The 222,990-nt window shown below is 66.8% G+C and carries 203 protein-coding genes and 2 pseudogenes (1 of these 205 cut by a window edge); 121 read left to right on the top strand and 84 right to left on the bottom strand.

The features are described 5' to 3' along the window. From VAR608DRAFT_RS03780 to VAR608DRAFT_RS03705, 16 genes are all read left to right on the top strand, one after another. Positions 1-742, top strand: partial view of a sigma-54-dependent Fis family transcriptional regulator gene (locus tag VAR608DRAFT_RS03780; protein ID WP_088952849.1) — the 3' end only. Its footprint begins 914 nt before the window's first position; the window shows 742 of its 1,656 coding nt (coding positions 915-1,656); its start codon lies beyond the left edge, outside the window; the stop codon is at positions 740-742. 202 nt (positions 743-944) lie between these two features. Further along, positions 945-1,223: a phenol hydroxylase subunit gene (locus tag VAR608DRAFT_RS03775; RefSeq protein ID WP_231973200.1), complete on the top strand. Its 279-nt coding sequence runs from the start codon at positions 945-947 to the stop codon at positions 1,221-1,223. 18 nt (positions 1,224-1,241) lie between these two features. Continuing rightward, positions 1,242-2,237, top strand: a complete 996-nt coding sequence (locus VAR608DRAFT_RS03770; protein WP_088952848.1) for an aromatic/alkene monooxygenase hydroxylase subunit beta — start codon at positions 1,242-1,244, stop codon at positions 2,235-2,237. A gap of 20 nt (positions 2,238-2,257) precedes the next feature. After that, the gene (locus VAR608DRAFT_RS03765) at positions 2,258-2,557 is read left to right on the top strand and encodes an MmoB/DmpM family protein (RefSeq protein ID WP_088952847.1); all 300 of its coding nucleotides are present in this window, start codon (positions 2,258-2,260) and stop codon (positions 2,555-2,557) included. A 29-nt stretch (positions 2,558-2,586) separates the two neighbouring features. Next, positions 2,587-4,164: an aromatic/alkene/methane monooxygenase hydroxylase/oxygenase subunit alpha gene (locus tag VAR608DRAFT_RS03760; protein ID WP_088958580.1), complete on the top strand. Its 1,578-nt coding sequence runs from the start codon at positions 2,587-2,589 to the stop codon at positions 4,162-4,164. A gap of 87 nt (positions 4,165-4,251) precedes the next feature. Then, the gene (locus VAR608DRAFT_RS03755) at positions 4,252-4,614 is read left to right on the top strand and encodes a phenol hydroxylase subunit P4 (protein ID WP_088952846.1); all 363 of its coding nucleotides are present in this window, start codon (positions 4,252-4,254) and stop codon (positions 4,612-4,614) included. Between the two features lie 17 nt (positions 4,615-4,631). Further along, positions 4,632-5,690, top strand: coding sequence for an NADH:ubiquinone reductase (Na(+)-transporting) subunit F (locus tag VAR608DRAFT_RS03750; RefSeq protein WP_088952845.1), 1,059 nt, complete (start codon positions 4,632-4,634; stop codon positions 5,688-5,690). Beyond that, positions 5,690-6,034, top strand: a complete 345-nt coding sequence (locus tag VAR608DRAFT_RS03745) for a 2Fe-2S iron-sulfur cluster binding domain-containing protein (RefSeq protein ID WP_088952844.1) — start codon at positions 5,690-5,692, stop codon at positions 6,032-6,034. The genes VAR608DRAFT_RS03750 and VAR608DRAFT_RS03745 overlap by 1 nt, the downstream gene beginning before the upstream one ends. Before the next feature lie 23 nt (positions 6,035-6,057). Then, entirely contained in the window at positions 6,058-6,990 is a 933-nt protein-coding gene (locus tag VAR608DRAFT_RS03740; protein ID WP_088952843.1) for a catechol 2,3-dioxygenase, read from the top strand. An 11-nt stretch (positions 6,991-7,001) separates the two neighbouring features. Beyond that, positions 7,002-8,456 (top strand): 2-hydroxymuconic semialdehyde dehydrogenase, encoded by a 1,455-nt coding sequence (locus VAR608DRAFT_RS03735; RefSeq protein ID WP_088952842.1) that lies wholly within the window; start codon positions 7,002-7,004, stop codon positions 8,454-8,456. A gap of 10 nt (positions 8,457-8,466) precedes the next feature. Continuing rightward, a complete protein-coding gene (locus VAR608DRAFT_RS03730) occupies positions 8,467-9,291 on the top strand; it encodes an alpha/beta fold hydrolase (RefSeq protein WP_088952841.1) in 825 nt (274 codons plus the stop codon). A gap of 21 nt (positions 9,292-9,312) precedes the next feature. Further along, complete coding sequence (dmpE, locus tag VAR608DRAFT_RS03725) at positions 9,313-10,095, top strand: 2-oxopent-4-enoate hydratase (RefSeq protein WP_088952840.1); 783 nt, start codon at positions 9,313-9,315, stop codon at positions 10,093-10,095. Between the two features lie 14 nt (positions 10,096-10,109). After that, positions 10,110-11,027, top strand: a complete 918-nt coding sequence (locus VAR608DRAFT_RS03720) for an acetaldehyde dehydrogenase (acetylating) (RefSeq protein WP_088952839.1) — start codon at positions 10,110-10,112, stop codon at positions 11,025-11,027. A gap of 10 nt (positions 11,028-11,037) precedes the next feature. After that, on the top strand, positions 11,038-12,081 hold the full coding sequence (gene dmpG, locus VAR608DRAFT_RS03715) for a 4-hydroxy-2-oxovalerate aldolase (RefSeq protein ID WP_088952838.1): 1,044 nt from the start codon (positions 11,038-11,040) through the stop codon (positions 12,079-12,081). Further along, positions 12,078-12,869: a 2-oxo-3-hexenedioate decarboxylase gene (dmpH, locus tag VAR608DRAFT_RS03710; RefSeq protein ID WP_088952837.1), complete on the top strand. Its 792-nt coding sequence runs from the start codon at positions 12,078-12,080 to the stop codon at positions 12,867-12,869. The genes dmpG and dmpH overlap by 4 nt, the downstream gene beginning before the upstream one ends. Before the next feature lie 13 nt (positions 12,870-12,882). Beyond that, positions 12,883-13,074 (top strand): 2-hydroxymuconate tautomerase, encoded by a 192-nt coding sequence (locus VAR608DRAFT_RS03705; protein WP_088952836.1) that lies wholly within the window; start codon positions 12,883-12,885, stop codon positions 13,072-13,074. Between the two features lie 86 nt (positions 13,075-13,160). Here VAR608DRAFT_RS03705 and VAR608DRAFT_RS03700 read toward each other — a convergent pair whose 3' ends face one another. After that, entirely contained in the window at positions 13,161-13,451 is a 291-nt protein-coding gene (locus VAR608DRAFT_RS03700) for a hypothetical protein (RefSeq protein ID WP_088952835.1), read from the bottom strand. A 427-nt stretch (positions 13,452-13,878) separates the two neighbouring features. On the opposite strand from VAR608DRAFT_RS03700, the gene VAR608DRAFT_RS03695 reads away from it, so the two are divergent. Together VAR608DRAFT_RS03695 and VAR608DRAFT_RS03690 are read left to right on the top strand one after the other, a co-directional pair. Next, complete coding sequence (locus VAR608DRAFT_RS03695) at positions 13,879-14,292, top strand: acyl-CoA thioesterase (protein WP_088952834.1); 414 nt, start codon at positions 13,879-13,881, stop codon at positions 14,290-14,292. 55 nt (positions 14,293-14,347) lie between these two features. After that, entirely contained in the window at positions 14,348-15,607 is a 1,260-nt protein-coding gene (locus VAR608DRAFT_RS03690; protein WP_231973198.1) for a hypothetical protein, read from the top strand. Here the strand turns inward: VAR608DRAFT_RS03690 and VAR608DRAFT_RS36720 are convergent. Beyond that, complete coding sequence (locus tag VAR608DRAFT_RS36720) at positions 15,524-16,354, bottom strand: retropepsin-like aspartic protease family protein (RefSeq protein ID WP_172843799.1); 831 nt, start codon at positions 16,352-16,354, stop codon at positions 15,524-15,526. The genes VAR608DRAFT_RS03690 and VAR608DRAFT_RS36720 overlap by 84 nt on opposite strands. Before the next feature lie 91 nt (positions 16,355-16,445). Here VAR608DRAFT_RS36720 and VAR608DRAFT_RS03680 point away from each other — a divergent pair, with 91 nt between their 5' ends. From VAR608DRAFT_RS03680 to VAR608DRAFT_RS03670, 3 genes are all read left to right on the top strand, one after another. After that, positions 16,446-17,570, top strand: coding sequence for a 3-deoxy-7-phosphoheptulonate synthase (locus VAR608DRAFT_RS03680; protein WP_088952833.1), 1,125 nt, complete (start codon positions 16,446-16,448; stop codon positions 17,568-17,570). Between the two features lie 122 nt (positions 17,571-17,692). Continuing rightward, on the top strand, positions 17,693-19,963 hold the full coding sequence (locus VAR608DRAFT_RS03675) for a PAS domain S-box protein (protein WP_231973644.1): 2,271 nt from the start codon (positions 17,693-17,695) through the stop codon (positions 19,961-19,963). Further along, complete coding sequence (locus VAR608DRAFT_RS03670) at positions 19,963-20,589, top strand: response regulator transcription factor (protein ID WP_331713018.1); 627 nt, start codon at positions 19,963-19,965, stop codon at positions 20,587-20,589. The genes VAR608DRAFT_RS03675 and VAR608DRAFT_RS03670 overlap by 1 nt, the downstream gene beginning before the upstream one ends. 27 nt (positions 20,590-20,616) lie before the next feature. Here VAR608DRAFT_RS03670 and VAR608DRAFT_RS03665 read toward each other — a convergent pair whose 3' ends face one another. Continuing rightward, positions 20,617-21,222 (bottom strand): class I SAM-dependent methyltransferase, encoded by a 606-nt coding sequence (locus VAR608DRAFT_RS03665; RefSeq protein ID WP_088952830.1) that lies wholly within the window; start codon positions 21,220-21,222, stop codon positions 20,617-20,619. 95 nt (positions 21,223-21,317) lie between these two features. On the opposite strand from VAR608DRAFT_RS03665, the gene VAR608DRAFT_RS03660 reads away from it, so the two are divergent. Then, positions 21,318-22,304 (top strand): GNAT family N-acetyltransferase, encoded by a 987-nt coding sequence (locus VAR608DRAFT_RS03660; protein ID WP_088952829.1) that lies wholly within the window; start codon positions 21,318-21,320, stop codon positions 22,302-22,304. Between the two features lie 13 nt (positions 22,305-22,317). Here VAR608DRAFT_RS03660 and VAR608DRAFT_RS03655 read toward each other — a convergent pair whose 3' ends face one another. Beyond that, the gene (locus VAR608DRAFT_RS03655) at positions 22,318-23,100 is read right to left on the bottom strand and encodes a MipA/OmpV family protein (protein ID WP_088952828.1); all 783 of its coding nucleotides are present in this window, start codon (positions 23,098-23,100) and stop codon (positions 22,318-22,320) included. Between the two features lie 60 nt (positions 23,101-23,160). Next, positions 23,161-24,366: a DUF2252 domain-containing protein gene (locus tag VAR608DRAFT_RS03650; protein WP_088952827.1), complete on the bottom strand. Its 1,206-nt coding sequence runs from the start codon at positions 24,364-24,366 to the stop codon at positions 23,161-23,163. Positions 24,367-24,728: 362 nt separating this feature from the next. On the opposite strand from VAR608DRAFT_RS03650, the gene VAR608DRAFT_RS03645 reads away from it, so the two are divergent. The 4 genes from VAR608DRAFT_RS03645 to VAR608DRAFT_RS03630 all read left to right on the top strand — a co-directional run bounded on the left by VAR608DRAFT_RS03645 (position 24,729) and on the right by VAR608DRAFT_RS03630 (position 28,054). Continuing rightward, positions 24,729-25,574, top strand: coding sequence for an undecaprenyl-diphosphate phosphatase (locus VAR608DRAFT_RS03645; protein ID WP_088952826.1), 846 nt, complete (start codon positions 24,729-24,731; stop codon positions 25,572-25,574). 118 nt (positions 25,575-25,692) lie between these two features. Beyond that, the gene (locus VAR608DRAFT_RS03640) at positions 25,693-26,535 is read left to right on the top strand and encodes an alpha/beta hydrolase (RefSeq protein ID WP_231973196.1); all 843 of its coding nucleotides are present in this window, start codon (positions 25,693-25,695) and stop codon (positions 26,533-26,535) included. Positions 26,536-26,573: 38 nt separating this feature from the next. Further along, positions 26,574-26,834: an acyl carrier protein gene (locus VAR608DRAFT_RS03635; protein WP_088952825.1), complete on the top strand. Its 261-nt coding sequence runs from the start codon at positions 26,574-26,576 to the stop codon at positions 26,832-26,834. Beyond that, complete coding sequence (locus VAR608DRAFT_RS03630; protein ID WP_088952824.1) at positions 26,831-28,054, top strand: beta-ketoacyl-[acyl-carrier-protein] synthase family protein; 1,224 nt, start codon at positions 26,831-26,833, stop codon at positions 28,052-28,054. The genes VAR608DRAFT_RS03635 and VAR608DRAFT_RS03630 overlap by 4 nt, the downstream gene beginning before the upstream one ends. Before the next feature lie 29 nt (positions 28,055-28,083). On the opposite strand, the gene VAR608DRAFT_RS03625 is transcribed toward VAR608DRAFT_RS03630, so the two are convergent. Together VAR608DRAFT_RS03625 and VAR608DRAFT_RS03620 are read right to left on the bottom strand one after the other, a co-directional pair. Continuing rightward, on the bottom strand, positions 28,084-29,493 hold the full coding sequence (locus tag VAR608DRAFT_RS03625; protein WP_088952823.1) for a HAMP domain-containing sensor histidine kinase: 1,410 nt from the start codon (positions 29,491-29,493) through the stop codon (positions 28,084-28,086). Next, positions 29,486-30,166, bottom strand: a complete 681-nt coding sequence (locus VAR608DRAFT_RS03620; RefSeq protein WP_088958578.1) for a response regulator transcription factor — start codon at positions 30,164-30,166, stop codon at positions 29,486-29,488. The genes VAR608DRAFT_RS03625 and VAR608DRAFT_RS03620 overlap by 8 nt, the downstream gene beginning before the upstream one ends. Before the next feature lie 185 nt (positions 30,167-30,351). Between VAR608DRAFT_RS03620 and VAR608DRAFT_RS03615 the strand changes: the two genes are divergently transcribed. The 6 genes from VAR608DRAFT_RS03615 to VAR608DRAFT_RS03590 all read left to right on the top strand — a co-directional run bounded on the left by VAR608DRAFT_RS03615 (position 30,352) and on the right by VAR608DRAFT_RS03590 (position 38,719). Then, the gene (locus VAR608DRAFT_RS03615) at positions 30,352-31,509 is read left to right on the top strand and encodes an efflux RND transporter periplasmic adaptor subunit (RefSeq protein WP_231973194.1); all 1,158 of its coding nucleotides are present in this window, start codon (positions 30,352-30,354) and stop codon (positions 31,507-31,509) included. Then, on the top strand, positions 31,502-34,600 hold the full coding sequence (locus tag VAR608DRAFT_RS03610; RefSeq protein WP_088952821.1) for an efflux RND transporter permease subunit: 3,099 nt from the start codon (positions 31,502-31,504) through the stop codon (positions 34,598-34,600). Before VAR608DRAFT_RS03615 ends, VAR608DRAFT_RS03610 begins: the two co-directional genes overlap by 8 nt. Before the next feature lie 7 nt (positions 34,601-34,607). Next, entirely contained in the window at positions 34,608-36,131 is a 1,524-nt protein-coding gene (locus VAR608DRAFT_RS03605; protein ID WP_231973192.1) for an efflux transporter outer membrane subunit, read from the top strand. Between the two features lie 31 nt (positions 36,132-36,162). Then, positions 36,163-36,546: a RidA family protein gene (locus tag VAR608DRAFT_RS03600; RefSeq protein WP_088958576.1), complete on the top strand. Its 384-nt coding sequence runs from the start codon at positions 36,163-36,165 to the stop codon at positions 36,544-36,546. A gap of 13 nt (positions 36,547-36,559) precedes the next feature. Further along, a complete protein-coding gene (locus tag VAR608DRAFT_RS03595) occupies positions 36,560-36,907 on the top strand; it encodes a hypothetical protein (protein WP_088952820.1) in 348 nt (115 codons plus the stop codon). A 249-nt stretch (positions 36,908-37,156) separates the two neighbouring features. Then, entirely contained in the window at positions 37,157-38,719 is a 1,563-nt protein-coding gene (locus tag VAR608DRAFT_RS03590; RefSeq protein WP_231973190.1) for an alkaline phosphatase family protein, read from the top strand. A gap of 27 nt (positions 38,720-38,746) precedes the next feature. On the opposite strand, the gene VAR608DRAFT_RS03585 is transcribed toward VAR608DRAFT_RS03590, so the two are convergent. Next, positions 38,747-40,366 (bottom strand): IclR family transcriptional regulator domain-containing protein, encoded by a 1,620-nt coding sequence (locus tag VAR608DRAFT_RS03585; RefSeq protein ID WP_088952818.1) that lies wholly within the window; start codon positions 40,364-40,366, stop codon positions 38,747-38,749. Between the two features lie 147 nt (positions 40,367-40,513). Between VAR608DRAFT_RS03585 and VAR608DRAFT_RS03580 the strand changes: the two genes are divergently transcribed. The 8 genes from VAR608DRAFT_RS03580 to VAR608DRAFT_RS03545 all read left to right on the top strand — a co-directional run bounded on the left by VAR608DRAFT_RS03580 (position 40,514) and on the right by VAR608DRAFT_RS03545 (position 47,074). Further along, complete coding sequence (locus VAR608DRAFT_RS03580; protein ID WP_088952817.1) at positions 40,514-41,317, top strand: ribonuclease activity regulator RraA; 804 nt, start codon at positions 40,514-40,516, stop codon at positions 41,315-41,317. Positions 41,318-41,390: 73 nt separating this feature from the next. Then, a complete protein-coding gene (locus tag VAR608DRAFT_RS03575) occupies positions 41,391-41,840 on the top strand; it encodes a nuclear transport factor 2 family protein (protein ID WP_088952816.1) in 450 nt (149 codons plus the stop codon). Positions 41,841-41,843: 3 nt separating this feature from the next. Continuing rightward, on the top strand, positions 41,844-43,262 hold the full coding sequence (locus VAR608DRAFT_RS03570) for an aldehyde dehydrogenase (NADP(+)) (protein ID WP_088952815.1): 1,419 nt from the start codon (positions 41,844-41,846) through the stop codon (positions 43,260-43,262). Positions 43,263-43,330: 68 nt separating this feature from the next. Further along, positions 43,331-44,167: a transporter substrate-binding domain-containing protein gene (locus tag VAR608DRAFT_RS03565; RefSeq protein WP_231973188.1), complete on the top strand. Its 837-nt coding sequence runs from the start codon at positions 43,331-43,333 to the stop codon at positions 44,165-44,167. Positions 44,168-44,182: 15 nt separating this feature from the next. Further along, a complete protein-coding gene (locus VAR608DRAFT_RS03560) occupies positions 44,183-44,866 on the top strand; it encodes an amino acid ABC transporter permease (protein WP_088952814.1) in 684 nt (227 codons plus the stop codon). Between the two features lie 10 nt (positions 44,867-44,876). Next, complete coding sequence (locus tag VAR608DRAFT_RS03555) at positions 44,877-45,524, top strand: amino acid ABC transporter permease (protein ID WP_088952813.1); 648 nt, start codon at positions 44,877-44,879, stop codon at positions 45,522-45,524. Beyond that, positions 45,508-46,236, top strand: a complete 729-nt coding sequence (locus tag VAR608DRAFT_RS03550) for an amino acid ABC transporter ATP-binding protein (protein WP_088952812.1) — start codon at positions 45,508-45,510, stop codon at positions 46,234-46,236. The genes VAR608DRAFT_RS03555 and VAR608DRAFT_RS03550 overlap by 17 nt, the downstream gene beginning before the upstream one ends. A 31-nt stretch (positions 46,237-46,267) precedes the next feature. Continuing rightward, entirely contained in the window at positions 46,268-47,074 is an 807-nt protein-coding gene (locus VAR608DRAFT_RS03545; RefSeq protein WP_088952811.1) for a transporter substrate-binding domain-containing protein, read from the top strand. A 58-nt stretch (positions 47,075-47,132) separates the two neighbouring features. On the opposite strand, the gene VAR608DRAFT_RS03540 is transcribed toward VAR608DRAFT_RS03545, so the two are convergent. The 3 genes from VAR608DRAFT_RS03540 to VAR608DRAFT_RS03530 form a co-directional block, all read right to left on the bottom strand. After that, the gene (locus VAR608DRAFT_RS03540) at positions 47,133-49,088 is read right to left on the bottom strand and encodes a subtype B tannase (RefSeq protein WP_197700465.1); all 1,956 of its coding nucleotides are present in this window, start codon (positions 49,086-49,088) and stop codon (positions 47,133-47,135) included. Between the two features lie 109 nt (positions 49,089-49,197). Next, positions 49,198-50,538 carry an MFS transporter gene (locus VAR608DRAFT_RS03535; protein WP_088952810.1) on the bottom strand — a complete coding sequence of 447 codons (1,341 nt, stop codon included), beginning with the start codon at positions 50,536-50,538 and terminating at the stop codon, positions 49,198-49,200. 29 nt (positions 50,539-50,567) lie between these two features. Further along, positions 50,568-51,878, bottom strand: a complete 1,311-nt coding sequence (locus tag VAR608DRAFT_RS03530) for a gallate dioxygenase (protein WP_088952809.1) — start codon at positions 51,876-51,878, stop codon at positions 50,568-50,570. A 180-nt stretch (positions 51,879-52,058) separates the two neighbouring features. On the opposite strand from VAR608DRAFT_RS03530, the gene VAR608DRAFT_RS03525 reads away from it, so the two are divergent. Further along, positions 52,059-52,973: a LysR family transcriptional regulator gene (locus VAR608DRAFT_RS03525; protein WP_231973186.1), complete on the top strand. Its 915-nt coding sequence runs from the start codon at positions 52,059-52,061 to the stop codon at positions 52,971-52,973. 15 nt (positions 52,974-52,988) lie between these two features. On the opposite strand, the gene VAR608DRAFT_RS03520 is transcribed toward VAR608DRAFT_RS03525, so the two are convergent. The 4 genes from VAR608DRAFT_RS03520 to VAR608DRAFT_RS03505 all read right to left on the bottom strand — a co-directional run bounded on the left by VAR608DRAFT_RS03520 (position 52,989) and on the right by VAR608DRAFT_RS03505 (position 57,260). Next, positions 52,989-54,077, bottom strand: coding sequence for a mandelate racemase/muconate lactonizing enzyme family protein (locus VAR608DRAFT_RS03520; RefSeq protein WP_172843797.1), 1,089 nt, complete (start codon positions 54,075-54,077; stop codon positions 52,989-52,991). Continuing rightward, entirely contained in the window at positions 54,074-54,928 is an 855-nt protein-coding gene (locus VAR608DRAFT_RS03515) for an NAD-dependent epimerase/dehydratase family protein (RefSeq protein ID WP_088952807.1), read from the bottom strand. The genes VAR608DRAFT_RS03520 and VAR608DRAFT_RS03515 overlap by 4 nt, the downstream gene beginning before the upstream one ends. Positions 54,929-55,045: 117 nt before the next feature. Next, positions 55,046-56,239, bottom strand: coding sequence for an L-talarate/galactarate dehydratase (locus VAR608DRAFT_RS03510; protein ID WP_088952806.1), 1,194 nt, complete (start codon positions 56,237-56,239; stop codon positions 55,046-55,048). A gap of 46 nt (positions 56,240-56,285) precedes the next feature. Then, positions 56,286-57,260, bottom strand: a complete 975-nt coding sequence (locus VAR608DRAFT_RS03505) for a Bug family tripartite tricarboxylate transporter substrate binding protein (protein WP_088952805.1) — start codon at positions 57,258-57,260, stop codon at positions 56,286-56,288. A gap of 228 nt (positions 57,261-57,488) precedes the next feature. Between VAR608DRAFT_RS03505 and VAR608DRAFT_RS03500 the strand changes: the two genes are divergently transcribed. Both VAR608DRAFT_RS03500 and VAR608DRAFT_RS03495 read left to right on the top strand, forming a co-directional pair. Then, the gene (locus VAR608DRAFT_RS03500; RefSeq protein ID WP_088952804.1) at positions 57,489-58,508 is read left to right on the top strand and encodes a LacI family DNA-binding transcriptional regulator; all 1,020 of its coding nucleotides are present in this window, start codon (positions 57,489-57,491) and stop codon (positions 58,506-58,508) included. A 280-nt stretch (positions 58,509-58,788) separates the two neighbouring features. Beyond that, positions 58,789-60,150, top strand: coding sequence for a homoserine dehydrogenase (locus VAR608DRAFT_RS03495; RefSeq protein WP_088952803.1), 1,362 nt, complete (start codon positions 58,789-58,791; stop codon positions 60,148-60,150). 19 nt (positions 60,151-60,169) lie between these two features. Here VAR608DRAFT_RS03495 and VAR608DRAFT_RS03490 read toward each other — a convergent pair whose 3' ends face one another. Then, complete coding sequence (locus VAR608DRAFT_RS03490) at positions 60,170-60,805, bottom strand: dienelactone hydrolase family protein (RefSeq protein WP_197700547.1); 636 nt, start codon at positions 60,803-60,805, stop codon at positions 60,170-60,172. Between the two features lie 76 nt (positions 60,806-60,881). On the opposite strand from VAR608DRAFT_RS03490, the gene VAR608DRAFT_RS03485 reads away from it, so the two are divergent. Continuing rightward, positions 60,882-63,719, top strand: coding sequence for an AMP-binding protein (locus VAR608DRAFT_RS03485; RefSeq protein WP_088952802.1), 2,838 nt, complete (start codon positions 60,882-60,884; stop codon positions 63,717-63,719). Positions 63,720-63,736: 17 nt separating this feature from the next. Here the strand turns inward: VAR608DRAFT_RS03485 and VAR608DRAFT_RS03480 are convergent, their stop codons facing one another. From VAR608DRAFT_RS03480 to VAR608DRAFT_RS03455, 6 genes are all read right to left on the bottom strand, one after another. Then, positions 63,737-64,258: a gamma-glutamylcyclotransferase family protein gene (locus VAR608DRAFT_RS03480; protein ID WP_088952801.1), complete on the bottom strand. Its 522-nt coding sequence runs from the start codon at positions 64,256-64,258 to the stop codon at positions 63,737-63,739. A 10-nt stretch (positions 64,259-64,268) separates the two neighbouring features. Then, entirely contained in the window at positions 64,269-66,125 is a 1,857-nt protein-coding gene (locus VAR608DRAFT_RS03475; RefSeq protein ID WP_088952800.1) for a dipeptide ABC transporter ATP-binding protein, read from the bottom strand. Between the two features lies 1 nt (position 66,126). Further along, positions 66,127-67,044 carry an ABC transporter permease gene (locus tag VAR608DRAFT_RS03470; protein WP_172843796.1) on the bottom strand — a complete coding sequence of 306 codons (918 nt, stop codon included), beginning with the start codon at positions 67,042-67,044 and terminating at the stop codon, positions 66,127-66,129. Further along, positions 67,041-68,057, bottom strand: coding sequence for an ABC transporter permease (locus tag VAR608DRAFT_RS03465; RefSeq protein WP_088952799.1), 1,017 nt, complete (start codon positions 68,055-68,057; stop codon positions 67,041-67,043). Before VAR608DRAFT_RS03465 ends, VAR608DRAFT_RS03470 begins: the two co-directional genes overlap by 4 nt. Positions 68,058-68,088: 31 nt before the next feature. Next, complete coding sequence (locus VAR608DRAFT_RS03460; RefSeq protein ID WP_088952798.1) at positions 68,089-69,681, bottom strand: ABC transporter substrate-binding protein; 1,593 nt, start codon at positions 69,679-69,681, stop codon at positions 68,089-68,091. A gap of 72 nt (positions 69,682-69,753) precedes the next feature. After that, positions 69,754-70,473 (bottom strand): GntR family transcriptional regulator, encoded by a 720-nt coding sequence (locus tag VAR608DRAFT_RS03455; RefSeq protein WP_088952797.1) that lies wholly within the window; start codon positions 70,471-70,473, stop codon positions 69,754-69,756. 175 nt (positions 70,474-70,648) lie between these two features. On the opposite strand from VAR608DRAFT_RS03455, the gene VAR608DRAFT_RS03450 reads away from it, so the two are divergent. From VAR608DRAFT_RS03450 to VAR608DRAFT_RS03440, 3 genes are read left to right on the top strand one after another with little or no spacing between them, the layout of a single operon-like run. Continuing rightward, positions 70,649-71,494, top strand: coding sequence for an HpcH/HpaI aldolase family protein (locus VAR608DRAFT_RS03450; protein WP_088952796.1), 846 nt, complete (start codon positions 70,649-70,651; stop codon positions 71,492-71,494). A gap of 32 nt (positions 71,495-71,526) precedes the next feature. Next, positions 71,527-72,915, top strand: coding sequence for an FAD-binding oxidoreductase (locus VAR608DRAFT_RS03445; protein ID WP_088952795.1), 1,389 nt, complete (start codon positions 71,527-71,529; stop codon positions 72,913-72,915). Between the two features lie 2 nt (positions 72,916-72,917). Beyond that, positions 72,918-73,706: an aspartate/glutamate racemase family protein gene (locus VAR608DRAFT_RS03440; RefSeq protein WP_088952794.1), complete on the top strand. Its 789-nt coding sequence runs from the start codon at positions 72,918-72,920 to the stop codon at positions 73,704-73,706. 26 nt (positions 73,707-73,732) lie between these two features. Here the strand turns inward: VAR608DRAFT_RS03440 and VAR608DRAFT_RS03435 are convergent, their stop codons facing one another. From VAR608DRAFT_RS03435 to VAR608DRAFT_RS03405, 7 genes are read right to left on the bottom strand one after another with little or no spacing between them, the layout of a single operon-like run. After that, positions 73,733-74,500: a carboxymuconolactone decarboxylase family protein gene (locus VAR608DRAFT_RS03435; RefSeq protein WP_088952793.1), complete on the bottom strand. Its 768-nt coding sequence runs from the start codon at positions 74,498-74,500 to the stop codon at positions 73,733-73,735. After that, positions 74,497-75,714 carry an SDR family oxidoreductase gene (locus tag VAR608DRAFT_RS03430; RefSeq protein ID WP_088952792.1) on the bottom strand — a complete coding sequence of 406 codons (1,218 nt, stop codon included), beginning with the start codon at positions 75,712-75,714 and terminating at the stop codon, positions 74,497-74,499. Before VAR608DRAFT_RS03430 ends, VAR608DRAFT_RS03435 begins: the two co-directional genes overlap by 4 nt. Before the next feature lie 20 nt (positions 75,715-75,734). Next, positions 75,735-76,493 (bottom strand): SDR family NAD(P)-dependent oxidoreductase, encoded by a 759-nt coding sequence (locus VAR608DRAFT_RS03425; RefSeq protein WP_088952791.1) that lies wholly within the window; start codon positions 76,491-76,493, stop codon positions 75,735-75,737. A gap of 14 nt (positions 76,494-76,507) precedes the next feature. Beyond that, entirely contained in the window at positions 76,508-77,470 is a 963-nt protein-coding gene (locus VAR608DRAFT_RS03420) for an acyl-CoA dehydrogenase family protein (protein ID WP_088952790.1), read from the bottom strand. Further along, entirely contained in the window at positions 77,467-78,684 is a 1,218-nt protein-coding gene (locus tag VAR608DRAFT_RS03415) for an acyl-CoA dehydrogenase family protein (RefSeq protein ID WP_088952789.1), read from the bottom strand. Before VAR608DRAFT_RS03415 ends, VAR608DRAFT_RS03420 begins: the two co-directional genes overlap by 4 nt. A gap of 8 nt (positions 78,685-78,692) precedes the next feature. Next, positions 78,693-80,834, bottom strand: a complete 2,142-nt coding sequence (locus VAR608DRAFT_RS03410) for an acetate--CoA ligase family protein (protein ID WP_088952788.1) — start codon at positions 80,832-80,834, stop codon at positions 78,693-78,695. Between the two features lie 2 nt (positions 80,835-80,836). Further along, positions 80,837-81,607: an enoyl-CoA hydratase/isomerase family protein gene (locus tag VAR608DRAFT_RS03405; protein ID WP_088952787.1), complete on the bottom strand. Its 771-nt coding sequence runs from the start codon at positions 81,605-81,607 to the stop codon at positions 80,837-80,839. A gap of 352 nt (positions 81,608-81,959) precedes the next feature. On the opposite strand from VAR608DRAFT_RS03405, the gene VAR608DRAFT_RS03400 reads away from it, so the two are divergent. Further along, positions 81,960-82,841: an SMP-30/gluconolactonase/LRE family protein gene (locus VAR608DRAFT_RS03400; protein ID WP_088952786.1), complete on the top strand. Its 882-nt coding sequence runs from the start codon at positions 81,960-81,962 to the stop codon at positions 82,839-82,841. On the opposite strand, the gene VAR608DRAFT_RS03395 is transcribed toward VAR608DRAFT_RS03400, so the two are convergent. Then, positions 82,838-83,797, bottom strand: coding sequence for a LysR family transcriptional regulator (locus VAR608DRAFT_RS03395; RefSeq protein ID WP_088952785.1), 960 nt, complete (start codon positions 83,795-83,797; stop codon positions 82,838-82,840). The two genes, VAR608DRAFT_RS03400 and VAR608DRAFT_RS03395, sit on opposite strands and share 4 nt — an antisense overlap. A 109-nt stretch (positions 83,798-83,906) precedes the next feature. Between VAR608DRAFT_RS03395 and VAR608DRAFT_RS03390 the strand changes: the two genes are divergently transcribed. From VAR608DRAFT_RS03390 to VAR608DRAFT_RS03365, 6 genes are all read left to right on the top strand, one after another. Continuing rightward, positions 83,907-84,977, top strand: a complete 1,071-nt coding sequence (locus VAR608DRAFT_RS03390; RefSeq protein ID WP_088952784.1) for an LLM class flavin-dependent oxidoreductase — start codon at positions 83,907-83,909, stop codon at positions 84,975-84,977. Next, positions 84,974-85,963: a Bug family tripartite tricarboxylate transporter substrate binding protein gene (locus VAR608DRAFT_RS03385; RefSeq protein ID WP_088952783.1), complete on the top strand. Its 990-nt coding sequence runs from the start codon at positions 84,974-84,976 to the stop codon at positions 85,961-85,963. Before VAR608DRAFT_RS03390 ends, VAR608DRAFT_RS03385 begins: the two co-directional genes overlap by 4 nt. A 179-nt stretch (positions 85,964-86,142) precedes the next feature. Beyond that, positions 86,143-87,210, top strand: a complete 1,068-nt coding sequence (locus VAR608DRAFT_RS03380; RefSeq protein WP_088952782.1) for an LLM class flavin-dependent oxidoreductase — start codon at positions 86,143-86,145, stop codon at positions 87,208-87,210. Positions 87,211-87,217: 7 nt separating this feature from the next. Next, positions 87,218-88,006: an SDR family NAD(P)-dependent oxidoreductase gene (locus VAR608DRAFT_RS03375; protein WP_088958571.1), complete on the top strand. Its 789-nt coding sequence runs from the start codon at positions 87,218-87,220 to the stop codon at positions 88,004-88,006. Positions 88,007-88,017: 11 nt separating this feature from the next. Beyond that, the gene (locus VAR608DRAFT_RS03370; protein ID WP_088958570.1) at positions 88,018-88,386 is read left to right on the top strand and encodes a VOC family protein; all 369 of its coding nucleotides are present in this window, start codon (positions 88,018-88,020) and stop codon (positions 88,384-88,386) included. After that, a complete protein-coding gene (locus VAR608DRAFT_RS03365; protein WP_088952781.1) occupies positions 88,383-89,321 on the top strand; it encodes a flavin reductase in 939 nt (312 codons plus the stop codon). The genes VAR608DRAFT_RS03370 and VAR608DRAFT_RS03365 overlap by 4 nt, the downstream gene beginning before the upstream one ends. 37 nt (positions 89,322-89,358) lie before the next feature. Here VAR608DRAFT_RS03365 and VAR608DRAFT_RS03360 read toward each other — a convergent pair whose 3' ends face one another. Then, entirely contained in the window at positions 89,359-90,249 is an 891-nt protein-coding gene (locus VAR608DRAFT_RS03360) for a helix-turn-helix domain-containing protein (protein ID WP_088952780.1), read from the bottom strand. Between the two features lie 171 nt (positions 90,250-90,420). Between VAR608DRAFT_RS03360 and VAR608DRAFT_RS03355 the strand changes: the two genes are divergently transcribed. From VAR608DRAFT_RS03355 to moaA, 4 genes are read left to right on the top strand one after another with little or no spacing between them, the layout of a single operon-like run. Then, positions 90,421-92,547, top strand: a complete 2,127-nt coding sequence (locus VAR608DRAFT_RS03355; RefSeq protein ID WP_088952779.1) for a molybdopterin-containing oxidoreductase family protein — start codon at positions 90,421-90,423, stop codon at positions 92,545-92,547. A 40-nt stretch (positions 92,548-92,587) separates the two neighbouring features. Beyond that, positions 92,588-92,893, top strand: a complete 306-nt coding sequence (locus VAR608DRAFT_RS03350; protein WP_088952778.1) for a ferredoxin family protein — start codon at positions 92,588-92,590, stop codon at positions 92,891-92,893. Further along, a complete protein-coding gene (locus VAR608DRAFT_RS03345; RefSeq protein WP_088952777.1) occupies positions 92,890-94,239 on the top strand; it encodes an FAD-dependent oxidoreductase in 1,350 nt (449 codons plus the stop codon). Before VAR608DRAFT_RS03350 ends, VAR608DRAFT_RS03345 begins: the two co-directional genes overlap by 4 nt. Beyond that, entirely contained in the window at positions 94,233-95,261 is a 1,029-nt protein-coding gene (gene moaA / locus VAR608DRAFT_RS03340) for a GTP 3',8-cyclase MoaA (protein WP_088952776.1), read from the top strand. Before VAR608DRAFT_RS03345 ends, moaA begins: the two co-directional genes overlap by 7 nt. On the opposite strand, the gene VAR608DRAFT_RS03335 is transcribed toward moaA, so the two are convergent. Continuing rightward, a complete protein-coding gene (locus VAR608DRAFT_RS03335; RefSeq protein ID WP_157730590.1) occupies positions 95,248-95,958 on the bottom strand; it encodes a hypothetical protein in 711 nt (236 codons plus the stop codon). The two genes, moaA and VAR608DRAFT_RS03335, sit on opposite strands and share 14 nt — an antisense overlap. A 199-nt stretch (positions 95,959-96,157) precedes the next feature. Then, positions 96,158-96,340, bottom strand: a complete 183-nt coding sequence (locus tag VAR608DRAFT_RS03330) for a hypothetical protein (RefSeq protein ID WP_088952774.1) — start codon at positions 96,338-96,340, stop codon at positions 96,158-96,160. Between the two features lie 465 nt (positions 96,341-96,805). Here VAR608DRAFT_RS03330 and nirB point away from each other — a divergent pair, with 465 nt between their 5' ends. From nirB to VAR608DRAFT_RS03310, 4 genes are read left to right on the top strand one after another with little or no spacing between them, the layout of a single operon-like run. Then, positions 96,806-99,316, top strand: coding sequence for a nitrite reductase large subunit NirB (gene nirB, locus VAR608DRAFT_RS03325; RefSeq protein ID WP_088958569.1), 2,511 nt, complete (start codon positions 96,806-96,808; stop codon positions 99,314-99,316). A gap of 23 nt (positions 99,317-99,339) precedes the next feature. Further along, positions 99,340-99,687, top strand: coding sequence for a nitrite reductase small subunit NirD (nirD, locus tag VAR608DRAFT_RS03320; RefSeq protein WP_088952773.1), 348 nt, complete (start codon positions 99,340-99,342; stop codon positions 99,685-99,687). 34 nt (positions 99,688-99,721) lie between these two features. Continuing rightward, complete coding sequence (locus VAR608DRAFT_RS03315) at positions 99,722-100,534, top strand: formate/nitrite transporter family protein (protein WP_088952772.1); 813 nt, start codon at positions 99,722-99,724, stop codon at positions 100,532-100,534. A gap of 7 nt (positions 100,535-100,541) precedes the next feature. Then, positions 100,542-102,278, top strand: a complete 1,737-nt coding sequence (locus VAR608DRAFT_RS03310) for a bifunctional protein-serine/threonine kinase/phosphatase (RefSeq protein WP_088952771.1) — start codon at positions 100,542-100,544, stop codon at positions 102,276-102,278. 18 nt (positions 102,279-102,296) lie between these two features. Here VAR608DRAFT_RS03310 and VAR608DRAFT_RS03305 read toward each other — a convergent pair whose 3' ends face one another. Both VAR608DRAFT_RS03305 and VAR608DRAFT_RS03300 read right to left on the bottom strand, forming a co-directional pair. Further along, positions 102,297-104,774: a response regulator gene (locus VAR608DRAFT_RS03305; protein ID WP_088952770.1), complete on the bottom strand. Its 2,478-nt coding sequence runs from the start codon at positions 104,772-104,774 to the stop codon at positions 102,297-102,299. After that, positions 104,771-106,474, bottom strand: a complete 1,704-nt coding sequence (locus tag VAR608DRAFT_RS03300) for a SpoIIE family protein phosphatase (protein WP_088952769.1) — start codon at positions 106,472-106,474, stop codon at positions 104,771-104,773. The genes VAR608DRAFT_RS03305 and VAR608DRAFT_RS03300 overlap by 4 nt, the downstream gene beginning before the upstream one ends. Before the next feature lie 149 nt (positions 106,475-106,623). Between VAR608DRAFT_RS03300 and VAR608DRAFT_RS03295 the strand changes: the two genes are divergently transcribed. The 3 genes from VAR608DRAFT_RS03295 to VAR608DRAFT_RS03285 all read left to right on the top strand — a co-directional run bounded on the left by VAR608DRAFT_RS03295 (position 106,624) and on the right by VAR608DRAFT_RS03285 (position 110,013). Then, positions 106,624-107,196 carry a TetR/AcrR family transcriptional regulator gene (locus VAR608DRAFT_RS03295; RefSeq protein ID WP_088952768.1) on the top strand — a complete coding sequence of 191 codons (573 nt, stop codon included), beginning with the start codon at positions 106,624-106,626 and terminating at the stop codon, positions 107,194-107,196. Positions 107,197-107,272: 76 nt separating this feature from the next. Beyond that, the gene (locus VAR608DRAFT_RS03290; protein WP_088952767.1) at positions 107,273-107,746 is read left to right on the top strand and encodes a (2Fe-2S)-binding protein; all 474 of its coding nucleotides are present in this window, start codon (positions 107,273-107,275) and stop codon (positions 107,744-107,746) included. Between the two features lie 14 nt (positions 107,747-107,760). After that, positions 107,761-110,013, top strand: a complete 2,253-nt coding sequence (locus VAR608DRAFT_RS03285; RefSeq protein WP_088952766.1) for a xanthine dehydrogenase family protein molybdopterin-binding subunit — start codon at positions 107,761-107,763, stop codon at positions 110,011-110,013. A gap of 4 nt (positions 110,014-110,017) precedes the next feature. Here VAR608DRAFT_RS03285 and VAR608DRAFT_RS03280 read toward each other — a convergent pair whose 3' ends face one another. From VAR608DRAFT_RS03280 to VAR608DRAFT_RS03265, 4 genes are all read right to left on the bottom strand, one after another. Further along, on the bottom strand, positions 110,018-110,350 hold the full coding sequence (locus VAR608DRAFT_RS03280) for a DUF1161 domain-containing protein (RefSeq protein ID WP_231973182.1): 333 nt from the start codon (positions 110,348-110,350) through the stop codon (positions 110,018-110,020). A gap of 64 nt (positions 110,351-110,414) precedes the next feature. Further along, the gene (locus tag VAR608DRAFT_RS03275) at positions 110,415-110,831 is read right to left on the bottom strand and encodes a hypothetical protein (protein ID WP_088952765.1); all 417 of its coding nucleotides are present in this window, start codon (positions 110,829-110,831) and stop codon (positions 110,415-110,417) included. Positions 110,832-111,053: 222 nt separating this feature from the next. Continuing rightward, positions 111,054-112,175 carry a hypothetical protein gene (locus VAR608DRAFT_RS03270; RefSeq protein WP_231973180.1) on the bottom strand — a complete coding sequence of 374 codons (1,122 nt, stop codon included), beginning with the start codon at positions 112,173-112,175 and terminating at the stop codon, positions 111,054-111,056. Between the two features lie 28 nt (positions 112,176-112,203). Continuing rightward, positions 112,204-114,207 carry a hypothetical protein gene (locus VAR608DRAFT_RS03265; RefSeq protein WP_088952764.1) on the bottom strand — a complete coding sequence of 668 codons (2,004 nt, stop codon included), beginning with the start codon at positions 114,205-114,207 and terminating at the stop codon, positions 112,204-112,206. Between the two features lie 339 nt (positions 114,208-114,546). Between VAR608DRAFT_RS03265 and VAR608DRAFT_RS03260 the strand changes: the two genes are divergently transcribed. Next, positions 114,547-115,224 carry a hypothetical protein gene (locus VAR608DRAFT_RS03260; protein WP_172843795.1) on the top strand — a complete coding sequence of 226 codons (678 nt, stop codon included), beginning with the start codon at positions 114,547-114,549 and terminating at the stop codon, positions 115,222-115,224. A gap of 235 nt (positions 115,225-115,459) precedes the next feature. Then, positions 115,460-115,867: a hypothetical protein gene (locus VAR608DRAFT_RS03255; protein ID WP_088952762.1), complete on the top strand. Its 408-nt coding sequence runs from the start codon at positions 115,460-115,462 to the stop codon at positions 115,865-115,867. Positions 115,868-115,997: 130 nt separating this feature from the next. Here the strand turns inward: VAR608DRAFT_RS03255 and VAR608DRAFT_RS03250 are convergent, their stop codons facing one another. Then, positions 115,998-117,149, bottom strand: coding sequence for a glucose 1-dehydrogenase (locus tag VAR608DRAFT_RS03250; RefSeq protein WP_197700464.1), 1,152 nt, complete (start codon positions 117,147-117,149; stop codon positions 115,998-116,000). A 97-nt stretch (positions 117,150-117,246) separates the two neighbouring features. Here VAR608DRAFT_RS03250 and VAR608DRAFT_RS03245 point away from each other — a divergent pair, with 97 nt between their 5' ends. Next, positions 117,247-117,624 (top strand): hypothetical protein, encoded by a 378-nt coding sequence (locus VAR608DRAFT_RS03245; RefSeq protein WP_088952760.1) that lies wholly within the window; start codon positions 117,247-117,249, stop codon positions 117,622-117,624. Positions 117,625-117,705: 81 nt separating this feature from the next. Here the strand turns inward: VAR608DRAFT_RS03245 and VAR608DRAFT_RS03240 are convergent, their stop codons facing one another. The 3 genes from VAR608DRAFT_RS03240 to VAR608DRAFT_RS03230 all read right to left on the bottom strand — a co-directional run bounded on the left by VAR608DRAFT_RS03240 (position 117,706) and on the right by VAR608DRAFT_RS03230 (position 120,895). After that, positions 117,706-118,758 carry a 3-keto-5-aminohexanoate cleavage protein gene (locus tag VAR608DRAFT_RS03240; RefSeq protein WP_088952759.1) on the bottom strand — a complete coding sequence of 351 codons (1,053 nt, stop codon included), beginning with the start codon at positions 118,756-118,758 and terminating at the stop codon, positions 117,706-117,708. A 23-nt stretch (positions 118,759-118,781) separates the two neighbouring features. Further along, the gene (locus VAR608DRAFT_RS03235) at positions 118,782-119,678 is read right to left on the bottom strand and encodes a TauD/TfdA dioxygenase family protein (protein ID WP_088952758.1); all 897 of its coding nucleotides are present in this window, start codon (positions 119,676-119,678) and stop codon (positions 118,782-118,784) included. Between the two features lie 224 nt (positions 119,679-119,902). Beyond that, positions 119,903-120,895: an AraC family transcriptional regulator gene (locus VAR608DRAFT_RS03230; protein ID WP_231973642.1), complete on the bottom strand. Its 993-nt coding sequence runs from the start codon at positions 120,893-120,895 to the stop codon at positions 119,903-119,905. A 167-nt stretch (positions 120,896-121,062) separates the two neighbouring features. Here VAR608DRAFT_RS03230 and VAR608DRAFT_RS03225 point away from each other — a divergent pair, with 167 nt between their 5' ends. The 4 genes from VAR608DRAFT_RS03225 to VAR608DRAFT_RS03210 all read left to right on the top strand — a co-directional run bounded on the left by VAR608DRAFT_RS03225 (position 121,063) and on the right by VAR608DRAFT_RS03210 (position 126,200). After that, positions 121,063-122,544, top strand: coding sequence for a flavin-containing monooxygenase (locus tag VAR608DRAFT_RS03225; RefSeq protein WP_088952756.1), 1,482 nt, complete (start codon positions 121,063-121,065; stop codon positions 122,542-122,544). A gap of 27 nt (positions 122,545-122,571) precedes the next feature. Then, positions 122,572-123,489: an alpha/beta hydrolase gene (locus tag VAR608DRAFT_RS03220; protein ID WP_088952755.1), complete on the top strand. Its 918-nt coding sequence runs from the start codon at positions 122,572-122,574 to the stop codon at positions 123,487-123,489. Further along, positions 123,486-125,117, top strand: coding sequence for a GMC family oxidoreductase (locus tag VAR608DRAFT_RS03215; protein ID WP_088952754.1), 1,632 nt, complete (start codon positions 123,486-123,488; stop codon positions 125,115-125,117). The genes VAR608DRAFT_RS03220 and VAR608DRAFT_RS03215 overlap by 4 nt, the downstream gene beginning before the upstream one ends. 297 nt (positions 125,118-125,414) lie before the next feature. After that, a complete protein-coding gene (locus VAR608DRAFT_RS03210; RefSeq protein WP_088952753.1) occupies positions 125,415-126,200 on the top strand; it encodes a transporter substrate-binding domain-containing protein in 786 nt (261 codons plus the stop codon). A 191-nt stretch (positions 126,201-126,391) separates the two neighbouring features. On the opposite strand, the gene VAR608DRAFT_RS03205 is transcribed toward VAR608DRAFT_RS03210, so the two are convergent. Further along, complete coding sequence (locus VAR608DRAFT_RS03205; protein WP_157730588.1) at positions 126,392-126,643, bottom strand: hypothetical protein; 252 nt, start codon at positions 126,641-126,643, stop codon at positions 126,392-126,394. A gap of 250 nt (positions 126,644-126,893) precedes the next feature. Here VAR608DRAFT_RS03205 and VAR608DRAFT_RS03200 point away from each other — a divergent pair, with 250 nt between their 5' ends. After that, on the top strand, positions 126,894-127,427 hold the full coding sequence (locus tag VAR608DRAFT_RS03200; RefSeq protein WP_197700462.1) for a methyltransferase family protein: 534 nt from the start codon (positions 126,894-126,896) through the stop codon (positions 127,425-127,427). Positions 127,428-127,697: 270 nt separating this feature from the next. Here VAR608DRAFT_RS03200 and VAR608DRAFT_RS03195 read toward each other — a convergent pair whose 3' ends face one another. Together VAR608DRAFT_RS03195 and VAR608DRAFT_RS03190 are read right to left on the bottom strand one after the other, a co-directional pair. Continuing rightward, positions 127,698-128,585, bottom strand: coding sequence for an SDR family oxidoreductase (locus VAR608DRAFT_RS03195; RefSeq protein WP_088952750.1), 888 nt, complete (start codon positions 128,583-128,585; stop codon positions 127,698-127,700). Between the two features lie 21 nt (positions 128,586-128,606). Continuing rightward, positions 128,607-129,344, bottom strand: a complete 738-nt coding sequence (locus VAR608DRAFT_RS03190; RefSeq protein ID WP_088952749.1) for an SDR family oxidoreductase — start codon at positions 129,342-129,344, stop codon at positions 128,607-128,609. A gap of 131 nt (positions 129,345-129,475) precedes the next feature. Between VAR608DRAFT_RS03190 and VAR608DRAFT_RS03185 the strand changes: the two genes are divergently transcribed. From VAR608DRAFT_RS03185 to VAR608DRAFT_RS03170, 4 genes are all read left to right on the top strand, one after another. Further along, positions 129,476-130,381: a LysR family transcriptional regulator gene (locus VAR608DRAFT_RS03185; protein ID WP_088952748.1), complete on the top strand. Its 906-nt coding sequence runs from the start codon at positions 129,476-129,478 to the stop codon at positions 130,379-130,381. 370 nt (positions 130,382-130,751) lie between these two features. Then, positions 130,752-131,207 carry a hypothetical protein gene (locus VAR608DRAFT_RS36715; protein ID WP_157730586.1) on the top strand — a complete coding sequence of 152 codons (456 nt, stop codon included), beginning with the start codon at positions 130,752-130,754 and terminating at the stop codon, positions 131,205-131,207. A gap of 76 nt (positions 131,208-131,283) precedes the next feature. Beyond that, positions 131,284-132,123, top strand: coding sequence for a hypothetical protein (locus tag VAR608DRAFT_RS37550; protein WP_197700461.1), 840 nt, complete (start codon positions 131,284-131,286; stop codon positions 132,121-132,123). Between the two features lie 316 nt (positions 132,124-132,439). After that, positions 132,440-133,138 carry a LysR substrate-binding domain-containing protein gene (locus VAR608DRAFT_RS03170; RefSeq protein ID WP_231973178.1) on the top strand — a complete coding sequence of 233 codons (699 nt, stop codon included), beginning with the start codon at positions 132,440-132,442 and terminating at the stop codon, positions 133,136-133,138. Here VAR608DRAFT_RS03170 and VAR608DRAFT_RS36710 read toward each other — a convergent pair. Then, entirely contained in the window at positions 133,135-133,281 is a 147-nt protein-coding gene (locus VAR608DRAFT_RS36710) for a hypothetical protein (protein WP_157730584.1), read from the bottom strand. The genes VAR608DRAFT_RS03170 and VAR608DRAFT_RS36710 overlap by 4 nt on opposite strands. A 793-nt stretch (positions 133,282-134,074) precedes the next feature. On the opposite strand from VAR608DRAFT_RS36710, the gene VAR608DRAFT_RS03165 reads away from it, so the two are divergent. After that, positions 134,075-135,091 carry an AraC family transcriptional regulator gene (locus VAR608DRAFT_RS03165; protein WP_088952746.1) on the top strand — a complete coding sequence of 339 codons (1,017 nt, stop codon included), beginning with the start codon at positions 134,075-134,077 and terminating at the stop codon, positions 135,089-135,091. 25 nt (positions 135,092-135,116) lie between these two features. Here VAR608DRAFT_RS03165 and VAR608DRAFT_RS03160 read toward each other — a convergent pair whose 3' ends face one another. Further along, positions 135,117-135,809 (bottom strand): TetR/AcrR family transcriptional regulator, encoded by a 693-nt coding sequence (locus VAR608DRAFT_RS03160; RefSeq protein WP_088952745.1) that lies wholly within the window; start codon positions 135,807-135,809, stop codon positions 135,117-135,119. Positions 135,810-136,052: 243 nt separating this feature from the next. Between VAR608DRAFT_RS03160 and VAR608DRAFT_RS03155 the strand changes: the two genes are divergently transcribed. From VAR608DRAFT_RS03155 to VAR608DRAFT_RS03135, 5 genes are all read left to right on the top strand, one after another. Beyond that, positions 136,053-137,450, top strand: a complete 1,398-nt coding sequence (locus VAR608DRAFT_RS03155) for an NAD(P)-dependent oxidoreductase (protein ID WP_088952744.1) — start codon at positions 136,053-136,055, stop codon at positions 137,448-137,450. Next, positions 137,443-138,765 (top strand): NAD-dependent dihydropyrimidine dehydrogenase subunit PreA, encoded by a 1,323-nt coding sequence (gene preA, locus VAR608DRAFT_RS03150; protein ID WP_088952743.1) that lies wholly within the window; start codon positions 137,443-137,445, stop codon positions 138,763-138,765. The genes VAR608DRAFT_RS03155 and preA overlap by 8 nt, the downstream gene beginning before the upstream one ends. 125 nt (positions 138,766-138,890) lie before the next feature. Beyond that, entirely contained in the window at positions 138,891-140,381 is a 1,491-nt protein-coding gene (locus tag VAR608DRAFT_RS03145) for an NCS1 family nucleobase:cation symporter-1 (protein ID WP_088952742.1), read from the top strand. Positions 140,382-140,430: 49 nt separating this feature from the next. After that, a complete protein-coding gene (gene hydA / locus VAR608DRAFT_RS03140) occupies positions 140,431-141,882 on the top strand; it encodes a dihydropyrimidinase (RefSeq protein WP_088952741.1) in 1,452 nt (483 codons plus the stop codon). A 13-nt stretch (positions 141,883-141,895) separates the two neighbouring features. Further along, on the top strand, positions 141,896-143,158 hold the full coding sequence (locus tag VAR608DRAFT_RS03135; RefSeq protein WP_088952740.1) for a Zn-dependent hydrolase: 1,263 nt from the start codon (positions 141,896-141,898) through the stop codon (positions 143,156-143,158). Positions 143,159-143,171: 13 nt separating this feature from the next. Here VAR608DRAFT_RS03135 and VAR608DRAFT_RS37775 read toward each other — a convergent pair. From VAR608DRAFT_RS37775 to VAR608DRAFT_RS03120, 3 genes and pseudogenes are all read right to left on the bottom strand, one after another. Continuing rightward, positions 143,172-143,249, bottom strand: a pseudogene (locus VAR608DRAFT_RS37775) (ATP-binding cassette domain-containing protein); the annotation flags it as partial. A gap of 15 nt (positions 143,250-143,264) precedes the next feature. Continuing rightward, a complete protein-coding gene (locus tag VAR608DRAFT_RS03125; RefSeq protein WP_088952739.1) occupies positions 143,265-144,515 on the bottom strand; it encodes a M20/M25/M40 family metallo-hydrolase in 1,251 nt (416 codons plus the stop codon). Between the two features lie 5 nt (positions 144,516-144,520). After that, the gene (locus VAR608DRAFT_RS03120; RefSeq protein WP_088952738.1) at positions 144,521-147,469 is read right to left on the bottom strand and encodes an FAD-dependent oxidoreductase; all 2,949 of its coding nucleotides are present in this window, start codon (positions 147,467-147,469) and stop codon (positions 144,521-144,523) included. Positions 147,470-147,574: 105 nt separating this feature from the next. Between VAR608DRAFT_RS03120 and VAR608DRAFT_RS03115 the strand changes: the two genes are divergently transcribed. The 7 genes from VAR608DRAFT_RS03115 (at position 147,575) to VAR608DRAFT_RS03085 (ending at position 154,342) form a co-directional block, all read left to right on the top strand. Further along, the gene (locus VAR608DRAFT_RS03115; RefSeq protein ID WP_088952737.1) at positions 147,575-148,471 is read left to right on the top strand and encodes a dihydrodipicolinate synthase family protein; all 897 of its coding nucleotides are present in this window, start codon (positions 147,575-147,577) and stop codon (positions 148,469-148,471) included. 58 nt (positions 148,472-148,529) lie between these two features. Further along, on the top strand, positions 148,530-149,360 hold the full coding sequence (locus VAR608DRAFT_RS03110; RefSeq protein ID WP_088952736.1) for an ABC transporter substrate-binding protein: 831 nt from the start codon (positions 148,530-148,532) through the stop codon (positions 149,358-149,360). A gap of 32 nt (positions 149,361-149,392) precedes the next feature. Next, positions 149,393-150,115 carry an amino acid ABC transporter permease gene (locus VAR608DRAFT_RS03105; RefSeq protein ID WP_088952735.1) on the top strand — a complete coding sequence of 241 codons (723 nt, stop codon included), beginning with the start codon at positions 149,393-149,395 and terminating at the stop codon, positions 150,113-150,115. A 10-nt stretch (positions 150,116-150,125) separates the two neighbouring features. Beyond that, positions 150,126-151,580 carry a dihydropyrimidinase gene (hydA, locus tag VAR608DRAFT_RS03100; protein ID WP_088952734.1) on the top strand — a complete coding sequence of 485 codons (1,455 nt, stop codon included), beginning with the start codon at positions 150,126-150,128 and terminating at the stop codon, positions 151,578-151,580. A gap of 67 nt (positions 151,581-151,647) precedes the next feature. After that, on the top strand, positions 151,648-152,334 hold the full coding sequence (locus tag VAR608DRAFT_RS03095) for a GntR family transcriptional regulator (protein ID WP_088952733.1): 687 nt from the start codon (positions 151,648-151,650) through the stop codon (positions 152,332-152,334). 603 nt (positions 152,335-152,937) lie between these two features. Beyond that, positions 152,938-153,585, top strand: a complete 648-nt coding sequence (locus tag VAR608DRAFT_RS03090) for a hypothetical protein (protein ID WP_088952732.1) — start codon at positions 152,938-152,940, stop codon at positions 153,583-153,585. Positions 153,586-153,622: 37 nt separating this feature from the next. Then, a complete protein-coding gene (locus tag VAR608DRAFT_RS03085; RefSeq protein ID WP_088952731.1) occupies positions 153,623-154,342 on the top strand; it encodes a murein hydrolase activator EnvC family protein in 720 nt (239 codons plus the stop codon). Between the two features lie 22 nt (positions 154,343-154,364). On the opposite strand, the gene VAR608DRAFT_RS03080 is transcribed toward VAR608DRAFT_RS03085, so the two are convergent. Then, complete coding sequence (locus tag VAR608DRAFT_RS03080; RefSeq protein WP_088952730.1) at positions 154,365-154,976, bottom strand: response regulator transcription factor; 612 nt, start codon at positions 154,974-154,976, stop codon at positions 154,365-154,367. A gap of 306 nt (positions 154,977-155,282) precedes the next feature. On the opposite strand from VAR608DRAFT_RS03080, the gene VAR608DRAFT_RS03075 reads away from it, so the two are divergent. From VAR608DRAFT_RS03075 to VAR608DRAFT_RS03065, 3 genes are all read left to right on the top strand, one after another. Next, a complete protein-coding gene (locus tag VAR608DRAFT_RS03075) occupies positions 155,283-155,789 on the top strand; it encodes a hypothetical protein (protein WP_088952729.1) in 507 nt (168 codons plus the stop codon). A 306-nt stretch (positions 155,790-156,095) separates the two neighbouring features. Then, the gene (locus VAR608DRAFT_RS03070; protein ID WP_088952728.1) at positions 156,096-156,920 is read left to right on the top strand and encodes a hypothetical protein; all 825 of its coding nucleotides are present in this window, start codon (positions 156,096-156,098) and stop codon (positions 156,918-156,920) included. 108 nt (positions 156,921-157,028) lie between these two features. Then, positions 157,029-157,388, top strand: a complete 360-nt coding sequence (locus VAR608DRAFT_RS03065; RefSeq protein WP_088952727.1) for a hypothetical protein — start codon at positions 157,029-157,031, stop codon at positions 157,386-157,388. Positions 157,389-157,519: 131 nt separating this feature from the next. On the opposite strand, the gene VAR608DRAFT_RS03060 is transcribed toward VAR608DRAFT_RS03065, so the two are convergent. Next, on the bottom strand, positions 157,520-158,227 hold the full coding sequence (locus VAR608DRAFT_RS03060) for a GntR family transcriptional regulator (RefSeq protein ID WP_088952726.1): 708 nt from the start codon (positions 158,225-158,227) through the stop codon (positions 157,520-157,522). Between the two features lie 92 nt (positions 158,228-158,319). Here VAR608DRAFT_RS03060 and araD point away from each other — a divergent pair, with 92 nt between their 5' ends. The 7 genes from araD (at position 158,320) to VAR608DRAFT_RS03025 (ending at position 166,049) form a co-directional block, all read left to right on the top strand. Next, positions 158,320-160,047 (top strand): L-arabinonate dehydratase, encoded by a 1,728-nt coding sequence (araD, locus tag VAR608DRAFT_RS03055; RefSeq protein WP_088952725.1) that lies wholly within the window; start codon positions 158,320-158,322, stop codon positions 160,045-160,047. Positions 160,048-160,075: 28 nt separating this feature from the next. Then, on the top strand, positions 160,076-160,786 hold the full coding sequence (locus VAR608DRAFT_RS03050; protein ID WP_088952724.1) for a ribonuclease activity regulator RraA: 711 nt from the start codon (positions 160,076-160,078) through the stop codon (positions 160,784-160,786). A gap of 37 nt (positions 160,787-160,823) precedes the next feature. Beyond that, positions 160,824-161,807, top strand: coding sequence for a Bug family tripartite tricarboxylate transporter substrate binding protein (locus VAR608DRAFT_RS03045; protein WP_088952723.1), 984 nt, complete (start codon positions 160,824-160,826; stop codon positions 161,805-161,807). Positions 161,808-161,826: 19 nt separating this feature from the next. Then, positions 161,827-162,822 (top strand): Bug family tripartite tricarboxylate transporter substrate binding protein, encoded by a 996-nt coding sequence (locus tag VAR608DRAFT_RS03040; protein WP_088952722.1) that lies wholly within the window; start codon positions 161,827-161,829, stop codon positions 162,820-162,822. Positions 162,823-162,835: 13 nt separating this feature from the next. Continuing rightward, entirely contained in the window at positions 162,836-163,810 is a 975-nt protein-coding gene (locus VAR608DRAFT_RS03035) for a tripartite tricarboxylate transporter substrate binding protein (protein ID WP_088952721.1), read from the top strand. A 25-nt stretch (positions 163,811-163,835) separates the two neighbouring features. Further along, a complete protein-coding gene (locus VAR608DRAFT_RS03030; RefSeq protein WP_088952720.1) occupies positions 163,836-164,777 on the top strand; it encodes a 2-hydroxyacid dehydrogenase in 942 nt (313 codons plus the stop codon). Between the two features lie 90 nt (positions 164,778-164,867). Next, positions 164,868-166,049 (top strand): ABC transporter substrate-binding protein, encoded by a 1,182-nt coding sequence (locus VAR608DRAFT_RS03025; RefSeq protein ID WP_088952719.1) that lies wholly within the window; start codon positions 164,868-164,870, stop codon positions 166,047-166,049. Positions 166,050-166,072: 23 nt separating this feature from the next. Here the strand turns inward: VAR608DRAFT_RS03025 and VAR608DRAFT_RS03020 are convergent, their stop codons facing one another. Continuing rightward, on the bottom strand, positions 166,073-166,516 hold the full coding sequence (locus VAR608DRAFT_RS03020) for a MarR family winged helix-turn-helix transcriptional regulator (protein ID WP_231973175.1): 444 nt from the start codon (positions 166,514-166,516) through the stop codon (positions 166,073-166,075). Between the two features lie 88 nt (positions 166,517-166,604). Here VAR608DRAFT_RS03020 and VAR608DRAFT_RS03015 point away from each other — a divergent pair, with 88 nt between their 5' ends. Beyond that, the gene (locus VAR608DRAFT_RS03015; protein WP_088952718.1) at positions 166,605-168,287 is read left to right on the top strand and encodes an FAD-dependent oxidoreductase; all 1,683 of its coding nucleotides are present in this window, start codon (positions 166,605-166,607) and stop codon (positions 168,285-168,287) included. A 5-nt stretch (positions 168,288-168,292) separates the two neighbouring features. Here VAR608DRAFT_RS03015 and VAR608DRAFT_RS03010 read toward each other — a convergent pair whose 3' ends face one another. Beyond that, the gene (locus tag VAR608DRAFT_RS03010; protein WP_088952717.1) at positions 168,293-170,224 is read right to left on the bottom strand and encodes a S9 family peptidase; all 1,932 of its coding nucleotides are present in this window, start codon (positions 170,222-170,224) and stop codon (positions 168,293-168,295) included. A 256-nt stretch (positions 170,225-170,480) separates the two neighbouring features. Between VAR608DRAFT_RS03010 and VAR608DRAFT_RS03005 the strand changes: the two genes are divergently transcribed. The 4 genes from VAR608DRAFT_RS03005 to VAR608DRAFT_RS02990 all read left to right on the top strand — a co-directional run bounded on the left by VAR608DRAFT_RS03005 (position 170,481) and on the right by VAR608DRAFT_RS02990 (position 177,120). Further along, the gene (locus VAR608DRAFT_RS03005) at positions 170,481-172,250 is read left to right on the top strand and encodes a PQQ-dependent methanol/ethanol family dehydrogenase (protein WP_088952716.1); all 1,770 of its coding nucleotides are present in this window, start codon (positions 170,481-170,483) and stop codon (positions 172,248-172,250) included. Between the two features lie 16 nt (positions 172,251-172,266). Continuing rightward, positions 172,267-172,599: a high-potential iron-sulfur protein gene (locus tag VAR608DRAFT_RS03000; protein WP_088952715.1), complete on the top strand. Its 333-nt coding sequence runs from the start codon at positions 172,267-172,269 to the stop codon at positions 172,597-172,599. 38 nt (positions 172,600-172,637) lie between these two features. After that, positions 172,638-175,178, top strand: a complete 2,541-nt coding sequence (locus tag VAR608DRAFT_RS02995; RefSeq protein ID WP_088952714.1) for a TonB-dependent receptor — start codon at positions 172,638-172,640, stop codon at positions 175,176-175,178. Positions 175,179-175,482: 304 nt separating this feature from the next. Further along, entirely contained in the window at positions 175,483-177,120 is a 1,638-nt protein-coding gene (locus tag VAR608DRAFT_RS02990) for an electron transfer flavoprotein-ubiquinone oxidoreductase (protein ID WP_088952713.1), read from the top strand. A 161-nt stretch (positions 177,121-177,281) separates the two neighbouring features. Here the strand turns inward: VAR608DRAFT_RS02990 and VAR608DRAFT_RS02985 are convergent, their stop codons facing one another. The 13 genes from VAR608DRAFT_RS02985 to VAR608DRAFT_RS02925 all read right to left on the bottom strand — a co-directional run bounded on the left by VAR608DRAFT_RS02985 (position 177,282) and on the right by VAR608DRAFT_RS02925 (position 190,844). Further along, a complete protein-coding gene (locus tag VAR608DRAFT_RS02985; RefSeq protein ID WP_088952712.1) occupies positions 177,282-178,292 on the bottom strand; it encodes an FAD:protein FMN transferase in 1,011 nt (336 codons plus the stop codon). Then, complete coding sequence (locus VAR608DRAFT_RS02980; RefSeq protein ID WP_088958564.1) at positions 178,289-180,391, bottom strand: 4Fe-4S binding protein; 2,103 nt, start codon at positions 180,389-180,391, stop codon at positions 178,289-178,291. Before VAR608DRAFT_RS02980 ends, VAR608DRAFT_RS02985 begins: the two co-directional genes overlap by 4 nt. A gap of 5 nt (positions 180,392-180,396) precedes the next feature. Continuing rightward, the gene (locus VAR608DRAFT_RS02975; protein ID WP_088952711.1) at positions 180,397-181,374 is read right to left on the bottom strand and encodes a tripartite tricarboxylate transporter substrate binding protein; all 978 of its coding nucleotides are present in this window, start codon (positions 181,372-181,374) and stop codon (positions 180,397-180,399) included. Then, the gene (locus tag VAR608DRAFT_RS02970) at positions 181,371-182,210 is read right to left on the bottom strand and encodes an ABC transporter permease (RefSeq protein WP_088952710.1); all 840 of its coding nucleotides are present in this window, start codon (positions 182,208-182,210) and stop codon (positions 181,371-181,373) included. Before VAR608DRAFT_RS02970 ends, VAR608DRAFT_RS02975 begins: the two co-directional genes overlap by 4 nt. Further along, positions 182,207-183,397: an ABC transporter substrate-binding protein gene (locus VAR608DRAFT_RS02965; protein WP_088952709.1), complete on the bottom strand. Its 1,191-nt coding sequence runs from the start codon at positions 183,395-183,397 to the stop codon at positions 182,207-182,209. The genes VAR608DRAFT_RS02970 and VAR608DRAFT_RS02965 overlap by 4 nt, the downstream gene beginning before the upstream one ends. Beyond that, positions 183,390-184,370 (bottom strand): PQQ-dependent catabolism-associated beta-propeller protein, encoded by a 981-nt coding sequence (locus VAR608DRAFT_RS02960; protein WP_088952708.1) that lies wholly within the window; start codon positions 184,368-184,370, stop codon positions 183,390-183,392. The genes VAR608DRAFT_RS02965 and VAR608DRAFT_RS02960 overlap by 8 nt, the downstream gene beginning before the upstream one ends. Before the next feature lie 12 nt (positions 184,371-184,382). Beyond that, positions 184,383-185,105 (bottom strand): ATP-binding cassette domain-containing protein, encoded by a 723-nt coding sequence (locus VAR608DRAFT_RS02955; protein ID WP_088952707.1) that lies wholly within the window; start codon positions 185,103-185,105, stop codon positions 184,383-184,385. Further along, complete coding sequence (pqqE, locus tag VAR608DRAFT_RS02950; protein WP_088952706.1) at positions 185,099-186,292, bottom strand: pyrroloquinoline quinone biosynthesis protein PqqE; 1,194 nt, start codon at positions 186,290-186,292, stop codon at positions 185,099-185,101. Before pqqE ends, VAR608DRAFT_RS02955 begins: the two co-directional genes overlap by 7 nt. Before the next feature lie 67 nt (positions 186,293-186,359). Beyond that, positions 186,360-186,623 carry a pyrroloquinoline quinone biosynthesis peptide chaperone PqqD gene (pqqD, locus tag VAR608DRAFT_RS02945; RefSeq protein WP_088952705.1) on the bottom strand — a complete coding sequence of 88 codons (264 nt, stop codon included), beginning with the start codon at positions 186,621-186,623 and terminating at the stop codon, positions 186,360-186,362. Further along, positions 186,620-187,399, bottom strand: a complete 780-nt coding sequence (gene pqqC, locus VAR608DRAFT_RS02940) for a pyrroloquinoline-quinone synthase PqqC (protein WP_088952704.1) — start codon at positions 187,397-187,399, stop codon at positions 186,620-186,622. The genes pqqD and pqqC overlap by 4 nt, the downstream gene beginning before the upstream one ends. Continuing rightward, entirely contained in the window at positions 187,396-188,328 is a 933-nt protein-coding gene (pqqB, locus tag VAR608DRAFT_RS02935) for a pyrroloquinoline quinone biosynthesis protein PqqB (RefSeq protein ID WP_088952703.1), read from the bottom strand. Before pqqB ends, pqqC begins: the two co-directional genes overlap by 4 nt. Before the next feature lie 73 nt (positions 188,329-188,401). Further along, positions 188,402-188,476, bottom strand: a complete 75-nt coding sequence (pqqA, locus tag VAR608DRAFT_RS38445; RefSeq protein ID WP_157731207.1) for a pyrroloquinoline quinone precursor peptide PqqA — start codon at positions 188,474-188,476, stop codon at positions 188,402-188,404. A gap of 265 nt (positions 188,477-188,741) precedes the next feature. Continuing rightward, entirely contained in the window at positions 188,742-190,844 is a 2,103-nt protein-coding gene (locus tag VAR608DRAFT_RS02925) for a sigma-54-dependent Fis family transcriptional regulator (RefSeq protein WP_088952701.1), read from the bottom strand. 323 nt (positions 190,845-191,167) lie between these two features. Between VAR608DRAFT_RS02925 and pedF the strand changes: the two genes are divergently transcribed. Together pedF and VAR608DRAFT_RS02915 are read left to right on the top strand one after the other, a co-directional pair. Further along, positions 191,168-191,611, top strand: a complete 444-nt coding sequence (pedF, locus tag VAR608DRAFT_RS02920) for a cytochrome c-550 PedF (protein WP_088958563.1) — start codon at positions 191,168-191,170, stop codon at positions 191,609-191,611. A 9-nt stretch (positions 191,612-191,620) separates the two neighbouring features. Then, on the top strand, positions 191,621-192,463 hold the full coding sequence (locus VAR608DRAFT_RS02915) for a transporter substrate-binding domain-containing protein (RefSeq protein WP_088952700.1): 843 nt from the start codon (positions 191,621-191,623) through the stop codon (positions 192,461-192,463). Positions 192,464-192,496: 33 nt separating this feature from the next. Here VAR608DRAFT_RS02915 and VAR608DRAFT_RS02910 read toward each other — a convergent pair whose 3' ends face one another. Further along, the gene (locus tag VAR608DRAFT_RS02910; RefSeq protein ID WP_088952699.1) at positions 192,497-192,904 is read right to left on the bottom strand and encodes a DUF779 domain-containing protein; all 408 of its coding nucleotides are present in this window, start codon (positions 192,902-192,904) and stop codon (positions 192,497-192,499) included. Positions 192,905-192,915: 11 nt separating this feature from the next. Further along, positions 192,916-194,436: an aldehyde dehydrogenase gene (adh, locus tag VAR608DRAFT_RS02905; RefSeq protein ID WP_088958562.1), complete on the bottom strand. Its 1,521-nt coding sequence runs from the start codon at positions 194,434-194,436 to the stop codon at positions 192,916-192,918. Between the two features lie 358 nt (positions 194,437-194,794). On the opposite strand from adh, the gene VAR608DRAFT_RS02900 reads away from it, so the two are divergent. Beyond that, positions 194,795-195,556 carry an META domain-containing protein gene (locus VAR608DRAFT_RS02900; protein ID WP_088952698.1) on the top strand — a complete coding sequence of 254 codons (762 nt, stop codon included), beginning with the start codon at positions 194,795-194,797 and terminating at the stop codon, positions 195,554-195,556. A 15-nt stretch (positions 195,557-195,571) separates the two neighbouring features. On the opposite strand, the gene VAR608DRAFT_RS02895 is transcribed toward VAR608DRAFT_RS02900, so the two are convergent. From VAR608DRAFT_RS02895 to VAR608DRAFT_RS02880, 4 genes are all read right to left on the bottom strand, one after another. Then, positions 195,572-195,811, bottom strand: a complete 240-nt coding sequence (locus VAR608DRAFT_RS02895; RefSeq protein WP_157730582.1) for a hypothetical protein — start codon at positions 195,809-195,811, stop codon at positions 195,572-195,574. 41 nt (positions 195,812-195,852) lie between these two features. Continuing rightward, the gene (locus VAR608DRAFT_RS02890) at positions 195,853-196,176 is read right to left on the bottom strand and encodes an RNA recognition motif domain-containing protein (RefSeq protein ID WP_088952696.1); all 324 of its coding nucleotides are present in this window, start codon (positions 196,174-196,176) and stop codon (positions 195,853-195,855) included. A 198-nt stretch (positions 196,177-196,374) separates the two neighbouring features. After that, complete coding sequence (locus VAR608DRAFT_RS02885) at positions 196,375-197,643, bottom strand: DEAD/DEAH box helicase (protein WP_088952695.1); 1,269 nt, start codon at positions 197,641-197,643, stop codon at positions 196,375-196,377. Further along, a complete protein-coding gene (locus VAR608DRAFT_RS02880; protein ID WP_088952694.1) occupies positions 197,640-197,834 on the bottom strand; it encodes a hypothetical protein in 195 nt (64 codons plus the stop codon). Before VAR608DRAFT_RS02880 ends, VAR608DRAFT_RS02885 begins: the two co-directional genes overlap by 4 nt. A gap of 174 nt (positions 197,835-198,008) precedes the next feature. On the opposite strand from VAR608DRAFT_RS02880, the gene VAR608DRAFT_RS02875 reads away from it, so the two are divergent. The 3 genes from VAR608DRAFT_RS02875 (at position 198,009) to VAR608DRAFT_RS02865 (ending at position 200,605) form a co-directional block, all read left to right on the top strand. After that, positions 198,009-198,833, top strand: coding sequence for a class I SAM-dependent methyltransferase (locus tag VAR608DRAFT_RS02875; RefSeq protein ID WP_088952693.1), 825 nt, complete (start codon positions 198,009-198,011; stop codon positions 198,831-198,833). Between the two features lie 232 nt (positions 198,834-199,065). After that, on the top strand, positions 199,066-199,707 hold the full coding sequence (locus VAR608DRAFT_RS02870) for an HD domain-containing protein (RefSeq protein ID WP_088952692.1): 642 nt from the start codon (positions 199,066-199,068) through the stop codon (positions 199,705-199,707). Positions 199,708-199,990: 283 nt separating this feature from the next. Next, complete coding sequence (locus VAR608DRAFT_RS02865) at positions 199,991-200,605, top strand: glutathione S-transferase family protein (RefSeq protein ID WP_088958561.1); 615 nt, start codon at positions 199,991-199,993, stop codon at positions 200,603-200,605. A 337-nt stretch (positions 200,606-200,942) separates the two neighbouring features. Here the strand turns inward: VAR608DRAFT_RS02865 and VAR608DRAFT_RS02860 are convergent, their stop codons facing one another. From VAR608DRAFT_RS02860 to VAR608DRAFT_RS02840, 5 genes are all read right to left on the bottom strand, one after another. After that, entirely contained in the window at positions 200,943-201,398 is a 456-nt protein-coding gene (locus VAR608DRAFT_RS02860; protein WP_088958560.1) for a MarR family winged helix-turn-helix transcriptional regulator, read from the bottom strand. Between the two features lie 33 nt (positions 201,399-201,431). Next, on the bottom strand, positions 201,432-202,313 hold the full coding sequence (locus VAR608DRAFT_RS02855; protein ID WP_088952691.1) for an NmrA family NAD(P)-binding protein: 882 nt from the start codon (positions 202,311-202,313) through the stop codon (positions 201,432-201,434). A 310-nt stretch (positions 202,314-202,623) separates the two neighbouring features. Then, positions 202,624-203,658 (bottom strand): GlxA family transcriptional regulator, encoded by a 1,035-nt coding sequence (locus tag VAR608DRAFT_RS02850; RefSeq protein ID WP_231973173.1) that lies wholly within the window; start codon positions 203,656-203,658, stop codon positions 202,624-202,626. A 10-nt stretch (positions 203,659-203,668) separates the two neighbouring features. Next, a complete protein-coding gene (locus VAR608DRAFT_RS02845; protein WP_088952690.1) occupies positions 203,669-204,310 on the bottom strand; it encodes an HD domain-containing protein in 642 nt (213 codons plus the stop codon). Positions 204,311-204,433: 123 nt separating this feature from the next. Further along, the gene (locus VAR608DRAFT_RS02840) at positions 204,434-204,772 is read right to left on the bottom strand and encodes a DJ-1/PfpI family protein (protein ID WP_269458577.1); all 339 of its coding nucleotides are present in this window, start codon (positions 204,770-204,772) and stop codon (positions 204,434-204,436) included. A 273-nt stretch (positions 204,773-205,045) separates the two neighbouring features. Between VAR608DRAFT_RS02840 and VAR608DRAFT_RS02835 the strand changes: the two genes are divergently transcribed. Beyond that, on the top strand, positions 205,046-205,687 hold the full coding sequence (locus VAR608DRAFT_RS02835) for a hypothetical protein (protein WP_231973104.1): 642 nt from the start codon (positions 205,046-205,048) through the stop codon (positions 205,685-205,687). 64 nt (positions 205,688-205,751) lie between these two features. On the opposite strand, the gene VAR608DRAFT_RS02830 is transcribed toward VAR608DRAFT_RS02835, so the two are convergent. The 3 genes from VAR608DRAFT_RS02830 to VAR608DRAFT_RS02820 are packed head-to-tail and all read right to left on the bottom strand — an operon-like array spanning position 205,752 to position 209,382. After that, positions 205,752-206,753, bottom strand: coding sequence for a tyrosine-type recombinase/integrase (locus VAR608DRAFT_RS02830; RefSeq protein WP_088952378.1), 1,002 nt, complete (start codon positions 206,751-206,753; stop codon positions 205,752-205,754). Next, a complete protein-coding gene (locus tag VAR608DRAFT_RS02825) occupies positions 206,750-208,117 on the bottom strand; it encodes a tyrosine-type recombinase/integrase (RefSeq protein ID WP_088952377.1) in 1,368 nt (455 codons plus the stop codon). The genes VAR608DRAFT_RS02830 and VAR608DRAFT_RS02825 overlap by 4 nt, the downstream gene beginning before the upstream one ends. Continuing rightward, the gene (locus VAR608DRAFT_RS02820) at positions 208,114-209,382 is read right to left on the bottom strand and encodes a site-specific integrase (protein WP_088952376.1); all 1,269 of its coding nucleotides are present in this window, start codon (positions 209,380-209,382) and stop codon (positions 208,114-208,116) included. The genes VAR608DRAFT_RS02825 and VAR608DRAFT_RS02820 overlap by 4 nt, the downstream gene beginning before the upstream one ends. Before the next feature lie 146 nt (positions 209,383-209,528). On the opposite strand from VAR608DRAFT_RS02820, the pseudogene VAR608DRAFT_RS02815 reads away from it, so the two are divergent. Together VAR608DRAFT_RS02815 and istB are read left to right on the top strand one after the other, a co-directional pair. Beyond that, positions 209,529-210,452: pseudogene (locus VAR608DRAFT_RS02815) on the top strand (Mu transposase domain-containing protein); the annotation flags it as partial. A gap of 56 nt (positions 210,453-210,508) precedes the next feature. Continuing rightward, a complete protein-coding gene (gene istB, locus VAR608DRAFT_RS02810) occupies positions 210,509-211,288 on the top strand; it encodes an IS21-like element helper ATPase IstB (protein WP_088952688.1) in 780 nt (259 codons plus the stop codon). Between the two features lie 517 nt (positions 211,289-211,805). Here istB and VAR608DRAFT_RS02800 read toward each other — a convergent pair. Then, the gene (locus tag VAR608DRAFT_RS02800) at positions 211,806-212,915 is read right to left on the bottom strand and encodes an extracellular catalytic domain type 2 short-chain-length polyhydroxyalkanoate depolymerase (protein ID WP_231973171.1); all 1,110 of its coding nucleotides are present in this window, start codon (positions 212,913-212,915) and stop codon (positions 211,806-211,808) included. Between the two features lie 244 nt (positions 212,916-213,159). Between VAR608DRAFT_RS02800 and VAR608DRAFT_RS02795 the strand changes: the two genes are divergently transcribed. Then, positions 213,160-216,492 (top strand): AAA family ATPase, encoded by a 3,333-nt coding sequence (locus VAR608DRAFT_RS02795; RefSeq protein WP_088952686.1) that lies wholly within the window; start codon positions 213,160-213,162, stop codon positions 216,490-216,492. Here VAR608DRAFT_RS02795 and VAR608DRAFT_RS02790 read toward each other — a convergent pair. Continuing rightward, positions 216,482-217,030, bottom strand: coding sequence for a hypothetical protein (locus tag VAR608DRAFT_RS02790; protein WP_157730580.1), 549 nt, complete (start codon positions 217,028-217,030; stop codon positions 216,482-216,484). The two genes, VAR608DRAFT_RS02795 and VAR608DRAFT_RS02790, sit on opposite strands and share 11 nt — an antisense overlap. On the opposite strand from VAR608DRAFT_RS02790, the gene VAR608DRAFT_RS02785 reads away from it, so the two are divergent. The 6 genes from VAR608DRAFT_RS02785 to VAR608DRAFT_RS02765 all read left to right on the top strand — a co-directional run bounded on the left by VAR608DRAFT_RS02785 (position 217,005) and on the right by VAR608DRAFT_RS02765 (position 222,715). Further along, positions 217,005-218,162: a patatin-like phospholipase family protein gene (locus tag VAR608DRAFT_RS02785; RefSeq protein ID WP_088952684.1), complete on the top strand. Its 1,158-nt coding sequence runs from the start codon at positions 217,005-217,007 to the stop codon at positions 218,160-218,162. The two genes, VAR608DRAFT_RS02790 and VAR608DRAFT_RS02785, sit on opposite strands and share 26 nt — an antisense overlap. Before the next feature lie 446 nt (positions 218,163-218,608). Beyond that, a complete protein-coding gene (locus VAR608DRAFT_RS02780) occupies positions 218,609-220,243 on the top strand; it encodes a S53 family peptidase (RefSeq protein ID WP_088952683.1) in 1,635 nt (544 codons plus the stop codon). Between the two features lie 220 nt (positions 220,244-220,463). Continuing rightward, the gene (locus VAR608DRAFT_RS02775; RefSeq protein ID WP_088952682.1) at positions 220,464-220,709 is read left to right on the top strand and encodes a hypothetical protein; all 246 of its coding nucleotides are present in this window, start codon (positions 220,464-220,466) and stop codon (positions 220,707-220,709) included. 67 nt (positions 220,710-220,776) lie between these two features. Then, positions 220,777-221,214, top strand: coding sequence for a hypothetical protein (locus VAR608DRAFT_RS02770; RefSeq protein ID WP_088952681.1), 438 nt, complete (start codon positions 220,777-220,779; stop codon positions 221,212-221,214). 341 nt (positions 221,215-221,555) lie between these two features. Further along, entirely contained in the window at positions 221,556-221,717 is a 162-nt protein-coding gene (locus VAR608DRAFT_RS36700) for a hypothetical protein (RefSeq protein WP_157730578.1), read from the top strand. Positions 221,718-222,163: 446 nt separating this feature from the next. Continuing rightward, positions 222,164-222,715, top strand: coding sequence for a hypothetical protein (locus tag VAR608DRAFT_RS02765; protein ID WP_157730576.1), 552 nt, complete (start codon positions 222,164-222,166; stop codon positions 222,713-222,715). Positions 222,716-222,990 lie beyond the last annotated feature (275 nt).

The raw sequence follows: 222,990 nt of genomic DNA, 5'->3' as shown, positions 1-222,990 counted from the left end.
ACGCGCCGGCCGCTTCGAGCGCGCGCACGGCGGCACGCTCTTCCTCGACGAGGCCGGCGACCTGCCGCCGGCGACGCAGGTCAAGCTGCTGCGCGTGCTGCAGAGCGGCGAGATCGAGCGCCTGGGCGCCGAGCAGCCGACGCACGTGGACGTGCGCATCGTCGCCGCCACCAACGTGAACCTGCAGGAAGCCATGAAGGCGGGGCGCTTCCGCAGCGACCTGTTCTACCGGCTCAACACCTTCCCGATCACGATCCCGCCGCTGCGCGAGCGCAGCGCCGATATTCCGGCGCTGGTGATGCGCTTCGTCGACAAGTTCAGCGCGCTCTACGGCAAGAAGCTGCGCGGCCTGACCGACAAGGCGATGCGCGAGGTGGTGCGGCATTCGTGGCCCGGCAACATCCGCGAGCTGGAGAACGTGATCGAGCGCGCGGTGCTGCTCGCGCCGGACCGCGGCGACATCGAGGCCGCGCACCTCTGGATCTCGCCGCCAGGCACTTCCGACAGCCAGGTCGGCGCCGGCGGCCTGCTCGGCGACGCGGAGGGGGAGGCCGTTGCGCTCGACGCCTTCTGCGAGCAGCTGCTCGACCAGAAGATCGACATCGGCTCGCTCGAGCAGCGCCTGATGCAGCTGGCGATGCAGCGGGCCCGGGGCAATCTGTCGCAGGCCGCGCGCCTGCTCGGCATCACGCGCCCTCAGCTCGCCTACCGGCTCAAGAAGGAAGGCCTGCCGCCGGCCTAGGCGCGCGCTTCTTGCGTTTTTCACCATTTGATCAAGCTGCACTGCAGCAAATGATCAAACGATGATCCGGGACAACCCGCAGCTGCATGCGGGTCTCGCCCTCGGCTTCATACAAATCAAGCACTTAGCCGCGCTGGCACGGCCGTTGCCCCTTATTGCACGGGCGGCGCGGTTGCCGTCCGACAAGTGATGGATTGAACAAGTGAAGCCTTCCACCCCCGTCCGCGGTCCGCAAAGCGCCGCCGAGATGACAGGACAGCGCTGCTTCGTGCGTGTCACCGGCACGCTGGACGCGCGCTTCGTCGAGTTCGAGTTCGCCATCGGCGATCCGGACCTGGCGGTGGAACTCGTCATGCAGTTCGACCAGTTCCGCGAGTTCTGCGCGCGCCACGCGGTCAGCCACCTGACGCCCGAGGAGGGCGCCCGGATCGACTACGAACGCATGAAATGGCGCTACGGCGCGCCGGGCATCGACCACTGATCTTCAAGGAGACCCCCTGTGCAAGTCGACATCAAGACCTCCGACATCCGGCCGATCCGGCAGACCTTCTCGCATGTGGCGCGGCGACTCGGCGACAAGCCGGCCTCGCGCTACCAGGAGGCCACGCTGGACATGCAGCCCACGGCCAACTTCCACTACCGGCCGCTGTGGCAGCCCGAGTTCGAGCTCTACGACAAGCGCCGCACCGCGATCGTGATGGCCGACTGGTACAGCTTCAAGGACCCGCGCCATTACTACTACGGCGTCTACACCATGGCCCGCGCGCGCCAGCAGGAGGGCGCCGACCGCCAGTTCGAGTTCGCCGAGAAGCGCAGCCTGCTCGCGCAGGCCGATCCGCAGCTGCAGGAATCGCTGCAGCAGGTGATGGTGCCGCTGCGCCACTACGAGTGGGGCGCCAACATGAACATGAGCTATTGCTGCGGCTATGGCTACGGCACGGCGGTGACGCAGGCCTTCATCTTCGCGGCCATGGACCGGCTCGGCATCGCGCAGTACATGTCGCGCATCGGCCTGCAGGTGGACGGCAACAGCGGCGCCGCGCTCGAGGCGGGCAAGCAGGCGTGGCTTGCGCACCCGGCCTGGCAGGGCGTGCGCCGCGTGATGGAGAAGCTCTTCGTCACGCGGGACTGGTTCGAGGTCTTCGTCGCACAGAGCCTGGTGTTCGACGGCCTCATGTACCCGCTGATCCACCGCCGCTACGTGAACGCGCACAGCGCCGCCAGCGGCCATGCGCTCGCGATGCTGACCGAGTTTCCCAACGAATGGTTCGACGAGACCACGCGCTGGGTCGACGCCACGGTGAAGACCGCGGCCGACGAATCGAAGGCCAACGCCGAACAGCTCTCGCGCTGGTACGTGCAGTGGCGCGACCGGATCGCAGAGGCGCTGCAGCCGGTTGCCGCGCTCGCGCTGCACGACACCGGCGCCGGCGTCCTCGCGAACCTCGTCACCGAACTCGATGCGCGTGCCGCGCGCCTCGGCATCCAGCAGTGAACCGCAACCAAGGAGACCCCATGACGACCCCCGCCACCGAAGCCGCCAGCCGCGCACCCGTGTTCATCGCGTTGCAGTCGAGCGAGACCGCGCGCGCCATCGTCGAAGCCATCATCGACGACAACCCCGAGGCCACGGTCAACGACTATCCGGCGATGGTCAAGATCGATGCGCCCGGGCGTCTCGTGATCCGGCGCGAGTCCGTCGAAGCCCGCGTTGGCCGTCCGTGGGACACGCAGGAAATTCATCTCAGCCTCATCTCGCTGTCGGGAAACATCGACGAAAGCGACGACGAATTCACCCTCCATTGGGGCAAGTGAAGCGCACAACCGACCAGAGGGACAAAGACATGACCCAAGCAAGCACCCCGCGTTCCAAGCCCCGCCTCGGCCTGAAGGAGCGCTACGCGATGATGACCCGCGGACTCGGCTGGGAGACCACCTACGAGCCGATGGACGAGGTGTTCCCCTTCGACAAGTTCGAGGGCATCAAGATCCACGACTGGGACCAGTGGGAAGACCCGTTCCGCCTCACGATGGATGCCTACTGGAAGTTCCAGGGCGAGAAGGAAAAGAAGCTCTACGCGATCATCGACGCCTTCCAGCAGAACAACGGGCAGTTCAACGTCAGCGATCCGCGCTACCTGAACACGCTCAAGCTGTTCCTCACCGGCGTCTCGCCGCTCGAATACGCCGCGCACCGGGGCTACGCGATGGCCGGCCGCGCGTTCCGTGGCGTCGGCGCGCGCGTGGCCTGCCAGATGCAGTCCATCGACGAGCTGCGCCATGCGCAGACGCAGTTCCACACCATCAGCCACTTCAACAAGTTCTTCCACGGCCTGCACGATCCGCAGCACATGCACGACCGCGTGTGGTACCTCTCGGTGCCCAAGAGCTACTTCGAGGACGCGATGAGCGCGGGGCCGTTCGAGTTCGTGACTGCGATCTCGTTCTCGTTCGAGTACGTGCTGACCAACCTGCTGTTCATGCCCTTCATGAGCGGCGCGGCCTACAACGGCGACATGGCGACCGTGACTTTCGGCTTCTCGGCGCAGAGCGACGAGTCGCGCCACATGACGCTGGGCCTGGAGGTGGTGAAGTTCCTGCTCGAACAGGACCCGGACAACGTGCCCATCGTGCAGAAGTGGATCGACAAGTGGTTCTGGCGCGGCTATCGCCTGCTCACGCTGGTGGCGATGATGATGGACTACATGCTGCCCAAGCGCGTGATGAGCTGGTCCGAGGCCTGGGAGATGTACTTCGAGAAGAACGGCGGCGCGCTGTTCCAGGACCTGGCGCGCTACGGCATCCGCCTGCCCAAGTACCACGAGGTGGCGACGAAGGAGAAGAGCCGCCTCTCGCACGAAGCCTGGGCCACCTTCAACAACTACGGCCATGCGGCGGACTTCAACGTCTGGGTGCCGCGCGCCGAGGAGATGGACTGGCTCTCGCAGAAGTATCCCGAGACCTTCGACACGCTCTACCGCCCACGCTTCGAGTGGATGGACGAACAGGAGAAGGCCGGCAAGCGCTGGTTCAACAACACGCTGCCGATGCTGTGCCAGACCTGCCAGATCCCGATGTTCTTCACCGAGCCCGACGACCCGACCAAGATCTGCTACCGCGAGAGCACCTACCACGGCATGAAGCACCACTTCTGCTCGGACGGCTGCAAGGACGTGTTCGACAACGAGCCCGAGAAGTACGTGCAGGCGTGGCTGCCGGTGCACCAGATCTACCAGGGGAACTGCTTCCCCGAAGGCACCGATCCGACGGTCCCCGGCTTCAATCCGCTCGCTGCGGTGCTGGAGTACTACCACATCAACAACGGCGCCGACAACGGCGAGTTCAACAGCTCGCCGGACAAGGCGAACTGGGAACGCTGGACGGGGCAGGACCTGTCGGCCACCCAAGCCAAGGCCGCCTGACCCCATAACGCCCTTCAGCTCCATCGGCCCGCAGTGCATCCGCATGCACTGCGTTGGCGGAGCGCACCCCGAAACAAGGAGACCGTAATGTCAGTTGTCGCACTCCATCCCGGCTACACCGGCACCGTCGCCGACACCGAGGACCGCTTCCACGGCAACCGCCTGCTCTACATCGGCTGGGAAGACCACCTGCTGTTCTGCGCGCCGGTATGCCTGCCGCTGCCGCCGTCGATGCCCTTCGGCGCGTTGCTTGGCGAGGTGCTGCCCGGCGTGTACGGCAGCCATCCCGACTTCGAGAAGATCGACTGGGCCAAGGCCCAGTGGTTCGATTCCGGCAAGCCCTTCACGCCCGATCCGGCCAAGTCGCTGGCCGACAACGGGCTCGTCCACAAATCCGTGATCCGCTTCCGCGTGCCGGGCCTGAAGGGCATCAAGGGCTCGGCGAGCTGAGCGCACTGGAGACGGCCATGAGCTTCCAGATCTTGATCGAACCGATCGGGCAGGGCATCGAGGCGCGCGACGGGCAGACGGTGCTCGACGCCTGCCTGCGCGCCGGCGTGTGGCTGCCGCATGCCTGCGGGCACGGCGTCTGCGGCACCTGCAAGGTGCAGCTGCTCGAAGGCGAATGCGACCACGGTGATTCGTCGAATTTCGCGCTCATGGACTTCGAGCGCGACGAGGGAAAGATCCTCGCCTGCTGCGCGATGGCGCAGGGCGACATCGTCATCGAGGCCGACATCGACGAGGACCCCGACGCGCAGTTCCTGCCGCTCGAGGACTTCGAGGCCGAGGTGGCCGAGGCGCGCATGCTCACGCCGACGATTCGCGGCCTGTGGCTGCGCACCGAGCGGCCGGTGCCCTTCCAGGCGGGCCAGTACGTGATGCTGCACGTGCCGGGCGTGGAAGGCGCGCGCGCCTTCTCGATCGCCAACGCGCCGCAGCAAGACCTGATCGAGCTGCACATCCGGCGCGTGCCGGGCGGGCGCGCGACCGGCTGGCTGCACGACGAGCTCCAGCCGGGCCAGCGCGTGCGCTTCACGGCACCCAACGGCCGCTTCTTCGTGCGCAAGTCGGCCGGCGTGCCGATGATCTTCGTCGCCGGCGGCTCGGGGCTGTCGAGCCCGAAGTCGATGGTGTTCGACCTGCTGGCCGAGGGTTGCCAGCTTCCGATCACGCTGGTGCAGGGCGCGCGCAACCGCGAGGAGCTCTATTTCCACGAGCTCTTCGAGGCGCTCGCGGACCGGCATCCGAACTTCACCTATCTGCCGGTGCTCTCCGACATCGCGCCGGACGACGAATGGCGCGGCGCGCGCGGCTTCGCGCACGAGGCGCTCAAGGCGCACTTCGCGAACGACTTCCGCGGCCACAAGGCTTACCTGTGCGGACCGCCGCCGATGACCGAGGCCTGCATCTCCACGCTGATGCAGGGCCGGCTCTTCGAGCGCGACATCTACACCGAGAAGTTCTTCACCGCTGCCGACGCCGCTTCGGCCGCACCGCGCAGCCCGCTCTTCAAGGCCCTGTGATGACGACGACCAGCTACTCGATCGCGATCGGCAACACGCAGGAGCGCTATGCCTGCCGGCCCGACCAGACGCTGCTCGGCGGCATGGAACAGCTCGGCCGCAAGGGCATTCCGGTCGGCTGCCGCGGCGGCGGCTGCGGCGTGTGCAAGGTGCGCATCGAATCGGGCCGCACGCGCTGCGAGCGCATGAGCCGCTGCCACGTCAGCGCCGACGAGGAAGCCCAGGGCTACGTGCTGGCCTGCCGCGCCTATCCGCAGAGCGACCTGGAGCTGCGCGCCGCCCCGCGCATGGCCCGCTGCATCGAGCGCCATCTGGCGCAACCCCATCCCCATCCCCATCCCTGAAACCCCACCCAAGGAGACTCACCATGGCACTCACTGGCGTCCTTCGACCCGGCCACGTTCAACTTCGCGTGCTCGACATGGAAGCGGCATTGAAGCATTACCGCGACGTGCTCGGCCTCGTCGAGACCGCGCGCGACGCGCAGGGCCGCATCTACCTCAAGGCCTGGGACGAGCACGACCATCACAGCGTCGTGCTGCGCGAGGCCGACACGGCCGGCATGGACTTCATGGGCTTCCGCGTCGACTCGAACGCGACCCTCGACAAGCTGGCGGCGGAGCTCTCGGCCAGCAGCCTCGCGACCGACACCGGCTGGGTCGAGGCGGGCGAGCATGTGCGTACCGGCCGGCGCTTCCGCTTCACTGTGCCCACCGGCCATGTCATCGAGCTCTACGCCGAGAAGGACAAGGTCGGCAACGGCATGCCCTACGAGAACCCCGAGATCTCGCCCGACGACCTCAAGGGCATGGCGCCCTCGCGCTTCGACCACTGCCTGCTCTACGGCGACGACCTCGACGGCACCGTGAAGCTCTTCACCGAGATCCTGGGCTTCGAGCTCGCCGAGAAGGTGGTGGCCGGCCCCGAGAAGATGCTGATCGCGGCCTTCCTGACCTGCTCGACCAAGCCGCACGACATCGCCTTCATCCGCCATCCGGAGAAGAACAAGTTCCACCACGCCTCCTTCCTGCTCGACAACTGGGGCGAGATCCTCAAGGCGGCCGACATCATCACCAAGAAGCGCGTGTCGCTCGACATCGGCCCGACGCGCCACGGCATCACGCGCGGCGAGACGATCTACTTCTTCGACCCCAGCGGCAACCGCAACGAGGTCTTCTCCGGCGGCTACATCTACTACCCGGACAAGCCGCCGCTGGTGTGGACCGACGACGAGCTCGGGCGCGCGATCTTCTATCACGACCGCAAGCTCAACGAGAGCTTCCTCTCGGTGCTGACCTGAGGACCGCGGCCATGAAGCAGTACATGAACTTCATCGGCGGCGGATTCGTCGCCACCGGCAAGACCTTCGAGAACCGCGCGCCGGTGGACAACCGCGTGCTCGGCCTCGTGCACGAGGCCGGCGCGGCCGAGGTCGACGCGGCGGTACGCGCGGCGCGCGCCGCGCTGCTGGGGGAATGGGGCCGCATGACGGTCACGCGCCGCGTCGAGCTGCTGCACGCGGTGGCCGACGAGATCAACCGCCGCTTCGACGACTTCCTTGAGGCCGAGATGGCCGATACCGGCAAGCCGCACGCGCTCGCCTCCCATGTGGACATCCCGCGCGGCGCGGCCAACTTCAAGGTGTTCGCCGACATCGTGAAGAACGTGCCCACCGAGAGCTTCGAGATGGCGACGCCCGATGGCGGCCAGGCGCTCAACTACGCGGTCCGCTCGCCGCTGGGCGTGATCGGCGTGGTCTGCCCGTGGAACCTGCCGCTCTTGCTGATGACCTGGAAGGTCGGGCCGGCGCTCGCCTGCGGCAACACGGTGGTCGTGAAGCCCTCGGAGGAAACCCCGGCCACCGCCACCCTGCTCGGCGAGGTGATGAACGCGGTCGGCATTCCGCCCGGCGTCTACAACGTGGTGCATGGCTTCGGCCCCGATTCGGCCGGCGAATTCCTCACGCGCCATCCGGGCGTGAACGGCATCACCTTCACCGGCGAGACGCGTACCGGCGAGGCCATCATGGCGGCGGCGGCCAGGGGCGTGCGGCCGGTGTCCTTCGAGCTCGGCGGCAAGAACGCCGGCATCGTGTTCGCCGACGCCGACTTCGACCAGGCGGTCGCCGGCATCACGCGCTCGGCCTTCGAGAACTGCGGCCAGGTGTGCCTGGGCACCGAACGGGTCTACGTCGAGCGGCCGATCTTCGATCGCTTCGTCGCCGCGCTCAAGGAAAAGGCCGAGGCGCTCAAGCCGGGGCCATCCGCGGAAGCAGGCGTCGGCATCGGCCCGCTGATCTCGCAGGAGCACCGGCAGAAGGTGCTGTCGTACTACGCGAAGGCGGTGCGCGAAGGCGCGACGGTGGTCACCGGCGGCGGCGTGCCCGCGATGAAGGGCGCGCTGGCGGAGGGCCACTGGGTGCAGCCGACCATCTGGACCGGCCTGCCCGAATCGGCCGCGGTGATCCGCGAGGAAGTCTTCGGCCCGTGCTGCCACATCGCGCCCTTCGATACCGAGGAAGAAGCGATCGCGCTCGCCAACGCGACCGACTACGGCCTCGCGACCACCGTATGGACAGAGAACCTCGGGCGTGCGCACCGCGTCGCGAAGCGGATCGAAGTGGGTATCTGCTGGATCAACAGCTGGTTCCTGCGCGACCTGCGCACTGCCTTCGGCGGCGCGAAGGCCTCCGGCGTCGGGCGCGAGGGTGGCGTGCACTCGCTGGAGTTCTACACGGAACTCCGCAACGTCTGCATCAAGCTATGAGGGTGGCGCGATGAGCAATCCCGAGATCGCGCGCAGCGTACGCACCGGCGGTTTCGATACCAACGTGCACGACATGGGCGAAGGCGCGCCGGTGCTCTTCATCCACGGCTCGGGCCCCGGCGTGAGCGCATGGGCCAACTGGCGCCTGGTGTTGCCGGAGCTTGCCAGGACGCGACGCGTGATCGCGCCCGACATGGCGGGCTTCGGCTTCACAGAGCGGCTGCCCGGCATGAGGTACGCGATGGACGGGTGGGTGCAGCAGGCGCTGGACCTGCTCGACGCGCTGGACATCGAGCAAGCCGACCTGGTCGGGAATTCGTTCGGCGGTGCGCTGTCGCTGGCGCTCGCCATCCGTGCGCCGCAGCGCGTGCGGCGCCTGGTGCTCATGGGCAGCGTGGGCGTGCCGTTCGAGATCACGGCGGGACTGGACGCGGTGTGGGGCTACACGCCCTCGTTCGAGAACATGCGCCGGATCATGGACGTGTTCGCCTACGACCGAACGCTGGTCAGCGACGAGCTGGCGCAACTGCGCTACGAGGCCAGCATCCGCCCCGGCTTCCAGGCGTCGTTTGCCGCCATGTTCCCCGCGCCGCGCCAGCGCTGGGTCGATGCGATGGCGAGCCCCGAGGCGGCCATTCGCGCACTGCCGCATGAAACGCTGCTGATCCACGGCCGCGAGGACCAGGTGATCCCGCTTTCGACCTCGCTCACGCTGGCGCAGTGGATTCCACGCAGCCAGCTCCACGTGTTCGGCCAGTGCGGCCACTGGACGCAGATCGAGCACAGCGCACGCTTCGTCCGGCTGGTGCGCGACTTCCTGGCCGAAGACCTCTGACCCATCGCAACGGAAAGAACCATGGACCCTCAACTCATCGAGCAGCTCGGCGACGAGCTCTACGCCGCGCTTCGCGACCGCAAGGTCGTCGAGCCGCTGACCAAGCGCCACGAAGGCATCGGCATCGAGGACGCCTACCACATCCAGCAGCGCATGATCGCGCGCCGACTGGAGGCGGGCGAGCGCATCGTCGGCAAGAAGATCGGCGTGACCTCGCGCGCCGTGATGAACATGCTGGGCGTCTACCAGCCCGACTTCGGCTACCTGCTCGACGGCATGGTGGTCAACGAGGGCGAATCCATCGACACGCGCACGCTGATCCAGCCGAAGGCCGAAGGCGAGATTGCCTTCGTGCTCAAGCGCGACCTGATGGGCCCGGGCATCGGCAATGCCGACGTGCTCGCGGCCACCGAATGCGTGATGCCCTGCTTCGAGATCGTCGATTCGCGCATCCGCGACTGGAAGATCCGGATCGCCGACACCGTGGCCGACAACGCCTCGTGCGGCGTCTTCGTGCTCGGCGACAGCGCGGTCGATCCGCGCCGCATCGACCTCGCGACCTGCGGCATGGTGCTCGAGAAGAACGGCGAGATCGTCGCCACCGGTGCCGGCGCGGCCGCGCTGGGGTCGCCGGTGAATGCCGTCGCCTGGCTCGCGAACACGCTCGGCAAGCTGGGCATCGGCCTCAAGGCCGGCGAGGTGGTGCTCTCGGGCGCGCTCGCCGCGATGTTCCCGGCGGCTGCGGGCGACAACTTCCGCGTCTCGATCGGCGGCCTCGGCGGCTGCTCCGTGCGATTCCACTGAAAAGGACTGTCCCCATGAGCAAGAAGATCAAGTGCGCCCTCATCGGGCCCGGCAACATCGGCACCGACCTGCTCGCGAAGCTGCAGCGCAGCCCCGTGCTGGAGCCCGTGTGGATGGTCGGCATCGACCCTGAATCCGACGGCCTGAAGCGCGCGCGAGAGATGGGCCTGAAGACCACCGCCGACGGCGTCGACGGCCTGCTGCCGCACGTGCAGGCCGATGGCGTGCGCATCGCCTTCGATGCGACCAGCGCCTACGTGCATGCGGAGAACAGCGCCAGGCTCAATGCGCTGGGCGTGCTGATGATCGACCTCACGCCGGCGGCGATCGGCCCGTACTGCGTGCCGCCGGTCAACCTGCGCGATCAACTCGCGGGCGAGCGGCCGATGAACGTCAACATGGTCACCTGCGGCGGGCAGGCGACGATCCCGATGGTCGCGGCCGTCTCGCAGGTGCAGAAGGTGGCCTACGGCGAGATCGTCGCGACCGTGTCGAGCCGTTCGGTGGGGCCGGGCACGCGCCGCAACATCGACGAGTTCACCCGCACCACGGCCGGCGCGGTCGAGCGCGTCGGCGGTGCGGCCACGGGCAAGGCGATCATCATCATCAACCCGGCCGAGCCGCCGCTCATCATGCGCGACACCGTGCATTGCCTGACCGAGGACGAGCCGGACCAGGAGGCGATCACGGCTTCGGTCCACCGCATGATCGCCGAGGTGCGGCGCTATGTGCCGGGCTACAAGCTGGTGAACGGCCCGGTGTTCGACGGCAAGCGCGTCTCCATCTACCTCGAGGTCGAGGGGCTGGGCGACTACCTGCCCAAGTACGCCGGCAACCTCGACATCATGACTGCCGCTGCCGCGCGCACGGCGGAGATGTTCGCCGAATCCATGCTGGCCAGCGATGCGCAGGCCCAGGCCATCACTGCATAGGAGCACCCCCATGACACTCCAAGGAAGACAGGTCACCGTCCACGACATGAGCTTGCGCGACGGCATGCATCCCAAGCGCCATCGCATGACGCTCGAACAGATGATCGACATCGCGACCGGGCTCGACGCGGCGGGCGTGCCGCTGATCGAGGTCACGCACGGCGACGGGCTCGGCGGCAGCTCGGTCAACTACGGCTTTCCGGCGCACAGCGACGAGCAGTACCTCTGCGCGGTGATCCCGCGCATGAAGAAGGCGAAGGTGTCCGCGCTGTTGATTCCCGGCATCGGCACGGTGGACCACCTGCGCATGGCCCACGCGGTCGGCGTGTGCACCATCCGCGTCGCGACGCATTGCAGCGAGGCCGACGTGTCGGAGCAGCACATCACCATGGCGCGCAAGCTCGGCCTGGACACGGTCGGCTTCCTGATGATGGCGCACATGGCTTCGCCGCAGAAACTGGTGGAGCAGGCGCTGCTGATGGAAAGCTACGGCGCCAACTGCATCTACGTCACCGACTCGGCCGGCTACATGCTGCCGGACGACGTGAAGGCGCGCGTTGCCGCGGTGCGCGCGGCGCTCAGGCCGGAAACGGAACTGGGCTTTCATGGCCATCACAACCTCGCGATGGGCGTGGCGAACTCCATCGCCGCGGTCGAGGCCGGTGCCAACCGCATCGATGCGGCGGCGGCGGGGCTGGGTGCCGGCGCGGGCAATACGCCGCTCGAAGTCTTCGTCGCGGTGTGCGACCGCATGGGCATCGCGACCGGCGTCGACGTCTTCGCGATCCAGGACGTCGCCGAGGATCGCGTGGTGCCGATCATGGACCAGCCGATCCGCGTCGACCGCGATTCGCTGACGCTCGGCTATGCGGGCGTCTATTCGAGCTTCCTGCTGTTCGCGAAGCGCGCGGAACAGAAGTGGGGCGTGCCCGCGCGCGAGATCCTCGTCGAGCTGGGCCGGCGCGGCATGGTCGGCGGGCAGGAAGACATGATCGAAGACACGGCCATCACGCTGGCGCGCACGCGCGCCTTGCGGCAGGAGGCACACGCATGAAGCTCGATGCACGCACCATCGCGGCGCTCGCCGCACACCTCGAGACCTGCGAGCTGGAGGCACGGGATACGCCCAAGATCACCGATGAGCATCCGGAGATGGACTGGGACGACGCCTACGCGATCCAGGACAGCATCCGCCGGCGCAAGACCGGTCGCGGCCATCGCATCATCGGCTTGAAGGCCGGCCTGACCTCGCACGCGAAGATGAAGCAGATGGGCGTCGCCACGCCGGTCTTCGGCTTCCTGGCCGACAACTTCGCGCTGCCCGAGGGCGGGGAGTGCCGGGTCAGCGAACTGATCCATCCCAAGGTCGAGCCGGAGATCGCCTTCGTCACGCGTCGCGCGCTGAGGGGGCCGGGCTGCCACATCGGCGCGGTGCTCGCCGCCGCCGATTTCGTGCTGCCGGGCATCGAGGTGATCGACAGCCGCTACCGCGACTTCAAGTTCGACCTGAAGAGCGTGGTGGCCGACAACACCTCGGCCTCACGCTTCGTCGTCGGCGGCCGCGCGCTGCCGGCCTCGGAGGTGGACCTGCGCACTGCGGGCATCGTGCTGGAGAAGAACGGCGAGCCGGTCGCCTTCGGCGCCGGCGCTGCTGTGCTCGGCCATCCGGCCGCGGCGATCGCGATGCTGGCGAACCATCTCGGCGCGCGCGGCGAGGAGATCCCGGCCGGCACGCTGATCCTCTCCGGCGGCATCACGGAGGCCGTCGCGGTCGCGGCCGGCGATTCCGTGACCCTGCGCGTGCAGGGCATGGGCAGCGTAGCACTGCGCTTCGTCGAATGAGGAGGATGCTGCCATGCCGTTCGCACAGATCTACCTCATCGAAGGACGCACCGAGGAACAGAAGCGCGCGCTGATCGAGAAAGTCACCGAGGCCATCGTAGAGGCCGTCGGCGCGCCGAAGGCCAATGTGCGCGTGTGGCTGCACGACGTGCCCAAGGAGAACTGGGGCATCGCCGGCGTGAGCGCGAGGGAACTGGGGCGCTAGGGGCCACTTCAGGACCAGTGCGAGGCCATGACCGAAGACCCTCTCTACGCCGGACTTCGGACGGCAGCGCGCTCTTTCGAGCCCGCTCAGTGCACCTTGTGCTTGAGGGCCTTGCGCAACGAACGGATGGACGAGTCGACCGGCTCCGTGCAGCGGACCAGTTCGGCGTTGATCAGCGCGACCAACGCACGCAGGTCGCCCGGCTCGAAGCTGAACTCCTCGTAATGCGTCGCCCGATGGACTGGCGAGAGCAGACCTTCGAGACACGCGACGGCACGAAGCGCTTGCTTGAGATTGCAGAAATCGTCGTCGAGCTGCAGGGCGTGTGACGATGCCTTGTGCAGCGACGGCGCGGATGCGCGATTGGACTTGGCCATGGATGGGCTCCCTGCGGGTTCGGTTTGAGGAGCCGCGCCAACCTCTGCGGGCTGCTGCGGCTTGCGTCGCAGCGGGTTACTTGGGACGCCAATCCCGATCACGCCTTTGTTGGCGTGATCGGGTGGAGTATAGCCAGGGGTTGCTGCGGCAGCCATCGCGTACGGGCGGCTGCAATTCGTCCTTACGGTGGCGGGCGCATCACTGTCGGCCTCGAAAGAGGCTTCAAGTGTCACGACGAAGACCCTTGCGCTGCCGATGAGCCCGCCGAAGTCATCGCGGCGATGCGCGCCGGTCTTAGCGCGCGATGTGGCTCATCGATCAGCGCGTCCTAGGGGGAAACCCTAGGCTCGAGTGTCGGCGCGTCGACTGTGCATTGGCAAACGGCGAAGAACAATGCTCGCTGTCGGAACCAGGAGCCAGAAACCCATGAACAAGACCATCGTCTACGGCGTCGACGTGCAGTTCGGCGACTGCGATCCCGCGGGCATTGTCTTCTTTCCCAACTACTCGCGATGGATGGATGCCGCTTCGCATCACTACTTCACCGCATGCGGCCTGCCGCCGTGGCGAGCGATGAAGGAGCTGCCGGGCTGCGTCGGCGCGCCGCTCTTGGAAATCCATACCCGATTCCACACCGCGGTCACCTATGGCGAGCGCATCGAGATTCACACGAGCGTCGAAGAGTGGCGCGGCAAGGTCTTCATCCAGACCCACCGGGTGATGCGTGGCGAGGCGCTGATCTGCGAAGGACGCGAGACGAGGGCGTTGTGCGTGAAGGAGGACAGCGGGAGGCTCAAGGCGGTGACGGTGCCCGAATTCGTCCGTTCGGCCTGCGCCTGAGCCGCGCTCGCGGCGTATGCTTGCCGCCGATTGCAGCTCCGATACGGAGGCATGTATGGCGAGTCCAGACACGATGAGCCGGGCGAAGGCGCCGCACCCGGTCTCGATGCAGTGCATCCGGAGTCCGGCCTGGGATCTGGTCTGGATCCTGAACCCGCTCTGGCTGGTGCCCCTGGTCCTGCTGCTCGCGTGGGGCCATGAGGACGCGCGCAACAGCCCGGTCGACGGTTTGTTCTTCGTCCTCGCGGTCCCGCTGTGGTTCGGCCACCGCGTGGCCTCGGCCTGGCTGGCCTACGCGACCCCGGCCTACCGTCCGCTCCTCGTACGGCAGCGGACGCGCTTCGTCGCCGCCCCCTTGGTCATCGCAGCGGCTTGCTTCGCCGTCATGCTGGCGCCCGAGAGCGTGCTGCCGATGCCGCTCGAGGAACGCGTCGTCTGGATGGTCGTGCTGGATTTCGTGTTCGTGAGCCACCATTTCGCCGCCCAGCACTTCGGCCTGCTCAGTCTCTACCGCGCGCGGGCGGGACGCGCATCGGCGCCGAACACGCGCCGGCTCGACCGGTGGTTCGCGCTCGTCGTCGGCGGCGGCTTCGTCGTGGTGGCCCAGGCGCTGACGGGATCGATTGCCTTTCAGGAGCGCTGGGTCGATCCATGGCTCGGAGAAGTCGGGTCGGAGCTCCTGGAACGCACGCTGCACGACGGCGGCATCGCCCTCGTCGTGATCCTGACCGGCCTCGTGCTGGGCGTGGAGCTGCGCTCGGGGCGACCCTCCCTGCCGCGCGTGGCCTACATCCTCGGCTTGGCGGCGATGGTGCTCGTGGCCTTCCTCGCGCGCGATCCGTTCCTGTTCATCGTGTTGTGGAGCGTGCAGCACTGGAGTGCCGCGATGGGGCTCACCTCGCTCGCGGCTTCGGGCGGCGACCAGGCCGCGGCCACGCGCTGGCGGCGTCTGCTGGCGCCCATCAATCGGCGCGGCTGGGCCGTTCTGCTGCTTCTCGCCGTGGTCTCCCTCCTTCTGCTGCCGCTGCTCGAAGTGGAGGCAGTGAGCGACGACTACGTCTACGCCGACCGCATCTTCGGGGCGGCCGCGTGGTGGCTGCGCTCGTCGCCCTTCGTGCCGGTGCTGCTGGCCCTGGGCTTCGCGACCGGCTTCATCCACTACCTGCTGGACCGCGCGACCTTCCGCTTCTCCTCGCCCGAGGTGCGGCAGGCCGCGCGCGGTCTGCTGCAGTCAAGAGCGGGCAGCGGGGTCGTTGAACACCCAGCCGCGTCGAGCCCACAGAACCCCGTTGACGGCCCTGCGCAGCTCCGGTGAGCCGGGCCGAAGCTGCCGGCTGTCTGCAAGATACAGCGCGAGGGCGCCGTTCACGTTGCCATGGCTCTGGTCCAGGTCGTGCCGGAGTCTCGTCACCTCATGCCGGAGCTTCGGCTGAATGTGCAGGCGCTGGAAGCCGGACGAGGTATCGATGACGGCAAGGACGAGCGAGACGTCGAGGCCCGCGCGCCTTGCTTCGTACCAGACCGCTTGCAGCAGTTCCTTGCGCGTCGGCTCATCGGGCACGCGGGGCCGCAGGCGCTGCGACATTTCGCCGAGCCAGCGCAGATAGGCGAGCTGTTGCTCGTCGCTTGCGCCCGCTCGTGGCTGCTTCTCGCGCAGGATCATCTGCGCGCCGTCCATGACGACGACGAAGCCCCGCAGGAAGCTCTGGCCCAGGAGAGCCTCGTCGCCCGGCAGCCCGGGGCTGACGGCAACCGTGACATTGGAGAGATGGAACGGGCCGGCCGACAGCCCGACGCCCGCCACGAGACGTCCGGTCCTGACGCCGGCGGCCGTCCAAAGCCGGATCGGGGCTCCACCGACGAGGTTCGCGCGCATCGCAAGTTCTTCGCTGACGCTCACCGAGCTCGCGCCCGTGTCGACCAGGAAGCTGACCGGCACGCCGTTGATCGCGCCCTGCATGCGATAGTGGCCGTCCGCCCCAACCGGGATGGCAACCGAAGCCGCGCATGCCGTTCGCGCCGCGACGAGCAGGACGATCGTGATGGCCATCAGCTTCTTCATGGCATGGAGGGCGCGTACCTTGCTGGCGCATGATGCGCCTGCCTTCGTCCTTGAGACAATGGCGCCCAGCCATTTCTTGCGAGCACGACCCATGAGCACGATCGACGACCCTTTCCACGATGCCGAAGCCGGCTCGCGTGACAGCACCCTGGACACCACCCGCATCGACGACGTGCGCATCCGCGCCGTGCGTCCGCTGCTCACGCCGGCCCTGCTGCAGGAGCGCGTGCCGGTCGGCAGCGACACGCTGGCGCTGGTCGAAAAGAGCCGCAGTGCCATCGCCGACGTGCTGCAGGGCCGCGACGACCGCCTGATCGTCGTGGTGGGCCCCTGCTCGATCCACGACCACGACCAGGCGCTAGCGTACGCTCACCGCCTCAAGGCCCAGGCCGATGCGCTGCAGGACGACCTCCTGATCGTGATGCGCGCCTACTTCGAGAAGCCGCGCACCACCGTGGGCTGGAAGGGCTACATCAACGACCCGCACCTGGACGGCAGCTTCGCCATCAACGAGGGCCTGGAGCGTGCGCGCCGCCTGCTGCTGGAGCTGACCCAGATGGGCCTGCCCACCGGGACCGAGTTCCTCGACCTGCTGAGCCCGCAGTTCATCGCCGACCTGATCGCGTGGGGCGCCATCGGGGCGCGCACCACCGAGAGCCAGAGCCACCGCCAGCTGGCCTCGGGCCTGAGCTGCCCGGTGGGCTTCAAGAACGGCACCGACGGCAGCATCAAGGTGGCGGCCGACGCCATCCTGGCAGCGCGCGCGCCGCATGCCTTCATGGGCATGACCAAGATGGGCATGGCCGCCGTCTTCGAGACGCGCGGCAACGCCGACTGCCACGTGATCCTGCGCGGCGGCAAGACGCCCAACTACTCAGCCGCGGACGTGGCGGCCGCCTGCGAAGCGCTCGCAGCCACCGGCCTTCGCGAGCAGGTGATGATCGATGTCTCGCACGGCAACAGCAGCAAGCAGCACCAGCGCCAGATCGTGGTTGCCGAGGACGTGGCGGCGCAGGTCGCCGGTGGCGAACGCCGCATCACCGGCGTGATGATCGAAAGCCATCTGGAGGAAGGTCGCCAGGACCTGGTGGCGGGTGTGCCGCTCAAGCGCGGCGTGTCGATCACCGATGCGTGCATCGGGTTCACGCAGACGGTGCCGGTGTTGCAGGGGCTCGCCCGGGCGGTCGCCGCGCGGCGGCGACTGGCGGCGTCGTGACAGCGGCCACGAGGACGTTCAAAATAAGGTTCGCCACTGCCGAAGGATGAGCTGGCCCTACCACCGGCGCCGCGCGACATGCTGCGGCTCACATGCCGCGGCGCCTATCGGAGTCGCTCGTGATGAAACGTAAAGGCGACGGAGAACTGTCGCGCCCGGCGTGCCGGCCTTTCGAGCGGCAGGCGGAAATCTCGCTGCGCGAGCACGCCGACCTGCTGGATCTCACGCATGACGCCATGTTCGTGCGCGACATGGATACCGCGATCAAGTACTGGAACCGCGGCGCCGAGGAGATGTACGGATGGACGGCTGAAGAGGCGCTCGGAAAGTCCGCGCTCGAGCTGCTGAAGACCCTCTCCACCGTGCCGCTCGACCAGATCGAATCGCAGGTGCTGCGCACCGGGCGCTGGGAAGGCGAACTGGTGCATCACAGGCGCGACGGCACACCGGTGGTCGTGGCGAGCCGCCTGGCATTGCAGCGCGACGAGCAGGGCCGGCCGGTGGCGATCCTCGCAACCAACACCGACATCACGGAGCGCAAGCGCGCCGAGGAGGCTCGGCAGGAGCTCGAGGAGCAATGGCGGGCCGCCTTCGAAGCCAATCCCACGATGTACTTCATCCTCGATGCGGCCGGCACGATCCTTTCGGTCAATCCCGTGGGCGCCGAGCAGTTGGGTTGGCGCGTCGATGAGCTGGTCGGCCAGCCGGTGCTGAACGTGTTCCTCGAAGCCGACCGGGCGTTCGTCCAGGGCAAGGCCGAAGAGGCTTTCCGCCAGCCGGGGCGCGTGATGCGCTGGAAGGCGCGCAAGGTCCGCAAGGACGGCAGCTTGCTGTGGGTCCGGGAGTCGGCCAACGCGGTCGTGCTGAGGAACGGGCCGGTGCTGCTCGTGGCGTGCGAGGACATCACCGAGCGCCAGCAGACCGAGGAGGCGTTGCGCGAGAGCGAGGAGCGCTTTCGCACGCTCGTGAAGTTCTCGTTCGACGTCTACTGGGAGAGCGACGCCCAGCATCGCTTCACCCGGCAGGAGTATTCCGCGCGCTTCGACCGCGCGCCGGCACCGGGCTCGGAGATCGGCAAGACGCGATGGGAAGTGCCCTATCTGGCGCCGGACGAGGAGGCTTGGCGCCAGCACCGCGCCACCCTCGATGCCCATGTCCCGTTCCGCGACTTCGAACTCGCCCGGCCGACGCCCGACGGCGGCATACGCCACGTGTCGGTGTCGGGGCTGCCGATGTTCGACGAGGCGGGGCGCTTCACGGGCTACCGGGGCGTCGGCCGGGACATCACGGAGCGCAAGCGGGCCGAGCAGTTGACGCGGCAGGTGTTCGAGAGCGCCTCCGATGGCATGGCCGTGATCGACCGGGACTACCGCTATCAAAGGGTCAATGCGGTCTACGCGCAGAGCTGGAAGATGCCGGCCGAGCAGATCATCGGCATGCGTGTCGCCGATCTTCACGGGACCGACTTCTTCGAGCGCACCGTGAAGCCCAGTCTCGACCGCTGTTTCGCCGGAGAGCAGTTCACGTTCGCGGAATGGTTCACGACCGAAATGGGGCGCGTCTACCTGTCGGTGTCCTACTCTCCGCTCAGACTCGCATCGGAGCGCCTGGAAGCGGCGCTCGTGATCACGCGTGACCTCACTCACCACATCCTGGCGTCGGAAGCCCTGCGCGAGGCGCAGGCGGCACTGGCGCGAGTCAACCGCGTGACCACGCTCGGCGTGCTCGCAGCCTCGATCGCGCACGAGGTCAACCAGCCGCTTGGCGCCATGGTCATGAGTGCCGGATCCTGCGCGCGCTGGCTCGCGGCCCGGCCGCCCGAGATCGAAAAGGCGCAGCGCTCGCTCGAACGCATTGCCCGGGACGGCAAGCGCGCGAGCGAAGTCATCGACCGCATCCGCGCCCTGGTCATGCGACAGCCGCCGCGGCGGGACCGTGTCGACATCAACCAGGTCATCCTCGACGTGATCGCGTTCACGCGCGACCAGATGCGCCGCAACGACATTGCGCTCGAAAAGACGCTTGCCGAAGGACTGCCGCGCGTGTGGGGCGACAGGGTGCAGCTCCAGCAGGTGATCCTCAACCTGATCGTCAACGCCATCGAGGCCATGAGCGGGCCCGGCGATGGCGCGCGGGAACTGGTCGTCGGCGCGAGCGAAGCGGAGGGCGGCGTCTGCATCGAGGTGCGCGACTCGGGTCCCGGCATCGCGCCCGAGATCGCGGACAAGCTCTTCGAGCCCTTCCATACCTCCAAGGCGCAGGGCATCGGCATGGGGCTTTCGATCAGCCGGTCGATCATCGAGGCCCATGGCGGCCAGCTCTGGACCGCGCCGAACCTGCCGCACGGCGCCGTGTTCCGGTTTTCGTTGCCGGTCGGGGAATGGGGGCCCTAGTGCCGAACGAGCGCCCCATCGTCTTCGTGGTCGACGACGACCTGGCCATGCGCGAGGCGCTTCAGGATCTCCTCGCTTCCGTCGGCATGGAGGTGCGCGTGTTCGCCTCGACGCAGGAATTCATGCGGGCGCCGCGTCCGGACGCGCCCGGCTGCCTGGTGCTCGACGTGCGGCTGCCGGGCGCCAGCGGATTGAGCTTCCAGGAAGAACTCCCGCGCGCGGGCGTCGATCTGCCGGTGATCTTCATCACCGGGCACGGCGACATTCCGATGACGGTGCGCGCCATGAAGGCCGGCGCCGTCGAGTTCTTGAGCAAGCCCTTCCGCGACCAGGAGCTCCTCGATGCGATCGATGCCGCGGTCGAGCGGCACCGCGCGCAGCGGCGCGAGTCGGCGCTCGTCGCGGAACTCCGGCAACGCTTCGCCGCGCTCACCCAGCGCGAGCGCGAAGTCATGGGGCTGGTGAGCGCCGGGCGCGTGAACAAGCAGATCGCGGCCGAGCTGGGCATCAGCGAGGCCACCGTCAAGGTCCACCGCGGGCAGATCATGCGCAAGATGCAGGCGAAGTCCCTGGCGCAGCTCGTGCGCATCGCGGACACGCTCGGCCTGTCCACTCCAAAGCTCTAGGCTGGGAGCAATCCTGAGGCGTCCTGCCTACTCGGCAGCGAATTCCAGCGAGTAGAGCGGCAGCTCCGCGCGCCGGCTCAGCCACAGGCCCCCACCGACTTCCCTAAAGCTTCGGGCCAGACCGCGCCGGTACACGGAGGCGCGGTGACGATAGAGGTTCGGATCGGTCACTTCCTCGTCCACGACGTCGCGCTCGAAGTCTTCGAGCGTCACGGCTTCCAGGTACAGTGCGCCCTCGCTCAGGCGGCCCAGGTTCTGCAGTGCCAGCTTGAGGTCCGGTGGACCCAGATAAGGCAGGACGCCCTGGCAGATGACGAAGTCGAACGGCTTCTTCGCCTCGAAATCCACCACCGAGCCGCGCTCCCATCCGTAGCGGTCGCACAGGTAGTCGCTCAGTTCCACGCCGTGATAGCTTGCGCCCGGGAAGTGGCGCTCGACGATGTCCTTCCACAGGCCGATGCCGCAACCCACATCGAGCACTCTCTGCACGGGCACGCGCAGGTAACGAAGGTAGGCGCAGATGAATGCACCCAGGCGCTCGACGTGCTGCGGGTCCACCACCTTGGTCTTCCTGTCGAAGTAGAAGCGCTTGTAGTAGGCCTCGTCGAATACGTCCGCAGCGGCTGATTGCATCCTTGCCCCGATTCCCGAAAAAGTCATCCAAAGATCAAAGCGACAATGCTAGCTCGCTTCAAGAGCGACCCGAATGGGCGCGATCAACTGCCAGCATGATCACCATCGAGCGCGTGAGCCAGGTCCCCGAGGACTTTCTGGTCGACAACCCCGAAGGCGGCGCCTTCTACCGCGCGTATGGCCGAGCTGGCATTCCCGACTTCGAACTGGGTTGCTTCATCGTCAAACGAGCGTCCCGTCCGGTGACCACGGCACCCTTCTTCATCATGAAGCTGCCGCTCAACACGATGATGCCGCCGGGATTCCTGAAGACGCTGCTGGGCCGCATCGCCTTGAGGGTCGCCTTTGTCGGACATCCTTCGGCCGACGTCGGGCGCATACAAGGGGAGCAATCGGCCGAAGTGCTCGAACTGATCAACTCGGAACTGCGCAAGCTGGCTCCACTGGTCTCCTACAAGGGCTTTGACGGCAGCCTGGGCCTCGCGAAGTTCAACAAGGTGATCGGCCTGCCGGTGCCGGTGCTGAACCTGCCCCCCGACTACTGGAATCGTCTGAAGCACAAGGTCCGAACCGACCTGAAGCGCAAGCTGAAGGCCTCGGCCGGCCTGCGATTGCTCGAAACCGATGGCTTGCCAAAGGAGCATCTGCAGCGGGTGTATGAGCTCTATCGCCAGACCTGCGACAACGCCGACATCCAGTTCGAGCAGTTGAATGTCGCGTACTTCCGGGAAAGCGCCCCGCTCAGCAAGTACGTCCTCTACTTCGAAGGTGATCTCCTGATCGGCTTCCATCAGCTGCTGTGCAGCAAGCAGATCATGTACTGCAAGTACATCGGCATGGACTACGGAAAGAGCCGCCAGTACAAGCTGTACTTCGCGCTGATGCTCCAGGCCATCAATATCTGCATCCGGGACGGCATCCGGCAGATCGACTTCGGCGTCACCAGCTACGCCTTCAAGCGCCACGTCGGCAGCGAGATGCACCAGACCTTCAACTACTTTCAGCATCGCAATGCATGGGTCAATGCGCTGCTGAAGCGGCTCTCGTTCCTGCTGGAGCCTGACGAATCCGAGCTTCGCTAGGGCCAGGCCCTGGTCACTTGAGCTGATACCACAGCGTCATCAGGAATGTGTTCTGGGTGCGCGACGAGGTCACCGGGCTGTGACCGGCGTCGCCGATCAAGCGCGCCACCAGCCACTGGCCGGTCAGTTTCCAGCGCGGGGCGATGCGCACATCTGCATTGAGCGACACGTTCACGTCGCTCCAGCCCGCACCCGGGGCGAAGACCGGCAGAGCGCCCACCGCCGATTCCGCCGGCGTCACGCCGAAGTAGCTGCGCAGGTACGCCCCATTGGACCAGGTCGTCCCCAGCGTCAGCCCGAGCTGCGTTGAATCTCCGAGCGGGGCGCCGACGGTTGCACCCGCCTCGAACTGCGTGCCGTTCCGATCGGAGCCCGAACCGGTGAGCAGGCTCGACTGCAGCACCAGGAACTCCCAGGGCTCGTAGTTGAGAAAGAGGCCGAGCCCGAGACGGTTCCCGACATCGTCCAGCCCGCGGGCGCGCGAGCGGTCGTCGTTGCGACCGAACACGGGCCAAAGCCGCGCGCCGAACTGCAGGTCTTCGCGCTTCGAGAAATTCCAGCCGGCGCCGATCTCCGTCGAGATGAAGCCGCCCGTCGAGGACGCGAAGTCGACGCCCACGAGTGGAAGGACCTTGGTGCGACCCGATCCGGGCGCTTCCGGATAGCCGGCCAGCGCCGGTCCCACCGCGAGCGTATAGCCCTCCTTGGGCGGCGCGCCGATGAGGATCAAGCCGCCCAGCGCGTGGGCGTTCAAGGTCGGGAGGGCGATGGCGAGGGCGATGAGGTAACGGCGCATTCGCCAATTGTGCTTCAGGCCGTCGCGTCCGCGGTCCGCGGCGGACCACCCCCCGTCCGGTCAGGACGAATAGGCCCCGTCGTCATACGCGGCGGCGTAGGTCGACCAGTCCCGCCGCACCTGGCCGGCGCATTCGATCGACGCATCGAGCACGCGCGCCCTCCACTTGCTGCGCTGGCCGAAGTCGATCAGTGCATCGGCGATGTCCGAGCCTTCGCGTCCGGCGCTTCGCAGCTGCGCCCAGGCCAGCAGCTTGGCCATTTCGGTGATCACGCCTTCGAGATCGCTCGCGCTCTGCGCCGACTTGCCGCCCAAGGCCACGCGGTCCTCGGCCGGCTGCAGGGCGCGCAGGACGTACGGCACCCGGCCCACGACCACGGGCTGCAGGAAGGCCATGGAAACCGCCTGCACGCGGCGCTGGAGTGCCACGACGCGATGGGCCTCCGACCTCCACTTGGGTTGCGCGACCTTCAGATGCGGCACCAGCGAAGACGGCAAGGCCTGCTTGAGATCCAGCACGTAGTTGCCGTCGGGCGATCCCTTGCCCGTGACCAGAATCGCGTAGCGGTCGACGCCCAGGCTGCCGGTGCCGGCGATGCGCCGCGCCACGTCCAGGACCTCGTAGAACTTCGGGTTCGCCTGCGCCGCGGCGAATTCCTGGATCACCTGCAGGGCCATCGCCCGCTGCTGGTCGGAGGCGGGCAGCGCCTTCTTGCCATCCGTTCGCAGCACGCGTCGACGTCCCTTCAAGTCGGTGCGGCTGGCGAGAAACTGGGATCGCTGCCGTTCCCGCAAGCCATCGAGCAGCACGCGAACCAAGCCCTGCGCGGTGTCGCGTTCCACCCAATAGGCCTTGCCGGCGCCAAGCGCCGTCGCATAGCTTTCGATGAAGACCTCGCAGAGCCTGCGCGCTTCGCGGGATTCCACGGAGAGGCTCTCGGCGCCCACCCAAAGACTCGTCAGAAACCGGATCAGGTCCCAGCTCGCTGGGGCCAGGGCGGCCTCGTCGAAATCGTTGATGTCGAAATAGACGAGCCGGTTGTCGCCCTTGTAGCTGCCGAAGTTCTCGAGGTGCAGGTCGCCGCAAACCCATGTCAGCGGCGCCGAACGCGGCGCGCCGATTCCGGCGAGGCGGTCATAGAAGAGATGGCAGGTCCCGCGAAGAAACACGAACGGACTTGCACGCATGTTGCGGTACTTGAGCGTCAGGCGGTCCGGGTCGCGGCCTTGATTGAAGGATCTGATCTCACGCACGACATCCATCACGCACCTCCTGTGCTGCGAGGCATCCATCGCTTTCGCGCAGACGATACGCGAAATGCCGGGAGGCTGTGCGCAACCCGTCAGGCCACACTCAGCTTACATGTTGCACAGTGCGGTCATGCCGCGCATTTCCCAGAGAGCAAGACGTTTGAAGTTGATCAAGAACGCACGCACACCATCCGCAGGATTGATCCTTCAGCACGCGGCCTCCGCGGCGCTCGCCGTGGCGATCGTGGCAGGGATGCATTCCATCAATGCGATCCTGTATCACTGATACAGGCAGCGTTGCGCCATGAGCGCACGCTGAACGCCGTGTCTTTTGCCGATCGCCACCTGGCCGTGGCGGATCGGAGGGAACCCTTTGCATGAACACCCTACACGTCCTGATCCTCGCGCTGGTGCAAGGCTTCGGCGAGCTGCTCCCGGTGTCGAGCTCTGCGCACGTAATCATGACGGAGAAGCTGCTCGGGCTGAACCCGAGCGCTCCCGAAATGACCATGCTGCTCGTGATGCTGCACACGGGCACGATGTTCGCCGTCATCGCCTACTTCTGGCGGTCCTGGGGGAGGACCTATTTCGCCTCTCCCGAGGCGTTCCGGCGCAACGGCCTGAACGTCGTGGTGGCGACCGGCGCAACCGGCGTCGTCGGGCTCGCGCTGCTCCACTTGATCAAGGCGCTCGTCGCGAAGAACCGGCCGGACTTCGAGATCGAGGAGCTGTTCGGGAACACGAAGATCATCGCCGCGGGGCTGGCGACTGCCGGGCTGTTGATCCTGTACTCGTCACGCAGCGCGAAGGCAAAGGGCGGCGAAGTCACAGGACTCAGCGCGTTGCTGATCGGTGCGGTCCAGGGCCTGTGCCTTCCGTTTCGAGGCCTCTCGCGCTCGGGTGCGACCATCTCCGCGGGCCTCTCGCTCGGTGTCGGACGCCGGTTCGCGGAACAGTTCAGCTTCGCGCTTGCGGTGGTGCTGACGCCGGTCGTCGTCGCCAAGGAAGCCTATCGCCTGTTCAAGACGCCCGCCGCCGCGAGCGCAATTCACACGGGGGATGCCTGGACGCTCGTGCTGCCAAGCCTGCTCGGGATGTCGCTGAGCTTCGCGGCCGGATTGGTGGCTCTCAGGTGGCTCTCAGACTGGCTCGAAACCGATCGCTGGTATCTCTTCGGCTTCTACTGCCTGGCGGCATCGCTGTTGGTCCTGGTGCTGGGATGATCCCGGACGAATGGACGGATTCATTCCATGTTCAGACCAAAGACGTAGATTGCCGGAATGATCTGTCGTATTCAGGTGAGGGGTGCGGCGCACCTTCAGTCCTTTTGAGAGTCTTTCGGTGACCGCGCGTCTGTCCACTGTCGAGGCCCTTCGCGTCGATCCTTGCGTTGCCAATCGGACCGCCGTGGTGTTGCTGCATGGCCTGTGCAGCACGCCCGATGAGCTGTTGTCCATTTCCGTCGGGCTGCGCGGCGCGGGCTATTCCGTGCATTCACCGCTCGTCGAGGGCTACTCTTTCGAGGCCTCGATGCCTTCGCGGCACGCGACGTCCTGGCATCGTTGGATCGATGCGGTCGAGCGCTGCGTCGACGATCTGCGCACCGGGCACGACCGTGTCATGCTCGTCGGCATCTCGGCCGGCGCGGCACTGGCCCTCGCCACTGCGATGCGCTGCGGCGCGCGCATCGACGCACTCGTGCTGATGTCGACCACGCTGCGCTTCGACGGCTGGGCCATCCCGCGCCGGCACAGGCTCCTGCCGTTGGCCCTGTACACGCCGCTCGGCCGCTTGTGGCGCTACCGTGAACGCGCACCTTATGGCGTCAAGAACGAGCGAGTGCGCAACTGGATCGAGCGCGAACTGCGTCATCGCAAGGTCTCGCGCGCGGGTGCCGCAGTCATCGGCATCTCGCACCTGCGCGAGCACGACCGCCTGATTCGCCACGTGCGCAGGGGGCTGAGCCAGGTCAGCTGCCCCAGGGTGCTTGCCATTCATGCGAAGGAGGACGAGGTGGCCAGCGTCGCCAACCTGGATCTGCTGCGACAGGGGCTGCGCCGCTGTGCGCTGCAGACGGTGGTGGTGGACAACAGCTACCACATGATCACCATCGACAACGATCGCCAGCAGGTGCTGCGCGAAACGCTCGAGTTTGCCGCCGCGGTCTCGCACCGCATTTCTTGAAGACGTCGAGGCGAAGGCCCGCCGTCCGGAGATTCCCCATGAGTTCCCCTACCTTCGAAACCATCTCCAAGATCCTGGAGGACGACTTCCAGGTCGCACGCGCCGACATCCGGCCCGATCGGCCACTGGTCGAGCTCGGCCTCGATTCGCTGGCCTTGATGGAGTTCGTGTTCGCCGTCGAGGACGCTTTCCATCTGCGCATTCCCGAAGACAAGCTGGATCCGCGCGAAGCCGGCATCACGCTGCAGCGGATGTGCGAGGTCATCGAGCAGGCGCCGCCCCAGGCGATGACGACTTGAACTCGCTCGTCTGCGTCAGCGGCGTGGGATTGGTTTCGCCGCTGGGCCACACGCTGTCGACGTTCGACGAGGCCCTGTTCTGCGGCCGCTCCGCCGTTGTCGCGCGCACCCTCGAGATGGAGGGGCTCGAGCCGATGGCCTTGCCTCTCGCGCCCTGCGAGTTCGACGATTCGGAGCGCAGTGTCTCGCGCCTGCCGCTCGACCGTGGGACGGCAATGGCGCTCGCAGCCGCGCGCGACGCCTACGCGCAGGCGGGGCTGGCCGAGACGCCGCCCGCGGACGAGCGCCTCGGCATCTACTGGGGCAGCGGCATGGCCGGCATCGCCACCTACGACGACACCGCCAAGGCGCTCTACCTCGAGCATCGCAGGGTTCGTCCCACTGCGGTGCTGAGCGCCATGCCGAATGCCGCGGCAGCAGAGCTCGGCCTGCGTTTTCGCGCGCGCGGGGCGTCGCTCACCTATGCCTGCGCGTGCGCGTCGTCCGCGGTCGCCATCGGCGAGGCGATGCGCGCCATCCGCGCCGGCTGGATCGACGTCGCCATCGTCGGCGGCCACGAGTCCATGCTCACGCCGGGAACACTCGCCGGCTGGTACGCCATGCGCGTCCTGGCGACGCCACCGGCCGACGATCCTGCCAGCGCCTGCCGACCGTTCTCGGCCGACCGGAACGGCTTCGCGATGGGGGAGGGCGCTGCAGCACTCGTGATCGAATCGGAAGCCCATGCGAGGGCGCGTGGTGCCGGAATCGAGCTCGTGCTGGCCGGCTACGCGACCAACAGCGACAGCACGCACATGACCAATCCTGACCCGTCCGGTCAGGCGCGCGCGATGCGCGCCGCCCTGGCGGACGCCGGGCTCTCACCTGCCGACATCGGACACATCAACGCGCACGGCACGGCGACCGCGGCGGGCGACGCGGCCGAAGCGACGTCGATCCACGATGTGTTCGGCGACGATACGCCGGTCAGCGCGACCAAGGCGATCCACGGCCACCTGCTGGGCGGCGGCGGCGCGCTCGAACTGGTCGCGACCTTGAGAGCGCTGGTGCACCGCCGGCTGCCGCCGACCGCGAATCTGCGCCAGCTCGATCCGGCTTTCTCGATCGATGTGGTGCGCGGCGAGGCGCGCGACGCGCCCGGCCTGCGCTGGGCCGTGTCGAACTCCTTCGCTTTCGGCGGCACCAACGCCGTGCTGGTTGCAGGGCGTGCCGGGGGCTGACTGCATCGCGCGATGGATCGCGGATCGGCCTACCGTTCTGTTCCCGCAGCCGGCAGTCGCACGGTAAAGAGGGCGCCGCCGCTCGGCAGGTTGGCGGCCTCGATCTGCCCGCCGTGCGCGTGCATCATGGCTTGAGACAAAGCCAGTCCCAGGCCGACGCCGGGCGCCCCGTCCCGGCGCGCCGCAGATCCGCGGAAGAATCGATCGAACAGGCGGGACATCTCGACGTCGCGCAGGCCCGGGCCGGCATCTGCGACGCTCATCAAGGCCTCCTGTCCTTCCTTGGCGACCCGCACGGTCACTCGCCCGCCGGGCGATGAGAACTTCAGCGCGTTGTCCAGCAGGTTGGCCAACACGAGGTCGGCCGGGCCGCGACCGATGTGCGCAACGACCGGCGCCGAAGGCTCGACCACCAGGGCAACTTGCCGCTCGCGCGCCCTCGATTCGAGGCGGCGTACCGCGGCTTCCGCCAACTGGTTGAGCGTGACCGACTCGGTCGACACGTGCTCCTGCCCGGTGTCCAGTCGCGCCAGGAGCAGCAGTTCCTCGACGAGCAATGTCAGTCGTTCCACCTCTTCCATGCAGGAGTTCAGTGTCCTGACATAGTCCTCGGGTTCGCGGGCCCTGCGCAGTGCGACCTCGAGTTCCGTGCGCAGCCGCGACAGCGGAGAGCGCAACTCGTGGGAGGCATCGGCAGTGAAATGATGCTGCGCGTCGAAGGCGTGCTGCAGGCGCTCCAGCATGTCATTGAGCGTGTCCACCAGCCGGCCGATCTCGTCGCGCGTTCCCGGATGGGGCAAGCGCCTGTCGAGGCTCGTCTTCTCGATGCGCCGGGCCTGCTGCACGACGTTTCCGATGGCCGCAAACACGCGCCCGGTCATCAGGGACCCCGCCCAGCCCACAGCAAGGGCCAGGGCCACGCCCAGCGCGAGGAACAGCGCGCCGGCCGCCTCGACCACGTTGTTGACATCGTCCAGCGAGCCCGCGACCTGCACTGCGCGCAGCCCCCCGGCGCCCGGCGTCGCTGCAACCGACACCATGCGCACGGGCTCCTCGCCAAAATTCGGCAAGGTCTCGAACACGGTCTCGCCCGATCGAAGATGCTCCAGCAGCGCGGGAGACGTGGGCAGGCGCGCGCTGCCCAGATTCGCGCTGCGGGCGAGCACCTCCCCGTTCTCATCGACGATCTGCACCAGCCGGTCCAGCCGCGCGAAAGACGGTGCGGCCGTTCCAGGCGGCGCCTCGTGCACGTGCGGCGGCTGGGAGGTGGACTCCGCGAGCATCGCGACTTCGGTGTCGGCGAGTGCGAGCAGGGCGGCGTCGAGTTGTCCGTGCACTGCGCGCGACAGGCCCCAATACGCACTGAGCGCGCCGATGCCGAGCACCGTCACGATGACCGCCAGATGCACCAGCGCGAGCCGCCGGCGGAAGCTAAGCACTGCCGCCGCCCTCCAGGCGGAAGCCGCGCCCGCGCACGGTCTGGATCAGAGGGGGCAGCCCCGGCGCATCCACCTTGCGGCGCAGGTTGCTGATGTGGACGTCGATCAGGTTGTCGATCGCGATCAGCTCGGCCTTCCACACCTGCTCGGCAAGCCGCGATCGCCCGACCACTTCGCCGGCGTTGCGCATCAGGATCTCGAGGATCGCGTATTCCTTGCGTGTGAGGTCCAGGCCGGCGCCGTCCCGCGTGACCTGCTGGCCCACGGGATCGAGGCGAAGGTCCGCGACGCTGAGCACCGGCGGCCGGGTGAGTTCGGAGCGACGCAGCAGCGCACGTACCCGCGCCAACAATTCCTCGAACGCGAACGGCTTGACCAGGTAGTCGTCCGCGCCGATGTTCAGCCCCTCGACCCGGTCCGCCAGGCTGTCGCGCGCCGTGAGCATCAGGATCGGCGTTTGCACGCCGCGCGCGCGCAACTCCCGGCACAGGGTGGTGCCGTCGCGGTCGGGCAGCATCCAGTCGAGCACGATCAGGTCGTGCTCCACGGCGGCGGTCCGCTGGTCGCCTTCCTCGGCGTTGAAAGCGAGATCGATCACGAAACCCTCTTCACCAAGGCCTCGGGAAAGCAGGGCGGCCGCCTTGCGGTCGTCGTCGACAAGCAGGATTCTCATGGGGTCGGGACGCAGTTTCTCGCAGTTCGGCATCGTCGGACGATGCGCGGGCTTTCCTGAAGAAGAATTCAGGTCTTCTTGAGGCGTTCTTCAGGCACACCCGGCTACTCTCGCGCAGCCTTCCGGGACCCGCGCCATCCGTGACGCGTCGCGGCCACGAGGCCGTGATGGAGTCACCAAGAACCGTGAAATCGCCTTCTTCCAAGTCCCGTCCGATGTGGTGGGCCGCAATCGCCGTGCCCTGCGCGCTCATCGCCTTCCTGGGATGGCGCGCCCTGCGCGCGGAGGCACCCGCCCCCGTACCCCCAACGCACCCCGAGCTCGTGCGGACCGCCAACCGCCTCTTCGTGCCCGAAGAATCGCCGCTGCGCAAACGCCTGGCGGTGGCCCCGGTGGACGAGGCGAGTTCCGCGCACAGCGTGAGCCTGCCCGCCGTGGTCGAGGCTGACCCGGCCAGCACCGTCAACATCCTTGCACCTGCAACCGGACGGGTCCTGGCATTGAATGTCCGGCTCGGCGACATCGTCAGGCGCGGGCAGGAACTCGCGACCATCAGCTCCTCCGACTATGCGCAGGCGGTTTCCGATGTGCAGAAGGCGCGCGACGCGCTCGATCTGGCCGAGCGTGCCCTGAAGCGCGCGCGCGGCGTCAACGACGCAGGCTCGAACGCCGCCAAGGACGTGGAAGTGGCCACGAGCGCGGTGGTCCAGCAGACCGCCGAGCTGCGTCGCAGCGAAATCCGCCTGCGCAGCCTCGGCGAGGCGAATGTCTCGCGGACCTCGGGCGGGCGGGCATTGCTGACGGTCACGACGCCCATCGGCGGCACCGTGACGGCGCTGGCCACCGCGCCCGGCGCGGTCGTGAACGACGCGACGGCCACCATGATGACCGTGGCCAACCTGGATCACGTGTGGGTCACGGTGAACGTGCCCGAGGGCCTGGTCGGCACGATCGCCAACGGCCAGGACGTCGCGGTCACGCTGGCCGCCCTGCCCGGACAGGTCCAGAGCGGAAAGATCGCCTTCGTCGCATCGGTGCTCGACGCCGACACCCGGCGGGTCAAGGCCCGCGTCACGTTTTCCAACCCGAAGGGCCTGCTCAAGCCCAACATGTATGCGAGCGCCAGGATCGCCGTGCCGCAGTCGCGCGAGCCGCAGGTGCCGACCTCCGCGGTGGTGATGAACAACGACAGCACCAGCGTCTTCGTCGAAGCCGACCCCTGGACCTTCGTGCGCCGGGCGGTCGAGCTGGGCAGCGAGGACGGCGGCCTGGTGCGCGTGCGCAGCGGCCTCGAGGCGGGCGAACGCGTGGTCGTGCGTGGCGGCGTGCTGCTGAATGATTAATCTCATCATCACGCAGTTCTTTCGCCGCAGGCACCTCGTCTGGGCGATGTCGGTGGCGCTCGTCATCTTCGGCTACTACGCATGGACGCAGATGACCGTCGAGGCCTACCCCGACCTCGGCGACGTGACCGTCCAGGTCACCACGCAGGCGGGCGGCCTGGCTTCCGAGGAGATCGAGCAGCAGATCACCACGCCGCTGGAACGCGCGCTGGCCAACACGCCCGGACTGGCGTCGATCCGCTCGAGCAGCACCTTCGGGCTGTCGCTGATCACGCTCACGTTCAAGGACGGCACGGACGACTACTTCGCACGCCAGCGCGTGACGGAACGGATCGCTGCGGTCACCCTTCCGGCGGGCGCATCGCCCGGACTCGGCCCGCTCACCGGGCCGGCCGGCGAGATCTTCCGCTACACGCTCGAATCCGACTCCAAGAACCTGATGGAGCTGTCGGAGATCCAGCGCTGGAAGGTGATCACGGCGCTGCGCCAGGTCCCCGGCGTGGCGGACGTCACCAACTTCGGCGGCTTGACGAAGGAATTCCAGCTGGAGGTGGATCCGAACAAGCTGCAGTCGCATGGACTGACGCTCGCCGACGTGGTGACCGCGATCAACAACAGCAGCGCCAATGGCGGGGGCGGGCGCATCGCGCGGGGCGAGCAGAGCTACATCATCCGGGGCATCGGCCTCGTGCATTCGCTGGACGATCTCGCATCGGTGGTCGTGACGCAGAGCGGCGGATCGCCGGTGCTGTTGCGCGACCTGGGCCGGCTGCAATTCGGGCACCAGGAGCGAGGCGGGATCCTGGGCAAGGACACGAACCCCGACACCGTCAGCGGGATCGTGCTCATGCTCAAGTACGAGAACCCCTCGCGCGTGCTCGAAGCCGTCCACACCAAGATCGACGAACTGCAGGCCGGACTCGCAAAGCAGGACGTGAGGATCGTGCCCTACATCGACCGAGACGACCTGGTCAAGCTCACGGTGGAGAAGGTCTCGCACACCGTCCTGGAGGGCATGCTGCTGGTCACCATCGTGCTGGTGCTGTTCCTCGGCAGCCCGCGCAGCGCCCTGGTGGCCGCGGTGGCGATTCCGATGTCGCTCGTGACGGTGTTCATCGTCATGTACCTCACGAAGATACCGGCCAACCTGTTCTCGCTGGGCGCGATCGACTTCGGCATCATCGTCGACGGTGCCATCGTCGTCATGGAGGCGACCCTGCGCCGCCGCGAGGAAGAGCCCGAGGCCGTCCTGACCGAAGGCAACCTTCTCGAGACGGTCAGCCATGTGTCGGGCCCCATCTTCTTCGCGACCCTGATCATCATCACGGCGTACTTCCCCCTGTTCGCCTTCGAACGCGCCGAGGGCAAGCTGTTCAAGCCGATGGCCTTCACCGTGGGTGTTGCGCTGCTGGGTGCATTGCTGTGCGCCCTCACGCTCATCCCGAGCCTGGCCTACGTCGCGTTGCGCGAGCCGCGCAAGATCTTCGTGAACAGGCCGCTCGTCTGGCTCACGAACGGCTATCGCCGGGTGTTGCAGCATCTGCTGGACACGCCGGCGATCGCCTACTTGCTGAGCGCAGTGGCGCTGGCGGCGGTCCTGATCCTGGGTGCGACGGCCGGGCGCGAGTTCCTGCCGGACATGGATGAAGGGGCCCTCTGGCTGCAGGTCCAGCTGCCCCCAGGCGTGTCGCTCGACAAGGGCAGCGAAATGGCAGGCGAACTCCGGCACGTCCTGCTCGAGTATCCCGAGGTCTCGTTCGTGGTGACGCAGCTCGGCCGGAACGACGACGGCACCGATCCGTGGACGCCCTCGCATGTTGAAGTCCCTGTCGGACTGAAGCCGTACAGCGAGTGGCCCGAGGGCGTGGACAAGGCCTCCTTCGTGCGCACCCTGAACGCGCGCTTCGCGAAGATGCCCGGATTCGACGTCGGGATCAGCCAGCCGATCATCGACGGCGTCAACGACGCCGTCGGTGGCGCACACAGTCCGCTGGTGCTGCGCATCTATGGCGACGACCTGAAGGAGAGCCGGCGCATCGGCAAGGAAATCGTCCAGCTGCTCGGCACCGTGAGAGGGACGGCATCGGCCTCCCTGTTCCAGGAACCGCCGATCCCGCAGGTGGTGATCACGCTGGACCGGGAGGCTGCCGCGCGCTTCGGCGTCAGCGCGAACGACGTCGCCAACCTCGTGTCGACCGGCATCGGCGGCGCCCCCGTGATCACCGTGTACGTCAACGACCGCACCTACAACGTGACGGCAAAGGTTCCCCGTGCGGCCAAGGGCAATCCCGAGGCGATCGGTGCGCTGTTGCTCAACGCAGCCGGGGGAGCGAAGATCCCCTTGTCCCAGGTCGCGAGCATCAGGCTGCAGACGGGGGAAACCACGATCTCCCACGAGATGAATGAACGCCAGATCACCGTGCGGATCGACAACCGCGACCGCGACCTGGCCTCCTACCTCGTCGAGGTCCAGAAGCGCATCGGTGACGAAATCAGGTTCGACAAGACGAAGTTCCGGTTCCAGTGGGCCGGGCAGTTCGAGAACCAGCAGCGCGCGCAGGCGCGTCTTGCAGTGTCGCTGGTGATCGTCGTGGCGATCATGTCCGTGCTGCTGTTCTTCCAGTTCGGCAAGGTCCGGCAGGTGGCGCTGGTCCTCGGCGTGGTCCCGATGGCGATGCTGGGCGGCCTCATCACCGTGCACCTGGCCGGCGAGACGCTGAACGTGGCCACTGCGGTCGGATTCATCGCGCTGTTCGGCGTCTCGATCCAGAACGGCATCATCATGGTCGCGAACTTCCGGCGCGTGCGCGGCGAAGGCCTCGACCTTCGGGAATCGGTCCTCGAAGGCGCCACCGAGCGCCTGCGGCCCGTGCTCATGACGGCCACCGTGGCATCGATCGGCATGCTGCCGGCCGCGCTCGCCACCGGCGTCGGCACCGACGTGCAGCGCGGGCTCGCCACCGTCGTCGTCGGCGGGCTGCTGGTCTCCACGCTGCTGACCCTGTTCATCCTGCCCACGCTCTTCTTCTCGATGGAGCGCATCTTCGAAAGCAGGGGCTGGGGCGTGCGCATGCGCCGCCGCGATCGTTGAGAAGCCGATGAAGAAGATGCCCCTCCAATCGCTGTCCGGCCTGTGGCGCCTGTCAGCAGTCGCCTCGGCCGCGTTGTTCGCGGCATGCGCGGTGGGTCCGGACTACGTGCGACCCGAGCTCGGCACGCCCGAGCGCTACGTGGCCAGGCCGCAGCCCATCGAGCCGCTGCGTCCGCCGCCCGAACCCGGCGTGCCCGAAGTGAAGCCGCAGCAACTGCAGCAATCGAAAGACATCCCGCAGCAGTGGTGGGAGCTCTTTCACTCCGAGCCCCTGAACGCCTGGGTCAAGGACAGCCTCGCGCACAACCCGGGTGTCGAGGCGGCGCAGGCCGCGCTGCGCGCCGCCAACGAGAACGCGCTCGCGGCCGGGGGCGCCTACTGGCCGAGCGTCGCGCTGCAGTACTCGCCGATCCGGCAACGCGTGGCGCAAACGCTGGCAAGCCCGGTATCCAGCAACGCCACGTACTACACCCTCCATACCGCACAGGTGACCGTGAGCTACGCGCCCGACGTCTTCGGCGGCACGCGGCGCACCGTGGAAGGTGCCAAGGCCGAGGCCGAGATGCAGCGCTTCCAGCTGGAGGCGAACAACCTGACGCTGAGCTCGAACGTGGTGGTCGCCGCGATCACCGAGGCGTCGCTGCGCGGCCAGCGCGCCGCGACGCTGGCCATCATCGCGATGCAGAAGGATATCCTGCAGAAGTTCATCCGCCAGCAGCAGCTCGGCCAGGCCTCGCTGGCCGACGTGGACGCGCAAAAGGCCGCGCTGGCGGCCAGCGAGGCGACGCTGCCCCCGATCGACAAGCAACTCGCGGTTGAGCGCAACCTGCTTCTCACGCTGGCCGGGCGCTACCCTGCCGATGATGTCGATACGCACTTCGAGCTCGAGGCGATCGAGCTGCCGGGCGAGCTTCCGCTCACCCTGCCGTCGACATTGGTCGAGCACCGCCCTGACGTGCGCGCCGCCGAGGAACAGATGCACGCCGCAAGCGCCGCCATCGGGGCGGCCGTGGCGGCGAGGCTTCCCAACGTGCTGCTCGGCGTCAATGCCTACGGGAGCTCGGCCTTCGCGTTCCACGACCTGTTCACCTCTTCATCGGTCTTCTGGACCCTCGCCGCCAGCGTGACGCAGCCGGTGTTCGACGGCGGAACCTTGAAGCATCGCGAGGCGGCGGCGCGAGCGGCCTTCGACCAGAGCGCGGCCCAGTACCGCGCGACGGTGCTGGGCGCATTCCAGGACGTGGCCAACGCGCTGGATGCCGTCAATGTGGACACGCGCGCACTGCAGGCGGCCCTCAACGCCGAGAGCGCTGCGTCGAGGAGCCTGAAGCGAGCTCGCGAGCAGTTCCGGCTCGGCGATACCAGCGCGCTTTCCGTCCTCCAGGCGGAACAGGTCTGGCAACAGGCCGTTCTCAATCTTGTCCAGGCGCGCGCCGCGCGCCTGAGCGACACGGCCGCGCTCTTTGCGGCACTCGGGGGCGGCTGGTGGAATCGGCAGGATGCGCTTGCCGACGCCTCGGCGCCCCGTTGATCCTCCGCGCATTTTTTTCCAGACACTCAAGATGAACATCATCAGACACGAGATGGGGCCCCGGTTCAGCGAGATGGTCGTTGTCGACCTGGGCACGGCGCGCCTGCTTTACCTCTCGGGGCAGGTGGCCGAAAACGCGTCGCTCGACCTCTCGGGTCAGGCGCGTCAGGTCCTGAAGCGCATCGACGAACTGCTGGCCCGCGAGGGCGCGACCCGTGAGCACGTGGTGAGCGCGACCATCTATCTGCGCACGGTGGGCGACTACGCGGCCATGAACGCGATCTGGGACGAGTGGGTGCCAAAGGGCCATTCACCGGCACGCGCCACGGTGGGCGCCAAGCTGATCGACTCCGAGTACCGCATCGAGATCCAGGTGGTGGCGGCCATCGGCAATGTGCCCGCGGCGACGCCCTGAGACCGGGGGCGGGATGAAGCTGCCCAGGATGCGTCGCGTGGCGATGCCGGTCGTGATGCTCGTCATCTCGGGGTGCGCCGGGTCGGGTGTCTTCGGAAAGGCGACGCCGGGCTGGCATGAAGCGGTGGTCGTGGGCCTCGGAAGCCAGGCGGCACTCGCCGCCGTGGCGGACGTGGACTGCAGCGCCGGCGTCGTCTCGGATGCACCCTTCGCCGTGGCGCGCTATCACGGTGCGGGGGTTCACAGCCGCTCCATCGGAAGGCTCGTGCAGCCGTCGGATCCGCCGCCGTATGTCGGCCAGAAGGTGCGCGTCAGCATCCACGACTGCAGCGCGCCCTTCATTCCATTGGGCACGCCATAAGCCTTTCACGATGAACGGAGGCTGACTCCATCGACTGATTTCGTGTGTCATTGTTGTGCCACGGGGCGTGCCTAGATTGCGTCGACCGCGGATGCGACTCCGGTCTCGTTCTCGGCAAGTTCAACACGCACTGAAGGAGCCCTGGAGATGAAAAGAAGTCATGTCACTGGCAGCGCGATCTCTTTCGCGGTAGCCGCACTCGTAGGTTCGCTCGGCGCAGCGCCTGCCCTCGCGCGAGACGATCAGCCGATGCACGTCCTGCTCATCAGCGTGGACGGCATGCATCAAGCCGACCTGTCCAACTACATCAAGGCCCATCCGAACTCGACCTTCGCGAAGCTGGCCCGCCATGGCGTCGAGTACACGCATGCCTCGAGCTCGAAGCCTTCGGACTCGTTCCCCGGCCTGCTCGCCTTTGCAACCGGCGGCTCGCCGATCACCCATGGCGTCTTCTACGACGACAGCTACGACGCCACCCTGTACCCGCCCGGGAGCAACTGCACCGGGACGCCCGGCACCGAGGTGAGCAATTTCGAAGCGCTCGACTGGGACCTGACCCGGCTCGATGGCGGCCTGCCGCCGGCAGGCGCCCCCTTCGACCCGCGCAACCCGCACATCAACCCTGCCAATCTGTCGCTGCGCAAGACCGCGAGCGGGTGCGTGGCCGTCTGGCCGCACGATTACATGAAGAACGGGACCAACACGATCTTCGAGGTCATCCACGAGGCCGGCCTGCGCACGGCATGGTCCGACAAGCACCCGGCCTACGAGATCCTCAACGGTCCGTCGGGCCGCGGGCTGGACGAGCTCTACGCCCCCGAGATCAACTCCACCTCGCTGCAGACCAACGGCTTTCCGGGCGCCCCTGCCAGCGCCGACTGGACGACCGATCCGACCTATACCCGGGGCTATGACGGCTTCAAGGTGAAGGTGGTGCTGAACTGGATCGACGGCCTCGACCAGACCGGAACGAAGAAGGTCGGCGTGCCCGCGATCTTCGGCATGAATTTCCAGGCGGTCAGCGTCGCGCAGAAAGTGACGCATGCGATGGAAGGTGGCGCCACGGCCCGCGGCGGCTATGTCGATGCCGCTGCCGATCCGACGCAGCCCTTGGCGCAATCGCTCGATTTCGTCGATGCCTCGCTGAGGCAGATGTACGAGGCGCTCAAATCGAGGCATCTGCTGAACTCGACGCTGTTCATCGTCGGCGCAAAGCACGGCCAGTCGCCGATCGATGTCGGCAAGCTGCATATGCTCAAGGGTTCCTCGAACGCGTACGCAACGGCGGACGTGAGCGACCCCGCGGACCTGCTCGCCAATGGCGGCGTGCCGGTCGCCCTGGAAACGGCCGACGATGTTTCGCTCATCTGGCTGAAGAGCCATGCCGATGCGGCCAAGGCGGTATCGATCCTGGGCGCCGATCAGGCCGGCGTCAATTCCACCAGGATCCAGACGCTCTATCACGACGCGGCCTTGAAGGCGATCTGGGGCGACCCGGCAGCGGGCCGCGTGCCCGACATCATCATTCAACCGGTGCCGGGCACGATCTACAGCACGAGCGCACGCAAGCTGTCCGAGCACGGCGGGTTTGCCGACGACGACACGAACACGCTGCTCGTGCTCTCGAATCCGCACCTCGCGAAGAAGGTGATCGACACGCCGGTGACCAACATGCAAGTGGCGCCGACCATCCTGAAGACGCTCGGACTCGATCCGCGCAAGCTGGTGGCTGTCCAGCGCGAGGGCACCCAGGTTCTGCCGGGCCTGGAGATCCGCGGCGGGGATGACGACCCCGCTGGCGGGTCGGAGTGACGAGGCGCGCAAGCGCATCGCCAACAGTCAGAGCCGCGCCACGAGCAACTGGCCGGACATCGGCGCGGTCGACAGGGTGTCGAGCGGCACGCTCTGCCGCTGGGTAGTGATCGCGAGCTCGCGCGATCCCTCGCGCTTCACGAAGGCGACGTCGGTCGCGCAGGGCACCGGCAATCCGATGACGCGATCGAGTTGTCCTTCCATCGTGAAGCGCACCACCGACCAGCCGTCGCAGAGCGCGGTCCAGATGCCGCCCTGGTCGTCGAACGCGAGGCCGCCCAGGCGGCCTGAACCGCGCGGCACCGTGGCGAGCCGCCTCACGCTGCTTTGCCCCGGTGTCATCACGAGGATCGCGCCGGATTGCGGCACGGTCGCGAAGACCGAGCCGTCCTCGCCCCAGCAGCACAGGGCGGCGACAGGCTCGCCGATGCGCCAGAAGATCTTCAATCGGCCATCCGGCTTTAGCTGTCCGATCGCGGTGCCGGCTTCGGGCAAGCCGACGGCAACCCAGATCACGCCATCGGCGCCCAAGCATGCGGCGAGCGTCTTGCCTTCGGGCCAGGGATGCGGCGTGCTGTGTCCGGCCCGCCATTCGATCGCGCCCTGTTCGCTGACCACGATCAGCCCGTGCTCGCCGCGAAGCAGGGCCACGATCGGCGAACCCGCGGCGAAAAGCTGTCGATCGCCTTGCGCGTCCCAGACGCGCACCGCGGGCGCGAGCACATCGGACCAGTAGACGCTGCCGTCGCTGGTCACGACCGGATGCGCGCCATGGAATGCCCACGGCCCCGGTATCGCGCGGACAGTCGCTTCGGAATCGTTGCTCGCGGGTGCTGCGGAAGAAGAGAGTTGCGCGCCGATGCGCCGCGCGGCCTCGGCCACTTCGGGCCCGAGCAGTTCCAGCCGCTCGCGCGTCAGCCGCCACGCCGGGCCCGCAACGCTGATCGCGCCACGCACTTCGCCCGACGAATCCTTGACCGGCGCGCCGACGCAGCGCACGCCGAGCACGATCTCCTCGTCGTCGATCGAATAGCCGCGCGCGCGGGTGATGCGCAGCTCGGCATAGAGCCGCCTGCGGTCGGTGATGGTGAGCGGCGTCAGCGGCTTGAGCGTCAGCTCGCGCACGATCGCTTCGCGCGCCTCGTCCGGCATGGCCGAGAGGATGGCCTTGCCCTGGCTCGTGCAGTAGAGCGGCTTTCTTTCGCCAAGCGCAGCCGCCGAGCGCTGGCTGTGCGCGCCGTCGCAGCGTTCGAGCGAGATGACTTCGCGGCCGTCGAGCGTCGCGAGGTAGGTGGTCTCGCCGGTGAGGTCGCGCAGCGCGCGCAACTCGGCGGCCGCAGCGGCCACGAGGTCGGGCATGGCATAGGCCTGCTTCGCCATCTCGAAGCAGCGAAAGCCCAGGCAATAGACCTTGCGCAGCGGATCGCGCCGAAGCAGCCCCCGGTTGATGAGCGTCGCGAGCAGCCGGTAGACCGTGGTGCGCGGCAGGTCGAGCCGCTCTGCGACCTCGCTCTGGCTCAGTCCCTGCGGCGACGAGCCGACCGCGTCGAGCACGTCGAGCGCCTTTTCGAGCGCGCCGGTGCCGTCGCCCGACTGCGCGCTGCGTGTCGGTTTGGGCGCGGCGGGTGCGGCGGATCGGGTTGCCATGGTTTGTCTCAACTGGTGGTACGCGAGGCGATGACAGGGGCGTGACGCCGGTGTTTGGTGATTCTATTTTGGGGTGCGCGTCACTAGCATCGATGTCACCGAGACCTCACCACCAACGCCGACCAATTCCCATATTTTGAGACAGACATGTCACTCAAGCCACCCCCGCCCTTGACCGCCATTCCCCAGCGCCCCCCGGTGCCGCAGGTGTCCGACAGCGTGCTCGACAGGCTCGCCAAAGCCACCAGCGGATCGCTCACCACACAGCTCTACATCAAGGGCTTCCGCCAGCCGGTGCTGCATGGCCTCACGCCGCTCAATCGCAAGGTGAAGCCCTTCGCGGGCCGCGCCTACACGATGCGATTCATCCCGGCCCGGGAAGATGTGGACCTCTACGAGAACCTCACGACCACCCCGAACGCGGACAACCTGCAATGGGTCGGCGTCGAGCAGATCGAGCCCGGCCATGTGCTGGTGATCGACAGCAACCGCGACGGCCGCGCTGCCTCGATGGGCAACATGCTCATCACCCGGATGATGATGCGCGGCGCCCGCGCGGTCATCACCGACGGCAGCTTCCGCGACGGCACCGAGCTCGCGGAGATGGACTTCCCCGTGTGGTCCACCGGCGTCACCGCGACCACGCGCCTGTCGTATCACCACGTGGCGGACCTGCAGGTGCCGATCGGCTGCGCGGGCGTCGCGATCTATCCCGGCGACGTGATCCACGGCGACGGCGACAACATCACGGTGGTGCCGGCGCACCTCGCCGAGGAGATGGCCGACCTCTGCGAGCGCCGCGACGACATCGAGGCCTATCTCGCGATGCGGGTCAGGGCCGGCGAGCCGCTGTGGGGCCTCTATCCGCCGAGCGAAGAGACGCGCGCCGCGCACAGGCAATGGGTGGCCGATGGCCGTCCGCCGATCCACCCCGTCGCGCCCGCGCGCTGATGCAGGAGCAGACGATGAGCCGCCGGGCCGCCGCAAGGCGAATACCGCAGCGCTGCTGCGCGGAGGTTACGCAATGAGCCAGCCGATTCACGCCCCCGCGTTCTACGACGCGCTGATCCGCCGCTACTTCGATGCGTGCAACGCCGCGGACTACGACGCGCTGATGTCGTGCTTCACGCCCGACGCCGTCCACTACTTTCCCTCGGGCCTGCCGGAAGTGCCCTGGCGCAGCGCCGACACCATCAGCCGCAAGTGGATCTGGTGCGTCGAGACGCTGGGCTCGCAGTGGACCATCGAACGCATCCTGATCAGCCACGACAAGCCCGAGGCCATGATCGAGTGGACGCACTGGAAGAACAAGAGCGGCACCGCACTGCGTGGCTCGGAGTGGTACCTCTTCGAAGGCGACCGCATCAAGGAGATCCGCGCCTACTACGCATCGCCCGCGGACAGGGAAGTGCGCATCAACGAGCTCGTGGGCTTCGACTACGCCCTGCGCGGCTACCACCTGAAGAGCGCCTGAGCGATGTCGCACCTTGAATCCATCGAGGCTGCAGCCCTTGCAGCAGGGGCCGCAGCGGGTGATTTCGCAGCGAGTTCCGCCGCGGCGCGTGCCCGCCTGCTGCGTGCGCTGGCGGATGCACTCGAAGCCGGGCGCGAATCGCTGGTGCCGCTGGCCGATCGAGAGACCGGGCTCGGCTTGCCGCGCCTGGGCGGCGAACTGGATCGCACGGCCTTCCAGTTGCGCGGCTTCGCCGCCCAACTGGAGCGTGGCGCGGCACATCGCGTGGAAGACGATCCCGCGGTGGCCGGTGCACCGCCCGCGGGCCGGCCCCGGCTGACGCGGGTGCGCGTGCCGCTCGGTCCGGTCGCGATGTTCGCGGCGAGCAACTTCCCGTTCGCCTTCTCCGTGCTGGGCGGCGACACCGCATCGGCGCTCGCAGCCGGCTGCCCGGTCGTGGTCAAGGCGCATCCGGCGCATCCGATGCTGTCCCGCAGGACGGCGGAGTTGGCGCAGCGCGTCGCCCTGCAGCAAGCTTGGCCCGAGGGCGTGTTCCAGTTCGTCGAAGGCGCGTCGATCGAGACCGGCGTGCGGCTGGTGCAGGCACCCGGGATCGCCGCAGTGGCTTTCACTGGATCGTTTCGCGGCGGCATGGCGCTCGCCGATGTCGCGGCGCGGCGCCCCCGACCGATCCCGTTCTTCGGCGAGCTCGGGTCGACCAATCCGCTGATCGTGCTGCCGGCCCTGCTGGCGCGCGATGCGGAGGGACCCGCCGCGACGCTCGCGCAATCCATCTGCCAGGGCAGCGGGCAGTTCTGCACCAGCCCGGGTGTCATCGTGGTGCCGGTGGGCAGCGAAGGTGATGTCTTCGTGAGTGCGCTGGCGAAGGCGCTCTGCGCGCAGTCGCCGCATCGGATGCTGACGGAAGGCATTCGCGGCGCCTTCGATCGCGGCGTGTCGGCATGGGCGGAATCGCCCTCGGTCCATGCGCTGCTCGCGCCGCCGCACCGCGATGCGGCCGTACCCGGTCCGTTCCTCGGCGAGGTCGCGGCGAACGACTTCGTCGCCGATGGCTCGCTGCACGAGGAAGTCTTCGGTCCCGGCGCTCTGGTCGTTCGCGTCGGGTCGCACAACCAGGCCATCGAGGTGCTGCAAGCCATCGGCGGCTCGCTGACCGTGACCTTGTGGGGCGTGGAAGTCGAGGGCGAAGCGGCGAGGGCGCTGGTGCGCGCCGCCTCGCGGATCGCGGGCCGCGTCCTCTTTGCAGGCGTTCCCACCGGCGTGGCCGTCACCGGCGCGCAGCAGCACGGCGGCCCCTTTCCCGCTTCCACGCAACCCTGGAGCACCTCGGTGGGCTATGCCGCGATGGACCGCTTCCTGCGGCCCGTGGCCTTGCAGGATGCGCCCGCCTGGGTGCTGGCCCGACAGGGGGTGCCATGCTGAAGCACGCCGTCCTCTTGCGGCCCTAGCGGCAACCCGTCATCAAAGCAATCACAGAAGGAGACAACGACATGCAGATCCATCCACCCGGCACCGTCAACCGCCGCACCGCCGCCGCCGGCATGGCGGGCTTCCTCGTCCTCGCGCTCGGGTTCATGAGCCCGTCGGCCATGGCCCAGAGCGACTCGCTCGCCAGGATCCGCAGCAGCGGCAAGATCCGCATCGCCATCGATCTGAGCGTCCCGCCCTGGTCCTACAAGGACGACAAGCTGGAGATGAAGGGCTCCGAAGTCGACACTGCGAAGCTGCTCGCGAAGGACCTCGGCGTCGAGCTCGAAGTGGTGCCGACCAACAGCGCGAACCGCATCCCGCTCTTGATGACGAACCGGGCCGACGTGGTGATCTCGGCGATGACCATCACGCCCGAGCGGCTCAAGACCATCGACTTCTCGCGGCCGTATTCCGGCATCTCCACCTATGTGGCGGCGCCGAAATCGATGGCGGTCCGCACGCCCGCGGACCTCGTGGGCAAGAAGATCGCGGTGACGCGCGGCACCACCAACGATGCCGACATCACGCGCATGGCGCCGCCCGGCGCGGAGGTGGTCCGCTTCGAGGACGAATCGACCACCATGACCGCGGTGGTCAGCGGCCAGATGGACGTGACCGCGCTCGCGACCACGCTGATCGAGGTCATCAACCAGCGCAACCCGGGCAAGCAGCTCGAACCCAAGCTGCTGCTGCAGAACTCTCTCTTCGGTGTCGGCATGCGCAAGAACGACGCCGCGCTCAAGGAGTGGGTCAACAAGTGGATCGAGGATCGGCTGGGGAGCGGCGACCTGCAGACGATCTACAAGAAGCACCAGGGCGCGGAGATTCCCGCCGAGGTGTTGAAGGGCGGCACCTGAGCCCGCGGGACCGACATGAACTACGAGTTTGACTTCAAGGCGGTGCTGGACTACTGGCCTCTTTTCCTCGAGGGGGCCTGGGTCACGCTGAAGCTTGCCTTCTTCGCCACCGTGCTCGGCTTCGTCGTGGGCACGCTCTGCGCGATCGCGCGCACCAGCGGCCCTGCGTGGCTGCGCAACCTGGTCGCGGGCTATGTGGAGCTGATCCGCAACACGCCGCTCCTGATCCAGAGCTACTTCCTGATCTTCGGCATGGCCAGCATCGGCATGAAGCTGCCGATCCTGGTCGGCGCGACGATCGCGCTGGTGGTGAACATCGGCGCCTACACCACCGAGATCATGCGCGCGGGCATCGACTCGATCCAGCGCGGCCAGCTCGAAGCGGCCGAATGCCTTGGCTTGTCGCGCCTGCAGGTCTACCTGCACGTGGTGCTGCGCCCTGCGATGGAGCGCGTGTACCCGGCGCTTGCCAGCCAGTACGTGCTGCTGATGCTGGCCTCCAGCATCCTGTCGTCGGTCGGCGTGGAAGAGCTCTTCGGCATCTCGAACCGCGTGCAGAGCGACACCTTCCGCAACTTCGAAGTCTTCGTGACGCTCGGCATCGTGTACCTCGCGCTGTCGCTGCTGATGCGAGTGGGCTTCTGGCTGCTGAACCTCGTGCTCTTCACGCGCCGCCGCAAGCTCGGCACTCCGATCTGAGGAGCCCGACATGAACATGCAATACCTCGGGTCCCTGCTGCAGGGGCTGTGGGGCACCGTGCTCCTGAGCGCGCTGACCTTCCTCTTCGGCGGCCTGCTGGGCCTTGTGATCGCGCTGTGCCGCATCTCGCCGAGCCGCGGCATGGCGAGCGCCACCAGCGCCTACATCCAGTTCATGCAGGGCATGCCGCTGCTGGTGCTGATGGGCTTGTGCTTCTACGGACCGAGCCTGCTGGGCTTCCAGTCGGTGCATCCGCTGGCGGCGGCCACCTTCGCGATGACGCTCTATGCGGCGTCCTACCTCGGCGAGATCTGGCGCGGCTGCCTGCAGGCGGTGGCCAAGTCGCAGTGGGAAGCGGCGGAATGCCTCGGCTTCTCGCGCTGGCAGCGCATGCGCCTGGTGATCCTTCCGCAGGGACTGCGCATCGCGACGCCGCCCACGGTGGGCTTCATGGTGCAGATCGTCAAGAACACCTCGGTGGCCTCGCTGGTCGTCGGCTTCGCGGAGCTTTCCTACAACGCGAAGGTGCTCAACAACACCACCTTCCAGCCCTTCGTCTACTTCGGCCTCGCGGGCCTCATGTATTTCGCCGTCTGCTATCCGCTGTCGCGCCAGGCGCGCAAGCTCGAAAGGAAACTCAATGTCAGCCGTCGTTGAACTCAGGAACATCCACAAGACCTTCGGCGCGAACCACGTGCTGCGCGGCGTCAGCTTCGAGGTCCATCGCGGGCAGGTCGCGGCCATCATCGGCCAGAGCGGTTCGGGCAAGAGCACCGCGCTGCGCTGCATGGACCGGCTCGAAACCATCGACAGCGGCGAGCTGAACGTCTGCGGCCATGCGCTGCACGATCCGAAGGTCGACCTGAAGCCGCTTCGGCGCGATGTCGGCATCGTGTTCCAGAGCTACAACCTCTTCCCGTACCTCACGGTGGAGCAGAACGTGACGCTCGCGCCGCGCGCCGTGAAGGGCATGAAGGCCTCGGACGCGCAGGAGATCGCGGCCGCGGTGCTGGCCAAGGTCGGGCTCAAGGAAAAGATGGGCGCCTATCCCGAGCAGCTCTCGGGCGGCCAGCAGCAGCGCGTGGCGATCGCGCGCAGCCTCGCGATGGAGCCCAAGCTGATGCTCTTCGACGAAGTCACCTCCGCACTCGATCCGCAGCTGACCGGCGAAGTGCTGCGCGTGATGGAGCAGCTCGCGGCCGACGGCATGACCATGGTGCTCGTGACCCACGAGATGGCCTTCGCGCGCAACGTGGCGCACCAGGTCATCTACATGCGCGACGGCAAGGTGCACGAAAGCGGTAGCGCCGACATCCTGCGCCAGCCGTCCACGCCCGAACTGGCCAACTTCATCAGTGCGGACGCCTGAATCTCTGTCTGCTTTCACAAGGAACTCCGAAATGAAACGTCGCTCCCTGCTGGCCCTTGCCGCCAGCGCAGCCTGCATCCTGTCCATGGGCGCCGCGCATGCCGACCAGGACACGCTCGCCGCCATCCGCGAAGCCAGGACCCTCCGCGTCGCGCTCGAATTCGGCCGTCCGCCATGGGGCTTCAAGGACGACAGGCTGAAGATGTCGGGCTCGGACATGGAGGCGGCGGAATTGCTGGCTTCCGACCTCGGCGTAAAGCTCGAGATCGTGGAAGTCACCGGGCCCAACCGCATTCCCTTCCTGCAGACGAAGAAGGCCGATGTGGTGCTCTCCACGTTCTCGATCACGCCGGAGCGGCTGAAGGTCATCGACTTCTCGGCGCCGTACGCGAGCGCGGTGCAGATCGTCGGCGCGCCGAAGTCGCTGGCATTGAAGTCCGAAGCCGATCTCAAGGGCAAGCGCGTGGGCGTGACCCGCGCGACCACCGGTGACGTGGAGCTGACCAAGAAGGCCAAGGACCTCGGCGCGGAAGTGGTGCGTTTCGACGACGAATCGACCAACATGACCGCGCTCGCGAGCGGGCAGGTCGACATCGTGATCCAGGAGCCCGCGACGCTCACCGCGGTGGCCGCGCGCAATCCGCAGCGGCAGCTGGAGCCGAAGTTCATCTTCACGCAGTTCCCGGTCGGCATCGGCTTGCGCAAGAACGATCCTGCGCTCAAGAGCTACCTCGACCAGTGGGTCAGGACGCACATGGCCGATGGAAAGCTCAACGCCATCTACCGCAAGTACCACGGGACCGACCTGCCGGCGGAGATCGCGAAGCCGGCCAGCTGAGGGGAGCAACGCCGAACGAAGCCCTGCGGCGGTTGTTCGGCGTTGCCCTGGTTCTGCCTTACTGTGCTTTGGCCTTCGCGATCATGCTGTCGACCCAGGTCATCGCTTCCTGCACGTCGTAGTTGCCGGCGTGGCCCTGATCCCAGGCCAGGGCGTAGTCGACGTCCTGCACCTTGGGATCGGCCTTCAACGCGCGGCTGAGGTTGTACGCGACGGTGAACGAGGTGTCGCGATCGCGCGCGCCCACGCGAATGCGCCAGTGCGGCGTGATGCCGTCGTTCTTGCCCACATAGGCCAGTGCATTGATCATCTTGTACTGGTTGAGCAGGAACGAGCGCTGCGGATTGCCGGCCCAGGTGTAGCCGGTATTTCCGAGGCCGACCCCGGCTTGCGCGTCGGTGCCATTGGCGCCGTCGTTGTGGTTCCAGCCGTACTCGGTGAAGTTGGAGTAGACCAGATCAGGGGTGCCGAACAGGTCGGACTCGCCGCCGGTGTGGTTGACGGTGCCGGCGCCGTCATCGGTCGCGGTTCCTGTTGCGGCTTGGCTTTGGCCTCGCTGGTCGAACGCCGGCACGGCCTTGAGCCTGGCCTGCGTGGCAACGAACTTCAGGTAATTGCGCATATTGAAGCTCGTGACCGTACCGCTGGCATCCGCGCCGATGTAGTCGTTCAGATAGTGCACGGATCCGGAGCCGCCGCCGACTCCGTTGCCCGCGTGATCCCCGTAAGCACCGAAAGCAACGAATGACTTGCCGGCCTTGATCTGCTTTTCGGCCGCCTTCTTTATTTCGACCTGAATGGCGGCCAGCATGTTGTCGGTAGTCAGTTGCGTGCCATCGTCATTCTTCAGGCCCAGGCCGGCCTGGTAAGCCACGAACTTGTTCATCAGTTCGGCGCTGCCGGTGGGGTCCGGATTGGAGGCCCTGATGAGCACGGTGCCGTCCGCGGCCTGGATCGTGCCGGCCTTCTGAGCCGCCTCGACCAGCGCGCGCGAGTCCAGGACATTGAACATCCACTCGTAAGCCAGGTCGGCGCTGCCCATGTCCTGGATCGGGCAGTAGGCCACGACAGCGAAGACGTCGTCCTTGATCGAGCTCTTGCCGTCCTTGTCGATGCCGGCCGCGCCGATGGCCGCGAGGTAGGGGAAATAGTCCTCGTTGTTGCCCGTGGCACCCAGTTGGGTGGATTGCGCGCCGCCACCGCTGGTGCCGTTCACCACGATGCGGCTGGCGTCGCCCGGCATGGTGGCGTCGTTCAGGCGCAGGAAGCGCACGGCCGCCTTGGCGTCGACGATGGCGGCCGGCGCCTTGCCCTGGTAGACGCCGTCCTGGTAGACGCCCGCCGGGGCCGTAGCGCCACGGCTGCGCGAGGCGATGTTGATGTAGACGAAGCCGCGGCTCAGTGCGGCGCCAACCTTGTCCGTGTCGCTGTTGCTCACATAGGCGCGCCCGGCGACCACGTCGGCGCCGGCATAGTTGGCGCTGGTGATCGCCGTCACGCCATCCCAGCCGCCCTTGCCCCCTTGATAGCTGGCAAACCAGCCGCCGTTGTTGACGTTGAAGAAGATGGGGTTGTCCTGCCTGGCTGCATCTTGCTCGCGAACGAAGATGTTCATGTTCTGGTAGCCGCAGCTCTGATTGTCGGCCGCAAAGGGTGCGCCGAGGGCAGGTTGCTGAGCAGCCAGTTTCATCGGGGTGCCGACGTAGCACACCTCTCTGTACCAGCGCACGGGCGTGGCGGTGCCGTCAAGCGTGACGGTGATCGTCGTGTAGGGGGCCTTCGAGGCGTCGAAGGCGAGCTTGTCGTCATAGACGCCCGGCCCGGCGGCAGCCGCGGAAGCAGTCGAGGCGGTGGCCGTGGTGGTGGTCGTGCCCGAGCTGGTCGAGCCCGTCGAGACAGTCGAGCCCGAGCTGCCCGAGCCACCGCCGCAGGCGCCCAGCGATACCAGAATGCAGGCGCCCAGCGCGGTGCGCGAAAGCCGCCCCGGAACGGAGGGCGAGGTGGGGAATTTCATTGTTTGTCTCCTCGGTGGGTTGGGGAACTTGCAAAAAGCACACGCGCGACCTCCGCCACCAGGAGCAAACAAGATGCGTGCTCCCGGTGGCGTCAGTCCTGGTGTCGTGTCAGGCGGGGTTGAGCTGGCGTTGCGCCACGTCGCGCTGACGTGTGCTGAGGATCGCCACTGCCGCGAACGCCGCAGGCAGGGCGAGCATGCCGAGGATGCTGCCGAAGCCCAGGCCCATGCCCAGCAGCGCGCCGCCGAAAGCGGAGCCCAGGATGCTGCCGAAGCGCCCCATGCCCAACATCCAGCTCACGCCGGTGGCCCGTGCGGCGGTGGGATAGCAGCCCGGTGCGAAGGCATTCAGCCCGGTCTGCGCGCCGCTCATGAAGAAACCGGTGCTGAAGACCAGCAAGGTCAGCGCAGGCGACACGGCACCGATGGCGCCGACCACCAGCACGCACAGCGCCCCGGCGAAATAGGCCCCGGCGATCACTCGCGCCGGCTGTGCGCGGTCCATGCACCAGCCGACGATCACGGCGCCGATGGTGCCGCCGATCTGAAACATCGCGGTGACGTTGGCCGCCGTCGCGATCGACAGCCCGGCGTCCTTCATCAGCGTGGGCAGCCAGCCGGTGAGCAGGTAGATCACGAGCAGGCCCATGAAATAGGTGACCCACAGGGCGATGGTCAGCGCGCCGAAGCCCGGCGAGAACAGCACGCCGACGGTCGTGCGACCGGCCACCGGAGGCTCTTGAGAAACGAAGCGGGTGCCGGGCTCGAAGCGGGCGCCGCACACGCGCGCGAGCGTCGCCGCGATGCGCTCGGCGGGCCGGCCCTGCACTGCCATGAGCCGGGCCGATTCGGGCAGCAGCCAGACCAGCAATGGCACCAACGCCAGGGGCAGCACCCCGCCGAAAACGAGGACCGCACGCCAGCCATGCATCGGTATCAATGCACCCGCCACGAACCCGATCAACGCCGACCCCAGGTTGAAGCCGGTGAACATGAGGGTGATCATCAGCGCCCGCTTGCTGGACGGGGCGTATTCGGACAGCAGCGTGGTCGTGTTGGGCATGGCCGCACCGAGGCCGATGCCGGTGAGCAGGCGCAGCGCCGCCATCTCGGTCGGCGAACGGGAGAACGCCGTCGCGATGGTCAGCACGCCGAACAGCAGCACGGAGGTGATCAGCACCAGCTTGCGTCCAACGCGGTCCGATGAGGGGCCCGCCACCAGTGCGCCGATCACGAGGCCGATCGGCGCGGCACTCATCACCAGTCCGAACGCAGGGCGCGAGAGGCCCCACTCCTGCAGGATCGGGGGCGCGACGAATCCCATGATCGCCACGTCCATGCCGTCTGCGGCCACCACGAGGAAGCACAGGATGACGAGAAGCCACTGATAAGTGGATGGAGGCCTGTCGTCGATGAATGCCTTGACATCGACAGTTGCGGGAACCGACATGTGTTTGTCTCCTTTTTGTTGTTGACCGATCAGGTGGCGGCGGCAGTGACCGCGGGCTGGTCCCACTGCAGCGCGCCAGCGTCCTTGCCTGCCACCGAATAGAGGGCGCCCGGCGCATTGCGGGTCTGCTGGAAGTCCTCCAGCGACTGGCCGCGCATGGCGGCGTAGATGTGCAGGTTGGACACACCGACCACTGCACCCAGCTTCTCGAGCATGAAAAAGATGGCCCCGTACTGGATCAGCCCGCGCCAGTCGCGTCGACGGACGAGGTCGCGCTCTGTCGGCGTGAGTTGCGCGCGTTCGAACTCCGCTTCCTGGTCGGCCAGGAAGCGGGCCCGGAACTCCGGCACCACCAGCTCATGCAGGAAGCGGTTGATGCGATAGCCGCGCACGCTGCGCTCGATGGTGAAGGGGTAGCTGCCCTGCAGCCGCTCGGCGCCTGCCAGCTGGGCCGATACCTTCTCGGCGCGGCGGCGCTGTTCCGACGGCGCCGGCGGCGCAGACTGGTTCTCGTAGATCGCGGTGGCGATGCCGGTCATCGAGGGCAGGTAGTAGCCGCGATGCGTGCACTTCACCTGCGCCGACAGCGCACCGCGCATGATCAGCCACATGATCACCTCGGCCCCCTCGACACCGCCCAGTTCGGCGTACTCGGCGTGGGTCATGGCGGCCAGTTGCTCCGGGTCCTGCTCGATCAGGTCGAGGAAGCGCTGGTCCCATTCGGTGTTGTTGAAGCCGGCGCGTTCGCCGTGCACCTGGTGCGAGAGGCCGCCGGTCGCCACGATGGCCACACGCAGGTCCTCGGGGTAGCTCTCGATGGCACGGCGCAGTGCCTGGCCCAAGCGGTAGCACCGGCGCGCCGTGGGGATGGGGAACTGCAGCACGCCGACCTGCAGCGGCACCAGCCGCACCGGCCATGCGGACCCGCTGTGCGGGCACAGGATCGACAGCGGCGAGAAGCAGCCATGGTCCAGTGCCTTGTCCTGGAAGAAGGACATGTCGAACTCGTCGGCCATCAGCGAACGGCCCAGGTGCTCGGCGAAGGCCGGGTCGCCCTGGATCGCCGGCAGGTCGCGCGCGCCTGCGCCCTCGTCGGCCACCGCCCACTGCGGGCCGACGCCGAGCGTGAAGGCCGAGTAGTGGTCGAAGAAGAAGGAGGTGACGTGGTCGTTGTAGACGAACAGCAGCACGTCGGGCCTGCGCTCGTCGATCCAGTCGCGCAGCGGCTGGAAGGTTTCGAAGATGGGCGCCCACACCGGGTCGTTGCCCTTGTCGCGGTCGACGGCGAAGCCGATGGTGGGCGTGTGGGATGCAGCAATGCCGCCGATGAGGGTGGCCAAATGAGTCTCCTGAGATTGCAGACGGACTACCGTCAGTTCGATCCCGCACGGTTATCACGTGGAGTGACACCGGCGGACCACCGGAGCGTGGAACGCACTCGGTGGCGCAGGCGAGTCTAGGAAAGGGACCCCCGACCACGGAAGATGTCAGGATGGCGGCCTTGATAACCAGCAGATATCATGGTTTTCATGAAGCTCAGTCATCTGCGTGCTTTCACAGCCGCCCTGGAAGAAGGAAGCCTGCGCGCCGCCGCAAAGCGGCTCGGGCTCTCGCAGCCCGCCCTGAGCAAGATGATGCGGGAGCTGGAGCGCGAGCTGTCGACCACCCTGCTGTTGCGTTCGCGCGGCGGCGTGACGGGCACCACCGCCGGAATGGTGCTGTACGAAAGGGCACGCGCCGCCGACCGCGAGTTGAGCCAGGCCGCCGATCAGATTCGCCAGCTCGGCGGCGGCATGACCGGCACGCTCACCATCGGTGCCGTGCCCCTGGCCGTGATGCTGCTGGTCCCGGAGGCCTTGCGCACCTTCGGCCGGGAGTTCCCGCAGATCCAGCTGCGCGTGATCGAGGAGCTGTACATCGCGCAACTGGCACCGCTGCGCAAGGGCGAGGTGGACATCGCGCTGGGACCGCTTCCGGAGCAGATTCCGCCGGGGGAATTCACGGTGGAGCCGCTGATGCCCATCGCCATGGTCGTGGTCGTGCGCCGGGGCAATCCCCTGGCCCGGGCCCGGCATCTGGCCGAGCTGGCCGAGGCGCGCTGGGTCTATACCGGCGCCTCAGCCGAGTCGGGCTATGCGCGTGTGCTGTTCGAGCGCAACGGACTCGCGCCACCACCGGCCGGCGCGCTGGTGAACTCCACGCTGGGACTGCTGTCGATCATCGCCAGCGGCAACATCGTCGGCCTGCTTCCGCAGCAGATCGCCGCGCACCCGTTCGCGCAGCAGCACCTGGAGACGGTGCAGATCGCCGAAGGTCCCCTGCAATTGAGCCTGGGCGCGCTGGCGCGCAGCGGCTCGGCCCTCAAGCCGAGCGTGCGTCACTTCCTGACCCATTTGCATCGCGCTGCGCATCACCTGCACGTGCCGAGTCCATAGGCCGAGTTGCCGGGTTCAGACTCGAAAGCGCTCGACCGCCCGAAGATCGAGCGAGAAGCCCAGCCCCACGCCTTGCGGCACACGAACCCGGCCTTCATGCGGCAGCGGCGTTCCGCCAACCGCGATGTCCGCATGCGGCCGCACGTAGAGATGCTCGAACAGCGGCTCGCCGGGCAAGACCGAGGAGACATGCAGCGTGGCGAAGTAGCCGGGACCGAAATAGGGCGAGTGAGGCATCACCGCAACGCCGTGCGACTGCGCGACTTGTGCGGACGCCATGAATTCGCTGACGCCGCCCACCTTGATCACCGAAGGCTGCGCGAAGCTCACCGCCTTGGCTTCCACCATACGCGCGAACTCATGGCGCGTGCAGGCGTTTTCGCCAGCCCCGACAGGGAACTCGCGATTGAGCTCGGCCTGGTTGCGGATGTCCTCGGGCGGGAACACCGGTTCCTCGACCCACTGGGCGTTGATGTCGCGTAGCACGCCGATCCGCTCGCGGGCGACTTCGGGCGTCCATGCGCAATTGACGTCGACGGAAATGCCGATGTCTGGACCGCACGCCGCACGGCCCGCGCGAATGACCTCGGGATCGACTTCGTGCAACTTGACGTAGCGGTAGCCTTCACGGACCGCATCTCGGCAGTGCTTGTCCACGAGGGACGCATCGCCGTAGCGCACGAGGCTCGCATAGGCCGTGAGGCTCTCACGCGCGGAGCCGAGGAGGGCGTGCAGCGGCACGCCGCGCGCCTGCGCCGCGAGATCCCACAGCGCGATGTCGAAACCCGAGATCGCGAACATCGCGATGCCGTAGCGGCCGAAGATGTGCAACCGCTGCTGCACCTCCAGCGTCAGTGTCTCGGGCCGTTCGGGCAGATCGCGGCCCTGCACCAGCGGTGCGACCATGTCGCGCGCGGCGGCGGCCACGGCGGTGCGGCACGAGTAGGCAAAGCATTCACCCCAGCCCACGAGGCCGGTGTCGGTTTCGAGCCGCACCAGCACCATGTCGAACGTGGTCCACTTGCCCGGCGCGTGGATCGGCGTCCCGCTGCCGTCGTCGAAAGGGACGACCGCCTCGATCACATCGATCTTCGCGATCTTCATGCGCGTGATTCCTGCGGGCGCAACAGGCGCTGCGTATCGCCGACGTACTCGGACTCCGAGAACATGCCGCCGAGCGTGACCTCCGACGGCTTGCGCGCAGCGTCCGAGCCGGGGGCCGGCTGCGGGTCTTCCGCGAGCACGCGCTCGTCCCATCCCTCGGAACTGTCCTTCGGCAGATAGCCGAGCCGGTAGGCCGAGGCGTTGTCGTAGTGCCGGCCGCTCGCATCCGAGATGCCGTAGACGATCTCGAAGACCAGGTCGGGCCGTTCGATGCCGATGCTCACAAGCTGCGCGAGGTCCCGGAAGCTGATCCAGCTGCCGAGGCGGCGGCGGTCGATCGGTTTCGTGTTGACGTTGCCGATGCGGATCGCGAGCACCGGCAGGCCGTACTTGTACGCATAGAGCGCGCCGATCGATTCGCCAAAGGCCTTGCCCACCGCATACCGGCTGTCGGGCCGCAGGATTGCCGTGTCGCCCATCAGCGGGCCATGCGGGCTGCGCGGCTGCAGCCCGACGACGTGGTGCGAGCTCGCATAGATCACGCGCTTGACGCCCGCGGCGCGTGCGGCGTCGAAGAGGCTGATCGTGCCCTCGACGCTCAGGTGCACCTGGTCTTTCCATGGCGCGTCGGTGGTGCACGCGGCCAGATGGACAACCGCGTCGCACCCCTCCAAATGCTGCGTCAGCGCGGCCTGATCGGTGATGTCTACCACTGCCGTGGTTTCGTTGGGCGCGGGGTTGGCGATCGGTTGCAGGTCGAGCGAAACGACCGCGTAGCCCTGCTCCAGAAGTTGCTGGCGCAGCCCGGTCCCGACGAGACCGGCTGCACCGGTGATGGCAATGCGTTTCATGCGAAGTGTCTCCTTGCGATGGCTTGGAAGAATTGTCGGAAATCCCTCGCCTCGCAGGTCGTTGCTTCGCGGCACGCGTCGCCGATCCGTACCAGATGGCGGGACTGCCGATGGCCTTCAGGGCCGCTTGCCGAACTCTTCGGTCTCAGGCGTCCAGCGCTGCGCCTGCTCGCTCAGCGTGAAGCCGAGGCCCGGGCGGTCGGAGACGTACATGCGCCCATCCTTGAGATGCATCTGCTCGTTGAAGAGCGGGCCGAGCCATTCGAAATGCTCGAGCCAAGGCTCGATGCCGTAGGCAGCAGCGAGATGCAGGTGGATCTCCATCGCGAAGTGGGGCGCAAGCTTGCGCTGCTTGAATTCGCCGAGGGCCATGATCTTCAGGAAGGGCGTGATGCCGCCCACGCGCGGCGCATCCGGCTGGATGAAGTCGGTGCCCGCGAGGATCAGTTGCGCATGCTCGTCGAACGAGGTGAGCATCTCGCCGGTCGCGATCGCCGTGTCGAAGCGCTCGGCGAGCTGGCCATGCCCTTCGAAGTCATGCGCGTCGAGCGGCTCCTCGATCCAGGTGAGGTCGAACTCCTCGAAGGCGCGGCAGGCGCGCGTGGCCTTCTGCCGGTCCCACTGCTGGTTGGCATCGACCATCAGCGGGAAGCCGTCGCCGAGCAGCTTGCGCACCGCCCGCACGCGCTCGATGTCGATCGACAGGTCGGGCTGGCCGACCTTGAGCTTGATGCCGCCGATGCCGCTCTCGCGCGAGATCGCGACGTTCTTGAGCACCTGGTCCAGCGGCGTGTGCAGGTAGCCGCCCGAGGTGTTGTAGCACTGCACCGAATCGCGCTGCGCGCCCAGCAGCTTCGCCAGCGGCAGGCCGGCGCGCTTGGCCTTCATGTCCCACAGCGCGATGTCGAAGGGCGCGATGGCCTGCGTCGTGAGGCCGCTGCGGCCCATGCTCGCGCCGGCCCACAAGAGCTTGGTGAAGAGGCGCGAGATGTCGTTCGGGTCTTCGCCGATGAGGTTCGGCGCGAGCTCCTTGGCATGCGCGTACATGCCCGGCCCACCGGCGCGCTTCGAGTAGCCGAAGCCGATGCCTTCATGGCCGTCGCGCGTGCGGATCTCGGCGAAGATGAAGGCGATCTCGGTCAGCGGCTTCTGGCGGCCGGTGAGCACCTTGGCGTCGCTGACCGGCGTGGCCAGCGGCAGGTAGGTCAGCGACAGCCTGATCCACTCGATGCGGTCGCCGGTGTCGGCGGCGGTGCGGGCGTCCGCGCCCACCTTGGCGTAGGAGACGATGTTCGATTCGACGGCTTGCATGGGGAAGGTCCTTGAGATGAAGTGATTAGGGATGGAAGGGCGCGGCTCATTCGGCCTTGAGGCCGCCCACGCGGATGACTTCGGACCAGCGCGCCACTTCGCTGTTCACGAAGCGGGTGTAGTCGGGCGGATTCGAGGTCGAAACGATGAAGCCGCTGCGCTCGAGCTTCGCGCGCGCCGCCGGTTCGGCGAAGGCCTTGGCCATCGCCGCCTGCAGCTTGTCGATCACCGCCTGGGGCGTTCCCTTGGGCGCCGACAAGCCGGTCCACGACACCGCGCTGAAACCCGGATAGCCGGACTCGGCCACCGTGGGCACGTCGGGGTACAGCGGGTTGCGCTGCGCGCTCGTCACCACCAGGGCGCGCAGCTTGCCGGCCTTCACGTGGGGCAGAACGACATCCTGGTTGGTGAACATGCCTGGAATCTGGTTGGCCAGCACGTCATTGAGTGCCGGGGCTCCACCTTTGTACGGAATGCCGACCATGTCCAGTCCCGCGCTCTGCTTGAGGTATTCGGTGGTCAGGTGGCCGGACGACGCGGTCACCTGCCCGTAGCTGAACTTGCCCGGGTTGGCCTTCACCCAGGCGACGAACTCCTGGAATGTCTTGGCCGGAAAGCTCGGATTCACCACCAGCACGTTCGGCCCGGCCGCGAGTTGCGAGATGTGGACGAAGTCGGACTCCGCATAGCCCGGCTTGGGCGCCGTGAAGCCGTGGATGACCGCGTTGGTCCCGATGCCCGACAGCAGCAGCGTGTAGCCGTCGGGCGCCGCCCTGGCGGCCAGTTCGGTGCCGATCGCGCCGCCGGCGCCGCCCCGGTTGTCGACGATGAAGGGCTGCTTGAGCTCCTTGCCGAGCTCATCGGCGATGAGCCGGCCCATGATGTCGCTGGTGCCGCCGGCCGGGAAGGGAACGATGATCTTCACCGGCCGGTTCGGGTAGTCGCTGGCGGCCTGCGCGGATGTCCCCAGCGCGAAGAGGCCGAGCACGAGGGCAGCGGCACAGAGCAGTCGTCGATGCATGGTGAAGTCTCCTGTTCGAATGAGTGCGTGATGAAATCGCTTTCATTTTGAGCGCTGAATCGGCGGCCGGCACGGAGCTCGGGAGCGCGCCGGGGCGCCGCGTCCCGGCCAGTGGGAATTGGCCTCGGCGTGGCGCAAGGGTTTTCACGGAGGGCAGGGCGCCGGGAGTGAAAACGCTTTCATCTCGGCCCATCAACGGCCGGACCGCGGGCTATAGTCGAGGCCAGCATGACGAACGCCACCGGCTCCATCTCCCGCGCGCGCATGAGCGATGTGGCGCAGGCTGCCGGGGTCTCGCTGGTCACGGTGTCCCGCGCGGTCAATGCACCCGACAAGCTGGCGCCCGAAACGCTCGCGGTGGTGCGGGCAGCCATCGAACGGCTCGGCTACGTGCCCAACCTGACGGCCGGAAGCCTCGCTTCCAGCCGCTCGCGCATCGTGGCGGCGGTGGTGCCGACGATCTCCAATCCCGTCTTCTCGGAAACCATCGAGGCGCTGACCCAGACGCTCGCCGAGTCCGGCCACCAGCTGCTGCTGGGCCAGAGCGCCTACCGCGGCGCGGAGGAGGCGGCGCTGGTCGATGCCTTCCTCGGCCGCCGGGTGGACGGGCTGGTGCTGACCGGCTGCAACCAGAGCCCGGCGCTGATCGTGCGCCTGAAGCGCGCCGGCTTGCCGGTGGTGCAGACCTGGGACCTGCCCGACAACGGCGCGGCGCTCGTCGACATGGTGGTGGGCTTCTCCAACCGCGACGCCGGCCGGCTCGCGGCGCGCCATCTGATCGAGCGCGGGTGCCGCTCGCTCGGCTTCATCGGTGCCGAGGAAGACCGGTCACGCCGCCGGCTCGACGGCTTCAAGGCCGAGGCGGCGAAGCTGGGCGTGCGCACGGTCGCTGCCGAGCTGATCCGTCCGCCCGCGCAGATGGATCAAGCCGGCGCGCGGCTCCAGCAGCTCGTTGCGCGCCAACCCGATCTGGACGGCGTGTTCTGCAACAACGACCTGCTCGCGGCCGCGGTGCTCTTCGAATGCCACCGCGTGCGCTGTCCGGTGCCGAGGAAGCTCGCAGTCCTCGGCTTCGGCGACCAGCCGGTGGCGCGCGCCGCGACACCGCAGTTGTCCACGATACGAATCCGCCGCGCCGAGATGGGCGAGCGCGCGGGCCAGATGCTGCTGACGCGGCTTGCGGGCGAAGCGCCGGAAGCGCAATGCATCGACCTCGGCTTCGAGATCGTCGCCCGGGACAGCACGTGACGGATTCGCGAGCAGCGCACTCCTGTACACTGCGGCCCCATGTCGTGCCATCCATTCCAGACCGCCATCAGCGTCGCCCCCACGGGCCGCATGATGCCGTCCGCCTTCGCGCGGGCTGTGCAGGCACTGGATGCACGAATGATTACCACCATTACCACCGCGGCCACCTGAGCACGCGCAGGTGGCCGTTCCGGCAGCCACCTGGTGATCTCTCTTCTCCCCGAATGAATGAAACCCAGCTCTGGCAGCTGGGTTTTTTCGTTCTTGCCCGGAGAAGTCCATGTACCGTGATCCCGTCCAGTCCCTCGAACCGTTGCGCAGCCCCAGCGCATTCACCCGTCCCTTGCGCGTGGGCATGATCGGCATCGGCACCGTGGGCGCCGGCACCTTTCGCGTGCTGGCCCGCAACCAGGCCGAGATTGCCGGCCGGGCGGGCCGGTCGATCGAGATGGTGATCGTCGCGGCCCGCAACCTGGTGCGCGCCGCGTCCATCGTGGGCGAGGGCGTCGCGCTGACGGACGACCCGCTCTCCGTGGCCATGCATCCCGACGTGGATGTGGTGGTGGAAGTGGCGGGCGGCACCGGACCGGCGCGCGACTGGGTGCTGGCCGCGATCGCCCATGGCAAGCACGTGGTCACGGCCAACAAGGCGCTGCTGGCGGTGCACGGCACGGAGATCTTCGCCGCGGCGCGACGGCACGGCGTGGCCGTGGCCTATGAAGGCGCGGTGGCCGTGAGCATCCCCATCATCAAGGCGCTGCGCGAAGGCCTCGCGGCCAATCGCATCGAATGGGTGGCCGGCATCATCAACGGCACGACCAACTTCATCCTGAGCAAGATGCAGGGCGAAGGCCTGGACTTCGACGCCGCGCTCGCGCAGGCGCAGGCGCTCGGCTATGCGGAGAGCGACCCGAGCTTCGACATCGAAGGCGTCGACGCCGCGCACAAGCTCACGCTGCTGGCCTCCAATGCCTTCGGCATGCCATTGCGCTTTGCCGATGCAGAGGTGTCGGGCATCGCCGCGCTGCAGGGCCTGGACGTGACCTCTGCCGAACAACTGGGCTTTCGCATCAAGCTGCTGGGCGTGGCCCGCCGCCGGGAAGAGGGCGTGGAGCTGCGCGTGCAGCCCGCGCTGGTGCCTGCTGCGCACCTGATGGCCAATGTCAACGGATCGATGAACGCGGTCATGGTCAAGAGCGACGCGGCGGGCCTCACGATGTATTACGGGGCGGGGGCGGGCTCGGAGCAGACCGCATCGGCGGTGATCGCCGACCTCGTGGACGTGGCGCGCCTCGACGGCACGCCTGCGGCGCAGCGCGTCCCGCACCTGGGCTTTCAGGCGCATGCAATGAACACCTTGCCGGTGCTCCCCGGCGCCGCAGTGCGTACCCCGCACTACATGCGGGTGCCCGTCACGTGCCCGGCGGATGTCGAGACCGTGGCCGCCTGGCTGGCGACGCAGAAGCTGCCGGTGCGGCAGGTGGTGCTGGCGGCCGGGCGGCCGGGCATCGGCCCGCAGGTCCTGGTGCTGACGGCGCCGGTCGCGCAGGGAACGCTGGACCTCGCGGCTCGCATGCTGCAGGCGCATCCCGTGGCGGCCGGCACAGTCACGACGCTGCGGGTGGAGGAGCTTGAAGGTTGACGAGGGCGCGACGCATGCTTCACTCGCCGGGCCGAAGATGTTCCAGGAACCACGCGCACGCCAGGCGGGCCACCGTTTCCAGCGCGCCGGCCTCTTCGAAAAGATGGGTGGCGCGCGGAACGACTTCCAGGCGCTTCACGCAGTTCAGCGCCCGCAGCGCCGTCTGGTTCATCGCGAGGACCTCGCGGTCCGCGCCGCCCACGATCAGGAGGGTCGCCGCACGGAGCATGCCGAGCTCATCCATGGCGAGGTCCGGACGTCCCCCGCGGGAGACGACGGCTTGCACCGCCTCCGGCCGATGGGCCGCGGCAACCAGCGCCGCGGCGGCCCCGGTGCTCGCCCCGAACAGCCCGACGGGCTGCCGTGCGGCCGCAGTCGCAGCCAGTGCGTCCAGCGCCAGCAGCACGCGCTGCGACAGCAGGGGAATGTCGAACACGTTGGCCCGGATCTCGGCCTCCTCGGGTGTGAGAAGGTCGAACAGCAGCGTGCCGAATCCGCAGGCCTGGAGCGCTCGCGCCACCTGAAGGTTGCGGCGACTCAACCTGCTGCTGCCGCTGCCGTGCGCGAACACGATGATGCCGCGTAGCGGCTTCGGCAAGCAAAGCTCGCTTTCGAGGCGCTCGGGACCGATGAGCATCGAAATGGGTTCTGACATGGTGTGCCCCTCTTGATCGCGTTCGCCCTTGCGTTCCGTCAAGCACCCGCTGCAAGGTGGTCCTACAGTGACCGGGATGGAACGCCCGGTCGCAGTGCAGCAATTGTCGAGCGGGCCGCAGGGCCTGCTGGATCTGATCGGCCAGATGCTCGGCGAGTTGCGCGCCGGAGGAGCGACCGTGCCGGCCGAGCTCGACGACGACCTGGAGCGCACGCTCGGCATCGACAGCCTGGCGCGGATGGAGCTGATGCTGCGCCTGGAGCAGGCCTACGGCGTGCGCATGCCGGAACACGAGGTGCAGCAGGCACGCACGCCGCGCGACCTGTGGCGGGCGCTGGCGGCCGCCACGCCGCGCGAGGGCGCCGCGCTGACCACGCCGCCACCGCGCGCGCCCGCTCCGCATGCGGGCGTGGGTCGCCTCGCGGCCCATGCCCAGACCCTGATGGAGGTGCTCGAGGCGCATGCCCGTAGCGACCCCGAGCGCCCGCAGGTCACGCTGCTCGGCGGCGGCGCGCCGGCCGTGCGCACGCATGCCGAGCTGCTGCAGCGCGCCGGCATGGTCGCCGCCGCGCTGCAGGCCGAGGGCCTGCGGCCGGGGCAGAGCGTTGCGCTGATGCTGCCGACCGGCCTGGCGTTTTTCGAGACCTTCGCCGGCATCCTGGTCGCGGGCGGTGTGCCGGTGCCGATCTACCCGCCGTTTCGCGCCTCGGGCATCGAGGACCATCTGCGGCGCCAGGCCCGCATCCTGGACAACGCGCAAGCCGTGCTGCTCATCGGCGACGAGCGCACACGGCTGGCCGCCGGCATGCTGCGCCTGGCGGCGCCCGGGGTGCGCCGCGTGCTGGCGGTGGAGCGGCTGGCCGCCGAGGCCGGCACGCCGCGGCCGGCCCCGCGCGGGCCGAGCGACATCGCGCTGCTGCAGTACACCTCGGGCAGCACCGGGCAGCCCAAGGGCGTGGTGCTCACCCATGCCAACCTGCTGGCCAATATCCGCGCAATCGGAAGGGTGCTGGAGGTCGACGCGCAGGACGTGTTCGTGAGCTGGCTGCCGCTGTACCACGACATGGGCCTGATCGGGGCCTGGATGGGCAGCCTCTACCACGGCATCCCGCTGGTCGCGATGGCGCCGCAGGACTTCCTGGCCCGGCCCTCGCGCTGGCTGCGGGCGCTGCACGAGCACGGGGGCACGCTTTCGGCCGCGCCGAATTTCGCCTACGAGATCCTCGCCACCAAGGTGCCGGACGACGAGTTGCACGGACTGGACCTCTCTCGCTGGCGCGTCGCCATCAACGGCGCCGAGCCGGTTCATGCTGAGACGCTGCGGCGCTTCACCGGCCGCTTCGCCGCCTGCGGCTTCGACGCGCGCGCGATGATGCCGGTCTACGGCCTGGCGGAAAACGCGTTGGGCCTGGCGTTTCGCCCGCTGCGGGAAGCGCCGCGAATCGATTGCATCGACCGGCACCGCCTGCACCGCGCCGGCCGTGCCGAGCCGGTGCCCGGCGACGCACCGCAGGCGATGCATGTGGTGGCCTGCGGGCTGCCGCTGCCGGGGCACGAGATCCGCGTCATCGACGAGGCCGGCGCAGAAGTGCCGGAGCGCACCGAGGGGCGCATCCAGTTTCGCGGCCCTTCGGCCACCAGCGGCTATTTCCGCAACCCCGAGGCGACCCGGCTTCTGTTCGACGGCTCCTGGCTGGACACCGGCGATGTCGGCTACGTGGCCCAGGGTGAGATCCATCTCACCAGCCGTGCCAAGGACCTGATCATCCGCGGCGGCGACAACCTCCATCCCTATGAGCTGGAAGAGGCCATCGGTGCGTTGCCGGGCGTGCGGCGCGGCTGCGTCGCGGTGTTCGCGGCGGCGGATCCGGTCAGCGCTTCCGAGCGCGTGGTCGTGCTGGCCGAGACGCGCGAGACCGAGCCCGAGCGCAAGGCGGCGCTGCGCGAGCGCATCGGCGGGTTGGCGATCGCCCTGCTCGGCGTTGCGGCCGACGACATCGTGCTGTCGCGTGCGCATGTGGTGCCCAAGACCTCCAGCGGCAAGATCCGGCGAGCGGCCTGCCGCGAGCTGTACGAGGGCGGTCTGCTCGATGCATCGACGCGCCCGGTCGCAATCCAGCTTGCGCGGCTCTCGCTGAGCGCTGCGGCGCGGCGCCTGCGCGCGCCGTTGGGGCGAGTTGCGCGGGCCCTGCTGGCCGCCTGGTGGTGGACGCTGTTCGGCCTGGGCGCGCTCGGCGGCGTGGCCACGGCGGCGCTGCCGTCGCTGTCCTGGCGCAAGCGCGCGGCGCGTGCCATCGCCCGCGGCATGCTGCACGCCTCGGGTCTACCGCTCAGCGTCGAAGGCGGCTCGCGCCTGCCTGGCGGTCCCACGGTGGTGGTCGCCAACCATGCGAGCTACCTGGACTGGCTGGTGCTGACTGCGCTGCTGCCTGCTTCGGCGCGCTTCGTGGCCAAGCAGGAACTCACCCGGCATGCGGCGCTGCGCTGGCTGCTCGGGCGCGTCGGCACCCGCTTCGTGGCGCGCGGCGATCCGCGCCGCGGGGTGGAGGACACGCGGGCGCTGGTGCAAGCGGCCCGCGGCGGCGAAACGCTGGTGTTCTTTCCCGAGGGCACGCTCAGGCGCGAGCCCGGGCTGATGCCCTTTCACATGGGCGCCTTCATGGTGAGCGCCGAGAGCGGTCTGCCGCTGCTGCCGGTGAGCCTGCGCGGTACGCGCAACGTGCTGCGGGAAGGTTCGTGGTGGCCGCGCCGCGAGGCGATAGGCCTTGTCATCCACGAGGCGCTGAGGCCGCAGGGGCACGACTGGCAGGCAGCCCTGCAACTGCGCGACGCTGCGCGCAACGCGATCGCGGCCGACTGCGCGGAGCCGGTGCTCAGGGTCGCCGACAGTGTGATGGCAACGGCGATGCCCTGAGCCGCAGCTCGAAGCGGCTAAGCGTAGATCCCGATCTCCCGCACCGTCCGCGTCGAATCCGGATCCGCGATGGTCTTCTGCTGCTCGATTCGAGCGATGTAGGCCGCGGAGAGCGCGAATTCTCTGGCCCCGACCAGGACGTGATTCAAGTACCAGGTGTAGGGAAGCAGCACGGCACTCTTCTCGATCGCAAGGTAGGTGCGCGCAGTGACCACGCCCGATCCGGTCGATACAGCCACTTCGATGCGTCGATAGCCTGGCTTGGCATCCGTTGCACCCTCTGCCTTGTCGAGCGCGTGGGCATCGTCCTCGGCGATTCGAAAAAGGCCTCCCTCGACGATGTCGGCCGTATCACCGGTGTAGTGGCAGTCCGCCTTGGCCGATCCATCCATGCCGATCTTGTCGAAGACAAGGCGATGGCCTACCAGGCAGCCCGGCCCCACTGCAAGCGCCGAAGGGGCGCGATTGTCGGCGCATAGCCGCCTCGAACTCATGTTCGAGCCGTATGCAAAGTAGAGGAATGTGAGTGAGGGGCCCATCGCCAGGCGCTCATTGTGCGACAAGCGCAGGCGGCCAGACGGCGGACGCATCTGCGGGCGGCACGGAAGCCAGGAGCCGGCGTGTGTAGGGATGCCGGGGGTTGGCGAACACCATTTCGGTGTCGCCTTCCTCGAGCACGTTGCCGCTTTGCATCACCACCACGCGCGAGCAAAGGTAGCGAACGACCGAGAGGTCGTGCGAGATCAGCACCAGCGCAATGCCGTCACGCCGCCCCAGTTCGATCAGCAGGTTCAGTACCTGGGCCTGGACCGAGACGTCGAGCCCGGACACGATCTCGTCGGCGACCACCAGCTTGGGCATGACGCACAAGGCACGGCCGATGTTCACGCGCTGCTTCTGACCGCCCGACAGCTGACTTGGAAAACGCGCCAGCGCGTCCTGCGGCAAGCCGACATCGCCCTGCAGCTGGCACGCACGCGGCTCGCGCGGCTCGCGCCCGAGCCTGGCCGCCATCTGCTCGGATTCATAGGCCTGCGTCAGGAGCCGGAACACCGAGCGGCGCGGATTCAGAGCCGAGTGCGGGTCCTGGAAGATCATCTGCACGTGTTCGCGCGTGAGCCGCATGGTGTGCCGGTCGGACCGTTCCTGGCCTTCGACCAGCAGCCGACCGCTGGTGAGTCGTTCGGCGCCGATGATGAGCCGCGCCACCGAACTCTTGCCGCTGCCGCTTTCTCCGACGATGCCGATGAACTCGCCGGGCCGGACCTTGAGCGAGAGCCGGTTGACCGCCACGTTGTGCACCTTGCGAAGGCCCAGCAGCCCGCGGCGCGCCGTGTAGCGCAGCGTCGCCTCCTGCAGTTCCACCAAAGGCGGCGCGCTTGCATCGCCGGCCGGCGCTTTCCAGGTCTCGCCTGAGGGCTGCGCCGCAAGCGCGTGCTCATGGGCGGGTTCCCGCGGCGCGATGCAACGCACCCAGTGTCCGGCGGTCCGTTCGACGAGCGCGGGCGGCTGCTCGGTGCAGGCGGCCTGCTGCTGCGGGCAACGTCCCGCGAATCGGCAGCCCGCAATGGCGCCCAGCGCGGCGACGCCCGGCATCTGGCCGCTCAGGACCGGCAGCCGGCGCTGTGGTCCGTGCACATCGGGCGTGGCGTGGTCCAGCGCCCAGGTGTAGTGATGGCGCGCGCGGCCGAGCACCTCGCGCGCGGGGCCGCACTCGACCTGCTCGCCGGCGTAGAACACGGCAATCTCGTCGCACACGTGGGCCGCCAGGCGCAGGTCGTGCGTGATCAGCAGCATCGCGGTCTGGTGAATGCGCCTTTGCTCCGCGAGCAACTGCAGCACGGTCGCCTGGCTGACGACGTCGAGCGCGGTGGTCGGCTCGTCGGCCACGATCAGCGCCGGGTTGGCGACGAAGGCCATCGCGATCAGCACGCGCTGGCACTGGCCGCCCGAGAGCTGGTGCGGAAAGCGGTCGGCCAGCTCGGCCGGCTCGGGCAGATGGACCGCCGCCAATTGCTCCAGCATCAGGCTTCGGCGCTCGCCGGCGGGCACGTCGAGATGCGCGAGGTGCTCGTCGAAGGTCTGCGCGATCGTGAGCACCGGGTTCAACGCGGTGAGCGGCTCCTGCGGCACGAAGGCGATGCGCCGCCCCAGCAGCCGGCGCCGCGCCGCGGCGTCCATCGTCGACAGATCGATGCCATCGAACACGATGCGCCCGTTGCTGACTTCGAAGCCGGCGGGAACGTGGCCTGCGATCACGCGGCCGATCATGCTCTTGCCGGCGCCCGATTCGCCGACCAGTCCGAGCACCTTGCCGCGTTCCAGCTTGAGCGAGATGTCGCGCAGCAGCTCGACCTTGATGCCCGCGAGGCGGGCCGTCAATGTGACATTGGTGATGTCCAGCATGTCATTCGCTCCGAAGGCGCAGCCGCGGGTCCAGGGCGACGCGGATGCCGTCGCCGAAGAGGTTGCAGCCCAGTACCGTGAAGATGATGCAGGCGACCGGCACCAGCATCACCCAGGCCGCGCTTTGCAGGTCGGCGCGGCCATCCGCCAGCATCTGGCCCCAGGTCGTGACCTGCGCCGGCACTGCGAGGCCGATGAAGGACAGCGTTGCCTCGACCACGATCGCGATCCCCATCTCGATCGAGAACAGCGTGATCATCAACGGCACGACCGCCGGCAGCACTTCGCGCAGCATGGTGCGCAGATGGCCGAAGCCCAGCAACTGTGCCGCCAGCACGTAGTCGCGGCGCCGGGTCACCAGCACGTCGGCGCGGATCACGCGGCAAAAGCGCGTCCAGTCCACCAGCACCACCGCGAGGATCACCTTGTCGACGCCGGTGCCGAGGCCGACCAGCAGGATCAGCGACAGCACCACCGGCGGGAACGACATCCACAGGTCGACCACGTAGCTGATCGCGCGGTCCACGAGGCCGCCGAAGTAGCCGCCGAGCATCGCCAGCGCGCTGCCGAGCAGCATCGAGCCGAGCGCCGCGACGATGGCCACGGTCAGCGCCACGCGCGCACCGTAGATCGCGCGCGACAGCACGCAGCGGCCCAGGCCGTCGGTCCCGAGCGGGAACAGGGCGTCGCCGCCCGGCGCCCACATCGGCGGCGTCAGCATGTGCAGCAGGTCTTGTTCGAGCGGATCGTGTGGGGCAACCCAGGGTGCGAACACCGCCAGTAGCAGCACGGCCAGCAGGATGCTTCCGCCCACCCAAACGCGCGGCTGGCGGCCCAGCTGGCGCAGCGCACTGCGGGTAACGGAGAAGGAGGGGGCGACGATCGGCGCCGCTGAGCTCATGGTGGCGGTGGTGGTCATTGCGTTCTCAGTCGTGGGTTCAACACGGCGTACAGAACGTCGACGATCACGGTGATCGCCAGCATCAGCACGCAGAAGATCAAGGCGATGCCCTGGATCAGCGGCAGGTCGTTGCCCTTTACCGCCTGCACCATCAGGTTCCCGATGCCCGGGAAGCCGAAGATCATTTCGACCAGCAGAGCGCCGCCGAACAGGAAACCGAACTGCACGCCGATCATGGTGATCGTCGGCAAGGCCGCGTTCTTGAGCATGTGGCGCCACACGATGCGCGTTTCCGACAGGCCGCGCAGCCGCGCCGCTTCGACGTAGGGCTCGCTGGCGGCGTCGATCAGGCTGGAGCGCAGCACCCGGATGACCAGTGGCGCGAAGCCCAGGGCCAGCGCCAGGGCCGGCAGCAGCAGGTGCGACAGCGCGCTGAGCCAGCCGTCGAAGCGGCCCACCAGCAACAGGTCGATCAGTGCGAAGCCCGTGATGCCGGGCAGCACCACGCCTTCGCCGACCCGACCGCTGAAGGGCAGCACCGGCCACAGCACGCCGAAGGCCAGGATCAGCAGCAGGCTCCAGAGGAAGGACGGGATCGATTGCATCAGCGCCACCGCGAGATCGGCAGCGGTTTCGCGCCTGCGCTGGTAGAGCGCGTAAGCCAGCACGCCGCCCGGCACGCTGATCAGAAGCGCGAGCAGCAAGCCCGCCAGCGTCAGCTCCAGCGTGGCCGGCAGCGAACCGAGCATCAGGTGGGCGACCGGCTGGCGGAAGTTGATCGATGTGCCCAGGTTGCCGCTCAGGGCCTGCCAGAGCCAGATGAGGAATTGCTGCGGCAGGGGCTTGTCGAAGCCGAGCTGCTGGCGCAGCGCGGCCGCATCGGCAGCTGTCGCCGAGGCGGGCAGCAGCATCGCGAGCGGATCGACCGGCAGCATGCGCAGCACGACGAACACCACCAGCGACAGCAGAAGCAGCGTCGGGATCGCCAGCAGCAGCCGGCGCAGCACGATCGCTGAAATGATCTGGAACATGTCTCGATCCTTGCGCGATGTCGGCCTGGATTCAGCGGTACTTCATGTCGGCCGGCAGGATGTAGCCGTTGTCGAACAGCGTGGGCTGCAGGGCCGACGAATAGGCGACGGTCGACACCGCCTGCAAGAGCGGAATGGCCCAGGACTGCTGCGACGATTCGACGTTGAGCGCCTTGTAGCCGGCCATGCGCCTGGCCTCGTCGACTTCGGTCATCAGGGCATCGATGCGCGGCGCCAGCGACATGTCCTTCCAGGCCGAGAAGCGCAGGCGCGGATCGAAGATGCGGCCCGCATAGTTCTCCGGGTCGCCGGTGCTGTTGACCCAGTTGTAGAGCAGCGGGCCTGCGAGCTTGCCGTTCTGCGCCGCCTCGACCAGCTTGGCCGGTGTGGTCTCCTCGATCGTGGCGTTGATGCCGACCTGCTTCCACATGCCGACGATGGCGCGCGCCATGTCGTAGTCGTTCGGGAACACGCCGTTGGTGGTCAGGAAGGTGAAGGAGACCGGGTTCGAGGTGCCGAAGCCCGCGGCGGTGAGTTGCTCGATGGCCTTCGCCTTGTCGAACGGAAAGTGGAAATCGGCCACGTAGGACGGTGTGCCCTCGGGCGTCATGACCGACAGCGGCTTGGCGACGCCGGCGTAGAAAGCCTTGGAGAGTGCTGCCTTGTCGATCGCCAGGTGCATGGCCGCACGCACGTGGTCGTTGTCCATCGGCTTCACGTAGTTGGGAATCCGGATCATGTAGACCTCGGAGACCGGGTAGATCTTGGTCGTGACGCCGGACTTCGACGCCAGGCGCTGGACTTCACGCATCGGCAGCTGTGTCGCCAGGCCAACCCGGCCCGACTCGACCAGTGCGACGCGCGCCGAGCCTTCGGGCACGATCTGGAAGATCGCCTGCTTGATCGGCAGTGCGCCGCCCCAGTACTTGTCGAAGGCCTCCAGCACGATGCGTGAGCCGCGCTGGTGCTCCACCATGCGGTAGGGGCCGGCGCCGATCGGCTTGGCATTGAAGCCCTCGGGTCCGACCTTCTCCATGTAGGCCTTGGGCGCCACGTAGGCAGCCAGGAACGCCAGGTAGATCGGCGCGGCCGGCGTCGGCCGGTTGAAGACCATGACGCCCTTGGTCGGCGATTTCACCTCGATGTCGCTCAAGGTGTTGAGCATGCCGCCCACCAGCAGCTTCTTGTCGGCCCTGGCGCGCTCGGCCAGGCTGTAGCGCACGTCGTCCATCGTCATGCGCGTGCCGTCGTGGAACAGGATGTCGTCGCGCAAGGTGATCTCGAGGCGGGTGGCCTTGTCGCCCTGCCACTTCCATTCCTTCACCTGGCGCGGTTCGAGCTTGAGCTGCGGCGAATAGCGCAGCGGCGAATCGAAGACCGACTGGTACAGGTTCTGGATGATCGGGATGGACAGCGCGTTCGGGTCCCAGGTCGGCACGTCCGCCGGATAGGCGATCGCCAGGGTGGACTTGTCCATGGTCTGCGCACCGGCCAGCTGCCAAGGCAGGAGCGACCCGGCACCGGCAGCGAGCGCGCCGAGCAGCAGAGGGCGCCGGGCCGGATCCTGCAAGGCTTGTTGCGGTGCGACGGGGTCCTGGGTGGCCCGGAGCTTGGGGTCTCTCATGGTGCATGTCCTCTCTGGTTGAATTGGGGCGGGGCGGGGCGGGGAGCGAGAACTCGTGGCGAGCAGCCTCGTCTAGAGGCGCCTGCGCGGCGCAGCGGGTTGCTTGCTCTTTTCGCGCTGGGCCGCGTAGGCGCTCTCGGCAGCCAGCACGAACCGGTACATGCTGTCGTGGGCGGCGACCGAGTCGTGGCGCGCAAAGCTTTCATACAGTTCCTGCAGACGGGCGACCACCACGGGATGCATCTCGGGCCCGCGCAGCGTGGACATGCGCACCGTCAACACCTGATCGGCGCAGCGCATGACCACTGCTGCCAGCCGCTTGTTGCGCACCGCGGCGATCCAGGTTTCGCGGAAATCCACATTGGCACGAAAGAGGCGCGGGAAGTCCCCGGAGGCCAGCGCGGCCTTGGCCTCGGCCAGCGCGGCGTTCAACTGCGAGATGCCGGCGCGCGACAGGTCGCGAGCCGCCAGCGCCGCCGCACGCGGCTCCAGCAGCTTGCGCAATTCGAACACTTCCATCACGTCCTTCGGGTCGAGCGTCGGGATGCGATAGCCGCGCGTGGTGCTGACCAGCATGCCCTCGGCCACCAGTTGCAGCAGCGCCTCGCGAACCGGCATGCGCGACATGCCCAGCTGCGCCGCGATCTCGAGATCCACCAGGCGGTCTTCGGGTGTCACGAGGCCGGTGCGCAGGCGGCTGCGCAGCGCGTCGTAGGCGATCGCGCTCAGGCTCTGGCGGCCCGGCGGCGGCGCTTCCGTTGCCTCCTTCAGGGGCGTCGTTGTAGGTGCCATGGGCCTGTTTCCGTATACGGTTTAGAGGTCAATTGCGGCATGCATTGCGTTTGTCTGAGTCGAGAAAAGATCCTGCAAAAACTGCGCCATACGGATTTTTCCCTCTGGAGAAGCGGTTTTTTCGCTGGGGCCGCCGCTTTTCAATTTGGTTTAGGGGTAAAGCAAATTGACTTCAATGTGGCATGAACCATATACTGTTGTCAACGGCTCTAACCATGATTTCGTCCCCCTCCCGGGGGCAAACGTGAAAGTGCATCCATCGATGAACTCGCCAGAAAGCCCCTCCGGGCGGCCCATCAAGACCCGACTGGAACGTGGCGCCGCCTTGCCGCTGATCTGGCTGGCCTTGGGCAGCCCCGCATTGGCCGAGATTGCCGCGCGATCGGCGCCTGGCGCCGCCGTCGTCATCGATCTGCAGCACGGCCTCTGGGAGCGCGGCGCGTTCGAGGCTGCGGTGGGCATCGCCGGATCGCAGACCCCGGTCATTGCACGGACCGCCGACCTTTCGCCGACGGCCATCGGCGCCGCGCTCGACGCGGGCGTCGCCGCAGTCATGGCGCCTCTGGTCGAAAGCGCGGAAGACGCTCGCGCTCTCGTCGGCGCGAGCCGCTATCCGCCGCAGGGCAAACGCTCGGGCGGCGGCGTGCGGCCGCTGCTGGCGGGGATCGACGCGATGCGGGCCGCCAACCAGCAGGTCGCCGTCGGCGCCATGATCGAGACCGCGCTCGGGGCGCAGAACGCCGAGGCGATCTGCGCCGCGGAAGGCATCGACTTCATCTTCATCGGCACCGGCGATCTGCAGCTTTCGATGCCCGAGGCGAGCCCTGCGCAACTGCAAGCCTGCTGCGCGCGCATTCGCGACGTCGCGCATCGAATGGGCCTTCCTTGCGGCCTGTTCACTTCCGACGCGGCCGCCGCCCGGCAGGCGTTCGCCGATGGCTACGAGATCGCCGTGGTCGCCAACGACATCGGCCTCGCAGCGCGCGGCTTCGCGCAAGCGCTGCAAGCGGCGCAACCCTGATCCTTCAACGAACCTCCAGAAAGACCTTCCGCATGAGCACTGCACAAGCCGTCCAAGCCCTGGTCCAGGCGCTCGGCACCGACCTCGTCGCGAGCGGTCGCTCGATCCCCGAGCGGCGCCACGGCGACTGGAGCGGCGTGCCGGCCAGCGCGCCGCGCGCGCTGCTGCGACCCCGAAGCACCGAGCAGCTGTCCCGCATGCTTCGGATCTGCAATGAATTCGGCCAGCCGGTGGTCGCACAGGGCGGGCTGACCGGTCTCGCGGGCGGGGCCTGCTGCGGTCCCGAAGAAATCGCGCTGAGCTTGGAGCGCATGAACGCCATCGAGGAGGTCGATGCGGTATCGGGCACGCTCACGGCGCAGGCCGGCTGCACGCTGCAGGCGGTGCAGGAAGCGGCTGAGGCCGCCGGCTTCCTGTTCGCGCTCGATCTGGGCGCGCGCGGCAGCTGCACCGTCGGCGGCAATCTCTCGACCAATGCCGGCGGCAACCGGGTGATCCGCTACGGCACCATGCGCGACCAGGTGCTCGGCATCGAGGCGGTGCTGGCCGACGGCAGCGTGGTCGGCGGCCTGCACAAGATGGTCAAGAACAACACCGGCTACGACTTTCGCCACCTGCTCGCGGGCGCCGAAGGCACGCTGGGCATCGTCACGCGCGTGGTGCTCAAGCTCCATCCACAGCCGCGCTCGGTCTGCACCGCCTGGTGCGGCTTGCCGGACTTCGAGGCGGTGACGACGCTGCTGCAACGCGCGAAGGCGGAGCTACCGGCCGGCGTGTCGGCCTTCGAGGTCATGTGGCCGAGCTACCTCGACTTCATGATGGAGCGGGTCAAGGCCTTGCGCGCGCCGCTGCCGAGCCGCCACGGCATGAACGTGCTGATGGAAAGTGCCGGGGCGGACGAGGCCCATCATCCGGCGGCCTTCGAGGCCTTCCTCGCGCGCATGCTCGAAGAAGGCGTGATCGAGGATGCGGCGGTGGCGCGCTCTGCCGCCGACGCCCGCTCGCTGTGGGCGGTGCGCGATGCGACGGCGGAGTTTCCCATCCTGCTGCCCGGCATGGCGGCGTTCGACGTCAGCTTCGCGATCGCCGACATCGGGCGCGCGGCGCTGGAATGCGAAGCCCTGCTGCGCGAACGCTGGCCGGGCGGCATCGCGCTGGTCTACGGCCATCTCGGCGACGGCAACCTGCACGTGATCGCGCATGCGGACGGCGGCCGGCCCGAGACGCGCATGCAGATCGAGGAGCTGGTGTACGACCTCACGCGGCGCTATCGCGGCGCCGTGTCCGCCGAGCATGGCATCGGCCTGCTCAAGCGCAAGGTGCTCGGCCACACGCGCAGCCCCGCCGAGCTCGCGGCGATGCGGGCCATCAAGCAGGCCCTCGACCCCCAAGGCATTCTCAACCCCGGAAAGGTGATCTGACCATGAGCGCTTCGAAGACCAAGTTCCGCATCTGGGCGCAGGGCGCCACCGACAAGGCGGGCCACCGCAGCTATCTCTCGAAGTTGCTGCCCCACATGCAGGCCTCTATCGATCCCGAGTTCGAGGTGGAGTTCCACACCACCACGCCCTCGGTCACGACGCTGCACGCGCTGTCGGAGTTCCGCTTCTCGCGCGAGGTGATCCGCAGCGCGATCCGCGCCGAGCGCGAGCACTACGACGTGTTCTTCATGAACCACTTCCAGGACGTCGGCCTCTACGAGGCGCGCGCCTCCGTGAATATTCCGGTGCTCGGCCTCGGCGAAACCAGCCTGCTGCATGCCTGCACGCTCGGGCGCAGGCTGGGGCTGCTGGCCATCAATCACGCCTTCATCACCACGCATGCCGACCAGGTGCTGCGCTACGGCCTGCAGCAGCGCGTCGCCGGCATCCGGGCCGTCAATGCCACGATGGCCGACTGGATGGAGGCCTTCGAGTCGGCCGAGAAGAAGGCCGAGCTGGAACAGGTCTTCGTGCGCGAGGCCCGGCGCCTGATGGACATGGGCGCCGACGTCATCGTGCCGACCGGCGGCATTCCGATGATGCTGTTCGGCGAGCCCGGCGCCAACGTCGATGGCGCTCCGATCGTCAATGGCGTGACCGTGGTCGTGAAGGCCGCCGAAATGGCCGTCAAGCTGCGCCGCCTGGGTGCCTCGGCCACCAGCCGGGTGCCGCATTCCGGGTTCGCGCTGCCGGACGAGAAGACCCTGGACGAGTTCATCAACCATGGCTGACGCGGCCGGCGGCCCGTTGCCGCGGTTCAAGCATCGTTTGCGTTTCGTGCCCCGTCCCGCAACTGGCGGAAGACATTCGCACCCAGCGCCGTGCCATGCACCGCCAGATGCGATCCCAGCTGGATCGCCTGCAGCAGTTCGGCGGGCGTGACGCCCTGCGAAAGCGCCACCGACAGCACCTTCCGCGTCGCATCGGGATTGAAGGCCGTGAAGCACGCGTGCAAAGCCACCTGCACCAGGCTGCGTTCGGCCGCGCTGAGACCCGTTCCCGGCCGGCCTTGTTCGATGAAGTCGAGCAGCACTTCGGCATAGCCCGGATCCATCCTCGCCACCGCGGCAAGAGAAAGCGCATGCGCGGGGCCGAGCGCATCGATCCGGGCCTGAAGCGCGTCGTCGATCGCTCCGGCTTCGGGCGGGCCGGCGAGCTCGGCGAGGATGTCGGCGGCCTGGCCCACGCTGACCGCGCCCTGCACGGCAACGAGGTGCAGCACGTCGAAGATATCGGCCTCTGTCGCGCCGACTTCGAGGGCGCGCTTCATGTGCGTCTGCAGACCCGATTCGAAGAGATGGGACGAGGAGCTGTCGAGCGCCACGTAGATGAGCTCGACCATGCGTGGCGTGAGCGGCCCGGTGCGTGCGGGATAGCCGGCATAGCGCGCGTACTGCGCCACGAAGCCGGGGCAGGCCTGCAGCATGGTCTCGGTCCAGGGGCGCCAGTAGCCGCGCTCGGCGATGAAGGATTGCTTGATGCGGGCGCGCTCGGCATCGGTCATGGGGTCCGGCTGCGTGTTCATCGCGCCTCTCCTTGCGCAGTGCAAACGAGTGTCTGTCCGGTCAGGTACTGCGCTGCGGGGCCGCAGACGAAACGCAGCAGCGGGTGCAGCGACTGCGGATCGAGGTCTTCCGGCACTTCCAGCGCATTGATGCGCAGTGCGCGACTGCCCCACTCGCAGGCGAGCGTCGAGACCAGCATGCGTGCGGCTGCGCCGTCACCGGCGTCCTGCCAGCGGCCGTGTCGGGTCCGCGGCAGCAGCACCGTCAGGCTGGCCTGCTGCGCGTGGCGGGCATGGAAGCGCGTGGCCGCGGCATGCAGGGCCTGCAACAGCCCCGGCCCTTCACAGGACAGCGGCGACAGGTCGAGGCATGCGTCATAGTGCGGCCCCGCTGCGGACTCGGTCACTGCGGCTTGCCACGGCTCTGCATCGCCGCCGCAGACTTCGAGTCGCATCGGCAGGTCCAGCGGCAGCGGCTCCAGAGTGGCCGGCTCGAAGCGCTGGCTGCCTCCGAACACGGAGGAGCCGCCGTTGAACGCCAGCACCTGCCCGTGCAGGGGCGCCGCGCCGGGACTGGCCAGGAAGAAGAGCGCCTGCGCCATTTCCGAGGGGAGGGCCATGCGGCCGAGCGGAATCTTTCCGACCGCGTTCTCGGGCTTGATGCGGCCGGCCTGGATCAGTCCGTCCACCAGCTCGGTCCGCACGAAGCCGGGTGCGAGCACCGTCACGCACCCCTCGGGCCGCGCTGCCGCCAACGCCCGGGTCTGGGCGATGAGTCCGGCCTTGCTCGGGCTGTAGGCGCCACGCCATGGAATGGCATGCAGGCCGGCGCCGGACGCGACGTTGACGATCCGCGCGCCGGGCTTGAGCAGGGGCGTGCAGGCATCGACCACGGCCGCCGGCGCGGCCAGGTTGAGCGCCAGCAGTCGCGCCATCTGCGCAGGCGCCTGCTCGGCCAACGGCGTGTTGGACGCATCGGACATCCCGGCGTTGTTGAGGATGGCATCCAGTGCCGGCGTGCCATCCCGGAGCGATGCGACCTGCTGCGCATCGGTGAGGTCGACCGTGCGCAGCACATGCGCCGCGCAAGCGGGGGAAGGCAGCGTCCGCCCCAACGCATACAAAGCCTGTTCGTTGTGGTCGACCAGCACGCATTGCCAGCCGGCGGTGGCGAAGAGCCGTGCGGCGTCGCGGCCGATGCCCGAGGCGGCACCGGTGATCAGGACCGTCTGCATCGGCGCGTGTCCTTCGGGCCTCAGATGTTGGTCAGCGTGATGCCGCCGTCCACCGTCAGGCCCTGTGCCGTGATGAATCCCGCCTCGTCGCTGGCCAGGAAGCAGATGGCGCGCGCGATGTCTTCTACCGTGCCGAGCCGGCCCAGCGGCGTGCGCGCGATCCGGTTGGCATCGCGCTCGGCGTTGCGGTTGCGCTGCGTGCCTTCGGTGGGAACGGCCGACGGGCACACCGCATTGACGCGGATGTTGCGTGCGCCGAGTTCCGCCGCTGCGGCGCGCGTGATGCCCATGATGCCGGCCTTGATGCCCGAATAGACCACCGAGCTGGCAGCCGAGCGCAAGGCCGCCACCGAGGCCACGTTCACGATCGAGCCGCCGCGCTCCGGATCCATCACGGCCACCGCTTCCTGCAGGCTCCAGACCACGGACTTGAAGCCGACGTCCAGCATGCGGTCCATCGTCTCCGGCATGATTTCGGGGATCGCCTGGTAGCGCACCCAGGCCGCGTTGTTGACCAGGATGTCGAAGCGCCCGCCGTGCTCGAAGGAGCGGCGGATGGCGTCGCGGATGCCTTCGCGGCTGGCGATGTTCATCGGCACCGCGAAGGCTTTTCCGCCGCGCTCCCTGATGGTGTCCACCACGGGGGTGACCAGTTCTTCCTTGATGTCGTTGACGCAGACGATGGCGCCGCGCGCGGCCATCTGCAGTGCGGTTTCGCGGCCGATGCCGGCGCCCGCGCCGGTGATGAGGGCCACGCGGCCGAGCAGGTCCTGGTTCATTCGATCTCCTTCATTCATACGGACTGGATGAAGTCCAGCCCGGCTTGCCGCGCGAGCGATCCCGAGCCGAACGCCGCATCGAACTTGCGCACTTCGCGCAGCGCGTAGTGCAGGGGCACTTCCCAGGTGAAGCCCATCCCGCCATGCAGGTGGATGGATTTCTCCAGCACGAAGGCGGCATTCGCCAGCGCATTGGCGAGCACCGGTCCGGTCGCGCGCACATGGCCGTATTCGTCGGGTCGCAGCACGCGCAGGATGCCGGCGCTGGAGGCCTCCTGCACCAGCCGCATGCGGGCCAGCAGGTGGCGCACGGCCTGCTTGGCCGAGAGGGGGCGTCCGAACTGCACGCGGGTGGCCATGTAGCTGGCCGTGGTGGCGAGAGCGCCTTCGGCCGCGCCGTTGACGAGGCCGGCGATCAGGATCTCGCCGTCGCGCTGCAGGGTGGCGAAGGTGGCGGCGTCGATTTCGGCCAGCACCTTGACGTTGTCCAGCACGAGCCAAGACTGCGGGTAGTCCGGGTCCAGCGCGGGGTCGTCCTGGATCTCGACCGAGGCGAGGTCCAGCAGGACGGCGCCTTGCCGGCCGTCGGCGACCAGCACCCAGTCGCAGTGGCGCGCATGGCGCGCGTGGCCTGCGAAGCCCTCCTGGAGGTTCCCTTGCAGCGCCCAGGTGGCGACGCGGGCGCCACCGGCGAGCTCCGCCGCCAAGGGCGAATCCCCGAGCGCCTTGGCGATCAGCAGCGTCTCGAGCAGCGGACACTGGAGGCGCAGCCTGCCCGCCTCGGCCACGATGGGCAGGGCGAACTCGATGCCCAGCGCGAGTCCGCCGGCATCCTCGTTGGCGCAGACGCCGCACAGCCCCGCGTTGGCCAGCACCTCGGCGGCCTCGCGGAAGCCTCGGGCCTGTGCATCGGCGATCGCATCGGCCGCGGCCTGTGCGAACTCCTCGGGTTTGAGATCGTTGTCCGTTGCGCTCATTTCAGCGACTCCTGGAGGTCCTTGGGCAAGTCCATGATGCGCTGGGCAATGATGTCCAACTGCACTTCGGTGGTGCCCGCATAGATGGTCTCGGCGCGGGCGTAGAGGTAGGCGGTGCTGAAATGCTTGCGGGCGCGTTGGGCCAGCGCGCTCGATCGGGGGTTCACCTGCGACACGACCGACAGCGCGAGGCCCATGAAGGCCTGGTGGCATTCGGACCAGTAGAGCTTGGTCAGCGAGCCGCGAGCGCCGATCCTGTCGCCGGCCACGAGCTGGTCCACCGTGCGTTCGACCAGGCCCTTGAGCGCGGCGATCTCGCCCACCACGTCGCCGATGCGGCGCTGGTAGTGGCCGTCATCGAGCAGCTTCGACAGCTGCGGATCGGACTTGCAGGCGGCGACGATCTGGCGCAGCTCGCATTCGAAGCGCCATGCGCGGTACATGCGGTTGGTCGCGCGTTCGATCGAGAGCACGCGGATCGCCGCGTTCCAGCCTTCGTCCGGTGCGCCGAGCCGTGCGCTGTCGGGCACCACCACGTTGTCGAAGAACACTTCGGCGAACGAATCCTTGCCATCGATCGACTTGATCGGCACCACGCGGATGCCGGGCGTGTCCATCGGCACCGCGAACATCAGCAGGCCGCGGTGCTTGTCGGCGACCGTGCCGGTGCGGGTCAGCAGCAGGCAGTAGTGCGCCTTGGCCGCGCCGCTGGTCCAGATCTTCTGGCCATTGATGCGCCAGCTGTCGCCTTCCTGCACCGCCTTGGTCCGCAGGCGCGCGAGGTCGGAGCCCGCGTCGGGTTCGGAGAAGCCCTGGCACCAGTAGTTGCGCATCGAGAGGATGCGCGGCAGGAAGAACTGCTTCTGCTCCTCCGTCCCCACGGTCTGGATGATCGGGCCCGCCAGTTCCTTGCCGATCGAGCTCACGCTCTCGGGCATGGCGAGTGCGCCGACCTCCTTGTTGACGACCAGGTGCTCGCGCAGCGTGAGGCCGAGGCCGCCGTAGGCCTTGGGCCATGTCATGCCGGCCAGGCCCGCGTCGTACATCGAGGCTTCCCAGTCGCGGCACTCGTCGAGCGTGGGCGTGCGGTATTCGAGGCTGTCGGCACGCATGTGCTCGGGCAGATGGGCGCGCAGCCACTCGCGCGCATCTTGGCGGTAGACGGCCGGGCCCGCCGAGGCGTCCGGGATGGCCGGGTTCTTTTCCGTGTGCATGAGAGCCTTCAATGTCCAGGGGTGTTGGAAGAGGTGGGGACCATCAGGGCATCGAGGACGAGCACGCCCTCGCCCTCGGGCCTCACCAGGATGGGGTTCATGTCGATCTCGGCCACGTCGGCGGCATGCCGACATGCGAATTCCGACAGCCGCGCCACCGTGCGCGCGGCCGCGGCCACGTCGGCCCTGGCCTGGCCACGCGCGCCGTCCAGCAGCGGGAACATGCGCAGGCTGCGGATCATGCGCGCCGCCTCTTGCTCGGAAACAGGCGCCACCTGCAGCGCGACATCCTTCAGGATCTCGGCGTGGATGCCGCCCATCCCCACCATGACCACCGGGCCGAACACGGGGTCGCGCGAGACGCCGGCGATCAGTTCCACGCCGCCGCGCACCATCGGTGCCACGAGCACGCCGTCGAGACGCGCCCTGGGCGCATGCTGGCGTGCGTTGGCCATCAGGCGCTCATAGGCCTGCCGCACCGCGTCGTCGTCCTTCAGGTCAAGCGCCACGCCGCCGATCTCGGTCTTGTGGGCGATGTCCTCCGATGCGATCTTGAGCACCACCGGGTAGCCCGTGGCGCGCGCACTGCGGACCGCTTCGTCAGCCGAGGAGACCACCTCTTCGCGCGGCACGCTGATGCCGGCCGCCGCCAGCGCCTTCTTGGCATGGAACTCGTTGCGGAACACCGCCGCATCCACCTTCTCGACCGGGCCGTCATACGCGGCCGCGGGAGACAGGCTGGCGAGCTGCCCCAGGCGAACCAGACCGGCCATGCCGCTGGCCGCCGCCGGGATGCTCGGGAACACCGGGATGCCCAGCGCATTGATCTCGGCCACCGCATCGGCCGGGCCCTTGCTGATGAGGACCATCAGGCGATCGGGGTGGCTCTCGCGAACCTTAGCCAGCGCCTCCAGGTACACGCCGCGCAGCCGCGAGTTGTACAGCGACAGGGCCAGCAGCAGGACCAGCGTGCTGCCGCCGGCATCGCTCTGCAGCGCGGTCAGCATCTTGAGCAGGATGTCGGGCCGGGCCGACATCTGGGCCGATGCGTCCACCGGATTGTTGGTGCCGGCGGTCGGCACCGCCTCGCGGATCAGGGCCTTGGTCGTGTCGGCCAGTTGCGGAAGCGTCATGCCGGCTTCCACCATCGCGTCGGCCATCATGATGCCGAAGCCGCCCGATGCAGCGACCAGCGTCACCGCATCGGTGGTGGGCAGGCGGTCCGCACCCAGCAGGGCCGCCGCGTGGCCGACGTCGAGCAGTTCCTCGAACGAGCGCACCCGCAGCACGCCATAGCGCTGGAAGACCGCATCGAACACCGCATCCGAGCCCATCAGCGCGCCCGTGTGCGAGGCGGCTGCGGCCTGGCCTTGCTCGGTGGCGCCGATCTTGAGCGCGATCACCGGCTTGCGTTGGCGGCGCGCCATGTCCAGTGCCTCGATCAGCCGTCCGGCGTCGCGGCAGGTTTCCATGCAGCACAGGATGATGCGTGTGGCCGAATCGTTCGCCAGCGCGGCGATGCCATCGGCCACGTCGACGTCGGCTTCGTTGCCGGTGGCGATGAAGCGGCTCACGCCGAGGCCGCGATCGGCCATGCAGCGCATGGTGAAGCTGCCGATGTTGCCCGACTGCGAGACGATGCCCACCTGGCCGGCGGGCGGCATGCTTTGTTCGAGCGCGATGGAGAACGAGGCCACCAGCCGGTCCACCACGTTCACCGCGCCGAGGCAGTTCGGCCCCAGGAGGCGCATGCCGTGGATGCGCGCCACGCGCACCAGTTCGGCCTGCAGCGCCGCGCCTTCCGCGCCGGCCTCGGCGAAGCCGGTGGACAGCACCACCACGCCGCGCACGCCGCGGCTGCCGCAATCACGCACGGCCTGCAGGGTGGCGTTCGCGGGCACCGCCACGATGGCCAGCTCGGGCGCCGCGGGCGTGTCCAGCACCGAGGCGTAGGCCGGCAGTCCCTGGATGGTCCCGCCCTTGGGGTTGATCGGATAGATGGCGCCCGCATACCCGTACTTGCGCAGCAACTGCACGGGGCGGCCGCCGATCTTGGTGACGTCGTCGGAGGCACCGATCACCGCCACGCTGGCGGCGCTGAAGAATGCGTCGAGCCCGGCGCCCGGGGCGGCCTGAACCTGCGTCAGCATGATCAACGTCCCTTGAAGACCGGGGTGCGCTTCTCGAGGAAGGCCATGCGCGCTTCACGCGCGTCTTCGGTCTTCGACAGAGCGACGGTGAACTCCTGCTCGAAGCGGTAGGCATCGCGCTGCGGCATCACGTCGACCATGTTGGCCGCGCGCTTGGCGTAGATCACGGCCAGCGGCGCCTTCGACGCGATCTCGCGGGCCAGCGTCATCGTCACGGGCAGCAGGTCCTTCTCGGACAGCACGTCGTCGACCACGTTGCGCTTCAGCAGCTCCTGCGCGCTCAGGCGCTGGCCGGTGAAGAACATGCGGCGCAGGGTGGAGCGGCCGAACAGCGTCTTGAGCATCGAGGCGCCGCCGGCCAGCCCGACGTTGATCTCGGGCATGCCCACGGTGGCGTTCTCCGAGGCGTAGAGGATGTCGCAGGCGGCCGCCAGGCCCAGGCCGGCGCCCAGGGCCGTGCCGTTGATGGCGGCGATCACCGGCTTGGCGCATTCGCGGATGGCGTTGCCGGTTTCGCGCGTGATGCGGTTGTGGTCGAGGAAGTCGCCGGCCACCGTGCTGTCGGGCCGGTCCTTGAGATCGGCGCCGGCGCAGAAGACGCTGCCGGTGCCGGTCAGCACCGCGCAGCGGATGTCCTCGCGCTCGGAGATGGCATCGAAGGTGGCCACCAGCTGGCGACGCATCTCACGGTTCAGGGCATTGACCGGCTTGCGGTCCATCGTGACCAGGGCGACGCCCTCGGAGACTTCCAAACGAACCCATTCATCACTCATACATCACCTCGAGAACGGCACCGGCTCGCGCGGCACCCATCTGAATAAAAGGACGGTTTCGACAAACGGGCCGCTTCGCTCTCGGGAAGTTCTCTTTCCGGCTTCGGCGGCATGGTGAAAAGCACTGCACTCGCCGGTTTGTCTCGTGCGGCAAATTATAGAAATGGGCCCCCAAATCCTTTGCCGATCATCCTGAAGGAGTGTCCTGCAAAAAATGAAGCATTCCCGGGCGGCGGGGGCTGCTACGATGCGCCGCGCAGGGATTTGAAGGTCTTCGGAATCAGTTGAATTCCAATTCCAATTCGCCGTTTGCAATGAATTGGCAAATAAAAATCGAGCGCCCGGGAAATCAATGAATATTCAGCGCCTTGGTGATTTGAAACTGGCATTGGGCGAATGCCCGCAATGGCATGCAGGCCGGCTGTGGCTCCTGGATTGCCGGCAGGGGCTGATCCTCGCGCTGGACCCGGACAGCGGCGAGGTTGCCGCGCGCCACGAGGCCCCCGCGCCCCTCGGCTCCTTCGCATTCAACGGCGACGGCGGCGACTGCATCGTGCTGTCCCTGAAGGAAGAGATCGCGGCGCTGCACCTGCGCACCGGCAAGCTGCGGTCGCTGGCACGCATCGACGCCAGCCATCCGAACCTGCGGCTCAACGACGGCATCGCGCTCGCCGACGGCAGCTTCGTGACCGGCACCATGCATGTGTTTCGCGAAGCCGGCGAGCCGCCGCTGGGCGGGCTGTACCGCCTCGACACCGCCCTGCGCCTGCACAAGCTCGACGAGGGCATCGGCATCGTGAACGGGCCCTGCGTAAATCCGGTCAACGGGCGCCTGCACGTCGCCGACAGCGCAGCGCGGGTCATTTATTCGTATGCGATCGCGCCGGACGGAACCCTGAACGACAAGCGGCTGTTCGTCAGGACCGATGCGGAGGACTCCGGCCCCGACGGCTGCACCTTCGACAGCGAAGGCGGGCTGTGGACCGCGCTGGTGCGCACCGGGGCGCTGGCCCGCTTCGACATGCAGGGCCGGCTCACGCACCGCATCGACCTGCCGCTGACGCACCCGAGCGCGCTGTGCTTCGGCGGCCCCGAGATGGCCGACCTGTTCGTCACCAGCATCAGCGACAGCGGCCGCCTCAGCGCGTCCGGGCCGCTGGATGGCGCCGTGCTCAAGCTGACCGGGGTGGGCTTCCGGGGCCTGGCGCGCCCGGTGTGCCGCCTGCCGCTCTAGGGCGAGCCCGGCGACGGATCCAGTCCCGCGGCTTTGCCGTGCGCGAGGAATCGAAGCTCGGGCCCGGCCACGCGCTCGGCCACGAAGTCGAGGAAGAGGCGGATCTTGGCGGGGATGATGGGCGTGTCGAGGATGGTGGCGTACATGCCCTCGTCGAAGCCCTTGTTGCTGATCCGGTAGTCGCCGAGCACCCTGACGAGGCGTCCCTGGCGAATGTCGTTGTGCACGGTGTAGTCGTCGAGCAGCGCCAGGCCCTCGCCGAGCCGCGCGAGCTCCAGCAGGGCGATGCCGCTGTTGGTGATGTGGCGGGGCTTGAACGCGATCTGGTCGAGCTGGCCCTGCTGCTTGAAGAGCCACGTGTATTCCTCGCCGGGCAGCTGGTAGGCCAGGCAGTCGTGGTCCAGGATGCTTTCGGGCGCCTTGAGCTCGGGCTTGCCGGCGAGGTAGGCAGGCGACGCCACGAGATAGCGCTCGCTCTGGAACAGCATGCGGCGCTTGACGCCGGCCTCCACCGGCGGCGAGATGCGGAAGTCGATGTCGAACTGGTTGCGCCGCAGGTCGACCGCGGCTTCCGCCAGCGTGAGCTCGATGTGGATCTCGGGGTAGAGCTTGCGAAATCCGGCGATCAGGTTGGGCAGCACGCCGAGGCCGAACATCATGCGCGAATGCACGCGCAAGAGGCCCTGCGGCGCGGAGCTGATGGCGGTGATGTTGGTCTGCAGCTCGTTGATGCGCCAGAGGATGCCCTCGAGCTGGCGCGCGTATTCCTGCCCCGATTCGGTCAGCGCGATCTGGCGCGTGGAGCGCAGCAGCAGCTTGACCTTCAGCTCTTCCTCGATGTCCGTGATCATTCGCGACACCCCGGTCGCGGAGATGCCGAAGCGACGTGCGGTCTCGGAAAAGTTCTTTGTCTGGGAGATCGACAGGAACAGTTCCATGGCGCGCAACCTATCCATGAATCCTCCAGTTGATGCAGTTCTGATCTGCAGTTTCAGCCATAGCCGGCCCGGCTTGTCTCTCTAGAATTCTTCGTTCCTTGCGGGCGCAATTTTCCCGGAGACAAGAATGGAATTCGGTGTATTTATTCTCGCCCAGCAGCGCGGCTACCACCAGACTTCGCAGCAGGTCATCAATAACTCGATCCAGCAAACCGTGGTTGCGGAACAGGCTGGATTCGATAGTGCCTGGTACGCGGAGCACCATTTCAACAATTATTCGCTGTCGCCGTCGCCGCTGATGATGGTGGCCCACATGGCGGCAAAGACGAAGCAGATACGCCTGGGCACTGCCGTCTGCATCCTGCCACTCTATCAGCCTGCCCGCTTCCTGGCGGAGGTCGGATTTGCGGACACGGTCTCGAATGGCCGGCTGGATCTGGGCGTGGGCTCGGGCTATCAGGAATTCGAATTCGAGCGCTTCGGCGTCGACATTGCCGACTCGGGCGCGATCTACAACGAATTCCTCGACATCCTCCCGAAGGGCCTGACCCAGCAGAGCTTTTCCCACGAGGGCCGGTTCCTCAAGGTGCCGCCGAGCTCCATCGCGGTGCGCTGCCTGCAAAGCCCGATGCCGCCGGTCTGGGTCACGTCGGGCAACCCGGTCACGCTGGGCCGCGGCGTTCGCGAGAACTACAACCTGTTCGTGACCGCGCTGCTCAATGGCACCGAGGCCATCCGCGGACTGCGCGAGCGCCTGGACAAGGTGGCCGGCGACAATGGCAAGGATCTCGACCGCGATGTGAAGTTCGGCTTCCTGCGCTGCGCCTACGCCTCCGACAACAAGGCGGAGATCGACGCCTACCTGCAGTGCGCGCTGTTCCAGCGCCGCATTTCCGAGAGCCTCAAGTACCGCCGCTCGCAGTCCGACGACGGCTACATGATCAAGGAAGTGCCGTACGAGACGGACCCCACCATCGAGCAGATGCGCAGCAACCTGCCGGTCGGCTCGGTGAACCAGGTCATCGACCGGATGCTGGAAGAGATCAGCATCCTCAAGCCCAAGCACATCGCGATCCAGACGCAGCTCGGCGACTTCGACCAGAAGACGATGCTCAGGCAGATCGAGCTGTGGGGCGAAAGGATCATCCCGGCCATCCGGAAGGAACTGAGCCCCCATCAAAACAGGAGACTTGCATGACGACCCAAACATCCATCAACCGACGCACCGTCCTGCTCGGCAGCATGCTGCTGGGCGCCGGCGTCAACGCCTTCGCGAACACGGGCAACTGGCCCAGCCGCCCGATCAAGATCGTGGTCGCCGGCTCCTCCGGTGCCGGTGGCGACATCTTCGCCCGCCTCATCGCCGCGCCCCTGGCCGAAGTGCTCAAGCAGCCCGTGGTCGTGGACCCCAAGGCGGGCGCCAACGGACTGATCGCCTGCGACGCGGTCGCCAAGTCGCCCGGCGACGGCTACACGCTGCTGTTCGCGCCGTCGTCGGCGATCCTCATCAACCCGGTGATCCATCCGAAGATGCCCTACGACGCGGAGAAGGACCTGCTCCCCATCGCGCAGGTGGGGGCGGCCGGCATCCTGCTGGTGGCCAATCCGAGCACCGGCTTCAAGAACCTCGCGGACATGGTGGCCTATGCGAAGGCGCATCCCGGCAAGCTGGCCTACGGCTCGTGGGGCACCGGTTCGTCGGGCCATCTCGCGATGGAAGGCATCAAGGCGCGCTATGGCCTCGACATGCCGCATGCACCCTACAAGACGCTGACCTCCGAAGTCACCGACCTGATCGGCAACAACATCAGCGTCGGCTTCACCGACATCGCATCGCCCATTCCGCACATGAAGGCCGGCCGGCTGGTCGGACTGGGCCAGACCGGCTCGCAACGCTGGCCGGCGACGAAGGACCTGCCCACGCTGTCGGAGCAGGGCTACAAGTTCGAGGCCGACGGCTGGTACGGCGTCTTCGCCCCGGCGGGAACGCCGCCGGAAATCATCGACCGGCTCAACGCGGAGATCAACCGCTTGCAGCAGACCGCTGGCGTGCGCGAGAAGATCGAGGGGCAGAACATGATCGTCCCCGCGAATACGACCGCGAAGCAGTTCACGGCTTCCATCCAGCGGGACGCCGCGATCTGGCAGGGACTCGCGCGAACCACGGACCTGAAGGAAAAGTAAGCGCCACTGCGCCCGAACCTCGGACCGGAGCCAAACGCTCCGGTCTTTTTTTTGCGCGTCCGCATCGCGCATCCCGCCTTTTTTTGCAGGACTGAATCACGTTCCTTCTGTATTCACGGCGAAGGGATCGAACAAGAGAATTTCCTTCATTGCACAACACCCCTCGGAAGGCGGAACACATGGAATTCGGCGTATTCATCCTGGCCCAGCAGCGCGGGTATCACCAGACTTCGCAGCAGGTCATCAGCAACTCGATCGAGCAGACCGTGGTGGCCGAGCAGGCCGGCTTCAACACCGCCTGGTACGCGGAGCACCACTTCAACAACTACTCGCTCTCGCCGTCACCGCTGATGATGGTCGCGCACATGGCCGCCAAGACCGAGCGCATTCGCCTGGGCACCGCGGTGTGCATCCTGCCGCTGTATCACCCCGCGCGCTTCCTGGCCGAAGTGGGCTTTGCGGACACGGTGTCCAACGGCCGCCTGGAGCTCGGCATCGGCTCCGGCTACCAGGAGTTCGAGTTCGAGCGCTTCGGCGTGAAGATCGAGGACTCGGGCGCGATCTACAACGAGTTCCTCGACATCATCCCGAAGGGACTGACGCAGAAGATCGTGTCGTACGACGGCAAGTTCCTCAAGTTGCCGCCGAGCTCGATCGCGGTGCGTCCGGTGCAGTCGCCGATGCCGCCGATCTGGATCACCTCGGGCAATCCGGTCACGCTCGGGCGCGGCGTGCGCGAGGGCCACAACCTGTTCGTGACCGCACTGCTCAATGGCACCGAAGCAGTCGTTGCGCTGCGCGAGCGCCTCGAGAAGGTCGCGCAGGACAACGGCGCGGACCTCGACGAGGACGTGAAGTTCGGCTTCCTGCGCTGCGCCTTCGCATCGGACAACCAGGCCGAGATCGACAACTACCTCGACAACGCGCGCTTCCAGCGCCGCATCTCCGAAAGCCTCAAGTTCCGCCGTGCGCAGTCCGACGACGGCTACATGGTCAAGGAAGTGCCGTCGCCCACGGACCCGAGCTTCGAGCAGCTGCGCAAGAACCTGCCGGTGGGTTCGGTCAACCAGGTGATCGACAAGATGCTGGAGGAAATCAGTATCCTCAGGCCCAAGCACATCGCGCTGCAAACCCAGTTGGGCGACTGCGACCAGAAGACGATGCTGCGCCAGATCGAACTCTGGGGCGAGAAGATCATTCCGGCGATCCGCAAGGAAGTCGATTCGATGAATGCCGTCTCCGCCTGAAGCGCGCATGCCGTCCGTGCCTTCTCACACCGCTTTCGACAGCCGGGCCTTGCAGGGCCGGGTGGCCGTGGTCACCGGCGCCTCCGGTGGCCTGGGCCTCGCGATCTGCGAACACCTGCGCGCGGCGGGCGCCTCGGTGGTGCAGCTCGACATCAGCTATCCGCCCGCACCCGCCGAAAGCGATGGCGTGCTGACCATGCACTGCGACATCGGCGAGCCGGCATCCGTGGCCGCGATGGCCGAGCAGGTGCGCGCGCGCTTCGGCCGCTGCGAAGTGCTGGTGAACAACGCCGGCATCAGCGGATCGCCGGTGGGCCTGCACGATTTCCCGATCGAGCTCTGGGACCGCATCTTTCGCGTCAACCTGCGCGGTGCGCTGCTGTGCGCGCAGGCGCTGGTGCCGTTGATGTTCGACCAGCAGGCGGGCAGCATCGTCAACGTGGCCTCGATCGCCGCGCAGGTGCCGACCCGGGTGGGCGCCTATGGCCCGACCAAGGCAGCCTTGCGCGCGCTGACGCACCAGATGGCGGTGGAATGGGGCCCGCGCGGCATCCGTGCGAACTCGGTCAGCCCGGGGATGATCCGCACGCCGCTGTCGGAGCCGCACTACCGCGACGAAGCGACCTTGCAGAACCGCACGTCGAGCATCCCGGCGCGCCGAATCGGCCGGCCGGAGGACATCGGCTCGGTCGTGGCCTTCCTGGCCAGCGACGCCTCGGCCTATGTCAACGGCCAGGACATCGTGGTCGACGGCGGCTTCCTGAAGGCCACTCTGACCAACATCTACAACAAGTGAGCGACGCCGCCATGGAATCCCCCAAGCGCCTGCAGAACGTGTTCGTGGTGGCCGATCGGCCGGGCGAGCTTCATTCCTTCTACGAGTCCGCGCTCGGCCTCAGGCTCAAGTTCCGCGACAAGGACCGCTGGATCCAGTACGGCGTGGGCAACGCCAGCGTCGCGCTGGCCTGCCGCGAGGAAGCGGTTCCCGCGACATCGGGCGTCGTGATGGTGTTCGAGGTCGAAGACTTCACGGCCGTCGCGGAGCGTGTCGCCGCCTCGGGCGGCGAGGTGCTCGGCGTGCGCGACATGGGCTCGCATGGCGCGGTGCTGTCGCTGCGCGATCCCGAGGGGAACATCGTGCAACTCTTCAAGCGCCAGGGGACGCCGGCATCATGAGCCACGAAACGATCGAGGCCATCGAACCCAAGCTGTTCCGCCAGTTGCTCGGCTGCTTCCCGACGGGCGTGGCCATCGTCACCACGAACGCCGCCGATGGACGCCCCGCGGGCCTGACCTGCAACTCGTTCAGCTCGGTTTCGCTGGAGCCGCCGCTGGTGCTGTTCAGCCTGCGCAAGGCGAGCAGCCTGCTGCCGACCTTCGCGCTGGCCGGCAGCTTCGCGATCAACATCCTGTCGCAGAGCCAGGATGCGCTTTCCGGCCGTTTCGCTTCGAGCAAGGTCACGGACAAGTTCGACGGCGTCGCCTGGCGCCGCGGCCCGCTCGGAACGCCGCTCATCGACGATTGCCTCGCAAGCTTCGAATGCACCGTCCATGCCCGTCACGAGGCCGGCGACCACGAGATCTTCATCGGCGAGGTCAAGCACATGGCCCCCGGCTCTCCGGACCATGCGCTGGTGTTCTACAAGGGCGCCTACATGATGCTGGCCGAGTCGCTGCGCAAGCTGGTGCTCGAAGGACAGCTCGGCACCAGCGACATCGACGAGGCCTATCGCGCGCTGTACGGAACGCTGCTGCGGCTGGCTTGCGCGCGCGCTTCCGAAGCGGAAGTCGATGCGATCGAACAGGCGGTGGACCAGATCGAGCAGCACCAGGGCGAGAAGGCGCTCCCGCAGCGCATCGAGGCCATGGCGAGCTTCTTCTCGTCGATCGCGCTGGCCGGCCACAACGAGGCGCTCCAGCTCATGGCGCGGACGATGACCGCGGTGTTGCGCGAGCGGATGACGCTCGTCATTCCGGCGCATCCCCGCCCCGACGTGTTCCCGCTGCGCCGCAAGGTCGTCGCGCGCCTGCGGGCCCGCGACGCCGAGGGCGCCGCTGCCGCGCTGGACGAGTTCATCACGGCGCTGCGCGCAGGCGAGACCGGGCAATGAGCGGACCCTGAGACCGCGGCGCCGCAAGGCCGATGGTTCAGCGACCGGTACGGGCCCTGAACTGGCTCGGCGACAAACCGGTCGAGCGGCGGAACGCCTTGGAGAAGTTGGCCAGCGAGGAGAAGCCGGCCGACAGCGCAACCTCCTCGATGGAGCAGCACTCCCCCCGCAGGCGGCGCTTGGCCAGCACGAGCCGCCGCTCGGCCACGAAGGCATGCGGCGCACGGCCCGTGGCGGCCCTGAAGCTGCGCGTGAAGTGGCCCACGCTCATGCACGCGATGACCGCCAGATCGGCCACCGTGAAGTCCTGGTCCAGATGGCCGTCGATGAAGTCGACCACGCGCGACAGGCGCCGGCTGTCCAGCGGCTTGGCCGCCTTGTCCTCCAGCCGCCGGGGCAGGCCCAGCTCCGAGTAGTTCTTGAGCAGGTGCGCGCTGAGCGCCACCGACAGGCTTTCCACGAACAGCCGGCCGACGCCCGACTCGTTGGACAGCTCGCACACGATCTGCTCGGCGACCATGGTCACGAAGGGGTCGTGGTCCACGGCCTGGTAGCGCAGGCCGGCCCGGGCCGGGTCGATGTCGAATTCGCGCTGCACCGTCTCGGCGAAGGGCTGTCCCGGCAGGAAGAGGTGCAGGCAGTCGGCCATGGGGTCGACCACGTTGATGTATTCCTCCTCGATGCCGGCCGGGCACAGCCAGATCGTTCCGCGGTGACCATGGGTGTGCTCGCGCCGGCCGCCGCCCGCGCGGTCGACCAGCGTCTGGCCGCTCAGTTGAATGGCGACCTCGGTCTCGCGCGGCACGAGCCGGGGCAGTTCACCGGGCGCGTGGCTCCAGCGCTCGGCCAGGATGTTCGACCAGCCCAGCGCATTGGAGGTCTGGTGCATCGTGCTGTTGACGTACTTGTCCAACGAATGCCCGAACATGGTGCTCGACCGGCTTGAGTGATGAATCGCGGGGGTGCGTTCTGCAGGAATCGTGCCGCATCTTCATTCGCACGCCAGGAAAAGTAAATGTCGCTTTGGGAGAAGGGCTTTGGCCTCCGGGCTCGCCAGACTTGCCTCACCACGTGAAGCACTGGAGAGAAAGGACACGCTATGGCCCGACACGTTGTCGTGGGCGCCTGCCCGCACGATTGCCCCGATACCTGCTCGATCCTGACCACCGTCGAGGACGGCAAGGCAGTAGCGGTGCGCGGCAATCCCGACCACCCCTTCACCCGCGGCCGCTTGTGCGTGAAGGTCAACAACTATCCGGACCGGACCTACAGCGAACAGCGGCTGCTCCACCCCATGCGCCGCAGCGGGCCCAAGGGCAGCGGGCAGTTCGAGCGCATTTCGTGGGACGAGGCGCTGGCGGAGATCGCCGGCCGCTGGAAGGCACTCATCGCCACGGAGGGCCCGCAGTCCATCCTGCCCTACAGCTACCTGGGAACGCAGGGCATCCTGAACGGCCTGAACGTGGGCGACCCGCTGTTCAACAAGCTGGGCGCCACCGTGTGCGAGCGCACCTTCTGCGACTCGGCTTCGTGCACCGCCTACATGATGACCATCGGCCACACGCCGGGCGCGGACCCCGAAAGCTTCGTGCACTCCAAGTACATCGTGCTGTGGGCCTGCAACACGCTGAGCACCAACTCGCACCACTGGCCCTTCATCGAGCAGGCGCGCAAGAACGGCGCCAAGCTGGTGGTGATCGACCCGGTGCGCACGCGCACCGCGCGGCTGGCGGACTGGCATATTCCCATCCGGCCGGGCACCGATGGCGCGCTGGCCCTGGCGATGGCGCACGTCCTCATCAGGGACGGCCTCGTCGACCGCGACTACATCGAGCGCCACACCCTCGGCTTCGACGAACTGGCCGAGCGGGTGAAGGCCTACACGCCGGAATTCGCCGCCGAGCAGACCGGCATCCCGGTGGAGGACATCCTCAAGCTCACGCGGGAATACGCCTCGACACCGCCCGCCGTGGTGCGCATCGGCGTCGCGGTGGAGCGCCACGCCGGCGGCGGGCAGACGGTGCGCGCCATCTCCTGCCTGCCCGCGCTCATCGGCGCGTGGAAGCACGTGGGCGGCGGGCTGCTGCAGCTGCCGATCTGGGCCTTTCCGGTGAACTGGCCGGGGCTGATGCGGCCGGACCTGCAGCCGGCATCGATGCGGGTGATCAACTCCTGGCGCCTGGGCCCGGCGCTCACGGGCGAGACGGCGCTGGATCCGCCGATCCGCTCGCTGTTCGTCTACAACGCCAACCCCATGGCCATGGTCAGCGACCAGGACAGGATCGAACGGGGCCTGGCGCGCGAAGACCTCTTCACCGTGGTCAGCGAGCACTTCATGACCGACACGGCGCGCTTCGCGGACATCCTGCTGCCGGCCACGACGCAGCTCGAGCAGAAGGACATCATGTTCTCGTGGGGGCACCTGTACCTGTCCTACAACAACCCGGCCATCGAGCCGCTCGGCGAAGCGGTGCCCAACACCGAGCTGTTCCGCCGCCTGGCGCGGGCGATGGGGATCGACGATCCTTTCTTCCATCGCTCGGACGACGAGATGATCGAGGCATCGCTGGACTGGAGCAGCCCGGTGCTCGCAGGCATCACCCTGGAGGAACTGAGGCGCACGGGCTTCATGCGCCTGAACATGCCGGCGCCCGACGACTGGGCGCCGCACCGCGAAGGCAACTTCCCGACACCATCGGGCAAGTGCGAGTTCAAGTCCTCGATGGCCGCGGGTGGCAATTTCGTCGCCCCGCTGTTCCGGCAGGGCTATGGCGGCCAGCAGTCGGGCGAGGCGGTGGACCCGCTGCCGCACTACATCGCGCCCAACGAAAGCCCGGCCACCGCAGCCGCGCTGGCCGAGCGCTATCCCCTGAGCCTGATCTCGCCCAAGAGCCATGCCTTCCTCAATTCCAACTACGGGAACCTGCCGGCCCAGTGCGCGCAGGCGCGCGAGGAGCAGATGGTGCTGCTGCATCCCGATGACGCGAGCGCGCGCGGCATCGCCGCCGGAGCGCCGATCCGCGTCTTCAACGACCGCGGCGCCTTCGAGGCCAAGGCCACGCTCTCGGCCGACGTGTCGCCGGGGCTGGTGATGGCGCCCTCGGGCTACTGGCACCGGTCGAACCGCGCCGGCCCGACGGTGCACGCGCTCACGCCCCTGGCCTTCGCGGACCTGGGCCGCGCGCCCACCTTCTCCGACGCGCTGGTGCAGGTCGTCGCGCTCTGAGCCCGCGCGCTCTCCCCAACCCTCTTTTGCCCTCACGCCCATGGCCTACGTCGTCACCGACCTCTGCACCGGCTGCCGCTACACCGAATGCGTCACCGTCTGCCCCGTCACCTGCTTCCACATGGACGAGCGGATGACCTACATCGATCCGGAGAACTGCATCGACTGCGGAGGCTGCGCCACCGCATGCCCGGTGGGCGCCATCCAGGCTTCGTTCCTTCTTCCCGCCGACATGGCGCAGTGGATCGAGATCAACAGGCTTCGGTCGGCCGAAACGCCGGTGATTGCCGAACGCCTGCCGCCCCTGGCCACCGCTGAAGCGCGGCGCATGGAGTTGGGCCGATGAGCGATGCCGGTGCCTCGCCGTTCAGGGTGGCGGTCGTGGGCGCGGGGCCCAGCGGCTTCTACGCCGCCGAGGCCCTGCTGCGCTCGGCGCTGCCCATGCGCGTCGACCTGCTGGAGCGGCTGCCCGTGCCCTATGGCCTCGTGCGCTACGGCGTCGCGCCCGACCACCCCAGGCTCAAGCAGGTGACCGCCGTCTTCGACCGAATCGCGTCGATGCCCGGCTTTCGCTTCGTCGGCGGCGTCGAGCTCGGCGCGGACGTGTCGGTCGACGCGCTGCTGGCGAGCTACCACGCGGTCATCCTGGCCACCGGCGCGCCGCTGGGCCGGCCCATGGGCATCCCCGGCGAAGACCTGCCCGGCAGCCACCTGGCCAGCGATTTCGTCGGTTGGTACAACGGCCACCCGGACCAGAAGGACTGCCACTTCGACCTGTCGTGCGAACGCGCGGTGATCGTCGGCCAGGGCAATGTCTCGCTCGACGTGGCGCGCATCCTGCTCAAGAGCGTGGACGAGCTGCGCCGCACCGACATCGCGGCCCAGGCGCTGGACGCCCTGGCCCGAAGCCGCGTGCGTGAGGTGTGCATCGTCGGGCGCCGCGGTCCTTCGGATGTCCGCTTCTCGCCCAAGGAACTGCACGAGATCGGCGCGCTGCCTTCATGCGACACGCTGTTGGACACCGCCGACCTTCGCGCCGAAAGCTTCGCGGCGCCCGCCGGAACGGATGCGGAAAAAGCGGCGGCCATTGCGATGCTGGAGCGATTGGCAGGCGTTCGCGCTGCCAACGACAAGCGCTGCGTCTTGCGCTTTCACCTGGAGCCGCAGGGCATCGAAGGCGCCGCGTCGATCGAGCGTATTCGCTTCGCGAGGCCGCGCGGCTGGCCGGCGGGTCCGGAATCCGTCGAGCTCGAATGCGGCCTGGTGTTCTCCAGCATCGGACGCCGGTCCTCGTCGATCGAGGGCGTGCCCTACGACGAGGACCGGGGCACGCACGCCAATCTCAACGGTCGCGTGGTCGACGGCGGCAAGCGGGTGAGCGGCCTCTACGTGTGCGGCTGGAGCAAGCGCGGACCCCAGGGCACCATAGGCACCAACCGCCCGTGCAGCTACGAAACCGCCGAGGCGGTGCTCGCCGACCTGCCGGCCCTGGCGCATCGCACGCCGAGGGCCGAACATCCCCTGTCGGGAGGCAGGCCCGCGCAGTACATCGGGAAGTACCTCGACTTCCAGGACTGGGCGCGCATCGACGCCGCCGAGGTGGCACGCGGTGCCGCGCTCGGCAAGCCGAGGGAAAAGTTCGTGTCGCTCGAGCATCTCTATGCGGCGGCGCGCGAGGAGCTTCCATGCTGATGGACCTGCGCCGAACCGCGCCGGTGGCGCCTCTGGTCGACGGCTTCGAACGGCGCATCAGCTACCTGCGCCTGTCGGTGACCGACCGCTGCAACCTGCGCTGCGTCTACTGCATGTCGGAGGACATGCAGTTTCATTCCAGTCCGGAGCTGCTGACGATCGAGGAGCTGGACCGCCTCGCACGGCTCTTCATGGCGCGCGGGGTGAGAAAGCTGCGCATCACCGGCGGCGAGCCCCTGGTGCGCAAGGGTGTCATCGAGCTGTTCCGGTCGCTGTCCGGCTGCCTCGCGGATGGCTCCCTGCACGAGCTGACCCTGACGACCAACGGCCTGCGGCTGGCGCACTTCGCGCAGGACCTCGCGGCGGCCGGCGTGCGGCGGGTGAACGTTTCGCTCGACACGCTCGACCCGCAACGCTTCGCGCAGATCACGCGCGGCGGCGCGCTGGACAAGGTGCTGGAAGGCATCGAGGCGGCGCAGGACGCGGGCATGGCCGTGAAGCTCAACGCCGTGGCCTTGCGCGGCGTCACCGAGCTGGAGATCCATGAGCTGATCGGGTTCGCGCACGGCCGCGGCATGACCCTGACCCTGATCGAAACCATGCCCCTGGGCGAGACCGGCTGCGACCGGTCGGAACAGTTCCTGCGCCTGGACGCGCTGCGCCGCGAGATCGGCAGGCGCTGGACCCTCTCTGACGTGGCAGACCGCAGCGGCGGCCCGGCGCGCTACGCCAGGGTCGAAGAGACCGGTGGCCTGCTCGGTTTCATCACGCCGCTCACCCGGCACTTCTGCGGGGACTGCAATCGCGTGCGGGTGACGGCCGCGGGGATGCTCCATACCTGCCTCGGCCATGAAGACGGCGTCGATCTCCGGGAGCTGATGCGCATCGGGGCGAGCGATGCGCGGCTGCACCAGGCCATCGGCGGCGCCATCGCGCACAAGCCCGAAGGCCACGACTTCTCGCTCGAGGGGCGCATCCTGCCGGTCAGGCTCGTGCGTCACATGTCCGTTACCGGCGGGTAGTCGGCCATGGTCCGCCGAGCGGCCTCGCCAGCCAACCCGCCAGCGCGCAGACCAGGACAAGGACCGCCAGTGAACTGGCGGCCATGGCCTGCGCGGAGGGCGGAGGCGGCGCCATGGTCATGCCGACGACCGTGAAGGCAAGGACGATCAGCGACAGCATGGCGAGCGCGGCCCGTTTGCGCCGGGACAAGCGGCATCCCCGAAGGAACAGGCCAAGCCCGACGACCACGATCGCGGCCTCGACGGCCATGGCGATGGGCATGTTCTGCCAAAGGCCGCCCCCCACTGTCGCCGAGCCGGGACTGGCCAGCGGCATCTCGGGCCTGTGAACCAGCGCGTCCAGCAGCCAGTGCGAGAAGACGGCTGCGGCCACCAATGAGGCGATGCGCATCCTCGCGGCTCCGAGCCGACCGTAGGCGGCGAACGCCGCCGCTCCCGCCAAGGCGGACCAGCCGACGGCGGCCAGCAATCCATGCGAGTAGGGGAAGATGAATTCCGGCTGATGCGTGCGGGCGAAGTCCGCGGGCAGCGTGACGGTCTCCCAGCCCAGCAGCACGAAGAGCCACAGCAGCAGGTCGAGCAGCAACCCGGCGGCAATGAACACGCCCACGTTCACCCGCCGCTCGGCGCGCCCCAGGGCCAGGCCGACACCCATGTGACCAGCGAACATCGGGGACTCCTTTTCGAGGATGGCCAAGCTCGGTGCTGGCTGCCCGGGCCGATATTGGCATGGTCCGGAATATCTCCTGCGGAAACGGGTAGCAGATGGGCAAAGAAAAACCCGCCGGAGCGGGTCAACAGCAGCCCTTCGAGGGAGGGAGGAGGAGGAGAAGAGTGGGCTGCCGAGGAGCAGTCTGTGCCGCGTGACTTAGGGGAGGCTTAAAAACCCCGATGTGTCATCGAGCGGAGGCGACAGCGGTCGCGGCTCCCGTCAGCAAATGCGTTGCGGAACCCACATTGATGGACGTGGCAGCCTCAGCAAGGCGCAACTCGCCCTTTGCGGCCTCGCCGCCGATCACTCCCGCGGCGCACGCCAGGGTCACCGCGCCGACCAAGATGAAGTTCCATGTCGTATTCATTGCTGCCTCCGTAGGATGAAAGAGAGTTTGAGGCAAATTACCCGGACGAAACCGGCGCATTTGGAACAGTAGTGTTCAACGCCCGGAAACAATGGCGCTCTGCGCCCAGGCATGGCCCGTCCGCACCAACCCGGCGAGTCCTGCGCCACATCGGCGCGTGACGCGCCTTCATGGCAGCCGCATCCAGCCTGCTTCTCCTCTGAAAAGGCCTCGGATCCTAACCAGGCACGATCGTTGCTTCGCTCTCCCTGACTGTTCCGCCGGCACCGCTGCCGCGGATCTTTGCAGTGCCTCCGCTAATGACGGCGGGATTCGAGCGAACGACCGGTAACGACGCCACCCGTTCGCCTGTTCCAACCCAATTCGCATCCGTTCCGCGCGGGGGCCCACTGCGGCTGTCTCCAAGGCAGCCTCTTTCCTGTGGTCCGCACCCCGCTGCAGAGCGGCCGCGTGCAGGAATCCGACATGAAAATCGCAGTGATTGGCCACGGCATGGTGGGCCACAAGTTTCTCGAACAGCTCCACGAGCTCGGCCTCGCCGGGGCGGAGGTGACCGTTCTGTGCGAGGAGCCGCGCCCGGCCTACGACCGGGTTCACCTGTCCGAGTTCTTCTCCGGCAAGACGGCCGAGGATCTCTCGCTGGTCGAGCCCGGCTTCTTCGAGCGCACCGGCTTCACACTGCGCCTGGCGGCCCGCGCAGTGGCGATCGAGCGGCGCAACAACACCGTCACCACCGCCGACGGCGAGGTGATCGCCTACGACAAGCTGGTGCTGGCGACCGGCTCCAGCCCCTTCGTGCCGCCGGTTCCGGGCCGCGACCGGCCGCACTGCTTCGTCTACCGCACCATCGAGGACCTCGAGGCCATGAAAGCCTGCGGTGCACGCTCGAAGAGCGGCGTGGTCGTGGGCGGCGGCCTGCTGGGCCTCGAATGCGCCAAGGCGCTGCGCGACATGGGCCTCGCAACCCACGTCGTGGAGTTCGCCCCGCGCCTCATGGCGGTGCAGGTCGACGAAGGCGGCGGCCGGGCGCTCTGCAACAGCATCGAGTCGCTGGGCGTGCATGTGCACACCGGCCGCAACACGGTCGAGATCGTCGACGGCGCGACCGCGCGGCATCGCATGGTCTTCGCGGATGGCACGCACCTGGAGACCGACATGATCGTGTTCTCCGCCGGCATCCGCCCGCGCGACGAGCTCGCGCGCCAGTGCGTGCTGGCGGTCGGTCCGCGCGGCGGCGTCGCGATCGACAGCCACTGCCGCAGCAGCGACCGCGACGTCTACGCCATCGGCGAATGCGCATCGTGGAACGATCAAAGCTTCGGCCTCGTGGCACCGGGCTACGACATGGCCCGCGTGGCCGCCAAGCACATCGCCGGCCAGGACGACGCCGCCTTCACCGGCGCCGACATGAGCACCAAGCTCAAGCTGATGGGCGTGGACGTGGCCAGCATCGGCGACGCGCACGGCAGGACGCCCAAGTCGCGCGCCTACCAGTACGTCAACGAGCACAGGAACATCTACAAGAAGATCGTGGTCAGCGAAGACGGCAAGCAGCTGCTCGGCGCGGTGCTGGTCGGCGATGCGGCCGAATACGGCACGCTGCTGCAGATGGCGCGGGGCGGCATCCAGCTCCCGGCCGACCCCGAGTTCCTGATCCTGCCGTCGAGCGACGGCAAGGCCAAGCCCGGCCTCGGCGTCGACTCGCTGCCCGAGAGCGCGCAGATCTGCTCGTGCAACAGCGTCACCAAGGGCCAGATCTGCGCGGCGGTCGGCGAAGGTGCATGCACCACTTCGGAGCTCAAGGCCTGCACCAAGGCGGGCGCCACCTGTGGCGGCTGCGTGCCGCTGGTCGGGCAGGTCATGAAGGCGGAGATGGCCAGGCGTGGGCTGGCGGTCGACAACCACTTGTGCGAGCACTTCCCCTATTCGCGCCAGGAGCTGTACCACCTCGTGCGGGTGGGCGAGATCCGCAGCTTCGACGACTTGCTGGCCAGGCACGGCAAGGGCCTCGGCTGCGACATCTGCAAGCCGACCGCCGCGAGCATCTTCGCCTCGTGCTGGAACGAGTTCGTGCTCAAGAAGGACCTCGCCGGCCTGCAGGACAGCAACGACTACTTCCTCGGCAACATCCAGAAGGACGGAACCTATTCGGTCGTGCCGCGCATGCCCGGCGGCGAAGTCACGCCCGAAGGGCTGATCGCGGTCGGCCAGGTGGCGAAGAAGTATGGCCTCTACACCAAGATCACCGGCGGCCAGAGAGTCGACCTGTTCGGCGCGCGCGTGGAGCAGTTGCCGCTGATCTGGGAGGAGCTGATCGCAGCCGGCTTCGAATCCGGCCATGCCTACGGCAAGTCGCTGCGCACGGTGAAGAGCTGCGTCGGCTCGACCTGGTGTCGCTACGGCGTGGACGACAGCGTGGGCCTCGCGGTAGAGCTGGAGAACCGCTACAAGGGCCTGCGCGCGCCGCACAAGATCAAGTTCGGCGTCTCGGGTTGCACCCGCGAATGCGCCGAGGCACAGGGCAAGGATGTCGGCATCATCGCCACCGACAAGGGCTGGAACCTCTACGTGTGCGGCAACGGCGGCATGAAGCCGCGCCACGCCGAGCTGATCGCGTCCGACCTCGACAAGGCCGGGCTCATCCGGCTCGTCGACCGCTTCCTGATGTTCTACGTGCGCACCGCCGACAGGCTGCAGCGCACCAGCACCTGGCGCGAGAGTCTCGAAGGCGGCCTCGACTACCTGAAGGGGGTGCTGATCCAGGACACGCTCGGCATCGGTGGCGAGCTCGAAGCGCAGATGCAGCACGTGGTCGACACCTACCAGTGCGAGTGGAAGACCGCGGTGAACGACCCGGTCACGCGCCAGCGCTTCCGCTCCTTCGTCAACAGCGAGAAGCCGGACGAGCACATCGTGTTCGTGCAGGAGCGCGGCCAGATCCGGCCCGCCCGCGCCGAAGAACGCGCCGTCGCCTGAACCCACACGAGGAGATCCAAAAAATGACCACCACCACCGAAACCTCCCAATGGACGGCCGTGTGCGCCGAAGGCGACATCCTGCCCGACACCGGCGTCTGCGCGCTCGTCGACGGCGTGCATGTCGCGATCTTCCGCGTCGGCCGCGAGCAGGACTTCTACGCCATCGACAACGTCGACCCGAAGGCCGGCGCGAGCGTGCTTTCGCGCGGCCTCCTGGGCAGCATCGGCGAGCGCATCGTCGTTGCCTCGCCGCTCTACAAGAACCACTTCGACCTGCGCAGCGGTGAATGCCTCGAAGCGCCCGAGCACTCGGTGCGCGCCCACGAGGTGCGCGTGCAGGAGGGGCGCGTGCTGGTCGCGCTCGCCTGAACCGATTCTTCTTCAAGTCCTTCAAGGAATTCCCATGGCCTATCTCGCCCCCGCCGAATTCGTGACCAAGATGGTCGACGCCGGCGAATCCAAGCTGCTGATGTCCACGCGCGACACGCTGATCCGCGCCTACATGGCCGGTGCGATCCTGGCGCTGGCCGCGGCCTTCGCGGTGACCGTGACGGTGAACACCGGCAACGCGCTGGTCGGTGCGATGCTGTTCCCGGTCGGCTTCATCATGCTGTACCTGATGGGCTTCGACCTCCTGACCGGCGTCTTCACGCTGGTGCCGCTGGCGGTGCTCGACAAGCGGCCCGGCGCCACCTGGCGCGGGTGCTTTCGCAACTGGGGCCTGGTGTTCGTCGGCAACTTCGCCGGTGCGCTCACGGTCGCGGTGTTCATGGCGATCATCTTCACCTTCGGCTTCAGCCAGGCCCCCAATGCGGTCGGCGAGAAGATCGGCCACATCGGCGAAGGCCGCACGCTGGGCTATGCCGCATTCGGCGCCGCCGGCATGCTGACGCTGTTCATCCGCGGCGTGATGTGCAACTGGATGGTGTCGAGCGGCGTGGTCGCCGCGATGATGTCCACCACGGTGTCCGGCAAGGCCATCGGCATGTGGATGCCCGTGATGATCTTCTTCTACATGGGCTTCGAGCACTCCGTCGTCAACATGTTCCTGTTCCCCAGCGGCCTGCTGCTGGGCGGCAAGTTCACGCTGATGGACTACCTGATCTGGAACGAGATCCCGACGGTGCTCGGCAACCTGGTCGGCGGCCTGACCTTCGTCGGCGCGACCCTGTACGCGACGCACTACAAGACGGCGCCCAAGCGCGTCGTGAACTGAGCGCGGTTTGCCCAAGACGCTGCGCGTGACGCTCGGCCAGCACTCGCTGGCCGGAGGCGATGGGGTCAACCAGGACTTCCACGGCGCCATGCTGCCGCAGGGGACGCTCCGGTCCTCGAAGGGCATCGCGGTCGCGCTGGCGGACGGCATCGGCTCCAGCCGCGTGAGCCAGATCGCCAGCGCGGCAGCGGTGCGCGGCTTTCTCGACGACTACTACGCCACCTCCGATGCCTGGTCGGTGCGCCGCTCGGCACAGCGCGTGCTGAGCGCCACCAACTCCTGGCTGCACGCGCAGACGATGCGCAGCGATGCGCGCTTCGACAGGGACAGCGGCTATGTCTGCACCTTCAGCGCGCTGATCCTCAAGGGCCGCGACCTGCACCTGCTGCATGTGGGCGATGCACGCATCCACCGTCTGCATCCGAATGCGCTGGAGCAGCTCACCGAAGACCATCGCGTGCATGTGTCGTCGGTGGAGTCGTACCTTGGCCGCGCGCTGGGCGCCGCTCCCCATGTCGAGATCGACTACAGGTGCTGGCAGGCCGAAGCCGGCGAGGTCTACCTGCTGTCGACCGACGGCGCCTACGCCTGCATCGATGCGCCTGCCGTGCACCACGCGCTCGCGCAGTGCGGCGACGATCTCGACGAAGCCGCCCGCATGCTCGCGGCGCTGGCCCGCACGCAAGGCGGCGACGACGACAGCACGGTGCAGCTGCTGCGCATCGACGAGCTTCCCGAAGCCGAGGTGGCGCAGCTGCAGATGCAGCGCGAAGGCCTCGCGATCGCACCGCCGCTGGCGCAGCGCGCGCGCTTCGAGGGCTTCACGCTGGTGCGGGAGCTGCATGTGAGCTCGCGCAGCCATGTGCACCTGGCCACGGATGAAGCCACCGGGCAGCAGGTGGTGTTGAAGCTGCCGTCGGTCGACCTGCGCGAGGACCCGGACTACCTGGACCGCTTCGTCCTCGAGGAGTGGGTCGCGCGCCGCGTCGACAGCATCCACGTGCTGAAGGCCAGCACGATCGAGCGGCCGCGCAGCCACCTCTACGTGGCGATGGAGTACGTCGACGGACAGACGCTCGCGCAATGGATGATCGACCACCCGCGCCCCGCGCTCGACAGCGTGCGCGGCATCGTCGAGCAGCTCGCCAAGGGCCTGCAGGCGCTGCACGGCAAGGAGATGCTGCACCAGGACATCCGGCCCGAGAACGTGATGATCGACCGCAGCGGCACCGTGAAGATCATCGACCTCGCGACGACCCATGTGGCGGGCCTGGCCGACAACGCGCGCGAGAGCCGCGCGCTCGCGATCGAAGGGACTCTGCAGTACACCGCGCCCGAATATTTCTTCGGGCATGGCGGCAGCGCACGGTCGGACCTGTTCTCGCTCGCGGTCATCACCTACCGCATGCTCACCGCGCAGTTGCCGTACGGGCTCAACGTCTCACGCGTGCGCACGCGCGCCGACGCCCATCGGCTTCGCTACGTGCCGGTGCGGCATCTGCGCCCCGACCTTCCCGAATGGATCGATGCGGTGCTGCAGAAGGCGCTGCACCCCGACCCGGCCAAGCGGCAGCAGGTGGTGTCCGAGTTCATCTTCGACATGCGCACGCCGGGGCAGGAGTTTCTGCGTCCCCGGCTGTCTCCGTTGATCGAGCGCAACCCGGTGCGCTTCTGGCAATGCACGACCGTGCTTCTGGGCATCGCGTTCGTGGTGCTCGCGGGATTGCGGGTCGCCGGGCATTAGGATCTTCTGCCGCGCGGATCAGGAGAGCATCCGCTGCGGCGCGTGGCGCTCGAAGTACGCGGCCAGTCGCGCCAGTTCCTGCTCGAACGCCGACATGCCGGCGATCACCGCCGTCCATTGGCCGGCGCGGCTGGCGCGTTCGATGCCCTCGCATGCGGATGCGAAAGCGAGCGCACCGACCATCTTGCCGGCGCCCGCCATGCGGTGGGCGAACTGGGTCACCTGGGCCACGTCGTCGGCCCTCACCGCCTGCCTGAGCGCGGTCGAGTCGTCCTCGCAGGTCCGCCGGAAGGCCGCAATGACCTCGGCCACCATCGACGCATCGCCCGCGCATTTCGCACTCAAGAGCCCCTCGTCGATCGGGCTGGAGGAGGGCGAGTCGCCGCGCTTGGCGTCTACAGGCACAGCGGGCGCCTCGCCGGCACCTGCAAGCGGCAGCCATCGATCCAGCTTTTCGCTGAGTTGTGCCAGTTCCACCGGCTTGACGAGGAAGTCGTCCATGCCGGCGGCGAGGCAGGACTCGGCCTCGCCCTGCAGCGCATTCGCGGTGCAGGCGATGATCGGCACGCGGCCGCGATCCGCGCCGGGTTCCAGCCTGCGGATGCTGCGCGCGAGGTCGTAGCCGTCCATGTGCGGCATGTGGCAATCGGTGATGACGAGTCCGAAGCGGCCCGACTTCCACATCTCCAGGGCTTGTACGCCGTCGGCGGCGCACTGGGCGGCATAGCCGAGGGCCCGCACCTGGCGCATCAGCAGCATGCGGTTGACCGGGTGGTCATCCACCAGCAGCACCAGGGTTCCTTCCGTCTCCGCCTCGGCCGGGCTGGGCGCCGTGCGGCGTGTGGCGGTGTCGACCGCGTGCGCGCCCGTGGTCCCGTCGTCACCGCCGGGCGGCAACTCGGCAATGGGCAGTGACAGCTCCAGGGTGAGCGTCGTGCCTCGGCCCTGCTCGCTTTCCAGGCGGATCGAGCCGCCCATCAACTGCGCCAGTTGCCGCGAGATGACCAGCCCCAGCCCGGTGCCGCTCGGCCGCCGGCGCGCCGCTTCGCCGACCGCCTGGGTGAACGGCTGGAACAGCCGCTCCTGGTCCTCGGGCGAGATGCCGATGCCGGTGTCCTTGACTTCGAAGCGCAGGCGCTCCTGTCCGTCCGCACGCCCCAGCCATTGCACGTTGATGTCGATCCAGCCCTCGGAGGTGAACTTGATCGCGTTGCTGACGAAGTTGTTGAGGATCTGGCGCAGCCGCACCGGATCGACCCTGAGCGCCGGACTGATGCGCGCATCCACCATCCGCCGCACGATCAGTCCCTTGCTGCTGGCATTGCCGAGATAGATGCTGTGCACCTCCTCGATCAGGCGCTTGATCGAGACGACCTCGGGGCGCACCTCCAGCTTGCCGGCCTCGATCTTCGAGAAGTCGAGGATGTCGTCGATGACGCGCAGCAGCGACCGGCTCGATTCACGCACCAGCCCGAGCGTCTCGCGCTGCTCGGCGTCGAGTTCGGTCAGGCTCAGAAGCTCCAGCATGCCCAGCATGCCGTTCATGGGCGTCCGGATCTCGTGGCTCATGGTGGCCAGGAAGGTGCTCTTGGCGCGGTTGGCGGCCTCCACCTCGGCGCTTCGTTGCGCCAGTGCCGCGTTGAGCCGCTCGATCTCGCGCTCCTTCCGCTTCTTTTCCGTCACGTCCTCCGACAGGGTCAGCAGGTAGCGCGCCCGGCCGGACTCGTCGTGGATCGGGAGCTTCTTCGCATGGAGGACCCGCACGCTGCCGTCGTGTGCGTGCAGGGGCTCTTCGGGAATGTCCACTTCGCGGCCCAGCGCGATGGCTTCCTTGTCCTTGGCGGTGAAGAAGTCGGCCTCTTCCTTCGAGCTCACGAAGTCGTGGACCGTCTTGCCCAGCAGTTCCTCCTCCTTGCGGCCGGTCAATTCCTCGAGGCTGCGGTTGACGCGCACGACCTTCAGGTCGTCGGCGTTCTTGACGATGATGTGATAGGGGATGTGGTAGAGGACCGAGTTCAGGAACGCATTGGCGGTTTCGAGTTCGGCGGTGCGCTGGTGCACGCGCGCCTCCAGGTCGGCGTTCAGGGCGCGCAGCTCGTCTTCCGCTTGTCGCAGGGCCGTGCGCTGCTGTCGTTCGGCGCAGGCTCGCCGCATCGAGAAACCGAGCCGCTGCAAGCGATCCTTGAGCACGTAGTCGGTCGCGCCGGCCTTCATGCAGTCCAGCGCCTCTTGCTCGCTCAGGAGGTGTGCGGTGATCATGATCAGGGGCATCTCCGCGTGCTGCTGACGCACCTGTTGCAGCAGTTCGACACCGCCCGCTTCATCGTCGATCAGCACCAGGTCGAAGGCTTGCTGCTGCAGCGCGGAGGCGAAGTCCTTGCGCGTGCGGACCCAGACGATCTCGAAGCTCACGTCATCGGCCGCCAATCCGTTGCGGATGCGCTGCGCATCGGCCGGGTCGTCTTCGAGATGCAATACGCGAATGGCTGGGGTCATCCTGGCCCATCCTGTTCGCCGCGCAGCGAATCGACGACGTCCTTGAACTCTTCGCGATTGCGTTCGCTGAGCGAAGAGAGCGCCTCGTGCGCCTGCAGGATCCGCTTCTGCGTGGCGGCCTGATCGCTTCCTGCGCCCAAGGCGTGGAGTTCGGGCGCGGCGGGCAGGTCCTCGCGGATCGCGGCCAGCACCTGCTGCATGCTCAGTTCCTCGAAGAGGCCGCGCACGCCCGGACCCACGCCCGCGAGCGACACACCACTCCGGGCGACCAGTTCGTGCACCGTGCCGAGACAGGTGCTGTCCATGTACTCGCACCCGGACAGGTCCAGCACCAGGGGTCGGCCGCCGTCCAGCACGGTCAGCGCCGCTTCGTGGAAGGCATCGCAGTGCATCCAGGTGGCGCGGCCGCGCAGCGCCAGGTAGGCGGCATGGTCCGTCTCGCCGTAGAACACGACTTCGTCCTCGGGGCGCAGCGCGCCATGCGTGTGGATGGCAGTCGTCTCGGCGCCGTTGTCGAACCAGGAGGCGCCCGCGTGCGCATCGATGAGCAGCAGGGTCACGTCGTCCCGATCCGCGCCCGCCGGCGCTTCGCGGTGCAGATCCGCCATCACTTCCTGCGCACTCGCGAGCGGCCTGGCGAGCACCTGCCGCAGCAGCTCCAGTTCGCGCTCCGAGCCCGAGGGCAGGAGCCCGTCGGTGTAGAGGAGGATCCGGTCGCCCGCCAGGAGCTGCAGGCGCTCCTGGCCGAAATGCGCGTCCTGCGTCAGCCCGAGCGCGGGGCCCGTGCGGCGGACCAGGCGCGTCTCCCGGCCGTCGCGCGTGTGCAGCACGGGCGGATGGCCCGCCGATGCCAGCGTCAGGCTCGAGTCCGAGGTGTCCAGCAAACCGAAGACGGCGGTCAGGAAGAGTCCCGGCGCGGCGTGCGCCTCGCAGATCGAGCGATTGACCGCGGCCAGCACCTCGGCCGGCGGCAGCGCGAGGCCCGTCGCCGGGTCCACCAGCACCAGCCGCTGCTTGAACAGCACCGAGAGCATCGCCGAGGTCACCCCGTGCCCGGTGGCATCGGCCAGATAGAAGGCCAGATGCCGCTCGCCCAGGCGCACCACGTCGTAGAGGTCGCCGCCGACATGCTGGCCCGGCCGGTAGACCGCCTGGATGCAATAGCCCTCCATCGGCGGCGGGCTGCGAGGCAGCAGGGCGCGCTGGATCACCTCCGCCCGCTCGAGGTCGCGGCGCAGCACCTCGGAGGTTTCCTCCAGCTGGCGGACCTTGCGCTGCAGCGCGCGATGCAGCCGCTCGCGTTCGGCCAGCAGTTGCCGCCGCTCCAGCGCGTTGCGCACCGCGACACCCATCTCTTCCGAATGCGGCGACTTGGGCAGGAAGTCGAAGGCGCCCAGCCGGATCGCGGTCACTGCCGAGTCGAAGGTTTCGAGGCCCGAAAGCACGATCCACATGGCGTCAGGCACCGCCTCGCGCCCCCAGCGAAGCAACTCCAGTCCGTCCATGCGGGGCATCATGATGTCCGTCAGAACCAGCGCGACTTCGGGGTGCTCGCGCAGGATCTTCTGCGCCGCGATGCCGTCGGTTGCCTCGAGAACCGGCGTACAGCCGAGGTTCTCCAGCGCCCGCTTCACCATCAGGCGGGTCACTGGCTCGTCGTCGACGACCAGCGCGGCGGGAGGGGCGGCGTCGGGGTTCATTGTGTCCGCGAGCCACAAGGGGCTGTGCTTGGAGGAATTCTCCGAGTCGGCGGGGCCGATGGCAAGTCGCTGACGGAGGGACGAGCCGCCACGCAGCCTCCCTGAGGTATGGTCGGGCAGGAGCGCTGCTTCATGAAACAGGTGTAGACGTGAGACTCAAGGACGACGAAAAACTCCGCGCCATCGCAGAGGCCACGTTCACGCTCGTCGAGCAAACCGGCCTGAGCGGCCTGACCATGGCCGCCATCGCGCGCGAGGCGGGCCTCGCAACGGGCACGCTGTACGTCTACTTCAAGTCGAAGGAAGAGTTGATGGTCGCGCTCTACGAGCAGGCCAAGACGGCGACCACCGCCAGCCTCATGCAAGGCGACGACCCGAAGGCACCGTTTCGAAGCCGCTTTCGCCATATGTGGAAGAACTTGCTCGAGCATCGCCTGACGCACTATGCGCAGGCGGTTTTCGTGGAGCAGTACTACAACTCGCCCTGGTTCAGCGAAGAAAGCCGCCATCTGTCAGCCCGGCTCATCAAGGACTGGATCGATCTGTTCGAGACCGCCAAGGCGCAGCAGATCCTGAAGGATGTCCCCACCGTGTTGCTGATCAACAGCTTCGGTGGCTCGGTGCGCGAGACCGCCAATCTTCTGCGCTCCGGCGCGCTCGCTCATACCGACGCCAATCTGGCGATCGCTTTCGGGCTCTGCTGGGACGGCATCAAGGCCTGAGACGCTTCGCTTGACGGGACGCACGGACAGGTCTATCGTTTAACCGAATATTTGTTCATCTAAACGGACCCCTACGATGACGACCCTCAACATCAACGGCAAGGATCTGCAGGTCGATGCCGATCCGGCCACGCCCATTCTCTGGGCCCTGCGCGACACGCTCGGCATGACGGGCACCAAGTTCGGGTGCGGCGCTGCGCTGTGCGGCGCCTGCACCGTGCATCTCAACGGACAGGCGATCCGCTCCTGCGTGACGCCGATCTCGGCCGCTGCAGGACAGAAGATCACGACCATCGAAGCCGTCACCGATGGCAGCGACAAAGTCGGCAAGGCCGTTCGTGACGCCTGGGTCAAGCACGACGTGGCGCAGTGCGGCTACTGCCAGAGCGGCCAGATCATGTCGGCCACGGCCTTCCTGAAATCGGTCGCGCCCGGCAAGCTGCCCAGCGATGCCGACATCGACTCCGCCATGGCGGGCAACATCTGTCGATGCGGCACCTACGCGCGCATCCGCGCCGCTGTGGCCGACGCCGCCAAGGCACTGGCCTGAAAGGGAGACTGCACATGAATTTCGATCAGGCCACCTTCGAGCTGCCCGCCAACCTGCGCTCGCTGATCACGCGCGAGGACGAAACCGTTCAACCCCATGCCCTTCCACGCCGCAGCTTTCTCAAGCTCACGGCGGTGAGCGGCTTCGCGCTCGGCGTCTTCCCGCTGGCCGCAGCGGCGCAAACCGCCACCGCGCCGGACGCCAAGCCTGCAGGCCTCAAGCCACTGCAGCAGCCCACAGCCTTCGTGCGCATCGACCGTGACGGCACGACCACCGTCACCATCAACCGGCTCGATTTCGGGCAGGGCGTGCAAACCGGGCTGCCGATGATCCTCGCCGAAGAACTCGACGCCGACTGGTCCAAGGTCAAGAGCGTTCATGGCACCAACGATCCGGCGTATGTCGATCCGGCTTTCGGCATGCACATCACCGGCGGATCGAGCTCCATCAAGAATTCCTACACGCAGTACCGCGAGCTCGGTGCGCGCACCCGTGCCATGCTCGTCGGCGCGGCGGCGGCGCAATGGAAAGTGAACCCTTCTTCGCTCAAGACGCGCAACGGCGTCGTCATCGGTCCGGGCGGCAAGCAGCTCACCTACGGCGAACTGGCCGCGGCGGCGATGAAGCAACCGGTGCCCGAGGCGGTGACGCTCAAAGATCCGAAGGAGTTCCGCCTCATCGGCCACCCCACCGGCCGACTCGATGCAAAGGCCAAATCCAGCGGGCACCAGAGCTATGGCATCGACGTGCGCTTGCCGGGCATGCTGACCGCGGTGGTGGCCCATCCGCCGGTGTTCGCCGCCGGGCTCAAGGCGGTGGACGACAGCGCGGCCAAGTCCGTCAAGGGCGTGAAGGCTGTGCTGCGCATTCCGGTGGACCGCGGCGGCGAAGGCGTGGCCGTGGTCGCCGATGGCTACTGGAGCGCCAAGCAAGGCCGCGACGCGCTCAGGCTCGAATGGGACACCAGCAGCGTCGAGAAGGTCGATAGCGTCAAGCAACTCGCGCAATACCGCGAGCTCGCGACGAAACCCGGCCCACGCAAGTACGACGCCGATGTGTCGAAGCTCGCCGCCGCGCCGCACACCATCAGCGCGGAGTTCGTGTTTCCCTACCTTGCCCACGCGCCGATGGAGCCGCTGAACTGCACGGTCAGCCTCACGGGCGACAAGGCCGAAGTGTGGACGGGCACGCAGATGCCGGGCATCGACGGCATGGCGGCCGCGAAGACCCTGGGCGTGCCGCCTCAGAACGTCAAGGTGAACGTGCAGATGGCGGGCGGAGGCTTCGGCCGCCGCGGCCTCTTGACCAGCGACTTCGTGACCGAGGCTTGCGCCGTGGTCAAGGCCGCGCAGGCAGCGGGCATCGCTGCGCCGATCCGCACGCTGTGGAGCCGCGAGGACGACATGAAGGGCGGTTATTACCGGCCGGTCCACCTTCACACCGCGAAGATCGGTTTCGACGACGAGGGCAAGGTGCTCGGATGGGACCACGTGATCGTCGGCCAGTCGCTGCTCACGGGTTCGATGTTCGAGCCCATGATGGTCAAGGATGGCATCGACAGCACCGCGGTCGAAGGCATGAGGGAGCCCTACGAGGTTCCGATGCGTCTCACGGTGCATCACCCCAAGGTGAACGTGCCCGTGCTCTGGTGGCGCAGCGTGGGTTCGACCCACACCGCGTTCGTCATGGAAACGCTCATCGACGAAATCGCTCGAACCACCAAACAGGACCCGGTCGCCTATCGGATGAAGCTCATCGGCGACCAGCACCCGCGGCACAAGGCGGCGTTGGAACTGGCGGTTGAGAAATCCGGCTACGGCAAGAAGCAACTCGAAGCGGGCCGGGCCTGGGGCGTGGCGGTGCACGAGTCTTTCCAGTCGGTGGTCGCGTATGTCGTCGAAGCGTCGGTGAAAGACGGCACGCCCATCCTGCACAACGTGACGGCGGGCGTGCACTGCAACCTCGCGGTCAATCCACGAAGCGTGGAAGCGCAGGTTCAGGGCGGCGCCGTCATGGGCCTGTCGATGTGCCTGCCCGGAGCGGCCATCACGCTGAAGGACGGCATCGTGCAGCAAAGCAACTTCGGCGACTTCGTCGTGCCCCGCATGACCGACGCGCCGCAGGTCGCGGTGCACATCGTTCCCAGCGCTGACGCGCCCACCGGCATGGGAGAGCCTGGCGTGCCGCCGCTCGCGCCGGCGTTCGCGAACGCGGTCGCGGCCCTCACCGGCAAACGCGTGCGCGAACTGCCTTTCAAGCTGGCTTGACAGCTCACTTCCTGCAGTCCCCGCCGATCGATACCGAACCGTCCCTGCATTCGGTCAGGATGCCGTCGTTGCTGCGCGGGGGAGTGGGAGACGAGGCGGGCGAGGCAGAGGTGGCCTCCGCTTCGTAGACGATCTTCCTGCTGCCACGTTCGCAGGTGCCGACGACCTTGCCACTGACCGTGGCATCCGCCGGCACGGTGGTGAGCGTGAAGCGCATCACGCCCGCGCCGCGAATCTTGGCGTCGATCTGGGCCAGGAGGTCGTCGCAGTTGCTGGCGGCGCTCGCGGAACCGGTGAAGGCCAATGCGACGACAGAGAGCAGGGATGGCTTCAGCATCGGATGCTTGCCTCGAAGGGGTGCGCTGGCAGTGTAGCGCTACCCTTTCGCCACCTGGAACTTGTCAGTCGCGATCGCCCCAACCGCGGCGGCCCTCGTGTCGCTCATGTCCCCAGTCACGACGGTCCCAATCGCGGTGATCCCAACGGCGACCGCCGTCCCAGTCGGCACGATAGAACCCTCGCTCTGCGCGATACCCGGGCTCGTAGTAGGCGCGGCCCGGTACATAGGCCACGGGCGGCGCGGGGCGGTAATACACCGGCGCGGGTGGGTAGTACACGGGGGCCGGACGCGAATAGACCGGCGCCGGCTCGTAATAGACAGGAACTGCGGGCTCGGCCACTCCGATCGCCACGCCTGGCGCCGAGATGCCGACTGACCAGCTTGTTCCGGCGCTCGCCGAGACGGCGGCGGAAAGCGCCGCCGCGGCCACGAAGCCGAGAGCAGCCAATTTGACCAACGAAGAGCGATTTGAGCGCATGTTTGAAATCTCCTGTGCGAGGCAAATTGCGCCCCGTGCCAATCAAACGCCCTTGCCGGAAGCCGCGTGCACGGAGTGATTGCAAAGATCGCGTAAACACGAGCAACCGGCTGCAAGTCACTCCGTGATTGACTTCGTGCCGAGCAGGTCCGACAGCGTCGTCAGTACGGTGCACGACCAAAGGCGGCGATGCCTGCCGAGCACGCCCGCATGCACCTGCTTTTACCGCGCGGGCGTTGTCATATCCTCTTCGATGAAGCGCAGCAGTGCTTCCATGAGCGCCTCGCGCGGATAGGCGTTCTGGGTCGTGAACAGGGATCCGATCGTGGTGTGGGTCCGCGCGATCGGCACGGCAAGCGCCCAGTGGTCGGCATTCACATAGCCCAGAAGGACGCTGCCCGGAATCAGCTGGTCATAGAAGATCACCTGGCTGTCGTTGCGGGCATCGATGCGCGCCAGCTTGTTGTAGCTCGGCATGAGGATCGACGAGATGCGATCGGGATGCGGAAATGTTGCAAGCGAGTAGTAGCGCAGCTCGCGTGGCAGCGGGTGCTGCTCAAGCCAGGCCTTGCGCACCGCGGGGCGCAGGCTGTTCACGCCACCGCCGTCGCCCGAGGCGCAGGTGGCGCCCGGAAAGTGCCGCAGAAGGTCGGCCTGGTATTGCTCCGCCTCGTTGGCGAGCGGCGATCCGCCGATGGCGCCTGCGGCGCTGACCACGGCCGCCACGCGGCTGCGAATTTCAGGATAGCTGACGACCGCCTCCAGGATGTCGGGAGCGCCCTTCGAATAGCCGATCAGCACCAGGCGTGGAGGGCCGGCTTCCGGCGGCATCGCCATGATGGCGTCGCGGATCTGGCGCGCATTGTTGGCGGAGCTCGATAGCGCATCGACCCTGAGGAATGTCGCGTCATAGCCGGACCTGCGAACGATCTGCGTGACGGTGCCCGGCGCCTGGAGCCATGACTCGAAGCACTCGTATCCGATGCCGGCAACCACTGCGGCAAGCAGGCGCCGCTCGGACTGGCCCAGACGCACTGGCATGCCGGTGCCTGCAGGTTCGGTGCCGACCCGGGTCAGGGCATCCTCGCAAGGCCGGTAGTCCGGGGTCCCGTGCTGGCGGTCCTGCAGCACGGCGCAATAGATCTCGCGGAAGCGGCCCCGCTTGTCCTGCACCTGCGCCTGCACGGCAGGCACCAGCGCGAGCGCAGGCGTGTCGGTTGAATAGGGCACGAGCGGCTTCGTGGCGCACCCGCAAAGCAGGAGGCATGCAGCGATGGCCAGCGAGCTGTTGTTGCTGCCCACCAGGCGGCGTGCGCGTGCATCGCGGGTGCGGCTCGACATCATGGACAGCCCCTCTGTGCAGGCCCGGCGCTCAATAGTAGTAGCGCCAGTCGAAAACAAGGCGCAGGCCAACGGACCAGACGGTACGCAGGTCCGGCGTGGGCGCGCCCACGGGAAACACGGTGACGCCTCCTCGCGGCACATCGGCGGCAACGAAGAGCTGGAACACCACCGACGAGCTCTGGTTGGTCGAGAAGGCGCGATAGGGGCGATATTCGAAGACCGGGATGTCGTAGGCGATGGACTTGAAGTCGACGACACGGGCCTGCCCGGCCGGCTCGGCCCGTGGGACGACGAGCTGATCGTCGCCGTGCTGGCCATAGAACGTGACTCCCAATTCGCGCCCCAGCACGAACTGAAAGCGCCCGATCGGCGTGGCCCATCCGTACTGCCACCTGAGCAAGCCGCCGTTGCCGGCCGTGATCGCCATCTTCGTGTAGGCCTGAGGGTCCACCAGGTACAACGGAGACAGCAGCAGCAGGTCGCCCGGGATCAGGTAGTAGGGCGCGCGAATCCGGAAGGAGACCCCCGTGCGCGCAGGAATGGCGGCGCTGAGGTTTCCTGCCAGCGCGCCAGGGAAGTTGTCGTTGAAGCGGTTGGTCGAGGGCGCGTCGGAGCGCAACCCGATGGAGCCATACACCAGGCCATCCCCCGCTTCGTTCATCACGCCATCGAGTCCGAAGCCCGCGCGGACCGACAGGTCGAGCCCGGCAACGGCGCCCCGACCTGTCTGCGAGGCCGCAAATCCCCCGTCCACGGCACGACCGTCAATGGAGCCGGCCAAGCCGACGAACGGTCCTACTTCGCTGCGAAAGCGCGGCATGGCACCGAACCCGGGGCCGAGGCTCGGCACCGGCGTCTTGTCCAGGGTCGCCTCGAAGAAGGGCCGCTGCTCGGGCAATACGTTCAGCCCCGGATCGCGCGCCGGCAGCCGGCTGTTGCGGCAGACGTCGAACCCGTCCGGTGCGGCGGGTGCCGCCGGCGTGTACCTGAAGGCCAGCCGGCCCGGTCTGCCGGACGCGACATCCAGCACCTGTTCCAGGCTGGTTCGAATCGTCACGGTCACGACCTCGACGTCCTCGGGACGCATGTTGGCATCTCCCATCAGCACGACGGACCGGCTTCCGCCGGCCCAGGTGAAGACTTCAAGACCGTTCTGGTTGTAGTAGTCATGCGTCCCCTGGCGCTGGGAAGGTTCGCCCCAGGTGCCCGCGATATGCCCCGCCGCGAAGACGTCCTGCAGGAAGTGCTGGGCGAATGCTTCGTCGGCCAGTGCAGCGCGGGCGAGCGCGGCCCGCTCGCCGGGCGCCAATTGCGGCTCCCCGGCCAGCCGGCTGGCCTTCTGCAAAGCGCTGAGATGGAAATAGGAATAGACGCCGATCGCGTTGATCTCCGAGCCCGCACGCAATGTCAACGCGGCGTACTCGTTCAGGTCGGTCGCCGTGGTCGGGCGCGCGAGCAGGAAATGCGCGTTGTTCGATCCGGCACGTGTCGCATAGTCGGGGTCGGCGCGCTCCAGCCGGATGTCGGCCGTGCGAAGCGCGTTGATCCGCTGGGCGCGCGTGGCCTCGCTCGAGACCCGGCGCTGCGCCTCCTCCACGACTTCGGCGGCCCTGCCGGTGAGCTCCGCTCGCGGCGTCACCGGGATGCGCGCCAGGTCTTCTCTCAGCTGTGCGGCGACGTCGGCGACCTGCAGAATCCACGGCGAGGCGCGTGCCGTCTCGAACATCTCCTGGCTCGAGCACGAGTGATCGCCCGCTATCGCACTCAGTGCCGCCCAGTCGATGCACGAGGGGGTGGTTCCCTGATCAAGCTCCGCCCCGGCCGCGCACAGGCGTTGCTCGTCGCCCGCACGGGCGGCCTGCCAGAGCCCATCGAACACCGCCCGGCGATCGCCATCCAGCCGCTGCACGCCCGACAGGGCAAGCTGCCGGTGCTCCGGATAAACCCAGGCCCGCGCAACATGAGGCAGCATTGCAGCCATCAGTACCGCGACCAGGTGCGGCAGTGCCTTCGCGTCGAGCCTCGATCTCATCGCTCAACTCCTGTATGGATCTCGCTGCGCGCTGCGTGCGACCCGCGAGCAGCCGCGAAATTCTTCGCGCAACGTTTTAGGTCTTTCGAGCGTGTCTTTCAAGACTGGAACTGCAATGCCCTGCACGCGCCGCTGCGCCGACCGTCCATCGCGCACCGAGGCTCGCAGGTGGACGACGCTGCTCTTGATGTGACACGAAACTGGCGCTAAAAGGCAGCAGGTTTGCCGACCCCGAGGTCCATCCATGTGCCAGATCGTTGTCCATCGGCCTCGCCATGCCCGCCTCCCCGCCGTACCGCGGAGACCCAGGAGCGCGCGGCCCCAGCTGAAGCAGCAATGATGAGATTCCTTCGCGCACGCGGCACCTCGCTTGCGGTGGTGGTGCTGGTCATGTTCCTTGTGACCGCATTGCAGGCGGGAATTTCCTACAGCGTAGGAGAGGGTCCCTTGAGCAAACTCGAGCCGAGCGCGTTTGGTGTGTTGGTGCCAGCCTTCTTTGCGCTTCGATTCGGCCTCTTGCTCTTTCTCGCGCTGCTCTGGCTGCTTGGACGCAAGCGTGCTCTGTTCCGGACGATCATCGTGGCCAATGCCTACTTCACGCTGGCATTGCTGTTGGACGTCATCTCGCTCCTGCAGGTTCTCGGGGGGTTGCGGCAGGCCGCCGCGTCGCTTCTGATCGACGCGGCGTTGATGAGCGTTTCCAACATGTTCATCTTTTCCATCTGGTACTGGATCGTCGATCCTCCCGGTGTAGAGGAGGACCCGCAACAAGACGAGCCTTGGGCATTCCTGTTTCCACAGCGCGGAAGCACGCTGCCGCACTATGCCTCCTGGTCGCCGCAATATGCGGATTACCTGTTCATCGGCTTTACGACCAACTTCGCATTCAGCCCGACCGACGCGCTACCACTGACGCGCACCGCCAAGATGCTCATGTTGCTGCAGTCGGCCATATCGGTCGTGATCGTCACCGGCATCGCTGGTGGAGCAATCAACGCTCTGGTGGGGAGCGCATGACGCAATGCCATGATCAATGGCGAGTTACCCAGCCAATTCCTTCACGCTTCGACGAGCGTTCTCGCGCTGCAACATCCATGAGCGCACGCCCGGCAGTAGGATCGGCCGGCGCTTTCAACGAACACCTGAAAGGGAAGCCATGGACAGTGCGGACATGAGTACATTGCCACACAGCCTGGACGCCGTTCCAGCACGGGAGAGGGTTCGGCCGGACACACGATCATTCTCGGAAATCGTGGCCGACTTCTTCCGCAAGAACGGCCAGGCGCGGGAGGCCGCGGCTCCGGCGAGGCCCAGCACCTCGCCCGTGGACGCGGTCCGCGAGGCTGCGAAGCCCGGCGTGGCCAACGCCGTCCTCCTCGAGCACTGGAACGCCATCAAGGCCGACGGCATCAGCGCATCGCGGTTCATCGCTTTCCTCCAGCCGCTGGCAGACCTCGACGGCATCACGGTGTCCTACACCTACTTCGACGACGACGGCCATGAGCACACCTACAACCGTCGGCGAGAAGACGTGTCAAGCGAGAACCCGCTTTCGAAGGACATCCGGGCCGGGCGGCTGTCGAAGGAAAAGGCGCTCACCTTTGCCCTCAATGAGGACGGCAGGGTCTGGATCGAGACGAACTTTCACGAACTCAAGTAGCCCCTGCCTCATCCGAATCCCGCCCTTCTCAGCCGTCGGTAGAACTCACGGCAATCCTGGTCGACGAAGACCTCGAGACACGTGCAGGCTGCGTATGGAGCGCTCCTCGGGCTCGGATCCCTTCCTGCCCCTATGCCAGGTTGTTCATCGCGACCTGCAGCATTTCGCGGCGCTGCAGCACCTCGCTCCACATCCTTCCGCCTGTGACGCCGCCGTCGACGACCAGCGCATGCCCGTTGACGAAGCTCGATTCGTCGCTGGCCAACCAGGCGGCTGCATTGGCGATGTCTTCCGGAAGTCCGGCTCGCCGCAGCGGCTGCGCTGTAGCCAGCACCTGTTTCATCAATGGCACCGCGCGGTCAGCGGCTTCGGGGTCGAGCCCGAAGGCCTTGCCGAAGATGGGCGTTGCGATAGCGCCGGGGCAAATGCAGTTCACGCGCACCCCGCTTTCTCCCAGCTCCATCGCCACGCTGCGCGTCAGGTGGATCACGGCAGCCTTGGCGGCGCTGTAGGTATGAGGGCCGAGGCCGGTGCGCAGGCCAGCCACGCTGGCAGTGCTCACGATGCTGCCGCTGCCCTGGCGCTTCATGATCGGTGCCACATGCTTGATGCCGAGAAAGACGCTGCGCAACAGGACGCCGAGCGTTGCATCGAATGCCGCGGTGTCGACGCTTTCGATGGGGCCCGTCGGGCCGACGCTGCCAGCGTTATTGATCATCACATCCACGCGGCCGAAGCGCTTGACCGCATGCGCGACCAGATCGCTGATGTCGGACTCGCTGCTGACATCGCAGTGGCGAAATGAAGCTTCGCCGCCGAGCGAGGAGACGAGTGCCTGGCCGCGTGTGTCCTGTATGTCGGCCGCCACGAGCTGCGCGCCGTCGGCCACGAATCGCCGCGCGATGGACTCGCCGATGCCGCTTGCCGCGCCGGTGACGATCGCCACCCTGCCTTGCAGTCGCTGTGTCATGGAGCACCTCGGTGTGATGGCTGCGAAAGAGGAGTAGACGACCAAGCCGTCGAATGCAAGGGAATATAGCTGTCGAGCGTGACCCGCATCCTCAATTGGAGGCATGGGCCTGTAACAGGTCACATCGCGGGGCACATGCGCGAAAGAGACGAGCGCAAAATGCGGGCCGCTTGCAGGTTGAATCGAGGCCACCGACGAGGCCGAAAGCGCCTGGGTCGCGCATGTCAACGCGGTCGCTGCGCAGACGGTGTTCCTCAGCTGCAACTCCTGGTACCTGGGCGCCAACATCCCGGGCAAGCCGCGTGTGTTCATGCCGCTGGCTCAATCGAGTCGGACTACCCGGCCCCCTAGCTTTCAGTGCCGGCTTTGCCTAAAGTAGCCTTCGCCCCCATCACGAGGAGCCGCAAAAATGCCGATTCGTACTGCAACGCTGACCAAGCGGATTTCGAGGAACGGCCAGGCGCTTCATCGCGCCATGATGAGACACAGCAACGCCCCCGGCGCGGACCAGCAGCCGTCGAAGGCCGAGTTGGTCCTGATCGAAGAACGCCGGCTGCTGAAGGAGCAGCGGGAAGAGCGCCATGCAGAGGCGCTGCAACCCAGGCCCAAGGCCATCGACCGGTTGGTGCGGACGCATCACGCCGAGCCCAAGGAAACGCCGAAGGCCGCGAAGGAAGCGCACGACGTCAAGAAGCCGAAGGCGCGAATGTCCCGCGCACAGAAGCATGCCGAGAAGGCAGCGGCGTTGGAGGCCGCTCGCAGGTCACCGAAGAAACCGCCCAAGTGACCCAGCGGCCCGGAGAGCTCGGCTGGCCTGAATTGCCCCGCTGAGCGGCCTGCGTGTCGCAGCATGCCGTCTTGCCTGCGTCTATCTGCTCGCGACTGCGGGCTGCCTCGGCTTGCGATTGGGCGCGAAGCCGTTTTGGGCCAGTGTCTCGTCGGCGTTCTCGTAGAAGGTGCCGATCCTGTAGATCTGCCGCGCCTCCTTGCCGTTGGCGACCTCGCGGCCGAACTCCCGGGCGATGCGCACCAACTGCTCGATCTGCTCGACGGTGGTCGTCTTCGCGGTCTGGCGCTGGTTCCAGATGTTGTCCTCGATGCCGCAGCGCACGTGCAGACCGAGTGCGATGGCCATCATGTTCAGCGGCAGGACGTTGCGCATGGAGGTTTCGAGCGTCAGAACGGAGTTGTCCGGACAGGCGCGCACGAAATTGGCCAGGTTGTACAGATTCGGCGCTTCGAAGCCGCCGCCGATGGCCACCCAGGTCAGGATCAAGGGCACATTGGCGACGCCGCGCCGCATCATGCGCTCGACGGTCTCCAGCTGCGAGATGCCGGCCAGCTGGAAGTGGGTCTGGATGCCGTTGGCGGTCAGCCGGCGGATGTGCTCTTCGACCCAGCCCGGACCGGCCGGGATGGTCATTTCGCGGTAGGCCTTGGTCATCTCGGGCTGGGCCAGCGAGGTGCCGGCCACGTCCGCGGCCGTCATTTGCTCGACGACGTTCATCTGGTTGGTGTTGATGGCAATCGTCACCTGGTCGGGCGTCGGCTTCAGCTCCGCCAGCATGTGGCGGGTGTCATCGGACAGCCACCTGGCCGCGTCGCCCTCGCTTTCCGGCGCGAACGAGATCGAGCCTCCCACCTGCAGGATCATCTCGGGGCAGGCCTTGCGGATGCCGGCCAGCAACTGGTTGAACTTGGACAGGCGCTTGGAGCCCTTGCCGTCCTCTTCGCGCACGTGGACGTGCAGCACGGTGGCGCCGGCGTTGTAGCAGTCCACCGCCTTCTGGATCTGGGCGTCCATCGACACCGGGATGTCCTCGGGGAAATCGGACGGCAGCCACTCGGGCCCGTAGGGCGCGGCGGTGATCACCAGCTTGTGCATGTTCTCGACGAACAGCGATCCATCGATGAAGTTCATGTCGTTCTCCTGAATGGTCTGAGTCAGACGGCGAGCGCCGCTTCTTGCACACGGGCAGGCTTCTCGCCCACGCCATAGGGCTTGTCGCCGACGATGCCGGCCCGCTCCATCTTGCGGTGGCAAGGGGCGTAGTCCATCACTGCGTAGTGCTGGGTGCTGCGGTTGTCCCAGATCGCCATGCTGTTCGGCTTCCAGCGCCAGCGCACCTGGTACTCGGGGATGAAGGCCTGGCTGATCAGGTAGCGCAGGAGATCGGCCGCACCGGGGCTGTAGTCCTGGCCGAAGCGCACGCGCTCGGGCGTATGGAAGTTGGTGAAGTGCGTGGTGAAGGCGTTGACGAACAGCACCTTCTCGCCGGTTTCCGGATGCAGGCGCACCACCGGGTGCTCCGGGTCCGGGTACTGGGCCTTGAGCGCCAGCCGTCTTTCGATCGGCATGGCAGCGCCGAAGGTGGACTCGATGCTGTGGCGCGCGCGCAGGCCGGCGATCTCGCTCTTGACGTGCTGCGGCAGACGTTCATACGCCAGGACCATGTTCGCCCAGATGGTGTCGCCGCCGACGGGCGGGCATTCCACGCATCGCAGCACGCAGCCCAGCGGCGGCCTCTCGCGCCAGGTGGCGTCGGTGTGCCAGGCGTTCTCGTAGCGGTCGAGTGGCTGGTCTGGGTTCTTGTAGATCTGCACCAGGCCCGGGTGCTCCGGATGGCTCCCCGCCACCGGGTGATCCTCGAGCTCTCCGAAGCGCCGGGCAAAGGCCACGTGGTCGGACCGGCTGATGTCCTGGTCGCGCAGGAACAGCACCTTGTGCTCGATCAGCAGCGAACGCATCTCGTTGAAAAGGCCGTCGTCATGCGCGGCATGTGCCAGGTTCACGCCGATGAGTTCGGCGCCGATGCTGGCCGTCAGTGGTTCTACTCGCATGTCGCAATCCTCAGTGGCTCGGGTTCGGGTGGGCGGCAAGGCCGCAAGCGGCGGGTGTCGAGCAATGCATGGGTTTCACGTCGTCTCCTGTGTGGGTCTGAAATACGCGTTGAGCGCAGTCGAAGGCTAAGGCCCGGGACTCAGGTGTCGTTTTTCTATTGACGACAGGTGTTTTTCATTTCGCGACATCCCTATACGGGTCTGCGATCCCACTTTGACGTGCATCAAACTTTTTCTAAAAGGCGCGCGGTCAGGCGGAACGAGTGCGGCGTGGAGCCGCGCCAGCGTTTGAAGGCATTGATAAAGCTCGTGGGCTCGGCGTAGCCCAGCCGTTCAGCGATCTGCTCGATTGAAAGACGCGGACCGGACAGCAACTCGTCGGCCAACGTCATGCGCACCTCGTCCCGCAGCTCGATGAAGGTCGTGCCCTCGTCGAACAGACGCCGTCGCAAGGTGCGCGGCGTCATTCGAAGATGGGCGGCAACGGTTTCCATCGTCGGCATCTGCGTGGTTGAGGCAATGAACTGATCGCGCACGGCGCCGGCCAGACCGCTGCGTTCCTTGCGCCCGTCCAGCAGGCGGCGGCACTGGTCCTCTGCGGCGCGCAGCGCCAACTCATTGGCCTGCGCGAGCGGTTGCTGCATGCGCGCGCGGTCCAGCAAGGCGAGATTGGATGCGGCGCCGAATACCGGTTCCAGGCCGAAGAACTGCTCATAGCGCTCGGCTTGCGCCGGGGGCGCAAAGCGCAGATGCAGCTGCTTGAGGATCGGCTCGGCGGAAAACAAATCGCGCTGCACGGTCAGCAACGCTGCAATATCGCGCTCGACCACGAATTGGCGCAGATCCTGCGGCACCTCGGAGTCTTCCACGGTCACTGTCGTCTCGAAGGCGGTGTCGGCGACAACGAAGCGCGTGAAGGCGAATGTCAGGTTGAAGTACCTCAGCGCCACGTCCAGCGCGCTGCGCGCACTGCGACTGCTGACGATGGCGAAGCCCAGCACGCCGAAAGCCGTGAAGTGATAGCGGGTGCCCGCCTGCAGACCCAGCGCCGGCATCGGACCAAGGCTCTCGACGATGTTGCGAACGGCACGCAGTTCCTGCTCGCCGCTGACCAGTACCGAAGGGTCGGCCAGCTGCGCTTCGCGCACGCCCGTGCCGGCAAGACTGCGGCGCATCGGTAGCCCGTGGTCGGCGGCGAATTCCGCCATCAGACGCATGCTGGTCACGCTGCGGGCAAAGCTCCATGACGGCATAGATGTTCCCCGAGAACGACTGTCCTCGAACAACGATATTTTGTCCTAGTCCAGCAGGATGTTTCAGTCCGGTCGTCCCTACCATTTTCCCTACACCACCCTCATCAACAGCGACAACGGAGACACTCGATATGGGCAAAAACGCGAGCGGCAAGGCGGCTTCCCCGACCATTGCCATCATCGGCACGGGTTTCGGCGGTCTGGGCCTCGCGATCAGGCTCATGCAGGCGGGTTTCGAAAACTTCACCCTGTTCGAGAAGGCCGCCGACGTCGGCGGCGTCTGGCGCGACAACAGCTATCCGGGCGCGGCCTGCGACGTGCCCTCGCACCTGTATTCTTTCTCGTTCGAGCAGGATCGCGGCTGGGCCAACCGTTACGGCAAGGCCGACGAGATCTACCAGTACCTGCGCCATTGCGCGGACAAGTACGGTATCCGCCCACACATCCGCTTCAACAGCGAGATCGCCGGCGCGGACTTCGACCAGGCGCGCGGCGTCTGGCGCCTGCGCACTGCCGGCGGCGAGACGCACGAGGCGAACGTACTGGTGTCGGCCGTCGGCCAGCTCAACCGTCCGGCGTATCCGAAGCTCAAGGGCCTGGATACGTTCGAGGGCAAGGCCTTCCACTCGGCGCGCTGGGACCACGGCTACGACCTCGCCGGCAAGCGCGTCGCCGTGATCGGCAGCGGCGCCAGCGCGATCCAGTTCGTGCCGGAGATCGCGCCGCTGGTGGCACACCTCGACCTCTACCAGCGCTCCGCACCCTACGTGCTGCCCAAGCCGGACAAGGAATATCCGCCGCTGGAAAAGACGCTGTTTCGCAAGCTGCCGCTGCTGCAGACGCTGGATCGCGCCTGGCAATACAGCTTCCACGAGTTTCGCCAGCTCGGCTTCACCAACACCATCAACGAAATGGCGATCGTCGAGCACCTCTTCCAGAAGCACATCCGCTCGATCGTCAAGAACAACAAGTTCCGCCACCGCCTGACGCCGGACTACCCGATCGGCTGCAAGCGCATCCTGATCTCCAACCACTGGTACAAGGCGCTGGTGCGGCCGAACGTGGAAGTGATCGGCGAGGACATCGCCGAAGTGCTGCCGAACGGCATTCGTACCTCGGACGGCAAGGTGCGTGAAGTGGACGCCATTGTCTACGGCACCGGTTTCGCCGCGACCGACTTCCTCGCGCCGATGGAGATCCAGGGGCTGGGCGGCAAGACGCTCAAGCAGGCCTGGAAGGAGGGTGCCGAGGCCTACCTCGGGCTCACCGTCAGCGGCTTTCCGAACCTGTACATGCTCTATGGCCCCAACACCAACCTGGGCCACAGCTCGATCGTGTACATGTTGGAAAGCCAGTTCAACTACATCGTGGACGCGGTGAAGACGCTGCGAGGCAGGCAATTGCGCTACCTCGACGTGCGCGGCAACGTGCTAAACGACTTCAACAGCGAAGTGCAGGAGCGCATGAAGAAGACGGTGTGGGCCGCCGGTTGCACCAGCTGGTACCAAACCGCGACTGGCAAGAACACCAACAACTGGCCGGGCTTCACCTTTGAGTACCGCAAGCGCACGCGGCGCATGAAGCTCGACGAGTACACCGCGGTGGCGGCTTAGGCGCCAACCAGACCGGGCGGACTGGTCATGAAGCGCTTCCTGTTCTGGCTGGTGCGGCTGCTGGTGCGGCCGGCGATGTCGCCGGGCGTGCCGGCGTGGCTGCAGCGGCGCTGGATCGATACGGTCGGGCTGATCCTGCTCGGTCCGCGCCGATACAAGGCGCAGCGCCAGGCCATCGCCGGCGTCGCGGCGACACGGATCGTTCCGGCAAAGGTCGACCCCGGGCGCGGTGTGCTGTACCTGCACGGCGGCGGCTACGTGGTCGGTAGCGCACACAGCCACACCAAGCTGGCCGCCTGGCTTGGACAGGCTGCCAAGGCGCAGGTCTGGCTGCCGGAATACCGACTGGCGCCGGAGCACGCCAGTCCTGTGGCGCTGAAAGATGCCTTGGCCGTGTACGGCGCACTGCTCGCCGCCGCTCAGGATCCGTCCCGGCTCGTGATCGCCGGCGATTCGGCCGGCGGCGGACTGGCGCTGGCCACCGCCATCGCGATCCGCCAGGCCGGCTTGCCGCCGCCCGCCGCGCTGATCCTGTTGTCGCCATGGACCGACCTGAGCCTGTCCGGCGAAACGATCCGCACGCACGCGGCGCGCGACGCCATGCTCAAGCCCGCCTGGCTGCGCTGGTGCGCCGACGCCTATCGCGGCACCGCGCGCGCCGACGATTCGGGCTGCTCGCCGCTCTTCGCGGATCTGCGCGGCCTGCCGCCGGTGCTGATCCACGTCGGCTCCGAGGAAATACTGCTGTCCGATGCCGAGCGTCTCGCACGGCGGCTCAATGCGACGGGAGGCACGGTCGAACTGCACTGCTACGACGGCGTCGGCCACGTGTTCCAGTTGCACGCCGGCGTGCTGCACGAAGCGGACGATTCGATCCGCACCGCCGGCCAATTCATCGAACGAAGATTCACCCCCGCGCCGCGGGAACTTGAGGACAGCCCATGACTTCGCGTGGCGAATTCGACTTCGACTATCTCATCGTTGGCTCCGGCTTCGGCGGCAGCGTGTCCGCCTGCCGACTCGCGGAGAAGGGCTATTCCGTCGCCGTGATGGAGATGGGCAAACGCTGGAAAGCCGAGGACTTCCCAAAGACCAACTGGAACTATCGCCGCTGGATCTGGCGCCCCGGCCTGGGCCTGCAAGGCTTCTTCAATCTGCGGCCCTTCCGCCACGTCATGATCATCTGCGGCAACGCCGTGGGCGGCGGCTCGATCACCTATGCCAACACCCTGCTGGTTCCGCCGGAGCACGTCTGGGACGAGGGCTCCTGGGCCGGCGCCGCCGACTGGAAGCGCGAGATGCCGCAGCACTACGCGCAAGCCGAGCGCATGCTCGGCGTGACCGACAACAAGCTCTACGGCCCCGCGGATCACATGCTGAAGAAGATGGGTGAGGCCGCCGGTGTCGGCCACACCTTCAGACCCACCCGCGTCGCCACTTTCTTTCCGCCCGAGGGCGAGCCCGGCGGCAAGACCTATCCCGATCCCTACTTCGGCGGCGTGGGCCCGGAACGCGCCACCTGCACCGCCTGCGGCGGCTGCATGACCGGCTGCAAGCACAACGCCAAGAACTCGCTCGACAAGAACTACCTGTATTTCGCCGAGAAGCGCGGGGCGAAGATCCACGAGCAGACCAAGGTCGTCGACGTGCGCCCGCTGCGCGGCAAGGCCGACGGCAGCGAGGGCTACGAGGTCACCACCGAGCGCTCGACGGCCTGGTTCGCCAAGCGGCGCCGCACCTGGCGTGCGCGCAACGTCGTGTTCAGCGGCTCCTCGCTCGGAACGATGGAACTGCTGTTTCGCCTCAAGCAGGGCGGCTCGCTGCCCAACGTCTCCGACGACCTCGGCAACCGCGTGCGCACCAATTCCGAGTCCATCCTCGGCGTGCGCTTCCCGGGTAAAGACGTGGACATGTCCGGCGGCGTTGCCATCGGCTCGTCCATCTACATCGACGAGCACACCCACATCGAGGCCACGCGCTACACCAGGGGCTCCGACGCCATGGGCCTGCTGATGACCCTCATGGTCGGCGGCAAGGCCGGCTGGACGCGCATCTTCACCTGGCTGTGGGCGGCACTGCGGCACCCGCTGTCTTTTCTACGGGTGGCAAACCCGATCGGATCCGCGCGGCGAACCTTGATCTTCCTGGTGATGCAGACGCTGGACGCCTCGCTGCGCATGCGCCTGAAGCGCCACTGGTGGTGGCCGTTCGGCAAGCTGCTGTCCAGCGAAGGGCAACCGATTCCGACCTACATCCCGCAAGCCAATGCATTCACCGAGAAGATGGCGAAGACGTTCGGCGGCCTGCCGGTGACGACGATCAGCGAGATCCTGCTGAACGTACCCCTCACCGCGCATTGCATGGGCGGCTGCGCAATCGCGAAAAGTCCCGAGCATGGCGTGATCGACCCGCAGAACCGCGTGTTCAACTACAGGAACCTCTATGTGGTCGATGGCTCGATGCTCGGCGCCAACCTTGGCGTGAACCCAAGCCTGACCATCACCGCGCTGGCGGAACGCGCGATGTCGTACATCCCGGCCAAGGATGCCGCCGTGCGGCGCAAAGCTGCGTGATGACTGCCTGGGCGGTCGCGAAGCGAATCACCGGAAGCCGCGGGATCGTCTGCACGAGGGCGCTGGCAAGCATGCGCACGCCGATGTGTTTAAGAGCAGAGCGCGCGCAAGCTGGGCCAATCGTTGCGCGTGCGCGGCGAGCCAGACCCACAGCAGGGTCCGCGAGACGCTCCGTTTGCGCGCAGAACGTTGCTAAGCTTGCCGACCTGAATTCTTGGATTGTTGCGAACACGAAGGGCGAGCGTGCCGCTCATGTCCGACCGTTAGAGAGCAACCGTAACATCTGCGGAGGATGCAATGAGAACGATCCCTTGGCTTACTGCTGCGGTATTTGGACTTCTCATTGCAGGTTGCGCGGGTATCGCACCTAGTCAGGAATTGCGACAGGCTCTGGCCCCAACCGGCAAGCTCCGTGTAGCGCTCTATGTCGGGGCGCCCGCGTCCATCATTCGCGGAGCCACGACGGACGAGTCGAAGGGGGTTGGGTTCGATCTGGGAAAGGAACTTGCCCGGCGCATTGGGGTTCCATTCGAGCCCGTGGTGTATCCCTCCCCAGGGGCCATCATGGGCGGCCTGAAGTCCGGCGAGTGGGACCTCACCTTTTTTGGACCAAGCCCGGAGCGCGAAAGTGTCTTGAATTTCACCGCACCTTTTCTCGTCATCGAGCACGGCTACCTGGTTCCCGCCGGCTCTCCTATCTTGACCATCGACGCGGTGGATCAACCGGGAACTCGCATCGGTGCGCCGCAGGGCGGGTCCGTGAACGCATTTCTGGTGCGCACAATAAAGAATGCCACGGTGATCGCAAGTCCGAGTGTTTCCGCCGGGGAGGAAATGCTGAAGTCCGGAAAGGCGGATGTCTTCGCCGCCAATAAGGCAAACCTGTTCGAGTTGTCGGATAAGTTGCCCGGCTCCCGGGTTCTTGATGGTCGGATTGGTGTGGACGAAGTTGCCATAGCACTCCCGAAGGGCCGGGAGCCCGGCATGGCGTATGTGCGAAAGTATATTGAGGCCGCGAAATCCGAAGGACTAGTCAAGGCGGCGGTTCAAAGAGCGGGACTGCGCGGAGCGACTGACAAGTGACATCGAAAACGCGCTCTAACCCGCCGAAGAACACGGGACCCTCAACAGCGGCACTTCGTGGCTCGGCCGGTTATCGGCAACGTTTTTGAGCGGCTGCTTCCCTTCGATGCGGCCGGTATCAAAGAAGAATCTTCGCGCGTTTGGGCGCACCCCTACGTACGAAGAAACGGAGAGAAACGCAGGGGGCCCGCTTACTGCGCGCGAAGATCACCTCGGATGCGATCCCCAACCGACTCCCCCGGGTTCTCGGGCTGCATGTAGTTGTCTCCGATCGCCGCGCACATGTGCACAACCAGCATGGCGAAATCGACCAGGTTCTGGTCGAGCGGGTCGCCGGCTCGGATGAGCCCGACCTCCACAGCCGCCCGACTGAACAACTCAAGAGCATTGGACGGACCGACCGGGTCTTGGTCTTCGTCCTCGCTGACGTAGGTATAGAGCATCGCCAACTCCTGTGAGCGCATCTTGCTCCAGCATACCGCCACCGAGCGGCACGGGCTACTGCGTGCGCGACGCAGGTCGCCACTGGCTGCGCTCCTGGGAAGCCCGCGGCGCGCCGTACGGATGACGAGGCATCTCCTCGGGACGAGTCGCTCACGACGCGGACTGCGACCATCGGCCGTACGTCACGTTGGCGATGTGAGCTGTAAAGGCCGAGCGATGGGGAAGCAGTCGCCGGCGCAAACGCATAGAATGAAACAGCTCTCCATGCGCCGCGTTGCCGCCATTGCCGGATCAGTTGTCTTCCTGGTGTTGGCCCCGGGGACGCTCGCGGTTTACGTCCCGTGGACGTTCACGCGATGGCACGTGTCGCCGCCGTTACTCGGCTTTCTTCCGTTTCGCGTAGTCGGAGCGGTGCTGATCGCCTTGGGCCTTCCCGTTCTGCTGGATTCGTTCGCGCGCTTTGCGATTCAAGGCCTGGGCACGCCGGCTCCGATCGCTCCGCCTAAGCACCTGGTTGTCACCGGGCTCTACCGCTACGTACGCAATCCTATGTACGTGGCCGTTGTCTCTCTGATCTTCGGGCAGGGACTGCTCTTCGGCAGCGTCGGCGTGCTCGAGTACGGCATGGTTGTCTGGCTAGGCTTCCACATTTTCGTTCTGGCCTACGAAGAGCCAACTCTGCGCGCTGAGTTCGGCGACGAATACAAAGAATTCTGCGCCAATGTCCGGCGCTGGCTGCCAAGAGTCAAGCCGTGGCGGGGAACAGGGAATGTCACAAAGTAGCGCGCGGGGGCGCTCGTAGTGAAGCGGTGCGCCATCCGGCGCCCGCTGGGGCTGCCGGCCGATGGCTTGCACGATGGGCTCCCGGTGGGGTGAGCCTGCACGGTCTCAAGTCGTGCTCCGCGCCACATTCGCCCTGAGTGCTGCCCGCCGATGTGTGCCTTCCGCTGCGGGGCCTCTAACGGGCGTGCCTGCGTGCGGGTTCGACCGGCAGCTTTGAGGCGACGTAATCAGGACAGCGGATGTCGCTTCCGGGCGCGGTCTGGCCCTCTCTCAGACCACAGCCTTCAGAAGGTCACCCAGTCCCACGCGATGCAGCATCTCGGCCCGAATGCGATCCACGACCGCGAAGCTCACGTCGGCGCCGTCCTGCGTCGGGTCGTAGGTGACCCGGAACGGCCGTTCCCCTGCCGGCGCGTCGACGATGTCGACGATGCGGTCCGCGACGCCCTGAACGTCGGCATCTTCCGGCACGATCTCGGCAAAGGCCTTCTGGACCTGGGCGCCGAAGCCCTTGTACGGCCCGTCGGCCTCGTACTGGGCAAGCCGCGCAGCATCGGCAGGTTGACCGGCATTGGCAAAGTGGTTGGTGCCCTTGGTGAAGGCCCCTGGGACGACGATGCTGGTTTCGATGCCCCAGCGCGCGAGTTCGCGGGCGTACTGCACCGCCAGTGCGTCCATCGCAGCCTTGGCAGCGAAGTACGGCGCCAGATAAGGCGGCGTACCCCCGGCCACGCTCGAACTCGACACCCAGACCAGCAGGCCTCGGCGCGCGGTGCGCATGTGCGGCAATGCCGCCCGGTTGACACGCTGGGTGCCGAGGACGTTCACGTCGTATTGCTGAGCGAACTGCTCGGGCGTGAAGCTCTCGGCCGGCCCGAACATCATGTGACCGGCGTTGTGCACCAGCACGTCGATGCGGCCGCTCTGGGCGATGATCTTCGCGACGGCGGACTCCGCCGAACTGTCGGACTGCACGTCCAGTTCGATCGGGCGGATATCACTGCCCGCGATGGCGGCCATGGCCGCCGCGTTCCTGGCGTTGCGCCCCGCGACATCGCGCATGGAGCCGTAGACGGTGTGACCGGCCCGCGCGAGGGCTTCGGCGGTCAGACGGCCGAAGCCGCTCGAAGCGCCGGTGATGAGGATGACCTTGCTCATGATGTTCTCCTGGATGCAGACTCAGACCATGCCGCCGTTCGCACGCAGCACCTGGCCGTTGATCCAGGCGCCGTCGGGACCGGCGAGAAAGGCGACGGCGCTGGCGATGTCGGCCGGAGTGCCGAGACGCTCCAGCGGATTCGCCTTGGCGAGGCGGGCAATCAGTTCGTCCGACTTGCCGTTCAGGAACAGATCCGTTGCGGTCGGGCCTGGCGCCACGGCATTGACCGTGATCGAGCGGCCGCGCAGTTCCTTCGCAAGGATCGCGGTCATCGTCTCGACGGCGGCCTTGGTGGCAGCGTAGACACCGTAGGTTTCGGGCTTCAGTCCGACCACGCTGGTCGAGAGGTTGACGATGCGGCCGCCGTCGCGCAGGCGCCGCGCGGCCTGGCGCAGCGTGTTGAAGGTGCCCTTGAGGTTGACGGCGACCTGGCTGTCGAAGAGCGCGTCGTGGCTGTCGGCCAGCGAGGCCAGCTTCATGATGCCGGCGTTGTTGACCAGCACGTCCACACCCCCGAATGCCGCCTCCGCGGCATCGAACATCCGGACCACGGCGGCCGGGTCGCTCACGTCGGCCTGCGCGGTGATGGCGCGCCCGCCCGCGGCTTCGATCTTGCGGACGAGCTGCTCGGCTTCGGCGGCCTTGCCCGCGAAGTTGAGGGCGACGGTGAAACCGTCCCGGGCGAGACGTTCGGAGATGGCGGCTCCGATGCCGCGGGATGCGCCGGTAACGATGGCGACTTTCTGGTGGGTACTCATGGCGTTTGCTCCTTGAAGTTGCACCGCGTGCTTGCGGTGTGGAGCAACTATCGCAATTCGCGCTCCAGAGATAATCAGTCCGAATTGCACAGCACTGTTTACCAGGAACGAACAAAGCACCCGGAGGCTCCATGGATCGTTTTGACGCAATGCGCCTGTTTGCCCGCATCGTGGAGCGGCGCAGCTTCACGCTGGCCGCCAATGACATGGAGATCCCGCGCTCCACGGCGACCAAGGTGATCGCGGAGCTGGAAGCGCGTCTCGGCGTGAGGCTGCTGCAGCGGACGACACGCGTCGTGCGGCCCACGCTGGACGGCGAGGCCTTCCACCAGCGCTGCCTGCGCATCCTCGACGACGTGGAAGACGCGGAAGGCGCCTTCAAGGGTGTCCAGCCCAAGGGGCAGTTGCGCATCGAGGTCCAGGGCACGCTGGCGCGCCATTTCCTGCTGCCGGGCCTGCCCGGCTTCTTCGAGCGCTACCCGGGCATCCAGATCGCGATGAGCGAAAGCGACCGCTGGGTGGACCTCGTGCAGGAAGGTGTCGACTGCGCGCTGCGCTGGGGGCAGTTGCGCGACAGTGAACTGGCCGCGCGCCAGGTCGCTACCCTGCAACGGCTGACCTGTGCCACGCCGGCCTACCTGGAGAAGTTCGGCACGCCGGTCGGGATCGACGACCTGGGCGGACACCGCGTCATCGGGCTGCGCTCGATCACCACGGGACAGGTGACGCCGCTCGAGTTCCAGAGGGGCAAGGAACTGCAGTCCCTCTCGCTTTGCGGCGTGCTCACGGTAACGGGCACCGAGAGCTACCTGGCGAGCATTCGTCTCGGTCTTGGCCTCGCCCAGGTGCCGCGCTTTCACGTCGAGGAAGATCTGCGAAGCGGCCGCCTCGTCGAAATCCTCGCGGACACGCCGCCGCCCTCAGCCCCGGTGTCGCTGCTCTATGCCCGCAGCCGTCAGCTGTCGCCACGCGTACGTGCCTTCATTGACTGGGCCGCCGGAGAGTTCAATCGCCACGAAGCACCTCGCGCTCCTTGAATGCGCGGCCGCTACGCGACGCGCCGACCCATGTGATCCGCACAGATCTCGCGGCGGAATTCGAGGAAGGCCTCAATGCTCGCCTCGGCCGATGTTCGACTGGGCCGGCGGGAAATCCGAATGGCGAATCCAAGCCGTTGAACGAGGGGAGGACGATGTCGGTCCTGGTGAGCCCAACCAGCGAGTTCAGGATTGAGTTCTCGATGGGCGCCGACTTCGTACCGCAGGACACCCTCTCGCATACCTTGCGCCGCCATGGTGACTTCGTCATATGGGGCCCGGGCGTGTTTCATCGCGCCTTTGGCATCCAGCCGGCGTGCATACTCACGGTCCGATGGTCGTCGCCGCGGTAGGCAGCACCGCGGCCACCGTGAGCGAAACGAACAACGATGCGAGAGCCGAACTGATGGCAGTTCTGTCCAACCTCGAGCACGCTCTCCCTGGCGAAGTGCATGCGACGCTTGGACCGCCAGCGCAGGCTGCGGGACTGGATGCGCTCGCCAGCACCCTTGCAGAAGGCGACCAATTGCCAGATGACCTTCGAGTGTTGCTCGGCTGGCACGATGGAGGCTGGCTCCTCGATCTCTGTTCCGCCTCGCCGTCAAACGTTAAAGAGTTCATGAATCGTGCGTCTCTTACCCTCGCCCTTTGTCTCATCTCGCTTCCGGCGCATTCGGAGGGGGTGGCCGACAGCTACCCCATTCTGGCCATTCCTCGAGGTTCAAACGCCGATCCGTTGGTTCGGTACAAGCTAAACGACCGAGAGAAGGTGCTTTTCAAAGAGCCCCGGCCAAAGCATTGCCTTCTTCACGAGAGCAACCTTTAGCGAGTTTGAGCCTTGAGGTGGAACTGCTTCATCGGGCGGGCCTTCCTGCCGCAGTCAGAACAAATTCGAGGAGAAGATGATGTTTGGTTGGTTTAATCGACGCCGCACCCCCGCGTCAGGTCCGGACTTTCGGCATGTCGATTCGAGGGCAAAAGCAGAAGCTCTCCACGCCAAGGGCGAGTTGCGAAAACTGCTGCTCCTGCCGGCTGCTTTCGGTGGCGAGGACATCCCGCCGAACGTCGTCTACGTTCCTGCGTTCGCGCTCGGACTCAAGGAACAACTCGACCAGGGCATCGTCAGGCAACTGGTTCGCGACGGGAAAGCCACCCGCTACGCGGCAACGCCCGAGTACGAGGGCAAGAGCGTCATTCCTTCTCAAATCCGGGTTGCGGCAACTGAGCCTGGTCATTTCGAAGGAACGATTTCCATCTGGGGGAAGGCTGCTGAGAAGCGGCCCAGTGCTGCATCGCAGATCCAAGACCCGACCTGGCCCGCGTTCAGGCTGAGCTCGGCTTCTGTAGAAAGCATGGGGCCGGAAGATCTCGTCAGAGCCTTCATTTCGGACTACGACGCCTGGAATCGATACTCGCACCTGATGAGTGAGCGTGATGCGATCGCAGGCATCGACGCCGCCGAAGCCGCCTATGCCGAACTATCGCGGAAGTACTGCCCGCCGGGTCAGGTTCACCAACCAATCAGCTTTGGCAGTGACTCTTCACACGACAGCGAACGAGAGGCGATTGTTGATGTCGCGACCACGGACGATGCGAGTCTGGTCCGAACTCGCCACACGAAGAAGGTCGGGTCCCTTGTCATGGCGCGCGACCATGAGTTTCATCTGAAAAGGGCGGATGGTCGCTGGTACCTGACGAGCCTACTCTATGTCGATGAAGACGGAAAATACGAGGGGCTCTAATCGGCCCAAGACCGGCCGGTCGGCGGCGCTGCAGAATCAGCCCTTTTTACCGTTCGAGTCTATGACCCGTTGGCGGGTATCGTCGCTGGCGCAGCGGTCGGTGGCGCCACGGGGCTTGGAATCCAGCAACTTGAGTTCAACGCCCAGAACCAGGAGCAGGCGGCCAACTCAATCCTCCAGGCCAACACGGTGGATCCCCTACACATGGTCTCGGGTGAGCTGATCCTGAAGGGGTGCTGCGATCCGCATCCACAGCCCGGCGACACGATCCGATTTGAAGTCACCGCGAACGGGAAAACCTCGGTGTTTGGCGGAAGTGCACGCAGCCGACGTGCGGGACCGTGCCGCGGGGCTGGTTCGCATCGCGGCTCCGATGGTGATCGCGAGTGCCATCCTGCCGCCCCTCGTTCGTCGCTACACACAGCATCGGCCCAAGGTGGTGGTTCGCATCCGGGATGCCGCGGTCGAACGGCTCGTCGATCTGGTGGCACAGGGCGACGTCGACCTGGCGATCGGGCCCGATCGTCCCACCAGCGAAGATGTAGCCCGTACCAGCGTCTTCGAGAGCCCCTGGGTGCGTTGGTGCGCGCCCGATCACCCGCTTGCGAAGAAGCGACAGTTGCGCTGGAGCGATCTTCGCCACCAGCCGCTCGTGACCGCCGGCCGGGATCACGAACGCAGCGTTGCGCAGATGCGCCTGAACCTGCCGGAAGACGAGCGCATCGTGCCGATCGACGTGGTCGACAACATCTCCACGGCGCTCGGCATAGCGGCCGAAGGCCTCGCGGCCACGCTGTCGCCGGCCTATGTCGGCATCTGGGCCGAGCAGCGCTGGGGGCTCGTGAAGCGCCGCGTGATCGATCCCGAGGTGATGCGTGAGGTCTGCCTTTATCGGCCCGTGCGCCGCGTGATCTCGCCGGCGGCCGAGGGGTTCGCCGAGGCCCTGACCGATTGGGTGCGAAGCGATGCGATCAAGAAGGGGCGCCGCGTGCCCCTTCGCCCGGCGCGGAACTAGCAGCCTTGGCATGTCGGCATGGCCAGGCGTCCGCCAGCGGCGCTGCGCAGCCGCCGGGCCGAGCCGCCGGCCTGCGCCACGATGCGCTCGACGTCGAAGGCGACCAGCTTGCCACCGCGCTTGAGGATGCGACCGTCGACCATGACGGTATCGACACAGGCCCGCCTTGCGCATCATCATGAGCGCTGACCGCGCGTCACCGGCCCGCGCCAGACGCAGGTCCGAGTAGGTCGAGAAGCTCAGCGGCGTGCGCGTTCGGGCCATGGCCGCAAGATCCTGCTCGTCGCCGACCGCGTAGTGGGCGATCAGCAGGTCCGGCCCAAGATAGCCGCGCCGCTCGTAGTCGTGGGCGTCGTTGATGTTCGGCGGTGACTGGCCCGTGTGAATGGCGCGCGGGATGCCGCGCTTCATCACCATCTCCATCTCCTGATGGAAGACCGAGAGCTCGCTTTGGCTCATGGCGCGCAGGTTGACGCCCAGGTGAACGACGCCATCGAACGCGCGCCGCCGTAGCTTCGCGTCGCACTGGCGCATGCGCCCAGGAGTCCTGAGGCACCGAGGGCCGCGGCCGCAAGTCCGCGATGAAAATGTCGCCTGTTGATCATGGGCAGCGTGACCTCGCTTTTGCTCATGCCTGGGGATCGAGGACGATCGCCGCCTCCTGGAGCGAGCAGCCGCGCTCGCGCGCGCTTCGGGTCAAGCGTTGCATTTCGAGGTGAGCCGTATGCTTGCGCGGCAAAAGTGAGACGCCGCCAAGCGCCGCAGAACTCCTTGCAAATGCCAGGCGTGTGCTTCAACTGAAGACGCCGTTGCGGGCTAGGGGCCGTGAATTGCGGGGCAAACTTTCAGCGATGTGATGGCTTCCGAAAAGCCGGTTTGAGTCAAGCACTTAGCGACAGGCATTGGGGCAGACTCTATTCTCTTTTAGGACTCTTGATGAATGCGACCGGCATCCATGCCCAGCGGCACATTCGCGCTGCGGCGCTGGCCCACTATTTCGAAGTCGCCGATGCCGCGGGACTCAACCCGCAGCCGCTGCTGCGTCGGGCCGGGCTGTCTCGCCGGATGCTGGTCGACCCGGAGCAGCGCATCCCTTTGGCCGCTGCGCTGCAGTTGCTGGAGGAGTCGGCAGAGGCCAGTGGACTTGCCGACTTCGGCTTGCGGATGGCGCAGGCCAGGCGGCTTTCCGATCTGGGAGCGCTCAGCCTCTTGCTGACCCACTTGCCCAGCTTGCGTGCCGTGCTTCAGACACTGATCCACAGCCGGCAACTGGTGGGCGGCACGCTTGCGCTGGCCATGGTCGAAACCGGCAAGTCCACGGCAATCCGCGAGGAGTTGGTCGGACCCGCAGCGGCGCGTTCGCGCCAGGCAACCGAACTCGCGCTCGGTGTCCTGTTCCGCCTCTGCGCCGACTTGCCCGGCCAGCGCTGGAACCCTCAGAGCGTCAACTTCCGCCATGCCGCTCCGGCCGACATCCATCGGCACCGGCAACTCTTCGACTGCAGATTGAAATTTGGCAGCGAGTTCAACGGCATCGTCTGCGCGACGGCCGACCTCGACCGCCCGAACGCGCTGGCCGACCCCGTCCTTGCCGCCTACGCGCGGCGCCTCGTCGACGTACCCGGCGACGCGGGGGAGGACAGCCTCGCACAAACCGTACGGAAGGTCCTGTACGTGCAACTTCCGCTGGGACGGACGTCGATCGAGCAGGTCGCACAGGGCTTGGGGCTGCACGTTCGGACCTTGCAGCGCCAGTTGTCTGCGGACCGAGTTGCTTTTTCAGAGCTGGTCAACGAGGTCCGGCGCGACCTGGCGTTGCGCTATATGGCCCAGCCCGAGCACAGCCTGACGCGCGTGGCCGAACTGCTCGGCTATGGCCAACTCAGCTCGTTCACCCGCTGGTTCATCAGCCAGTTCCAGGAGACTCCCTCCGAGTGGAGACGCCGGATCTAGTCTTCTTCCAGGCGTCCACCAATACTCAGGCCATCTTCCTCAAACTTCGCGTCACCAAGTTGGTGATCAACGCATGGGCTGCCGCAAAGTCGCCATCGTCCAGGCGCTGCTTGCCGACAAACAGCGCGAACTGGGGTGCCAGGTCCGCGTAGGCCTGGGTGGCCGACCAGATGACGAACATCAGGTGGGTGAAATCGACCTTCTCGATGAGCCCTTGCCGTGCCCATCGTTCAAACGCTCGCACGTCGGCGCGAAGTTTGGGAATCACACGTTGGGCCAACTTGTCGGCATAACGCGGCGCACCGGCCATGATCTCGCGGGTAAAGACGGCCGAGCCACTGGGACGGTCCCGCGAGAAGCACAGCTTGGCGCTGATGTAGCTGCTGATCGCGGTCTCGGGATCGTTCTTCCTGGCCATCACGTCCATGCTGGCGAGCCAGGACTCCAGCACGGCGTCAAGCACGGCGACGTACAGCTCGTCCTTGCTTGAGAAGTAGTACAGCATGTTCTGACGACTGATGCCGAGCTCGGCAGCGATGCTATCCAGCGACACACCCTCGAAGCCGAAGCGAGCGAACTGACGCTCGGCTTCCAGCAGGATCAGCTCCTGCTTGCGCAGGCGCGCAGCCCGCGGCGCGCGCGGCGCGACGCGCGGGTCGGCAACGGTGGCTCGATTGCGACGAGGGGAGGCAGACCCACGTGTGGAGGAAGTGCTCATGACGTGATTGTCCTTGGTTCCGTCACAAGGGTTTTTACTATCCAGTAAATCTTTTCTGGATAGTAAATTTTCCCGCTTCCACGCATCAACTTCAGACAAAAGGAAGCAAGCCATGCGAATCGGAGTACCAAGGAAATCAAGGTCCGGGAGCCCGCGCCGGGCTGACGCCCGCCAAGGTGAGAACCGGGCCATCGCCAGCGCTTCGGCATGAGTCTTGCTGAGACCGCCACAAGGAGAAGCCCCATGGAGACACCCTCCACCCGCACCTGCGGCATTCACGCCGCTCGCCTGAATCTGGCCGACTACGCCACGAACTTCGGCGATGCCCATCCGCCCTTGAAGCGCGCCCAGGCGCTGATCGAGGCCGAGCGCTGCTACTACTGCTTTGACGCACCCTGCACCGCGGCCTGCCCGACGGGCATCGACATCCCCACCTTCATCCAGCGCATTGCCCAGGACAACAACCGCGGCTCGGCACGCGCGATCCTCGAGGCCAACCCGCTCGGCGGAATGTGCGCCCGTGTGTGCCCCACCGAGGTGCTGTGCGAGCAGGCCTGCGTGCGCAACACCAACGAGGAGAAGCCGGTGGAGATCGGCGCGCTGCAGCGCTATGCCACCGATGCCTACTTCGCCAATCCGGGTGCGCCGCTCTTCACGCGCGCGGCTTCGACGGGCTTGCGCATTGCAGTGGTCGGGGCGGGCCCGGCGGGGCTGGCCTGTGCCCATGGGCTGGCGCGCCGGGGCCATTCAGTTGCGCTGTTCGACGCCCGCCCCAAGCTTGGCGGGCTGAACGAGTACGGCCTGGCCACCTACAAGACGGCCGGCGACTTCGCGCAGCGGGAAGTCGAGTGGCTGCTGTCGATCGGCGGCATCGAGGTCCACAACGGCCAGCAACTGGGACGCGACTTCACGCTCGACAGCCTGCTCGTCCGGTTCGACGCCGTGTTCCTGGGCATGGGCCTCGTGGGCGTCAATGCACTTGGCATTGCCGAGCCGCAGGTTCCCGGCCTGCGCGATGCCGTGGAGTTCATTGCCGAACTGCGCCAAGCCGCCAGTCCGGCCGAGGTGCCGGTGGGACGGAGCGTGGTCGTCATCGGTGGCGGCATGACCGCCGTGGACGCAGCGGTGCAGTCGCGCCTGCTCGGCGCCGAGCACGTGACCATCGTCTACCGGCGCGGGCCCGAATCCATGTCGGCTTCAACCGTCGAGCAACGCTGGGCGCAGACCCACGGCGTGACGATCCGCCACTGGGCCGCACCCAAGGAAGTCATGAGCGAAGGCGGCGTGCTGCGCGGCATGCGCTTTGCGGCCACCGCGATGAAGGAAGGCAAGCTGGTCGAGACCGGCGAGTGCTTCACGCTCGAAGCCGACATGGTGCTCAGGGCGATCGGCCAGACCTATGTCGCCGAGTCCGCTGGCGCGGCCATCGAACTCAAGGGAGGGCGCATTCTCACCGATGAAGACGGCCGGACCAGCCTCGCCCGCGTCTGGGCTGGCGGCGACTGCCGCCACGGTGGGCGCGACCTGACCGTGGAAGCGGTCGAACATGGCAAGCGTTCTGCCGTGTCCATCGATCTGGCGCTGCGCAATCCTGCTGCAGCGGCTCAATCCCAACGGACCCTGGAGACCCAGCATGGCTGATCTGCGCACCGACTTCGTGGGCATCAAGAGCCCGAACCCGTTCTGGCTCGCGTCGGCGCCGCCCACCGACAAGGAAATCAACGTCACCCGCGCCTTCGAGGCGGGCTGGGGCGGCGTGGTCTGGAAGACGCTGGGTGAAGACCCGGCGGTGGTCAACGTCAACGGGCCGCGCTATTCGACGCTCATGTCGCAGGATCGCCGTGTCATCGGTCTGAACAACATCGAGCTGATCACCGATCGGCCGCTGCGCACCAACCTGGACGAGATCCGGCGCGTCAAGCGCAACTGGCCCGATCGCGCCATGGTGGTGTCCTTGATGGTCCCGGTGGTGGAGGAGTCCTGGAAGCGCATCCTCCCGATGGTCGAAGACGTGGGCGCCGACGGCATCGAGCTGAACTTCGGCTGTCCGCACGGCATGAGCGAGCGCGGCATGGGCGCTGCCGTCGGCCAGGTACCCGAGTACATCCAGCGCGTCACCGAGTGGTGCAAGCACTACTCGACCTTGCCGACCATCGTCAAACTCACGCCCAACATCACCGACGTGCGCTACCCCGCGCGTGCGGCCAAGGCCGGCGGCGCCGATGCGGTGTCGCTGATCAACACCATCAACTCGGTGATGGGCGTCGACCTCGATCGCATGGTCATGAGCCCGAGCACCGACGGCTGGGGCTCGCACGGGGGCTACTGCGGTCCGGCGGTCAAGCCGATCGCGCTCAACATGGTGGCCGAGATCGCGCGCGATCCGACCACCGCCGGCCTGCCCATATCAGGCATCGGTGGCGTCACCACCTGGCGTGACGCGGCCGAGTTCATCGCGCTGGGGTGCGGCACGGTGCAAGTCTGCACGGCCGCCATGGTCTACGGCTTCAGGATCGTGCAGGACATGTGCGACGGCCTGTCCAACTTCATGGACCAGCAGGGCTTGCGCTCGATCGAAGAATTCCGCGGCGCCGCGGTCGGGACCGTCAAGGACTGGAAGTCGCTCAACCTGAACCACATCGACAAGGCAGTCATCAACCAGGACTCGTGCATCCAGTGCGGCCGCTGCCACGTGGTGTGCGAGGACACCTCGCACCAGGCGATCACGGCCACCAGGGACGGCAAGCGCCACTTCGAGGTCAAGGAGGAGGAGTGCGTCGGCTGCAACCTCTGCGTGTCGATCTGCCCGGTACCCAACACCATCACGATGCGCTCGCTCGCGGCCGGCGAAATCGACAAGCGCACCGGCCTTCGCGTCAGCGGCGAATACGCCAACTGGACCACCCACCCCAATAACCCGATGCGCGTGAACACCGAGGCGGCCAGCACGGCCTGAGAACCCACCGCATGAGCCGCCCGGCCGCTCCGAAGGCGAATACCGAAGCGCTGCTGCGCGAAGGTACTCCAATGGCCCCTGATCACCGAGCCGCAACCCCACTGGAATCACCAGGAAACAAAACCATGCCTACTGACAGTCACTTCAGCGCGCGCCACGAGCTCTGGAACGAGGACCTGGCGCCCACCAGCACTTTGCAGCGCACCTGGCGCTGGTACCACTTCGCTGCCCTCTGGGTGGGCATGGTGATGTGCATCCCGGCCTACACCCTGGCCGCCAGCCTGATCGACAGCGGCATGTCCTGGCAGCAGGCCGTCGGCACCGTGTTTCTCGGCAACCTGATCGTGCTGGTGCCGATGCTGCTGATCGGCCATGCGGGCGCCAAGTACGGCATTCCGTATGCCGTGCTGGCGCGCGCCTCGTTCGGCACCCGCGGCGCGCGGCTGCCGGCGGTGCTGCGCGCGCTGGTGGCCTGCGGCTGGTACGGCATCCAGACCTGGTTCGGCGGCATGATGATCTACACCCTGATCGGTGTTCTGCTCGGCCACCCGCTGGCGGGCGACAAGATCGCAGGGCTGGGCATCAACTTCGGCCAGCTGGCCTGCTTCCTCGTGTTCTGGGCCATCCAGTTCTACTTCGTGGTGCACGGCATCGAGTCCATCCGCAAGCTCGAGACCTATACCGCTCCGATCAAGATCCTCATCTGCTTCGTGCTGCTGGTCTGGGCCTACAGGCAGGCGGGCGGCTTCGGCCCCATCCTCCAGCAGCCTTCGCAATTCGTCGAGGGCGGCAAGAAGGCCGGCCAGTTCAGCGCCGTGTTCTGGCCCTCGCTGACCGCCATGGTCGGTTTCTGGGCCACGCTGGCCCTGAACATTCCCGACTTCACGCGCTTTGCCAAATCGCAGCGCGACCAGTTCATCGGTCAGGCCGTGGGCCTGCCCGCGCCGATGGGCCTGCTGGCGGCGCTGGCGGTGTTCGTGACGTCGGCCACCGTGGTGATCTACGGCAAGGCGCTGTGGGACCCGGTCGACCTGGCCAGCCGCATGACCGGCGCTGCGGTGCTGATCGCCCTGATCGTCCTGCTGATCGACACCGTGAGCGTGAATCTCGCGGCCAATCTGGTCGGACCGGCCTACGACTTTTCGGCGCTGAGCCCGCGTCGCATCAGCTACAAGGTCGGCGGCTACATCACGGTGGGCATTGCGATCGCGATCATGCCGTGGAAGATCCTCGAATCGACGCAAGGCTATATCTTCACCTGGCTGATCGGCTACTCGGCCCTGCTCGGTCCGGTGGCGGGCATCCTGATCGTCGACTACTACCTGCTGCGCCGAACCGAGCTGCAGGTCGATGAGCTCTATCGCGAGGGTGGCCAGTACAGCTACCGCGGCGGCTGGAACTGGGTGGCCGTGCTGGCCTTCGTGCTGGGTGTGCTGCCCAACCTGCCGGGCTTCCTGGGCGCGGCCTTCCCGCAGAGCTTCCCCGACGTCGGCGATCTGTTCCGGCAGATCTACACCTACGCCTGGTTCGTCGGACTGGGCATCGCCGCCGCGGTCTACCGCGTCGGCATGGCCGGCAAGGTAGGCGCAGAGCGCACGGCCCTCGGCCGCGCATGATGAAACCGGCCGCCCCCGGACCGGCGGCCTCATTTCCGGAGCAAGCCTCATGAGTTCAGCCCTTTTGATTCGCGGCGGCACGGTGGTCAACGCCGATCGCGAGTTCGCCGCCGATGTCCTGTGCCTGGACGGCCGCATCGCAGCCGTCGGCGCCGACCTGCAGCCCCAGGCCCCGTCAGGTACGCAGACGCTGGACGCCAGCGGCCAGTACCTGCTGCCCGGCGGCATCGACCCGCACACCCACATGCAGCTGCCATTCATGGGCACGGTGACGATGGACGACTTCTACAGCGGCACGGCGGCCGGCCTGGCGGGCGGCACGACCAGCATCATCGACTTCGTGATTCCCGATCCCCGGCAGCCGCTGATGGAGGCCTACCGCACCTGGCGCGGCTGGGCCGAGAAGGCGGCGGCCGACTACGGTTTCCATGTCGCCATCACCTGGTGGGATGACAGCGTGCATCGCGACATGGCCACGCTGGTGCAGCAGGAAGGCATCAACAGCTTCAAGCACTTCATGGCCTACAAGAACGCCATCATGTGCGACGACGAGACGCTGGTGAACAGCTTTCGCCGGGCGCTCGAGCTCGGCGCCATGCCCACAGTGCATGCCGAGAACGGCGAACTGGTCTACCTGCTGCAACAGGAGGTGGCCAAGATGGGCATCACCGGGCCCGAAGGCCATCCGCTGGCGCGCCCGCCCATGGTCGAGGGCGAGGCTGCGAATCGTGCAATCGCCATCGCCGACGTGCTGGGCGTGCCGATCTACGTCGTCCATGTCTCGTGCATCGAGTCGGCCGACGCCATCGCCCGCGCCCGCGCGCGCGGCCAGCGCGTCTACGGCGAAGTGCTGGCCGGCCATCTGCTGATCGACGACAGCGTCTACCGCCATCCCGACTTCGCCACGGCCGCGGCCCATGTGATGAGCCCACCGTTCCGGCCCCGCATCCACCAGGAGGCGTTGTGGCGCGGCCTCCAGTCGGGCCAGTTGCACACCACTGCCACCGACCACTGCACCTTCTGCGCGGCGCAGAAGGCCGCCGGCCGCGAGAATTTCGCCCAGATTCCCAACGGCTGCGGCGGCATCGAGGAGCGCCTGTCGGTGATCTGGGACGCCGGCGTCAACAGCGGAAGGCTGACACCCAGCGAGTTCGTCGCCGTGACCTCGGCCAATGCGGCCAAGCTCTTCAACATCTATCCGCAAAAGGGCTGCATCACGGCCGGTGCCGACGCCGACCTCGTGCTATGGGATCCGCAAGGCAGCAAGACGATCTCGGCCAGGACCCAGCATTCCAGGGGCGACTTCAACATCTTTGAAGGGCGCTCGGTGCGCGGCATTGCCAGCCACACCATCAGCCGCGGCCGCGTGGTCTACGCCAACGGCGATCTGCGCGCCGAGCAAGGGCGCGGCCGCTACCTCAAGCGCCCGGCCTTCGGTGCCAATTTCCAAGCTGCGGCCAGGCGTGCGCAAGAGCTCACGCCGACCGCGGTGCAACGCTGAACAGAGGACTCCCATGGACACGAACACGGCCACGGCCATCCACCAACTGCGCATCGATGGCGAGCGACTGTGGGCCTCGCTGATGGAATTGGCCCGAATTGGCGCTACCCCCAAAGGCGGCGTGTGCCGCCTGACGCTGACCGACCTGGACAAGCAGGGTCGCGACCTGGTCACCGGCTGGGCGCGCGAGGCCGGCATGACCGTGAGGATCGACAAGATCGGCAATGTCTTCATGCGCCGCCCGGGCCGCGACAACAGCCTGCCGCCCATCGTCACCGGCAGCCACATCGACACCCAGCCCACCGGCGGCAAGTTCGACGGCAACTACGGCGTGCTGGCCGGCATCGAGGTGGTGCGCACCCTGAACGACCACGGCATCGAAACCGAGGCGCCGATCGAAGTGGCCTTCTGGACCAACGAAGAGGGCTCGCGCTTCGTTCCGGTGATGATGGGTTCGGGCGTGTTCGCCAAGGCCTTCACGCTCGACCATGCCTATGCAGCCACCGATACCGAGGGCAAGACGGTCAGGGGCGAGCTCGAGCGCATCGGCTACCTCGGCACCGAGGAACCTGGCGCCCACCCGATCGGCGCGTACTTCGAAACCCACATCGAGCAGGGGCCGGTGCTCGAGGACAACGACAAGACCATCGGCGTGGTGACCGGCGTCCTGGGCATTCGCTGGTACGACTGCACCGTCATCGGCATGGAAGCGCACGCCGGCCCGACACCGATGGCACTGCGCAAGGATGCACTGCAGGTCGCGTCCCGGCTGATGCAGGAGGTGGTGGCCTGCGCGCATCGCCACCCGCCGCACGGCCGCGGCACCGTCGGCATGGTGCAGGTGCATCCGAACAGCCGCAACGTGATTCCGGGCCAGGTCAAGTTCTCGATCGACCTGCGCAATGCCAGCGACGAACTGTGCGACGCCATGGACGCCGACATTCGCACCGTGGCTGCCAGGCTGAGCGGCGAGACCGGCCTGTCCATCCGGATTGACCAGGTATCGGGCTATCCGGCGCAGCGCTTCCATGCAGAGTGTGTGGACGCAGTTGCGCGCGCGGCGGAAAAACTCGGCTACAGCAACATGCGCGCGGTTTCAGGCGCCGGCCACGACGCCGTCTATATGGCGCGCCTGGCACCGACCGGAATGATCTTCATCCCATGCAAGGACGGCATCAGCCACAACGAAATCGAGGACGCCAAGCCCGAGCACATCAAGGCCGGTTGCAACGTGCTGCTGCACGCCATGCTTGAACGCGCCGGCGTGGCAGGATAGTTGTACGAGCGTCGAGCATGGCGATCGGATTCATCGCCAGCGCACGTGCGATGGCCACGCGCTGCTGCTGACCACCCGAGAGCTGGTTTGGTTTCCCTGGCTGCCTTCAGCGTTGCAAGAGTCTGAGAAGGGTGTTGGCGACGACCTGCGTGGCCTGCCGCAGTTCGGCCAGTGGAACGCGCTCGTCGGCCCGGTGGCCGTTTGCCTCGAGCAGCGACTCGGGGCCGGCGCCGTACATCACGGTGGGAATGCCGGCCTCGCTGTACAGGCGCGCATCGGTGTACAGCGGCACACCGATCGGCGTGACCTGCTTGCCCATCACCGCGCTGGCTTCGCTGCACATGAGCTCGGCCAGTTCCGCCGCGCCGGGTGCCGGCGCAAAGGGCCGCGCCAGCAGGATGCGGCGGATGTCGACGGTGATGCCCGGCAGGCCGCGGCAGGCCGACTCGATGACTTCATGCAGCTCGGCTTCCACAGCCTCGGGCGATTCCTCTGGCACGATGCGCCGGTCGATGCGCAGGCTGAGGCGGTCGGCCACGACGTTGGTGTTGATCCCGCCTTCGATCAGGCCGACCACCAAGGTCGGATGCGTGATGCCCGGCGTCTGCGAGGGCCGACCGGCCAGCGCGTCGCGGTGGCGGTACAGGGCGGGCAGCAGCGTGGCGGCGGCCTCTATCGCGTCATGGCCGGTGTCGGGGCGCGCCGCGTGCGCGGACTTGCCTCGCAGCGTCACCTCCAGATGCAGGCAGCCGTTGTGCGCGACCACCACATGGTGTGAAAAGGCGGCGGACAGCACATAGTCGGGCCGGCTCAGGCCTTGGGACAGGATCCAGCCCGGACCGGTCATGCCGCCGGTTTCCTCGTCGTAGGTCAGGTGCAGCTCGAGGCTGCCCGACAGGGGCACGCCTTCGGCGGCAGCTTGCTTGAGCGCACGCATTGCGAAGGCGTAGGTGGTGAAGTCGGACTTCGACACCGCGGCGCCACGGCCGTAGAGCCAGCCGTCCCGCACTTCGCCGCCGTAAGGGTCGGTGCTCCAGCCCTCGCCGGGGGGCACCACGTCGCCGTGGGCATTGAGCGCCACGACAGGTCCGCCTTCGCCGAAGCGTTCGCGCACGATCAGGTTGAGTACGCTGCGCATGCCGTGCTGCGCAGCCACTTCCGGCGGCACGGGATGGCGCTCGACCTCGAAGCCCATGGCCCCGAGCAGGCCGGCTGTGAGATTGGCATGCGGTGCGCAGTCGCCCGGTGGGTTGTCGGACGGGCATTGCACCAGGCGGGCGAGGGTCTGAACCTGCTCGTCGAAATGCGCTTCGATGAATTGGCGCAGGATGGCCTTTGCGGCGGAGGTGTCGGTCATGGCTTTCAGAGGAAACGGTCGATCAGGAAGGGCGTGATGTCGATCTCGGTGCGCCCGCGTGTGATGAGGTCCGTCACGAGACGCGCGGTGATCGGCGCGAGCGTGTAGCCGTTGGATGTGACGGCGTTGTAGAAGCCGGGCAGGCCCGGCACTTCGCCCAGGATCGGCGCGCCGTCGATGTTCACGTTCATGCCCGCCCAGCAGCGCACGATGTGCAGGCCGGCGATGGCGGGCAGCACCTGGCGGGCCACCCAGAGGTTGCCCTCGATGCTCGCGCGCTCGGCGCGGTTGAGACGCATGGACTCATCGAAGGCCGCGGTCCAGCCGCCGCCGACCAGCAGCGCGCCGCTCGCCGCCTGCTTGAGGCTCAAGTGCCGATTGGCATGCGCGATCAGATGATCGACCAAGGCCGGCGCCGGCTCGGTCACGATCATCTGCAGGGGCGCGCCCTTGACCGGGATCTTCACACCCAGCATGTCGCCCACGGTGCTGGACCACGCGCCGCTCGCGTTGATAACGCGCCCGGCGCGGATGGTGCCGCGCGAAGTGCGTACATTGAAGCCGGCAGCGTTGCCCGGCAGCCGCTCGATGACCTGCACGTCGCAGCCGCGCAGCATACGGGCGCCTTGCTCCTGCGCGCGGCGGGCCACGGCGTAGGTGGCGCGCAGCGGGTTGATCTTGCCTTCCAAGGGGCATAGCTCCGCGCCGAGGAGCTGGGCGGACAGAGCGGGCGCGAGACGCCGCAGCTCGGCACCGTCGATGACTTGCGCGTCGATGCCGTGGCTGCGCTCCAGTGCTGCCTTGGCCTGCAGGAAGCGCATGCCTTCATCGCTGTCGGCGACCATGAGGCCGCCTGTGATCTTGATTTCCAGGTCCTCGCCGCAGTCGTCCTCGATCTGTTGCCACAGGCGCACGGACATCGGACCCAGGGGCAGCGTGGCTGCGGCGGGACCGCCGCCTTCCTGCGCGCGCGAGCCAAAGTCGAAGGACAGCAGCTGCACGTGAAGGCTTCCCGCGTTGGCGCCGGAGGCCTGCAGGTTGAGGTCGTCGCGGTCGACCACCGTCACATCCATGCCCGCTTGAGAGAGGTAGTAGCCCAGGCAGGAGCCAAGCACGCCGGCGCCGATCACCAGCACCTCGGTCTGCAGGTTGCTTTCCAGGGGGGGCACCGAGACTGGCCGCGCCAGGTTGGGCGTGATGGCCGGCCTGTGGCCACCCCATTCGGGCTTCTCGAAGCCCAGCGCGCCGGCCGGGACTGGCTTGGCCGGCGGGCGGGGGGCAAGGTACTGCTCCACGCCGGGCGGTTGCCCGGTCATCTCGCCCACCAGCCGCGCGGCGGTGACCGCACAGTAGCGGCCCTGGCAGCGCCCCATGCCCAGCCGCGTGTTGCGCTTGAGTGCGGCCAGCGTGTCGCGACCCGCACGGATCTGCTCGCGCACCGAGCCGAAGGAGATCTCCTCGCAGCGACAGAGCACCGTTTCGTCCGACATGCAGGAAAGCGACACCGGCGGCGCCTGGTAGATCGTCCAAAGCGCCTGCTGGAAGCTCGAGGCGCGCCGCAGCAGCGCCACCGCCTCGGTGGGTTCGGGTGCGCGTCGCCCCAGGTTGCGCGCGGCCGCCGTGCCGGCGAGCGTCCCGCGTGCCAGGGCCACGCGCGAGCCGCCCATGTCGGCCCCGTCGCCCACCACATAGACGCCTGGCAGGCTGCTGGCGCCATCATCCTGCGTGACGGTGGCGAGGTAGCCAAGGTGGCGCTGCGCCAGCCGGTGCTCGCAGCCGAGCATGCGTGCCAGCTCGGTAGAGGGAATGAAGCCGTAGCCCAGGCACAGCGTGTCGACATCGAAACGCCGGGTGCCGGAAGGCAAGGGGCGGCCGTGTGCATCGAGCAGCGCTGCATGCACGCACTCCACGCCGTCGTGGCCTTCGGCGCGGGTCACGGCGCAGCCCCACAGCACCGGCACGCCACGGGCGCGAAGCTGGCGCAGGTAGCGATGGCCGTCGCGCAGCAGGTCGGGCGCGGTGCGTGCCGCCGTCAACATGGCCCGCCATTGCCGCGCCGTGGGCCGCGGTGCCGACTCCAGGACCGCCACCACCTGCGCGCCGCCCGCCAGCAGCTCGGCGGCCAGCTGCAGGTTCAGCGGGCCATTGCCCGCGACCAGCACCCGCTGGCCAGGGGCGACGCGATAGGCCCGCGCCAATGTCTGGCCGGCCCCCGTGGTCATGACGCCCGGCAGCGTCCAGCCGGGGAAGGGCACCGGGCGTTCGTAGGCGCCCGGGGCGATGACCAACTGGCTGCAGCCGATGACGTGTGCGCGGCCGTCGACGAGTGCGCCGATCTCGCGCGGCGAGAAGGCCGCCCAGACCTGGGCGCCTTGCTCGATGCGCACGCCGGCCTGCCGCACCTGATATTCCAGCGCCAGGCCGGCGGCGAACTGGCGATCGAGGGGCCCGGTCGCCTCGTGCGAAGGTGCCAGCGGCTTGTAGAACTGGCCACCGGGCTGCGGACGTTCGTCCAGCAGCAGCACCTTCGCCCCCGAGCGAGCCGCGGCGAGCGCCGCGGAAAGCCCGGCCGGGCCCGCCCCCACCACCAGGACGTCCACGTCCTGCCGGCTGGGCTCTGTTCCCGCGTCCGGCGTCAACGGGCGCAGCGGGTCGGTCGCCGTTCCGGCCGGCATGGCCGAGCGGACCTGCAGGCCCTCGGCGGCCTTGGTCAGGCAGGCGCGCTGGCTGGCGCGCCCGTCCACCGTCACCAGGCAATCGAAGCAGGCGCCCATCCCGCAGTAGAGGCCGCGCCGTTCGCCGCTGCGCGTGTGGCGCATCTGCCGGATGCCCGCGGCGGCAAGCGACGCCGCAATGGTCTCGCCGTCCAGTCCGTCCACCGGCTGGCCGTCGTACCAGAAGCGGATGGGTCGTCCGCTGGCGGCGATCGATGGGTGCGTGAGTCGGGCGCGCATGGGCTGAAAAACGACAAGAAAAGATCGTTGACGGGTTTGAATGTATACGTATACTACACGTATACCGAACCAATCGCCATCCCATTTTTCAGCCAGGACTGCCCGATGACAGCGTTCCGAGGCACCTATACGGTGCTCATCACCCCCATGACCGCGGACGGCAAGCACGTCGACGTGCCGGCGCTCAAGAAGCTGGTCGATTGGCAGATCCGGGAGGGAATTCACGGACTGATCCCCTTGGGAAGCACTGGAGAGTTCCTGTCGCTCACGCCCGAGGAGCGCCAACGGGTGATCGAAACCTGTATCGATACCGCCGCAAAACGCGTGCCCGTGCTGATCGGCACGGGCGCGGAGTGGACCGACGAATGCGTGCGGCTGAGCCGCGAAGCCGAGGCCATGGGGGCCGACGGCGTGATGATCATTCCGCCCTTCTACAGCACGCCCACCGAAGACGAGTTGTTCGAGCACTATCGCAAGGTAGGCGAGGCCATCGGCATCCCGATCATGGTCTACAACAACCCCGCAACGGCCAACGTGGACCTGCAACCCGAGCTGGTCGCGCGCCTCTCGCGCATCGACAACTGCCGCTACATCAAGGAGTCGACACTCGAAGTGACACGGGTGCGCGACATCATCGAGCTGTGCGGCGACCGCATGACGGTCTTCGCCGGCATCCTCGGTTACGAATCCTTCTGGCTCGGCGCGCAGGGCTGGGTGGCCGTGTGCTCGAACCTCATCCCGAAGATGTCGGCGCGCCTGTTCGAGCTGGTCGCCGACGAGCACGACATGCCCGCGGCGCTCGCGCTCTACAAGAAGATGCTGCCGATCGTCCGCTGGGTCGGCGGCCACCGCTACGTGGCCGCCTCCAAGGACGGCCTGTCGATGATGGGCCTGCCGGTGGGCAAGCCGCGCGCGCCGCGCCTGCCGCTGCCCGATGCCGATGCGGCCGACCTGCGCCGCGAGCTCGAGCGCCTGGAGCTGATCGACTCGATCCGCGCCTAGGCCCCAGAACCTTTCGCTTCCCTCTCGCCGCCTCGTTCACTTCCCCGAAGGACTCACCATGAAACTGCTCCCCGCCCTGGCGTCGGCCTCGGTCCTCTTCCTCCTTGGCGCAGGCAGCGCGCAGGCGCAGGCCTGCAAGTCGCCGGTGCCCGATTCAGCGCTGGTCAAGAAGGGCACGCTCGTGATGTCCGTCAATCCGACCTTGCCGCCGATGCAGTTCGTCGACCAGACCGGTGCGCTCAAGGGCATGCGGGTCGAGTTGGGCGAGGCCATCGCCAAGCGCCTGTGCCTCACGCCCGAGTACGTGCGCATCGAGTTCTCGGCCATGATCCCGGGCCTTCAGGCCGGCCGCTGGGACGTGATCAACACCGGCATCTTCTACACCGAGGAGCGCGCCAAGCTCATGCAAATGCTGATCTACGAAGACCAGGCCATCAGCATCAGCACCACGCGCGGCAACCCGCTGAAGATCGCCAAGCCGGAGGACCTGTCGGGCAAGAGCATCGGCGTGGAGATCGGCGGCTTCGAGGAGCGCAAGGCGCGAGAGCTCGACAAGCAGCTCACCGACAAGGGCCTGAAGGGGCTGACCATCCGCACCTTCGAGAACTTCGCGATGGCCTTCCAGGCGCTGCGCGCGGGGCAGGTCGATGTGGCGCTCTCGATCGACTCCACCGGCGCCGAATACCAGAAGCGCGGCGAGTTCGAGCGTGTGCTGCACGGCCTCTTCCCGACGCCCGTCGCGCTGGCCACCAAGAACCGTGAGCTCGCCGACGCCATGGCCAAGGTGCTCAACGACATGAAGGCCGATGGCAGCTTCCAGAAGCTGTTCGACCAGTACGGCGTCAAGGCCATCGACGGCGCCGTCGCCGTGAAAGGCCCGGCGGGCTGAGCGCCCCGCCATCCGCATCGCCAGGAGTTTCCATGGGACAAGGCTGGAGCTGGTCGGGGTTCGCCGACTACCTGTTCAACCCCTATCTGCTGAGCGGCGCCGTGACCACGCTGTGGCTCACGCTGGCGGCCATCGCGGGCGGGCTGGTAGTCGGCTGCGCGCTCGCGCTGGCCCGCCTGTCCAGCCATCGATGGCTCTCGGGGCCGGCGCACTTCTACATCTGGGTGTTCCGCGGCACGCCGCTCCTGGTGCAGCTCATCATCATCTACACCGGCCTGCCCCAGCTGGGCGTGAAGCTGTCGGTGATCGAGTCGGCGCTGCTGGGGCTGATCCTCAACGAAGCCGCCTACCTGGCGGAGATCATCCGCGCCGGCATCCAGTCGATACCGGTCGGCCAGACCAACGCGGCCCGCGCGGTGGGCTTCAGCAGTGCCCAGACCATGCGCTACATCATCCTGCCGCAGGCCATGCGACTGATCGTGCCGACGCTGGGCAACAGCATCAACGGGCTGCTCAAGACCACCTCCATCACTTCGGTGATCTCGATGGAAGAGCTGCTGCGGCGCACGCAGGTGCTGATCCAGGAAAAGTTCATGGTGCTCGAGCTCTTCCTTGTCGCTGCCGTCTACTACTTGCTGATGACCAGTGCCTGGGACTTCGTCCAGCGGCGCATCGAGCGCCACTACGGCCGTGCCTACGGAAGCTCCAGCGAGCCGGTTTCCGCGCCGATCGAGACCGCGCTCGAGCAGCGATGAAGGATTGGCCATGAGCAGCTACGACCTGATCATCCGCAACGCGGACATCGCTACAGTCGGCGACCGCTACCGTGCCGACATCGGCGTGCGCGACGGGCGCATCTGCGCCATTGCCCAGGGCCTCGAAGGCCAGGCGGAGCGCGAACTCGATGCCGGCGGCCGGCTGGTGACGCCCGGCGGCGTCGATGGCCACTGCCACTTCGACCAGCCCACCAGCGACGGGTCGCGCTTTGCCGACGACTTCTACACCGGCACCCGCTCGGCGGCCTGCGGCGGCACGACCACGGTGCTGCCATTCGCCGCGCAGCAGCGCGGCCACAGCCTCCATGAGGCGGTGGACGACTACCACCGCCGCGCGGAAGGCAAGGCGGTGATCGACTATGCGTTCCATCTGATCGTGTCGGACGCCACGCGCGACGTCACCCAGCGCGAACTGCCGTCGTTGATCGAGAAGGGCTACACCTCCTTCAAGATCTACATGACGTACGACGACATGAAGCTGAACGACCGGCAGGTCATCGAGGTCCTGGCCGCCGCGCGCAAGCACGGGGCAATGACCATGATCCACGCGGAGAACAGCGATTGCATCGCATGGCTCACCGAGCAGTTGCTCGACGCCGGCCTCACCGCGCCGCGCTACCACGCGAGCTCTCGGCCCATGGCGGTGGAGCGCGAGGCGACGCATCGCGCGATCGCGCTGGCGGAACTCGTGGACACGCCCATCCTGATCGTCCACGTGTCCGGGCGCGAGGCGGTGGAGCAGATCCATTGGGCGCGCGGTCGTGGCCTGTCCATCCATGCAGAGACCTGCCCGCAGTACCTCTTCCTGAGCGCCGAGGACCTGGGCATCGACCACGAGGATCCGATGCACGGCGCGCGCTGCATCTGCAGCCCGCCGCCGCGCGACAAGGCGAACCAGCCCTTCATCTGGAACGGGCTCGCCAGTGGCCTGTTCACCATCGTCTCGTCCGACCATGCGCCCTTCAACATGAACGGACCCGATGGCAAGCGGGTGGCCGGCAAGGATGCCTCCTTCGACCGCATCCCCAACGGCATCCCCGGCGTGGAAACCCGGCTGCCGCTGCTGATGAGCGAAGGCGTGCTCGCTGGCCGCATCGATGTGCACCGCTTTGTCGAGCTCACCGCCACCAATGCGGCGCGCCTGTATGGACTCTACCCGCGCAAGGGCACGATCGCGGTGGGCAGCGACGCCGACCTGGTGATCTGGGACGTGTTCCCCGATGGTGAGGAAAGGACCATCGACAACTCGATGCTCCACCACGCAGCCGACTACACGCCCTACGAGGGCATGAAGCTGCGGGCCTGGCCGGGCGTGACCGTGTCGCGCGGGCGTATCGTCTGGAAGGACGGCGAGTTCCAGGCGGCGCCCGGCAGCGGCGCATTTCTGCCTTGCCTGCGGCCGCGCCCCCCCAATGCGGGCAATCCGCTGCAGAAATGGCTGTGATGACGGCCGTAGGCGCCGCGCGGGCCTGATAAGCTTTTGCCGCTCTCGTCCCTTCGCTTACCTTCGCATGCCAAGCCTTCCCAGTCCGGCGCAACCCGCCACCATCACCATCGCGCCGCTGGAGGTGCGATCGGCCAGCCTTGCAGAGCAGGCCTACGACCGGTTGCGCACGCTGATCCTGGATCGCCAGATATCGGCAGGCAGTCCCCTGCAGGAGGCGCGGCTGGCCGAGGAGTTGCGCATCTCCCGCACGCCCATGCGCGAGGCCCTGGTGCGCTTGGCCGGCGAAGGGCTTCTGGTGCGCCGCGACGCGCGCTCCTATGCGGTTCGCGCCCTGGGGACCAAGGAGTATTTCGACTGCATGCGGGCGCGCGAGGTCATTGAATGCGAGTGCATTGCGCTCGCCGTGGCCAAGATCACGGACGCGCAGATCGACGAGCTGGAGAGGGACATCCGGGCGCTGCATTCCGGCGAGCACAGCGAGATCGAACACTTCCATTTCGACGACCGCTTCCACTCGGTGATTGCCAACGCCAGTGGCAACGTGGTGTTCCCGCGGCTGGTTGAGGAACTGCGTGTGAACGCGCGGCTCTTCCGCCTGCACAGCCCCTTGCACAGGCAGCGCGAGAACCATGACGAGCACGGCATGATTGTCGAGGCCTTGCGCGCCCGTGATCCGGAGCGGGCACGCGGGGCCATGCGCACCCACCTGCGGAGCCTGCAGGAGGACGTGCGCCGCGCACTCCTGGAATAGCTCAACCGCTATTTCCAGCGCTTGCGTTTCGCATCGCCAGCGAGGCACGAACGTCACCGCCGGATCGGCACACTCGATGAACTCTGCCTCGAGCCGCCGGACGACCTGGCGCCGGCCCTGCAGCGATTCTTATCGAGCGAGCGATGGGCGCAGCCTCGCGGTTGCTGCGAGATGTGCTCGGGGGCGGCTTTGAACTCACGGCGTTCAGGCTGCGATGTGCGGAATCGTCCTCTGGCCTTGGGCGCCCACCCGTGCGGGTCTTGCCTGAAGTCATCGCTACCAATCATCTGTTCACCTGCCTTGCGCTCGGTACGAGAGCCCGAGGCACGGCGACGCTCAACACAGCAAGCTCGCTTGCCCACAACGTGACGGCGGCTCTTGGATCTTGCCGGCCTCACTCGCTGCGCGGCAAGGCGCGTAGGGCGTAGCCCTGTTGAGGGCCTGCTGGCCCTCAGCGATACTGCGCCCACTTGGCGATCACCTCATTGGGTCAAAAATGACCGTATCTCTGGTAAATCTGCGTACGACGACTTGCGAACGCGCCACCTCCCCGATGTCCGACTTCTCTTCTGCGGCCCACCGCTTCGACTGCCCGGGGGCCTCTTGGTAATCCTTTCAGGACACGAACTCTTCGCCATCAAGTTCGTCGCGGCCGCCACGCCGATGGCAGGGCTTGCGGCTTTCGCGCAGGTCAGGGCCCGGCGGCGCAGGGCGCGCGCCATGCATGCCGAGCGGGCGCGCAGCACGGCGCGAAAGGCGGTCATCGAAGTCCGCGCGGACGGCGCCACGGGGCCGGGATCCGTCACCATCGAGCTCACGCCGCATGTGTTGGCCTGCCTTGCCGCAGCGAACAGCGCACAGCTTCGCGGCTATCCGACGCCCGACTCGGTGATGATGGCGCCGGCCATCGAGGCCACGTGGAAGACGCTCGGCGAGAGGGACTCTGACGAGTTCCAGGCCGCGAGCAAGCTGATCGTCACGCGCGAATTCGTGAGGGTGCGCTCGTCGCCGCGATCGATCGAAAGCATCCGCGTGCCGCTGCGCGAACTGCTCGAAGCGCATCGCCGCACGCCGGCGGGCCTGCCCCTTTATTGCGAGGCTGCGGGGGTGATTCGCTCCACACCGCCTGCGGCATCGCGCCGCACCTTGCGCGTGGGCCCGGCGACCGTGCGCAAGGAGTTCTACTGGGTCCGCGCGGATGCGGCGGCGAAGGCCGCCAGGCCGCCGTCCGACACGAAGCGTGAAACCTGAACCGTGCCGATCGCGCGGGCCGGTACAGTAGCGTGACATGCAAGAGAGAGTTCGGGCCATCCGGCCATCGACCCGCACGGGTCAGTTCGCCCATATCCTCAACCGTTCAAACGTCGCTTCGGGTCTTCGCGCCGGCTTCGGCGCGTTGATCTGCACGCTGGTCGTGGCGTGCGGCACGTCGCCGAAGGAGCCTCCGCGTTCGCGCGCGGAGCCACAGGCCGCAAAGGCCGACGCCTCGGCGGACGCCGAGACCCCGAAGCCGCGCGCGAAGCAGTCCGATCCGAAACGAAAGAGCAGTGCGGCCCGGTCCGCGGCCGCAGGCAAATCCGGCACTTCGAAAGAGCCCAGGGTCGCGGCTTCGCCGTCGCCGGGCAGAGCGGCGGGGACCTTCCTCTGGCCGGCTTCGGGACAGGTCACCGGGCGCTTCAACGGCGGCACCAACAAGGGCATCGACATTCGCGGCAATGCGGGCGACCCGGTCGTCGCGGCGGCCGGCGGTCGCGTCGTGTATGTGGGCTCGAAGCTTCGCGGCTGGGGCAACCTCGTGATGGTGAAACACGACGACGAGTTCATCACGGCCTACGCGCACAACCGCAAGATCCTCGTGCGCGAGAACGAGCAGGTGAAGCCCGGCCAGCAGATCGCCGAGATGGGCAGCTCGGATTCGAATGCCACCCAGCTTCACTTCGAGATCCGGCGCAAGGGCAATGCGGTCGATCCGATGCCCTACCTCAAGGCGCAGCCGCCGGCGCCTTGAGGGCCGTGCGGCCCTCGGGGCCTCAATGCTTGAGCAGGCCGTGGGTCCGCGCGTAGTGCAGCGCCTGCGTGCGGCTCGTGACGCCGATGCGCTTGAACAGGCGGTACATGTGGACCTTGATCGTGTGCTCGCTGACCTGCAGGTGTTCGGCGATCTCGCGATTGCCGTAACCGCGCGCGATGCACTCGACGAGTTGCACCTGCCGGCGGGTCAGCTTGCCGGCCGAGGCGCCCTCGGCGACTTCGGCTTCGTCGCCGTCGCTGTCGGTGTCCTCCGAGAGCAGGGCGCGCAGCGAATCGGCGAGCTTCGACGAGCCGGTGGCCTTGTCGATGTAGACGTCGGCGCCGCTCGCGAGGCAGAGCTGCTCCATGTCTTCCGCCGGCGACGCGGAGTAGACCGCGAGCGGAACATCCGAAAACTCTTCTTTGAGCGTGACGACGCCCGAGCAGCCGCTGGCGTCCGGAAGGTTCAGGTCGAGGCAGAACAGGGTCGGGGCGCCGTGCTTGCCGATGGCGCTCGGGAGCCTCGAAAGGCGATCGAGCTCGACGATGTTGGCGGCAGGACGGACGCGCCGCAGCACCATCGAGACGGCGTCGCGCATCAGGGGGTGGTCATCGATGACGTAAATGCTCATGAGGGATTTCTTCGGTTCGCAGCCCGACGCAGGAAATTTCAGATTTGAATACTCGCATGCCCGGATCGGCAATGGCATGCCGCTCGAGGCAGCACGTAGTGTGCCCGCGACGTATTTCACGAAGATTTAGCGGACTGCTTCAGTGCAAATTCGGAAATTAAAACTAATGACTAAAGCGAAAAGGGGGAATTGACCCGAAGGTCCGTGCATTTTTGCGCGGATCGAGGTGCGCGAGATCCTGTAACTCATTTGCATTCAGTCTGTGTAACAGCACAATCGCCCGAAACTCCCGGACCGCACGCCACCATGGAAGCATCCCAGCCTTTCGGAACGTTCCAGCGCCACTTCAAGGAAATCATGGCTTTCCTCAACAGGCCTGTGTTCGCGAAGCCCAAGCCGGCCCGGCGCCCGGCGGTGCGGCCTCTGCAACCGGTCGCATCGCCTGCGCTGGCCGTGGTGCCCGTCAAGGCCCGGCAGGTGGAGAAGCCCGCGTCGGTGGTGGTAGCGCGGCAGGCGCTGCCCGCCGTCGAACAGCCCGTCGTCGCTGCGCCGCCAGCCAAGGTGCAAGCTCCTGAAGAAAAGCCCATGCGCACGCTCGCCGAGGTGCGTGCCGACCTCGCCCGCCTGCGCGAGAAGTCGCGCGAGCGCCAGGCGCAGCAGCGCGCACAGGCGCGCTACGATGTCGCCTTCCCGGCCACCGACTTCATGGAATTCGTGCCCTCGGCGCCCGAGCGGCGCAGCGGGACGGAGGAGGCAGGCGAGAGCTTCGCGCCGACCGCCTATCTCGACTTCACGGTGCTGAAGACGCGCTGATCACAGGCCGCGGCCGCCGGCACGTCGAGGTCGGCATCAACCCCTCGCTCCCCGATGATGTCCAGCCGGCTGGCCTGGACTGCCGATTCCTGCGCCTTCCTCGCAACGGCAGCGGATGCTTTTCGACACCAGCGTGACGGTTCGTAGCGTTCGCCGCTTCAGTGTTTTTGGCATGCTGATACAGGCGCAGTCTTACAAGCACGCCCTGGTGTTGCATCGACAAGAGTTGTTTTGACGCGCACGTGGCCGCCATCGACCGGCGGCGTGCGCGGGTCGAGGCTGAGGCCGCAAGCAAAGGAGTCCAGCATGCAGCTCGTTACCTCCGCGAATTCCATCTGGCCATCGGCGGCGCCGTCCGTCGCCTACGCGCAGCTCGGTGATCTGGTCGAGATGCTGCTTCACCCCAAGGATTCGGTCTTTGCCACATGCGGCTTCTGCCAGACCCTCAACCGCAGAGGGGCCACGCGTTGCCGCGCCTGCGGCGGCTCGCTCCTGCCTTCCGACGAGGGCGCGGGCCTGGATAGGGACGAGGCGGACGACGAGCAGTCCGGCGAGAAGGCCGCGACGCACACGAAGTCTTCCGACAAGCCCGAGTTCTCGGACCTCCAGGCACTGCGCAGCGTGCTGCTGCTCGTCCTGGTGCCGCCGCTGCTGATGTTCCTCGCCTTCGTCGCATGGAACAGGCTGCGCGTGAGCGATGCCGGTCCGGTCGGGCTGCCCGATCGCTCCAGCATCGAAACGGTGTTCCCCGCCCCGAATGCGAGCGCATCGATCGCGCCGCCGGCAACGCCGCAGGATGAACAGGTACGGCGCGCGCAGCCGAAGCCGGCCGCGACCGGTGCGGTTCCCGATGGCACGGACGTCGTGGCGACTGAAGCCGATCGCGATATCCAGAAGGCCACGCCGGCCCGGCCCCGGGCTGTCCCGGGTGCCGTTCCTTCGCACCCGGCCCCGCACATCCGGCAGGGCAGTCCGATCGCAGCGTGCGGCAGCTATTCGTTCATCGCGCGTGCGGTATGCGTGAACAAGAACTGCGCACAGCCGGGGGCGGCGCAGCATGCCGAGTGCAGGCAAGCCAATCGGCAGCGCCGGATCGATGAAAGCCGCCGCAATCCGGTCCTGATGGGCTGAGGGATGCCCAGTCGGCGCGGCGCAACGCTCCGGATGGACAGGGATGGGGACTCTTGGCAAGATCAGACACCCACCCCGTGGGTCTATTCAACTTCTACAAAGGTCCCCATGCGAAAGATTCTCCTGACCGCCGGTATGGCCCTGATCCCGATGATCGCGACCACCGCCTTTGCGCAAACGAGCAGCGGCGAGGCCGATCCTGCCCAGTCCAAGGCGCGTCCGGTTGCCCCGACCACGCCTGCCGAGCGCTCCGAGGCACGTGGCGAACGCAAGGAGTCGGGCTCCGCTGCCGCACGCGGCCCGCAGATCGGTGAAGGCCAGCCCCAGCCGGCAGCAGCGCCGAAGACGTCGCGTGAAGAACGCAAGGCCGCGCACGCCAAGCGCCGCGCGGCGACCGGCCAGGCCAACCAGGCCGGCCAGCTCTCGCGCGGTGGCAACATCGACGCGCCCGAGCGTCAAAAGCCCTGACGCAACGCAGCGGTTTTTCTCGATGCGCGCGCCCGCGGCGCGAGCGCCGCATCCGGTTCACGCGCCTGCGCGAACCCAGCCAGACAACTCCCTGATCGCGTACTCCGCCGTCGTTCGCCCCATGCCGCGGACTACGCCGGCTGCGCTTCCTCGGCTTCGATGTAGTCGGGATAGCGCGCGCAGATTTCCGCGACGGCGCTGAGCGTTCCGGAGAGATGCTTGCGCAGCGCCTTCTGCGCGCCGGCCGCGTCGCCGCGCTTGATGGCCTGCGCAATGGCGCGATGGTCGCGCAGGATGGCTTCGGTCTTCCCGGCAGTGGGAAGGTGCAGGCGCCGCAGGCGATCCACGTGGCCGGACATGCGGGCCACCGTGTCCCAGAGGCCGGCGACGCCGGCAGCCTCGTACATCAGTTGGTGAAACCTGCGGTCGGCTTCGACGAAGTCGCCGTATTGCTGCGCGGCGGCCAACGCGGCCTGGCGCGCGATCTGTGCCTCCAGGTCCTGCACCAGGCCCGGCGGCGCCTCTTCGGCGAGCTGATGAACGATCTCCAACTCGATCGAGCGCCGCAGGAAGTGCGCCTGCCGCGCGGCCGCGAGATCGATGCGGCTGACCAGCGTGGCGTGCTGCGGAAAGACATCGACCAGACCTTCCTCGCTCAAGCGGAGCAGGGCTTCGCGCACCGGCGTCTGGCTGACGCCGAAATGCTCGGCCAGTTCCTGCCGGGCCAGTACGGTGCCCGGCTCGAGTTCGAGCGAAAGGATGGCGTCGCGCAGCCTTTCAAGCACCTGCGGCGCGGCGTGCCGGGAGCGATCGAGTCGGACTTTCTGAAGCGTGCTCATGGCCGGGATTCTCGCATTGACGTACTAATATATTAGTGTTTTAATCTCTTCACCCCAACGAGACGAGGCGTGGCCCCAACGGCTTTCCCAACATGAAGCGCACCTACGATTCCCTGCGCAGCGCACGGTGGTTCGCACCGGACGACTTCCGCTCCTTCGGCCACCGCTCGCGCGTCATGCAGATGGGCTATGCCCCCGCCGACTGGGCCGGCAAGCCGGTGATCGCGATCGTCAACACCTGGAGCGACGCCAACCAGTGCCACGCGCACTTCAAGCAGCGCGTCGACGACGTCAAGCGCGGCATCCTGCAAGCGGGCGGCTTTCCGCTGGAGCTGCCGGCGATCTCGCTGTCGGAAAGCATGGTCAAGCCGACCACGATGCTTTATCGCAACTTCCTCGCGATGGAGACGGAAGAGCTGCTGCGCAGCCACCCGGTCGATGGCGCGGTGCTCATGGGCGGCTGCGACAAGACCACGCCGGGGCTCACGATGGGCGCGCTCAGCATGGGCATTCCTTTCATCTACCTGCCGGCCGGCCCGATGCTGCGCGGCAACTGGCGCGGGCATGTGCTCGGCTCCGGCTCGGATGCCTTCAAGTACTGGGACGAGCGCAGGGCAGGGCGCCTCTCCGACCAGGCCTGGCACGAGATGGAAGCCGGCATCGCGCGCAGCCACGGCACCTGCATGACCATGGGCACCGCCGCGACGATGATGGGCATCGCCGAGGCGGTCGGCTTCGCGTTGCCCGGTTCATCGAGCATTCCCGCGGCAGATGCGAACCACATCCGCATGAGCGCCGACTGCGGACGCCGCATCGTCGAGATGGTGTGGGACGACCTCACGCCCGCGAAGATGCTGACGCGCGCCAACTTCGAGAACGGCATCGCCTGCGCGATGGCGATGGGCTGCTCGACCAACGCGATCATCCATCTCATCGCGATGTCGCGTCGCGCAGGGCATCCGGTGAGCCTGGCCGACTTCGACGCCGCGAGCCGCGAAGTGCCGGTCATTGCCAATATCCGGCCGAGCGGCGATGCCTACCTGATGGAGGACTTCTTCTATGCAGGCGGCCTGCCCGCGATGCTGGAACGCATCCGCGGGCACTTGCGTACCGATGCGATGACGGTCAACGGCCGCACGCTCGGCGAGAACATCGCGGGCGCCGAGGTCTACCACGACGACGTCATCCGCCCGCTCGACAACCCGATCTATGCCGAAGGCGCCCTCGCAGTGCTGCGCGGCAACCTCGCGCCCGACGGCGTCGTGATCAAGCCCAGCGCCTGCGCGCCGCATCTGCTGCAGCACACCGGGCGCGCGATCGTCTTCGACGACTACCCGAGCCTCAAGAAGGCGGTCGACGATCCGGAGCTCGACGTCGCCGGCGACGACATCCTCGTGCTGCGCAATGCCGGACCGCGCGGCGCCGGCATGCCCGAGTGGGGCATGCTTCCGATCCCGACCAAGCTGCTCAAGCAGGGCGTGAAGGACATGCTGCGCCTGAGCGACGCGCGCATGAGCGGGACCAGCTACGGCGGCTGCCTGCTGCACTGCTCGCCCGAGTCCGCCATCGGCGGACCCCTCGCGCTGGTCAAGACCGGCGACCGCATCAGCGTCGACGTGCCGGCGAGGCGCATCCACCTGGAGATCAGCGACGCCGAGCTCGCCGACCGCCGCGCCGCATGGACGCCGCCGCCGCCGCGCTACGAACGCGGCTACGGCTGGATGTTCGGGCGCCACATCCTGCAGGCCGATGCCGGCTGCGACTTCGACTTCCTCGAGACCGGCTTCGGCAAGCCGGTGCCCGAGCCCGACATCTTCTGAATCGACACACGCCACGGAGACCAGACCAGTGAATCCCAAGACCCGCGAGCAGCTGATGAAGGTCAGCACCGCCACCCTTTGCACCGCGCTTTTCAAGCGCGGACTGCGCAACCAGTTCATCCAGGACGTGCGCCCGCTCAACGCCGGCCTGCCGAACATGGTGGGCGAGGCCTTCACGCTGCGCTACATCCCGGCGCGCGAAGATCTGAACCCGATCAGCGTGTTCCTCGATCGCCAGCATCCGCAGCGACAGGCCGTCGAGCAGTGCCCGCCGGGCGCGGTGATGGTGATCGACAGCCGCAAGGATGCGCGCGCCGCATCGGCCGGCGGCATTCTCGTGAGCCGCCTGATGAAGCGCGGCGCGGCCGGCGTGGTGACCGACGGCGGCTTTCGCGACAGCCCCGACATCGCGAAGCTGCCGTTCCCCGCGTATCACACCCGGCCCAGCGCGCCGACCAATCTCACGCTGCACCAGGCCATCGACATCAACGTGCCGATCGGCTGCGGCGACGCGCCGGTCTGGCCCGGCGACGTGATCGTCGGCGATGCCGAAGGCGTGATCGTGATCCCGGCGGCCATCGCCGACGAGATCGCGGCCGAGGCCACCGAGATGACCGCGTTCGAGGACTTCGTGCAGGAGAAGGTGCTGGAAGGCCGCTCCATCCTCGGCCTCTATCCGCCCACCGACGAACAGTCGCGCATCGACTTCGCCGCCTGGCGCGAAGCCCGCGGGCGCTGAGCGTCCCTTACGACCAATCCACGAAGAGAGACAAACCATGACCTTCCTCCGCCGCGCGCTGCTCGCTGCAGCCTGCGCACTGCCGACCCTTGCCTCGCTGCACGCACACGCTGCCGATTGGCCCGCCGCCAAGCCGATCACCTACGTGGTCCCATTCACGGCCGGCGGCTCGACCGACATCGTCGGCCGCACGCTGGCCCAGAAGATGTCCGAGAACCTGAAGCAGTCGATCGTCATCGACAACCGGCCTGGACAAGCCGGCGGCGTCGGTGCGGCCTACGTCGCGAAGGCGGCGCCCGACGGCTACACGCTCTTCGGCGGCACCATCAGCACGCACGCGATCAACGCGAGCCTCTACAGGAAGCTCGCCTACGACCCGGTGAAGGACTTCGAGCCGGTCTCGCTGGTCGCACGCCTGCCCAACGTGCTCATCGTCAACTCGCAGCTCGGCGTGAATTCGGTGGCCGAGCTGATCGCGCTGCTCAAGAAGGACGAGAGCAAGCGCACCTTCGCCTCGTCGGGCGCCGGCACCTCGACGCATCTTGCGGGCGAACTGTTCGCAGAGCTGATCGGCGTCAAGCTGACCCATGTGCCGTACAAGGGCACGCCGCCCGCGATGACCGATGTGGCGGCCGGCCTCGTGCCCTTCATGTTCGACCAGGTGACCGCCGCGATGCCGCTGGTCAAGAGCGGCAAGCTCAAGCTGCTCGCGGTGACGACCGGCAAGCGCATCGCCCTGGTGCCGGACCTGCCGACCATGATCGAGTCGGGCGTGCCCAATTTCGAGATGTCGTCATGGCAGGCGGTGTACGTGCCGAAGGGCACGCCGCGCCCGATCGTGAATCGCCTGAATGCCGAGATCGTCAGCGCGCTGAAGCAGCCCGACGTGCAGGCCAAGCTGCATGACCAGCTCGCCATGGAACTCGTCGGCAGCTCGCCCGAGGAACTGCGCGACTTCATGGCGCGCGAGATCCCGCGCTGGGCCGAGCTCGTGAAGAAGTCGGGCGCGACCGCGGACTGAGCACTCCAGAAAGGCAAGCATGCAGACAAGCAGATTCGCACGCCGTTCGATCGTGGCCCTGGCGCTCGGCACCCTGGGCGCCGCCCTCGCGCCGGTGGTTGCGCGCGCAGAGGGCAGTTACCCCGAACGCATCGTGACCATCGTCGTGCCCTTCGCACCGGGTGGTGGCACCGACATCGCCGCACGCATCCTTGCCACCAAGCTGGGCGAGAAGCTCAAGCAGACCTTCGTGGTCGACAACCGCACCGGCGCGGGCGGCATCGTCGGCGCCGAGGCGGTCGCCAGGGCCAAGCCCGACGGCTACACGCTCTTGGTGGGCAATGTGGGCACGCAGGCGATCAACCAGTCGCTCTACCCGAAGATGCCCTACGACGCGGACAAGGCCTTCGCGCCGATCTCGCTGTTCGCCGACCTGCCTTTTGCGCTGGTGGTCAATCCCAAGGTGCCTGCCAAGACACCGAAGGAACTGGTCGCGCTGGCGAAGGCGGAGCCCGACAAGTACACCTTCGCGAGCTCCGGCAGCGGCGGCTCGCCGCATCTCACCGCCGAGATCTTCCAGCAGGCCACCGGCGCCAAGCTCACGCACGTGCCGTACAAGGGCGGCGGCCCCGCGATGTCGGACCTCATGGCCGGGCATGTCGACATGCTCTTCGCCTCGATCCTGGAAACTTCCAGCTACGTGAAGACGGGCAAGCTGCGCGCGCTCGCGGTGACGAGCCCGACGCGATCGCCCGGCATGCCCGAGGTGCCCACGCTCGCCGAGCAGGGCATCGCGAATGCCGAATCGGGCTCGTGGGCCGCCTTGCTGGCACCTGCAGGCACGCCGCAGCCGATCATCGACAAGCTCTCGGCCGCGGTGAAGGAAGTGGTGTCCTTGCCCGACGTGCGCGACAAGCTCGTTGCGCAAGGCGCCACGCCGCGCGGCACCACGCCGGCCGAACTGCAGGCCACCATCGATGCCGACAAGGACCGCTATGCGCGTGTGATCAAGGCGCGCAACGTGCGTGTCGAGTGACTGGAGGAACCTGATGCTTCGTCGCAGAACGCTCGCAGTCGCGCCCGTCCTTTTCGCAGCGCTCGCTGCATTCGGCCTCGCGCAAGCGCAAACCTTCCCGACCAAACCGATGACCATCGTCGTGCCGGCCTCGCCGGGCGGCGCGATCGATCTGGCCGCGCGCCTGATCGGCCAGAAGATGTCCGACAGCTGGGGCCAGCCGGTGGTGATCGACAACAGGGCCGGCGCGACCGGCATCATCGGCACCGATTTCGTCGCCAAGAGCCCGCCGGACGGGCACACGCTCGCATTGGTCGCGAGCAGCCATGCCATCAACCCGCTGATGGTGAAGAAGCTGCCCTTCGATACGCAGAAGAGCTTCGAGCCGGTGGTTCAGACGCATGTCGTTCCCCTGGTGCTGGTGGTCTCGCCGTCGTTCCCGGCGAAGAACCTCAGGGAGCTGATCGCCTACGGCAAGGCCAACCCGGGCAAGCTCTCCTTCGCGTCGAGCGGCTCGGGGGGCGCACCGCATTTTTCCGGCGAGCTGTTCAAGAGCATGACCGGCATCGACATGGTCCATGTGCCCTACAAGGGCAGCACGCTCGCGCATCCGGACCTGTTGAGCGGCCGCGTCTCGCTGATGTTCGACACGCTCGCGGCGGTGGGCACGCAGGTGAAGGCCGGCAAGTTGCGCGCGCTGGCGGTCACGACGTCGAAGCGCGTCGCGATGCTGCCCGACGTGCCGACCATGGCCGAAGCCGGCCTGCCGGGCTACGAAACCAGCACCTGGGGTGGCCTGCTCGCGCCTGCAGGCACGCCGAAGCCGGTCGTGGCCAAGCTCGCCGCCGAGACGACGCGCATCCTCGCACTGCCAGACGTGAAGCAGCGGCTGATGGATGCCGGCGTGGAGCCGGTGGGCGGCACGCCCGAGCAGTTCTCCGCCTTCATCGCAGAGGAACTGGGCAAGTGGGCCAAGGTCGCGCAGGAAGCCGGCATCCATCCCGAATGAATCCGAACCGAAAGACAGCGAACGCATGACCAAGCCCCGCATCCTCCAGAAAGGCCGCCTGCTGCCGCAGCTCGAAAGCGCGCTGGCCGACAACTACGACGTGCATGTGCTCGACCCCGACGCGGACAACAGCGCCTGGCTGGCAGCGCACGGCCACGAGTTCGTCGGGCTTGCCAGCTCGGCCCGCTACGGCGCCGAACGCGCATTGATCGACGCGCTGCCCAAGCTGCGCGTGATCTCCAGCTTCGGTGTCGGCTACGAGACGATCGACGTCGCCCGTGCGCGCGAGCGTGGCATCCCGGTCGGCTACACGCCCGACGTGCTCAACGACTGCGTGGCGGACACCGCCTTCGCGCTGCTGATGGACGTGGCGCGCCGCTTCTCGGCCGCCGACCGCTTCGTGCGCCGCGGCGGCTGGCGCAAGGGCCAGTATCCGCTGACCACGCGCATCTCCGGCAAGAAGCTCGGCATCCTCGGCATGGGCCGCATCGGCCGCGTGATCGCACGGCGCGCCAGCGGCTTCGACATGGCGGTGCGCTATCACAACCGCCGCGAACTGCCGGACAGCCCGCACGCCTACGAGCCCACGCTGAAGGACCTTGCGAACTGGGCCGACTTCCTCGTGGTCGCAAGCGCCGGCGGGCCCGAGACGCGCAAGCTGGTCGATGCCGGCGTGCTCGAAGCGCTCGGCCCGGAGGGCTTCCTCATCAACATCTCGCGCGGCTCGGTCGTCGACGAGGCCGCCTTGCTCGATGCGCTGCGGGGCGGCCGCATCGCCGGCGCGGGGCTCGATGTCTTCGAGAAGGAACCCGAGGTGCCCGAAGCCTTCTTCGCGCTCGACAATGTGGTGCTGCTGCCGCACGTCGCCAGCGCCACCCGCGAAACCCGCCAGGCGATGGCCGACCTCGTGCTCGAGAACCTGCGCAGCTTCTTCGCCGACGGCAGGGTGAGGGTCGCCGTGCCCTGAGTCCGAGGCGCTGTTCGCCCTCCGGGTAAGGCCCGATGCTGGGCAATTATCTTGGTAGCCTAATTATCTGGAACCGAGGAGCAGAACAGCATGATTTCCAGAAGACTCGCGGCCCATGCCGCCGCGCTCGCGCTCATGGCGGCGGCTGCCGTGGCATCCGGACCGGCCGCTGCGGCAGATCCGATCAAGGTCGGGCTGGTCGTCCCCGTGACCGGGCCTTTCGCCTACATGGGGCGCCAGGTCGAGGCCGGGGCGTCGCTGTATCTGTCGGAGCATGGTGACACCGTCGCGGGCCGCAAGGTGGAGATCGTGGTCAAGGACGACGCCGGCGTGCCTGCCACCACCAAGCGGCTGGCGCAGGAACTGGTGCTGAACGACAAGGTCACCGTTCTGGCCGGCTTTGGCCTGACGCCACAGGCCTTTGCCGCAGCGCCCATCGCGACCCAGAGCAAGACGCCGATGGTCGTCATGCAGGCGGCGACGTCCTCGGTGACCGAGAAGTCGCCCTACATCGTGCGCACCAGCATGACGCTGCCGCAGGTGACGGTCGGGGTGGCCGATTGGGCGGCCAACAACAAGATCAGGAAGGTCGTGTCGCTGGTCTCGGACTTCGCGCCGGGCGTCGATGCCGAAACGACCTTCAAGGAGCAGTTCGTCGCGAAAGGCGGCCAGGTCGTCGAGGCACTGCGGATGCCGATGATCACCAACGATTTTTCGCCCTACCTGCAGCGCGCCAGGGATGCCAATCCGGATGCGATCTTCCTCTTCCTGCCGGCCGGCGACTCGGCGGCCATCTTCATGAAGCAGTACGCGGAACGCGGCTTGGACAAGGCCGGGATCAAGCTCATCGGGACCGGCGACATCGTGGATGACGATGTGCTCGGGCAGATGGGCGACGTCGCGCTGGGGACCATCACCTCGCACCACTATTCCGCCGCGCATCCTTCCGCGTTGAACAAGAAGTTCGTCGACGGGATCGAGAAAGCCAACAAGGGCATGCGGCCCAGCTTCATGGCGGTCGGCGGCTACGACGGCATGCGCGTCATCATGGAAGGGCTGAAGGCGACGAACGGGGCCGGCGGCGATGCCCTGGTCAACGCGATGAAGGGCCAGCAGTTCGAAAGCCCCCGAGGTCCCGTGCTGATCGACCCGCAGACGCGCGACATCGTCCAGGATGTCTATATCCGCAAGGTCGAACGCGTCGGCGGCAAGCTGTACAACGTGGAGTTCGACGTCCAGAAGGCCGTGAAGGATCCGGGCAAGGCGAAGTGAGCGAAGGTTGAAGGACCCCGGACCTACTCGTCCTGCGCGGGGCCTTCTCCGTAGCGGCGCATCGCTTTCAGCAGCACCGACAGGTTCCGTGCGCCCACTTCACTGGCGAGTTCCGACTCCGCAATGGCAACGGCCCGGCCGAATGCAGCGAGCCACTTTCGTCCCCAGGGCGTGAAGCGGACGATGCGCACGCGCTTGTCGGAAGCATCTTCCACGCGCTCGACCAGACCCATCTCCACGCACTGATCGACGAGTTCGGTCATGGCGGCGCTCGTCATCGCGGCGCGCCGCGCCAGTTCGGTGATGCGGGTCCCCTCGAGGTCCAGATGCCGCGTGAAATTGACGTGCGAGCGGCGCGTCTGCGTGTAGCCGCTGTCCGCCATGAGGGCCAGCACGCGCTCCTCGAAGCGCCGCAAGGCATTGCCGAGGATCCTGCCGGCGTTCCTGGTGCGCCAACTTTCATCCAATCTCGGCTCCCTTCATGGCTGGTGGTTCGCTGTTTATACCTTGCCATGGGAGCTGGCGTCCAGCCAGATAGTTTGGTAACCTAAATAAATGACTGAACCACCCATCCTCGAGACGGACGTCCTGGTCGCCGGCGGCGGTCCGTGTGGCCTGATGCTCGCGAACGAGCTGGGCCGACGCGGCATCCGTTGCCTGTTGATCGATGCCAAGCCGGGCACCGCCTTCAACCCGCAGGCCAACGCGACGCAGGCGCGCACCATGGAGCACTTCCGCCGGCTGGGTTTCGCGCACGAGATCCGCGCTGAGGGGCTGCCGCCGGACCATCCGACCGACATTGCCTACTTCACCCGCTACTCGGCGCACGAGTTGGCCCGCATCAGCCTGCCCACCGCGGCAGAGGCGATCGTCAAGGTGCGGACGATGACGGGCTCGTGGAGCGCCGCCGAGTTGCCGCATCGGGTGTCGCAGAAATTCGTCGAAGAGACCCTGCGCCGGCATGCTGAGGCGTGGCCCAGCGCCGACCTGCGCTACGGCTGGCGGCTCGAGCGCTTTGGCGACGATGGCGCCACGATCAGCGCCACGATCAGGCCCAGCGCGAGCGGCGCGGCGCAGGAGGTGCGGGCCCGGTTCCTGGTCGGCGCCGATGGCGCGCGCAGCTTCGTGCGCCAGCAGCTGGGTATCGAGTGGGGCGGCGTGACCGGCATCCAGCGCGAGTTCATGGGCGGCAAGATGTTTGCCGTCTATCTGCGTGCGCCTCGCTTCCTGTCGGTCCTCACCCATCCGAAGGCGTGGATGTACGTGGCCGTCAATCATGAGCGGCGTGCCTTCATGGCTTCGGTGGACGGCGAGGGCGAGTACGCGTTCCACGCCGCGCTGCGCCCCGGCGAGGACGCCGACGGCTGGACCGAGGCCGATGCGCGCCGCGTCTTCGCCGAGGCCGTCGGTGCCGAGGTGCCGATCGAGATCCTGTCGATGGGAACCTGGCTGGCGGGACATGCCCTGGTGGCCCAGCGGTTCCAGCGCGGCCGCGTCTTCATCGCGGGCGACGCCGCCCATCTGTTCACGCCCACCGGAGGCCTGGGCTACAACACGGCGGTCGAGGATGCGGTGAATCTCGGATGGAAGCTGGCGAGCGTGGTGCGCGGCAAGGCGCCGTCGGCGCTGCTGGAGAGCTATGAGGCCGAGCGCAAGCCGCTGGCGGAACGCAACACCGGCTACGCGCGCCGCTTCGCCGATTCGGTGGGCTTGTTCGCGGCCAAGCCCGAACTGGACGAGGACTCCGCGCGCGGCGAGGCCGAGCGTGCAACCGCATCGCGCCACCTGGTCGAGCACGCACGCCTCGAATTCAACATCCCCGGCGTGACCTTTGGCGGACGCTACGACGGCTCGCCCATCATCGTCGGCGATGGCGCAGCGCTGCCGCCGGACGAACCGAACGCCTACACCCCGACGGCCAGCCCCGGCGGCCGTCCGCCCCATGCCTGGCTGGACGATGGGCGTTCGTTGTTCGACCTGTTCCATGCCGAGTGGACCCTGCTGGTGCTGGGTCCCGATGCTCCAGCGACCGAGGCCTTCGAAGCCGCGGCACGCGCCGCGGGCACCGATCTGCGCGTGGTGCGCCTTCCCGAGCCCGCCCTTCGGGCGCTCTACGAAGCGCCGCTCGCGCTCATTCGGCCCGACCAGATCGTCGCCTGGCGCGGCTCCAGCGCGGACGACGCCGAGCGCGTGCTGGCCCGCGTCACCGGCCGCGCGCTGCCGACGGCGGCCGGCTGAGATCCTCAGCCGGCGTCCTTGCCGAAGGCCTCGGCCTGGAAGAAACCGGCTTCGGCTTCGAGCGCCCGCTCGATGTTCACGGCCTGCCGAAATCCATGCTGCTCGCCATCGAAGAGCAGGTAGAGCGTGGGGATGCCTCGCGCGCGCAGGGCCGCCACGATCAGCTCGGTCTGGCTGGGCGGCACGATCCTGTCTTCCGCGCCCTGGAAGAACGCGACGGGGGCGCAGAGGCGGTCGGCATGGCGCACCGGCGCGCGGTCGAGATAGGGCTCTGGGTCGGACAGCGGCCCGACCAGCCAGTCCAGGTAGCGTGATTCGAACTTGTGCGTGTCGCGCGCGAGCGCGGCGAGGTCGCTCACGCCGTAGTGGCTCGCGCCGGCCCGGAAGCACGCGCGGATCGCCGGGTCTTCATGCGTGAGGCAACGCAGGGCCGTGAATCCCCCGGCGCTGCCGCCGGTGATCACCATGCGCGTCGCATCGACCTGCTGGCTCGCTGCGAGGTACGACGCGGCCGCCGCGCAGTCTTCGGCGTCGACGACACCCCACATCCGGTGCAGGCGCTCGCGGTAGGCGCGGCCGTAGCCCGTGCTGCCGCCGTAGTCCACGTCGACGACGGCGACGCCGCGGCTGGTCCAGAACTGGGTGCGCAGGTCGAGGCTTTTGGCTGCCGACGAGGTGGGACCGCCGTGGCACTTGACCACCAGCGGCGGCAGCGCGCCGTGAGGGCCGCGGAAGCCGGCATTGGCCGGCGGATAGAACAGGGCGAAGGCGGTCCGGCCGCGAGGCGTCGGGAACTCGATGAGCCGCGGCACCGACACATGGCCCTGCAGCGCCGGGTCGTCGGTCACGCTGGCCGCGCTCCAGGCGACGCTTGCAGCACCGGTGGCTGCGTCGAGCACGACCACGGCTGCCGCAACATGCGGCCCCCCGGCCTTGAATGCCACCTTGCCGCCGCTGGCCCGCACGGCCGAGAAATCCGTGTAGGGCAGATCGAACGGCGTGAGCGTGCCATTGCGTGAGTCGAGCCGCGCGAGGCGGGCAACGCCGTCCTCGATGTAGGTGCACACGAGTTCATGCGCCGACACGAAGGCATAGGTCGACATGCCGAAGCCCCATTGCGCGCGGCCGAACTCCGCGGCCCGCGGGCACAGGTTGTTGCAGGTCCCGTCGGCATCGCGCCGGTAGAGGTTCCACCAGCCCGATCGATCCGATACGTAGTGCAGCAGGCCGTCGGGCGACCATTCGGGCTGGAACACCGATTCGTCCGGGCCGCCGGCAATGCGCGTGGCGTTGGAAACCGCGACGCCGTCGAACTCGCCGAGCCAGAGTTCCGCCGCGGTCCATGGCATGTCCGGATGGTTCCACGCCAGCCAGGCGAGCTTCGTCCCGTCAGGGCTCAGGCGTGGTGATGCGTGGAAGTCGCTTCCGTGCACGAGCACCTTGCCGGCATCGCCACCGTCCAGGCTCACGGCCACGATCTCGTTGACCGCTTCGGTGTCCGGCGCGCGATGGTCTTCGCGAATGCCGATCCACAGACGGCGCCCAGCGTCGATCAGGCCGTCGGCATAGCGCAGCGCGGCGCCTTCGGATGGAGGTGTCAGGGCCACCGGCGGGCCGTTGCCGTCCATGCGGTAGAGGCGCTGGTCGGCGAAGTTCGAGAAGTACACGCTGCCCTGCGACACCAGGGCTGCGCCGCCACCGTATTCATGGACCCGCGTGCGCGCGGAGCAGGGGGCCGGCGTGACGTCGATCCGCTTGCCGTCCGGCCCGAGCCGCACCAGCACCTGGCGTCCCGCTTCCATGGGCCGGCCCTCGATCCAGCAGACCTCGCCGCGGTCCAGCAGCACATCGGCGAGCGTGGTCTGGGCGCAGGCCACCTGCCGGGCGGTGATCGGCGAAGTCCAGGTGCCGAACGGTGCGGTGACGGGATCGGGCATGCGCCGATTGTTCCATCAGCGATGGCGTGCGCAACAGAAGGCGGCCGCTGTGGCGCGATGTCACGCTCGCCTTCGCGCGATTGTTCAACCCTGTAGCAGTTCAACGGGAAAACCCGCACGCCGGGGGCCGCCGAGGGGCCGCTGGCGCGGCCTGTGACGGGTCCTGGCGCATGGCATGGCACTTGCCCCTCAAACCGCGGAGGGGGCGCACTGCGAGCGCTCCCGCGACCCACGATCCACCCCGCAAGGAGACCCCATGCAACTGAAGCTCTTGACCGCCCTCATCGCGGTTGGTCTGGCCGCCGCAACGGCCCACGCCCAGGTCACGGACCAGATGATCCAGTCCGAAGCCACGGCCAAAGGCAACGTCCTCACCTGGGGGATCAACACCCAGGGCCAGCGCTATTCGCCGCTCAAGCAGGTCAACTCGGCCAATGCCGGGAAGCTGCTGCCGGTATGGGCCTTCTCGTTCGGCGGCGAGAAGCAGCGCGGCCAGGAGTCGCAGCCGGTGATCGCGAACGGCAAGATGTTCGTGACCGCCTCCTACTCGCGCATCTTTGCGCTCGACGCGGCCACCGGCAAGAAGCTCTGGAAGTACGAGCACCGCCTGCCCGAAGGCATCATGCCGTGCTGCGACGTGGTCAACCGCGGCGCTGCGCTCTACGACAACCTCGTGATCTTCGCGACGCTCGACGCCCAACTGGTCGCGCTCGACCAGAACACCGGCGACGTGGTCTGGAAGGAGAAGTTCGACGACTACGCCGCCGGCTACTCGGCCACGGCGGCGCCGCTCATTGCCGACGGCGTATTGCTGACGGGTGTGTCGGGCGGCGAATTCGGCGTGGTCGGCCGCGTCGAAGCGCGCGACCCCCGGACCGGCAAGCTGATCTGGACCCGCCCGACGGTCGAAGGCCACATGGGCTACGTCTACGACAAGGACGGCAACAAGAAGGAAAACGGCATCTCCGGCACCGTCAACAAGAGCTGGCCCGGCGACCTGTGGAAGACCGGCGGCGCGACCACCTGGCTCGGCGGCACCTACGATGCCAAGACCGGCCTGGCCTACTTCGGCACCGGCAATCCCGCCCCCTGGAACAGCCACCTGCGCGAGGGCGACAACCTGTTCTCGTGCTCGACCGTGGCGATCGACGTCAAGACCGGCCAGATCAAGTGGAGCTACCAGGGCACGCCCAACGACAGCTGGGACTTCGACGGCGTCAACGAGTTCGTCACCTTCGACATGGACGGCAAGCGCGTGGGCGGCAAGGCCGACCGCAACGGCTTCTTCTACGTGAACGACGCCACCACCGGCAAGCTCATCAACGCCTTCCCCTTCGTCAAGAAGATCACCTGGGCCAGCAGCATCGACCTGAAGACCGGGCGGCCCAACTTCATCGCCGAGAACCGCCCCGGCGATCCGACCGCGGCGCCGGAAGGCAAGAAGGGCAGCTCGGTGTTCGCCGCGCCGGGCTTCCTCGGCGGCAAGAACCAGATGCCGATGGCCTACAGCCCCGACACCAGGATGTTCTACGTGCCCGCGAACGAATGGGGCATGGACATCTGGAACGAGCCTGTCGCGTACAAGAAGGGCGCGGCCTATCTCGGCGCCGGCTTCACGATCAAGCCGCTCAACGAGGACTACATCGGCTCGCTGCGCGCCATCGATCCGAAGACCGGCAAGATGGCCTGGGAAGTCAAGAACGCCGCGCCGCTCTGGGGTGGCGTGCTGACTACGGGCGGCAACCTGGTGTTCTGGGGCACGCCCGAGGGCTACCTGAAGGCGGCCGATGCGAAGACCGGCAAGGTGGTCTGGCAGTTCCAGACCGGCTCGGGCATCGTCGCCCCGCCCGTCACCTGGATGCAGGGCGGCGAGCAGTACGTCGCCGTGGTCTCCGGCTGGGGCGGCGCGGTGCCGCTGTGGGGCGGCGAGGTGGCCAAGCGGGTCAACCTGCTCGAGCAGGGCGGCATGGTCTGGGTCTTCAAGATTCCCGGTGCGAGCGGCGCGACGCGGGTCGCGTCCAACTGAGGCGAGGGTCAACGGCATGAACGACATCAACATCACGCGCAGGACCTTCACCGGCCGCGCGCTGGCCGGCAGCTGCATCGTGGCGCTGGTGCCCGTGGCGGCGCTCGCCGCCGCCCCGCACGTCGAGGAGTCCGACGAGACCGCGGTGGGCCTCGGCTACAAGCACGACACCAAGACCGTCGACGCGAAGAAGTATCCGAAGCACGCGGCCACCCAGCGCTGCGCGAACTGTGCGATGTGGCAGGGGGCCGCGACGGACGCCTGGGCCGGCTGCGCGATGTTCGGCCGCAAGCAGATCGCCTCGGAAGGCTGGTGCATGGCCTGGGCTCCCAAGCCGGGCGGCGCCTGAAGCCGGGCAGCGGACGCGCGCCCGAAGAGACACGACCCATGCGTCGGCGCGTCCGCTTTCCCGCCTTCACGCTGGCCCCGCTGGCAGCCTCCGCTCTGCTGCTGGGCCAGTCCACCCCGGCCGTCGCGGAAGAAGAAGACCCGGACGCGCCGGCCGAACTGTCGACCGTGGTGGTGGTCGCGCCGACACCCTTGCCGGGGCTGGACGTGCCGCGCGACCACGTGCCCTCCAACGTGCAGACCGCCACCGATGCGGATCTCGAACGCCTGCACTCGCCCGACCTGACCAACTACCTCTCGCGCGCCGTCGGCGGCGTGACGATCAACGAGACACAGGGCAACCCGTTCCAGCCCGACGTCAACTACCGCGGGTTCACCGCCTCGCCGCTGCCCGGCACGCCGCAGGGACTGTCGGTGTACATGGATGGCGTGCGGCTGAACCAGCCCTTCGGCGACGTGGTGAGCTGGGACCTGATCCCCCGCTCGGCCATCTCGACAGTGGCCCTGATGCCCGGCAGCAACCCGCTGTTCGGCCTCAACACGCTGGGCGGCGCGCTGGTCATCCAGACCAAGGACGGGCTGCACAACCCCGGAACCTCGGTGCAGGTGATGGGCGGCTCCTGGGGCCGCGCGGCCGCCGAGTTCGAGACCGGCGGCAGCGACAAGGACAGCGGCTGGAACTGGTTCGTGAGCGGCAACCGCTTCCACGAGAAGGGCTGGCGCGTTGACTCGCCCTCCGACGTGCGCCAACTCTTCGCCAAGGTCGGGCATGTGACGCGGGACGGCAGCATTTCGCTCACGACCGCGTTCGCCGACAACGACCTCACGGGCAACGGCACGCAGGAGCTCGGCGCACTGCAGCGCGACTGGGCCAGCGTGCGCACCATCCCCGACAACACGCGCAACAAGTCGGCCTTCGTCAACCTGGCCTTGACGCAGGCGCTCGACGACACCTGGACGCTGTCCGGCAACACCTACTACCGCAATATCAGGACCAGCACCTTCAACGGCGACGTCAACGACGCGGCGCTCAGCGAATCGGTCTACCAGCCGACCGCTGCGGAGCGTGCCGCGCTGGCCGCGGCGGGCTTCACCGGCAATCCGGCGAGCGGCGCCAACGCGTCGAACACGCCGTTTCCGAAATGGCGCTGCATCGCCAACGCGCTGCTCAACACCGAGCCGAACGAGAAGTGCAACGGCCTCATCAACCGCACCGAGACCAGGCAGCAGAACTACGGCCTCGCGGGCCAGCTCTCGGCGGAAGCGAAGACCGGGAGCCTCGAACATCTCTTCGTCATGGGCGCCGCCTACGACGCGAGCCGCGTGCGTTTCGGCCAGAGCACGCAGTTCGGCTACATCAACCCCGACCGCACCGTCACGCCGGTGTTCGGCCCCGGCGCCTTCGCCGACGGCACGCAGGATTCGGAGAACGCCTTCGACGCGCGCGTGCGCCTGTCGAGCCGCTCGAGCACCGGCAGCGTGTATGCCACCGACACCATCGCGCTCGATGCGCGCACGCATCTCACGCTCTCGGGCCGCTACAACCGCACCAGCGTCCACAACACCGACGAGCTCAAGCCCGGCGGCGGCCCCGGCTCGCTCGACGGCCACTCCACCTTCAGCCGGTTCAACCCCGCGGTCGGGCTGACCTTCGCGCCGAGCCAGGCGCTTACGCTCTATGCCGGCGTCAACCAGGGCAGCCGCGCGCCGACGGCCATCGAGCTCGGCTGCGCCGACCCGTCGACCCCCTGCAAGCTGCCCAACTCCTTCGCGGGCGACCCGCCGCTCAAGCAGGTCGTGACCACCACCTTCGAGGCGGGCCTGCGCGGCGTGATCCAGCCCGACGTCGCCTGGAACCTCGGCGTGTTCCGGTCGGACAACCGCGACGACCTGCTGTTCGTCGCGGACAACTCGAGCGGCTTCGGCTACTTCAAGAACTTCGGCAAGACGCGCCGGCAGGGGGTCGAGATGGGCCTGAGCGCCAAGCCCGCGCGCGGCCTGACCCTGGGCGGCAACTTCATGCTGCTCGACGCGACCTACCGCAGCGCGGAGACGATCGGCGGCTCCGGCAACAGCAGCAACGACCAGGCGCTGGCCGGCTTTCCCGGGACCGACGGCAACATCCGCATCCGGCCCGGCGACCGCATCCCGGGGCTGCCGCCGCAGGTGCTCAAGCTCTACGCCGACTACGAGCCGAACGCGCAGTGGCGCATCGGCCTCGACATGCTGGCATCGAGCGGCGCCAACCTGCGCGGCAACGAGAACGGCCTGCACGTGCCCGACGGCGTGTACTACACCGGCCCGGGGCGCAGCGCGGGCTATGCCGTCTTCAACCTCGGGGTCGACTACAAGCCGCGCGCCGACCTGAAGTTCTTCGTGCAGATCGCGAACCTGTTCAACGCCCGGTACACGACCGGCGGGCAGCTCGGTGCGAACGGCTTCACCGCCGGCGGCGCCTACATCGCACGGGGGCTGCCGCAGAACGCCAACGGCGACTACCCGGTGAGCCGCGCGAGCCTGATGTCGCCGGGCGCGCCGCGCGCGGCGTGGGTGGGGCTGCGATATACCTTTGGTGGCTAGAAGCTCGCCTTCAGACCACGCGCACGTGGGCATCCCTCGCGGAGTGGACAGTGAGGGCTTTCACGCTGCGCCCCTCTTGCGTGTCAAGCATCGCGTGGCATTTGGGTAGTGCACAAAGATTCCCCTGAGAACCCATTGTGGTATGCGCCATTCGCGCTTAGGTGGTGAAGCTACCATTCCAAGCCGCCCGCTTAGCGCGCCTGCAAGGCACGGCAATCGAGGGGCTGATCCAGCATATTTGTTCAGGGAGAAATAAAAATTGACATCCGAGATCATTCTTTCCCAGTTCGGCCCTCGTGAGTCGATGGAATACGACGTGGTGATCGTAGGGGCAGGCCCTGCCGGTCTGTCGACCGCGATCAGGCTCAAGCAATTGGCTGAGAAAGCCGGCAAGGACATCAGCGTGGCCGTGCTGGAAAAGGGGTCCGAGCCGGGCGCGCACATCCTGTCGGGTGCGGTAATGGATCCAATTGCGCTGAGTGAGCTGTTCCCCGACTGGAATGAACTCGGCGCTCCGCTGAACCAGCCGGTGACCAAGGACGAGGCGCTGTTTCTGTCCGAGACGCGTTGCTTTTCCACGCCCTCGTTCCTGATGCCCGACAACTTTCACAACGAGGGCAACTACGTCATCAGCTTGGGCAACCTGGTGCGTTGGCTTGCCGAGCAGGCGGATAGGTTGGGGGTCGAGATCTTCTCCGGCTTCGCTGCGGCCGAGGTGCTCTACAACGACGATGGTTCGGTGAAGGGTGTGGCCACCGGCGACATGGGCGTCGACAAGTCGGGCGCGCCCACCGACAACTTTCAGCTCGGCGTGGAGCTGCTGGGCAAGTACACCATCTTCGCCGAAGGTTCGAGGGGCCACCTGAGCAAGCCACTGATCGCCAAATTCAAGCTCGATGAAGGCAAGGCGCCGCAGAGTTACGCCATCGGCATCAAGGAGATGTGGGAAGTCCCTGCGGAGCGCGCGCAGCCGGGTCTGGTCCTGCATGCCGCGGGCTGGCCACTCACGGCTGACACATACGGTGGCGGCTTCCTCTATCACATGGAAGACAACAAGGTCGTGTTGGGCTTCATCGTCGGCCTCAACTACCAGAACCCTTGGCTCAGCCCGTTCGAGGAAATGCAGCGCTGGAAGACCCATCCGGCCATTCGCAAGCACATAGAAGGTGGCAAGCGCCTAAGCTACGGTGCGCGTTCGATCACCGCTGGCGGCTTGTTGAGCCTGCCCCGGATGGTGTTCCCTGGCGGCGCGTTGATCGGCTGTGATGCAGGCTTCCTCAATGGCCCGCGCATCAAGGGAAGCCATGCCGCCATCAAGACCGGCATGATGGCCGCCGAGGCCGCCTTTGAAGCCATCACCGCCAAGCGCCAGCACGACGAGCTGCGTGCCTATCCCGAGGCCTTTGAGAACAGCTGGCTGTACAAGGAGCTGCACCAGGCGCGCAATTGGAAGCGCTGGTTCAAGTGGGGCATCGTAGGCGGAACGCTGGGCACCGGCATCGAGTATTGGTTGCTGCCGCGGCTGGGCATCAAGTCTCCGCCGTGGACACTGAGTGCCAGCCAGGCCGATCATCGGTATCTGAAACCGGCAAGCAAGTGCCCAAAGATCAATTATCCCAAACCAGATGGCGAGCTGACCTTCGATCGCCTGAGCTCGGTGTTCATGTCCAACACTAATCACGAAGAGCAGCAACCCGCCCACTTGACCCTGAGGGACGCCTCGGTTCCCGTGCACGTGAACCTAGCGATTTACGCTGGGCCGGAAGCGCGCTACTGCCCTGCCGGGGTCTACGAGTTCGTCAAGCAGGATGATGTCGACAGACTCGTGATCAACGCTCAGAACTGCGTCCACTGCAAAACCTGCGACATCAAGGATCCGACGCAGAACATCGTGTGGGTCACGCCTGAAGGGAGTGGGGGCCCGAACTACTCTGGCATGTGAGCAATTGGAAGGCGCTGAGCGCCTTTTGTCGGCACCGTTCGCCGTGAACAGTATGTTGCGATGCGAGCCTGACGTAGCTTGCCGGTGCCCCAATCCCGGTACTGCACCAGTTGGCCCATGTGCCGCTGCCCTGGGTCAACATCGACGCCGCCAAGAGACCGTCATCCTCTCGCAGGAGGGTCACTTGCCCGCTCGATCCGCAGGCCCGGCGTGGCCTCCCAGCGTCCGGCCTTGTCGACCCACAGGGCGTCCACGTTCCACCGATGCGCGATCGCGCGTGCCTGCGAGGGCCCCGCCACGAAGAAGACCTTGGTCAGCGCATCGGCCAGCGCGCCGCTGTCGGCCACCACGGTCACGGCCGAGAGCCCGGTGGGCGAATAGCCGGTGTGCGGATCGAAGATGTGGTGGTGCAGGTGGTCGGCACTGAAGAACGTGAGGTTGTCGGCCGAGGTGGCGACGCACCGGCCATCGGTCAACAGCCGCGCGATCAGCGCGTGCTCCTCGTGCGGGTCGGCGATGCCCAGCGTCCAGCGGCGCGCCTCGGGGTTGGACCCCAGGGGCGCGAACTCGCCGGCGTCGACCAGCGCATGTCGCACGCCGTGCGATGCGAGCACCGCGCGCACGCGGTCGGCCGCATAGCCTTGGGCGATGCCGTTGAGCGTCGCGGCCATGCCCGGCGTGTCGAAGCGGACGAGGTGCGGCGAGACCTGCAGGGCCCGCCAGTCCACCCTGGCGCGCGCGCTCAGGACCTCCTGCCGGCTGGGCAGGCGGCCGGCGCGCTGCGCGGCCGCGAAGGCGAGCCACAGGGGCTGCACCGTGACGTCGAACGCACCGTCGTTGTCGCGCGAGACGTTGTGGGCGATCTCGAGGACCTCGGCCAGTTCAGCCGGCGGCGCGTGCAGCAGGCCGTCGCGGTTCAGGCGCGAGAGCGCGCTGTCGGGGTCGAAGAGGCTCATCTGGCCCTCGATGCGGCGCAGCGCCTGCACGGCCGCATCGAGCGCATGCTCCAGCAGGGCGGCATCCTCGTGCCCGGCCTGCAGCGAGAGCGTGGTGCCGAAGCCCAGCATCGCGCGTCGGGCCCAGTGCAGCGAAGCCACCGCGGGCGGCAGGCCCGCGAAGATGCCGAGCGCGCCGAGGCCCAAGGTCACGCGCAGAAGCTGGCGCCGCTTCATGCCTTGCTCCCCGCCGTTGCCGGCAACGGGCGGATCGGGATCACGCGCTCGCGTTCCCTGGCGATGAGCGGCGCGCAACGCTGCGGGCTGTCGTGGATCGCCACGCAGTCCAGGCACTGGAAGCACTCCTCGTAGACGATCGCGCCGCCGGGCCGGATGGCCTGGTACTCGCAGCGGTGGCGGCAGGTCTGGCAGGGCGTGCCGCATTCGCGGCGGCGCGGAATCCAGCGCAGCAGGCGCACCCGCCCGAGCAGCCCGAGGCCGGCGCCGAGCGGGCAGAGATAGCGGCAGAAGCCCTTGTAGACGAAGGCGCCCGCGAGCAGCCAGCCGGCGGCCCACAGCACGAAGGGCCACGATCGGACGAAGCCCAGCGTGATCGCGGTCTTGAAGGGTTCGACTTCCACCGCGCGATCGCTCCAAGCCGGCGACACCACGGCCAGGCCGACGATGACGGCGAGCACCGCGTACTTCAGCCGCTTGAGCTTCGCATCGAGTTCGCGGTGCAGCCGGATGCGCCGGATTCCCGCGGAGCGCGCGAGCTGGGCCACCAGTTCCTGCAAGGCGCCGAACGGGCAGAGCCAGCCGCAGAAGGTGCCGCGTCCCCATGCGAGCAGCGTCAGCGCGACGAAAGCCCACAGCGCCACCGTCATCGGGTCGTAGAGCAGGAAGCCCAGGTCGCGCCCGGCGACGAGGGCCTGCACCACGGCCGTGATGTTCACGATCGACAACTGCCCTTGAGCGAACCAGCCGATGAACACCAGCGTGAACACGAGGTAGCCGGTGCGAAAGCGCGCGAGGCGCGCCGGCGTGGCGACGATCCACTTGGGGCGGGCCAGCACCAGCGCCAGCAGGACCAGCGCGGCGGCCAGCACTGCCAGCTCCGCGGCGCGTGCGCGCCAGATGCCCTGCCAGCCCTTGTCGGTCGATGCCGGGATCGTCACCTGGCTCGCGGGCAGCCTGTACGGCAGCGCGAAGCTGCGCGCGATGTGTTCGGGGTAGACGATGCCCTTGTCGCGCGTCACGCGCAGCGCGAAGTCCAGGGCCTGCGCCGGATCGAGCCCCGCCGGGCCGATCACGCGGAAGACCTTCGCATCGGCGCCGCGCAGGCTCGCCGGCAGGTCGAGCGGCTCGTCCAGGTCGAGGTCGCGCAGTTCCAGGGGCAGCTCGTTCTGCTTCAGCGTCAGGCGGTCCGGCACCGCGCCGCGCACGAAGCGGTCGCCGACGAAGCTGTAGGGGCCGGCGGCGATCACGAGGAAGGCGTGGTCACCCTCGTCGATGCGCCCGAGCAGATGCTTCCAGCCGGCGTCCGACAGCAGGTTGCGGCCGACCGGCGGTGCGTTGAGGTAGGCGATGTAGAGGTCGCAGAAGCTGTCGTCCTCGTGTCCGGCGACCGGCAACTCGACACCGCTGCCGTCGAAGGCCTTCTCCACCATGTCTTGCGTGATGCGCACGTGCCGGACAAGACCCGCCTCGCGCAGGGCCTCCCAGTCCATCGGCGCATAGCTGTCCTGCCGCACACGCGCGACCCGGTCGGGGTCCTGTGCCGCCGCGAAGCCCAGCCTGGCGCGCGCCACGCGCAGGCCCGACGACAGCAGGCTCTGGTTCAGGATGCGCACCGAGGCCGTCGCCTTGGCCACGCCGTCGATGTAGACGTTGGCGCTGCCGCTTTCCTCGCCCCGGTTGGCGTTGGAGCCGATCTTGATGTTCTGCCGCAGCGAGAGCCCCTGGTACTGGTCGGCGAAACGGATGAGGGGCGCTTCGCCCAGTCCTTCGAGAAACACCGGCTCGTGGTGCGAGAGCACGCGGACCTCGAGGAACGTGCCCTTGGCATCGAGCGCGACGAGCAGGTTGAACGGCGTGCCGGAGAAGCCGGGAATCGGCGCGAAGTCGATCGACTCGAAGACATAGCCCGCGAGCACCGTCTCGGTCGCGTCCTGCCTGAAGATCGGCCAGACCGGCAGTTGCGCATCGCGCTCGCCGACGGTCAAGGACGACGGCAGCGCCTTCTGGATCTCGGCGCGCGTCATCACGCCGGCCTCTGCGTGGCCCGCAAGGCAGATCAGCATCGTGGCGACCCAGAACACCCACGGCCGCGGCATCTTGGTCACGCCGGGGCCAGGCCCAGGCGCTCCACGGTGCGCTTCTCGGACACATAGGCCTCGCGCATGCTGCGGCCGTAGGCGGCGCTGTCGAGATAAGCGACATCCTGGTCGTACTTGGCGAGTTCGGCAACGTGCCGCGGGTCGAAGAGCGCGCTCTTGAAGGCGTCATGCAGCCGCTGCACGACGGAGTTGGGCATGCCGCGCGGCCCGGCGAGGCCATAGGGCGACATCGCGACGATGCCGTGGCCCAGTTCGCTCATCGTCGGCACCTCCGGCCAGCGCCTGGAACGGGCCGCGCCGAAGGTCGCCAGCAGGCGCAGGCGGCCCGAATCGACGAAGGGCGCGAAGCCGTTGGCGTTGACGCCGGCCATCACCTGCCCCGTCGAGAGCGCGATCATCTGCTCGGCCACGCCCTTGTACGGCACGTGGATGAAGCCGAGGCCGTGCTTGGCGAACAGCGCCTCGAGCACCACGTGCGGCGTGGTCCCGATGCCGTTGGTCGCGATGGTCATCCGGCCGGGGTCGGCCGCAGCCTGCGCGAGCAGATCGGCCACGCTGCAGAGCGGACTCGCCGCCGGCACCAGCAGGCCGAAGGTCACGCCGCTGACCTGCAGGATCGGCGTGGTGTCGCGGATCGGGTCCCACGCGACCTTCTGCGTGAACGGTGCGCGAAACACCGTCTGCGGCATCTGCGCCAGCGTGTAGCCGTCGGGGGGCGACTTCTGCAGCACCGGCATCGCCAGCGTGCCGCCCGCGCCGCCGCGGTTCTCGACGACGATGGGCTGGCCGAGCTGGTCCGCTGCGAGCTCGGCGAGCAGGCGCAGCGTGATGTCCGTGCCGCCGCCAGCGGCCCATGGCACCCACAGGGACAGGGCGTGTTGCGGGAACGCGGTCTCGGCCGCACGGGCCGGAATCCAGGGCGCGGCCGCGACCGTCGCCGCAGCGGCCGCCGCGCGAAGCAGCGTGCGCCGCGTCGTCATGCCGTCCCCCGTTGCGCCAGGCCGCCGAAGCCGCGCTGCGGGTCGTAGCCGCGGCAGGCCAGCGTGAAGCACACTGCCAGCGTGCCGAGCACGATCAGCGGCGCGAGCCCCGGGTCCTTGCCGTAGAGCGCGAAGCGGATCCACTCGACCGCATGCGTGAACGGGTTGAACTGCGCCACCCGGTAGACCCAGGTCGCGCCCGACTCCTCGAGCTTCCACAGCGGATAGAGCGCGGTGGAAAGGAAGTACATCGGGAAGATCACGAAGTTCATCGCGCCGGCGAAGTTCTCCAGTTGCCGCACGTACACCGAGAGCAGCAGGCCGAGCGACGCCAGCATCAGCGCCGAGGCCAAGGTCGCGAACAGCGCGTGCAGCGATGCCGGCGGCGCGATCGGCAGCTCGGTGCCGAGCAGCGCCGCGACCGCGACGAAGGCCAGCACCTGCACGAGGCTCAGCAGCGCCGTGGCGAACATCTTCGCGAGCAGCACCCACCAGCGCGGCAGCGGCGCGGTCAGGAGCAGCCGCATCAGGCCCATCTCGCGGTCGTAGACCATGGCCAGCGAGGACTGCATGCCGTTGAACAGCAGCACCATGCCGATGAGCCCAGGCGCGATGTAGACGTCGTAGGGGATGTAGCTGTCGTAGGGCGCGATGATGGCCACGCCGAAGACGTTGCGGAACCCGGCCGCGAAGACCGCGAGCCACAGCACCGGCCGCACCAGCGCAGAGACGAGGCGGGTCTTCTGCTGCCAGAACCGGAGCAGCTCGCGCAGCACGATGGCGCGCAGCGCCTGCACCGCGTGCCGGATGCCTTTGTTGCGTGCCGTGGACCTCATGGCGCGCTCCTGCAGGGCGATTCCGGCGCATCGGTGCCGAGCGTGTCGAGCACGTTCTTCGCGTGCAGGACACCGTCGACCGGCGCGCTGCCGATCACGCCGACGCCATCGGTCAGCAGCAGCGGCTGGCGAAGCTGATGGTCCCAGGCACGAAAGCCGAGGCGAACGCCCTTGAAGCCGTCGAGCGTGAAGTCGGGCCGGTTGAGGACTGCGTTCAGCTTTGCGGCCGAAGGCGTCGCGGGCTGCGCCAGAGCGGCCTGCAGCACGGCCTTGGTCGCGATGTAGGCCGCCCAGTCGTGGCCGGTCATCGGGCGCTTCGCTGCGCGCACGAAGCGGCGTTCGAGCTGCGGCGCGCCGTAGCGCTCGAAATGCGGCGCCCAGGCCTCGGCGCTCATGCCTGCGTCGCCGACCACCGGGCGCGGCAGCGCGAGGCGGTAGGGCAGCGTGCGTGCGAATTCGCCGTCGCTGTCGACCACCCAGACCACGTCGTAGTCGCCGCCGGCCGCGGCGGGTCCGGTCAGGAGCAGCGGATTGGCGAGGTCGCGCTCCCGTGGGTCGGCGGACAGCTTGAATGGCCGCGCCGCCACCTGTTTGAGCCCGTAGCGCTTCAGCGCACCCTGCGCCAGCGCAAGCCGCGTGGCATCGTCGGCGCTCTGGCCGTGGATCAGGAGGACCCGCATCCATTTGCGCGCGAGCAGGGCCTGGGCGAGGGCATCCGCGCGCATCCGCTCGCTCGGCAGCGTGTGGAACAGATGGGGCCGGCAGACCTGCTGGCGCAGCGCATCGTCGCTTTCGCCGACGTTGATCATCGGCATGGCGCTCGTGGCCGATGCGCCGGCGGCGATCCATGCGGCAGGCAGGTCGAGCAGCGCGGCTGCCGCGCCGGACTTGTCGAGCTCGCGCAGGCGCGCGGACGCGTCGTCCGCCGACGCGGCATCGCGCACGCCGACATTCACCCGCAGGCCCGCCGCCTCCAGCTCGAAGCGGCTCTCGTCGATGGCCATGTCGACCGCGTCGCGCGCCCGCCCGCCCGGATGGCCGGGGTAGGCGAGCGCGACGCGCGCCGGTTCCAGCCGATCGTCGTCGGCACGCTGCACGATGCCGATCGTCAACGTGGCGGCGCCGGCTGCCGCACCGGCCAGGGCGAACGCCAGCATCATCGCGAGACGACGGGCGAGCTCAGTCATCGACGACCACCGTGTGCGGCACCCGTCCGACCGCAATGGTCTTGATCGGCTTGCCGGTGGCGGTGTCCACCACCGTCATGTCGTCCGACAGGCCGTTGACCACGAAGAGCCTCGACCCGTCGCGGTTGGTCGCCACGCTCCAGGCGCGCTTGCCCACCAGCGCCAGGGCCGTCGTCCTGCGCGATGCCACGTCGACGAAGGCCACGTGGTTGGCGCGCCCGAGGCCGACGTACATCGTCCGGCCGTCCGGGGAGCGCGCGATGCCGACCGGCGTGATGTCGTCGGGCCGCATGCCCTTGACCTCGAAGGGGATGGTGGCGATCACCTTGAGCTCGCCGGTCGAGATCACGCTCACGCTGCCGCCGAGCTCGTTGGTCACCCACAGCTCGCGTCCATCGGCCGAGAAGGCGAGCCGGCGCGGCCGCTGGCCGACCGGGATGTTCCGGATCACCTCCAGCGTGTCCGTATCGATGACGTGGACCGTGTGCGCGACCTCCGAGGTCACGTACACGCGCCGGCCGTCGGGCGACAGCTTCACGCCTTCGGGTTCCTTGCCGACCGGAACGCCCTTGACCAGCTTCTTCGCCGCGATGTCGAACACGTTGAGCGCGCCGTCGTCCTCGGCGGACACGTAGGCCCTCTTGCCGTCGGGCGACAGGTCGAACACTTCGGGGTCCTCGCCGAGCGGCACGCGCGCGACCGGCTTGCGGGTCGCGAGGTCGATGATGTCGGCGCGGCCCGAGTCGCTGCAGGCCACCATCAGCTGCGTGTCGCCGTGGAGGCGCTGCATGTGGCGCGGGCGCTTGCAGGTCGGCACGACGCCCACCACGGCCAGCGTCTTCAGGTCGACCAGGGTGATGGCGTGGTCCTTCTCGCTGGAGACGAAGGCGAGCTGGCTGTCCTTCGCTGCTGCCGCGAGCGGAGCGGCCAGGGCAGCAGCCAGTGCGACAAGGGGAAGGGTGGATCGGTTCATGGCGTCATGCCTTCATGCCGTTTGTCGCGTGGCGCTGAGGAAGGCCGCTTCCAGCGTGGCGCCGCCGAGGGTGTCCGTGACTTGCGCCGGCGTGCCGCTCGCGAGCAGGCGTCCGCGGTGCAGCACCAGCACCCGGTCGGCGTGCTCGGCTTCCGATACGAGGTGCGTGGCCCACAGCACGGTCACGCCGCGCTGGCGCACTTCGTCCAGCAGGCCGTCGATGAGGTCGCGCCGCGACCGGGGGTCGAGGCCGACGGTGGCCTCGTCCATCAGCAGCAGGTCGGGCCGCGTCAGCAGGGCGCGTGCCAGCTCGACCTTGCGGCGGCTGCCGCCCGAAAGCTCCCGCACGCTGCGCTGCATGTCCGCGAGGAGCCCGAAGCGCGCGGCCTCGAACGCGATTCGCTCGCGCGACTCGTGCGCGGGCAGGCCCTGCAGGTCGGCGTGGAACTGCAGGTTGCGCGCAATGCTCAGGTCGAGGTCGAGCGACTGCTGCTGGAACACCACGCCGATGTGCGCGAGCGCGCGCCGCGCGTCGGTGCGCATCGACAGGCCGGCCACCTCGACCTCGCCCTCGTCGGCCGCGAACAGACCGGTCAGCACCTGGAACAGGGTCGACTTGCCCGCGCCATTGGGGCCGAGCAGCACCGCGAAGTCGCCGCGCGCGATCGAGAGGCAGAGCGCGTCCAGCGCGACGCGCGAGCCGTAGCGTTGCGTCAGGCCGTGGATCTTCAGCATGGCGTGGCGCGCGCCGTGCTCAAGGCGCGCGAGTTCTCGTCGCTGCGGAACACGAGGCCCGCGTCGCGTGCCGCACCCGGGACGAAGCGCAGCGGCTGCGCGGCGACTTCGTGGCTGCGTGCCGCCGCGGCGCTGTCCAGCATCTCGTCGATGCGCCCGCGATCCGGGCTCTTCGGGCACACGGGATCGGTGGCCGCCGCGTCGCCCGTCAGCAGATAGGCCTGGCAGCGGCAGCCGCCGAAATCGTGATGCCGCTCGTCGCAGCCGCCGCAGGTCGGGCTCATCCAAGCCTGGCCGCGGTAGCGGTTGAAGGCCTCGCTGTCGTACCAGGCCTCGCGAACCGGCATCGAGCGCAGGTTCGGCAGCGGCGGGCCCGGCAGCATCCGGGCGCTGTGGCAGGGCATCGCGAGGCCGTCCGGCGCGACGACCATGAACACGGCACCCCAGCCGGCCATGCACGGCTTGGGCTTGGCGTCGGCATAGTCGGGCGAAACCCAGATGACCTTCATGCGGCCCGCGAGCCGCGCGCGGTGCATGTCGACGACCGCCTCCGCCTCGCGCAATTCGTCGGCCGTCGGCATCAGCGCTTCGCGGTTGAGCCACGCCCAGCCGTAGTACTGCGTGTTGGCCAGTTCGAGGAAGTCCGCGCCCATGCGCTCGGCCATCTCGATGATGCGCCCGACGTGCCGCAGGTTGAACCGGTGCATCACGCAGTTCATCACCATCGGATAGCCCTCGTCCTTGATGATGCCGGCGACCCGGGCTTTCAGGTCGAAGGTCTTCGTGGAACTGAGGAAGTCGTTGAGCTCGCGCGTCGAATCCTGGAACGAGAGCTGGATGTGGTCGAGTCCTGCCGCCTTGAGGGCCTTGGCGCGTTCGCGCGTGAGGCCGACGCCCGAGGTGATGAGGTTGGTGTAGAAGCCCAGCCCGCGCGCATGGGCGACGAGCTCTTCGAGGTCGTCGCGCAGCAGCGGCTCGCCGCCCGAGAAGCCCAGTTGCACGGCGCCGAGTGCACGTGCCTCGGCCAGCACGCGCTTCCAGTTCGTGCTGTCCATCTCGTCGCCGTGGCTGGCATGGTCGACCGGGTTCGAGCAGAACACGCAGTGCAGCGGGCAGCGATAGGTCAGCTCCGCCAGCAGCCAGAGGGGCGGGCGGACCGCGCCGGTGTCTCGCGCTTCCATGGTCATTGGGTAACCTCCGCGCAGCAGCGCTGCGGTATTCGCCTTGGGGCGGCCCGGCGTCTCATGCCTCTGCCTATTGCAGCCAGCCGCGCTGCCGCGCCTCGCAGAGGAAGCCGATCACCTCTTCGTGCAGGGACGGCTGTGCGAAGGCGGCCTCCAGCTCGGCGACGATCTGGTCCACCGTGCGTTGGCCGTCGCAGCGATGCAGGATCTCGGCCGCCGAAAGATTGAGGCGAACCATGCCCTCGGGGTAGAGCAGGACCCAGTGGTCCTGTGTCGGTTCGAACTGCATCCGGTAGAGGCTCGACATGCGGGGGCGGTCGTCGCGCGTGATCATGGTTGCAGCTCCAGCGGCATGTCGTCGGGGAAGCCGCGCTCGATGGCGTCGAGCATCGACCACAGGATGTCGAGCTTGAAGTGAAGGATGCTGATCGCGCGCTCCTGCCGCGCGCGCGTGGTGCACCAGCGGCGCGCGACTTCGAGGCCGTGCTCGACGTCGCGCGTGGCGAGCGGGATCCGGCTGCGGAAGTAGGCGAGGCCCTCGACGTCGATCCAGGGATACAGCGCCGGCCATCCGGCCAGCCGGTCGGCATGGATCTTCGGCGCGAACATCTCGGTCAGCGAGGAGATCGCGGCTTCCTCCCACGGGCGCTGGCGCGCGAAGTTGACGTAGGCATCCACCGCGAACCGAACGCCTGGTTGCACGTGGCGGTGCGACCAGAGGTCGGCCGCCTCCAGGCCCACGGCCTGGGCCAGCCGAAGCCAGGCCTCGATGCCGCCGGCATGGGCGCCCGCGAAGTCGCCGCGGCCGTCGTGGTCGAGCATGCGCTCGATCCAGCGGCGGCGCTCCGCGCGGTCCTCGCAGTTGGCCAATACCGCCGCGTCCTTGCGCGGGATGTTGACCTGGTAATAAAAGCGGTTGGCCACCCAGGCACGCACCTGGAAGGGCGCAAGCTCGCCGCGGTTCAGCCGCAGGTTGAAGCGGTGGTGGATGTGATAGCGCGATTCGCAGGCGCGCAGGCGGGCTTCGAACTCGTCGCCGTCCCACAGGCGCTGAAGCTCGCAGCGGGCCGCTTCGCGCGGACTCAGGGGGGCGGTCGGTGTTTCAGTCATAGCGTGATCTCCATGCCGTCATAGGCCACTTCAATGCCATGGCCGTCGAGCACGCGGCGCTGCGCGCTCGACTCGTCCAGGATCGGGTTGCTGTTGTTGATGTGGATCAGGACCTTGCGCCGCGCCTGCGTGTTCAGCATCACGTCGACCATGCCGGGGCGCGCCTCGCCGCCCATCTGCGGCAGGTGGCCCATCTCGGTGGCGGTCTTGCGGCTGAGGCCTGCCTGCTGCATTTCGTCCTCGACCCAGAAGGTGCCGTCGACCAGCAGGCAGTCGGCGCCCTGCATCCACTGCAGTTCGCGCGCGCCCACCTCGGCGAGGCCCGGCGAATAGAACAGCCGGGTGCCGTCTTCCAGGTCTTCGATCAGGAGCGCGATGTTGTCGCCGGTCGTCTGCTCGGCGCGATGCGGCGAGTAGGGCGGGGCCTTGCCGGGAATCGCCACCGCCGTGAAGCGCAGCGACGGAAAGCCGTCCACGGCGAAGGTCGCGCTGTACTGGCTGCCGGCCACCGCGAGCATGTGCCAGCGCGTGCCGCAATAGTGTTCGAGCACGCCGATCACGGGGAAGGCGGTGGTCAGGTCCTCGAACACGCAGGGCGTGGCGTAGAGGTCGATGCACGGGCCTTCGCGCATGCCGAGCAGGCCGGTGACGTGGTCGATCTGGGCGTCCATCAGGATCACCGCCTTGATCGGCGTGTCGCGCAGGCCGTGACGCGGTTGCAGCTGGGGTTGGTCCCGCAGCTGCTGGCCGATGTCCGGCGAAGCATTGAGCAGCACCCACGATTGGCCGTCCGCCGAGACGGCGACCGAGCTCTGGGTGCGCGCACGTGCGGCGACATCGCCGACGCGCTGCCCGGCGCACTGCCTGCAATTGCAGTTCCACTGCGGAAAGCCGCCACCGGCACCGGAACCGAGCACGAGTATTTTCATGAGAGCGAGGGAAGGATTGGGGGGCGGTGGCGGCGCGGCTTTTTGTCGCCGTGCCGCCACCAGTTCGTGATGCTCAGCGGTGCGAGATGTACATCGTGATCTCGAAGCCGAAGCGCATGTCTTCGAACGCGGGTTTCGACCAGTGCATGGGATCTCCTTTGAAGCAGTACAGGCCCGGGCGGAATTGCCATTCGGGCCCGAACACTTGCGCAAATCGCGTGCCCGTGGCCGGGCGCTGCGATACGCGCGGGAAAGACTGGTGTTTGCCCTGATATCAGGGGCTCCGCAGGCGTGGAGCGGGCCGCCGCGAGGCCTGCCGGAGCAGGCGCCGGCGTGAGGTGTCCCAGGCTGGTACAGCGCCGTTCGACGGCGGTACAGGGAAGTCCCCTAGGACCGCCCTGCGCCTGATGGCGTCACTTGCCCCAGCGAAGCTTGCGATAGATGGTGTTGCGGCTGATGCCCAGGCGCTTGGACGCGACCGAGATGTTCCCGTTGGCCGCAGCGAGCGTGCTGCGGATCAGCTCGACTTCGGCTTCGCCGAGCGTGAGCGGCGTGGCCGGTTCGGCCGGCGCTTCGGGGGGCTCCGCCGTTGCGGCGGCGGGCTCCGCCGCGCGTTCGCCGGCCGGCTCCGGGAAGTGCATCGGCAGCGCGTCGGGAGCGGCAGGCGCGACGCGGATCGGCACGGAGAGCTGCGGCGGCTGCGACACCCGTCCGCTGCGCACGTCCTCGAGGAAGTCGTCCGAGAGATGGTGCTCCTCGATCTGGCCTTCGCCCGCGGCCATCACGGCAGCGGTGCGCAGCACGTTCGCGAGCTGGCGCACGTTGCCGGGCCACGTGTAGGCCTTGAACAGCGCCATCACCCGCGCGCTGATCTCCGGCGTGGCATGCGGGCAGTCGCTCAGCAGGATGCGGCGTGCCACGACGTCGAGGTCGCAGCGCTCGCGCAGCGCGGGCAGCTTCACCACCAGGCCGTTCAATCGGTAGTAGAGGTCTTCGCGGAACGAGCCGGCCTCGATCATGTCGCGCAGCTTGCGGTGCGTCGCGCCGATCACCGCGATGTCGACCGGAATGGACTTCAGGCTGCCCAGCGGCGTCACCTGCCGCTCCTGCAGCACGCGCAGCAGCCGCGCCTGCAGCGCCAGCGGCATGTCGCCGATCTCGTCGAGGAACAGCGTGCCGCCGTTGGCCTGCACGATGCGGCCGACCGCGCCCTTGCGGCGCGCGCCGGTGAAGGCGCCGTCCTCATAGCCGAACAGTTCGGCCTCGATCAGGGACTCGGGAATCGATGCGCAGTTGACCGCCACGAAGGGCTGCTTGGCGCGATTCGAGTCCTGGTGCACGGCGCGTGCGAGCAGTTCCTTGCCCGTGCCCGTCTCGCCCAGGATGAGCAGCGGGATGTCGCGATTGATGACGCGCAGCACCTTCTGGATCAGGGCGTCGATCTGCGGGTCGCCGGTGTTGAGGTAGTGCAGGCCGGAGAACAGGGTGCCTTCCGCCGAGTGGGCCGTGGCCCCGGCCAGCATGCCGCCGGGCTTGCGGGGCTCGGCGGCGGGTTCGGCCGCGCCGCGCGGTTCCACGGCCATCGACCGCTGCGGTCCGTTGAAACGCGCGCTCACGTGGAATTGCCGGCCGTTCGACAGGCAGAGCGTCATCGGCGTCGGCAGCGGCGAGCGGAAGTGATCGAACACCGCCGGCGCGGTGGTGCCGAACAGGCTGGTCAGGCTGTGCATGCGCAGTGCCGCGCTGCTCATGTCGAGCTGGTCGAGCGCGCTGCGGTTGGCCCCGAGGATCTTGCCGTCGACGCCGACGACGATGATCCCCTCGAGCAAGGTGCCGATGAATTCGACCCGGCTGTGGAAGTGCAGCCGCAGGCGGTTGCCGTAGTCGTCGGACAGCCACTGGTTCTCGATCATGCGGGCCGACATGCGCACCAGGCCCATGGTGTGCCGGTGGTAGGAGCGCTGGTCGCCGGTGACGTCGAGCACGCCGAGCATGTTGCCGCGCGGGTCGAAGATGGGCGCGGCCGAGCAGGTCAGGAAATGGTTGGCGTGGATGAAATGCTCGCCGCCGTGGACAACGGTCGGCGCTTCCTCGAACAGCGCCGTGCCGATCGCGTTGGTGCCCTTGGAATGCTCGGCCCAGTTCACGCCGGGCGAGAGCGCCACCTTGTTGGCGCGCTGCAGGAAGCGGTCGTCGCCGACCGAGTGGAGGATGGTGCCGGTGACGTCGGCCAGCACGATCATGCTTTCGGTGTCGACGATCTGTTCGAAGAGCATTTCCATGACCGGCGCCGCATGCGTGAACAGGCGCTGGTTGCGCTCGCGCGCCTCATTGAGGTCGCTGCGCATGAGGGGCTCGAAGTCGGGCCGCTCGACGCGCGTCAGCCCGAGTGCCGAACACCGCTGGTGCCACTGCTCGATGAGCTCGGTGCGTTCCTTCTGCTGCGGCAATGGCAGTGCTTCGGGTGTGGTCCAGGTCCCGGCCGTTGCGGCCAGTGCACGAGGGGTTGCAGCCATGGTCTTGTCTCCACTGCCTCTGTGTTGAGCAGATGTCTGTCGATCCAAATAAACGCTCGGGTCTCGTCGCGACGCGTGGTGTGTCCCGTTCTGGTACAGCGACACAGCCTTTCCTTGTTACATCTCGGCTGGCAGCTTGAAAGGATGCCACACGCAGGGTCAATCACGCAATTTGTGTTCCCGCCTGCAACAACTTTGCGTGGCACAGCGTTTGCGGACCCGTCTCTCGTCCCCCATTGAACGTGAACGGAGATGAAACCATGGAAACCAAGCCGCAAGCAGGGCGAGCCCTGTACCAAGGGACCCGCAAGGGATTGAAGCTGATGGTCGCTGCACTGGGCCTGACTTGTGCGAGCCTCGCCTGGTCGCACGGCGACGTGACCCCGCAAGCCGTCGACACCACGGGCCTGCCCGAACTCGGCAAGGATTGGCGCGCCGAGAACCCGTACCGCGGCAACACGACGGCGATCAAGATCGGCACCTCGGCCTATAACCAGAACTGCGCCCGCTGCCATGGCATCGAGGCCATCTCCGGCGGCATCGCGCCCGACCTGCGCAAGATCGACAACGACTGCGCCACGATGAAGGATGCGCCCAAGAAGGCGGCCTGCGCGAAGGAGATCGACGACTACTTCCTGACGACCGTGCGCCATGGCCGGACAAGAAACGGTGCCGTGTATATGCCGCCGTTCGAGGGCACGATGAACCAGGAAGCGATCTGGTCGATCAAGTCCTATCTCGAGACCCGCCGCGAGAAGCCGTTCTAGGAGCCCACGATGCGCGCTTCACACGTCTCGCGCCGCGCCGTCCTTCGCTGGATCGGCGCGGCAGGCCTCGGGGCGCCGGCGCTCGTCGCACGCGCGGCGGCGCTGGACCGCATCCGCGAGCGCGGCACCCTCACGGTCGCGCTCTACAAGGACATGCCGCCGTTCCATGTCGATGGCAAGGGCATCGACGTGCAACTGGCGCAGGCGCTCGCAGATGCGCTCGGCGTCAAGCTGTCGATGCTTGCCTTCAATGCCGACGAGAACATGGGCGACGACCTGCGCAACATGGTCTGGCGCGGCCACTACCTGGGCTTCGGGCCGGCGGACGTGCTGCTGCACGTGCCGGTCGACAAGCCGCTCATCGACGACACGCCGCAGGCGCGAATCTTCGCGCCCTACTACCGCGAGCGCGTCGTGCTGGCGCGGCGGCTCGACGCGCTGCCGCAGCTCGACAGCCTCTCGGCGCTGGGCGATGCGAAGGTGGCGGTGCCGGGGCAGACGCTGGCCGGCTGGCTGATGATCGGCGCCGACGGCGGCGCCTATCGCAACCAGCTCGTCACGCAATGGAAGGACGGCACCGATGCCGCGCGCGCCCTGCAGCGCGGCGAAGTCGCCGCCGCGGCCGGGCTCGCATCGGAAATGGAATCGGTGCTGCGCGGCGATGCGCACTTTGCGATCGCGCCGCTGCCGTCGCCGCGTGCGCAGCGCAACGGCTGGGCCGTCGGGATGGCGGTCAAGAAGGATGCAACGGACCTCGCGCAGGCACTGCAGGCCGGCATCAACGACCTGGCACGCGACGGGCAACTGCGAACCATGTTCGAAGGCGCCAACGTCGCGTGGCAGGCCCCCTGAAAGCAATCCACCGAAGGACCGGCCAGGGTCCGGCTATGACGGCCGGCCCTGCGCCTGCAGCGCCTCCCATTCCGCATCCTCGTACAGCCGCGAACGCGTGAGGAAGCGCATGCCGGTCGGGCGCTCCAGCGAGAACATGCCGCCGTTGCCGGGCACGGCATCGATGATCAGGTGCGTGTGCTCCCAGTATTCGAACTGCGACCGGCTCATGTAGAAGGGCACGCCTGCGATCTCGCCGAGGCAGACGTCGGCGTCGCCCGTGATGAACTCCCCGAGCGCGAAGCACATCGGCGCACTGCCGTCGCAGCAGCCGCCGGATTGGTGAAACATCAACGGCCCATGCGCCGCGCGCAGGCGCTCGATGAGCGCCTGCGCGGCCGGCGTCACGGACACGCGAGCGACTGCCGGGGCGGATGACGCGCCGGCTTTGCTATCGCTCATGCGTGACCCGCTCAGAAGAAGCCCAGCTTGTTCGGGCTGTAGCTGACCAGCAGGTTCTTGGTCTGCTGGTAGTGGTCGAGCATCATCTTGTGGTTCTCGCGGCCGATGCCCGACTGCTTGTAGCCACCGAATGCGGCATGCGCCGGGTACTGGTGGTAGCAGTTGGTCCACACGCGGCCGGCCTGGATGCCGCGGCCCATGCGGAAGGCGCGTGCGCCGTCGCGGCTCCAGACGCCGGCGCCCAGGCCGTACAGCGTGTCGTTGGCGATCGCCAGTGCTTCCTCTTCGGTCTTGAAGGTCGTCACCGACACCACCGGGCCGAAGATCTCCTCCTGGAAGATGCGCATCTTGTTGTGGCCCTTGAACACGGTCGGCTTGATGTAGTAGCCGCCGGCCAGTTCGCCGCTCTTCACGTTGCGCGCGCCGCCGGTCAGGCACTGGGCGCCCTCCTGCTTGCCGAGGTCGATGTACGAGAGGATCTTCTCCATCTGCTCCTGCGATGCCTGTGCGCCCAGCATGGTGGCGGTGTCGAGCGGGTGGCCTTGCGTGATCGCTTCGACGCGCTTGATCGCGCGTTCCATGAAGCGGTCGTAGATCGATTCCTGGATCAGCGCGCGGCTCGGGCAGGTGCAGACCTCGCCCTGGTTCAGCGCGAACATCGTGAAGCCTTCGAGCGCCTTGTCGAAGAAGGCGTCGTCGGCCGCCAGCACGTCCTCGAAGAAGATGTTGGGCGACTTGCCGCCGAGTTCCAGCGTTACGGGAATCAGGTTCTGGCTCGCGTACTGCGAGATCAGCCGGCCGGTGGTCGTTTCGCCCGTGAAGGCGATCTTGGCGATGCGCGGGCTCGATGCGAGCGGCTTGCCGGCTTCCAGGCCGAAACCGTTGACGACGTTGATGACGCCCGGCGGCAGCAGGTCGCCGATGATTTCCATCAGCACCAGGATCGAGGCCGGCGTCTGCTCGGCCGGCTTCAGCACCACGCAGTTGCCCGCGGCCAGCGCCGGCGCCAGCTTCCACACCGCCATCAGGATCGGGAAGTTCCACGGGATGATCTGGCCGACCACGCCGAGCGGCTCGTGGAAGTGGTAGGCATAGGTCTCGTGGTCGATCTCGCTGATGCCGCCTTCCTGTGCCCGCACGCAGGCGGCGAAGTAGCGGAAGTGGTCGATGGCCAGGGGCATGTCGGCCGCCATCGTTTCGCGCAGCGGCTTGCCGTTGTCGAGCGTCTCGGCGACGGCCAGCGTCTGCAGGCTCTGCTCCATGCGGTCGGCGATCTTCACGAGGATGTTGGCGCGCTCGGTCGGCGACGTGCGCCCCCATGCGGCCTTGGCCTTGTGCGCGGCATCGAGCGCGGCCTCGATGTCCTTCGCATTGGAGCGCGGGATGCTCGTGAAAGCCTGGCCCGTGATCGGCGTCAGGTTGTCGAAGTACTGCCCGTCGATCGGCGCGACCCACTCGCCGCCGATGTAGTTGCCGTACTGCTTCTTGAAGGGATTCGCAATGCCGAGGTTGCGCATTTCAGCCATGTCCATGAATAAATCTCCGTTGAGGTTGATGAGGAAGGCATGGAGCAATTCGCAATCGACGGGCCAGCGCGTGCCAACGCATGTTCGAAGGCGCAAGTCCTTGTCAGGCAACGGTATTTCGTTCGAGCGATGCGATCCGCGTGTGGATGGCGACGCGCCGATGGCTGTACCGGGCCGGAGCAGGGTGCTGCAGATTGGACCAGCGCCCGGCGAGGCTCGAGGTGTCGTGGATCAGTACAAGTTCGACTTGGCCGGCGCCCTGTCGTTGATCTATAAGGCCGCCCATCTTCGATCGGCTGGACGTCTCGTCGTCGCTGAATAAGATCGCGCTTCGAACCACACGCCCCGGGGCGAAGGAGCCGAAGTGAACGCGAAGCGACCCGTCTTGCTGATCCTGAGTTCGATGCTGTCCCTCGCCGCCGCGGCGGCGGGGATCGAAGGGCCGACCTGGAGCCTCACCGGCGTGCAGGGGCTCGATCCGGGTCTCCTTCCCACGGGGCCGCAGGCGGTCACGGCCAGATTCGAGGGCGGGCGCGTTGCCGGCTTTTCGGGCTGCAACCGCTTCTTCGGTTCGTACACCCTGAAGCAGCCGGACCGCCTCGTCATCGGCCGCCTCGCCGGTTCGATGATGGCGTGCGAGGACAACGCGATGAAGGTCGAGGGCGCGGTGCACAAGGCGCTGGCCGGAAGCTTCCGGCCCGTGCTGACCGGCGACCGGCTCGCGTTGATGTCGGAACGCGGCGAGACGGTGCTGTCCTTCAAGGCCGAACCCAAGCCCAGCCTCGTGGGCCTGCGCTCGAGCGTGACCGGCTTCAACAACGGCAGGCAGGCGGTGGTGAGCCTCGCGCCCGACACCACGATCTCGATGTCGTTCGGCGAGGGTGTCGTGCGCGGCTTCGCCGGCTGCAACACCTTCCAGGCCACCTATGCGGCCGACGGCAAGCGCATCGCGGTCGGACCGATCGCGACCACCCGCAGGACCTGCGCCGATGCCGTGATGGCGCAGGAACGCCAGTTCCTCGCGGCGCTGAAATCGACCACCACCTGGGATTTCAGCGGCGCGCTGCTCGACATGCATCGCGCCGATGGCGAGCGTACCGTGATGGGCACCCGCGAAGCCGGATAGGCGGTTGCGCGCCGGTCAGGACGTCGGCTTGGCATCCATGATCATGGCCCAAGCACCCCAGGCTTCGTCCGACTCATGGCGAGCCGTCATCCAGGAGTGGAATTCGGGCGTGTCGACGACCCTCGCCGATCGCCCCCCGACTTCGATCTCGGTTCGCACGGCTTTGAAACGCTCGTGCGCATCTTCTTCAGCGACTTGCTTCTGCAGTGCGGCGGCCTCGGCTGCAGCCACGGCTACGGTCCATTCTTTGCTCATGCTGGCGTACGAGAGATGCGGCGCGGCGCGCCGGAACGCGACTAGTAATTGCGGCGACCACCGTCACCGCCGAAACCGCGATTGAAACCACCGCCATTGCCTCGCGGGGGCCTTGCTTCCATGGGGCGGGCGATGTTGACGGTCAGATCCCGGCCACCGAAATTTTTTCCATTCAGGCCTTGAATCGCTGCTTCCGCCTCTGCGGGACTGGACATTTCCACAAAGCCGAAACCTTTGGAACGACCGGTGTCGCGGTCCATCATCACCTTGGCCGATTGAACGCTGCCAAAGGCCGAAAATTGTTGCTGAAGATCGTCGTCACGAACCGAATAGGAAAGGTTGCCGACGTACAGTTTGCTGCTCACGATTGAGACTTTCTTGTTGAGCGCTATCCGAAAAATGGACACGCGCGGGTTGGAAAAAAACGGGAAAGAAACCACCAGAACTAACCCAGTGAGTGGGTTGGTGGCAGAGATGTGTGGTGCCGGGGAACCGCTGCCCAAGCCGGACCTCGTTATAGCGAAGGCAAACTGACGTCCGCAGCACGCGCTATTGTACCGGCCCTACTTCGTCCCGCGATGCGCCGCCGAGGCCGCGGCCGCCCGCAACTTGTCCTTCTTGCTCGGCCTCTTTCCCTTCACGCCGCCGGTCCGGGCCGCGGCCTCGGGTGGCGGGGCGGCCACTTGCACCGGTTCGAACCCCGCCACCCGCTCACGCGGCAACATGAGCTTGTTCCGTTTCTCGATCAGCCCGAAATGCGCCTCCGTGGCGGCACTCGTGAAGCTCACGGCGAGCCCGCTGGCGCCCGCCCGGCCCGTGCGGCCGATGCGGTGCACGTAGTCGTCGGCCGAGCGCGGCAGGTCGTAGTTGACCACCACCTGCAGCCCGGGGATATCGATGCCGCGTGCCGCGAGGTCGGTGGTCACCAGCACATCCCAGCGGCCGTTCTTGAAGTCCTCCAGCACGGTGGTGCGCTGCAACTGGCTCATGTCCCCGTGCAGCGGGGCAGCGCGGATGCCACGGTCGTACAGCTTGCGCGCGACGTGTTCCGTGGCGTAGCGGGTGGCCACGAACACCAGCACGCTGCGCCAGCCCTCCTGCTTCACCAGATGACGCAGCAGTTCGGTCCGGCGCGGCGCGTCCGCCGCAATCACCCGCTGGACGATCGCGGGTTCGGTGCGTGCCTCGGCGGCGGCCTCGATGCGCACCGCGTCGCGCAGCAAGCCATCGGCCAGGGCCTGCACCTCCGCGGGGAACGTGGCCGAGAACAGCAGGTTCTGCCGATTCGTCGGCAACGCAGCCAGCACACGCTCACGCTCGGCGGAAAAGCCCAGGTCGAGCAGGCGGTCGGCCTCGTCGAGCACCAGTGCCTCGACAGTGTCCAGCCGCACCGCATTGCGCTGCAGCAGGTCGAGCAGCCGGCCCGGTGTGGCGACCACCACGTCCGCGCCGCCTCGCAGCGCCATCATCTGCGGGTTGACTGACACCCCGCCGTAGAGCACCGCGACCTTGAGCGGAAGAGGGCAGGAGGTGCCGAATCGGCGGAAAGTCTGGCCCACCTGCGCTGCCAGTTCGCGCGTCGGCACCAGCACGAGGACCCGCACCCGACGGTACGCGTGCTGCCGGCCGGCGATGATCCGCTGCAACAGGGGCAATGCGAACGCGGCGGTCTTGCCAGAGCCGGTCGGCGCCAGGCCGAGCAGGTCCTGGCCGCGCAGAAGCCGTGGGATGGCCTCGACCTGGATCGCGGTGGGGGCGGCATAGCCCGCCTCGGCGCACGCATGCACCAGCGGCGTGGACAACCCCAAGGACGCAAAGCTCGTAAGGCTCATGGCGAACGGTGCAACCGCGGCGCGGAAAGTGCCTGCAGGCTTTCGCTGATGGCGGCATCGACGTTGCGCCACTTTCCTGAAAGCTGTGCGGCGGCGAGCGCTTTCTCCAGGGCGCGCAGGTCGCGAACGCCGGGGGCCACCCTGATCTGGGCGATCGCGGCCGTTGGGTTGCCGGCGCGCAGCAGCGCCATGATCTTGAGGGGCCAGGCAGGGGAGTGACTCACGGAGTTCTTCGCGGATACGGTGAAGGGTGCATTGTCCGCCCGAGCGCCGACCGGCGCGCCGACTGATGCGAGCCGGTCTGCGTCTCCTCTGCGAAGGGGATGACGCACCGCGCCGCGTGTCTCCAAATCGCGGCACGACCTATGAATTCAAACGATGTCGCCAATTTCTGGGAGGCCAATGCGGATGCCTGGACACGCCTTGCGCGCCTGGGCGTCGATGTGTTCCGCGACATGCTGAACAGCCCGGCCTTCTTCGGCATGCTGCCGCCGGTGGCGGGCCTTGCGGGGCTCGACGTGGGCTGCGGCGAGGGGGGCAACACGCGCCAGCTCGCGCGGCTCGGCGCGCGGATGGCTGCGGTCGACATCGCGCCGACCTTCGTGCGCAATGCGCGCGATGCCGAGGCGGCCGATCCGCTCGGCATCGACTACCGCGTCGGCGACGGCATGGCGCTGCCTTTTCCCGCGCGCTCCTTCGATTTCGTGACCGCCTTCATGTCGCTGATGGACATGCCGGACCCGGTGCGCGCCTTGCATGAAGCCAGCCGCGTGCTGCGGCCCGGCGGCTTCCTGCAGTTCTCGATCCTTCATCCGTGCTTCGCCGCGCCGCACCGCGAGGTGGTGCGCGACGCCAACGGCAGGGCGCAGGCGATCGAGGTCGGCGGCTATTTCGATTCGACCGAAGGCCGCGTGGACACCTGGTGGTTCTCGACGCTGAAGGCCGAAGAGCGCGCGCAGGTCGCGCCCTTCAGGACGCCCATCTTCCACCGCACGCTGAGCCAGTGGTTCGACATCGTGCTCGGCGCGGGGCTGCACATCGACAAGATCGGCGAGCCCACCGCGGGACCGGGTTCGACGCATGCGGATGACGTGGTCGACGACACGCGGGTCGCGCCGCTGTCGCTGCACATCCGTGCGACCAAGGGCGCGGTGCGCCGCCGCAAGACATCGACCCGGTATTCAGCCTGATCGGTGATGCAAGGCGGCATCCATCGGCCCCGAACGAGGGCTGTCCTCTTCATGTCGCCAGCAGCAGCTCATGCACCCCTTCGACCGCCTTCCGAAGCTTCGCCATGCGGAGCCCCCCACCCGCCAAAGGCCCGGGCCATCTTGGCAAAAATCCTCCGAAAACAGTCATTTTTACCGCTGCATATGCTCCTAAAGTGAAGGCCATTCAACGACACGTCCAAGGAGTTGCAAGGTGGAAAAGCCTATTCTCATCGGAGGAATCAGCGCCCCGAATTCCGAACTGACCCGTAAGGCCTCTTCGCTCGTGGACCGCGTCCACTCAACGGCGATGAAGAACCATCTCCACCGCACGTGGTGGTTCTCCGAATTCCTGGGCAAGAAGCGAGGGATGAGATACGACCGAGAAGTCGTGTATCTCGCATCGCTGCTTCACGACCTTGGCCTGACGAGCGACTACGCCGCCGACCAGCGTTTCGAGGTCGACGGGGCCGATGCTGCGAGCCGTATTCTCATTGCCGGCGGCTACGCGGAATCCAAGGCCCAACTGGTTTGGGACGCTATTGCGCTTCACTCGAGCGCAGGGATCGCCGAGCGCAGAGAGCCAGAGGTCGCACTCGTCCACATGGGCGCTCATGTCGACGTGATGGGACTCCGAATCGACGAAATCACGCCAAAGCTGGTTGACGACACGCTCGCCCTTTATCCCCGGGTTGGATTCAAGGCGGCATTTCAGGAGGCCTTGGCGGAAGTGGCCAGGAGGAAGCCCCACACAGCCATTGGCACAGGGCTGGCTGACATCGGGCGTCGCCACGTGCATGGATTGGAGATTCCCGACGTGTGCGACTTGCTCGACCACGCGCCCTTCGAGAGCTGATCCCCGGATCTCCGCGCACCGTGATTCGAAGAGCAACGCCGCGCGGGACTGTCGGTCCTCGACGTGGTCAATGGTGCAGCTGTCCATCGGGTCGTCGATGTTGATCCGGTAGGCCGAATTGACGCGGACATGCGCGCGAGCGCGGTCGACTACGTCAACCGCGTTACTGGCAGTTCGAGACCTGGGATCTTCCCGGCGTGATTGCGTCTTTTACGTTCGCGCAAGATCGTCCACTTCCCTGGTAGTTTGTGCGAAGAGGAACGGATCCCGACGAGGTATGCGCATGCAAGGTTCGACCGAACTGTACGGGGCATTGACCGGCAACTGCATCCGTGCCGCGATTGCACTAGATGAGGCGGGCATCCCCTATACGGCCAAGAGTATCAATCTGGCTGCAGGCCAACAGAAGAGCGAGCAGCATCGCGCCCTGAATGCCTTCGGCAAGGTTCCAGTGCTTGTAGAGTACGGGAGCGGCGGCAGATTTGTGTTGACGCAGTCGAATGCCATCATGCTGTTCGCGGCGGAGCGCTCTGAGAATCAACTCGTGCCCGCCGATCTGGTGGCACGGGCCAGGGTCTATGAGCGCTTCTTCTATTTTCTGACTGACGTCATCGCGGTAAGTCACGGTGCATTCCGGCTTGAGCAAATCGGTGCGAATGCCCAGGCATCCCGCGTCAATCTACTGGCAAGAGCCTCGCTCATCGAGGCGGAACGATTCCTGGATTCGGCAGAGTTCATGGCGGGCGATACGTTTTCGCTCGCTGACATTGCGGCATTCACCATCGCCAGAGCTTTCAGCGGCGACATTCAGTGGGTGAATCATCCGGCACTTTCGCGGTGGTTCGAGACAGTCGCGCGGCGCCCTGCCGTAGTCCGCGGGCTGAAGGCATTCGAATGACAGCCTTCCCCGGCGCCGCGTGCCCGGCCTCTGTCCGACGCTGTCTGGTCAGGGCCGTCACGGCAAACCGACCGATGCCGGCTGCGACCACCAGGCGGATGAAGCCACCGAGAAACGGCCACAGCATCTTCCCGAAACCTTGGCCAGCAAAGTTCATCCCGACGATGGTCTGTGCCACCTGAACTGCGATGGTCGGCAGAGCCAGCCGCAGCATGGTCTACAAGATCGGCACCCGCAGCAGCAGCGCCCGACGATCGGACGCTCCGGCCGCCAGTGTCTGACCGCCAGGATCGGGAATTGAAGTGGACATGGATTCTCCGTTTACCCACGCTCGCAACTAGTCGTCAACGGCAATCGACTCGTCCACAACCATTGATTCCAGACTCTCATGGATCGACGCCACGCGAGCAGTCCCGTTGAGCTCGGCGAACTGTCGCTGAGCCTCACGCCAGAGCGGCAGTGCCTTTTCAAAGACCCGCCGCCCATCCCTGGACAGCTTGATCACCTTCGTCCGGGCATCCGTGGGCGCCGGCCCGATGTCCAACAGTCCGTCACGCTGGAGCACAGTGGCCATCTTCCCCATGGCAGTGCGTTCGACGTCGAGCCGCTCCGCCAGCTCGCTCACCGCGGCGCTTCCCAGCTCGCTGAGCGTCGCAAGGATCAGGAATTGCGTGATGCGCAACCCCGTTGTTTGCAGATGCCCGTCGTAGAACCGCGAAATCTGCCGAGCGGCCTTCCTCACGGTGAAGCAGTTGCACTGCTCGACCGTCATCGGTTGTTTGCCCTGTTGCATCATCCGTTCCTTGCCAAACCCTGGTGACCCGATTCAAGCGAACACGGCGCCATTGGCTGCAACGACCTCTTGCACCGTCATCGCCCGCTTGCCGGTGATGTCCTCGACGGCAGAGTTCGTGCCGGCGAAGACGCCATTGCGATAGTCCTGCGCCACCTCGGTCAAGTGCTGGATGAGGAAAGGATTGAACTTGTAGACCTCTTCCATCCGGCGCTGGAATTCGGAGATCTCGATGGGGTTGTAGGTGATCTTCGTGCCCAGCGCCTCGGACATCGCCTGCGCAATTTCGTAGTGGTTCATCTCGATCGGCCCGTGCAGCTTGTAGACCTTGCCGGCATGCGGCTCAGGATTCGCAAGCAGATGGGCGATGACGCGCCCCTGGTCGTCGGAGCTGATGGGCGCATGACGCCCTTCGCCGAACGGAAACTCCACGGTCTTGCGTCGCCAGATTTCCTTGGCGAAGTGCGGGTACACCAGCCAGTCCGCGAAGAAGGTCGGACGGATGTGTGTCGTTGGGACGCCGGACCAGTCGAAGACCTGCTCGGAGATCCAGTGGTCTTGGGCCGCATGGCTTTCGCTGTCGCGGCGCGCAGAGATCTGCGACATGTTCACGATGGAATGGACTCCGGCCTCTTTCGCGGCCTGGGCCCAGTAGGCCGCGGCACTGAGGATGCCGGGACTGATCGGGTGCAGGAAATAGGCACCCTTGATGCCCTCCATGGCAGCCCGAATCTTGTCCACATCGGTGAAGTCGCCGAGGGCGATTTCGACACCGCGCTTGCGCAGCTCGGCCGCACGCTCGTCGTCCTTGCGCACATAGGCGCGCACCTGCTTGCCCATCTCCAGCAGCGTGTCGATGGCTGCACCGCCAGTGCGCCCCGTCGCACCGCTCACCAGGTATTCCGCTTTGCTCATGGTCTGTGTCCTTTCCATTTAAGAGCATATGCTCTGATCGAAAGTGTATGACTTCAGCCCACATCCACGCATCTCCGCTTGCAAGACCACTCTGAATACGAGGATATGCTCGCATTTAGCCTTCGTGAGTGAGCATCCAAGTTTTGGGATCTGCTGTAGCGCAGCGATTCTCCGACCGCGGGGGCGCAAGCTCCGAAAGCTCGACACCGCACGCTTTCACGGCCTCACTCGGGTGCCGATGTCTGGGCCTCGCGGCCTGCGGTGCGTTTCCACCTCTTCACCTCGAGGGACCTTGAGGACCGCGTAGCGCTCAGGCAAAGTTCACTGACTCCGGTTGCGTCAATCTGCCAAAACGGCTGCGATAGTCTTGCGGGGAGACTCCGAGCGCCTTGATGAACGCCCGCCGCATCCGTTCATCGTCTCCAAAACCGGTGTTGTGCGCGATCTGTTTGATGGGATCAGCCCCTTCCTCGAGGAGTCGACGTGCGGCTTCAAGCCGAATCTGCTCTATCGCACGTGCCGGACTTTTGCCAGTTTCGCGCTGATAGACGCGTGTGAAATTGCGGGGGCTCATATGGGCCGCAGCGGCGAGCACGGGGACGGACAAGTCCTTCGTAAGATTGCCGTTGATCCAGAGATGCAGATCGTCGAAGCGACCTCGTGCGTCTCGGATTTGCCGCCGAAGCTCAAAGCTGAACTGCGATTGTCCACCGGGTCGTTTCAGATACAGAACCAACAGTCGTGCGAGTTGTAGCGCAACTTCATGGCCGAGGTCTTCCTCGACCATGGCGAGCGCCATGTCGATGCCGGCCGACACGCCTGCAGAGGTCCAGACTCCATCCGAAGCTACGAATATCGCATCGGGCTTCACAACGACAGATGGATGCTCGCGCTGCAGTCGCTCGCAGACCGCCCAATGCGTGGTCGCTTCTCGGCCGTCCAGCACACCGATCTGTGCGAGCGTGAATGCACCGAGACAGACGGAGCCGATGCGACGGGGACGGTTCAGGTTCCGGGCAAGGCAAGTGCGCAAAGCCTCCGAAGCGTTGGGCGGAGCGGCCAGGTCCCCGCCCGCAATCAACAGCGTATCCACGGCCTCGGCGAAGACATCCTCGAGGCGCACCGATTGCAAAACTACGCCGGAATCGGTGGTAACGGGACCTCCCGCTTCCGATGCGATCTCAATCCGGTAGGCAGGCGCACCATTCTTGAGATGTGCCTCTGTGAAGACCTGAATGGGACCGGTAATGTCGAGGAGCTTCGCGCCGCCGAAAATCACAAGAACGACTTTGCGCGGCGTTTGCGCCGACGAGGCATCAGACTTCGAGGACATGGCGTACTTCATGCCGGCCGCCTTAACTCTGGAAAGGCGCGAAAAGCAACAGGTCGCAGACGTTCGGAACGTGGAGGTCCGGAACAAGGCGACGACCGATATCGGCGAGACCCGTTCCAATCGCAGTATGCGGCTTCTTCCGCGCCACTTCCGCGAGCGCCTCAGTGAATGCCTTCTTGAACCCTACACGCGGATACAAGGCAAGCGTATCGTCGATGAGCTGCGGAGAAATCTCTTCCATTCTCAGGCCCATGACGTCGACATGCGCACCGAAATGGACCAGGGCGACCTCAGGCTCCCTGCGATCGGCGATATCGGCCGCCGAGTGAAGTGCAATGGCATCCCAAACGATACTAGTCTTTTCCGACGGATAGTCATGGGCGTGCAAGAACCGGCTAGCCGCATCCGCACTGTCCACTTCGAAGCGCTTATCTGCCGCGTGATCGTGCGAAAGACCAAGATCATGAAGCAGAGAGGCTACATACACGAGTTCATGATCGAACTTCATCTCGCGCTTCTTGGCCAGAAACTCGGCAAACCAGTACGTTCGATGAACGTGATTAAGAATCGTCGGCGTATGGGCCTGCTTTGCGAGCGCCGCAGCCTTGCGCGCCAAGTCCGAATCGGGGGCAGCAATCCCGCCAATGATGACAGGTGTGTTCATATGTCCTCACCAATTTCTTGGCCAAGGCAGGTTTCCGCCCTGGCGATAAGTTCACTACGGGCAAGGCTCCACCTCGCAAGCGGAGCCTGGCTCATATCTGATTGCGCCGTCGCTTGACGGCAATCAGGCGGCGGCCAGCCACAGCTTTTCCGTGCCAATCTTCTCCGCATACTTGATGGCCGCTTTGAGCAGGTCGGGACCCGCCTTGCTCGGGCTGCCGGTTCCAAAGGGCGGCTGGGGGTCGTAGCACATGGCAAGCTCGGTGGTCGCGGCCACTCGGCTTCCCTTCGCTTCCTCGAGGAGCCTGATGCCCAGTTCGATGCCAGCAGTGACGCCACCGCTGGTGAACACGTTGCCGTCGATCACCACCCGGGCGTCACGTACGAGTTCGATCTCTGGGAAGTTCTTCTCGATTGCGTCGTACACGAACCAGTGCGTAGTCGCCTTGCGGCCGTTGAGCAGGCTGCGTATTTCGGTTCATCGTGACCGCCGATTTCGGCATCGTGACCGCGCATTTCGGTCATCGTGACCGAACCTGCATTTCGGCTCATCGTGACCGACCGTTTCGGGATCGTGACCGGCCATTTCGGCGATCGTGACCGCCGTGACGGCGCCCCATAACAAGGGCGCTGGTCCCACCGGCAGTGCTGCGTAGAGAACGCAACCCCGGGCCTCCTACCCTCGACGGTTTTTGCCCTCGAGCCGCGGATGCCCAAGCAACAACTCTCTCTACGCATGATCAAAGATGTTCTCCGCCTGAAGTGGCACGCGCAGCTCTCGCACGAGCAAGTCGCCGCCACGTTGAAGATCTCCAAGGGCGTCGTGGCCAAGTACGTCGGACTGGCCACCGCCGCCGGCCTCGACTGGGACACCGTCCAGCACTGGGGCGAACAGCACCTCTCGACGGCACTGCAACCCCGCTCGCAAGCCGCTTCGCCCGTCGTCGTTCCCGACTGGGGCCGCATCCACCGCGAACTCGACCGCAAGGGCGTCACGCTGATGCTGCTGTGGCAGGAATACGTGGAGGCGAATCCGCAGGGCCGCACCTGGCGCTACACGCAGTTCTGCGAGCACTACAAGGCCTTCGCCGCCACGCTCAAGCGCTCGATGCGCCAGCACCGGCGCGCTGGGGAGAAGATGTTCATCGACTACGCCGGCTCCACGGTGGCGCTGAGCGACGGCGCCCGCGCCCAGGTCTTCGTCTCGGCCATGGCCGCCTCCAGCTGCGTGTTCGCCTGCGCGACGCCCACGCAACGCCTGGACGACTGGATCGAGGGCATGGTGCGGGCACTGCATTTTTACGGCGGCGTGCCGGCGAAATCAGCAGCTACTGATTTCGCCGGTAATCGTGAGGACCGTTTAATGCGAAGGAACTGATGTGGTCCCTGGATCCGAACACGCCCAAGACGGACAGTTCCTTCGCATTGGTGGCTGCACGCAGTCAGAGCGATTCCAGCCAGGCGAGCAGGCTGGCATCGCGTCGCCAAGGCGCAGACTTCTTGGTCGGTGGTGGCTGCAGCCGCTCCAGTGCTTCGCGCTTGGTGTCCAGGTTGGCTTGGGCGTAGTGATAGGTGGTCTCAAGGCTCGCATGGCCCAACCAGCTGCGGATTACGGCGACATCGACTCCAGCGGCGAGTAGATGAACCGCGGCAGCGTGCCGAAACGCGTGCGGCGAAACCTTCTTCAATGCCAGCGTTGGCATCACTTGGGTGGCGGCACGGACGTACTGCGCGAGCTTGAACCGCACGCCTGATGCGCCCAGAGGTGCCCCGTAGCGGTTGACGAACAGTAGTTCATCACCGGTGCGTGGCTGGCGCTCGAGCAGTGCTGAGAGCAAGTCGACCGTCTCCGGCCACAGCGGACAAATGCGTTCCTTGCGGCCCTTGCCGAACAGGCGAACGCAACGTGGTGTATCGAAGCGAACATCGGCGACACGGACATCGAGTGCCTCCTGAATACGTGCACCAGTGTTGTAGAGGAACCATAGCAACGCGTGGTCGCGTTGACCCTCCAGTCGGCCACGGTCGGGCTGCGCCAGGATCGCCTCGATCTCGTGCAGCTCGAGGTCCCGGTGGGCTGGCCTGGGTGCCTTCTTGGTGGGGATTCGCAGCACCTCGGCGCACTGCGCGACGGCCGCAGGCTCGCGCTCGGCGACAAAGGCGAAGAAGCTGTGTAGCGCCGCGAGCCGGCAGTTGCGCGTGCCGATCGACACCTTCCGATCGCACTCGCTGTACTGCAAGAATGCAGCCACTTCGCCGGCGCTCAGCGCCGGCAGAGTGAGGTCGGTGACGCGGCAGTGTCGGTGCGCGGCGACGAAGCGCAGGAACAGTCGCCACGCGTCGCGGTACGAGCGTATCGTGTGCACGGAGGCGTTGCGCTGTTGGACCAGCCGCTCATAGAAGAAGGCGTGCAGCAATGCAGGGAACGGATCGACCGGCTTCATCGCGCTGCTCCCGTCGTGGCGTGCAGCTTGCGCAGTGCCAGTTGCCGGAACCGCTCGCTGGCCAGTTGCAGAAGCTCTTGAGTCACCGTCAGGTACACCAGCGTCGAATGGATGTCCTTGTGGCCGAGATAGGTCGCCAGGTACGGCAGCCGCGCCTGCGGATAAATGCCCTGTCGATACCACGCCAGCATGCGATAGACGACGAATACGTGACGAAGATCGTGGATGCGGGGTCCGCACCTGCCCCGATCCGGCTTGAGCCCGGCTCGCCGAAGAACCCGGACAAGTAGCTTCTCGATCATCACTCGCGAGTAGCGGCCCGCGGCCTGCTGATGCCAGAACAGGCCGCTGCTGCCGTCCTGCGGTGCGCCGGCCCGGCGCCGGGCGTCGAGATACTCGCGCAAGACGGCCATCACGCTGCCGCTGAGCGGCAGCACTCGGGACTTGAAGAACTTCGTCTCGCGCACTTCGAGTAGACCGGCGTCCAAGTCGACGTCGCGCAGATCGAGGCGCGCGAGTTCGCCCAGCCGCAGCCCGGCGCAGCCAGCGAGCACGAGCATGGTGTGAAGCGCGTGCGGGCGCAGGGGTGCGCACGGGGACGGAAAGCTTCCCGCGGTGTCGAGCAATAGGCGTAGCTCCTGCGGGGAGTAGATGTAGGGGCGGCGCTGTTGCTGCTTGGCGCAACGCTTGAGCCGCCGATCCGGCGGAGGCAGATCGATGGTCGGATCGAGTCGTCGCCAGGCGCGCGCGACTGTGCGCGCCGTCTGTTCGCACTCCCAGGCGTCGTTCAGCGTCCGGCTCTGTGCCGCCCACTGCTGCAGCAGCACCTTCGGCGGTTGGCCGGCGAGCTCCGGGCGGCCTTGCAGGAAGCGATCGAAACGCAGCAGGCGCGCCGACTGCGTCTCATAGCGGTAGCCGATGGCGCGCATCAGCTCGACGTGCCGGCGCAGCATGTCGCCCAGAAAGCTGGCGAACCGTGGCGGCGGGCGCAGGGCTTCGAGCGTGCCGTGTGGATCGGCCGCAAACAGCGCACGCACGACCGGGGTGCTCCATCGTTGAGCGTAGCGCTCGCGCAGCTGGGCAAGGGGGTTGATCGGGATCGCCGCTTCGGACTGCAGGAAGTCGAGGAAGCGATCGACGATGCGCGCCCTATGCAGCACCAGATATGACTGCCAGTGCGCCGTACGATCGCGCAGCCAGGCCTGCAGCGTCGCGATGCCGACGCTCGGGTCGTCACGCTCGCGCACGAAGCGCTGAAACCCGCGTAGCACGCACCGGTAGACCGCTACTGTGTCGCGGCTGCGCAGCTTCAGGTGCTTCAGATGCCGCTCGATCGCAGAGTCGTCGTCAGGCCAGGTGTTCATCGCGCGCCCTCCCCAATGAGTTCATCGATCTCCAGAGCCACATCGCGCAACTCGTCCACAGCGAGCTTCAGATACGGCGCTGTCGATGCTGCGGATCGATGTCCCAGCACATCGCCAATGACCTTCGGTGGGACTCCACTGCGCAGCAGGCTGACCGCGCGCGCGTGCCGGAAGGCATGAGGACCCCGCTTGCCGTCGGTTTGCACGCCGGCGGCGTTGAGCCGTCGTTGGAGCTGCGCGTACAGACTGGATCCGCTGGCAAAGCGCCGATAGGGTGCACGTGCGCGAATGAAGATCTCGCGAGCACCTGTTGCGGGCCGACCGTGGCGCAGATAGGCGAGCAGCGCGGATCCGACCGCCGGCAGCAGCGGCAGCACCGATTGCGCGCCGGTCTTGGAATGCCGCACGAACAGTTGATCGCCTCGCCAGTCGATGTCTTCCAGCCGCAGCCGAACGATCTCCCCGGCACGCAGCCCATAATTAGCGAGCAGCAATACGATGGCGTGGTCGCGCAGCCCTGTCGGCGAGCGGTCGGCGCGGCAGATCCGCACGACGTCGTTGATCTGCTGCACCGATAGCGCCGAAGGGATCGACTCCAGCGCGTAGAGTGTCGGCGCCAACACGCGGCTGGCCAGCTCGTCGGGCGTTCTACCACTGGCGTGCAGGAAGCGCAGAAAGCTGCGCAACCGCTGGGCCAGCGACTTGCGTGAGACGCGCCGCAACGAAGGCGCCCGCGCCTGCTGGTACGCGTCGATGTCAGCGGTGCTCAGCGAACGCAGCTCGTCGGCCAACGACTGTTGGCCGTGACGCCAGCACATGAACCGCCGCGCCTCGGCGACCAGGTCGTCAATGGTCTCGGCGGCCATCCCCCTGTCCTGCTCGAGCCACTGAGCGAACTCATCACAAAGCGAGTGGGCAAATGCCTCGAATTCATTGCCTGGCGAGGGCTCAGGCGGCCATCGGCCCATGACCATCCGCATCAGTTGGTGGATGCCTGCGCTGTGCGAGCCGCGCCAGCTTCCCATAGACCGCGGCGCGTGTCCGTGGCGTCGCTGGAATCGTCGTTGCTCGCAGCGCAGGTACTGCTCCTCGTGCAGCGGCTGCAGATCTGCGACAGCGAGCTTGCGCCGCTCGAGGTAGCGAAGGAAGTTCGCAGCGACGGCGCATTGGCGTCGGATCGCGCCTGAGCTGTAACCGGTGTCAACGAGTTGGTGCTTAAGTTGCCTCAGCAGCGCAGCATGCTGTGGCGAAACGCGGTCAAACATGGCGTGTCTCCTTGATCGGGATGCATCCCGATCAAGGGCATAGACGAAACCGCCAAATGACGAGCAGGTGACCTTCTGATGGAAGGGGTGTTCAGAGTGGTGCCGCAGTGGGGGTGACTCTGCTTCGCATTAAACGGTCCTCACGATTACCGGCGCTCGTCGTGCCTGACAACGCCACGGCCGTAATCGCCTCGGCCGATCGCTACGAGCCGCGCGCAAACGACACGGTGCAGGACTTCGCCCGCTACTACGGCACCTCGGTTTTACCGGCGCGCCCGCGTTCGCCAAAAGATAAAGCTTCCGCAGAAAGTTCGGTGCAAATCATCGGCCGCTGGGTGCTGGCGCGGCTGCGTCACCACCGCTTCGACACCGTCGCCCAGGTCGACGCGGCCATCGCCAAGCTGCTGCCCAGCGTGAACGAGCGCCCGTTCCAAAAGCTGCCCGGCAGCCGCGCCAGCGTGTTCGCCGAGCTGGACGCGCCGGCCTTGATGCCGCTGCCGCCGCAGCGCTATGAACTCGCCCGCTTCAAGACGGTGAAGGTCCACATTGACTATCACGTCCAGCTGGACGGCCACCACTACAGCGTGCCCCACGCGCTGGTGGGGCAGACGCTGGAGGCACGGCTGACGAAGCACGCCGTGGAGCTGCTGCTGCGCGGCCAGCGGGTGGCCGCCCATGTCCGCAGCGACCGGCGCGGCGGCTACACCACGGTCGAAGCACACATGCCCGCAGCGCACCGGGCACAGCTGCAATGGACGCCCCAGCGCCTGATCGAGTGGGGCCGGCAGATCGGCATGGCCTGCGGCGAACTCATCACCCGGCTTCTGCAGACCTACAAGCATCCGGAGCACGGCTATCGCTCCTGCCTGGGGCTGCTGAGTCTGTCGCGGCGCTACGGCAAGGAACGGCTGGAGGCGGCGTGCGAGCGCGCCTTGGCGCTGGGGACCGTGCGCTACAGACACGTGCGTGATCTGCTGGCCAACAACCGGGATCGCGTCGCCCAGGAAGCGCCCGCCGAATGGACCAGCCCGGCGCACGCCAACGTGCGCGGCCCGGGCTACTACCAATGATGCAACCCGCCATGACGCCTTCGCTGCCTGTAAACCACCAAACAACGCTGATCCCCATGCTCAATAACGCCACCATCGCCCAACTGCGCTCCCTCAAGCTCCAAGGCTTCGCCGACGCGCTGCAACAGCAGCACGAGCAGGCCGACTGCCTGGGCCTGTCCTTCGACGAACGCCTGGCCCTGCTGGTCGAGCGGGAGGTCTATGCCCGCAACGACCGCAAGCGCACCCGACTGCTGCAGCGGGCCCAGCTGAAGTACACGACCGCGACGCTGGAGGACGCGAGCTTCGAGGGCATCCGCGGCATCGATCGCTCGACGTTGATGGGTCTGGCGCTGTCCACGTGGATCGAGCGCGGCGAGACGGTCTGCTTCGCCGGGGCCACGGGCCTGGGGAAGACCTGGTTGGCGTGTGCCCTGGCGCAATACGCCTGCCGCCAAGGGTACTCGGCGCTGTACCTGCGCGTGCCGCGCCTGGCCGAGGAGCTGCGCATCCTGCACGGCGCGGGCAGCTTCCGGCGTTGGCTGCAGCAGTTGGCCAAGGTGGACGTCCTTGTGCTGGACGATTGGGGAACGGGTGCCATCGATGCATCCACTCGTGCCGACCTGCTGGAGATCATCGATGACCGCAGTGCGCAGCGAGCTACGGTCATCACGCACCAGTTGCCCGTTGAGCACTGGCACGCATGGCTGGGAGATCCGACCTTGGCCGACGCAATCCTCGACCGCTTGATGCAGCACTGCCGGCGCTTCACGCTCGAAGGCGAATCACGTCGCACGGGACGCAACGCAGGTGTGGCAAGCAAGACGAAAAAGACAACTCAGGAGGCCAAATCCTGACCTGACCCCACGCCCCGACCCTACACTTCACCCCCTACGCAGTACCCGCCGCCGGCCCGGCGGTCACGATCGCCGAAACGGGCGGTCACGATACCGAAACGACATTTGCCGACGCCCTCATCGGCGTCGGTCACGATGACCGAAATGATCGGTCACGTTGGCCGAAATACGCACTCGGGCTGCACCGGCTTGAACATCACCACCAGACCGCCGTCGTGGGCACCTGCTGGCCGCGATCCTGCGCGACGACATCAAGGCGACGGTTGGCTTCGAGCAACTCGGCGCCGTGACCGGCGCATCACCCAAAAGCCTGATCAGCATGTTCGGTCCGACGGGCAATCCTCAGGCGCGCAACCTGTTCGCATTCATCAGCCACCTACAGCGTCACGCCGGGTTGACGCTGCACGTTACCGCGCGGGCGCACTGAGCCCACTTGTCACCCTTGCGGGTCAGGTCCAGTTGCTCGCGGGGGCTGGCGTCGCAATAGCGGCGCGGGAGCCAGGGCCAGAGCGTGGTGTCATTTTGGCGCCGTCAACCGATCGACCATCGATTTGACCGCCGAGAGTTGCACGCCGCTTTGCACCTGGAAGGTCGGCCCCGTATAGCCCCACCAATCCCAGCAGCCCTCGGGATTGGCTGGAATTGGCTGGCTTGTCACCGCCTGCGGGTACAGGATGATCAACCGGTTGGTATCCGCCCAGCGGTTGTACCCGACCGATGCGTAGACATCGCTGCCGACGCTTTGCGCACCCTGCCTGCAACCGTGGAACACGACGTGCACCGCGCAGCCGCTGGCATCGGCAGAGCACTCCCTGGGGATGTAGACGAAGCCCACCGAGTCCATGCTCGTGCCGTCGCCGGCGAACGCGCTCTGGTCGAACGGCTGGACGATGGATGAGAGCGTGTCCGCCGGCGGATTCAGGGGGCCGTAGATTTGCTCCAGGATCGCCTTCGGCTGGTCGTAGTTCTTGCCCTTGCCGTTTTCGGGGCAATGGTCGATGTAGGGTGCCGCATTTGTCCCGCAGGCATTGCCGAAAGCTGGTGCGATGAACGCATGGCCGGCAGGCATCTTGTTCACGTAAGCCAGGTGCCTCGGCGGCACGCCCGCAGCTTGAAAGAAGTCGCGGGTTGCAGCAACCACGGGCGGGTGCACATACCGGTCCTTGGTTCCACCGAACACATAGACCTTGAACTTTGCCAGCCCGGCCACCGGATCAATCTGCCCCACCGACGCGAAGCCCTCCGCCGCCGCCAACGACATGCTGCCGGACGGTTCGCCCGACATACAAGTGACGACGCCACCGATGTTGACGAATGCGCAGTTGTAGGGCCCGCCGGCGATCACGCCCAGCCCAACAACACTCGACGAGTACGCAACGGCGTATTGGACAGCCATAAAGGCGCCGGACGACAGGCCGGACACCGATGTGCGTGACGGGTTCGCGTGAAGCGTGGGGAGGGCGTCGGCGGCATGGGCGGCCGGATGGACGAAGTTGACTATGGCCAAGGCAACCGCGGCGCTCAAGTTCCGGATGCTGGGGCATTTCATCGTCGCCGTCCTGGTCGCGCAGATGTTGCGCCGCAGCTTAGCCTCATGCCGGTAGAACCGCGCCCGTGCTTTGGACATATTGACCAAGATCCTAGGTGTGCAAGCCTCTCACTTCAGCCATGGGGTGGCGCCACATTTCGGTGAATCTTTCTTCACTATTTGGATAGTCGCCAGATAGAGGTCAAGAGCGCCGAGGCAACTGCAACCGCACGGAGGACCTTGCGTTGCACGTCGCCACGTCCTACATTTTCAGGCTGCCTACGCTAAAAACGATACCGTTGGCACCTTCGAGCCAGGCCCCAGGTGCCGGAGGAGTTCGCCGGTGACCTCTGAGGACCACGATCTCGCTGAGTGGCTGTCTTCGCTGGGCTTGGGCATGCACGCTGGGACCTTCGAGAAGAACGACGTCACGTTCAATGTCCTGAAACGCCTGTCCGACGCGGATCTGAAGGAACTGGGCCTCTCACTGGGGCACCGTCGCATTCTGCTGGATGCTGTGAGGCGGATCCAGGGAACCGGCGGCGATCCGACATCTGACCCGCCCGTCGAGTCGGCCGAGCACGGCGAACGCCGCCAGATCACTGTGATGTTCTGCGACCTGGTGGGTTCGACGGAATTGTCGGCACGGCTGGATCTCGATGACCTGCGAAGCCTCATCCATGCCTACTACTCCTCCTGCTGCAGCCTCATCGAGGAGACGGGCGGCTTCATTGCGAGACTGGTCGGCGATGGGATCCTTGCCTACTTCGGCTATCCAACGGCATCAGAAGATGCGGCCGAGTGCGCGATTCGCGCAGGCCTGACGATCCTCGAGACGTGGGGTAAGACCCACCTCATCGGAGCAAGCCAAGTCAACGTGAGGATCGGAATTGCCACCGGGATGTCACTGATCAGTGACATGGTGGGCAGTGGGTTTGCCGGACATCATGCCGCCACCGGGCTCGCTCCGAATCTTGCGTCGCGCATCCAGGGGTTGGCAACGGCAGGCAGCATGGTTGTGGCTGACGACACCAGGCGGCTCGCGGGCGGCGTGTTCGTCTATGCCGACATGGGGATGCACCAACTCAAGGGGCTGGACAAGCCGGTGCGCGTTTGGAAGGTCGTGGGGGAATCGCTTTCCAGCCTTCGATACGAAGCGCACAGGACGGAGATCCACGAGTGTGTCGGTCGTGAAGCCGAACTGAATGCCCTCCAGAAATGCTGGGGCGAAGCGCAGCGTGGCCGCTGCAGCATCGCGACGATCCTCGGTGAAGCCGGCATCGGCAAATCCCGACTTCTACGAACCGCATCCGAGCGGTTTGGCCGATCCTCGGGATTGACCGTGCTCATGCAGTGCTCACCGAACCAGATCACCACACCCTTGCACCCCTTGGTCTCATGGATCCGCCGGGAGGCCCGCATCAGCGGAAGCGATGGTGAAGCCAATCGAACGCACCTTGCGACCTGGCTCGGCGCCGTAGCCACTCCCCTTGATCTCGCCCTGACGGCTGAGCTCCTGGGGTCGTCGGTCTCGGGTACGGAACCGCTACCGCCGATGCCGCCAGACCGAAAGCGAGACCTGACGAGAGAGGTGCTGCTGCAGTACTTCGAGCGGCACAGCGAATCCGCTGTCGTTCTACTCATGATCGAGGACTACCACTGGATGGATGGCGCAACGGTGGACTTCCTGAAGATTTTGTTTCAACGCATGCGCCGCAGACCCTTCATGGCATTGATGACCTCGCGTCCCCCACAAAGACAGGATTGGGGCCATGCAGAGCCCGTGACCGACATTCGTCTCGAGCCCCTGCAGCGTGCAGACGCGGAGAAGCTGATGCGCAGCACGTGCCACGGCAAGACCTTGCCCGCGGTCATCGTCGAACTCATCCAGTCCAAGACGGACGGCGTTCCGCTGTTCGTCGAGGAACTGACGGCCACAGTGCTCGAGTCGGGCATCCTGAGAAGCGAAGGTAACGCCCTCGTCCTGGACGGCCCAGTTCCCGAACTGGAAATTCCGTCAACACTGCGTGACAGCCTGCTGGCCAGACTGGATCGATTGAGCGATGCGAAGGAAGTTGCGCGCGTCGCAAGTGCTCTCGGTCGGGAATTCACATTCTCGCTGCTGGCCGAGGTTTCCGGGAACCCGCAAGGCCGACTGACGGCCGCCCTCGATCGCCTGGTCGAGGCGCAATTGCTGTACCGCCGCGGTGTGCCTCCGGCGGCCGAATTCTTCTTCAAGCACGCACTGATCCAGCAGGCGGCCTACGACGGGCAACTCAAGAGCGATCGCCGGGCCCTGCATGCGCGGATCGTGCAGGTCATCGAGACCTCTCATCCCGAGATCGCGCGCCACGAGGCGGGCCTCATGGCGCATCACTGCCAGGAGGCCAATCTCCCCGACAAGGAGGTCGATTACCTGTACGAGGCGGGTCTCGCATCGACCCGGATGGTGGCCATCGCGGAGGCGCTGTCCTACTTTTCGCGCGCGCAGGCGCTCATTGCAACGCTCGATCAGACCAGACAGAACGCCAGGAGGCACATCAACATCATTCTGGGCATGATGGAGGTCGGGCGCTTCGCGATCCTTCCCAAAAAACTCATGGAACTGGGCGCACTCGCAAGGAGGTTGGCGCAGGCCGATGAAGCAACGTGCGACGCGGCAACGATGTCGGCCATCCTGTTCCAGGAGGGACGTGCCCATCTCTACTCGAGCCGCTACTCCGAAGCCAGGCGAATCTTCGAGGAGATCAGGAGACTTGGCCGCGAAGTCAAATCGCAGTTGGTCGAAATGAAGCCGGGTTCGGCCTACAGTATGAACCTTTGTTGTCAAGGCCTGTTCAGGGAGACCCTGGAGTTCATCCACGAGGGCAATGTCGACGCATACAAGAGTGCTGGCAGCCTGATCGACTACATCTCGGGACTGGGATGGATTTCCTATGCCTGTTGCCAGATGGGCCCTGGCGATGATGGCCTCCGGTTCGGCCATCGATCGGTCCAGGAGGCCGAGCATTTCCAATCTCCGATCTACCTGGGGGGCGCCTACATCTGGCGCAGCCATGCGTACATGTCTGTCCGTCGACTCGACGAAGCGGTCTCTGATGCGAGGCAATGCGTGGAAATCAGCCGACTTCATTCGATGCCGTATCTAGGGTGGCACGGCCTGGTTTTCCTTGCGCTTTGCTTGGCCAGATCGAGCCGCTTCGATGAAGCGATCGCATCGCTTGCCGAGGCTCGTCAGTTGCTGGTCAAGGTCGCAGACGGCGAGTGGTCCTTGCTTGACTACCTTCCAGCCATCGAAGCCGAGATTGCGTGCTTTCGGGGGGATCATGTGCGCGCCAATGCCGCTGCAGATGAGGCAATCGCGGTGGCCAAGAGAATAGGCGGTCACTTTGCCGAGGCGATCGCTTGGCGCGTCAAGGCGATCTCCAGCGTCAAGGCGGGCGGAGATCCGGAACCCGCGAAGGCCCTGTTCGACAAGGCGATTCACTTGCATGACCAAGGAGGTGCGCATGCAGAGAAAGCGTTCGGCACGCTGATCTGGTCGCACGCCCTGTACCTCTCCGGTCACGTTGAATGTGCGAGCCAGGCGCTTCAGGCTGCCACCGAACTCGCGCGCATTCACGGCTTCGAATTGCCGCGATGTGAATACGGCGCGGCCGCCATGCTCAAGATTTGATTCGCCAGGCCGTCAGGACATCTGCCAGTGGCATGCCATAGTCCTTCGGGGGCGCGCCGATGGAATCGACGTCGCCGCCTTCAAGGAAGAACAGCAGGTCGTACGGTCTCAATGCGTGGAAGTACAGCTTTTCCCCTCGCGGCACGCAAGACGCGATGACCTTCCCGACAATTTCGACGCTCAATGGCTCCAGAGGCCCGACACCTTTGAACCCCACGCGAATCCAGCGCAAACCTTCGTCCAAGAAGAGCTGGGCCGCTGCGGGTGGGCCTGGCGGCCCCATCTTTGCAAGCCTGTCGAAGATGCGCCCAATCAGGTCCGATGTGTTTGATGCTTCGTTCGCGCTGGCGCGCCGCAACCTTGCAGAGACCTCCCCAATATTGGGGAAGAGGGGAGTCCATTCGTCGATTCGGATCACGATTTTCTCCGGCAACTGCCGCACAATAAATTGAAAGTGACATGGCCGCCAGCGGCTCGTGCGCGGACGGATCCCCATTGAGAAGGAGGAATCCATGACGAAGAAGAAAAAGCGCGCCATCACGCTGGCCGGGGGAGGGCCCGCCGCGGGCATCCACATCGGTGTCCTCTCCGTATTGGAAAGGGAGGGTATCGAGTTCGACGTCTATGCCCTCTCATGCATTGGTGCCTGGGTCGGGATTGTGTACAACACCCGCTCAGGTCCGGACCGGGCCAAGCAGACGTACGAGTTCTTCGAGACGTACTGCTTTCGAGACGACCGATCCTACGAATGGTTTCCCATCAACAAAGGGTTTGGCACCAACTGCCCGGCACTCTGGAGAGCTTGGGCCGAATTTCCTGCATTGAAGACAAACAAATGGTCGGACCTGGTGCTGCCAGCGCAAATCCGCGCAAGTCTTTTCAACTGGTTGAAAATCCTTGGGGACTCAAGCCGCTGGACGCACCAGGAATTCAACAACTGGGTCCTGAACGATGTGCTGGCGGTCAATCCGATGACCCGATACTTGACATCGATGATCTACAAGTCCCACTTCAATGGACTGTCGAAGATCTACTACAACCACAGCAAGGTGTTGGAAGAGGTCTTTCAAGGCGAGCGCCTTTACGAGGAGGACAGGCCGGAGATCTATCACAACGCCTGGCGGATGCCCAAGGGGAATCAACCTGGGAAGATACAGCTCTTCAAAAATCGAAAACTGAAGTCCCGCGATGGGACGGAGGACTACCTGAGAATTTCCCACAAGTCACTGTGCTCATGCTCGGCCCTTCCTTTTATCGAGGAAAGTGTCTCGATGAGGGGCTATACCTATACGGAAGGGGCATTGGTCGACACAGTCAATTTCAAGAACCTCTTGCGAGATCATCCCGATCTCGATGAAGTCTGGGTCAATCGCATCGTCGACGAGAGCGAGGTCCGGCGGCCGAAGGATCTCGCCGAATCCCTGGCCAACTTGCCGCAGCAGTTCGCCGCAGAGCTCGGCAAGGCCGATATCAAGATGTTTCGCCAGCACTTGCTCAACCAGTCACGGATGCGGCCGCGCGTTGTCGAAATACCCATGAATCCAGACACTGAAGTCACGTTCGACTGGAATCATGCGAATCTGAAACGTGGATTCTCCGAGGGTGCCGACGCGGCCAGGAGGCTCCTGGCATCCGACAAGCAGCTGAGTCAAGACACAGTCGAGAGCTGAAGCCCGGCCGTAGACGAGCCGATCAAGTCGGGCGTAGGGAGCCGCGATATTTGCGCGTCGAAGCTCATGCCGAGCACCTGCTGGACGGTATTCTGGTCATGCGGGAGCGCTACGCCATGCTGGCCCCGGTGCTCTTCAATCGCGAAGTTATCGCGGCGGGTCGCGCAGGGTCGCGTGTTGGCCCGACGTCTCCACTGTTTTGGGGATCTCTGCTGCTTGCCGAGTCTTGATCACGGCAGATGTTCGCCGCCAAAATTCTCGTCCCATGCCGCGTGGCAGAGGAGTGTGAGACGGCAGTGTGCCAGCATCGCTTGGCGTCGCGGCGCTTCACTCACTAGGCAATGAACGTTTGTCGACCTGGGTCTTCCGTGCCCTGATTCCAGGTTCCTTCACTGACACGCAATTCGTAGTTCTCCAGGGCACGGAGAAATCATTGAAGGCTCATCATGGCAAATGGAAAATCCACCAGCCCGGCTTCTCAATGGGTGCCGCTGCCGGGCAGCAACCGTCAGTTGCTGCCCCAATCGGTGCCTATCGGTCCCGCGGACCTCAAAGCGACTGTCGCTCTGACGGTGAAGGTGCGCTCCCGGGGGAAGCTTGCAGAGCTTGACGACGCGGTTAAGAAAGAGAGTGCGAAGCCGCTGAAGGAGCGGACCTACATTTCCCGCGAGGAGTTGGCTCAGAGATACGGTGCGGACGCAGACGACTTGGACAAGGTGGAGCTCTACGCGAACAAGCATCACCTACGCGTGGCTGATCGCGATGAAGCGACGCGGCGCGTGGTCCTCAAGGGAACGTTGGAAGATGCGCTCTCGGCATTCCACGCCGACGTCCACATGTATCAGCACGCCAGCGGTCCATATCGGGGCCGTCGCGGTGAGATTCTCGTGCCCGCGGAGCTGAAGGACGTTGTGACTGGCATCTTCGGATTCGATACGCACCCAAAGCACCGAGCGCCGAGACGGCTGATGGGGACTAGTAGTGGCACTGCGACGAACCTCGGCGAATTTGCCAGTGAGTTCGCGACGAGGTACCAGTTCCCCACCTCCTCGAGCTCGACAAAGTTGGACGGCACGGGGCAGTGCATCGCACTCATCGAGCTGGGTGGCGGCTACAGCAACAACGATCTGAAGATCTTCTTCTCAGAAGCCGGTGTCCCGATGCCAAAGGTGGTCGCGGTTTCGATCGACCATGGAGCGAACCATCCAACGCCGCAGGGGCTCGCCGATGGCGAGGTGATGCTGGATATTGAGGTCGCGGGTGTTGTTGCACCCGGCGCCAAGCTCGCGGTGTACTTCGCCCCCAATAGTGACAGCGGCTTCCAGGACGCCATTCGAGCGGCCGTACACGACGGCGCGCGCAAGCCCAGCGTCGTGTCGATCAGCTGGGGCGAGCCGGATGACTTCTTAACTGCGCAGAGCGTACAGTCCTATCACGAGATTTTCACCGAGGCCGCAGCACTGGGCGTGACCGTTTGCGCTGCCTCAGGTGACCATGGGGTTGCGGACTTGGATGCGCTCCATTGGGACAAGCGCATTCACGTCAACCATCCGTCGTCGGACCCCTTGGTCCTTTGCTGCGGCGGTACGCAGATCGACAAGAACGTCGATGTGGTTTGGAACGACGGCACGCCGTTTGACCCTCAGGTGTTCGGCGGCGGCGGTTGGGCCAGCGGCGGTGGCATTAGCCCGGTCTTCGGCGTGCCGGACTATCAGAAGGGGTTGCCGATGCCATCTTCTCTGAGCACATCGCAACCCGGCCGAGGCTGCCCAGACATCGCCATGACCGCGGACAACTACCGGACTCGCGTGCATGGCGTGGACGGACCAAGTGGTGGAACGAGCGCCGTCACGCCGCTGATGGCGTGCCTGGTCGCTCGACTCAATCAGGCTTTCGAGAAGAACCTCGGGTTCGTGAATCCGCTGCTCTACGCGAATGCGCAGGCCTTCACCGACATCACGCAGGGTACCAACGGCATCAACCAAACGATCGAGGGCTATCCAGCCGGGAAGGGCTGGGACGCATGCACGGGCCTCGGCGCGCCGATCGGTACCGTGCTGCTTCAGGCGCTGGGCAAATAGTGTCGCCTACGGGCCGCCGCAAGAGCGGTGGCCCAGTCGAGTCGACTCCGATCGAGCGGTGCTATGACGCCCGTTCGTAGCCATGTACAGGGGGACACAATGGCTGATTTGGCAGTGCCTGTGAGCGGCGGTTAGAAGAAGAATCCAGGCCGACAAAGAACAACGGATACACGCTCACCAGCGTGCGGTTGCGGCATCTCGGCGGACGGCAGCGACCCCGATGGCTCTGGCTGCCAAGTCGCTGAACCTGCTGGCCCAAGGGGATAGCTGGTTCGACTATCCGCTGCCAATTCTTGACCCGTCGGACGTCATCGCACACCTGCAGCACATCCCTGCGCGTGTCCCTCTGGTCCTTAGTCTTGCCCATCACGGCGAGGCTATGGAGGACATGCTTGGCGTGGCGAAGCTGCACGAATTGGTGATACAGCTGCAGGACCCAGCATCTGGCCCGTTTGACGCGATCTAGTTCTCCGGTGGAGGCAACGATCTCGCCGGGAACCTTCCGACTGTGGCTTGAGGATGCGCCAGCAAACATGGACCCGGTTCAGGGCTTGGACGCGCAACGCGTCGACGGCATTCTGGGTGTTGTTCAGGCGGGATACGAAGACCTGGTCGAAGCCCGCGACAAGGTTGCACCGGATGTTCCCATTTTTGCCCACAGCTATGACTTCGCGATTCCGGACGGTCGTGGTGTTTGCGACGTCGGCCCTTGGCTTAAGCCGGGATTGGACGACCGAGGTTGGACGTCCCTCGCACCTGCGTCCGCAGTTGTCGCCGAATTGCTGAAGAAGTTCGCGGAACTACTCGATAAGTTGGAGGGTAAGTTCAATGACTTCTTCCATGTGCGAACACAAGGAACGCTTACTTCGGGCAAATGGGCCAATGAATTGCATCCGACTCCCGACGGCTTTGCTGCGATCACCGCGAAGTTCGTGACTGCCGTGCAGAGTCGGTTTCCCGGTCGAATCTGAGGAGGTCCGTGTCGGCTGCCTCGGCGGCCTGCGTCCTTTCGCCGCGACCACTTTCTCGATCTTCTGATGCCTGGTTCGGCGCCGCGCCCTTGTGGCTCGGGCGGATTCTTCCCTTGCGGTCGCGGGCGACACCTCTACTTAGCAAAAAGACGCGACATTACCAATCAGCCGCTACACATCTATCGCATCGAAGCGCGCGTTAAGTCAAACGGCCCATTACGGCCGGAAAGCCCGTACGCCAGGGAAGAGGAGGGCACCACGGTCCTGCGACAAACTGACATGGCCATGAAGGCTCGGCACCGCCGGTCCTCGTACACCTTGCACCTCGCAGGAGCTGTCCCATGCGCTTCCTCGCGCCCTCGTTCGCGCGGCTGCCGCCCTTCACCTCTCTGCTCGCCGATCAAACCGAATCGCGCAAGAGGATCGCCCGGCACCTGGGCGTGAGCCTGCGCACCCTGCAGCACTACCAGGCGAGAGGCAACGCCCCCGCGCGGTCTATTTAACTCTCCGGTTCGAGAGCCGCTGGGCACGGCCGCCCTGCACGCCATACGCGACCGAGCGTGCGACTTCGCGATCCAGTCAATAAGTTAGCGCCCGGCGCTCCTTACCGGCCAACTTGAGTGCCGCATCCCAGCAGACTTTGTGGCGTCTGCTCCACCCGGCTTCCGTTCCAGAGGCGATTGAGGTCGATGACTCTCGAACGTTCGCTCAAGCGGTGTGCAGACATCCGGATCCGTGACACCGGGGGACCGCATCTTCGCTGCAGTCCCGCGGCGCAGTTCGGCCAGATCCTGGCCAGATCCTGCCGGTCGAAGGTGAGCCAAATTGCGGCCGCTCGATTGCCTCTCGACCCGTCGCGGCTGCTCGACTGTTCCTCATCAATGCTGGAGATGCACTTTGGCGGTGACCGGATTAGACTGACATGAACGTAACCTCCGCGGAGGGCCCCATGTACAAAGTCACTGAGATTGTTCCGAATCTCGCTAAATCGTTGATTTCACTGATCCCGAAGTTGATCGCGGCGAATGCAACCTCGCGAAGCGAACTCATAGAAGCCGTGAGTGACATGACTGCAGAAGTGCAAGAAGGACTCGGGCTTGTCGCAACCTACATCCGTGGCGCCAGCTATCTCGACACAAAAGAAGAGATCGGGAAGCATTTCCTCGAGGCAGAGAAAGCCCTCTACCGCTATCACAGCGAGTTTAAAATCTGCCGGGGAGTTCGCCAGATTCGAGATCGATTCAAGCGCATGTTTGACGCAATGCCAAAGTCCGTACAACTGGGAGAGAGAGAGCAAGTTGAATCGCTACTATCAGAACTCCAACTTGATGAGAGCATGATCTTGGAGGAGTTTGGTAACTTCTGGCCGCGAATACATGCAATCCTCCAGACGCAAGACATCGCCGACGCTAAAGCCGCTATCCGAGCGGAGCTAGCCAATATCGAGGTCAAGAAAAGACTCATCGGTGACACCGCGAACGAGATTCTCAGGACTTTCTAGACACGTTATGGAGCGACTATCTCTCCTACGCTCTTTGCTGCAGTTCATTCTCTGACGAGTTCAAGGCAATAGCGGCGCGCCGATCGATTCGACACGAGGGAACCGCAGACCAAGCAGGAGATATATCGGGAAGGGGTCAATTTGATGATAGATCCATTCACGAGAAGTTGACGCGCTGGGGAAGTTTGAGCTAATGGAGAGCTCAGGGCACCTACTCGACATCGGGCTCAAGCAACTGAGTAGGGCGCGCTGGATGTCCGCAGAGTGGCAGCTTG

Origin of the sequence: Variovorax sp. HW608 (genome assembly GCF_900090195.1) — a bacterium.
In the GTDB taxonomy this organism is placed as follows: Bacteria; Pseudomonadota; Gammaproteobacteria; order Burkholderiales; family Burkholderiaceae_C; genus Variovorax.
The sequence above is the reverse complement of the archived record's forward strand: the minus strand, read 5'-3'. Positions and strand labels throughout refer to the sequence as shown.

Excerpts from the sequence above, each read along its gene's own strand:
- VAR608DRAFT_RS03585 (WP_088952818.1), bottom strand. The coding sequence starts at position 40,366 with ATGGCAACCCGATCCGCCGCACCCGCCGCGCCCAAACCGACACGCAGC.
- VAR608DRAFT_RS03240 (WP_088952759.1), bottom strand. The coding sequence starts at position 118,758 with ATGAACTTCATCGATGGATCGCTGTTCGTCGAGAACATGCACAAGCTG.
- VAR608DRAFT_RS03595 (WP_088952820.1), top strand. The coding sequence starts at position 36,560 with ATGAAGCTGCCCAGGATGCGTCGCGTGGCGATGCCGGTCGTGATGCTC.
- VAR608DRAFT_RS02825 (WP_088952377.1), bottom strand. The coding sequence starts at position 208,117 with ATGAACACCTGGCCTGACGACGACTCTGCGATCGAGCGGCATCTGAAG.
- VAR608DRAFT_RS03030 (WP_088952720.1), top strand. The coding sequence starts at position 163,836 with ATGACCAAGCCCCGCATCCTCCAGAAAGGCCGCCTGCTGCCGCAGCTC.
- VAR608DRAFT_RS03025 (WP_088952719.1), top strand. The coding sequence starts at position 164,868 with ATGATTTCCAGAAGACTCGCGGCCCATGCCGCCGCGCTCGCGCTCATG.
- VAR608DRAFT_RS03290 (WP_088952767.1), top strand. The coding sequence starts at position 107,273 with ATGACGACCCTCAACATCAACGGCAAGGATCTGCAGGTCGATGCCGAT.
- VAR608DRAFT_RS03730 (WP_088952841.1), top strand. The coding sequence starts at position 8,467 with ATGAGCAATCCCGAGATCGCGCGCAGCGTACGCACCGGCGGTTTCGAT.
- VAR608DRAFT_RS03405 (WP_088952787.1), bottom strand. The coding sequence starts at position 81,607 with ATGAGTGATGAATGGGTTCGTTTGGAAGTCTCCGAGGGCGTCGCCCTG.
- VAR608DRAFT_RS02955 (WP_088952707.1), bottom strand. The coding sequence starts at position 185,105 with ATGCTGAAGATCCACGGCCTGACGCAACGCTACGGCTCGCGCGTCGCG.
- VAR608DRAFT_RS03550 (WP_088952812.1), top strand. The coding sequence starts at position 45,508 with ATGTCAGCCGTCGTTGAACTCAGGAACATCCACAAGACCTTCGGCGCG.
- pqqD (WP_088952705.1), bottom strand. The coding sequence starts at position 186,623 with ATGATCACGCGCGACGACCGCCCCCGCATGTCGAGCCTCTACCGGATG.
- VAR608DRAFT_RS03495 (WP_088952803.1), top strand. The coding sequence starts at position 58,789 with ATGTACCGTGATCCCGTCCAGTCCCTCGAACCGTTGCGCAGCCCCAGC.
- VAR608DRAFT_RS03230 (WP_231973642.1), bottom strand. The coding sequence starts at position 120,895 with ATGCGTCTGATGGCGGAATTCGCCGCCGACCACGGGCTACCGATGCGC.
- VAR608DRAFT_RS03400 (WP_088952786.1), top strand. The coding sequence starts at position 81,960 with ATGAATATTCAGCGCCTTGGTGATTTGAAACTGGCATTGGGCGAATGC.
- nirD (WP_088952773.1), top strand. The coding sequence starts at position 99,340 with ATGACCACCACCACCGAAACCTCCCAATGGACGGCCGTGTGCGCCGAA.
- VAR608DRAFT_RS03665 (WP_088952830.1), bottom strand. The coding sequence starts at position 21,222 with ATGCAATCAGCCGCTGCGGACGTATTCGACGAGGCCTACTACAAGCGC.
- VAR608DRAFT_RS03695 (WP_088952834.1), top strand. The coding sequence starts at position 13,879 with ATGAACAAGACCATCGTCTACGGCGTCGACGTGCAGTTCGGCGACTGC.
- preA (WP_088952743.1), top strand. The coding sequence starts at position 137,443 with ATGGCTGATCTGCGCACCGACTTCGTGGGCATCAAGAGCCCGAACCCG.
- VAR608DRAFT_RS03210 (WP_088952753.1), top strand. The coding sequence starts at position 125,415 with ATGAGAACGATCCCTTGGCTTACTGCTGCGGTATTTGGACTTCTCATT.
- VAR608DRAFT_RS02770 (WP_088952681.1), top strand. The coding sequence starts at position 220,777 with ATGGACCCGGTTCAGGGCTTGGACGCGCAACGCGTCGACGGCATTCTG.
- VAR608DRAFT_RS02975 (WP_088952711.1), bottom strand. The coding sequence starts at position 181,374 with ATGACGACGCGGCGCACGCTGCTTCGCGCGGCGGCCGCTGCGGCGACG.
- VAR608DRAFT_RS03220 (WP_088952755.1), top strand. The coding sequence starts at position 122,572 with ATGAAGCGCTTCCTGTTCTGGCTGGTGCGGCTGCTGGTGCGGCCGGCG.
- VAR608DRAFT_RS03265 (WP_088952764.1), bottom strand. The coding sequence starts at position 114,207 with ATGAGATCGAGGCTCGACGCGAAGGCACTGCCGCACCTGGTCGCGGTA.
- VAR608DRAFT_RS02985 (WP_088952712.1), bottom strand. The coding sequence starts at position 178,292 with ATGAAGCGGCGCCAGCTTCTGCGCGTGACCTTGGGCCTCGGCGCGCTC.
- VAR608DRAFT_RS03280 (WP_231973182.1), bottom strand. The coding sequence starts at position 110,350 with ATGCTGAAGCCATCCCTGCTCTCTGTCGTCGCATTGGCCTTCACCGGT.
- VAR608DRAFT_RS03075 (WP_088952729.1), top strand. The coding sequence starts at position 155,283 with ATGGAAGCATCCCAGCCTTTCGGAACGTTCCAGCGCCACTTCAAGGAA.
- VAR608DRAFT_RS03680 (WP_088952833.1), top strand. The coding sequence starts at position 16,446 with ATGAGCACGATCGACGACCCTTTCCACGATGCCGAAGCCGGCTCGCGT.
- VAR608DRAFT_RS03450 (WP_088952796.1), top strand. The coding sequence starts at position 70,649 with ATGTGGCATGAACCATATACTGTTGTCAACGGCTCTAACCATGATTTC.
- VAR608DRAFT_RS03275 (WP_088952765.1), bottom strand. The coding sequence starts at position 110,831 with ATGCGCTCAAATCGCTCTTCGTTGGTCAAATTGGCTGCTCTCGGCTTC.
- VAR608DRAFT_RS03660 (WP_088952829.1), top strand. The coding sequence starts at position 21,318 with ATGATCACCATCGAGCGCGTGAGCCAGGTCCCCGAGGACTTTCTGGTC.
- araD (WP_088952725.1), top strand. The coding sequence starts at position 158,320 with ATGAAGCGCACCTACGATTCCCTGCGCAGCGCACGGTGGTTCGCACCG.
- VAR608DRAFT_RS03455 (WP_088952797.1), bottom strand. The coding sequence starts at position 70,473 with ATGGCACCTACAACGACGCCCCTGAAGGAGGCAACGGAAGCGCCGCCG.
- VAR608DRAFT_RS03010 (WP_088952717.1), bottom strand. The coding sequence starts at position 170,224 with ATGCCCGATCCCGTCACCGCACCGTTCGGCACCTGGACTTCGCCGATC.
- VAR608DRAFT_RS02780 (WP_088952683.1), top strand. The coding sequence starts at position 218,609 with ATGGCAAATGGAAAATCCACCAGCCCGGCTTCTCAATGGGTGCCGCTG.
- VAR608DRAFT_RS03410 (WP_088952788.1), bottom strand. The coding sequence starts at position 80,834 with ATGCTGACGCAGGTTCAGGCCGCCCCGGGCGCCGGGCTCGACGCATTC.
- VAR608DRAFT_RS03305 (WP_088952770.1), bottom strand. The coding sequence starts at position 104,774 with ATGACCCCAGCCATTCGCGTATTGCATCTCGAAGACGACCCGGCCGAT.
- VAR608DRAFT_RS03145 (WP_088952742.1), top strand. The coding sequence starts at position 138,891 with ATGCCTACTGACAGTCACTTCAGCGCGCGCCACGAGCTCTGGAACGAG.
- VAR608DRAFT_RS02915 (WP_088952700.1), top strand. The coding sequence starts at position 191,621 with ATGCGCGCTTCACACGTCTCGCGCCGCGCCGTCCTTCGCTGGATCGGC.
- VAR608DRAFT_RS02885 (WP_088952695.1), bottom strand. The coding sequence starts at position 197,643 with ATGAGCCTTACGAGCTTTGCGTCCTTGGGGTTGTCCACGCCGCTGGTG.
- VAR608DRAFT_RS03370 (WP_088958570.1), top strand. The coding sequence starts at position 88,018 with ATGGAATCCCCCAAGCGCCTGCAGAACGTGTTCGTGGTGGCCGATCGG.
- VAR608DRAFT_RS03070 (WP_088952728.1), top strand. The coding sequence starts at position 156,096 with ATGCAGCTCGTTACCTCCGCGAATTCCATCTGGCCATCGGCGGCGCCG.
- VAR608DRAFT_RS03300 (WP_088952769.1), bottom strand. The coding sequence starts at position 106,474 with ATGAACCCCGACGCCGCCCCTCCCGCCGCGCTGGTCGTCGACGACGAG.
- VAR608DRAFT_RS03540 (WP_197700465.1), bottom strand. The coding sequence starts at position 49,088 with ATGAAATTCCCCACCTCGCCCTCCGTTCCGGGGCGGCTTTCGCGCACC.
- VAR608DRAFT_RS03565 (WP_231973188.1), top strand. The coding sequence starts at position 43,331 with ATGCAGATCCATCCACCCGGCACCGTCAACCGCCGCACCGCCGCCGCC.
- VAR608DRAFT_RS03755 (WP_088952846.1), top strand. The coding sequence starts at position 4,252 with ATGTCAGTTGTCGCACTCCATCCCGGCTACACCGGCACCGTCGCCGAC.
- VAR608DRAFT_RS03395 (WP_088952785.1), bottom strand. The coding sequence starts at position 83,797 with ATGGATAGGTTGCGCGCCATGGAACTGTTCCTGTCGATCTCCCAGACA.
- VAR608DRAFT_RS03065 (WP_088952727.1), top strand. The coding sequence starts at position 157,029 with ATGCGAAAGATTCTCCTGACCGCCGGTATGGCCCTGATCCCGATGATC.
- VAR608DRAFT_RS03470 (WP_172843796.1), bottom strand. The coding sequence starts at position 67,044 with ATGACCACCACCGCCACCATGAGCTCAGCGGCGCCGATCGTCGCCCCC.
- dmpE (WP_088952840.1), top strand. The coding sequence starts at position 9,313 with ATGGACCCTCAACTCATCGAGCAGCTCGGCGACGAGCTCTACGCCGCG.
- VAR608DRAFT_RS03745 (WP_088952844.1), top strand. The coding sequence starts at position 5,690 with ATGACGACGACCAGCTACTCGATCGCGATCGGCAACACGCAGGAGCGC.
- VAR608DRAFT_RS03635 (WP_088952825.1), top strand. The coding sequence starts at position 26,574 with ATGAGTTCCCCTACCTTCGAAACCATCTCCAAGATCCTGGAGGACGAC.
- VAR608DRAFT_RS37550 (WP_197700461.1), top strand. The coding sequence starts at position 131,284 with ATGATGTTTGGTTGGTTTAATCGACGCCGCACCCCCGCGTCAGGTCCG.
- VAR608DRAFT_RS02910 (WP_088952699.1), bottom strand. The coding sequence starts at position 192,904 with ATGAGCGATAGCAAAGCCGGCGCGTCATCCGCCCCGGCAGTCGCTCGC.
- VAR608DRAFT_RS03655 (WP_088952828.1), bottom strand. The coding sequence starts at position 23,100 with ATGCGCCGTTACCTCATCGCCCTCGCCATCGCCCTCCCGACCTTGAAC.
- VAR608DRAFT_RS03120 (WP_088952738.1), bottom strand. The coding sequence starts at position 147,469 with ATGCGCGCCCGACTCACGCACCCATCGATCGCCGCCAGCGGACGACCC.
- VAR608DRAFT_RS03720 (WP_088952839.1), top strand. The coding sequence starts at position 10,110 with ATGAGCAAGAAGATCAAGTGCGCCCTCATCGGGCCCGGCAACATCGGC.
- VAR608DRAFT_RS03465 (WP_088952799.1), bottom strand. The coding sequence starts at position 68,057 with ATGTTCCAGATCATTTCAGCGATCGTGCTGCGCCGGCTGCTGCTGGCG.
- hydA (WP_088952734.1), top strand. The coding sequence starts at position 150,126 with ATGAGCAGCTACGACCTGATCATCCGCAACGCGGACATCGCTACAGTC.
- VAR608DRAFT_RS03610 (WP_088952821.1), top strand. The coding sequence starts at position 31,502 with ATGATTAATCTCATCATCACGCAGTTCTTTCGCCGCAGGCACCTCGTC.
- VAR608DRAFT_RS03510 (WP_088952806.1), bottom strand. The coding sequence starts at position 56,239 with ATGCAAGCCGTCGAATCGAACATCGTCTCCTACGCCAAGGTGGGCGCG.
- VAR608DRAFT_RS03740 (WP_088952843.1), top strand. The coding sequence starts at position 6,058 with ATGGCACTCACTGGCGTCCTTCGACCCGGCCACGTTCAACTTCGCGTG.
- VAR608DRAFT_RS03500 (WP_088952804.1), top strand. The coding sequence starts at position 57,489 with ATGACGAACGCCACCGGCTCCATCTCCCGCGCGCGCATGAGCGATGTG.
- VAR608DRAFT_RS03285 (WP_088952766.1), top strand. The coding sequence starts at position 107,761 with ATGAATTTCGATCAGGCCACCTTCGAGCTGCCCGCCAACCTGCGCTCG.
- VAR608DRAFT_RS03445 (WP_088952795.1), top strand. The coding sequence starts at position 71,527 with ATGAGCACTGCACAAGCCGTCCAAGCCCTGGTCCAGGCGCTCGGCACC.
- VAR608DRAFT_RS36720 (WP_172843799.1), bottom strand. The coding sequence starts at position 16,354 with ATGAAGAAGCTGATGGCCATCACGATCGTCCTGCTCGTCGCGGCGCGA.
- VAR608DRAFT_RS03095 (WP_088952733.1), top strand. The coding sequence starts at position 151,648 with ATGCCAAGCCTTCCCAGTCCGGCGCAACCCGCCACCATCACCATCGCG.
- VAR608DRAFT_RS03690 (WP_231973198.1), top strand. The coding sequence starts at position 14,348 with ATGGCGAGTCCAGACACGATGAGCCGGGCGAAGGCGCCGCACCCGGTC.
- VAR608DRAFT_RS03260 (WP_172843795.1), top strand. The coding sequence starts at position 114,547 with ATGAGATTCCTTCGCGCACGCGGCACCTCGCTTGCGGTGGTGGTGCTG.
- VAR608DRAFT_RS03350 (WP_088952778.1), top strand. The coding sequence starts at position 92,588 with ATGGCCTACGTCGTCACCGACCTCTGCACCGGCTGCCGCTACACCGAA.
- VAR608DRAFT_RS03505 (WP_088952805.1), bottom strand. The coding sequence starts at position 57,260 with ATGCATCGACGACTGCTCTGTGCCGCTGCCCTCGTGCTCGGCCTCTTC.
- VAR608DRAFT_RS03110 (WP_088952736.1), top strand. The coding sequence starts at position 148,530 with ATGAAACTGCTCCCCGCCCTGGCGTCGGCCTCGGTCCTCTTCCTCCTT.
- VAR608DRAFT_RS02880 (WP_088952694.1), bottom strand. The coding sequence starts at position 197,834 with ATGGCGCTGCTGCGCGCCGGCAACCCAACGGCCGCGATCGCCCAGATC.
- VAR608DRAFT_RS03045 (WP_088952723.1), top strand. The coding sequence starts at position 160,824 with ATGACCTTCCTCCGCCGCGCGCTGCTCGCTGCAGCCTGCGCACTGCCG.
- VAR608DRAFT_RS03440 (WP_088952794.1), top strand. The coding sequence starts at position 72,918 with ATGAGCGCTTCGAAGACCAAGTTCCGCATCTGGGCGCAGGGCGCCACC.
- VAR608DRAFT_RS03570 (WP_088952815.1), top strand. The coding sequence starts at position 41,844 with ATGTCGCACCTTGAATCCATCGAGGCTGCAGCCCTTGCAGCAGGGGCC.
- VAR608DRAFT_RS02980 (WP_088958564.1), bottom strand. The coding sequence starts at position 180,391 with ATGCCGCGGCCGTGGGTGTTCTGGGTCGCCACGATGCTGATCTGCCTT.
- VAR608DRAFT_RS03380 (WP_088952782.1), top strand. The coding sequence starts at position 86,143 with ATGGAATTCGGCGTATTCATCCTGGCCCAGCAGCGCGGGTATCACCAG.
- VAR608DRAFT_RS36710 (WP_157730584.1), bottom strand. The coding sequence starts at position 133,281 with ATGGTCGACGGTCGCATCCTCAAGCGCGGTGGCAAGCTGGTCGCCTTC.
- VAR608DRAFT_RS03360 (WP_088952780.1), bottom strand. The coding sequence starts at position 90,249 with ATGTTCGGGCATTCGTTGGACAAGTACGTCAACAGCACGATGCACCAG.
- VAR608DRAFT_RS03385 (WP_088952783.1), top strand. The coding sequence starts at position 84,974 with ATGACGACCCAAACATCCATCAACCGACGCACCGTCCTGCTCGGCAGC.
- nirB (WP_088958569.1), top strand. The coding sequence starts at position 96,806 with ATGAAAATCGCAGTGATTGGCCACGGCATGGTGGGCCACAAGTTTCTC.
- dmpG (WP_088952838.1), top strand. The coding sequence starts at position 11,038 with ATGACACTCCAAGGAAGACAGGTCACCGTCCACGACATGAGCTTGCGC.
- moaA (WP_088952776.1), top strand. The coding sequence starts at position 94,233 with ATGCTGATGGACCTGCGCCGAACCGCGCCGGTGGCGCCTCTGGTCGAC.
- VAR608DRAFT_RS03605 (WP_231973192.1), top strand. The coding sequence starts at position 34,608 with ATGAAGAAGATGCCCCTCCAATCGCTGTCCGGCCTGTGGCGCCTGTCA.
- VAR608DRAFT_RS03415 (WP_088952789.1), bottom strand. The coding sequence starts at position 78,684 with ATGCACACGGAAAAGAACCCGGCCATCCCGGACGCCTCGGCGGGCCCG.
- VAR608DRAFT_RS03080 (WP_088952730.1), bottom strand. The coding sequence starts at position 154,976 with ATGAGCATTTACGTCATCGATGACCACCCCCTGATGCGCGACGCCGTC.
- VAR608DRAFT_RS03185 (WP_088952748.1), top strand. The coding sequence starts at position 129,476 with ATGGATCGTTTTGACGCAATGCGCCTGTTTGCCCGCATCGTGGAGCGG.
- VAR608DRAFT_RS03390 (WP_088952784.1), top strand. The coding sequence starts at position 83,907 with ATGGAATTCGGTGTATTTATTCTCGCCCAGCAGCGCGGCTACCACCAG.
- VAR608DRAFT_RS03575 (WP_088952816.1), top strand. The coding sequence starts at position 41,391 with ATGAGCCAGCCGATTCACGCCCCCGCGTTCTACGACGCGCTGATCCGC.
- VAR608DRAFT_RS02835 (WP_231973104.1), top strand. The coding sequence starts at position 205,046 with ATGATCAAAGATGTTCTCCGCCTGAAGTGGCACGCGCAGCTCTCGCAC.
- VAR608DRAFT_RS03270 (WP_231973180.1), bottom strand. The coding sequence starts at position 112,175 with ATGATGTCGAGCCGCACCCGCGATGCACGCGCACGCCGCCTGGTGGGC.
- VAR608DRAFT_RS03355 (WP_088952779.1), top strand. The coding sequence starts at position 90,421 with ATGGCCCGACACGTTGTCGTGGGCGCCTGCCCGCACGATTGCCCCGAT.
- VAR608DRAFT_RS03460 (WP_088952798.1), bottom strand. The coding sequence starts at position 69,681 with ATGAGAGACCCCAAGCTCCGGGCCACCCAGGACCCCGTCGCACCGCAA.
- VAR608DRAFT_RS02765 (WP_157730576.1), top strand. The coding sequence starts at position 222,164 with ATGTACAAAGTCACTGAGATTGTTCCGAATCTCGCTAAATCGTTGATT.
- VAR608DRAFT_RS03515 (WP_088952807.1), bottom strand. The coding sequence starts at position 54,928 with ATGAAACGCATTGCCATCACCGGTGCAGCCGGTCTCGTCGGGACCGGG.
- VAR608DRAFT_RS03620 (WP_088958578.1), bottom strand. The coding sequence starts at position 30,166 with ATGAGAATCCTGCTTGTCGACGACGACCGCAAGGCGGCCGCCCTGCTT.
- VAR608DRAFT_RS03750 (WP_088952845.1), top strand. The coding sequence starts at position 4,632 with ATGAGCTTCCAGATCTTGATCGAACCGATCGGGCAGGGCATCGAGGCG.
- VAR608DRAFT_RS03545 (WP_088952811.1), top strand. The coding sequence starts at position 46,268 with ATGAAACGTCGCTCCCTGCTGGCCCTTGCCGCCAGCGCAGCCTGCATC.
- VAR608DRAFT_RS03420 (WP_088952790.1), bottom strand. The coding sequence starts at position 77,470 with ATGAGCGCAACGGACAACGATCTCAAACCCGAGGAGTTCGCACAGGCC.
- VAR608DRAFT_RS03700 (WP_088952835.1), bottom strand. The coding sequence starts at position 13,451 with ATGGCCAAGTCCAATCGCGCATCCGCGCCGTCGCTGCACAAGGCATCG.
- VAR608DRAFT_RS02865 (WP_088958561.1), top strand. The coding sequence starts at position 199,991 with ATGCAAGGTTCGACCGAACTGTACGGGGCATTGACCGGCAACTGCATC.
- VAR608DRAFT_RS03215 (WP_088952754.1), top strand. The coding sequence starts at position 123,486 with ATGACTTCGCGTGGCGAATTCGACTTCGACTATCTCATCGTTGGCTCC.
- VAR608DRAFT_RS03435 (WP_088952793.1), bottom strand. The coding sequence starts at position 74,500 with ATGAACACGCAGCCGGACCCCATGACCGATGCCGAGCGCGCCCGCATC.
- VAR608DRAFT_RS03115 (WP_088952737.1), top strand. The coding sequence starts at position 147,575 with ATGACAGCGTTCCGAGGCACCTATACGGTGCTCATCACCCCCATGACC.
- VAR608DRAFT_RS03125 (WP_088952739.1), bottom strand. The coding sequence starts at position 144,515 with ATGACCGACACCTCCGCCGCAAAGGCCATCCTGCGCCAATTCATCGAA.
- istB (WP_088952688.1), top strand. The coding sequence starts at position 210,509 with ATGCTCAATAACGCCACCATCGCCCAACTGCGCTCCCTCAAGCTCCAA.
- VAR608DRAFT_RS03475 (WP_088952800.1), bottom strand. The coding sequence starts at position 66,125 with ATGCTGGACATCACCAATGTCACATTGACGGCCCGCCTCGCGGGCATC.
- VAR608DRAFT_RS02855 (WP_088952691.1), bottom strand. The coding sequence starts at position 202,313 with ATGAGCAAAGCGGAATACCTGGTGAGCGGTGCGACGGGGCGCACTGGC.
- VAR608DRAFT_RS03675 (WP_231973644.1), top strand. The coding sequence starts at position 17,693 with ATGAAACGTAAAGGCGACGGAGAACTGTCGCGCCCGGCGTGCCGGCCT.
- pedF (WP_088958563.1), top strand. The coding sequence starts at position 191,168 with ATGGTCGCTGCACTGGGCCTGACTTGTGCGAGCCTCGCCTGGTCGCAC.
- VAR608DRAFT_RS03315 (WP_088952772.1), top strand. The coding sequence starts at position 99,722 with ATGGCCTATCTCGCCCCCGCCGAATTCGTGACCAAGATGGTCGACGCC.
- VAR608DRAFT_RS03365 (WP_088952781.1), top strand. The coding sequence starts at position 88,383 with ATGAGCCACGAAACGATCGAGGCCATCGAACCCAAGCTGTTCCGCCAG.
- VAR608DRAFT_RS36700 (WP_157730578.1), top strand. The coding sequence starts at position 221,556 with ATGCGCTTCCTCGCGCCCTCGTTCGCGCGGCTGCCGCCCTTCACCTCT.
- VAR608DRAFT_RS03525 (WP_231973186.1), top strand. The coding sequence starts at position 52,059 with ATGGTTTTCATGAAGCTCAGTCATCTGCGTGCTTTCACAGCCGCCCTG.
- pqqE (WP_088952706.1), bottom strand. The coding sequence starts at position 186,292 with ATGACCATGGAAGCGCGAGACACCGGCGCGGTCCGCCCGCCCCTCTGG.
- VAR608DRAFT_RS02845 (WP_088952690.1), bottom strand. The coding sequence starts at position 204,310 with ATGAACACACCTGTCATCATTGGCGGGATTGCTGCCCCCGATTCGGAC.
- pqqB (WP_088952703.1), bottom strand. The coding sequence starts at position 188,328 with ATGAAAATACTCGTGCTCGGTTCCGGTGCCGGTGGCGGCTTTCCGCAG.
- VAR608DRAFT_RS03245 (WP_088952760.1), top strand. The coding sequence starts at position 117,247 with ATGCCGATTCGTACTGCAACGCTGACCAAGCGGATTTCGAGGAACGGC.
- VAR608DRAFT_RS03760 (WP_088958580.1), top strand. The coding sequence starts at position 2,587 with ATGACCCAAGCAAGCACCCCGCGTTCCAAGCCCCGCCTCGGCCTGAAG.
- VAR608DRAFT_RS02800 (WP_231973171.1), bottom strand. The coding sequence starts at position 212,915 with ATGTCCAAAGCACGGGCGCGGTTCTACCGGCATGAGGCTAAGCTGCGG.
- hydA (WP_088952741.1), top strand. The coding sequence starts at position 140,431 with ATGAGTTCAGCCCTTTTGATTCGCGGCGGCACGGTGGTCAACGCCGAT.
- VAR608DRAFT_RS02925 (WP_088952701.1), bottom strand. The coding sequence starts at position 190,844 with ATGGCTGCAACCCCTCGTGCACTGGCCGCAACGGCCGGGACCTGGACC.
- VAR608DRAFT_RS02850 (WP_231973173.1), bottom strand. The coding sequence starts at position 203,658 with ATGAAGTACGCCATGTCCTCGAAGTCTGATGCCTCGTCGGCGCAAACG.
- VAR608DRAFT_RS03345 (WP_088952777.1), top strand. The coding sequence starts at position 92,890 with ATGAGCGATGCCGGTGCCTCGCCGTTCAGGGTGGCGGTCGTGGGCGCG.
- VAR608DRAFT_RS03005 (WP_088952716.1), top strand. The coding sequence starts at position 170,481 with ATGCAACTGAAGCTCTTGACCGCCCTCATCGCGGTTGGTCTGGCCGCC.
- VAR608DRAFT_RS03205 (WP_157730588.1), bottom strand. The coding sequence starts at position 126,643 with ATGCTCTATACCTACGTCAGCGAGGACGAAGACCAAGACCCGGTCGGT.
- VAR608DRAFT_RS03705 (WP_088952836.1), top strand. The coding sequence starts at position 12,883 with ATGCCGTTCGCACAGATCTACCTCATCGAAGGACGCACCGAGGAACAG.
- VAR608DRAFT_RS03200 (WP_197700462.1), top strand. The coding sequence starts at position 126,894 with ATGAAACAGCTCTCCATGCGCCGCGTTGCCGCCATTGCCGGATCAGTT.
- VAR608DRAFT_RS03195 (WP_088952750.1), bottom strand. The coding sequence starts at position 128,585 with ATGAGCAAGGTCATCCTCATCACCGGCGCTTCGAGCGGCTTCGGCCGT.
- VAR608DRAFT_RS03590 (WP_231973190.1), top strand. The coding sequence starts at position 37,157 with ATGCACGTCCTGCTCATCAGCGTGGACGGCATGCATCAAGCCGACCTG.
- VAR608DRAFT_RS02960 (WP_088952708.1), bottom strand. The coding sequence starts at position 184,370 with ATGAACCGATCCACCCTTCCCCTTGTCGCACTGGCTGCTGCCCTGGCC.
- VAR608DRAFT_RS03480 (WP_088952801.1), bottom strand. The coding sequence starts at position 64,258 with ATGGGCCCCTCACTCACATTCCTCTACTTTGCATACGGCTCGAACATG.
- VAR608DRAFT_RS03735 (WP_088952842.1), top strand. The coding sequence starts at position 7,002 with ATGAAGCAGTACATGAACTTCATCGGCGGCGGATTCGTCGCCACCGGC.
- VAR608DRAFT_RS02775 (WP_088952682.1), top strand. The coding sequence starts at position 220,464 with ATGGCTCTGGCTGCCAAGTCGCTGAACCTGCTGGCCCAAGGGGATAGC.
- VAR608DRAFT_RS02785 (WP_088952684.1), top strand. The coding sequence starts at position 217,005 with ATGACGAAGAAGAAAAAGCGCGCCATCACGCTGGCCGGGGGAGGGCCC.
- VAR608DRAFT_RS02830 (WP_088952378.1), bottom strand. The coding sequence starts at position 206,753 with ATGAAGCCGGTCGATCCGTTCCCTGCATTGCTGCACGCCTTCTTCTAT.
- dmpH (WP_088952837.1), top strand. The coding sequence starts at position 12,078 with ATGAAGCTCGATGCACGCACCATCGCGGCGCTCGCCGCACACCTCGAG.
- VAR608DRAFT_RS03560 (WP_088952814.1), top strand. The coding sequence starts at position 44,183 with ATGAACTACGAGTTTGACTTCAAGGCGGTGCTGGACTACTGGCCTCTT.
- VAR608DRAFT_RS03135 (WP_088952740.1), top strand. The coding sequence starts at position 141,896 with ATGGACACGAACACGGCCACGGCCATCCACCAACTGCGCATCGATGGC.
- VAR608DRAFT_RS03535 (WP_088952810.1), bottom strand. The coding sequence starts at position 50,538 with ATGTCGGTTCCCGCAACTGTCGATGTCAAGGCATTCATCGACGACAGG.
- VAR608DRAFT_RS03160 (WP_088952745.1), bottom strand. The coding sequence starts at position 135,809 with ATGAGCACTTCCTCCACACGTGGGTCTGCCTCCCCTCGTCGCAATCGA.
- VAR608DRAFT_RS03155 (WP_088952744.1), top strand. The coding sequence starts at position 136,053 with ATGGAGACACCCTCCACCCGCACCTGCGGCATTCACGCCGCTCGCCTG.
- adh (WP_088958562.1), bottom strand. The coding sequence starts at position 194,436 with ATGGACATGGCTGAAATGCGCAACCTCGGCATTGCGAATCCCTTCAAG.
- VAR608DRAFT_RS03765 (WP_088952847.1), top strand. The coding sequence starts at position 2,258 with ATGACGACCCCCGCCACCGAAGCCGCCAGCCGCGCACCCGTGTTCATC.
- VAR608DRAFT_RS03580 (WP_088952817.1), top strand. The coding sequence starts at position 40,514 with ATGTCACTCAAGCCACCCCCGCCCTTGACCGCCATTCCCCAGCGCCCC.
- VAR608DRAFT_RS03430 (WP_088952792.1), bottom strand. The coding sequence starts at position 75,714 with ATGCAGACGGTCCTGATCACCGGTGCCGCCTCGGGCATCGGCCGCGAC.
- VAR608DRAFT_RS03085 (WP_088952731.1), top strand. The coding sequence starts at position 153,623 with ATGCAAGAGAGAGTTCGGGCCATCCGGCCATCGACCCGCACGGGTCAG.
- VAR608DRAFT_RS03600 (WP_088958576.1), top strand. The coding sequence starts at position 36,163 with ATGAACATCATCAGACACGAGATGGGGCCCCGGTTCAGCGAGATGGTC.
- VAR608DRAFT_RS03015 (WP_088952718.1), top strand. The coding sequence starts at position 166,605 with ATGACTGAACCACCCATCCTCGAGACGGACGTCCTGGTCGCCGGCGGC.
- VAR608DRAFT_RS02970 (WP_088952710.1), bottom strand. The coding sequence starts at position 182,210 with ATGAGGTCCACGGCACGCAACAAAGGCATCCGGCACGCGGTGCAGGCG.
- VAR608DRAFT_RS03165 (WP_088952746.1), top strand. The coding sequence starts at position 134,075 with ATGAATGCGACCGGCATCCATGCCCAGCGGCACATTCGCGCTGCGGCG.
- VAR608DRAFT_RS03490 (WP_197700547.1), bottom strand. The coding sequence starts at position 60,805 with ATGTCAGAACCCATTTCGATGCTCATCGGTCCCGAGCGCCTCGAAAGC.
- VAR608DRAFT_RS02790 (WP_157730580.1), bottom strand. The coding sequence starts at position 217,030 with ATGGCGCGCTTTTTCTTCTTCGTCATGGATTCCTCCTTCTCAATGGGG.
- VAR608DRAFT_RS02995 (WP_088952714.1), top strand. The coding sequence starts at position 172,638 with ATGCGTCGGCGCGTCCGCTTTCCCGCCTTCACGCTGGCCCCGCTGGCA.
- VAR608DRAFT_RS02860 (WP_088958560.1), bottom strand. The coding sequence starts at position 201,398 with ATGCAACAGGGCAAACAACCGATGACGGTCGAGCAGTGCAACTGCTTC.
- VAR608DRAFT_RS03235 (WP_088952758.1), bottom strand. The coding sequence starts at position 119,678 with ATGCGAGTAGAACCACTGACGGCCAGCATCGGCGCCGAACTCATCGGC.
- VAR608DRAFT_RS03485 (WP_088952802.1), top strand. The coding sequence starts at position 60,882 with ATGGAACGCCCGGTCGCAGTGCAGCAATTGTCGAGCGGGCCGCAGGGC.
- VAR608DRAFT_RS03060 (WP_088952726.1), bottom strand. The coding sequence starts at position 158,227 with ATGAGCACGCTTCAGAAAGTCCGACTCGATCGCTCCCGGCACGCCGCG.
- VAR608DRAFT_RS03225 (WP_088952756.1), top strand. The coding sequence starts at position 121,063 with ATGGGCAAAAACGCGAGCGGCAAGGCGGCTTCCCCGACCATTGCCATC.
- VAR608DRAFT_RS02895 (WP_157730582.1), bottom strand. The coding sequence starts at position 195,811 with ATGAGCAAAGAATGGACCGTAGCCGTGGCTGCAGCCGAGGCCGCCGCA.
- VAR608DRAFT_RS03330 (WP_088952774.1), bottom strand. The coding sequence starts at position 96,340 with ATGAATACGACATGGAACTTCATCTTGGTCGGCGCGGTGACCCTGGCG.
- VAR608DRAFT_RS03105 (WP_088952735.1), top strand. The coding sequence starts at position 149,393 with ATGGGACAAGGCTGGAGCTGGTCGGGGTTCGCCGACTACCTGTTCAAC.
- VAR608DRAFT_RS03645 (WP_088952826.1), top strand. The coding sequence starts at position 24,729 with ATGAACACCCTACACGTCCTGATCCTCGCGCTGGTGCAAGGCTTCGGC.
- VAR608DRAFT_RS02820 (WP_088952376.1), bottom strand. The coding sequence starts at position 209,382 with ATGTTTGACCGCGTTTCGCCACAGCATGCTGCGCTGCTGAGGCAACTT.
- VAR608DRAFT_RS03000 (WP_088952715.1), top strand. The coding sequence starts at position 172,267 with ATGAACGACATCAACATCACGCGCAGGACCTTCACCGGCCGCGCGCTG.
- VAR608DRAFT_RS03425 (WP_088952791.1), bottom strand. The coding sequence starts at position 76,493 with ATGAACCAGGACCTGCTCGGCCGCGTGGCCCTCATCACCGGCGCGGGC.
- VAR608DRAFT_RS02990 (WP_088952713.1), top strand. The coding sequence starts at position 175,483 with ATGGAATACGACGTGGTGATCGTAGGGGCAGGCCCTGCCGGTCTGTCG.
- VAR608DRAFT_RS03250 (WP_197700464.1), bottom strand. The coding sequence starts at position 117,149 with ATGAACACACGCGGCTTGCCCGGGATGTTGGCGCCCAGGTACCAGGAG.
- VAR608DRAFT_RS03190 (WP_088952749.1), bottom strand. The coding sequence starts at position 129,344 with ATGAGTACCCACCAGAAAGTCGCCATCGTTACCGGCGCATCCCGCGGC.
- VAR608DRAFT_RS03520 (WP_172843797.1), bottom strand. The coding sequence starts at position 54,077 with ATGAAGATCGCGAAGATCGATGTGATCGAGGCGGTCGTCCCTTTCGAC.
- VAR608DRAFT_RS03555 (WP_088952813.1), top strand. The coding sequence starts at position 44,877 with ATGAACATGCAATACCTCGGGTCCCTGCTGCAGGGGCTGTGGGGCACC.
- VAR608DRAFT_RS03040 (WP_088952722.1), top strand. The coding sequence starts at position 161,827 with ATGCAGACAAGCAGATTCGCACGCCGTTCGATCGTGGCCCTGGCGCTC.
- pqqC (WP_088952704.1), bottom strand. The coding sequence starts at position 187,399 with ATGACTGAAACACCGACCGCCCCCCTGAGTCCGCGCGAAGCGGCCCGC.
- VAR608DRAFT_RS03035 (WP_088952721.1), top strand. The coding sequence starts at position 162,836 with ATGCTTCGTCGCAGAACGCTCGCAGTCGCGCCCGTCCTTTTCGCAGCG.
- VAR608DRAFT_RS02965 (WP_088952709.1), bottom strand. The coding sequence starts at position 183,397 with ATGACTGAGCTCGCCCGTCGTCTCGCGATGATGCTGGCGTTCGCCCTG.
- VAR608DRAFT_RS03375 (WP_088958571.1), top strand. The coding sequence starts at position 87,218 with ATGCCGTCCGTGCCTTCTCACACCGCTTTCGACAGCCGGGCCTTGCAG.
- VAR608DRAFT_RS02875 (WP_088952693.1), top strand. The coding sequence starts at position 198,009 with ATGAATTCAAACGATGTCGCCAATTTCTGGGAGGCCAATGCGGATGCC.